The 230686-nt window shown below is 52.8% G+C and carries 231 protein-coding genes, 2 tRNA genes and 1 other annotated feature (1 of these 234 only partly in view); of the genes, 190 read left to right on the top strand and 43 right to left on the bottom strand.

Annotated elements, in window-relative coordinates; all coding sequences use genetic code 11:
- The 3 genes from leuS to KNP74_RS02650 all read left to right on the top strand — a co-directional run.
- A protein-coding gene (gene leuS / locus KNP74_RS02660; RefSeq protein WP_214763273.1) for a leucine--tRNA ligase crosses the window boundary here: on the top strand, window positions 1–2050 show its 3' portion. The gene continues 353 nt to the left of window position 1, outside the view; the window shows 2050 of its 2403 coding nt (coding positions 354–2403); its start codon lies beyond the left edge, outside the window; it ends in the stop codon at window positions 2048–2050.
- A gap of 117 nt (window positions 2051–2167) precedes the next feature.
- A complete protein-coding gene (locus tag KNP74_RS02655) occupies window positions 2168–3241 on the top strand; it encodes a hypothetical protein (RefSeq protein ID WP_214763272.1) in 1074 nt (357 codons plus the stop codon).
- A 14-nt stretch (window positions 3242–3255) separates the two neighbouring features.
- Entirely contained in the window at window positions 3256–3768 is a 513-nt protein-coding gene (locus tag KNP74_RS02650) for a pyrophosphohydrolase domain-containing protein (protein ID WP_214706495.1), read from the top strand.
- 41 nt (window positions 3769–3809) lie between these two features.
- Here the strand turns inward: KNP74_RS02650 and KNP74_RS02645 are convergent, their stop codons facing one another.
- Window positions 3810–5084, bottom strand: a complete 1275-nt coding sequence (locus KNP74_RS02645; protein ID WP_034778302.1) for a BaiN/RdsA family NAD(P)/FAD-dependent oxidoreductase — start codon at window positions 5082–5084, stop codon at window positions 3810–3812.
- Between the two features lie 138 nt (window positions 5085–5222).
- Between KNP74_RS02645 and KNP74_RS02640 the strand changes: the two genes are divergently transcribed.
- On the top strand, window positions 5223–6920 hold the full coding sequence (locus tag KNP74_RS02640; RefSeq protein ID WP_214763271.1) for a putative polysaccharide biosynthesis protein: 1698 nt from the start codon (window positions 5223–5225) through the stop codon (window positions 6918–6920).
- Complete coding sequence (locus tag KNP74_RS02635; RefSeq protein ID WP_138859157.1) at window positions 6920–7630, top strand: pseudouridine synthase; 711 nt, start codon at window positions 6920–6922, stop codon at window positions 7628–7630. The genes KNP74_RS02640 and KNP74_RS02635 overlap by 1 nt, the downstream gene beginning before the upstream one ends.
- Window positions 7631–7711: 81 nt before the next feature.
- Here KNP74_RS02635 and KNP74_RS02630 read toward each other — a convergent pair whose 3' ends face one another.
- Complete coding sequence (locus KNP74_RS02630) at window positions 7712–7933, bottom strand: DeoR family transcriptional regulator (RefSeq protein WP_081637897.1); 222 nt, start codon at window positions 7931–7933, stop codon at window positions 7712–7714.
- Window positions 7934–8239: 306 nt separating this feature from the next.
- Between KNP74_RS02630 and pepV the strand changes: the two genes are divergently transcribed.
- The 6 genes from pepV to KNP74_RS02600 are packed head-to-tail and all read left to right on the top strand — an operon-like array spanning window position 8240 to window position 15258.
- Complete coding sequence (gene pepV / locus KNP74_RS02625; protein WP_138859158.1) at window positions 8240–9625, top strand: dipeptidase PepV; 1386 nt, start codon at window positions 8240–8242, stop codon at window positions 9623–9625.
- Window positions 9626–9684: 59 nt separating this feature from the next.
- On the top strand, window positions 9685–10836 hold the full coding sequence (locus KNP74_RS02620) for an MFS transporter (RefSeq protein ID WP_084592834.1): 1152 nt from the start codon (window positions 9685–9687) through the stop codon (window positions 10834–10836).
- A 5-nt stretch (window positions 10837–10841) separates the two neighbouring features.
- A complete protein-coding gene (gene thpR, locus KNP74_RS02615) occupies window positions 10842–11417 on the top strand; it encodes an RNA 2',3'-cyclic phosphodiesterase (protein ID WP_214763270.1) in 576 nt (191 codons plus the stop codon).
- The gene (locus KNP74_RS02610) at window positions 11387–12226 is read left to right on the top strand and encodes an NERD domain-containing protein (RefSeq protein WP_214706463.1); all 840 of its coding nucleotides are present in this window, start codon (window positions 11387–11389) and stop codon (window positions 12224–12226) included. Before thpR ends, KNP74_RS02610 begins: the two co-directional genes overlap by 31 nt.
- A 21-nt stretch (window positions 12227–12247) precedes the next feature.
- Window positions 12248–14413 (top strand): type I pullulanase, encoded by a 2166-nt coding sequence (gene pulA, locus KNP74_RS02605; RefSeq protein WP_214763269.1) that lies wholly within the window; start codon window positions 12248–12250, stop codon window positions 14411–14413.
- Window positions 14414–14463: 50 nt separating this feature from the next.
- Window positions 14464–15258, top strand: coding sequence for a phosphotransferase family protein (locus KNP74_RS02600; protein ID WP_034779996.1), 795 nt, complete (start codon window positions 14464–14466; stop codon window positions 15256–15258).
- A gap of 45 nt (window positions 15259–15303) precedes the next feature.
- Here the strand turns inward: KNP74_RS02600 and cydS are convergent, their stop codons facing one another.
- Window positions 15304–15414: a cytochrome bd oxidase small subunit CydS family protein gene (cydS, locus tag KNP74_RS15075; protein ID WP_021065570.1), complete on the bottom strand. Its 111-nt coding sequence runs from the start codon at window positions 15412–15414 to the stop codon at window positions 15304–15306.
- A gap of 135 nt (window positions 15415–15549) precedes the next feature.
- On the opposite strand from cydS, the gene trmB reads away from it, so the two are divergent.
- Entirely contained in the window at window positions 15550–16197 is a 648-nt protein-coding gene (gene trmB, locus KNP74_RS02595) for a tRNA (guanosine(46)-N7)-methyltransferase TrmB (protein WP_214763268.1), read from the top strand.
- Window positions 16198–16302: 105 nt separating this feature from the next.
- Window positions 16303–16812, top strand: a complete 510-nt coding sequence (locus tag KNP74_RS02590; RefSeq protein ID WP_233004420.1) for a hypothetical protein — start codon at window positions 16303–16305, stop codon at window positions 16810–16812.
- 24 nt (window positions 16813–16836) lie between these two features.
- Here the strand turns inward: KNP74_RS02590 and dhaM are convergent, their stop codons facing one another.
- The 4 genes from dhaM to KNP74_RS02570 all read right to left on the bottom strand — a co-directional run bounded on the left by dhaM (window position 16837) and on the right by KNP74_RS02570 (window position 19197).
- Complete coding sequence (gene dhaM / locus KNP74_RS02585; protein ID WP_256440833.1) at window positions 16837–17205, bottom strand: dihydroxyacetone kinase phosphoryl donor subunit DhaM; 369 nt, start codon at window positions 17203–17205, stop codon at window positions 16837–16839.
- Window positions 17198–17788 carry a dihydroxyacetone kinase subunit DhaL gene (dhaL, locus tag KNP74_RS02580; RefSeq protein WP_138859163.1) on the bottom strand — a complete coding sequence of 197 codons (591 nt, stop codon included), beginning with the start codon at window positions 17786–17788 and terminating at the stop codon, window positions 17198–17200. Before dhaL ends, dhaM begins: the two co-directional genes overlap by 8 nt.
- Window positions 17789–17812: 24 nt before the next feature.
- On the bottom strand, window positions 17813–18790 hold the full coding sequence (gene dhaK, locus KNP74_RS02575; RefSeq protein WP_138859164.1) for a dihydroxyacetone kinase subunit DhaK: 978 nt from the start codon (window positions 18788–18790) through the stop codon (window positions 17813–17815).
- 104 nt (window positions 18791–18894) lie between these two features.
- Complete coding sequence (locus KNP74_RS02570; RefSeq protein ID WP_021065576.1) at window positions 18895–19197, bottom strand: PepSY domain-containing protein; 303 nt, start codon at window positions 19195–19197, stop codon at window positions 18895–18897.
- A 136-nt stretch (window positions 19198–19333) separates the two neighbouring features.
- Here KNP74_RS02570 and KNP74_RS02565 point away from each other — a divergent pair, with 136 nt between their 5' ends.
- Window positions 19334–20407, top strand: a complete 1074-nt coding sequence (locus KNP74_RS02565; protein WP_034778279.1) for a M42 family metallopeptidase — start codon at window positions 19334–19336, stop codon at window positions 20405–20407.
- Between the two features lie 125 nt (window positions 20408–20532).
- Window positions 20533–21549, top strand: coding sequence for a PTS sugar transporter subunit IIC (locus KNP74_RS02560; protein WP_214763267.1), 1017 nt, complete (start codon window positions 20533–20535; stop codon window positions 21547–21549).
- Window positions 21550–21599: 50 nt separating this feature from the next.
- On the opposite strand, the gene KNP74_RS02555 is transcribed toward KNP74_RS02560, so the two are convergent.
- On the bottom strand, window positions 21600–21932 hold the full coding sequence (locus KNP74_RS02555; RefSeq protein ID WP_138859166.1) for a hypothetical protein: 333 nt from the start codon (window positions 21930–21932) through the stop codon (window positions 21600–21602).
- A 114-nt stretch (window positions 21933–22046) separates the two neighbouring features.
- On the opposite strand from KNP74_RS02555, the gene KNP74_RS02550 reads away from it, so the two are divergent.
- From KNP74_RS02550 to KNP74_RS02525, 6 genes are all read left to right on the top strand, one after another.
- Window positions 22047–22358, top strand: a complete 312-nt coding sequence (locus KNP74_RS02550) for a thioredoxin family protein (protein WP_034778277.1) — start codon at window positions 22047–22049, stop codon at window positions 22356–22358.
- Window positions 22359–22363: 5 nt separating this feature from the next.
- Entirely contained in the window at window positions 22364–23155 is a 792-nt protein-coding gene (locus KNP74_RS02545; protein ID WP_138859167.1) for a DUF1444 family protein, read from the top strand.
- A 48-nt stretch (window positions 23156–23203) separates the two neighbouring features.
- Window positions 23204–23824 carry a YtpR family tRNA-binding protein gene (gene ytpR / locus KNP74_RS02540; protein WP_138859168.1) on the top strand — a complete coding sequence of 207 codons (621 nt, stop codon included), beginning with the start codon at window positions 23204–23206 and terminating at the stop codon, window positions 23822–23824.
- A gap of 53 nt (window positions 23825–23877) precedes the next feature.
- Window positions 23878–24828: a hypothetical protein gene (locus KNP74_RS02535; RefSeq protein ID WP_214763266.1), complete on the top strand. Its 951-nt coding sequence runs from the start codon at window positions 23878–23880 to the stop codon at window positions 24826–24828.
- An 88-nt stretch (window positions 24829–24916) separates the two neighbouring features.
- Window positions 24917–26224 (top strand): UDP-N-acetylmuramate--L-alanine ligase, encoded by a 1308-nt coding sequence (gene murC / locus KNP74_RS02530; RefSeq protein WP_214711755.1) that lies wholly within the window; start codon window positions 24917–24919, stop codon window positions 26222–26224.
- A gap of 102 nt (window positions 26225–26326) precedes the next feature.
- The gene (locus tag KNP74_RS02525) at window positions 26327–26779 is read left to right on the top strand and encodes a Dps family protein (RefSeq protein WP_034778268.1); all 453 of its coding nucleotides are present in this window, start codon (window positions 26327–26329) and stop codon (window positions 26777–26779) included.
- Window positions 26780–26815: 36 nt separating this feature from the next.
- Here the strand turns inward: KNP74_RS02525 and KNP74_RS02520 are convergent, their stop codons facing one another.
- Entirely contained in the window at window positions 26816–27928 is a 1113-nt protein-coding gene (locus KNP74_RS02520) for an aminopeptidase (RefSeq protein WP_214763265.1), read from the bottom strand.
- Between the two features lie 172 nt (window positions 27929–28100).
- Between KNP74_RS02520 and KNP74_RS02515 the strand changes: the two genes are divergently transcribed.
- From KNP74_RS02515 to ccpA, 4 genes are all read left to right on the top strand, one after another.
- On the top strand, window positions 28101–28625 hold the full coding sequence (locus tag KNP74_RS02515; protein WP_138859172.1) for a DUF948 domain-containing protein: 525 nt from the start codon (window positions 28101–28103) through the stop codon (window positions 28623–28625).
- Between the two features lie 22 nt (window positions 28626–28647).
- Window positions 28648–29358, top strand: a complete 711-nt coding sequence (locus KNP74_RS02510) for a YtxH domain-containing protein (RefSeq protein ID WP_034778265.1) — start codon at window positions 28648–28650, stop codon at window positions 29356–29358.
- Window positions 29359–29494: 136 nt separating this feature from the next.
- Complete coding sequence (locus tag KNP74_RS02505; protein WP_214763264.1) at window positions 29495–30586, top strand: bifunctional 3-deoxy-7-phosphoheptulonate synthase/chorismate mutase; 1092 nt, start codon at window positions 29495–29497, stop codon at window positions 30584–30586.
- A gap of 126 nt (window positions 30587–30712) precedes the next feature.
- Window positions 30713–31726, top strand: a complete 1014-nt coding sequence (gene ccpA / locus KNP74_RS02500; protein ID WP_034778263.1) for a catabolite control protein A — start codon at window positions 30713–30715, stop codon at window positions 31724–31726.
- A 50-nt stretch (window positions 31727–31776) separates the two neighbouring features.
- On the opposite strand, the gene KNP74_RS02495 is transcribed toward ccpA, so the two are convergent.
- Genes KNP74_RS02495 through KNP74_RS02485 form a run of 3 tightly spaced genes read right to left on the bottom strand, consistent with a single transcriptional unit; the run spans window position 31777 to window position 34217 of the window.
- Window positions 31777–32946, bottom strand: a complete 1170-nt coding sequence (locus tag KNP74_RS02495; protein WP_214763263.1) for an acetoin utilization protein AcuC — start codon at window positions 32944–32946, stop codon at window positions 31777–31779.
- Window positions 32943–33575: an acetoin utilization AcuB family protein gene (locus tag KNP74_RS02490; RefSeq protein WP_138859175.1), complete on the bottom strand. Its 633-nt coding sequence runs from the start codon at window positions 33573–33575 to the stop codon at window positions 32943–32945. Before KNP74_RS02490 ends, KNP74_RS02495 begins: the two co-directional genes overlap by 4 nt.
- A gap of 12 nt (window positions 33576–33587) precedes the next feature.
- Window positions 33588–34217, bottom strand: coding sequence for a GNAT family N-acetyltransferase (locus KNP74_RS02485; protein ID WP_214763262.1), 630 nt, complete (start codon window positions 34215–34217; stop codon window positions 33588–33590).
- A gap of 155 nt (window positions 34218–34372) precedes the next feature.
- Here KNP74_RS02485 and acsA point away from each other — a divergent pair, with 155 nt between their 5' ends.
- A complete protein-coding gene (gene acsA, locus KNP74_RS02480) occupies window positions 34373–36079 on the top strand; it encodes an acetate--CoA ligase (RefSeq protein ID WP_214763261.1) in 1707 nt (568 codons plus the stop codon).
- 44 nt (window positions 36080–36123) lie between these two features.
- On the opposite strand, the gene KNP74_RS02475 is transcribed toward acsA, so the two are convergent.
- The gene (locus KNP74_RS02475) at window positions 36124–38601 is read right to left on the bottom strand and encodes a transglycosylase domain-containing protein (RefSeq protein WP_214763260.1); all 2478 of its coding nucleotides are present in this window, start codon (window positions 38599–38601) and stop codon (window positions 36124–36126) included.
- A 168-nt stretch (window positions 38602–38769) separates the two neighbouring features.
- Window positions 38770–38967: a binding site (T-box leader), on the top strand.
- A gap of 47 nt (window positions 38968–39014) precedes the next feature.
- Here KNP74_RS02475 and tyrS point away from each other — a divergent pair.
- Together tyrS and KNP74_RS02465 are read left to right on the top strand one after the other, a co-directional pair.
- The gene (gene tyrS, locus KNP74_RS02470; RefSeq protein WP_214763259.1) at window positions 39015–40262 is read left to right on the top strand and encodes a tyrosine--tRNA ligase; all 1248 of its coding nucleotides are present in this window, start codon (window positions 39015–39017) and stop codon (window positions 40260–40262) included.
- A 106-nt stretch (window positions 40263–40368) separates the two neighbouring features.
- Window positions 40369–40992: a GTP pyrophosphokinase gene (locus KNP74_RS02465; protein WP_214763258.1), complete on the top strand. Its 624-nt coding sequence runs from the start codon at window positions 40369–40371 to the stop codon at window positions 40990–40992.
- A 44-nt stretch (window positions 40993–41036) separates the two neighbouring features.
- On the opposite strand, the gene rpsD is transcribed toward KNP74_RS02465, so the two are convergent.
- Window positions 41037–41636, bottom strand: coding sequence for a 30S ribosomal protein S4 (gene rpsD / locus KNP74_RS02460; RefSeq protein WP_029595169.1), 600 nt, complete (start codon window positions 41634–41636; stop codon window positions 41037–41039).
- Window positions 41637–41859: 223 nt separating this feature from the next.
- Complete coding sequence (locus KNP74_RS02455) at window positions 41860–42342, bottom strand: GAF domain-containing protein (RefSeq protein WP_138859180.1); 483 nt, start codon at window positions 42340–42342, stop codon at window positions 41860–41862.
- A gap of 237 nt (window positions 42343–42579) precedes the next feature.
- Between KNP74_RS02455 and ezrA the strand changes: the two genes are divergently transcribed.
- A complete protein-coding gene (gene ezrA, locus KNP74_RS02450) occupies window positions 42580–44310 on the top strand; it encodes a septation ring formation regulator EzrA (protein WP_214763257.1) in 1731 nt (576 codons plus the stop codon).
- A gap of 74 nt (window positions 44311–44384) precedes the next feature.
- Window positions 44385–45965 carry an amidohydrolase gene (locus tag KNP74_RS02445; protein ID WP_214763256.1) on the top strand — a complete coding sequence of 527 codons (1581 nt, stop codon included), beginning with the start codon at window positions 44385–44387 and terminating at the stop codon, window positions 45963–45965.
- Between the two features lie 48 nt (window positions 45966–46013).
- On the opposite strand, the gene KNP74_RS02440 is transcribed toward KNP74_RS02445, so the two are convergent.
- The gene (locus tag KNP74_RS02440) at window positions 46014–46832 is read right to left on the bottom strand and encodes an NAD kinase (RefSeq protein WP_034778250.1); all 819 of its coding nucleotides are present in this window, start codon (window positions 46830–46832) and stop codon (window positions 46014–46016) included.
- Between the two features lie 155 nt (window positions 46833–46987).
- On the opposite strand from KNP74_RS02440, the gene tpx reads away from it, so the two are divergent.
- The 4 genes from tpx (at window position 46988) to KNP74_RS02420 (ending at window position 50829) form a co-directional block, all read left to right on the top strand.
- On the top strand, window positions 46988–47476 hold the full coding sequence (gene tpx / locus KNP74_RS02435; protein ID WP_131471299.1) for a thiol peroxidase: 489 nt from the start codon (window positions 46988–46990) through the stop codon (window positions 47474–47476).
- Window positions 47477–47575: 99 nt separating this feature from the next.
- A complete protein-coding gene (locus tag KNP74_RS02430; RefSeq protein WP_034778248.1) occupies window positions 47576–48463 on the top strand; it encodes a class I SAM-dependent methyltransferase in 888 nt (295 codons plus the stop codon).
- 126 nt (window positions 48464–48589) lie between these two features.
- On the top strand, window positions 48590–49801 hold the full coding sequence (locus KNP74_RS02425; protein ID WP_214763255.1) for an acetate kinase: 1212 nt from the start codon (window positions 48590–48592) through the stop codon (window positions 49799–49801).
- A gap of 431 nt (window positions 49802–50232) precedes the next feature.
- A complete protein-coding gene (locus KNP74_RS02420) occupies window positions 50233–50829 on the top strand; it encodes a 3D domain-containing protein (RefSeq protein ID WP_034778247.1) in 597 nt (198 codons plus the stop codon).
- A 52-nt stretch (window positions 50830–50881) separates the two neighbouring features.
- On the opposite strand, the gene KNP74_RS02415 is transcribed toward KNP74_RS02420, so the two are convergent.
- Window positions 50882–51319: a universal stress protein gene (locus KNP74_RS02415; protein ID WP_021065608.1), complete on the bottom strand. Its 438-nt coding sequence runs from the start codon at window positions 51317–51319 to the stop codon at window positions 50882–50884.
- Window positions 51320–51502: 183 nt separating this feature from the next.
- Here KNP74_RS02415 and KNP74_RS02410 point away from each other — a divergent pair, with 183 nt between their 5' ends.
- Complete coding sequence (locus tag KNP74_RS02410) at window positions 51503–52228, top strand: SDR family oxidoreductase (RefSeq protein WP_138859187.1); 726 nt, start codon at window positions 51503–51505, stop codon at window positions 52226–52228.
- 12 nt (window positions 52229–52240) lie between these two features.
- Entirely contained in the window at window positions 52241–52963 is a 723-nt protein-coding gene (locus tag KNP74_RS02405; RefSeq protein WP_138859188.1) for a metallophosphoesterase family protein, read from the top strand.
- Between the two features lie 44 nt (window positions 52964–53007).
- On the opposite strand, the gene KNP74_RS02400 is transcribed toward KNP74_RS02405, so the two are convergent.
- Window positions 53008–54105 carry a M24 family metallopeptidase gene (locus KNP74_RS02400; protein ID WP_138859189.1) on the bottom strand — a complete coding sequence of 366 codons (1098 nt, stop codon included), beginning with the start codon at window positions 54103–54105 and terminating at the stop codon, window positions 53008–53010.
- 161 nt (window positions 54106–54266) lie between these two features.
- On the opposite strand from KNP74_RS02400, the gene KNP74_RS02395 reads away from it, so the two are divergent.
- Window positions 54267–55577 carry a DRTGG domain-containing protein gene (locus KNP74_RS02395; protein WP_214763254.1) on the top strand — a complete coding sequence of 437 codons (1311 nt, stop codon included), beginning with the start codon at window positions 54267–54269 and terminating at the stop codon, window positions 55575–55577.
- A 46-nt stretch (window positions 55578–55623) separates the two neighbouring features.
- Here the strand turns inward: KNP74_RS02395 and KNP74_RS02390 are convergent, their stop codons facing one another.
- The gene (locus KNP74_RS02390; protein WP_233004412.1) at window positions 55624–55938 is read right to left on the bottom strand and encodes a YtpI family protein; all 315 of its coding nucleotides are present in this window, start codon (window positions 55936–55938) and stop codon (window positions 55624–55626) included.
- Between the two features lie 77 nt (window positions 55939–56015).
- Between KNP74_RS02390 and KNP74_RS02385 the strand changes: the two genes are divergently transcribed.
- The gene (locus tag KNP74_RS02385) at window positions 56016–56981 is read left to right on the top strand and encodes a DHH family phosphoesterase (RefSeq protein WP_214763253.1); all 966 of its coding nucleotides are present in this window, start codon (window positions 56016–56018) and stop codon (window positions 56979–56981) included.
- Window positions 56982–56999: 18 nt separating this feature from the next.
- On the opposite strand, the gene KNP74_RS02380 is transcribed toward KNP74_RS02385, so the two are convergent.
- Entirely contained in the window at window positions 57000–57191 is a 192-nt protein-coding gene (locus KNP74_RS02380; protein WP_034778236.1) for a YtzJ family protein, read from the bottom strand.
- Between the two features lie 103 nt (window positions 57192–57294).
- Here KNP74_RS02380 and dnaE point away from each other — a divergent pair, with 103 nt between their 5' ends.
- The 15 genes from dnaE to coaE all read left to right on the top strand — a co-directional run bounded on the left by dnaE (window position 57295) and on the right by coaE (window position 76933).
- The gene (gene dnaE, locus KNP74_RS02375; RefSeq protein ID WP_214763252.1) at window positions 57295–60465 is read left to right on the top strand and encodes a DNA polymerase III subunit alpha; all 3171 of its coding nucleotides are present in this window, start codon (window positions 57295–57297) and stop codon (window positions 60463–60465) included.
- 129 nt (window positions 60466–60594) lie between these two features.
- On the top strand, window positions 60595–61095 hold the full coding sequence (locus tag KNP74_RS02370) for a FadR/GntR family transcriptional regulator (protein ID WP_233004410.1): 501 nt from the start codon (window positions 60595–60597) through the stop codon (window positions 61093–61095).
- 14 nt (window positions 61096–61109) lie between these two features.
- Complete coding sequence (gene accD, locus KNP74_RS02365) at window positions 61110–61964, top strand: acetyl-CoA carboxylase, carboxyltransferase subunit beta (RefSeq protein ID WP_214763251.1); 855 nt, start codon at window positions 61110–61112, stop codon at window positions 61962–61964.
- Window positions 61957–62892, top strand: a complete 936-nt coding sequence (locus tag KNP74_RS02360) for an acetyl-CoA carboxylase carboxyltransferase subunit alpha (protein WP_138859193.1) — start codon at window positions 61957–61959, stop codon at window positions 62890–62892. The genes accD and KNP74_RS02360 overlap by 8 nt, the downstream gene beginning before the upstream one ends.
- 160 nt (window positions 62893–63052) lie before the next feature.
- Window positions 63053–64021, top strand: coding sequence for a 6-phosphofructokinase (gene pfkA / locus KNP74_RS02355; RefSeq protein ID WP_214763250.1), 969 nt, complete (start codon window positions 63053–63055; stop codon window positions 64019–64021).
- Between the two features lie 95 nt (window positions 64022–64116).
- Window positions 64117–65859, top strand: a complete 1743-nt coding sequence (gene pyk, locus KNP74_RS02350; protein ID WP_138859194.1) for a pyruvate kinase — start codon at window positions 64117–64119, stop codon at window positions 65857–65859.
- A 66-nt stretch (window positions 65860–65925) separates the two neighbouring features.
- Window positions 65926–66390: a DUF441 domain-containing protein gene (locus KNP74_RS02345; RefSeq protein ID WP_138859195.1), complete on the top strand. Its 465-nt coding sequence runs from the start codon at window positions 65926–65928 to the stop codon at window positions 66388–66390.
- A 185-nt stretch (window positions 66391–66575) separates the two neighbouring features.
- Window positions 66576–67688, top strand: coding sequence for a citrate synthase (gene citZ / locus KNP74_RS02340; RefSeq protein WP_034778221.1), 1113 nt, complete (start codon window positions 66576–66578; stop codon window positions 67686–67688).
- Window positions 67689–67806: 118 nt separating this feature from the next.
- Window positions 67807–69075 carry an NADP-dependent isocitrate dehydrogenase gene (icd, locus tag KNP74_RS02335; RefSeq protein ID WP_034779982.1) on the top strand — a complete coding sequence of 423 codons (1269 nt, stop codon included), beginning with the start codon at window positions 67807–67809 and terminating at the stop codon, window positions 69073–69075.
- 30 nt (window positions 69076–69105) lie between these two features.
- The gene (gene mdh / locus KNP74_RS02330; RefSeq protein ID WP_214763249.1) at window positions 69106–70041 is read left to right on the top strand and encodes a malate dehydrogenase; all 936 of its coding nucleotides are present in this window, start codon (window positions 69106–69108) and stop codon (window positions 70039–70041) included.
- A 195-nt stretch (window positions 70042–70236) separates the two neighbouring features.
- On the top strand, window positions 70237–70941 hold the full coding sequence (locus tag KNP74_RS02325) for a response regulator transcription factor (RefSeq protein WP_034778217.1): 705 nt from the start codon (window positions 70237–70239) through the stop codon (window positions 70939–70941).
- Window positions 70938–72665 carry a two-component system histidine kinase PnpS gene (gene pnpS / locus KNP74_RS02320; RefSeq protein WP_138859197.1) on the top strand — a complete coding sequence of 576 codons (1728 nt, stop codon included), beginning with the start codon at window positions 70938–70940 and terminating at the stop codon, window positions 72663–72665. The genes KNP74_RS02325 and pnpS overlap by 4 nt, the downstream gene beginning before the upstream one ends.
- Window positions 72666–72872: 207 nt before the next feature.
- Complete coding sequence (gene polA / locus KNP74_RS02315) at window positions 72873–75470, top strand: DNA polymerase I (protein WP_138859198.1); 2598 nt, start codon at window positions 72873–72875, stop codon at window positions 75468–75470.
- Between the two features lie 20 nt (window positions 75471–75490).
- Window positions 75491–76315 (top strand): DNA-formamidopyrimidine glycosylase, encoded by an 825-nt coding sequence (gene mutM, locus KNP74_RS02310; protein WP_138859199.1) that lies wholly within the window; start codon window positions 75491–75493, stop codon window positions 76313–76315.
- A 12-nt stretch (window positions 76316–76327) separates the two neighbouring features.
- Window positions 76328–76933 (top strand): dephospho-CoA kinase, encoded by a 606-nt coding sequence (gene coaE, locus KNP74_RS02305; protein WP_138859200.1) that lies wholly within the window; start codon window positions 76328–76330, stop codon window positions 76931–76933.
- Window positions 76934–76953: 20 nt separating this feature from the next.
- On the opposite strand, the gene KNP74_RS02300 is transcribed toward coaE, so the two are convergent.
- Window positions 76954–77436: a site-2 protease family protein gene (locus tag KNP74_RS02300; protein WP_138859201.1), complete on the bottom strand. Its 483-nt coding sequence runs from the start codon at window positions 77434–77436 to the stop codon at window positions 76954–76956.
- A gap of 155 nt (window positions 77437–77591) precedes the next feature.
- On the opposite strand from KNP74_RS02300, the gene KNP74_RS02295 reads away from it, so the two are divergent.
- The 8 genes from KNP74_RS02295 (at window position 77592) to KNP74_RS02260 (ending at window position 85746) form a co-directional block, all read left to right on the top strand.
- The gene (locus KNP74_RS02295) at window positions 77592–78623 is read left to right on the top strand and encodes a glyceraldehyde-3-phosphate dehydrogenase (protein WP_138859202.1); all 1032 of its coding nucleotides are present in this window, start codon (window positions 77592–77594) and stop codon (window positions 78621–78623) included.
- 231 nt (window positions 78624–78854) lie between these two features.
- Window positions 78855–79241: an adenosylmethionine decarboxylase gene (gene speD / locus KNP74_RS02290; RefSeq protein WP_029595188.1), complete on the top strand. Its 387-nt coding sequence runs from the start codon at window positions 78855–78857 to the stop codon at window positions 79239–79241.
- 111 nt (window positions 79242–79352) lie between these two features.
- Window positions 79353–79724 carry a hypothetical protein gene (locus KNP74_RS02285; RefSeq protein WP_214763248.1) on the top strand — a complete coding sequence of 124 codons (372 nt, stop codon included), beginning with the start codon at window positions 79353–79355 and terminating at the stop codon, window positions 79722–79724.
- 12 nt (window positions 79725–79736) lie between these two features.
- Window positions 79737–80204, top strand: a complete 468-nt coding sequence (gene nrdR, locus KNP74_RS02280; RefSeq protein WP_021065634.1) for a transcriptional regulator NrdR — start codon at window positions 79737–79739, stop codon at window positions 80202–80204.
- 42 nt (window positions 80205–80246) lie between these two features.
- Window positions 80247–81599, top strand: a complete 1353-nt coding sequence (locus KNP74_RS02275; protein ID WP_214763247.1) for a DnaD domain protein — start codon at window positions 80247–80249, stop codon at window positions 81597–81599.
- 5 nt (window positions 81600–81604) lie between these two features.
- Window positions 81605–82519 carry a primosomal protein DnaI gene (gene dnaI, locus KNP74_RS02270; RefSeq protein ID WP_021065636.1) on the top strand — a complete coding sequence of 305 codons (915 nt, stop codon included), beginning with the start codon at window positions 81605–81607 and terminating at the stop codon, window positions 82517–82519.
- Between the two features lie 312 nt (window positions 82520–82831).
- Window positions 82832–84769: a threonine--tRNA ligase gene (gene thrS / locus KNP74_RS02265; protein WP_034778201.1), complete on the top strand. Its 1938-nt coding sequence runs from the start codon at window positions 82832–82834 to the stop codon at window positions 84767–84769.
- 113 nt (window positions 84770–84882) lie between these two features.
- On the top strand, window positions 84883–85746 hold the full coding sequence (locus KNP74_RS02260) for a DUF1002 domain-containing protein (protein WP_034779979.1): 864 nt from the start codon (window positions 84883–84885) through the stop codon (window positions 85744–85746).
- 53 nt (window positions 85747–85799) lie between these two features.
- On the opposite strand, the gene KNP74_RS02255 is transcribed toward KNP74_RS02260, so the two are convergent.
- Complete coding sequence (locus KNP74_RS02255) at window positions 85800–86009, bottom strand: hypothetical protein (protein ID WP_034778198.1); 210 nt, start codon at window positions 86007–86009, stop codon at window positions 85800–85802.
- 338 nt (window positions 86010–86347) lie between these two features.
- Between KNP74_RS02255 and infC the strand changes: the two genes are divergently transcribed.
- The 9 genes from infC to pheT all read left to right on the top strand — a co-directional run bounded on the left by infC (window position 86348) and on the right by pheT (window position 93903).
- Complete coding sequence (gene infC, locus KNP74_RS02250; protein ID WP_021065640.1) at window positions 86348–86878, top strand: translation initiation factor IF-3; 531 nt, start codon at window positions 86348–86350, stop codon at window positions 86876–86878.
- 30 nt (window positions 86879–86908) lie between these two features.
- Window positions 86909–87103, top strand: a complete 195-nt coding sequence (gene rpmI, locus KNP74_RS02245; RefSeq protein WP_021065641.1) for a 50S ribosomal protein L35 — start codon at window positions 86909–86911, stop codon at window positions 87101–87103.
- A gap of 28 nt (window positions 87104–87131) precedes the next feature.
- The gene (gene rplT, locus KNP74_RS02240) at window positions 87132–87491 is read left to right on the top strand and encodes a 50S ribosomal protein L20 (RefSeq protein WP_021065642.1); all 360 of its coding nucleotides are present in this window, start codon (window positions 87132–87134) and stop codon (window positions 87489–87491) included.
- Window positions 87492–87577: 86 nt separating this feature from the next.
- A complete protein-coding gene (locus KNP74_RS02235) occupies window positions 87578–87832 on the top strand; it encodes a hypothetical protein (protein ID WP_034778195.1) in 255 nt (84 codons plus the stop codon).
- 23 nt (window positions 87833–87855) lie between these two features.
- Window positions 87856–88338 (top strand): dUTP diphosphatase, encoded by a 483-nt coding sequence (locus tag KNP74_RS02230; protein ID WP_138859204.1) that lies wholly within the window; start codon window positions 87856–87858, stop codon window positions 88336–88338.
- 25 nt (window positions 88339–88363) lie between these two features.
- A complete protein-coding gene (locus KNP74_RS02225; RefSeq protein WP_034778191.1) occupies window positions 88364–89443 on the top strand; it encodes a M42 family metallopeptidase in 1080 nt (359 codons plus the stop codon).
- Between the two features lies 1 nt (window position 89444).
- A complete protein-coding gene (locus KNP74_RS02220; protein ID WP_214712737.1) occupies window positions 89445–90191 on the top strand; it encodes a TrmH family RNA methyltransferase in 747 nt (248 codons plus the stop codon).
- Between the two features lie 301 nt (window positions 90192–90492).
- Window positions 90493–91515: a phenylalanine--tRNA ligase subunit alpha gene (pheS, locus tag KNP74_RS02215; RefSeq protein ID WP_034778187.1), complete on the top strand. Its 1023-nt coding sequence runs from the start codon at window positions 90493–90495 to the stop codon at window positions 91513–91515.
- 12 nt (window positions 91516–91527) lie between these two features.
- Complete coding sequence (gene pheT / locus KNP74_RS02210) at window positions 91528–93903, top strand: phenylalanine--tRNA ligase subunit beta (RefSeq protein ID WP_214763246.1); 2376 nt, start codon at window positions 91528–91530, stop codon at window positions 93901–93903.
- A 42-nt stretch (window positions 93904–93945) separates the two neighbouring features.
- On the opposite strand, the gene KNP74_RS02205 is transcribed toward pheT, so the two are convergent.
- The 3 genes from KNP74_RS02205 to rnhC all read right to left on the bottom strand — a co-directional run bounded on the left by KNP74_RS02205 (window position 93946) and on the right by rnhC (window position 97092).
- Window positions 93946–94968: a PTS sugar transporter subunit IIC gene (locus KNP74_RS02205; RefSeq protein ID WP_214763245.1), complete on the bottom strand. Its 1023-nt coding sequence runs from the start codon at window positions 94966–94968 to the stop codon at window positions 93946–93948.
- A 327-nt stretch (window positions 94969–95295) separates the two neighbouring features.
- Window positions 95296–96108, bottom strand: a complete 813-nt coding sequence (locus tag KNP74_RS02200) for an alpha/beta fold hydrolase (RefSeq protein ID WP_138859206.1) — start codon at window positions 96106–96108, stop codon at window positions 95296–95298.
- Between the two features lie 72 nt (window positions 96109–96180).
- Entirely contained in the window at window positions 96181–97092 is a 912-nt protein-coding gene (gene rnhC / locus KNP74_RS02195) for a ribonuclease HIII (RefSeq protein WP_214712734.1), read from the bottom strand.
- Between the two features lie 123 nt (window positions 97093–97215).
- Here rnhC and KNP74_RS02190 point away from each other — a divergent pair, with 123 nt between their 5' ends.
- The 7 genes from KNP74_RS02190 (at window position 97216) to KNP74_RS02160 (ending at window position 105274) form a co-directional block, all read left to right on the top strand.
- On the top strand, window positions 97216–97617 hold the full coding sequence (locus tag KNP74_RS02190) for a hypothetical protein (RefSeq protein ID WP_034778175.1): 402 nt from the start codon (window positions 97216–97218) through the stop codon (window positions 97615–97617).
- Window positions 97617–98138 (top strand): NfeD family protein, encoded by a 522-nt coding sequence (locus tag KNP74_RS02185; RefSeq protein ID WP_034778172.1) that lies wholly within the window; start codon window positions 97617–97619, stop codon window positions 98136–98138. Before KNP74_RS02190 ends, KNP74_RS02185 begins: the two co-directional genes overlap by 1 nt.
- 3 nt (window positions 98139–98141) lie before the next feature.
- Window positions 98142–99656 carry a flotillin lipid rafts scaffold protein FloT gene (locus KNP74_RS02180; protein WP_034778170.1) on the top strand — a complete coding sequence of 505 codons (1515 nt, stop codon included), beginning with the start codon at window positions 98142–98144 and terminating at the stop codon, window positions 99654–99656.
- A gap of 138 nt (window positions 99657–99794) precedes the next feature.
- A complete protein-coding gene (locus KNP74_RS02175) occupies window positions 99795–100766 on the top strand; it encodes a BMP family lipoprotein (RefSeq protein WP_034778167.1) in 972 nt (323 codons plus the stop codon).
- The gene (locus KNP74_RS02170; protein WP_214763244.1) at window positions 100763–102406 is read left to right on the top strand and encodes a methyl-accepting chemotaxis protein; all 1644 of its coding nucleotides are present in this window, start codon (window positions 100763–100765) and stop codon (window positions 102404–102406) included. Before KNP74_RS02175 ends, KNP74_RS02170 begins: the two co-directional genes overlap by 4 nt.
- A 155-nt stretch (window positions 102407–102561) precedes the next feature.
- The gene (locus KNP74_RS02165) at window positions 102562–103131 is read left to right on the top strand and encodes a helix-hairpin-helix domain-containing protein (RefSeq protein ID WP_034778163.1); all 570 of its coding nucleotides are present in this window, start codon (window positions 102562–102564) and stop codon (window positions 103129–103131) included.
- 1 nt (window position 103132) lies between these two features.
- On the top strand, window positions 103133–105274 hold the full coding sequence (locus KNP74_RS02160; protein WP_214763243.1) for a ComEC/Rec2 family competence protein: 2142 nt from the start codon (window positions 103133–103135) through the stop codon (window positions 105272–105274).
- 49 nt (window positions 105275–105323) lie between these two features.
- On the opposite strand, the gene KNP74_RS02155 is transcribed toward KNP74_RS02160, so the two are convergent.
- Window positions 105324–105488: a YqzM family protein gene (locus KNP74_RS02155; RefSeq protein ID WP_016508105.1), complete on the bottom strand. Its 165-nt coding sequence runs from the start codon at window positions 105486–105488 to the stop codon at window positions 105324–105326.
- Window positions 105489–105578: 90 nt separating this feature from the next.
- On the opposite strand from KNP74_RS02155, the gene holA reads away from it, so the two are divergent.
- Together holA and KNP74_RS02145 are read left to right on the top strand one after the other, a co-directional pair.
- Window positions 105579–106589, top strand: coding sequence for a DNA polymerase III subunit delta (holA, locus tag KNP74_RS02150; protein ID WP_371816315.1), 1011 nt, complete (start codon window positions 105579–105581; stop codon window positions 106587–106589).
- A gap of 9 nt (window positions 106590–106598) precedes the next feature.
- Window positions 106599–107033, top strand: a complete 435-nt coding sequence (locus KNP74_RS02145; RefSeq protein WP_034778154.1) for a GNAT family N-acetyltransferase — start codon at window positions 106599–106601, stop codon at window positions 107031–107033.
- A 30-nt stretch (window positions 107034–107063) separates the two neighbouring features.
- Here the strand turns inward: KNP74_RS02145 and rpsT are convergent, their stop codons facing one another.
- Entirely contained in the window at window positions 107064–107324 is a 261-nt protein-coding gene (gene rpsT / locus KNP74_RS02140) for a 30S ribosomal protein S20 (protein WP_034778152.1), read from the bottom strand.
- A gap of 219 nt (window positions 107325–107543) precedes the next feature.
- Between rpsT and lepA the strand changes: the two genes are divergently transcribed.
- The 5 genes from lepA (at window position 107544) to hemW (ending at window position 114122) form a co-directional block, all read left to right on the top strand.
- The gene (gene lepA, locus KNP74_RS02135; RefSeq protein ID WP_214763241.1) at window positions 107544–109367 is read left to right on the top strand and encodes a translation elongation factor 4; all 1824 of its coding nucleotides are present in this window, start codon (window positions 107544–107546) and stop codon (window positions 109365–109367) included.
- 108 nt (window positions 109368–109475) lie between these two features.
- Entirely contained in the window at window positions 109476–110549 is a 1074-nt protein-coding gene (serC, locus tag KNP74_RS02130) for a 3-phosphoserine/phosphohydroxythreonine transaminase (RefSeq protein ID WP_214763240.1), read from the top strand.
- Window positions 110527–111690 carry a 3-phosphoglycerate dehydrogenase family protein gene (locus KNP74_RS02125; RefSeq protein ID WP_214763239.1) on the top strand — a complete coding sequence of 388 codons (1164 nt, stop codon included), beginning with the start codon at window positions 110527–110529 and terminating at the stop codon, window positions 111688–111690. The genes serC and KNP74_RS02125 overlap by 23 nt, the downstream gene beginning before the upstream one ends.
- A gap of 12 nt (window positions 111691–111702) precedes the next feature.
- Complete coding sequence (locus KNP74_RS02120; protein ID WP_214763238.1) at window positions 111703–112887, top strand: DUF1015 family protein; 1185 nt, start codon at window positions 111703–111705, stop codon at window positions 112885–112887.
- Between the two features lie 65 nt (window positions 112888–112952).
- Window positions 112953–114122 (top strand): radical SAM family heme chaperone HemW, encoded by a 1170-nt coding sequence (hemW, locus tag KNP74_RS02115; protein WP_214712720.1) that lies wholly within the window; start codon window positions 112953–112955, stop codon window positions 114120–114122.
- 41 nt (window positions 114123–114163) lie between these two features.
- Here the strand turns inward: hemW and KNP74_RS02110 are convergent, their stop codons facing one another.
- Window positions 114164–114769: a DUF1054 domain-containing protein gene (locus KNP74_RS02110; RefSeq protein ID WP_034778142.1), complete on the bottom strand. Its 606-nt coding sequence runs from the start codon at window positions 114767–114769 to the stop codon at window positions 114164–114166.
- A 191-nt stretch (window positions 114770–114960) separates the two neighbouring features.
- Here KNP74_RS02110 and hrcA point away from each other — a divergent pair, with 191 nt between their 5' ends.
- The 6 genes from hrcA (at window position 114961) to KNP74_RS02080 (ending at window position 121348) form a co-directional block, all read left to right on the top strand.
- On the top strand, window positions 114961–115983 hold the full coding sequence (gene hrcA, locus KNP74_RS02105; protein ID WP_034778141.1) for a heat-inducible transcriptional repressor HrcA: 1023 nt from the start codon (window positions 114961–114963) through the stop codon (window positions 115981–115983).
- A 17-nt stretch (window positions 115984–116000) separates the two neighbouring features.
- A complete protein-coding gene (gene grpE, locus KNP74_RS02100) occupies window positions 116001–116573 on the top strand; it encodes a nucleotide exchange factor GrpE (protein WP_034778140.1) in 573 nt (190 codons plus the stop codon).
- Between the two features lie 29 nt (window positions 116574–116602).
- Window positions 116603–118426 carry a molecular chaperone DnaK gene (gene dnaK, locus KNP74_RS02095; protein WP_138859216.1) on the top strand — a complete coding sequence of 608 codons (1824 nt, stop codon included), beginning with the start codon at window positions 116603–116605 and terminating at the stop codon, window positions 118424–118426.
- A 109-nt stretch (window positions 118427–118535) separates the two neighbouring features.
- Window positions 118536–119642 (top strand): molecular chaperone DnaJ, encoded by a 1107-nt coding sequence (gene dnaJ / locus KNP74_RS02090; protein ID WP_214763237.1) that lies wholly within the window; start codon window positions 118536–118538, stop codon window positions 119640–119642.
- Between the two features lie 17 nt (window positions 119643–119659).
- Entirely contained in the window at window positions 119660–120598 is a 939-nt protein-coding gene (gene prmA, locus KNP74_RS02085) for a 50S ribosomal protein L11 methyltransferase (protein ID WP_034778137.1), read from the top strand.
- Window positions 120599–120601: 3 nt separating this feature from the next.
- A complete protein-coding gene (locus KNP74_RS02080) occupies window positions 120602–121348 on the top strand; it encodes a 16S rRNA (uracil(1498)-N(3))-methyltransferase (RefSeq protein ID WP_138859218.1) in 747 nt (248 codons plus the stop codon).
- 87 nt (window positions 121349–121435) lie between these two features.
- On the opposite strand, the gene KNP74_RS02075 is transcribed toward KNP74_RS02080, so the two are convergent.
- The gene (locus tag KNP74_RS02075; RefSeq protein ID WP_214763236.1) at window positions 121436–125101 is read right to left on the bottom strand and encodes a S8 family serine peptidase; all 3666 of its coding nucleotides are present in this window, start codon (window positions 125099–125101) and stop codon (window positions 121436–121438) included.
- Window positions 125102–125430: 329 nt separating this feature from the next.
- Between KNP74_RS02075 and KNP74_RS02070 the strand changes: the two genes are divergently transcribed.
- The 26 genes from KNP74_RS02070 (at window position 125431) to KNP74_RS01945 (ending at window position 149053) form a co-directional block, all read left to right on the top strand.
- A complete protein-coding gene (locus tag KNP74_RS02070) occupies window positions 125431–126075 on the top strand; it encodes a class I SAM-dependent methyltransferase (RefSeq protein ID WP_138859220.1) in 645 nt (214 codons plus the stop codon).
- Window positions 126072–126539, top strand: a complete 468-nt coding sequence (locus KNP74_RS02065; RefSeq protein WP_021065678.1) for an S-ribosylhomocysteine lyase — start codon at window positions 126072–126074, stop codon at window positions 126537–126539. Before KNP74_RS02070 ends, KNP74_RS02065 begins: the two co-directional genes overlap by 4 nt.
- Window positions 126540–127478 carry a PLP-dependent cysteine synthase family protein gene (locus KNP74_RS02060; RefSeq protein ID WP_034778128.1) on the top strand — a complete coding sequence of 313 codons (939 nt, stop codon included), beginning with the start codon at window positions 126540–126542 and terminating at the stop codon, window positions 127476–127478. It begins immediately after the preceding gene.
- Entirely contained in the window at window positions 127444–128601 is a 1158-nt protein-coding gene (locus KNP74_RS02055; RefSeq protein WP_214763235.1) for a bifunctional cystathionine gamma-lyase/homocysteine desulfhydrase, read from the top strand. Before KNP74_RS02060 ends, KNP74_RS02055 begins: the two co-directional genes overlap by 35 nt.
- Window positions 128602–128723: 122 nt before the next feature.
- A complete protein-coding gene (rarD, locus tag KNP74_RS02050) occupies window positions 128724–129611 on the top strand; it encodes an EamA family transporter RarD (RefSeq protein WP_214706249.1) in 888 nt (295 codons plus the stop codon).
- Between the two features lie 91 nt (window positions 129612–129702).
- Window positions 129703–130368, top strand: a complete 666-nt coding sequence (deoC, locus tag KNP74_RS02045; protein ID WP_029595219.1) for a deoxyribose-phosphate aldolase — start codon at window positions 129703–129705, stop codon at window positions 130366–130368.
- A 77-nt stretch (window positions 130369–130445) separates the two neighbouring features.
- Window positions 130446–130640 carry a 30S ribosomal protein S21 gene (gene rpsU, locus KNP74_RS02040; protein ID WP_029334745.1) on the top strand — a complete coding sequence of 65 codons (195 nt, stop codon included), beginning with the start codon at window positions 130446–130448 and terminating at the stop codon, window positions 130638–130640.
- A 33-nt stretch (window positions 130641–130673) separates the two neighbouring features.
- A complete protein-coding gene (locus KNP74_RS02035) occupies window positions 130674–131123 on the top strand; it encodes a GatB/YqeY domain-containing protein (protein ID WP_021065683.1) in 450 nt (149 codons plus the stop codon).
- Window positions 131124–131259: 136 nt separating this feature from the next.
- Window positions 131260–131772, top strand: a complete 513-nt coding sequence (locus tag KNP74_RS02030) for an NfeD family protein (protein WP_034778122.1) — start codon at window positions 131260–131262, stop codon at window positions 131770–131772.
- Window positions 131769–132749 carry a flotillin-like protein FloA gene (floA, locus tag KNP74_RS02025; RefSeq protein ID WP_214711409.1) on the top strand — a complete coding sequence of 327 codons (981 nt, stop codon included), beginning with the start codon at window positions 131769–131771 and terminating at the stop codon, window positions 132747–132749. Before KNP74_RS02030 ends, floA begins: the two co-directional genes overlap by 4 nt.
- Window positions 132750–132754: 5 nt before the next feature.
- Window positions 132755–133195 (top strand): hypothetical protein, encoded by a 441-nt coding sequence (locus KNP74_RS02020; RefSeq protein ID WP_214706245.1) that lies wholly within the window; start codon window positions 132755–132757, stop codon window positions 133193–133195.
- A gap of 134 nt (window positions 133196–133329) precedes the next feature.
- Window positions 133330–134286: a PhoH family protein gene (locus KNP74_RS02015; protein WP_034779973.1), complete on the top strand. Its 957-nt coding sequence runs from the start codon at window positions 133330–133332 to the stop codon at window positions 134284–134286.
- 18 nt (window positions 134287–134304) lie between these two features.
- Window positions 134305–136386: an HD family phosphohydrolase gene (locus KNP74_RS02010; RefSeq protein ID WP_214763234.1), complete on the top strand. Its 2082-nt coding sequence runs from the start codon at window positions 134305–134307 to the stop codon at window positions 136384–136386.
- The gene (gene ybeY / locus KNP74_RS02005; RefSeq protein WP_034778115.1) at window positions 136364–136840 is read left to right on the top strand and encodes an rRNA maturation RNase YbeY; all 477 of its coding nucleotides are present in this window, start codon (window positions 136364–136366) and stop codon (window positions 136838–136840) included. Before KNP74_RS02010 ends, ybeY begins: the two co-directional genes overlap by 23 nt.
- Window positions 136837–137187, top strand: coding sequence for a diacylglycerol kinase family protein (locus KNP74_RS02000; protein WP_214763233.1), 351 nt, complete (start codon window positions 136837–136839; stop codon window positions 137185–137187). Before ybeY ends, KNP74_RS02000 begins: the two co-directional genes overlap by 4 nt.
- Before the next feature lie 35 nt (window positions 137188–137222).
- Entirely contained in the window at window positions 137223–138131 is a 909-nt protein-coding gene (gene era, locus KNP74_RS01995; RefSeq protein WP_029595225.1) for a GTPase Era, read from the top strand.
- Window positions 138132–138134: 3 nt separating this feature from the next.
- Window positions 138135–138884 carry a DNA repair protein RecO gene (recO, locus tag KNP74_RS01990; protein ID WP_034778111.1) on the top strand — a complete coding sequence of 250 codons (750 nt, stop codon included), beginning with the start codon at window positions 138135–138137 and terminating at the stop codon, window positions 138882–138884.
- Between the two features lie 287 nt (window positions 138885–139171).
- The gene (gene glyQ / locus KNP74_RS01985) at window positions 139172–140065 is read left to right on the top strand and encodes a glycine--tRNA ligase subunit alpha (RefSeq protein WP_371743415.1); all 894 of its coding nucleotides are present in this window, start codon (window positions 139172–139174) and stop codon (window positions 140063–140065) included.
- Complete coding sequence (gene glyS, locus KNP74_RS01980) at window positions 140058–142112, top strand: glycine--tRNA ligase subunit beta (protein ID WP_214763232.1); 2055 nt, start codon at window positions 140058–140060, stop codon at window positions 142110–142112. The genes glyQ and glyS overlap by 8 nt, the downstream gene beginning before the upstream one ends.
- Before the next feature lie 21 nt (window positions 142113–142133).
- The gene (gene ccpN / locus KNP74_RS01975) at window positions 142134–142763 is read left to right on the top strand and encodes a transcriptional regulator CcpN (protein ID WP_034778102.1); all 630 of its coding nucleotides are present in this window, start codon (window positions 142134–142136) and stop codon (window positions 142761–142763) included.
- Window positions 142750–143598, top strand: a complete 849-nt coding sequence (locus KNP74_RS01970) for a pyruvate, water dikinase regulatory protein (RefSeq protein WP_052090136.1) — start codon at window positions 142750–142752, stop codon at window positions 143596–143598. Before ccpN ends, KNP74_RS01970 begins: the two co-directional genes overlap by 14 nt.
- Window positions 143599–143705: 107 nt before the next feature.
- The gene (gene dnaG, locus KNP74_RS01965) at window positions 143706–145526 is read left to right on the top strand and encodes a DNA primase (protein WP_233004389.1); all 1821 of its coding nucleotides are present in this window, start codon (window positions 143706–143708) and stop codon (window positions 145524–145526) included.
- Between the two features lie 35 nt (window positions 145527–145561).
- Window positions 145562–146656: an RNA polymerase sigma factor RpoD gene (gene rpoD / locus KNP74_RS01960; RefSeq protein WP_034778096.1), complete on the top strand. Its 1095-nt coding sequence runs from the start codon at window positions 145562–145564 to the stop codon at window positions 146654–146656.
- A gap of 132 nt (window positions 146657–146788) precedes the next feature.
- The gene (gene cccA, locus KNP74_RS01955; protein WP_021065699.1) at window positions 146789–147127 is read left to right on the top strand and encodes a cytochrome c550; all 339 of its coding nucleotides are present in this window, start codon (window positions 146789–146791) and stop codon (window positions 147125–147127) included.
- A 97-nt stretch (window positions 147128–147224) separates the two neighbouring features.
- Entirely contained in the window at window positions 147225–147941 is a 717-nt protein-coding gene (locus KNP74_RS01950) for a tRNA (adenine(22)-N(1))-methyltransferase (RefSeq protein ID WP_034778092.1), read from the top strand.
- Entirely contained in the window at window positions 147941–149053 is a 1113-nt protein-coding gene (locus KNP74_RS01945; protein WP_138859229.1) for a Nif3-like dinuclear metal center hexameric protein, read from the top strand. Before KNP74_RS01950 ends, KNP74_RS01945 begins: the two co-directional genes overlap by 1 nt.
- 48 nt (window positions 149054–149101) lie before the next feature.
- On the opposite strand, the gene KNP74_RS01940 is transcribed toward KNP74_RS01945, so the two are convergent.
- A complete protein-coding gene (locus KNP74_RS01940; RefSeq protein WP_214711415.1) occupies window positions 149102–150055 on the bottom strand; it encodes a 4-hydroxy-3-methylbut-2-enyl diphosphate reductase in 954 nt (317 codons plus the stop codon).
- Window positions 150056–150175: 120 nt separating this feature from the next.
- Between KNP74_RS01940 and KNP74_RS01935 the strand changes: the two genes are divergently transcribed.
- The 5 genes from KNP74_RS01935 (at window position 150176) to KNP74_RS01915 (ending at window position 155828) form a co-directional block, all read left to right on the top strand.
- Window positions 150176–151939, top strand: coding sequence for a sensor histidine kinase (locus KNP74_RS01935; RefSeq protein ID WP_138859231.1), 1764 nt, complete (start codon window positions 150176–150178; stop codon window positions 151937–151939).
- The gene (locus KNP74_RS01930) at window positions 151936–152874 is read left to right on the top strand and encodes a sugar ABC transporter substrate-binding protein (RefSeq protein WP_034778085.1); all 939 of its coding nucleotides are present in this window, start codon (window positions 151936–151938) and stop codon (window positions 152872–152874) included. Before KNP74_RS01935 ends, KNP74_RS01930 begins: the two co-directional genes overlap by 4 nt.
- 52 nt (window positions 152875–152926) lie before the next feature.
- Window positions 152927–154279 carry a DEAD/DEAH box helicase gene (locus KNP74_RS01925; protein WP_353047329.1) on the top strand — a complete coding sequence of 451 codons (1353 nt, stop codon included), beginning with the start codon at window positions 152927–152929 and terminating at the stop codon, window positions 154277–154279.
- Window positions 154280–154360: 81 nt separating this feature from the next.
- Entirely contained in the window at window positions 154361–155263 is a 903-nt protein-coding gene (locus tag KNP74_RS01920) for a deoxyribonuclease IV (RefSeq protein ID WP_138859233.1), read from the top strand.
- A gap of 1 nt (window position 155264) precedes the next feature.
- Window positions 155265–155828 (top strand): hypothetical protein, encoded by a 564-nt coding sequence (locus KNP74_RS01915; RefSeq protein WP_214763231.1) that lies wholly within the window; start codon window positions 155265–155267, stop codon window positions 155826–155828.
- Between the two features lie 33 nt (window positions 155829–155861).
- On the opposite strand, the gene KNP74_RS01910 is transcribed toward KNP74_RS01915, so the two are convergent.
- The 3 genes from KNP74_RS01910 to KNP74_RS01900 form a co-directional block, all read right to left on the bottom strand.
- Window positions 155862–156032, bottom strand: coding sequence for a DUF1427 family protein (locus KNP74_RS01910; protein WP_021065708.1), 171 nt, complete (start codon window positions 156030–156032; stop codon window positions 155862–155864).
- Window positions 156033–156124: 92 nt separating this feature from the next.
- A complete protein-coding gene (locus tag KNP74_RS01905) occupies window positions 156125–158290 on the bottom strand; it encodes an RNA degradosome polyphosphate kinase (protein WP_034778078.1) in 2166 nt (721 codons plus the stop codon).
- Window positions 158287–159819, bottom strand: coding sequence for a Ppx/GppA phosphatase family protein (locus tag KNP74_RS01900; protein WP_214763230.1), 1533 nt, complete (start codon window positions 159817–159819; stop codon window positions 158287–158289). Before KNP74_RS01900 ends, KNP74_RS01905 begins: the two co-directional genes overlap by 4 nt.
- Before the next feature lie 189 nt (window positions 159820–160008).
- On the opposite strand from KNP74_RS01900, the gene KNP74_RS01895 reads away from it, so the two are divergent.
- The 4 genes from KNP74_RS01895 to KNP74_RS01880 are packed head-to-tail and all read left to right on the top strand — an operon-like array spanning window position 160009 to window position 163481.
- Window positions 160009–160767 carry a metal ABC transporter ATP-binding protein gene (locus KNP74_RS01895; protein ID WP_138859236.1) on the top strand — a complete coding sequence of 253 codons (759 nt, stop codon included), beginning with the start codon at window positions 160009–160011 and terminating at the stop codon, window positions 160765–160767.
- On the top strand, window positions 160764–161627 hold the full coding sequence (locus KNP74_RS01890; protein WP_138859237.1) for a metal ABC transporter permease: 864 nt from the start codon (window positions 160764–160766) through the stop codon (window positions 161625–161627). The genes KNP74_RS01895 and KNP74_RS01890 overlap by 4 nt, the downstream gene beginning before the upstream one ends.
- The gene (locus KNP74_RS01885; RefSeq protein ID WP_034778069.1) at window positions 161614–162024 is read left to right on the top strand and encodes a Fur family transcriptional regulator; all 411 of its coding nucleotides are present in this window, start codon (window positions 161614–161616) and stop codon (window positions 162022–162024) included. Before KNP74_RS01890 ends, KNP74_RS01885 begins: the two co-directional genes overlap by 14 nt.
- Window positions 162025–162083: 59 nt before the next feature.
- On the top strand, window positions 162084–163481 hold the full coding sequence (locus KNP74_RS01880; protein ID WP_214763229.1) for an NAD(P)H-hydrate dehydratase: 1398 nt from the start codon (window positions 162084–162086) through the stop codon (window positions 163479–163481).
- Between the two features lie 36 nt (window positions 163482–163517).
- Here the strand turns inward: KNP74_RS01880 and KNP74_RS01875 are convergent, their stop codons facing one another.
- Together KNP74_RS01875 and ispG are read right to left on the bottom strand one after the other, a co-directional pair.
- Window positions 163518–164099 carry a hypothetical protein gene (locus tag KNP74_RS01875; protein ID WP_233004382.1) on the bottom strand — a complete coding sequence of 194 codons (582 nt, stop codon included), beginning with the start codon at window positions 164097–164099 and terminating at the stop codon, window positions 163518–163520.
- Window positions 164100–164170: 71 nt separating this feature from the next.
- The gene (ispG, locus tag KNP74_RS01870) at window positions 164171–165292 is read right to left on the bottom strand and encodes a flavodoxin-dependent (E)-4-hydroxy-3-methylbut-2-enyl-diphosphate synthase (RefSeq protein WP_021065716.1); all 1122 of its coding nucleotides are present in this window, start codon (window positions 165290–165292) and stop codon (window positions 164171–164173) included.
- 217 nt (window positions 165293–165509) lie between these two features.
- On the opposite strand from ispG, the gene KNP74_RS01865 reads away from it, so the two are divergent.
- Window positions 165510–166829 carry a methyl-accepting chemotaxis protein gene (locus KNP74_RS01865; protein WP_214763228.1) on the top strand — a complete coding sequence of 440 codons (1320 nt, stop codon included), beginning with the start codon at window positions 165510–165512 and terminating at the stop codon, window positions 166827–166829.
- Window positions 166830–166844: 15 nt separating this feature from the next.
- Here the strand turns inward: KNP74_RS01865 and KNP74_RS01860 are convergent, their stop codons facing one another.
- Window positions 166845–167321: a hypothetical protein gene (locus KNP74_RS01860; protein ID WP_240731318.1), complete on the bottom strand. Its 477-nt coding sequence runs from the start codon at window positions 167319–167321 to the stop codon at window positions 166845–166847.
- Between the two features lie 181 nt (window positions 167322–167502).
- Between KNP74_RS01860 and KNP74_RS01855 the strand changes: the two genes are divergently transcribed.
- The 22 genes from KNP74_RS01855 (at window position 167503) to KNP74_RS01750 (ending at window position 189983) form a co-directional block, all read left to right on the top strand.
- On the top strand, window positions 167503–169149 hold the full coding sequence (locus KNP74_RS01855; RefSeq protein ID WP_214763227.1) for a Na/Pi cotransporter family protein: 1647 nt from the start codon (window positions 167503–167505) through the stop codon (window positions 169147–169149).
- 111 nt (window positions 169150–169260) lie between these two features.
- A tRNA-Met gene (locus KNP74_RS01850) sits at window positions 169261–169337 on the top strand.
- Between the two features lie 4 nt (window positions 169338–169341).
- Window positions 169342–169415: transfer RNA gene (locus KNP74_RS01845), tRNA-Ile, on the top strand.
- Between the two features lie 125 nt (window positions 169416–169540).
- Entirely contained in the window at window positions 169541–171010 is a 1470-nt protein-coding gene (locus KNP74_RS01840) for an alpha-amylase (RefSeq protein WP_214763226.1), read from the top strand.
- Window positions 171011–171094: 84 nt separating this feature from the next.
- Window positions 171095–171703 (top strand): superoxide dismutase, encoded by a 609-nt coding sequence (locus KNP74_RS01835; RefSeq protein ID WP_214711426.1) that lies wholly within the window; start codon window positions 171095–171097, stop codon window positions 171701–171703.
- A 165-nt stretch (window positions 171704–171868) separates the two neighbouring features.
- Window positions 171869–173926 (top strand): peptidoglycan D,D-transpeptidase FtsI family protein, encoded by a 2058-nt coding sequence (locus tag KNP74_RS01830; RefSeq protein WP_205729359.1) that lies wholly within the window; start codon window positions 171869–171871, stop codon window positions 173924–173926.
- Between the two features lie 152 nt (window positions 173927–174078).
- Window positions 174079–175017 carry a PstS family phosphate ABC transporter substrate-binding protein gene (locus tag KNP74_RS01825; RefSeq protein WP_138859245.1) on the top strand — a complete coding sequence of 313 codons (939 nt, stop codon included), beginning with the start codon at window positions 174079–174081 and terminating at the stop codon, window positions 175015–175017.
- 83 nt (window positions 175018–175100) lie between these two features.
- Window positions 175101–176045, top strand: a complete 945-nt coding sequence (gene pstC / locus KNP74_RS01820; RefSeq protein ID WP_138859246.1) for a phosphate ABC transporter permease subunit PstC — start codon at window positions 175101–175103, stop codon at window positions 176043–176045.
- Between the two features lies 1 nt (window position 176046).
- A complete protein-coding gene (pstA, locus tag KNP74_RS01815) occupies window positions 176047–176958 on the top strand; it encodes a phosphate ABC transporter permease PstA (RefSeq protein WP_034778052.1) in 912 nt (303 codons plus the stop codon).
- Between the two features lie 103 nt (window positions 176959–177061).
- Entirely contained in the window at window positions 177062–177823 is a 762-nt protein-coding gene (pstB, locus tag KNP74_RS01810) for a phosphate ABC transporter ATP-binding protein PstB (protein WP_052090224.1), read from the top strand.
- 15 nt (window positions 177824–177838) lie between these two features.
- Entirely contained in the window at window positions 177839–178501 is a 663-nt protein-coding gene (gene phoU / locus KNP74_RS01805) for a phosphate signaling complex protein PhoU (RefSeq protein WP_034778050.1), read from the top strand.
- Between the two features lie 118 nt (window positions 178502–178619).
- Window positions 178620–179387, top strand: coding sequence for a DUF4912 domain-containing protein (locus KNP74_RS01800; protein WP_214763225.1), 768 nt, complete (start codon window positions 178620–178622; stop codon window positions 179385–179387).
- A gap of 14 nt (window positions 179388–179401) precedes the next feature.
- The gene (locus tag KNP74_RS01795) at window positions 179402–181603 is read left to right on the top strand and encodes a 1,4-alpha-glucan branching protein domain-containing protein (RefSeq protein WP_214763224.1); all 2202 of its coding nucleotides are present in this window, start codon (window positions 179402–179404) and stop codon (window positions 181601–181603) included.
- Window positions 181604–181687: 84 nt separating this feature from the next.
- Window positions 181688–181852, top strand: coding sequence for a 50S ribosomal protein L33 (gene rpmG / locus KNP74_RS01790; RefSeq protein WP_255313299.1), 165 nt, complete (start codon window positions 181688–181690; stop codon window positions 181850–181852).
- Window positions 181853–181906: 54 nt separating this feature from the next.
- Window positions 181907–182461, top strand: coding sequence for a 5-formyltetrahydrofolate cyclo-ligase (locus KNP74_RS01785; protein WP_167491780.1), 555 nt, complete (start codon window positions 181907–181909; stop codon window positions 182459–182461).
- On the top strand, window positions 182440–183210 hold the full coding sequence (locus tag KNP74_RS01780) for a DUF92 domain-containing protein (protein ID WP_138859252.1): 771 nt from the start codon (window positions 182440–182442) through the stop codon (window positions 183208–183210). The genes KNP74_RS01785 and KNP74_RS01780 overlap by 22 nt, the downstream gene beginning before the upstream one ends.
- A gap of 169 nt (window positions 183211–183379) precedes the next feature.
- Complete coding sequence (locus KNP74_RS01775; protein WP_034778040.1) at window positions 183380–184336, top strand: L-lactate dehydrogenase; 957 nt, start codon at window positions 183380–183382, stop codon at window positions 184334–184336.
- 151 nt (window positions 184337–184487) lie between these two features.
- Window positions 184488–185540: a rhomboid family intramembrane serine protease gene (locus KNP74_RS01770; RefSeq protein WP_214763223.1), complete on the top strand. Its 1053-nt coding sequence runs from the start codon at window positions 184488–184490 to the stop codon at window positions 185538–185540.
- Between the two features lie 15 nt (window positions 185541–185555).
- Window positions 185556–186578: a M42 family metallopeptidase gene (locus tag KNP74_RS01765; RefSeq protein ID WP_214763222.1), complete on the top strand. Its 1023-nt coding sequence runs from the start codon at window positions 185556–185558 to the stop codon at window positions 186576–186578.
- Window positions 186575–186769, top strand: coding sequence for a YqgQ family protein (locus KNP74_RS01760; RefSeq protein WP_034778034.1), 195 nt, complete (start codon window positions 186575–186577; stop codon window positions 186767–186769). The genes KNP74_RS01765 and KNP74_RS01760 overlap by 4 nt, the downstream gene beginning before the upstream one ends.
- A 93-nt stretch (window positions 186770–186862) precedes the next feature.
- Window positions 186863–187825 carry an ROK family glucokinase gene (locus tag KNP74_RS01755; protein ID WP_138859255.1) on the top strand — a complete coding sequence of 321 codons (963 nt, stop codon included), beginning with the start codon at window positions 186863–186865 and terminating at the stop codon, window positions 187823–187825.
- Window positions 187826–188066: 241 nt separating this feature from the next.
- Window positions 188067–189983: an LTA synthase family protein gene (locus KNP74_RS01750; RefSeq protein WP_138859256.1), complete on the top strand. Its 1917-nt coding sequence runs from the start codon at window positions 188067–188069 to the stop codon at window positions 189981–189983.
- Window positions 189984–190063: 80 nt separating this feature from the next.
- Here the strand turns inward: KNP74_RS01750 and KNP74_RS01745 are convergent, their stop codons facing one another.
- Window positions 190064–190243, bottom strand: a complete 180-nt coding sequence (locus KNP74_RS01745; protein WP_029595254.1) for a DUF2759 domain-containing protein — start codon at window positions 190241–190243, stop codon at window positions 190064–190066.
- A 158-nt stretch (window positions 190244–190401) separates the two neighbouring features.
- Between KNP74_RS01745 and KNP74_RS01740 the strand changes: the two genes are divergently transcribed.
- Window positions 190402–191022, top strand: a complete 621-nt coding sequence (locus tag KNP74_RS01740) for an MBL fold metallo-hydrolase (protein WP_214763221.1) — start codon at window positions 190402–190404, stop codon at window positions 191020–191022.
- A 38-nt stretch (window positions 191023–191060) separates the two neighbouring features.
- Here the strand turns inward: KNP74_RS01740 and KNP74_RS01735 are convergent, their stop codons facing one another.
- On the bottom strand, window positions 191061–191324 hold the full coding sequence (locus tag KNP74_RS01735) for a DUF2626 domain-containing protein (RefSeq protein ID WP_021067727.1): 264 nt from the start codon (window positions 191322–191324) through the stop codon (window positions 191061–191063).
- A gap of 248 nt (window positions 191325–191572) precedes the next feature.
- Here KNP74_RS01735 and KNP74_RS01730 point away from each other — a divergent pair, with 248 nt between their 5' ends.
- The 14 genes from KNP74_RS01730 to gcvPB all read left to right on the top strand — a co-directional run bounded on the left by KNP74_RS01730 (window position 191573) and on the right by gcvPB (window position 200337).
- The gene (locus KNP74_RS01730) at window positions 191573–191959 is read left to right on the top strand and encodes a Spx/MgsR family RNA polymerase-binding regulatory protein (protein ID WP_052090134.1); all 387 of its coding nucleotides are present in this window, start codon (window positions 191573–191575) and stop codon (window positions 191957–191959) included.
- 58 nt (window positions 191960–192017) lie between these two features.
- A complete protein-coding gene (locus tag KNP74_RS01725) occupies window positions 192018–192824 on the top strand; it encodes an ATPase, T2SS/T4P/T4SS family (protein ID WP_034778024.1) in 807 nt (268 codons plus the stop codon).
- Window positions 192806–193783, top strand: coding sequence for a type II secretion system F family protein (locus KNP74_RS01720; RefSeq protein ID WP_138859257.1), 978 nt, complete (start codon window positions 192806–192808; stop codon window positions 193781–193783). The genes KNP74_RS01725 and KNP74_RS01720 overlap by 19 nt, the downstream gene beginning before the upstream one ends.
- Before the next feature lie 17 nt (window positions 193784–193800).
- The gene (locus tag KNP74_RS01715) at window positions 193801–194112 is read left to right on the top strand and encodes a prepilin-type N-terminal cleavage/methylation domain-containing protein (protein ID WP_034778021.1); all 312 of its coding nucleotides are present in this window, start codon (window positions 193801–193803) and stop codon (window positions 194110–194112) included.
- Window positions 194109–194339, top strand: coding sequence for a prepilin-type N-terminal cleavage/methylation domain-containing protein (locus KNP74_RS14910; protein ID WP_251130062.1), 231 nt, complete (start codon window positions 194109–194111; stop codon window positions 194337–194339). The genes KNP74_RS01715 and KNP74_RS14910 overlap by 4 nt, the downstream gene beginning before the upstream one ends.
- Window positions 194340–194351: 12 nt before the next feature.
- Window positions 194352–194546, top strand: a complete 195-nt coding sequence (locus tag KNP74_RS14905; RefSeq protein WP_251130061.1) for a hypothetical protein — start codon at window positions 194352–194354, stop codon at window positions 194544–194546.
- Window positions 194512–194769 carry a hypothetical protein gene (locus KNP74_RS01705; protein ID WP_251130060.1) on the top strand — a complete coding sequence of 86 codons (258 nt, stop codon included), beginning with the start codon at window positions 194512–194514 and terminating at the stop codon, window positions 194767–194769. Before KNP74_RS14905 ends, KNP74_RS01705 begins: the two co-directional genes overlap by 35 nt.
- Entirely contained in the window at window positions 194705–195187 is a 483-nt protein-coding gene (locus tag KNP74_RS01700; protein ID WP_138859261.1) for a prepilin-type N-terminal cleavage/methylation domain-containing protein, read from the top strand. Before KNP74_RS01705 ends, KNP74_RS01700 begins: the two co-directional genes overlap by 65 nt.
- Window positions 195187–195465: a hypothetical protein gene (locus tag KNP74_RS01695; protein WP_034778012.1), complete on the top strand. Its 279-nt coding sequence runs from the start codon at window positions 195187–195189 to the stop codon at window positions 195463–195465. The genes KNP74_RS01700 and KNP74_RS01695 overlap by 1 nt, the downstream gene beginning before the upstream one ends.
- Window positions 195458–195943, top strand: a complete 486-nt coding sequence (locus tag KNP74_RS01690) for a shikimate kinase (RefSeq protein WP_034778010.1) — start codon at window positions 195458–195460, stop codon at window positions 195941–195943. Before KNP74_RS01695 ends, KNP74_RS01690 begins: the two co-directional genes overlap by 8 nt.
- Window positions 195940–196278: a hypothetical protein gene (locus KNP74_RS01685; RefSeq protein WP_034778008.1), complete on the top strand. Its 339-nt coding sequence runs from the start codon at window positions 195940–195942 to the stop codon at window positions 196276–196278. Before KNP74_RS01690 ends, KNP74_RS01685 begins: the two co-directional genes overlap by 4 nt.
- A 147-nt stretch (window positions 196279–196425) precedes the next feature.
- Window positions 196426–197499, top strand: a complete 1074-nt coding sequence (gcvT, locus tag KNP74_RS01680; protein WP_214763220.1) for a glycine cleavage system aminomethyltransferase GcvT — start codon at window positions 196426–196428, stop codon at window positions 197497–197499.
- 25 nt (window positions 197500–197524) lie between these two features.
- Window positions 197525–198862, top strand: coding sequence for an aminomethyl-transferring glycine dehydrogenase subunit GcvPA (gene gcvPA / locus KNP74_RS01675; RefSeq protein WP_214763585.1), 1338 nt, complete (start codon window positions 197525–197527; stop codon window positions 198860–198862).
- On the top strand, window positions 198862–200337 hold the full coding sequence (gene gcvPB / locus KNP74_RS01670) for an aminomethyl-transferring glycine dehydrogenase subunit GcvPB (RefSeq protein ID WP_205729360.1): 1476 nt from the start codon (window positions 198862–198864) through the stop codon (window positions 200335–200337). Before gcvPA ends, gcvPB begins: the two co-directional genes overlap by 1 nt.
- Window positions 200338–200428: 91 nt before the next feature.
- Here gcvPB and KNP74_RS01665 read toward each other — a convergent pair whose 3' ends face one another.
- Window positions 200429–200809 carry a rhodanese-like domain-containing protein gene (locus KNP74_RS01665; RefSeq protein WP_034778003.1) on the bottom strand — a complete coding sequence of 127 codons (381 nt, stop codon included), beginning with the start codon at window positions 200807–200809 and terminating at the stop codon, window positions 200429–200431.
- Between the two features lie 164 nt (window positions 200810–200973).
- Between KNP74_RS01665 and mntR the strand changes: the two genes are divergently transcribed.
- The gene (gene mntR / locus KNP74_RS01660) at window positions 200974–201402 is read left to right on the top strand and encodes a transcriptional regulator MntR (protein WP_034778001.1); all 429 of its coding nucleotides are present in this window, start codon (window positions 200974–200976) and stop codon (window positions 201400–201402) included.
- 178 nt (window positions 201403–201580) lie between these two features.
- On the top strand, window positions 201581–202108 hold the full coding sequence (gene hpt / locus KNP74_RS01655; RefSeq protein ID WP_034777998.1) for a hypoxanthine phosphoribosyltransferase: 528 nt from the start codon (window positions 201581–201583) through the stop codon (window positions 202106–202108).
- Window positions 202109–202163: 55 nt separating this feature from the next.
- Here the strand turns inward: hpt and KNP74_RS01650 are convergent, their stop codons facing one another.
- Window positions 202164–202577 (bottom strand): SA1362 family protein, encoded by a 414-nt coding sequence (locus KNP74_RS01650; RefSeq protein WP_034777995.1) that lies wholly within the window; start codon window positions 202575–202577, stop codon window positions 202164–202166.
- 16 nt (window positions 202578–202593) lie between these two features.
- Complete coding sequence (locus KNP74_RS01645) at window positions 202594–203538, bottom strand: DUF1385 domain-containing protein (RefSeq protein ID WP_214711441.1); 945 nt, start codon at window positions 203536–203538, stop codon at window positions 202594–202596.
- A gap of 142 nt (window positions 203539–203680) precedes the next feature.
- Between KNP74_RS01645 and aroQ the strand changes: the two genes are divergently transcribed.
- From aroQ to spo0A, 15 genes are all read left to right on the top strand, one after another.
- A complete protein-coding gene (aroQ, locus tag KNP74_RS01640; protein ID WP_214753120.1) occupies window positions 203681–204118 on the top strand; it encodes a type II 3-dehydroquinate dehydratase in 438 nt (145 codons plus the stop codon).
- On the top strand, window positions 204114–205181 hold the full coding sequence (locus KNP74_RS01635) for a M24 family metallopeptidase (RefSeq protein WP_138860291.1): 1068 nt from the start codon (window positions 204114–204116) through the stop codon (window positions 205179–205181). The genes aroQ and KNP74_RS01635 overlap by 5 nt, the downstream gene beginning before the upstream one ends.
- Window positions 205182–205210: 29 nt before the next feature.
- Window positions 205211–205777 (top strand): elongation factor P, encoded by a 567-nt coding sequence (gene efp, locus KNP74_RS01630; RefSeq protein WP_021067706.1) that lies wholly within the window; start codon window positions 205211–205213, stop codon window positions 205775–205777.
- 113 nt (window positions 205778–205890) lie between these two features.
- On the top strand, window positions 205891–206346 hold the full coding sequence (accB, locus tag KNP74_RS01625; RefSeq protein WP_214763219.1) for an acetyl-CoA carboxylase biotin carboxyl carrier protein: 456 nt from the start codon (window positions 205891–205893) through the stop codon (window positions 206344–206346).
- A 7-nt stretch (window positions 206347–206353) separates the two neighbouring features.
- Entirely contained in the window at window positions 206354–207697 is a 1344-nt protein-coding gene (gene accC, locus KNP74_RS01620) for an acetyl-CoA carboxylase biotin carboxylase subunit (protein WP_251130059.1), read from the top strand.
- A gap of 112 nt (window positions 207698–207809) precedes the next feature.
- Window positions 207810–208193, top strand: coding sequence for a transcription antitermination factor NusB (gene nusB / locus KNP74_RS01615; protein WP_214763217.1), 384 nt, complete (start codon window positions 207810–207812; stop codon window positions 208191–208193).
- Window positions 208194–208277: 84 nt separating this feature from the next.
- Window positions 208278–209114 carry a bifunctional 5,10-methylenetetrahydrofolate dehydrogenase/5,10-methenyltetrahydrofolate cyclohydrolase gene (locus KNP74_RS01610; RefSeq protein WP_214763216.1) on the top strand — a complete coding sequence of 279 codons (837 nt, stop codon included), beginning with the start codon at window positions 208278–208280 and terminating at the stop codon, window positions 209112–209114.
- Complete coding sequence (gene xseA, locus KNP74_RS01605; protein ID WP_214763215.1) at window positions 209107–210456, top strand: exodeoxyribonuclease VII large subunit; 1350 nt, start codon at window positions 209107–209109, stop codon at window positions 210454–210456. Before KNP74_RS01610 ends, xseA begins: the two co-directional genes overlap by 8 nt.
- Complete coding sequence (gene xseB / locus KNP74_RS01600) at window positions 210425–210655, top strand: exodeoxyribonuclease VII small subunit (protein ID WP_034777980.1); 231 nt, start codon at window positions 210425–210427, stop codon at window positions 210653–210655. The genes xseA and xseB overlap by 32 nt, the downstream gene beginning before the upstream one ends.
- Window positions 210652–211530, top strand: coding sequence for a polyprenyl synthetase family protein (locus tag KNP74_RS01595; RefSeq protein ID WP_214711445.1), 879 nt, complete (start codon window positions 210652–210654; stop codon window positions 211528–211530). The genes xseB and KNP74_RS01595 overlap by 4 nt, the downstream gene beginning before the upstream one ends.
- Before the next feature lie 123 nt (window positions 211531–211653).
- Window positions 211654–213546: a 1-deoxy-D-xylulose-5-phosphate synthase gene (gene dxs / locus KNP74_RS01590; protein ID WP_214720373.1), complete on the top strand. Its 1893-nt coding sequence runs from the start codon at window positions 211654–211656 to the stop codon at window positions 213544–213546.
- A gap of 6 nt (window positions 213547–213552) precedes the next feature.
- Window positions 213553–214374, top strand: coding sequence for a TlyA family RNA methyltransferase (locus KNP74_RS01585; RefSeq protein WP_034777976.1), 822 nt, complete (start codon window positions 213553–213555; stop codon window positions 214372–214374).
- 140 nt (window positions 214375–214514) lie between these two features.
- The gene (ahrC, locus tag KNP74_RS01580) at window positions 214515–214964 is read left to right on the top strand and encodes a transcriptional regulator AhrC/ArgR (RefSeq protein ID WP_021067696.1); all 450 of its coding nucleotides are present in this window, start codon (window positions 214515–214517) and stop codon (window positions 214962–214964) included.
- 13 nt (window positions 214965–214977) lie between these two features.
- A complete protein-coding gene (recN, locus tag KNP74_RS01575) occupies window positions 214978–216675 on the top strand; it encodes a DNA repair protein RecN (protein WP_214711447.1) in 1698 nt (565 codons plus the stop codon).
- Complete coding sequence (gene spo0A, locus KNP74_RS01570; RefSeq protein ID WP_138859276.1) at window positions 216676–217407, top strand: sporulation transcription factor Spo0A; 732 nt, start codon at window positions 216676–216678, stop codon at window positions 217405–217407.
- A 613-nt stretch (window positions 217408–218020) separates the two neighbouring features.
- Here spo0A and KNP74_RS01565 read toward each other — a convergent pair.
- On the bottom strand, window positions 218021–218269 hold the full coding sequence (locus KNP74_RS01565) for a DUF2627 family protein (RefSeq protein WP_034777970.1): 249 nt from the start codon (window positions 218267–218269) through the stop codon (window positions 218021–218023).
- 130 nt (window positions 218270–218399) lie between these two features.
- Here KNP74_RS01565 and KNP74_RS01560 point away from each other — a divergent pair, with 130 nt between their 5' ends.
- The 8 genes from KNP74_RS01560 to KNP74_RS01525 all read left to right on the top strand — a co-directional run bounded on the left by KNP74_RS01560 (window position 218400) and on the right by KNP74_RS01525 (window position 228040).
- Entirely contained in the window at window positions 218400–220037 is a 1638-nt protein-coding gene (locus KNP74_RS01560; RefSeq protein ID WP_138859277.1) for a sigma 54-interacting transcriptional regulator, read from the top strand.
- Window positions 220038–220159: 122 nt separating this feature from the next.
- Window positions 220160–221056 (top strand): phosphate butyryltransferase, encoded by an 897-nt coding sequence (yqiS, locus tag KNP74_RS01555; protein WP_214706117.1) that lies wholly within the window; start codon window positions 220160–220162, stop codon window positions 221054–221056.
- 24 nt (window positions 221057–221080) lie between these two features.
- Window positions 221081–222202, top strand: a complete 1122-nt coding sequence (locus tag KNP74_RS01550; RefSeq protein ID WP_214711448.1) for a Glu/Leu/Phe/Val family dehydrogenase — start codon at window positions 221081–221083, stop codon at window positions 222200–222202.
- Between the two features lies 1 nt (window position 222203).
- Window positions 222204–223295, top strand: coding sequence for a butyrate kinase (gene buk / locus KNP74_RS01545; RefSeq protein WP_138859280.1), 1092 nt, complete (start codon window positions 222204–222206; stop codon window positions 223293–223295).
- A complete protein-coding gene (gene lpdA / locus KNP74_RS01540) occupies window positions 223279–224688 on the top strand; it encodes a dihydrolipoyl dehydrogenase (protein WP_214763214.1) in 1410 nt (469 codons plus the stop codon). The genes buk and lpdA overlap by 17 nt, the downstream gene beginning before the upstream one ends.
- Window positions 224689–224709: 21 nt before the next feature.
- Window positions 224710–225708 (top strand): thiamine pyrophosphate-dependent dehydrogenase E1 component subunit alpha, encoded by a 999-nt coding sequence (locus KNP74_RS01535; protein WP_138860292.1) that lies wholly within the window; start codon window positions 224710–224712, stop codon window positions 225706–225708.
- On the top strand, window positions 225708–226685 hold the full coding sequence (locus tag KNP74_RS01530; protein ID WP_034777955.1) for an alpha-ketoacid dehydrogenase subunit beta: 978 nt from the start codon (window positions 225708–225710) through the stop codon (window positions 226683–226685). The genes KNP74_RS01535 and KNP74_RS01530 overlap by 1 nt, the downstream gene beginning before the upstream one ends.
- Before the next feature lie 11 nt (window positions 226686–226696).
- Entirely contained in the window at window positions 226697–228040 is a 1344-nt protein-coding gene (locus KNP74_RS01525; RefSeq protein ID WP_138859283.1) for a dihydrolipoamide acetyltransferase family protein, read from the top strand.
- Window positions 228041–228121: 81 nt separating this feature from the next.
- On the opposite strand, the gene KNP74_RS01520 is transcribed toward KNP74_RS01525, so the two are convergent.
- Entirely contained in the window at window positions 228122–228898 is a 777-nt protein-coding gene (locus KNP74_RS01520) for a sporulation protein (protein ID WP_138859284.1), read from the bottom strand.
- 99 nt (window positions 228899–228997) lie between these two features.
- On the opposite strand from KNP74_RS01520, the gene KNP74_RS01515 reads away from it, so the two are divergent.
- Both KNP74_RS01515 and KNP74_RS01510 read left to right on the top strand, forming a co-directional pair.
- On the top strand, window positions 228998–230182 hold the full coding sequence (locus tag KNP74_RS01515) for a class I SAM-dependent methyltransferase (RefSeq protein WP_214763213.1): 1185 nt from the start codon (window positions 228998–229000) through the stop codon (window positions 230180–230182).
- A 34-nt stretch (window positions 230183–230216) separates the two neighbouring features.
- A complete protein-coding gene (locus KNP74_RS01510; protein WP_034777946.1) occupies window positions 230217–230645 on the top strand; it encodes a BrxA/BrxB family bacilliredoxin in 429 nt (142 codons plus the stop codon).
- Window positions 230646–230686 lie beyond the last annotated feature (41 nt).

Here is a 230686-nt window from a genome sequence, read left to right as displayed (position 1 = left end):
ATACGATTGGGATCGTGAAATCAGCACGACCGACCCGAAATACTACAAGTGGACGCAATGGATTTTCACACAGCTCCATGACCGCGGACTCGCCTACGTCGACGAAGTCGCCGTCAACTGGTGCCCGGCCCTCGGGACGGTACTCGCCAACGAAGAAGTCATCGACGGCTTGTCAGAGCGCGGCAGCCATCCGGTTTACCGTGTGCCGATGAAGCAGTGGGTGCTCCGCATCACGGAATACGCAGAGCGGTTGCTCGATGATTTAGAAGGGCTTGACTGGCCAGACAGCGTCAAAGAGATGCAACGCAACTGGATCGGCAAGTCGGTCGGGGCCGAAGTCGATTTCAAAGTCGACGGTCACGAAAAAGTCGTGACGGTGTTCACGACACGTCCGGACACACTTTACGGCGCGACATACGTCACGCTCGCACCGGAGCACCCGTTCGTGAAAACAATCGCGACACCGGAACAAACCGTCGCCATCGAGGCGTACGTCGAAGAAGTCTCGAAAAAGACAGATCTCGAACGGACCGATCTTGCTAAAGAGAAAACAGGCGTGTTTACTGGCGCTTACGCGATCAACCCGGTCAATGGTGAGAAGCTTCCAATCTGGATTGCTGACTACGTGTTGTCAACGTATGGTACAGGTGCGGTCATGGCCGTTCCTGGACATGATGAGCGCGACTATGAGTTCGCGAAGACGTTTGACCTTCCAATCCGTGAAGTCGTCACCGGCGGCAACTTGGATGAGGCGGCTTACGTCGAGGATGGCGTCCACGTCAACTCAGGTAGCTTGGACGGTCTCAATAAAGCCGACGCGATCGCCAAGATCATCGAAGAGCTTGAACTTGCCGGCACTGGCCGTGCGAAGACGACGTATCGTCTCCGCGACTGGTTGTTCAGCCGTCAGCGCTATTGGGGCGAGCCGATTCCAATCGTTCATATGGAAGATGGCACGCTCAAGACGGTCCCGGTCGAAGACCTCCCGCTCGAACTCCCGATTATCGATGAAATCAAACCGTCGGGTACGGGTGAATCGCCGCTTGCGAACGCGGACGAGTGGTTGACGTACACGGATCCAGTGACGGGTGAGAAGGGTCGTCGCGAGACGAACACGATGCCACAATGGGCCGGCAGCTGCTGGTACTACATTCGCTTCATCGATCCGCACAATGAAGACATGATCGCGGACCCAGAGAAGTTGAAGCGTTGGCTTCCGGTCGATTTGTATATCGGTGGTACGGAGCACGCGGTCCTACACTTGCTCTACGCTCGTTTCTGGCACAAAGTGCTCTACGATATCGGCATCGTCCCGACGAAAGAGCCGTTCCAAAAACTCTATAACCAAGGGATGATCCTTGGTGAGAACAACGAGAAGATGTCGAAATCGAAAGGTAACGTCGTCAACCCGGATGACATCATCAAATCGCACGGAGCCGACACGCTTCGTCTTTACGAGATGTTCATGGGACCACTCGATGCGGCCATCGCTTGGTCGACGAACGGTCTCGACGGCGCTCGTCGCTTCCTTGACCGTGTCTGGCGTTTGTTCGATCAGACAGAGCTTCAAGACGTCGCACCGACTGCCGACTTCGAACGGACGTACCATCAGACGGTGAAGAAAGTGACAGAAGATTATGAGGCGCTCCGTTTCAACACGGCGATTTCGCAACTCATGGTCTTCATCAACGAAGCGTATAAACAAGACACGCTGCCGAAACAAGAAATGGTCAACTTCGTTAAGATGCTCGCCCCGGTCGCGCCACACTTGGCCGAAGAGTTGTGGGAGCGTCTCGGCATGACGGAAGACTTGACGTATGCGGCATGGCCGAAGTTTGATGAGTCGAAACTCGTCAGCGACACGATTGAAGTCGTCATCCAAGTGAACGGCAAACTTCGTGCGAAGATGCACGTGGCCCGCGACGCTTCGAAAGAAGCGCTCGAGGCCGATGCGCTCGCGAACGAACGTGTTCAAGAGTTCACGGAAGGGAAGACGGTCCGCAAAGTGATCGTCGTTCCAGGTAAGCTCGTCAATATCGTCGTTGGATAAGCAAAGGAATGTGTGACATTGTCACACGTTCCTTTCTTTTGTATGATGTCGTTTTCTTTTCGGGGCGGGTTTGTTACACTAAAGGGCGATACTGCATGTAAAGGGGACGAAACGTCCATGAAACGTTCTTACGTACTATATACGACGCTGTTTGCCGTCGTCGTCGGTGTGATTTTGTGCTATGTGTTCGTCTTTTCGGACGAGGATATTCAAAGCCAAATCGCCTCGACGTTTGAAAAAATAGAGATTCAAACGAGTCACCAAGCGACATCTGTACCTCCCGTCGAGGCCTCGCCGGACGAGGAGGATATCGATACGACCGATGCCCTCGAACAGATTCAACAGCTCGACGAAGTGTACTATAGTGACACGATCGGGTCATATCTCGTCTTGACGAAAAATAAAGAATTTTTCGAAGTGAGCGGGAACGCCAATCGCGTGAACGCGTCACTCATCCTCAGCAACGAAGGACAGCCCTACCGGTTCGGCGAGTTCATCGGTGTGCGCATGATTTCCGAGGACAAGATTTATGCCGTCACGGCGAATGGGGTTCTCGTGACAATCGAGCGTGAAGAAGGCCGGTGGACGGAACAACGACGCAAATTGATTAAAGGAATCGCCTCGACAGACCGATTGTTCGGCCTCGGTTATGACGAGGAGACGAAACGACTGATCATCATGAGCCGTTTGGCGGACACGCCGGATGTGGAACTGTTATACGTCCAAGAACGGACGCTCGAGGATGAGACGGCCACCGACGCTGAAGCGAAGCCAGAGACAGAAGAAACAGCCGATGCGACCGAGACGGATGCGACGACCGAAGTGGATTCAGACGCCGATACGGCGACCACGGCTGATGAGGCAGACGCCGAAGAAACGCCAGCGCCTGAGACGGAGTGGGCCATCGAGTCGAGAAAACCGCTCACGACCGAAGGGATGAGCGCCTCGATTCAACAGAAGTTCGAGAACTTCCGCGGTGTCGGCCTCGTCGAACGCCAGGGACGCATTTACGTCCTCGATTCAGAAGAACTCGTCCTCTACACGATCAACCCGGATGAAGGGACGATGAACGGACAGATGGTCACTCCTCGTGTGTACGGGTCGACCGGTATGTTTTTACAAGACAATGAAATTTTCGCCATCGTGCGACCAGATGTGTTCGACCTTGACGACTTCGTCTCGGTCGACTGATAGGAGAGGATCATATGAGCAAACGCTATTTCTATGAAGAAGTTCGCCAATTCCATGAGACGTTCGGGCACCCGGAAGCAAGTGCACCACAGCCGCTCGAGTTAGAGCGGGCCGTCAAACGTTCGGTCTGGACGGCAGAAGAGGCCGTCGTCGAATTTTTACATCAATCGGCACGGAACGAGGAAGAGTTCCTGCAAGCCGTCGCCACGTTCCAACAAGGATTCGAACAGGCGGTTCAGAAATCGCTCCAGGACGCCCCACCGACAAATGACGTCGAGCGACTCGTCGGACAAGGTGATGCGCTCACGGACGCCCTCTATTTCGTGATGGGCAGTTTCGTCGAGCTCGGGCTCGACCCGGTGCCGTTGTTCGAGATCGTGCAGCGCGCCAATATGGCGAAGCTCGGTCCGGATGGTAAGCCGATCCTGCGCGCGTCAGACAATAAGGTCATGAAGCCGGAAGGCTGGTTGCCACCCGAGCCAGAGCTCGAGGCGGAAGTGCGACGCCAACTTGAAGCGAAACAGTGACACCAAAAAGAGAGCCTATCGCGCGCGATAGGCTCTCTTTCTTATACGGTTGTACGTACAGCAAATTCTGCGGCGTGCGACCCGGCACAATGCCCGGTCGTGAAGGCAGCCGTGATGTTATAACCACCTGTATAGCCGTGAATGTCGAGCACCTCGCCGGCGAAGAACAGGCCGTCCGCTTTCTTCGACATCATCGTCTGCGGGGCGATCTCTTTGACAGAGACGCCGCCGCCCGTGACGAACGCCTTATCGAAATCGAGCGTCCCGGTCGCATGTAGCTCAAACGTCTTCAGTCGTGTCGCAAAATCGATGACCGATTGCTTCTTCAACTGACTCGCGTCTTCTTCACCGAAAGCGAGGTCGGCCAACAACAGGTCGAGCATCCGTTCCGGGATAAACCCTTTCCATACGTTCTTGACGGCCCGTTTCGGTTGTTCTTGGACTTGGTTCCAGAGCTCTTGATACAGCTCGTCACGTGCCATGTCCGGGAACAAGTCGAGCGAGAGGGCGACGACGCGCTCTTTACTGCGTTTGCGCTCTTTAATCGTATATTGGCTGCACCGGAGGGCGATCGGGCCCGAGATGCCGAAGTGCGTGAATATCATATCGCCACGGTGTGTCTTGATCGGTTTGCCTTTTTTGCCGTGGACGGTGAGGGCGACGTCCCGGAGCGACAGCCCTTGAAGCTGTTTCGTGCCGATAAAGGCATCGTTCAACAAAATCGGCACCTCGGTCGGGAACAGTTCCGTGATCGTGTGCCCGGCTTTCTCGGCCCACGGATATCCGTCGCCGGTCGAGCCGGTGTGGGGGACAGATTGTCCGCCGACAGCGATGACACAGGCGCCTGCCTCGATGCGTTCGCCGTCCTCCAGTTCGACCGCTTCAAACTCGTTTGCTTCATTAAAATGGAGCGTCTTCACTTTCGCGTTTTTGCGAATCTCGACACCGAGTGCGTCGATGGCGCCGAGGAGCGTGTTGACGACATCTTGCGCTTTGTCCGTCACTGGGAACATCCGGCCGTTGTCTTCTTCTTTTAATGGAATGCCGAACCCGGTGAACAAGTCGATAATCGACTGGTTGTCGAACTGGGCGAGGGCGCTATATAAGAAGCGTCCGTTCCCCGGAATGAACTGAATCAGTTCGTCGACGGGCTTGCGGTTCGTGACGTTACAGCGCCCGCCGCCAGAAATGGCGAGCTTGCGTCCGAGCTTCGAACCTTTATCAATCAGGAGCGTGTTCGCTCCGGCTTTGGCGGCGGCGTAGGTCGCCATCAGGCCACTTGGGCCTCCTCCGATGACGATGACATCTTTCATCATGGTATCCCTCGTTTCTCTTCTCAATCTAAACTTTAACGGTTCGTAACTTTATTATCTGCAACAGTAAGAGTATAATGAGAAACGGTTGTTTTGTAAAACTAGGTACATTAGTTGTGAAAGAATAGATGGAGGTATCTCATGTCATCAAGCGTCAAACAAGATTCAGGACGGGAGTCCTTCGTCAAAGGCACGCTGCTCTTATCAGCCGGAAATTTGATCTCGCGTGCGCTCGGACTGCTCTATACGTTTCCCTTCCAAGCGATGGTCGGGATTGCCGGCGTCACGCTCTATCAGGCGGCCTACACCTATTATGCGCTCATGATCGCCATTTCGACGGCGGGGATTCCTGTCGCCGTCTCAAAATTTATCGCCAAGTATAACGCGCTCGGTGAATATGGCACGAGTCAGCGCTTGTTCCGTCAAGGGATGAAGCTGATGCTCGTGACCGGAGTCGTCGCTTTTTTATTACTGTTTTTCTCAGCACCGTGGTTATCAGAACTCATGGTCCGCAACTCGGAGAACAATCAGCAATATATCGACTCGTTGACGCTCGTCACGCGTAGCGTCAGTTTCGCACTCCTGCTCATCCCAGCGATGAGCATGGTGCGCGGCTATTTCCAAGGACATCAGGACATGGCCCCGACGGCCATCTCGCAAGTCATCGAACAGATCGTCCGCATCATGTTCCTGCTCAGCGGAACGATGCTCGTCTTGTTCGTCTTCTCGGACTCGGCACTCATTCGTCCGCTCGCCGACTCGCTCGGTGGGACCGCTGCCGTGGCGACGACCGAGTTGAACGGGTTGAAAGTACTCGCCGTGACGATCGCGACGTTCAGCGCCTTTATCGGGGCGATCGGAAGTATCGTCGTGCTCGCCATGTATTGGCGCAAACGGAAAGACATCCATCGTCAGACGGATAATCCGGCCGGTACGCCAGTCCGTTCGATGAAATCGCTCTTGCTCGAGTTGCTCAGTTACTCGATCCCGATCGTCATGGTCGGCTTGTCGACGCCGCTCTATCAGTTCGTCGACCAGTTGACGATGGTCAACACGTTGCTCAACTCGGGCAAGTCAGTCGCTGAAGCGACGTCCGCTTTTGGATTCTTGACCGGGAACGCCCATAAGATCGTCTTGATTCCGGTCTCGATCGCGGCAAGTGTGTCGATGGCGACGATTCCGCTCGTCACGAAATCGTTCACGCACGGTGACATGAATAAAGTCCGTAATCAAGTGAACCACATCTTCCAAGTGTCGTTCTTTGTCACCATCCCGGCCGTCATCGGGTTGGTCGCCCTTTCCGAGCCGTTGTTCGGGACACTGTTCCCGGGTGACCGGGAAGGGTGGGTCTACTTGCTCCACTATGCGCCGAGTGCGTTCTTCCTGGCCTATTACTCGGTGGCAGCGGCCATCCTGCAAGGGATCAATCGTCAGTACTTCACGATTTTCGCGACGGCGATGGGACTATTGACGAAAGCTGCACTCAACGTACCGTTCGTCTATGCGCTCGGCGGCATCGGCGCCGGTTACGCGACGATCGCCGGCTATATTGTCGCGATCATCCTCATGGTGTGGAAAATTCAACGGACGCTCCAGTTCCCGTATAAGCAATTGTTGCGTCGGACGATGCTCATGTTTGCCATGGGTGGGGCGATGTTTATCGCGGTATACGGCTCGTTGTTCGTCACGCTCCGAGATGAGCCGAGCTGGGGGAACGATATATTGGCTACGGTCGTCGGTTTCGGAATCGGCCTCGTCGTATACGGCTATCTCGGTTGGAGAAGTCACTTGGCCGGAAAACTACTAGGGAAACGATTCCAATATCGGAGGAAAGCATAATGCGAATTGATAAATTATTGGCGAACATGGGATATGGTTCGCGTAAAGACGTCAAGATTTTATTGAAACAAGGGGCCGTCCGGATCGATGACCAGCCCGTCAAAGATGCGAAACGACAAATCAACTTAGAGGCGGAACGTGTGACCGTGCACGGGGAAGTCGTCGAGTACAAACCGTTCGTCTATTTGATGATGAACAAGCCGGCTGGTGTCATCAGTGCGACCGAGGACAAAGTCGAGTCGACGGTCGTCGATTTAATCGACCCGGCCTATGCCCATTACGATTTGTTCCCGGTCGGACGCCTCGACAAAGATACGACCGGCCTGTTGCTATTGACGAACGATGGGGCGTTCAATCACGCGCTCATGTCACCTCGTAAACACGTCGACAAAGTGTACATCGCCGAAGTCGATGGGGAGATGACGGCAGATGATGTCCGTCGCTTCGCCGAAGGCGTCGAACTCGAGGACGGCTACACGACGAAACCGGCACGACTTGAACTGCTCAGCAAGTCCGGGCGCCGCTCGACGATTCGCTTGACGCTCTCGGAAGGGAAGTATCATCAAGTGAAACGGATGGTCGCCGCGGTCGGAAAACATGTGGAACGGCTCGAGCGCGTCCAAATCGGTGGCCTCGAACTCGATCCGACGCTTGAACCTGGTGCATACCGTGAGTTGACAGCACCGGAAGTCGACTTGTTCCTCATATGATTCGGAAGTACGTGTCAATCGGCACGTACTTTTTTGTGCAAAAAAAGGGACCCGCGTGCGGAATCCCTTGTAACTTGTTATTCAATTTGCCGTCTTGAGTGAACGTTTTGATGACGTCCACGTGCCCCGACTCGGACTTTCAACCAGATTGTTGTATTCAAGAACGTTTAAATCACGTTGTACGGTGCGTGACGTGATCCCAAACTCCTCTACTAGTTCTGAAGTGGTGACGCATTCCCTTTCGTTAATGAACAAATAAATGGACTTGATGCGGGTTAGCATACGATCTGTTGAACCTTTCATTGGATGACCTCCCAATGCGTAGAATGATGAAAGACAAAACCTACGGACGACAAATGAAATATGAAATTGTTATTTTCTAAAATTACACCTTTAGTATACCGCTCTCAAATAGAATTGCAAGTGAAAAGAACGAACAATCGAAATGTAAAGAACATGTTATGAACGTAAATATCGAATGAACATCGTGTAAATGGATAATAAAACTTCTAAAAGACGAACGAAAAAATAATTTCGAAATGAATGTTCGTCTTTCTAACATTTGGATATACTAATAAGGGAGAGAACATTCGCAAAGGGGAGATTGAGATGAATTGGAGACAAGAAGTCGACGCACGAACAGACGCGTTTTTAGAAGATTTAAAAGGGTTGTTACAAATCCCGAGCGTCCTCGATGAAGACAAGGCCGGACCGAACGAGCCGTTTGGTCCTGAAGTCCGCCGTGCCCTCGATTATATGTTTGCGTTAGGAGAGCGTGACGGATTCGTGACGAAAGATGTCGGCGGTTACGCTGGCCATTTGGAGTACGGGTCAGGCGAAGAAATCGTTGGGATCCTCTGCCACTTAGACGTGGTGCCGGCCGGAGACGGATGGACGTATGGGGCGTTCAATCCGACGGTCGCGGACGGGAAACTGTACGCCCGCGGCAGCAATGACGATAAGGGTCCGACGATGGCTGCTTATTACGGGTTGCGCATCGTGAAAGAACTCGGGTTGCCGCTATCGAAACGTGTCCGACTCATCGCCGGTTGTGACGAGGAGAGCGAATGGCGCTGTGTCCGTGAATATTTTAAGCAGGAAGCGATGCCGACATACGGTTTCGCACCGGATGCTGATTTCCCGATTATTAACGCGGAAAAAGGTTTGTATGACGGTGTCTTGAAGCAACTCCCAATTCAGCGCGTACCCGGCTCGAAACATCACTTGGTCTCGTTCGTGAGCGGAGAACGTCCGAACATGGTCCCAGATTTCGCGACCGCGGTACTCGAGACAGAAGATGTGCTCGAAGAAAAATTTGAGGCCTACCTTGCGAAATATGAGGCCGACGGGACGTGCACATGGGACGCGGGGACGTATACGTTCACGATGAAAGGTGTCGCCGCCCATGCGATGGAGCCGGATAATGGTGTGAACGCGGCCTACGTACTTGCCGGGTTCCTACTGACGCTTCCACTCGATATTCAAGGGGAGCGCTACATCGAGTTCATCCGCCACGTCTTTGCTGACTCACGCGGGATTTCGCTCGGCATCGAAGCGACCGACGAGACCGGTGACTTGACGATTAACGGTGGCGTGTTCCGCTATCAGGGCGAAGAGCGGACGGCGACGGTCAATATCCGTTATCCGTATACCGCGAAGTTTGAAGAACGATTGCAAAACTTGAAAGAGATCGCCTTGTCGTTCGGGTTCGAACTGTCGACGCGTCACCACATGCCGCCGCACCACGTGGCCGAAGACCATCCGCTCGTGAAAACGTTGGCGGATGTGTATGAGCGTCAAACCGGCGAATCGGCACACTTGATGGCCATCGGCGGAGGAACGTATGCCCGTTCGCTCGAGGCTGGTGTGGCCTTCGGCGCATTGTTCCCAGGAGCGAAAGATGTCGCGCACCAAGTCGATGAATACATGGAAATTGAAGATTTACTTCGCGCCGCCGCCATCTATGCGGAAGCGATTTATGAGCTCGCTAAATAATAATCCGTGAGAGCTGACTGATTCGGTCGGCTCTCTGTCTGTTAGGAAGGAAGTTTACAGTGAACCAACAAAAATTATCGTTTCAATCAATGTATGTCGCTATCTTTTTCGCACAAGGGGCCCTCATTCCTTACATGGCACTTTTCTTCTCGCAGGCACGCTTTGATTTGTCTCCGGGTCAGGTCGGGACGATTGTCGCCATCATGCCGATCCTCTCGATTGGTGTCCAGCCGTTATGGGGCATGCTTGCCGATCGGACGGGCCGTGTCCGGGCGTGGCTCGGTATCGCCATGATCGGGGCGGCCGCCCTTTCCATCACGTTCTTGTTCGCGACCGATTACGTTTGGATCGTGCTCTTGATGGTCGCCTGGTCGGTGTTCCAATGCGCGCATATCCCGCTTATCGATATGATGACGCTCGATTATACGGCCCGTGTCAAAATTGATTATGGAGCCATCCGTCTATTCGGATCGGCCGGTTTCGCTATCGCTGTTTTCATGATGGGACGAATCGCGGATACGACGTGGGGGCTTGCGAGCACATTTTTGCTCAGCGCCATCGTACTCGTGGCCGGTAGCATCGTGCTAAGGACGATTGCCGAACCGGTGGCAACGCGCGCGACGACGGTCGCCCCGTTCGCTTGGTCGGCCGTCTGGAACGCCCCGTTCATCGCCTTTTTGATTGGGGGCATGCTCGTCTTCGGTCCAATCTATGCGAACAACTATTACTTCGGGATATACGTGACGAGTATCGGCGGCTCGACGACGCTCGTCGGGACGTTGTTTTTAGTGGCCGTGCTTTGTGAGATCCCGTTCATGAAAGTGGCGTATCAAATCGTTGAACGTCTTGGGACGGTCAACGTACTTGCGGGAGCGGCGTTAGTTTCAGCGCTCCGCAACGGTTGGCTCGCACTCGAACCAGAACTGTGGGTCGTCTGGCTGCTCGCCATCGTCCAAGGGCTCGTCGTCGGCCTGCTCATTCCGGTCGCGCTTCAGTTTGTGCGAAGCCTTGTCAGCCGAAACGTCACCTCGACGGCGATTGGCGTCTATATGGCAGTTACTTCAGGTTTGGCGACGGCCGCGTTCAATCAGTTGAGCGGAATCATCATTGAAGTGAACAGCATTATCGGTGTATTTTGGATGTACACAGTCGTCAGTGTGATTGGCGCTATTTTATTCTTAGGGTTGAGACGGTTTCGTGAGAAAGGATGATTCCGATGTCGACACATTACTTTATAGCGCTACCGATGGAGGAGGCGGAGTTCGAACGCGTTCAACGGGCCATCTTGCCGTTTTATTCGTATCGCCGGACGTATCGGCCGGAAGAATTCCATTTGACGCTTCAGTTTCTTGGCGCATTGGACGATGATGAAGTCGAGGCGGTCAAAGAGATCACGCGTGACGTGACGGAAGTGACGGCTCCGTTTTCACTGACGTTCCAACAAATTGATCACTTCGGGAGACCAGATCGTCCTCGAGTGTTGACGATCGTCCCGGACTCGTCTGCAGAATTGACGGCGCTCACCGGGACGCTCCGGCGCAAGCTGTCTGAAGAGATTGCGTCACTCGACCGGAAACCGTTCGTCCCGCACGTCACGCTCGCCAAAAAGTGGGACACCGGGTCGATCAGTTCATATATTCCCCCGACGTTCAAGATCGAAGAGTCGATTGAAGCCGTCATCCTTTATCGAATCAATCCGAACCACACCCCTGCCTATGAGGCAGTTGAAGTATTTCCGTTACAGCGGTCAGAGGAGGACACATGGCGATCCCGATTAAAATTTTTGACGTGACATCTAAATATGAACGAAATATGCTCGATCAGTTCAATCGTTTCCAAGAATACGTCGAGTCCGATATCGCCCGTATGCGCCGCCTGCATGAGTCCAATCGGTTGAATCCACCCGAGATCATGGAGTTTGAGAACCCGTGGTGGAAATTTTGGCGTCGAACGGAACGTATCGAGCTCGAACCGACCCCGCTCTCGGAAACGCAGTTCCAGGCGCTCCTCGCGAACCGTCGCCACATCCAGAAGTTGCAGTTCGCGTGTGAAGGGGCGACCGAAGCAGACATGCCGTTCTTGCCGTTCCTTCGTGAATACGGTTATCGCAAGATGGTGACCGAATGGAACGACCAACACTTCTTCATGTATCGTCCAGTTGTCGAATGGAACGGGGCAACTGTCGAATTGAGCCATCTTATCATCGGACCATCACATCTGTATTTGGTCGAATGGCTTGACGGGGATCGGAGCATCTATCACATCTCAAAGCAGAAGACATGGATTCATCAACCGCTCAAAGGGGAAAATAAACGTGTAGTCAATCCGCTCATTGCATTGACGCGCACTGAAGAAATCATTCGACAGTTTCTTCCGTCCTATGACGGGGTCATCCAAAAAGTCACGGTGGCCCCAGAAGGCTATTTCGATCACGTGCCCGAGACACGGTCGACTCAGTTCATTTCACGCTCTGATTATGAGTCGTGGCTGAAACAAGTGAACACGAGGGCACCGATCGTCAAAGCCCAACAAATTCGAGATGTGTCGAAACTACTAGATGCGACAGCCCAGATGCCGTTTCGACAATTTTTGGACCAGTAGGTTGGAGAGGATGGAACGCGTATGCATCACACACCAGAGCAGCAAACGACGTCACATGTGACGATTGAACGGGCATCTTTGCTCTCGTTCGAGACGATTCGACTGGAAGTCATCGCCGAATATGAATCCGTTCCGGTACAGATTGAACAGAACGGTCGACCGGTCGACTATGTGGTGCTCAATGAATGGACGACAGAGGCCGGTACGATTGAGCGAGATATCCGATTGGCGCGACCGGTCACGCTTGAAGCGGTCTATACTGTATTTCACCCCGGACATAAAACGATTGTCGTCGTGCCACGTGAAATCGTGCATACGGACGAGTTCGAACGCCGTTATGCCTATGACGGACCGCTCGGCCTCACTTTTTCCGAACACTCGATCGAGGCATACGTTTGGTCTCCCGTCGCGTTCTCGATTTGGCTCGTCATCCATGACTCGACGACACATCGTGAAATCGAGCGGTTTCGTATGTCTAAAGAGAGCCGTGGTGTCTGGCATGCCGACGTGCCTCGGTTTTATGAAGGTCACTATTATCGACTGTACGTCAAGACGCCGGTCGAAACGAACGAGGTCGTCGATCCTTACGCGAAAGCCGTCAGCCTGAATGGCGAATTTGGCGTATTGATCGATGTCGAGGCGCATGTCGCCGCCGATGTCACGCCGACGGAACGGCCGCCGCTTCGGAAAGCGACCGATGCGGTCATCTATGAACTGAACATCCGGGACTTCACGAGCCATCCGTCCTCGATGAGTCAGATGCGAGGTTTGTATGGTAGCATCGTCGAGACCGGAGTGAGAACGAGCGGCGAAAACAGTGCCGGCTTCGATTATTTGAAAGAACTCGGGGTCACCCATCTGCAACTGTTGCCTGTCCATGACTTCGGCAGCGTCGATGAGGCGACCCGGATGCCATACAATTGGGGATACGACCCGATTCATTGGTTCGGATTAGAAGGGAGTTACGCCTCAGACCCAGCCGAGCCGTTATCGAGAATTCTAGAATATGCTCATATGGTCGAGGAACTGCATCGTCACGGGATGCGGGTCGTCGTCGATGTCGTCATGAACCATGTCTTTATCCGTGAACAATCCTCGCTCGAAGCGCTCGTCCCTTACTACTATTTCCGTTATGAACATGACGGGACGGTCGCGAACGGGACTGGGGTTGGGAATGACACGGCCTCGGAACGGTACATGATGCGGCGGATGATTGTCGATTGTGTGACTTTCTTTGCCGAGGCGTATCACGTTGACGGCTTCCGGTTCGACTTGATGGGAATCCATGATGTCGAGACGATGAATCAAGTCCGGGCTTCGCTTGATAAGATTGATCGTTCAATCTTGATTTACGGGGAAGGATGGGATTTGGCGACACCGCTCAGCCCATCGTTGAAAGCCTCGTCCCATAACGCCGCCTTTATGCCTCGAATCGGGCACTTCAATGACATGATGCGGGACGCGTTAAAGGGGTCGACGTTCAATGACCGCGAACGCGGTTTCGTCTCTGGTAACAAATGGCGGGAATGGGAGCTTCGCGAGTGCATCACGGGAGCGGTTCAAATCCCGAACGTCACCGTCGGACGATTCCCGAGCCCGCAATATACAATCAATTACGTCGAGGCGCATGACAATTACACGACCTACGATAAATTGCTCTTATCGTGTGAGGATATGGACGAGGTGGTGCGATTACGGATGCAACGATTCGCCACGGCCATCGTCATCACGTCGCAAGGCGTCCCGTTCCTCCATGCAGGCCAGGAGTTTGGTCGGACGAAACAAGGGGTCGAAAATAGTTACAACGCACCGGACCGAATCAATCACTTCGATTGGGATTTGCGGGACGAGCGTCAGAGTGAAGTCGAATTTGTGAAGACGCTGTTGAAATTGCGACGCCGTCATACGTGTTTCCGTTACGATAGTCGGCAGAAAGTCGTGGAGCAATTCAAGTTCCTTCCGTCGCCTCCAGGCGTGATTGCCTATGAGTTAACGGCGAGCCATTCCTACGATGCGTGGCAACGCGTCCGTGTCTATTTGAACGGAACGTTCGGTGACGTGACGTTTCATGCCGACGGAGACTGGAACGTTTATGTGCAAGGGGAAACGGCGAGCCTCGTCCCGATTGCACGAAATCCGCGTGAGATTCAAGTCGAGTCGTTGTCAATGACGATTATCGCGTGTTAATATGGTGATTGTATCTTTGTAATTCTTAATGAGATTTGAGCGTGATGAATATGTATTCAGATATAATCGGTGCGCTCGGTGAAGAGTGGACGGTGGCTTCCGCAGGCGGGATTACAGGCGAAGCGTACGTAGCGACGACGCGCCAACAAAAAATCTTTGTCAAACGGAACTCGTCCCCGTTTTTAGCCATTCTTTCTGCCGAAGGCATCGTCCCCAAATTGCTGTGGACGAAGCGGATGTTCAACGGCGACGTCCTCAGTGCCCAACAGTTCATCGAAGGTCGTGAGCTATCGCCAACCGATATGAAACGGTCTGATGTGGCGGCACAGCTTGGGAAGATTCATCATTCGAAAGAGCTATTATTCATGCTGCAGCAATTGAATCATACACCGGTCACGTCGACGCTATTGCTTCGGCAATGTGCCGCCTATGAGCAAGACGAGGCGGATGTGACGATTGATGAAGCGGTCCGTTGGCTCACTATGCATCAACCGATTGATGACGAACGTGAACTTGTCGTCTGCCATTCGGACCTTAACCATAATAACTGGATCGAGGACGAGACGGGTCTATTGTATTTGACCGACTGGGATGACGCCATCATCGCCGACCGTGCCTTTGACTTGGCGATGGTCGTTTACAGTTATGTCGATGAGGCGGAGTGGGAGACGTGGTTTAGCCATTACGGCATCCGTTACACGTCAGAGCTCCATTACCGGATGCACTGGTATGCGATTGCCCAGACGGTTCTCACGTTGTATGGGGAACAGAACGGTATCGCCCGGGCAGAAGGATTGACCGTGCTCCGTGAACTGCTCGATGAGGCAGATGAACGGACACAATGAAAAAAGGGATGGATCACGAGTGTGAGCCATCCCTTTCCATATGCATTAGACATCATCAGGTTTCATGAAATACGCCCAAACGAACGTGGCGATGACGGCGCCGAAAAACGTCAGCGGGGCCGCATAAAAGATTAAAAATTGATCCAACGTGCTCATCGATATAACCTCCTTGTGAAGGATGATTCATGTTCATTAAACAATGATTTCGTGTATAATCGCAAGGGGACTGCTCGCACGAAGCGGCTAGTCAGCATAAACTTGAACATTTCTTGAACGAAAGGTTGGAAAAACATGCGTTTACGTCACAAACCTTGGGCCAAAGAATATATGGAAGCTCAAGAACACGTCTTTATCACTCATCCCGAAACGTTAAAAGGGAACTGGAAAGCAGAATTTAAGAACGACAATCCGCTCTTCATCGAGGTCGGTTCGGGGAAAGGGCAATTCATTTTAGGGATGGCCCGACAGTTCCCGGACGTCAACTTCATCGCCATCGAGTTATTCGAGAGCGTCGCCGTATCGATCGTGCAAAAGCTCGTCGAGACACCGATGCCAAACGTCCGCGTGTTGACTGTTGATGCCAAGCAACTCGTCGACTACTTCGAAGCCGGTGAAGTCGATCGCGTCTATTTGAATTTCTCCGATCCATGGCCGAAGACACGCCATGCGAAACGTCGTTTGACGTATAAAACGTTCCTCGCCACATACGAGGCTGTGTTGCCACGCGGAGGCGAGATTCATTTCAAGACGGATAACCGGGGGTTATTCGAATATTCGCTCGAAAGCATGAGCCAATACGGCATGTACTTCACAGATATTTCACTTGATCTTCATGCGAACGAGCCGGCGGATAACGTGCGCACCGAGTACGAAGAGCGCTTCAGCGCCATGGGACAACCGATTTACCGGATGGAGGCAGCTTTCCGTCCGAAAATTTGACACGCTTTTTTCTTATTTTAATAGCATTTTCTTCACACTTTTTTCTTTCTTCTTGGTACAATAGGAATGACGCTAAACTGGAATTAGAGAAGGGGGAACATGGGGATGTTGAAAAAAGCATGGGCAAGCCTGCTTGCACTAATCTTCATTCTAACAATCGCACCACTTAATACCTCGGCAAACGAGGCGTTCTTGGACGCCCTTGAAGAGGATCTGAAAGCCACGCATTATGACTACAAAGAAGGAACGGCTGAAATCGTAAAAGAAGAGACGCTCCGTCATTCGAATGGCAATGAAGTCATTGCGGCGGTCGTTGAAATTGATACGGTCCGTGACGGCATCTTCATCACACGTAAGACCGAGTTCCATTACTATGATGCGACGGACAACAAAATCCTCGCAACAGCTGACCTCGCAGAAGTCGAAGGCGCGACTGAATTTGCGGATGCGAACATCGACATGCTCGGACAACAAATTGTCTATTGGTTGCCTGTGTTGATTTTGCTACTCTTAATCGCGATCCCGGTAGTCATCTTGTTCGTGGTTGTTCCACGTTTCTACTCGACGACCGAGTTCATGAACCCGATTTATGAGAAAAACGATAACCCACGTTAAAAAAAGAGCCGCGAGGCTCTTTTTTTATGCCATTTTCAATTGTTCGACGATTTGAGCGACATCCATGCCGTTACCGGATGAGACGGAAGCGACGAAGGCACTCTCGACGATCGGACCGTCATAGAACTGAATCGTTTTATCGCCTTCATACATATCGACAGCGAGTTCTGCGTTCATTGTGGCCGAACCGATATCGGATAAGATGAGCGCTTCTTTGTCGACGGCCTCGATTGCCTCGAGGATACGGGTCACATCTGTCCCGATGCTGCCGTCCTCAAGCCCGCTCGCTAAATGGATCGGAACGGCGGGGGCCATCTCTTTCATCAAGTCTTGAATCCCTTCAGCGATTTTAGCGCTATGGGATACGATGATGAGCTCTACGATGTCACTCAACCTCCTTCATAATCGCTTTCAACACGATGGAACTCGAGAGTGCGCCAGGGTCGACCGTGCCGCGTGAGTTTTCACCGAAATAAGATGCCCGTCCTTTCGTGGCGATCATATCTTCGGTCTCGCCGACGAGGCGGTCGAGTTTGGCATCAAAATCGTCAGCCTCGCTCAAGTCAGACAAGAACGGTTCCCACACATCGACCATTGTCTTCTGGCCAACTTCTGACTTCCCGCGCGCCTTGATCGCTGTCGACGCCTCAAGAAGCGCTTCTTTAACGAGCGTGAAATCGGCCTCAGTCGCGTCACCAAACTTAGGTGCAGCCTTGACGAATGCCGACCCGTATAGTGGACCGGCTGCGCCGCCGACTTTCGACATGAGCGTCATCCCGACTTTCTTGCTCAAGTCGCCTAGGCTGGCATAGTCGTCATCGAGTACGGCGACGACCGCTTCAAAGCCGCGCGACATATTGATACCGTGGTCTCCGTCACCGATGGCGCGGTCGAGGTCGGTCAGTGTATCCTTGTTCGCCTCAATCTCGGATTGGGCGTGTCGTAATGCTTGCTTGAACCCATCAATCGTCAACATTGCATAAACACCTCATTCATTGGATTAGAGTTTGAAACCGAGTGCCGCCGACGGTGCATCGAGATAACCCGTCATTTCTTCGTCGAGCGGCAAGAGCGTGATTGAGAACCCGTGCATCTCGAGGGATGTCATATAGTTGCCGACGTATTTCCGTTTCAACGTGTAGCCGGCATCTTCTAATTTTTTCGCAACAAAGTGATACGTCACGTACAATTCAGACAAGGGCGTACCGCCCATACCGTTGACCATAACGGCAACTTCGCCAGGACTCACTTCTTTTTTCAAGTGGTCGAGCAGGTCATCCACGATGGCATCGACGTTCGTCGTCGACTTCCGTTCGACGCCGCGCTCCCCGTGAATCCCGATGCCGATTTCCATCTCTTCTTCATTCAAATCAAAACCTGGCTTGCCGCTCACCGGCATGTAACAAGGTTCGACAGCCATACCCATCGAGCGAACGTTTGCCGCGACCTTCTCCGCAAGCGCTTTCACTTCGGCGAGTGATTTCCCGCTCGCTGCGGCCGCACCGGCGATTTTATGCACAAACACGGTACCGGCAACACCGCGGCGGTCTTCCTTGTTCGAGATGGCGACATCGTCTGCAACGACGACGTGGTCGACTTTAATTCCTTCGGCGTCCGCAAGTTCGGCGGCGAGCTCGAAGTTCATGACGTCACCGGCATAGTTTTTGACGACGAGTAATACCCCGTTTCCTCCATCGGCCGCCTTGATGCCTTCGAGCACCATGTCCGGGGTCGGGGACGTGAACACTTCACCGCATACAGCGGCATCGAGCATCCCGTCACCTACATAACCAGCGTGGGCCGGTTCATGACCGCTGCCTCCACCCGAGACGAGTCCGACTTTTCCGGACTTGGCCCCGTCAGCACGACAGATGACGTTGAAACCTTCCACACGACCGTACAGTTCAGGATGGGCATGGACCATTCCTTCGACCATTTGTGACACGAGCTCGGTTGCTTCACCGATCAGTTTCTTCACGTGGGATCACTCCTTTTTGAGTTTGAAAAGTACCATATTCAATTTTCCACTCTTTCGCCCAGATTAAACAAAAAAAGTCGGCGAATGTCATCGCCGACCCCACATCATGCATATTCAAGTAAAGCGCCAGTCTCTGAATCGACTGTAAATTGGTACGTCTTCTCTTCGTCGTTCTCGAGAACCGAGATGCCGCCTTTAAAGACGTCATACTCACGTCCGTCATACGTGTAAATCTCAGGTGATGCCGAGATCCATGCGCCTTGAACGTGACCTTTGGCTGAGAATGCCCGTTTCGTGTACTCGAGCGCGTCCTCGGCCGATAAGCTTCGTTCATCTAACACTTTTTTCGTCATAAGTGCGGCCGCGATGGCAACCCCGATCCCAACTAACCAATACCTTTTCTTCATATGACTACCTCCCCTTGAACTATGGCTATCATGTACATCGTACCAAAACCTGTACCCCATTGGAACGAAAACCATTCGCATCTGCCGAAAAGTTCTGTATATAATGAAACAAGAACGGTTGAAGGGATGGATGGAAATGGAACAAAAAACGAGAGACTTATTCAAGACGTTGACAGAACTTCCGGGCGCACCTGGATTCGAATCAGAGGTTCGTCAGTTTGTTCGTGACCGAATCACACCGCATGTCGATGAAGTCATGACGGACGGTATCGGCTCAATCTTTGGGAAACGGGTCGGGGACGAGGCGGGACCACGCATCATGGTCGCTGGACATATGGACGAAGTCGCGTTCATGGTCACCCGGATCACAGAAAACGGGATGCTATACATACAGCCGCTCGGTGGATGGTGGAGCCAAGTGCTCATGGCGCAACGGTTTGATATCGTGACGAACGATGGATTGATTCCGGGCGTCGTCGCATCGACACCTCCGCACCTGCTCGGACCGGACGCAATGAGTAAACCGATGGACATGAAACAGATGTTTATCGACATTGGCGCCGATACGAAAGAAGAAGCCGAGTCATGGGGTGTCCGTCCGGGTCTTCCGGCTGTGCCGACAAGCGACTTCACGCCGCTCAAACATCCGAAAAAGATTATGGCCAAAGCGTGGGATAACCGTTATGGGGTTGGTCTGGCGGTCGAGTTGCTCGAAGAGACGACAAAAGCCGATCATCCGAACATCTTGTTCTCGGGTGCGACTGTCCAAGAAGAAGTCGGACTCCGTGGAGCGCAAACGGCAGCCGAAATGATTCGTCCGGACGTCGCGCTCGTTCTCGATGCGTCACCGGCTAACGATGCGTCTGGCAATAAGACGGAGTTCGGCCAACTCGGGGAAGGGGCGCTCATCCGAATCCTTGACCGGGTCATGGTCATGTCTCCAGAGATGCGTGACTTCTTACTCGACACGGCGTCTGATGAAAACATCAAAACGCAGTACTTCGTCTCGCCAGGTGGAACGGACGCAGGCCGCATCCATATGAGCGGGGAAGGGGTCCCGACGGCCGTGATCGGTGTCGCGGCGCGTTACATCCATACACACGCCTCGATTCTGCATACGGACGACTATGATGCGGCGAAAGCGCTACTCAAGGCGCTCGTCAAACGACTCGATCGTTCGACGATGGAGACGCTTCGAGCTTCACGCTAAAGGTAGGGAGAACGTCACTCGTGTAGTGGCGTTTTTTATATTGAAATTTCCCGAGAAACGCTTATACTGATAAAAGTGTGAAGACAGAAACTTTACGACTGACAAGACAGGAAAGAGGGATTTCCATGTTTAAGAAAAAAGGGATCACGCTCAGTCCGTCGCTTTATTTTGTGACGGCACTCAGTTATATGGCACTCGGCTTATTCAGTACGCTCATCATCGGCTTGATCATGAAGACGGCGGGTGGGCAATTGCTCGAAACGAGTCTGTCCGGTTTCGGGTCGACGCTCATCGAGATTGGTGATGTGGCCATCGGCTTGACCGGTCCGGCCATCGGGATTGCAATCGCCTATGCGCTTCAAGCACCGCCGCTCATCTTGTTCTCGGCGCTCGTCGTCGGGGCGTTCGGTTACGAGTTCGGGCCAGCCGGCAGTTATGTGGCGACGTTGCTCGCTGTCGAGGTATCCAAACTCGTCTCGAAATCGACGAAACTTGATATTTTGGTCACACCGTTCACGACCATTGGCGTCGGTTATTTGGCTGCAACGTATATCGGTAAGTATGTCGGCTTGTTCATGACACAGCTCGGGACGTGGATCGAGTGGGGCACGGAACAACAGCCTTTGTTCATGGGCGTCGTCGTCGCGACACTGATGGGACTCGCGCTCACGGCACCGATCTCGAGTGCGGCCATCGCGCTCATGCTCGGCTTGAGTGGCATCGCGGCAGGCGCGGCGACGGTTGGCTGCGCCGCCCAGATGGTTGGCTTTGCAATCACGAGTTATCGGGACAATGGCATCGGCGGTGCAATCGCCCAAGGGATTGGTACTTCGATGCTTCAAGTCGGCAATATCGTGAAGAATCCTTGGATCTTGTTGCCGCCGACGATAGCGGGGGCGGTGCTCGCCCCGATCGCGATTCTGTTGTTCGAGCTCGAGAGCGTCGCGGCTGGTGCCGGGATGGGGACGAGCGGACTCGTCGGTCCGATTGTCATGCTCGAGACGATGGGCTTCAGTTGGCACATGTTCATCGTCGTCTTCGGCTTTTTGATTGTCGGTCCGGCAGTGCTCAGTTATGCGGTCTATCAAGTGTTGGTCCGGATCAATCGGATTCGGCCGAACGATATGAAAATTGAATATTGAGCGACACGAAAGAGAGCGTCCCGGCGAATAAGCGGGACGCTCTCTTTCGTTCACCAACCGAAAAGAGTTCGGACGGTCTCGACGGTTTCCCGTGGGACGCGGAAGCTCGCCAAGAATAAGACGAGCAAGACGACATAGACGGGGAGTAAAAACCGTTTTCGAATGATGGGCAGCCTGCGCACAAGACGCTTGCCGACCCGTTCGAGTATGTAAATCACGGCGAACCCGACGACGAGCCATACTAAAATCTCGCCTCGCGTCTTGTCCGTATCGATGAACAAGTAGCCGTAGCGCAGAATCGCCAGCATGCCGATGACGCCGACGAGTTGCTCGAGCGGATGTTTCATTTCTGGATTCAACTGTTCACGTGTCCATTTTGTCATGACTTCACCTTTTTCACGTAGTCTTCGCTCCCGATGATCATAAAACATGAGAGCGGAATGTGACAACGGACTTATGCTATCATGAATGGGGAAAAAAGAACAGGAGTGGTGAACATGAAACAATTGACAACGATGAACGAGTATACAGAAGCAAAACAAGGGAAGAGCATCTTGATGTTTTCAGCGACGTGGTGCGGTGATTGCCGTTTCCTCGATCCGTTCATGCCAGACATCGAAGCGAAGTTCGAGGATTGGACGTTTTACTACGTCGATCGTGACGACTGGATGGAGCTCGCACAAGAGCTCGACATTTTTGGGATTCCGAGCTTTGTCGCCTTCAATGGCGGACAAGAAGTCGACCGCTATGTCGGACGCGAACGGAAGACTCCTGAGCAAGTCGAAGCCTTCCTTCATGGGTTAGGGTGAGCTAGATGGAACGGAATGAATTACGTCGCCATCTCGAACGCCGGTTTACGGAAGGGTACCGGACCTCGTATGACCGTGAGAACGAGGTGTTGCGCATCGAGCGGTCCACGGACCGGTTCGGCGTCAACATCCGTCTCGCCCCGCTCGTAGCGAAAGCGAAAGTCCGGGGAGAGGTCGCCATTGAAGAGGTCGTCGACTACATCGAGACAGCGCTCTCGGCCGACGATGCGGTCACACTCGCTGGCAATGAAGTCAACATTTATCCTGTCATCCGTTCGGCCTCGTTCTCGACGGAGACGAAGCGTGGGGAAGCACTCGCGATGACGCCACATACAGCTGAGACGGCTGTCTTTTATGCACTCGATTTGGGCAACGGCTATCGCTTGATCGAAGAGCGGCATTTGGACGGGATGCCTTTGACGCGTCTTGACGAATTGGCACGGGACAACGTCAAGAAGTTGCCGACCGATTTAAAAGAAGATACCGTGGCCGGGAATACGTTCTATTTTCTGGCTGCTCGGGACGGGTATGAAGCGTCACGGATTTTAAATGATGAGTTTTTGCGGGTCATGGAGCGCCGTATCGAAGGCGATATGCTCGTCGGGGTACCGCACCAGGACGTGATGATCATCGCGGACATCCGCAACGATCAAGGTTATGATGCGATGCAACAGCTCATGTTCGACTTTTTCACGAATGGGCGGATTCCGGTGACGGCTCTTTCTTTCCATTATGAGGACGGCGTTCTCGAACCAATTTTCATTGTCGGAAAAAAGAACCCACCAACGGACGCATAATCTGCTAAACTAGTTGTGTCTAGTTTGAAAGAAGGGGCGTTTTTACGTATGCAAATCAATGCTTTTTATAACCGTGAAGGAATCGGCGATGTCCTCATGGTCTTGTTAAGAGAAGGCGATCGCCACCACCAAGTCGTTGAACGGAAAGATGATGTCGCCATCGTCAAATCGACGACGGGAAAAGTCAATGGCTATAACATCTTCAATGCCAGTAATTATTTTGACGTCAGCGACTGGCACGGGCCGGTCGAGTTGACGGCCGAGTTGATTGAGACGCTCGGCGTCATCTTGCGTAAACAAAATATCGAAGCCGAGCTTTCGGGCGTGGACTTCACCCCGAAATTTGTCGTTGGCTACGTCAAAGAAGCTGAGAAGCACCCGGATGCGGACAAATTGTCGATCTGTCAAGTTGAGACCGATCAAGGTGATGTCCAGATTGTCTGCGGCGCACCGAACGTCGCGGCCGGCCAAAAAGTCGTCGTCGCGAAACCGGGAGCGGTCATGCCGTCTGGTTTAATCATTCGTCCATCGAAGTTACGAGGTGAAAGTTCACATGGGATGATTTGTTCAGCGCGAGAATTGAACTTACCTGATGCACCGCAAGAAAAAGGGATTCTCGTATTGGATGACGAATATGAAGTAGGGAAAGCATTTGAAATCGGTCGCTAAATTCGACCGATTTTTTGCTAAATAGGATTGAGTGAAAAAGCGAGGAATCAAGTATGGATGCATATGAACGTTCATTAAAACAACAAGCAGACCGAATTCGACGCGAACTATCCCAGGAAGGGAAGAAAGGTGCGCCTGCACCGAAGCCCGGGCCGAAGGATGAATTTGTACCGTCGGATGTGCCATCTCCGATTTATGGATACGCCCGACCGAAACCGAAAATCATTCTGCCGACTGAACATTCTCCGGAGACGCGTGACGATTCAGCGATCCGCCAAGCAAAGCGAGTGGCCGTCCCGGTAGAGGAAGTGTCAGAAGCGGTGCCGCCAATCGAAGAGCCTGAGCCTAAGACCGAACCGGTAATTGATTCCGTAGATGAACCGGTGGTGGAGTCAGTAGACGAATCCGTGATGGAATCAGTGGATGAAGCTGTAGTTGATTCAGTAGACAAATCCGTGCGAATCGTCGATGATGCGCCGACGTCACAGCCTGACCTCGATGTCACAGCGGACGAATCGCCATCAGCGGAGACGCTTGAGGAAATGGTGTCCGAGCACGCGGATACGCCAAGCGAAGAGACGATTATTTCCACGGAAACGATCGAGGAAAGCCCGCTCCTCTCTGAAGACGAGACAGCTGAACAAGATACTAAACCGCTCCTCGGGGAAGTCTCGATTGTAGAGAGCGGGTTCGCCTCTGTGTTCATGGGTTCGACCGATTTGAAATCATCGAAGATTGCCGTCCGGGATGAAAAGCAAGACGTGACCGAAGAGGACGTTTCGCTCGATGCGCCGGTTGAGACGGTGGCCCCGGTTGTCGAAGATGTTGCGAAAACATTACAGACTGATGAACCGATTGAAGTGTCTGACGAAGAAGAGTTGACGCCTGCGATGAGCGTCTCGTATAAAGCGGAAGGCCCTCCGCTCAATGTCATGATGACACCGCAAGACCGGATGGCGATGTATAAGAGTCGTCGTTTGGCGAAAAAAAACAATAATCTGTAATAGCATGACTCCTGGAGTTTTGCTATAATGACAAAGGTTTGTCGCATTTTTTCAACAGACCGCAATGAATTAGGGGGGCTATTTACAGATGAACCGTTATCACTTCGTCGGAATTAAAGGAACGGGCATGAGTCCTTTAGCTCAAATTTTAAATGACATGAACAATGAGGTCCGAGGTTCGGACGTTGACAAAGCATTTTTTACTGAAGAAGCATTGAATCGCAAAGGAATTGAAATCCTTCCGTTTGATCCTGAAAATATTACCGAAGGGCAAATCGTCGTACAGGGCAACGCCTTCGCTGACGATCACCCTGAAGTCGTTCGAGCGCGCGAGCTCGGATTGACGATATACAAATACTATGAGTTTCTCGGCGAATTGGCCGACCACTACACGAGTGTCGCCATTACGGGATCTCATGGTAAGACATCGACGACAGGTCTGTTGGCTCACGTCATGCGCGGCATCGAGCCGACGTCGTTCTTGATTGGCGATGGCACAGGAGAAGGGGTCGAAGACTCGAAGAATTTTGTCTTCGAAGCATGTGAGTACAAGCGTCACTTCTTATACTATCGTCCAGACTACGCTATCATGACGAACATCGACTTCGATCACTCGGATTATTTCTCGGGTCTCGATGACGTCATCGATGCGTTCCAAGAAATGGCGAAGCAAGTGAAAAAAGGCATCATCGCTTGTGGCGATGATGAGAACCTGCAACACATTCAAGCAAACGTGCCAATCGTCTATTACGGTTTCGGTGCCCATAACGACTTCCGTGCCGAGAACGTGAACTCGACGGACAACGGAACAACGTTTGACGTTTACTTGCGTGACGACTTCTATGGGACGTTCCGCATTCCGGGATATGGCAACCACAGCGTCTTGAATGCCCTTGCCGTCATCGCGACGTGTGACTATGAGAACTTACCGAAAGAATTGGTTAAAGACCGCCTCGAGACGTTTAACGGCGTGAAACGTCGTTTCAGCGAATCGACGCTCGGAAACCAAGTGTTAGTGGATGATTATGCCCACCATCCACGGGAAATCAGCGCGACAGTCGAAGCGGCACGTAAAAAATACGCCGGCCGTGAAGTTGTAGCCATCTTCCAACCACACACGTATACACGCCTGAAGTCATTCATGGATGATTTTGCTGCGGCATTAGCCGAAGCGGACGTGGTGTACTTGTGTGACATCTTCGGTTCGGCTCGCGAACAAGAAGGTACTGTCACGATCGAAGACTTGCAATCGCGTATCGAAGGCGCGAACGTCTTGAAGCGGGGCGGGGTCAGTGTCTTAAGTCAACATAAAGACGCGGTTCTCCTGTTCATGGGAGCCGGAGACATTCAAACGTACCAACGTGAATACGAGAATCACGTCCAACTCGAAGCGTGAATCGAGAGCGAATGGCTGATGCCGTTCGCTTTTTTTGTGTTTAACATCAAGTCAAGACGGTAATAGTATTAGCGACTGAATTTGGAAAAGGAGATGTTAAGGATGGCAAGCCAAGGCGCATTGAGTACATTGAACAAAGAGGTGGCCAACTATGGCCTCTTATTCGTCAAACTGCATAACTACCACTGGTACATTAGCGGACCTCACTTCTTCACGTACCATGAAAAGTTGGAGGAACTGTATAACCTCGTCGCTGAACTGTACGATGACGTGGCGGAGCGGCTCTTGATGAATGACGGCGAACCGTATGCGACGATGAAAGAATATCTCGAACATTCGACGTTGCAAGAAGGGGATCGCCATGCGGATACCGATCAAATGATCAAGGACGTGATCAGTGACTTCAAACAGATCCGTCAAGAGATGCAAGACGCGATGGAAAACTTCGAAGACGGGGACGAAGCAATCGAAGACACGTTCGTCTCTCATATCGAGCGACTCGAGAAAGAGATTTGGATGATGTCGGCAGCGCTCGGCAAAAAGACGAAGCTGTAATGAAAACAAGCGTGCCGCAATCGGCACGCCTGTTTTTTATTTTAGATTTTCTGGATTGAGAGGCAAGAGCGAGTCGACGACAAAGCGTCCGTCCTTGCGAATCAATACGTCATCGAACCAAATCTCGCCGCCGCCATAATCAGGACGTTGGATGTTGACGAGATCCCAGTGGATTGAAGAGTTGTTCCCGTTATAGGCGTCGTCATACGCCTGGCCTGGTGTGAAGTGGAAGCTGCCGTCGATTTTCTCGTCGAACAAGATATCTTTCATCGGGTGTTGGATGTACGGGTTGACGCCGATGGCGAATTCGCCGACGTAGCGTGCGCCTTCATCCGTATTGAACACGTCATTGATTCGGTCGGTGTCGTTCGCGGTCGCGTTGACAATTTTTCCGTCTTGGAACGTCAACGACACGTTCTCGAAGGTGAAGCCATGATATGGAGATGGCGTGTTATACGTGATGACGCCATTGATCGAGTCTTTGACCGGCGCTGTGAACACTTCACCGTCCGGGATGTTCATCTGACCCGAACACTTGATGGCCGGGATATCTTTGATCGAGAAGCTGAGGTCCGTTCCTGGCCCTTTGATCATGACACGGTCGGTCTCGTTCATGAGCGTGACGAGGGCGTCCATAGCCCGGTCCATCTTGCGGTAATCGAGCGTACAGACGTTGAAATAGAAGTCCTCAAATGCCTCGGTCGATTTGCCGGCGAGTTGCGCCATCGATGGGGACGGATAACGCAGCACGACCCATCTCGTTCCTTTGACGCGGTCCTCGGTATGCATTTTACCGATGGTGGCCCCGACGAGTTTTTGTTGCTCGGCCGGAACGTCTGATAACTCGTTAATGTTGTCACCGGCCCGAAGTCCGATATAGGCGTCCATGGCCTGCATTTGTTTGCGCTCGATGTCGGCCATGAGCTCAAGTTGCTCTCGGCTTGCTCCGCTGTAGAGCTTACGCAAAATACGGCTCTCTTTCAACAAGACGAACGGATGCCCCCCGGCTTCGTACGCCTTCTCGACAAGCGCTTCGACGAGCGACTCCTCGACACCAAAATTTTCGATTAGAACGCGTTCCCCTGGCTTCAATTCGACCGAATAATTGATCAATCCGTCGGCGAGTTGCGTGATTCTTGGATCTCTCATACGTCCACCCCTTTAACTTTTTTAAATTTATTTCTATTTTAGTGTAATCGAAAACATAAAAACGGGTAAAGGAATAATCAGACCGGATGGCGAAAACGGTTGTGACAAATCTTTTCAGTCATAATGGTGCTATAATGAAAACACCACATTATCGAACAGGAGGAATGGATGCATGGAAATCACATTAGGAGGCATTGCAGGGCTCATCGCGGCACTCGCATTTGTCGTACTCGTATTTTTCTTGGCACGTGTCTTGTCGAACGTCAATCGGACACTCGGCAGCGTCGCCAACACGACTGAAAACTTAGAACGTCAATTAGACGGAATCACAATGGAAGTGACGGCGCTCTTACATAAGACGAACCGTCTTGTAGATAACGTCGAAGAGAAAACAGAATTGCTCGCACCAGTGGCTCACGCGCTTGATGAGCTCGGCACGTCGCTCAACGAAGTGACGGAGTCGGTACGGACGGTTTCTTCTTCTGTTCACGTGGCAGCAGACGAAAATAAAGAACAGATCGCCCAAGCGGTACGATGGGGATCTGTCGCTGTAGAATTATTTAAGAAAAATAAAACAGAGACCTCTTCTGACGAACGACCATCACGTCGTCGCGGACGTCGAGACCGGAAACAAGAACAAGAACCGACAACGGTCTCACCAGGGGTGATTGCGACAGACGACACAATCAAATCATAACCATCACAAGGAGGAAGTAACGATGACATACGACAAGAACAAAACATATAACAACGAACAACAACCGAGCGGTGGATTTTTGGCAGGTGTCGTTCTTGGCGGCGTAATCGGCGCGGCCGTGGCACTCCTCACATCACCGAAGAGTGGTCGTGAAGTGCGTACGTATTTAGACGAGAAGACGGCGACGTCGCGTGAGCGATTGACGGTCAAATCGAAAGAAGTACGTGAGAAAGCAGAGCCGGTCGTTGGTGAATGGATCAAAGTGGCGAGCGATAAAGCAGCGCCTGTCTTGAACCTCGTCAAAGACAAGGCCCGTGAAGCAGCCGAATTGAAGCAACAAGTCGACGAAGATGAGTTGTCAATCGAAGAAGCAATGGAGAAAGCCGATCAACTCGTAGCCGAGGCAGAAGCTGAAGTGAAAGAACAGCTCGACCGCGCTTCAGAAGATCAGTCGAGCGAAACAAAAAAATCGAACGACTCAAACGATTCATCGAAAGCAGACGCTAAAACGGATGCCTCATCTGATAAACCGAAGTCATCAGAAAGCAAGCCGAACGCGAACAAAGCAAACACAAACAAATCGGCAGCGAACAAACAAGAAGCATCAAGCAGCCGTGATCAGTCAGAAGACTATGAATCGGATTTCGAAGCCCCTGTAAAAGACTTGCTCGACGATGAGTCGAAACAAGAATTAAAGGACTTGAAAAACGATCTTAAAAACGGCAACAAGTAATGCATCGAGCGTCCGGACCATCCGGACGCTTTTTTTGTTGATTTTGTGTCGCTAGCCCATTTCCCTATGACAAAGCGGTTAAAGTTCGATATAATTAGGTTTCTGGAAAGAACGGCTTAGAAATGAGAGGGTATTTATGAGTCCACAAGATCAATTGAATCGTTTACGTCGCGAGATGGATGAGTTGAATCGTGAGATGCTCGACTTGCTCAGCCGCCGCGGCACGCTCGCTGTCGAAATCGGTAAAGTGAAACGTCTGCAAGGCGTCGAACGGTACGACCCGGTCCGCGAACGAGAAATGTTAGACTTTATTGCGGCATCGAATCCTGGTCCTTTCGAGACGGCTCGCTTGCAGCACTTGTTCAAAGAAATGTTCAAAGCCTCGGCCGAGCTTCAAGGAGAAGACCGGGATAAGACGTTGCTCGTCTCGCGAAAGTGTCAAGCCGAAGATACGATTGTCACGCTCGACGATGTCACGATTGGGAACGGACGTCCGCAATTGATTGCGGGACCGTGTGCGGTTGAATCATTCGAACAAGTGAATGCTGTCGCTGAAAAGTTAGCGTTGTCTGGTGTCAAAATCTTGCGCGGCGGGGCGTATAAGCCTCGAACCTCCCCATATGATTTCCAAGGACTTGGGTTTGATGGATTGCAGCTGTTGAAACAAGCAGCGGATCGCCACGACTTACGGGTCATCTCGGAAATCATGACACCAGGTGCGGTCGAGTCGGCACTCCCTTATGTAGACATCATCCAAGTCGGCGCGCGTAACATGCAAAACTTCGATTTGTTGAAAGAAGTCGGGAAGACCTCAAAACCGGTCTTGTTGAAACGCGGTCTCGCGGCGACAATCGAGGAGTTCATCTATGCGGCGGAGTACATCATGGCGAGCGGGAATAGCCAAGTCATCTTGTGCGAACGCGGGATTCGGACGTATGAGCGGGCGACACGCAACACGCTCGATATTACGGCGGTACCGATTTTGAAGCAAGAGACGCATTTACCGGTCATGGTCGATGTCACCCATTCGACGGGACGACGTGATTTGTTACTGCCGGCGGCCAAGGCGGCGCTTGCGGTCGGAGCCGATGGCGTCATGGTCGAAGTGCACCCGAATCCGGCGATTGCCTTGTCGGATGCCCAGCAACAACTCGATTTCGACCAATTCGATCAATTCGTGGACGGGCTTACGGCCCAGTTCCCTCAACTTGATTTGGTGAAAAAGTAAGCTTTCCAATTGGAAACGTTTTATATAGCGTGAAGACAGGGTAAAATGATGACAGATACCTGTCTTCCTTTTTTGACACGTTTTTTGAAAATCGTTTGAAAATCATTGCTTGTAGGAGGAGTTTTAATGAATAGTAATAATGTAACCATCTATGATGTCGCACGAGAAGCCGGGGTGTCGATGGCAACCGTCTCACGCGTCGTCAACGGAAACCCGAACGTCAAACCGACGACCCGTAAGAAAGTTCAGGACGCCATCGACCGTCTTGGTTATCGTCCGAACGCCGTCGCCCGCGGACTCGCCAGCAAGAAGACGACGACGGTCGGCGTCATCGTCCCTGATATCTCGAACATCTTTTTCGCAGACCTCGCGCGTGGGATTGAAGACGTGGCGACGATGTACAAGTACAACATCATTCTCGGAAACTCGGACTCGAACCGTGACAAAGAGATCCATTTGTTGAACACGTTGCTCGGCAAACAAGTCGACGGCATCATCTTCATGGGTGGACGTCTGCATGAAGATCTCGTCAACGAGTTCAAGAAGTCGCCGGTGCCAATCGTCCTTGCGGCGACGCTCAACCAAGGATATGACCTTCCGGCGGTCAACATCGATTACGAGCAGGCAGCGTACGATGCGACCGAAATGTTGATCGGCCACGGCCACAAACAAGTTGGCTTCATCACAGGACCACTCGAGCAACAAATCAATGGCGAGAAGAAATTCTCTGGTTACCGCCGTGCCCTTGACGACGCCGGACTCCCGTTCCGTGAGAGTGACGTCGTCCTCGGGAACTACACGTACGCATCAGGCCTTGAGGCGATGCAGAAGATGCTCGAACGTGACGATTGCCCGAAAGCGATTTTCGCCGGTACGGATGAGATGGCACTCGGTGTCATTCACGCGATTCAAGACGCCGGTTTCTCGGTCCCGAACGATTTTGAAGTCGTCGGCCATGATAACACGCGTCTCGCGACGATGATTCGTCCGAAATTGACGACGGTCGTCCAACCGATGTATGATATCGGTGCCGTTGCCATGCGTCTCTTGACGAAAATCTTGAACGCTGAAGAAATCGAAGAGAAAAACGTCGTCTTGCCGCACCGCATCGAACGTCGCGATTCGGTACGTCAAGACTGAATAAAAATCCCCTCGCCAGTCGGAGTCACTCCGCGGACGAGGGGATTTTTTTAGACATATATTGATTTGCGATCGTTCGAGATGAACGGCCAAAAGGCGCGTTTCGACACTTCCCAATTCTTCTCCTCGATTTGTTGCTTTCGTGGAATGTGTTGGAACGTGTACGTATGGTCATCCCACCGCGTCGGCAACGTTTGATCGGCTTTGGCCTGCCATTGTTCAATCCATTCGACCGGGATGTCACCACGATACGGTGCCTCACGCGTCAGGCCGGCCCATACTTGGGACCAGGCGCGCGGCACCGTCCGATACCAGTCATACCCGCCGCCGCCAAGGGCGACGAGGCGACCTTCCGTGTACTCATCGGCGAGTCGAGAGGCGATTTGTGGAATCTGTTCGAACGTCCGAATCGTCGAGGCGAGGTGTGTCAGCGGGTCGAACGCATGGGCGTCGGCGCCGTTCTGTGTCAGGATGATATCGGGTTTGAACCACTCGCACGCTTCCCGGAACACGGTCTCGTAACAGCGCAGGAAGGAATCATCTTGGGTGAACGCATCGACCGGGACGTTCCAACTGTATCCATAGCCGTTCCCGTTACCACGCTCCGTGACCGATCCTGTCCCAGGAAACAAGTAGCGGCCGGTCTCATGGATGGATAAGGTCATCACATCCGCATCGTCATAAAACAGCCACTGGACGCCGTCACCGTGATGGGCATCGGTATCGACGTACAAGACACGCGACCCGTACGTCTGACGGACGTGAGCGATGGCGACGGCCGCATCGTTATAGACGCAAAAACCTGACGCTTTTCGTCTCATCCCGTGATGCAGACCGCCCCCGACGTGAAACGCACGCTCGACTTTTCCGCTCGCGACCAAGTCAAGGGCGTGCATCGTCCCCCCGACGAGCCGGGCCGCCCCTTCATGGATGGTTGGGAAAATCGGAGTGTCTTCAGTACCGAGCCCAAATTTGTTCGCTTTCAACGTCGACAGCTCACCTGCGGCGGCCGCTTGGACCGCCTCGATATAATCGAGGTCGTGCACGAGCGCGAGCGACTCGACCGATGCGAGGGGAGGAGCGATACACTCGGAGGCCTGAAGCTTGCCTGAGGTGATGAGGAGAGACGTCGTCAGCTCCAGGCGAATCGGATTGAACGGATGATCTTCGTGAAAGCGGTACGAGTTCTCGTTCTCGCCGAATATGTAGGCCGGTCTCATGGGGACATCTCCGGACCGAGCACGTCGAAGCCCTCACGCTTCAACCGTTCGATGATGCGGAGCGGATTCATCGTCTGCACGCGGAACGAGATGATCCGTTTATATGGGTCGGCCGTCGGGTGGACGAACACGTTTATGATATTCACGTTCGTCTTGGCGAGGAGCCGCGTCACTTTTTCAAGCGTGCCGGTCGTATTCTCGACTAAGATTTCAATTTGTGAACTCGGCTCGAGTGCACCGGTCAATTGGACGAAATATCGCAATAAATCTGTCTCGGTCAACACGCCGACGAGCTTTCCTTGTTCGACGATCGGAAGACATGTCAAACGATACTCATAAAACAAGGCGGCCGCGTCTTCGAAAAAATCGTACGGGTGCGCCGTTGTTACATCTTGGCGCATGATGCTCGAGACAGGGTTTTTAAAGTCAGCGCTCTCGCTTTCGGGGTGGAACACACTCGTCGCACCGCTCATCTCGAACTGGCCGACGATTCCGACGACTTGACGGGCCGGATTTGTGACGATGAGATGGCGTACTTTGTGGTCGCGCATGAGCTTGGCCGCATGGGCAATCGTATTGGTCGGTTGAATCGTCACGACATGACGGTTCATCATTTGTTCAATCAGCATCCTGATCCCTCCTCAGTCATACATGAACCGGCGTCGCAGCCGGAGTGAATCGAAGTGGTCAATCGTCTCTTGCCGGACGTTCTTGCCGATTCGTGCCATGAGACAGTTGGCCGGGTGCGAGGCGATCTCCGGGTCGTCGGTCGGGAAGAAGACGAGCCCGCCGTGGTTCATCATCTTCTCCATCACTTTCCGATAGTCCCAAATGGTGAGTCCGCTTCCTTTTAGATCCCAGTGCCAATAATATTCCGTCGTCAAAATCAGGAAGTCGTCCATATGTGGATCCATCATCGACACTTCGAGCAGCTGTTTGCCGATCCGTTGACCGCGGAAGCGCGGACTCACTTCGATGGCGCCGAGCTCGAGAATGTAAGGGTCGTTCCCTTCGCTCCAACGCTCATACGGGTCTGGATATAAATACGTCACGTAGCCGATGACGAGATCGTCGACGCGGGCCACGATAATGCGACCTTCTTTCAAGTCAGCGATTTCAACGAGGGCCTTATGTTGGTCCTCTGGTTCACGAAATGCGGTCAATCCCTCATCGAGGCGATACGTCGCCAGTACATCGCTTTCGATGGGTCCATCGATGATTACGGCTCCGAGTGAGGTTTCCCACACCTTTGAATGATATTGTTTTTCCATGGAGTCACCACCTTTTCCACCTTCTATTATAGCGCTTTCATTCTACTTCTTTCACGCTCTTTTGGAGATTTTGGAAATTCATTGATTTGTCACAATATTAACACTATACTGAAAGTGGTTATACCATTCATTACAGGGGAGGCGAATCTTTAGCGATGGAAAAATTGAAAGCGTTATCAGGGGAACATCAATTGGCGTCGTATGAAGAGGCTTGTCAGTCGTTCGAGTGGACTCAAGCAGAAGCACTATTTTCTTGGAATTTGACGGGGAATATCAACATGGCGTACGAAGCGATCGACCGTCACGCCGAAGGTGAACTGGCCACAAAACTGGCATTGCTCTATTTCGATGGGGAACGAGAAGAGCGCTATACGTATGAAGATATGAAACGAGAAAGCAATCGGTCCGGAAACGTTCTGAAATCGGTTGGAGTGGAGAAAGGCGACCGCGTCTTCATCTTCATGCCGCGGAGTCCAGAACTTTATTTTATTTTGCTCGGCACACTTAAATTGGGCGCCATCGTCGGTCCGTTGTTCGAGGCGTTCATGGAACAAGCCGTTCACGACCGTCTGCTCGACTCGGAAGCGAAAGTCATCGTGACGACCGAGGCGCTCTTGCCGCGCATCCCGGTCGATCAGCTCCCACACTTGGAGACGATTTTGATCGTCGGCGACGGGGTAGAAGAAGCCGGAAAAATCATCGACTATCGCAAATTGGCGGCTGAAGCTTCGACTGACCTCGACATCACATGGGTTGACCGTGAGCACGGCATGATCTTGCATTATACGTCAGGGTCGACCGGGAAGCCGAAAGGCGTCCTGCATGTCCATAACGCCATGGTGCAGCACTTGATGACCGGGAAATGGGTGCTCGACTTACAACCGGATGATATTTACTGGTGCACGGCCGACCCAGGCTGGGTGACGGGCACGAGCTACGGGATTTTCGCACCGTTCTTGAACGGGGCGACGAATGTGATCGTCGGGGGACGATTCAATCCGGAGTTCTGGTATTCGGTCATCGAACGGTTCGGGGTCACCGTCTGGTACAGCGCGCCGACGGCGTTCCGGATGCTCATGGGTGCCGGCGAAGAAGCGTTCGAGAAATATGATCTATCGTCTCTCCGCCATATCCTCTCGGTCGGTGAACCGCTCAACCCGGAAGTCATTCGTTGGGGGAACGAATCGTTTGGGTTACGGATTCATGATACGTGGTGGATGACAGAGACGGGTGCGATGATGATTTGTAACTATCCGACGATGGATATCAAACCGGGTTCGATGGGGAAAGCCATCCCGGGTTGTGAAGCGGCCATCTTAGACGACCGCGGTCAACCGCTCCCGCCGCATCGGATGGGCAACTTGGCCCTCAAGACGCCATGGCCGTCGATGATGCGGAAGATTTGGAAGAACGACGCCAAGTATGAGAGCTATTTCTGGGGCGATTGGTACGTCTCAGGCGATTCGGCCTATATGGACGAGGATGGTTACTTCTGGTTCCAAGGCCGCGTCGATGACGTCATCATGACGGCAGGCGAACGGGTCGGTCCGTTCGAAGTCGAGAGTCGTCTCGTCGAGCACCCGGCAGTTGCCGAGGCCGGTGTCATCGGGAAACCAGATCCGGTCCGTGGAGAGATTATCAAGGCGTTCATCGCGCTCCGTAAAGGCTATGAGCCGTCAGACGAGCTGAAGACGGAGATTCAAAAGTTCGTCAAAGAAGGGCTCGCGGCCCATGCGGCCCCGCGTGAGATTGAATTCAAAGACAAGCTGCCGAAAACACGAAGCGGGAAGATCATGCGTCGCGTCTTGAAAGCTTGGGAATTGAACCTTGAGACAGGTGACTTATCGACAATGGAAGATTGAACGACAAAAGGTCGACACGCGATGTGTCGACCTTTCTTGTCGGTTTAGGCGCCGTCTGCAGCTTCGGCGTCTTCTTTCTTCTTATCTTCCTCAGCCTTTTTCTCAGCCTCGGCTTTCTTTTTAGCTTCTTCTTCAGCTTTCTTCTTGTCGGCTTCAGCTTTTTTCTTCGCTTCCGCTTCAGCTTTCGCTTTAGCCTCAGCATCTGCCTTTTCTTTCGCAGCAGCGTCAGCTTCTTGTTTTTCTTCAGCCTCTTGTTTCTTCTCTTCAGCTTCTTCTTTCTTCTTCGCCTCTTCTTCGGCTTTCTTCTTGGCTTCCTCTTCCTTCTTCCTCTCTTCGACTTTCTTCTTCTCAGAGAATGAGCCAGAATCTTTGAAGTCAGCGGCAGAAACGCTAGAAGGTTGGTTGAAGCGCGCCCCAGTGTTGAAGACTTCAGGATTGTCGGCGTATACGCGGTTGGCCGTCTGTGACCAGATCCGTTGCGTCCGTTGATAATACTGACCTACTTCATAACTGTTTTGCATTTCACCGAATTGTGAGTCAAAACCAGACCACACAGCAAGCGTGACGTTCGGATTCGAGCCGACCAAATACGAGTCGCGTCGGTCGTTCGTCGTACCAGATTTACCCATCCAATCGCCAGGGACGTTCAAGAGTGATCGAGCGTACGTCGCTGTTCCTGACGTATAGACGTCACGTAGCATGTCGATGACGAGGTAAGACGTACGATCGGTATAGATGCGCGTCTTTTTCGGTTGTTTCTCAAAGATAGTTTCACCGTTATATTCAATGCGTTCGATAAAGTATGGTTCCACATGCTCCCCATAGTTCGCGAGCATTGCATAAGACGCGGCCAAGTTGACCGGGCTGACTTCTCCGACCCCTAATGCCATCGATGAAGCGTTTCGGTTCGCTTCCGACACTTCGATGCCCATGTCGACAAGTTTTTGCGTGTCGGCCGGTTTTTGGTTCCGTTCTTCGTAGATCTTAACAGCCGGAACGTTAAGGGAACGTTTCAGCGCTTCGCGAGCCGTTACTGGGCCGCTGTGCGTTCTACTCTCGTTTTCAACTTCTTTTTTCGGTTGACCAGGACCGGTGAATCGGTAGAAGTATTCTTCATCTAAAATCGTCGTTTCGGGCGTAATCATCCGTGCTTCAATCGCATTGGCATAAACCAAGATCGGTTTTGCTGTCGACCCGATTTGACGTTCCATACGCATGGCGCGGTTCACTTCGTCGGTCTTCCCGTTAATATAGCGACCGCCGACGAAACCTAGGATACGTCCGGTTTTATTCTCGATCATGATAGACGCCGTCTGTTCAGGCAACGTGCGATCTTCTTCTTTGATGTATTGGTCTTTATCAAAGTTATTGGCATTTTTAGCGGGTTGTTGCATTGCCTCGTGAACTTTTTTATCAAGCGTCATATGAATCTTGAATCCGCCCTGGCGCAGCATATTGTGGGCGCGTTTGGCGTAAGTTGTTCTAATTTCATTTTGTTCTTTCGTTTTTAAATCTGCCAAGACGATGCCGTCCTGTTCGAGCAAGTAGTTCGTGACAATTTGTCTTGCTTGAAGTTCAGCTTCTTGCACAACATACGGATAGCGATCACGCGGCTTCGATTGCGTCTTCATGAAGTCTTTTGTGATGTCATAGTTGTATGCAGCGTCATAGTCTTCTTTTGTGATTTTCCCAGCAACGTACATCCGGTTGAGTACTGTTTTCATCCGATTGATGGCCGGTGACACGTCCTCTTTAATGACACCACCTTGATAATACGGTGTATACAGGAACGGGTTTTTCGGGATCCCGGCGAGGAAAGCGGCTTGTGGCAACGTCAACTTCTCAGCCGATGTATTGAAGACACCTCGAGCGGCTGCTTCAATCCCTGAGATGTTGCGTCCCATCGAGTTTCGTCCGAATGAGACGACGTTCAAGTACGCGTTCAAGATCTCATCTTTGTTCATTGCTTTCTCGAGGCGAAGGGCGAGTAAAATTTCTTTCGCTTTTCGTTCGAACGACACTTCGTTCGTCAGCATTTGGTTTTTGATGAGCTGTTGGGTGAGCGTAGAACCGCCGGTCCGGTCTTCCGATCCGGTCGCTTCCTGTAAGATGGCACGGAGCGTCGCTTTCGGCACGACACCATCGTGTTCGTAAAACTCGACGTCCTCTGTGGCGAGTAACGCGTCGACGACGAACGGAGAGACTTTCTCGACGGCGACGGGAACGCGGACTTCATCCGTCGTATAGTTTCCGATGCGTTCACCGCTTCCAAAATAAATGTCAGAAGTCGATGAGTACGTGTTGATTTGCGACGTCATCGTCTTATATGCGGGTGCCGGCATATCCTTGACGAGGGAAGCGAAATAACCCGCTCCGATCCCGGCGCCTAAAAATCCAATGAGAACGACCGATATAATCGTTAGGAGCAGTACGTTCCACGATACATCGTAAAATACATTGGCATAACGGCGGGCTTTCAAGGACTTTGGTTGGTTCCATGTGTCTCGAATCTTTTGCAGCATGACAGCCTCCTTAATATGGTGTAAAACTATTTTTGACAGTAATATATACGATTATAGCACAAGTCCTTCCTGACCTTACCCCGAATCGACTACCGGATGCAAGTTTCCATATTCTCGGTTGACAATTTGGAAATGGAACTTATAAAATGTAAAGCATAGTCCATAAACAAAGATGCTATGAAGAAAGCGAAGTAGTCGACTGACCGCTTGTCCAGAAAGCTAGTGGGTGCTGTGAACTAGCCAATGTCAGCCGATGAATTACACTTTTGGAGCGTGCCGTTCGGCCGGTTCGAGACCGTTATCTCTCGCTACAAGTGGCCACAGCTGTGGCAATTAGGGTGGTACCGCGGAATCTCCGTCCCTTCTCAATATGAGAAGGGGCGTTTTTTATGTCAATTGAAGGAGTGGAACAGATGGAATTATTGAAGGATTTAGAATTTCGAGGTCTCGTCAACCAAATGACGGACGAAGCAGGATTGAAAGAACAGCTGAACAAACCGACGACGCTTTACACCGGGTTCGACCCGACGGCGGACTCGCTCCACATCGGGCACTTGCTGCCGATTTTAACACTCAAACGTTTCCAAGAGGCGGGGCACCATGTCATCGCGCTCGTCGGTGGGGCGACCGGCATGATCGGTGACCCGTCAGGACGTTCGGACGAGCGTTCGCTCAACACGCTCGACACGGTCAAACAATTCTCGGATCGAATCAAAGACCAATTGAGCCGCTTCTTGCCGCTCGAAGGGGACAACCCAATCTCAATCCGCAACAACTACGAGTGGACGGAAGAGTTGTCAATCATCGACTTCTTGCGCGACATCGGCAAACACTTCCCAATCAGTTACATGCTCGCCAAAGACTCGGTCGACTCGCGTTTGGAGAACGGGATCTCGTACACGGAATTCTCGTACATGCTCTTGCAATCGTTCGACTTCTTGAAGTTGTACGAAAATGAGAACTGCCGTCTTCAAGTTGGGGGCAGCGACCAGTGGGGCAACATCACGGCCGGTCTCGAACTGATTCGTCGCTTTGGTCACTCGGAGAAGGCGTTCGGTTTAACGGTACCGCTCGTGACGAAGTCGGATGGACAAAAATTCGGTAAGACGGCCGGTGGTGCGGTCTGGCTCGACGCCGATAAGACGACACCTTACGAGTTCTACCAGTTCTGGATCAACGTCGACGACGCCGACGTCATCAAGTTCATCAAATACTTCACATTCTTGTCGCATGACGACATCTTGGCGCTTGAAAGCGAAGTGGCGTCTGCACCGGAAAAACGTGTCGCCCAACGTCGCCTCGCCGAAGAGATGACGAAACTCGTCCACGGTGAAGCAGGTCTCGAGCAAGCGCTCCGTATCACGACGGCATTCTTCAGCGGTGATTTGAAGACACTTAAGCCAGAAGATATGGATGCTGCTTTCAAAGGCATGCCTCAGTTCGAACTTGACGGCGAACGTAACCTCGTCGATCTACTCGTTGAAGCGAAGATTGCGCCATCAAAACGTCAAGCCCGCGAAGACGTTCAAAACGGGGCGATTTACTTGAACGGGGAGCGCGAACAAGCGCTCGATAAGACGGTGACACGTGCCGATACACTTGGTGAGTTCACGGTCATCCGCCGAGGCAAGAAAAAATACTTCGTGATCCGTCACGTCTGATGCATTCGTCCATGTCCCAAATGTTGCGGACATGGACGTTTTTTTATATCTCAAATTGGTTTCGGTCTGATACGATGGCAAGTACAGACGATAAGGAGGCTTTCCTATGGAAATTGAAGAGTTTTTTGGCGAACAGTTCCACCAATGGCGGGAACGGTTCCGCTACTATGAGATGGCGATCACCGAGCTTGAGAGCGACCTCGGCATCATCGACCTCGATTGGCAGACTCGGCTCGGTTACTCTCCGATCGAACATGTGAAGACGAGGATGAAGACGTTGCCGTCAATTATCAAGAAGATGAACCAAAAAGTGCTCCCACTTGAAGTGGAAGCACTTTGGGACAATATTTACGACGTCGCCGGAGTCCGGATTGTCACGAGTTTCCGCGATGACATTTACGCCATCCTCGATCATTTGAAGAAGCGGGACGATTTACAAATCGATGAGATCAAAGACTACATCAAAGATCCAAAGCCGAGCGGTTATCGGAGCCTGCATCTCATCGTCCGGACGAAAGTCTATTTGGCGGAACGCGTCATTTGGGTGCCGGCTGAGATTCAAATCCGCACGCTCGCCATGGACTTTTGGGTGGCGACGGAGCATAAGCTTCATTATAAATACCAGCACGTCGTCCCAGAGGCGTCGAAACTCGAGTTGATCGAAGCGGCCAAGATGGCGGACTCGCTCGATACGCAGATGGGCCGGATTCGCGAACAAATATTAAAGTAAAAAAAATCCCCTTTCCTGCCAAAGCAGGGAAGGGGATAAAAGCATTAACGTGAGTAGTACTCAACGATGAGTTGCTCTTTGATTTGGTCGTTCAATTCAGCACGCTCAGGAAGACGTACGAATGTACCTTCGAGCTTCTCAGCGTCGAATGTTACGTAGTCTTTTGTAGCTGGTGCTACTTCGAGAGCTTCAGCGATTGCTTTGAAGTTTTTAGACTTCTCGCGGACTGAGATGACTTGACCTGGTTTTACACGGTAAGACGCGATGTCTACACGTGAACCGTCAACTTGGATGTGACCGTGGTTGACGAGTTGGCGCGCTCCACGACGTGTGCGAGCGAGACCCATACGGTAAACGAGGTTGTCAAGGCGTGACTCGAGCAAGAACATGAAGTTCTCACCGTGGATACCTTGCATTTTCCCTGCATCGTTGAAGATGCGACGGAATTGCTTCTCGTTGATTCCGTACATGTGACGGAGTGCTTGCTTCGCTTGAAGCTGAAGACCGTATTCAGAGATTTTACGACGACCATTTCCGTGTTGACCTGGTGCGTAAGGACGTTTTGCTAATTCTTTACCCGTTTCGCTAAGCGAGATGCCTAAGCGACGCGAGAGTTTCCAAGCTGGACCTGTGTAACGAGCCATGTTTGGACTCCTCCTTGTTGTTCATGTATTTTGCACAAAAGAACAACGGTGTCAAAGACTGGTGACGCCCCTTTCATAGGTTCAAGCACCTTCACTTGATAGCGAAGCTACGAGATGCTCCTCCGACTCAGTCGAGGCCCGAAAGGTGGATACGTCTGTCAATGACTGCTATCGTCATTTCATGCACAAAAATCAGTATACGACGAAATGATTCGCTTGTCAATCAGATGAAGCGAAGTAATGTCTGACAGAATTGCTCCAACCCTTGACGGTCGACATCCGAGAAGCGGTCGAACTCAGGGCTGTCGATATCGAGCACGCCGATGGTCTTACCGTCACGGACGAGCGGGACGACGATTTCCGAGTTCGAAGCCGCGTCACAAGCGATATGGCCCGGGAACTGATGAACGTCTGCGATGAGTTGTGTCTCTTGCGTCGAGGCGGCTGTCCCGCAGACTCCTTTGCCGAACGCGATATGGACGCAAGCCGGCAGACCTTGGAACGGTCCGAGGATAAGGGCGTCTTCGCCTTCTGTTAAATAGAAGCCGACCCAGTTGATCCGGTCGAGGAATTGGTTGAGCAACGCGCTCGCGTTTGAAAGGTTCGCGACACGGTTCGTCTCGCCTTCGAGTAGCGCGGCGAGTTGTTTGTTTAGTAGGTCGTAACCGGCGGCCAAGTCGCCAGAGTAAGTAGTCGTTTGGAACATGGGATTCCCTCCTAATGAATGAAAGCAAGATTGATTAGCATTATGGTACACGCATTTTTTTATTTTGTCTTCTTAAAAGATTCATGTGAAAAATAACATTCTCTCCCTAAACCGTTGGAAAACCTATGCAAATCATTGGTTCTATAATATGATTAGTATTATCTATACTCATAAAATACTTCATTTATTCATTCAGATACATAAGTCCACGAAAGCGGCTTGGAGGTTGTGACAGAGATGGATTACGGAATCTATGGAATTTTAATTGGAATTATTGTCATCGCATTAGGGGCGATGCTGGGAAGCATGCTCGTGCGAAGGAATTTTTACCAGAAAATTGATGATTTAGACATGCGCAAACAAAGCGTGCTCAGCGCCAGCGTCCCGGCCGAACTGCAGAAGTTCAAACAGTGGCCGATGGAAGGCGAGACGAAAGAAAAGTTCGAGCGTTGGCATCAGTCATGGGACGAACTCGTCAGTGTACATACCGGGCAAATCGATGAGGCGCTCTATCATGCCGAAGAAGATTTGGACAAATATCGCTTCCTCAAAGTCAAATCGGATTTGAATGCGACGGAACAGTTGATTCAAGAGCTCGAGTCGATGGTACACGCCATGCTCGACGAGATGGATGAGTTTAGTCAGCATCATTCGTCGCTGCTCGATATCGTCAAAAAAGACGAGAAAGAGCTGTACCAATTCCGGAAGACACTCGTCGCGCAAAACAGTGCGTTCGGCCCGACGTATGAACTCGTCGAATCTGAGATTGCGGCAGCGGAAGCAAAACGGACCGAGATGATCACGTTGAAGCAAGAAGGCCAAGTATCGGAGGCGTACGTCGCCGGCCAAGTCTTGTCTGAGAAAGTGACGAAGATTCGTGAACTCGTCAGTGTCATCCCTCAGTTCGTCCGCACGGTGCAGGTTGACTTGAAACAACAGCTCAACCAGTTGCGTTCGGGGCATAAAGAGATGCAAATGGACGGCTACGCGCTCGAACCGCTCGGTTTAATGGAAGAAATCGAGCAGGCGGAAGATCGCCGATCGGCTCTTATGGACCGCATCGAACAGCTCGACTTCGATCATTTCGAGATGGACATGCAACAGCTCAGTTCGGACATCGACCAGTTGTTCGAAGCGTTCCGGACCGAGGTCGACGCGCGCCAATACGTGAAGAAAGAATTCGCGAGTGTGAAAGACCGTGACCGCCAGACGAGCGAAGTCATGGCGCGACTCCATCAAGAGATGACTCGACTCGTCAGCAACTATGAGATCAACGCTCGAGTCGGTGAAGAATTTGAACAGCTTGAACGTGAGCGGGCGACGCTCACGGCGAACGTGCTCGATATCGAACAGGCGCTCGTCGCCCAAATGATCCCGTTCAGCATGATCAAGTCGAAAGTGCAAGAAGCAAAACGGTCGCTCGACCAGTTTAGTGCCATGCATGAACGCTTCATCGAAAATACGAACTCGCTCCGTAAAGAAGAGCTCGAGGTTCGTAACAAGCTCGAGTCTTGGAAGAAGGAATTGTCGGCCCATCGCCGACTCCTTACGAAGAGCGCCATGCCGGTCGTCCCGACGGATTTGACGAGCGATATGCGCCAATTGCAAAAAGGCGTTCAATCGTTGGACGAACAGTTCGAGAAGGCGCCGTTCAATATGACGTATATCGTCGGACTCAGCCACGACGTCGAAGAGACGATGGACAACTTCCGCGACCGGGTCAAAGCGCTCTTACGCCAAGTCACGTACGCCGAGCAGCTCCTGCAATATGCGAACCGCTATCGCCGGCGTGACAACGAGGTCCATATCGCCTTGACGCTCGCCGAGAACAAATTTTTACACGGAGAGTACGGCACGGCCGTCGAAATCGGTGAACGCGTCCTCGGGCGCTTCGATGAAGGCGCGGCCCGCGAGATTCGTCAGCGTGTCGAAAAAGGTTTGGAGCAACAAGAGCTATTACGAAAATAATGATGCATGAAGATTGACGTAAACGGGAATTAACGTAGACGTCAATCTTTTTTGAATCGAGGAGGAATTTTGTGATGGGAACGCTATGGGTAAACGGAAAGATCTATACGATGAATAAAGAGCATGAACAGGCTCGCGCCATGTATGTCGAGCACGGTCGCATTCTGAAGCTAGGTGAGGAAGGCCACCTTCGTCGTACATACGCCGGAAGGATCAAACAGATTGTGAACCTTGAAGGGAAGAGCGTTTATCCGGCGTTCACCGACTCGCACATCCATTTGATCGGATACGGGGAAGCGCTCGACCGTATCGATGCGACCGAGACGACGGATTTGCAAGCTCTGCTCGAGTCGATGAAACAAAAGGACGGCAGTGACAGAAGTGACGATTGGCTCGTCGCGGAAGGGTTCAATGACCGTCTGCTCGGAGAGATGCCGACGCGTGAGATGATTGATGCCGTCATCCCAGATCGGCCCGTCGTCTTGAAGCGGGTCTGTCGCCACGTCGCCGTCGTCAACTCGAAAGGATTGGAACGACTTGGCTTGATTCACCATACCGTCATCGAAGGCGGAAAGCTCGGACGCGACGCGGAAGGAAAACTGAACGGGGTGCTATACGATGCGGCGCTCGATTTGCTCCATAAAGAACTGGGGGGGAATCGCGAGAAAAATGTCGCCTCACTCCACCGGGCCATCGACTCGCTTTTCGCCCACGGGATTGTCGGCGCCCATACGGAAGACCTGTTCTATCATGGCGACCCGCTCGAGACGATTCAAGCGTATGAGGACGTGTTAGCAGATCTCCCGTTCCACGCCCATCTGCTCGTCCATGAACAAGTCGTCGATCAATTAATCCGTCACGATGCGCTCGCGAAACGACCACGTTTCGATTTCGGGGCGATGAAACTGTTCGTCGACGGGTCGTTCGGGGGACGGACGGCACTCTTATCGGAACCGTATACGGACGAACCGGGTCAGCGCGGAATCGAGGTCCATCGTCCAGACCATCTCGAGGCGCTCGTCAAAAAGGCGCGGTCGTATGGTATGAACGTGGCAGCTCACGTCATCGGGGATGCCGCCGCCGAACAGTACATCACATTGCTCGAGAAGTATCCGGCCAAGCGCGGGACGCGGGACCGAATCATCCATGCCTCGCTCTTGAACGATGCATTGTTGAAACGGATCCAGGCGCTGCCGGTATTGATTGATGCGCAGCCGATCTTCTTGTCGGACGACATGAACTTGTTGTTCGACCGGCTCGGAAACGACCGGGTCGATAACGCCTACCGCTTCAAATCGATGCTCGACACGGGAGCGCTCGTCCTCGGGGGCAGTGACGCCCCGATTTCTTCGGTCGATGTGCGAAAAGGCCTGTATGGTGCCGTCACCCGTCAATCGTTCGAGGAGTCGTGCGCGCTCAATCCGACGGAACGCCTGTCGATGTATGAAGCGCTCCGTAGCTTCACGTATGCCCCGCGTGTCGCCACAGGCACGCACGGACGTGACGGCTTGTTGATTCAAAGTTATAACGCCACGTTCACGGTGTGGGAAGAAGACTTCTTCGAACTTCGCGGGCGCGACATCCTCGACAACCGACTCGTCATGACGGTCGTCGAAGGGTCGCCGGTGTATGAGGCCGACGTCGTCAACGCATAATAAAAAGGCTAGCCGTCTAAGTAAAATGGACGGCTAGCCTTTTGTCGTTTAGAAGAATGAGCGTTGTACTTTGTGCCAGAACGAGTTGTTTTTCAACTTGACCGTTTTGACGACTTGGTCAGAGAGCTCGATATCGATTCGGTCGGTATATTTGAGGCTGAGCGCCTCGTTATCCATCCCGATGATCGGATAGTCGTTCCCGTCTTCGACGATGCGAAGCGACAGTTTGCGTGAATCATGGACGATGAACGAGGAACCGAGTGTACGGTAACGGTTATTGTTCACCGAAGCGATTTCGCTCACTTGCATGCATGGGATGAGCGGGTCGACGATCGCGCCGTCGAGTGATTTATTATAAGCCGTCGAGCCGGTCGGCGTCGAGACGACCATCCCGTCGCCGCGGAACGTCTCGAAGTGAAGATCGTCGATGTATACCTCAATGGCGAGTGATTTGATGATACTCGATTTGATCGAAGCTTCGTTCAAACAAAGCATCGGTGTCGATTCATTGATTGAAGCCGATAAGAGCGGATATTTCCGTACCTCGAGCCCGGCTTCGATCCGAGCAGAGTTATCTGAGAATAAACGATCGACTTCGTCGAGCTTATGTATGTCGAAGTCGCAATAAAACTCATTCAATCCGCGTCCGAACCCGACGTAGATGGCGTCTTGACGGAAGCCTGTATAACGGACGGCCTGTAAGAACGCGCCATCTCCCCCGATGGCGACGATGATGTTGGCGTCTTCCGGACGATTCACGACGTTGAAGCCATGCTTCTCACCGATCTCGATTAGTTTCTTTACCTCTTTAGTAAAGTCGTTGACGTTACGATGGTACAAATAAACGTTGTTTCTCATCCATGTCATCCCCTTTGTCAATTGAGTCTCTTTCATTATACAGCGTTTTAGACGCTCGATATAGGGAAAATCACAATCAGACCGTCTGAGGCAGGAAGTTTGTCATCGAGACGGCACCATCGATATGATGAAGAAGTATAAATCAAACCAAAGGGGATGAAACGATGCCAACATTTAAAGGCAATACCGTTACACTGCAAGGGAATCCGGTCAAAGTCGGAGATGCTGCACCGGACTTTACAGCGCTCACGACGGCACTTGAAGAGGTGACGCTCGCGTCATACCCAGGGAAAAAATTGATTAGTGTCGTCCCGTCGATTGATACAGGCGTCTGTGATGCACAAACGCGTGCGTTCAACGAGAAAGCGGCAACGCTTGGAGGGACAGTCTTGACTGTGTCGAACGACTTGCCGTTCGCACAACGTCGCTGGTGTGCGGCCTCGGGACTCGATAACGTCATCATGTTATCGGACCACCGCGACCAATCGTTCGCGAAATCTTACGGCGTGTTGATGGAAGAGCTCCGTCTCCTCGCACGCTCGGTGTTCGTCATCGACTCAGAAGGTACGGTCCAATACGTCCAGTACATGGATGAGATGACAGACGAGGTCGATTTCGATGCGGCGCTCGAGGCGTTTGATAAAGCGAACTGATTCGCTTGGCGAAATGACCACGAATCGCTTACACTAATAGAAGTGAACCGACCGGCTCTCCATCAGAGGGCCGGTTTTGTATGGAAAGGATGATCGAAGATGGAACGATTTGAACAATTGTATCGGGATTGGAAGAAAGAGGCGAAGAAGCTGACGACCGACCTTGATTTGTTACCGCTCGAGGCGTTGATTGAAGTATTTGAACGGGTCGATGTCGAACAAGAGAAGACGGATGATGTCCGAAAAGCCGTCAGTCTGCTCGTGCTCGAGGAGACGACGACACTCCCGCCGAACCACCAACCGACACCGGACGCTGTCAGCCTGTTCATCGGGTACTTGGCAACGAAGCTCGTCAAAGACGGGGCGAGCGTGCTCGAACTTGGAAGCGGGACGGGGACACTCGTGCATGCCGTGTTGACACAATTGAAAGACGCCACCGCACAAGCCGTTGAAGTCGATGAGACGATGCTACGTCTGTCTTACGCGATCAGTAACTTACTCGGGAAACCGGTGTCGTATTTCCACCAGGACGCGCTCGCACCGTTGTTCGTCGAGCCGAGCGATTTAGCGCTCGTCGATTTGCCGATCGGCTACTATCCGAACGATGAGGTGGCGTCAGGCTACGCCTTAAAACGTGAGGAAGGCCATTCCTATTCCCACTTCTTGTTGATCGAACAAGCGATGCGCCACCTGAAACCGGGCGCGCATGGCATCTTCGTCATCCCGAACAATTTGTTTGAACAGGATGACGAAGGGAAATTAAAACAGTGGATGGACCGTGAGGCCGTCGTCAAAGGAGTTCTGCAACTCCCGACGACGATGTTCAAAGATGAGCGATATGCGAAGAGCCTATTGATGTTACAAAAGCTCGGGGAAGGCGTCAAACGCCCGAAACAAGCGCTCCTCGTCGAATTGCCGTCGTTCACGGACGTACGTGCGGTTGCCAATATTGTGAAACAGATTGACGATTGGTTTAAAACAACATAATTTTTATTGGGCAAAAGACTTGAAAAACATATGCCATATCAAGTATCTTCATTATGATACAGTTATCGGTTTTTAAGAGAACAGATAAAGACTCGTGTTTAAATCGAAAGGTAAGAGGTGTATGACATGACAAAAATTATGGCAGTCAACGCAGGTAGTTCGTCATTAAAGTTCCAGCTTCTCGAGATGCCATCTGAGAAAATACTCGCCGTCGGGCTCGTCGAGCGTGTCGGAAAAGAAGATGCGATCTTCACGATTAAATATGGCGAAGGACAAAAGTTCCATATCGTCACGCCGCTTCATTCACATAAAGAAGCGGTCGAGCTCTCGCTCGAAAAATTGATCGACCTTGATATCATCCGATCGTTCGATGAAATCGCAGGCGTCGGTCACCGTGTGCTTCACGGAAAAGAGTTGTACGCGGATTCGGTCGTCATCGACGATGAAGTCATGAAGAACATCGAATCGTTCGTCGAACTCGGACCGCTCCACATCCCGCCAAACTTAACGGGGATTCGTGCGTTCCAAACGATTTTACCGAACGTACCGCAAGTCGCGGTCTTCGACACGGCGTTCCACCAGTCGATGCCGGAAGAGAACTTCTTGTACAGCCTTCCGTACGAGTACTACACGGAGCACGGCGTCCGGAAGTACGGTTTCCACGGAACGAGCCACAAGTACGTCACGCAACGTGCGGCAGAGCTTCTCGGTCGTCCGCTTGAAGACCTTCGTTTAATCTCGTGCCACCTCGGTAGCGGTGCATCAATCGCAGCGGTTGCCGGCGGTCGTTCGATTGACACGACGATGGGCTTCACGCCACTCGAAGGAATCACGATGGGCACACGTTCAGGATCACTTGACCCGGCTCTCATCCCGTTCTTGATGCAAAAGACAGGCAAGTCGGCTGAAGATGTATTGAACGTCATGAACAAAGAGTCAGGCGTCTACGGTCTCTCGGGTATCTCGAGTGACTTGCGTGACATCGAGCAAGCTGCTGCTGAAGGCAACCACCGTGCCGAAGTCTCGCTCAAAATCTTCTCGAACCGCATCCACGGTTATATCGGTCAATATGCGGCAGAGATGAACGGTGTCGATGCGATCATCTTCACAGCTGGTGTCGGAGAAAACTCTGACGTCATCCGTGAGCGCATCCTTCGTGGCCTTGAGTTCATGGGCGTCTACTGGGATCCATCACTCAACAACGGAGCACGCGGTAAAGAGTTGTTCATCAACTACCCGCACTCACCAGTCAAAGTCATCATCATCCCAACGAACGAAGAGTTGGTCATCGCACGCGATACCGTACGCATCGCCAACCTCTTTGAGTCACACGTTTAAGTTATTACAAAGTCCGTCCCGCAACCTTGCGAGACGGACTTTTTTAGTGCTTTTGACGGATGAAGAGGGAAGGGATTGTGACAATGGACCGAATGAATCCATCTCGTTTGTAACATTCGACGTAAGAAAAGTAGGTTTTCGTAATAATCAAGATATATTAATTCCTTTAAATGGAAATTAATGTGACAAAAACTAAAGATTATTATTAAAACCGTCATCTTTCTTTAAAGGATGGCGGTTTTGTAATCTAACCGTAACTTTGATGACACTCAAATGAATTTTAGTTGTAAACGCACGTCGTCATGTTTCGTCATATAGTTATCTGGACGAAACATTCAGCAATAAACGCGAAATGTGACAGTGAATACGGCACCACAGATTCGACACCATGAACTTACAACTCACAAACCGACTAGGAGAGGACAAACCACATGCTCAAAAAAATTGGAACGGTCTTACTACTGACGGTCATGACACTCGCTATGCTCTTACCACAACAACAACAAGTTGAGGCATCTTCAAAAGTTTACGTTCAAAGCCAAGTCAACGGATTGAACGTCCGCTCGGCAGGTTCACTCAACGGAAAAGTCATCGGCAAGATCAACAAAGGACAACAATTACAGCGTACCGGCTCAAAAGGGGCTTGGATTCGCGTCAACTACAAAGGAAAAGCAGGTTGGATCGCTACTAAATACTTACGCACCGTGAAAAAGACGGTCGCGAAGGCTAGTGTGAAAACATATACGATGAACGCATCGGCTTACACACCGTATTGCAAAGGGTGTTCAGGTGTGACGGCATTAGGCTGGAACGTCCGGGCCCAAAAACGCAACGTCGTCGCTGTCGATCCGCGCGTCATCCCGCTCGGTAAGAAAGTACAAGTGTACGTCGGCGGGAAGTTGATGGGCACATACACAGCGGCCGATACAGGCGGCGCCATCAAAGGCAACAAAATCGACATCTTGATGTACTCACAAAGTGCGGCCCTCAACTTCGGTCGTAAGACAGTAACTGTCAAAGTATTATAATCAGGCATACGAAAGGGCCATCGCATTTGCGATGGCCCTTTTGTGAATCATGTTATTGGCGGACGATGAGAACGTCACACTTCGAATAGCGAACGATGCTTTCAGAGACGCTACCGATGAAGAAGCGTTCGACGGCGTTCAAGCCGGTCGCTCCACAGATGATGAGGTCAATGTCGTGATTCGGTGCGATTTTTTTAGCGATCGTCACTTTCGGAGAGCCGTACTCGATGACCGTCTCGACTTCTTTGACACCACGTTCTTTCGCGCGATTGACGTAGTCCTCGAGCAATTCCTTCGCATACGTTTCAGCACGCTCGGTAATCGTCCGGTCATATGCTTCGACCGTGGCGAACGTCCGTGTATCGATGACGTGACCGATATACAGCTTGCCATCGTTTCGAAGGGCGACGTCGATTGCTGTTTCAAATGCGCGTTCCGCCTCTTTCGAGCCGTCGACGGCAGATAGAATATGTTTGTAGACAATTGCCATGTAAATCCCAACCTTTCGCTTGAAATGTACGTGCGGCTTACATGTATAGTATACCACTTCTGCCTAAATTCACGCCCGGTTCTTTCAGAAATGTGTGAAAGATTCACAACTTTCTCACTGAACAGGTTGAAGTTTGGAAATGAGCAGACGGAACGGGTAAGATGATACAGAGGAGGGATGACGATGAAACACGTAGTCATCACGGCCGGTGCGAAAGGGATCGGCCGCATTGTGACGGAACGTCTGTTAGAAGAAGGTTGGCACGTCAGCGTATTGCAACGGAAGCCGATCGATTGGAACCACGAGCGGTTACATATGATCGAGACGCCGTTGACGGACCGCCAGGCCGTCTTGAGTGCCTATGAAGAGGCGGTGGCCAAGTTCGGAGAACCGGATGCGCTCATCTTGAATGCCGGGCCATATATCTTTGAACGGAAATGTCTCGTCGACTTGTCTGACGAGGAATGGGACGAGGTGATCACGGGTAACTTGTCAGCCTCGTTTTGGTTGATGCGCCGAGCCATCCCGAGCATGCGGTCGAAACAGTTCGGCCGCATCATCACGTACGGCTTCCCGGAAAGTGCGACGGCACCAGGCTGGATTCACCGGTCGGCGTTCGCGGCAGCGAAAACGGGACTTGTCAGTTTGACGAAATCGGTCGCGCTTGAAGAGGCGGCCTACGGCATCACGGCCAATATGATCAATCCAGGCAATATTGTCGGGGCACAAAAAGAGATGCGAATCGAAGCGGCCGAACCGGATGACCAGACACCGGTCGGCCGTCACGGGACAGGTGAAGATATCGCGCGAATGATTCTGTTCTTGCTCGCTCACGATTCTGACATGGTCACGGGTGCTGTCATTGATGTGACCGGCGGTGTCAACGTCGTCCATCAATACCGGAAATAAGGAGGGGTCTGCATGAAGTTGGCCATATTGACCGATATCCATGGCAACGTCCAAGCGCTCGATGCGGTGCTTGCCGAACTGGACCGGCAAGGGATCGATCAAATCTGGAGTTTAGGGGACATGATTGCGATGGGACCCGATTCGAACGAAGTGATGGCGCGACTGCTCGACCGCGGCGTGCACATGATTACGGGCAACCATGACGAGGCCGTGTTGTCGCTCATGGCTGGGACAGGGCATCCCGAAAGCTACGCACACACGCGCCCGCATCATGAGTGGGTGGCGCGTACGTTGAAACCTGCCTATGCGGAGGCGCTCTTCAAGCTGCCGCGCACGATTGAACGTGTTGTCGAAGGGACTCGCGTATACGGCATCCATTACCATATCCCGACCGAGAAACGGGAGACGCCGATCACAGAGGAACCGTTCCACGACATCGTCGAGGCGACACTTTCGAACATGCAGTCGCTTTACGCGGCGTATGAGGCGGATGTCATCTGCTTCGGGCATCATCATCCGGAGCACATGTTTCGGGATGACGTGAAACATTATTTCAATCCGGGAGCGCTCGGTGTCGCCCGTGACGACTTGGCCCGTTACGGCATCCTCGAGTGGGGTGAGGCCGGCTTCTCGATTCACCCACAAGCCGTGCCGTATGACAAACGCTCGTTCCTTGAGACGATGGAACGCCGTGACGTGCCACAACGAGACGTCATGTTCCGACTCTTTTATTGACCGTGAAAAAGACCAGCCGCGCACGGCTGGTCTTTCTTTGTGACTCAATCGATTTCTTGGAGCGTTTTCGGATAACTCGTCAACAGAATCGGGCCACTCTCGGTCATGACGATGTCGTCCTCGATGCGGACGCCGCCGACGCCAGGGAGATAAATCCCCGGTTCGACGGTGAACGTCATCCCGACTTGGGCCGTCATGTCGTTATTGGCGGCCATTGACGGGAATTCGTGTACTTCGATGCCGATACCGTGTCCGACACGATGCGTGAAGTATTCCCCGTAGCCGGCCGTCGTGATGACTTGACGGGCCGCGATATCGATCGAGCCGAGCGTCGTCCCGACGTTCGCCATCTCGATCGCAGCTTCTTCGGCCTTGAGGACGGTCTCGTAAATCTCTCGTTGTTTCGTGCTCGCTTCTCCATAGACGACGGTGCGAGTGATGTCAGAGGCGTATCCTTGCCAAATGACACCGAGGTCGAACAAAGCGAAATCGCCTTTCTTCAAGCGATTGTTGCCGGGTACACCGTGCGGGTCGGCGCTATTCTCACCGAACAACACAAGTGTGTCGAACGACATCTCCCGGACGCCGTGCTTCTTCATCGCATACTCGATTTCCGCGATGACCTCGAGCTCGGTCACGCCTTCACGCAATGCGCGAATCCCTGCCTCGATCGCCATATCGGCGAGTTCGGCGGCGCGCTTCATCAAGCGGACCTCGTCCGGTGACTTGATCATGCGAAGTGCCTGCAACTCTTCCGTCAAGTCGATGATTGACAGTCCCGCGAAACCGGCGCGGAGTTGCTCGGCGCGATTGTACGTCAAATGCTCGCCTTCTACTCCGATTCGCTCGGGGATGATCTGTTGGTCGAGGAACAGTTTGACGACTTTGTCCCATGGGTTTTCATGATCCATGTACGTGACGATATCGCCGTTCCACTCGCTCGCTTCGACGATTCCTTTTTCAAGTGCTGGACAGACGATCGCGGTCGTACCGTTCTTCAAGACAAGAATGGCGATGAGCCGCTCATGAGCCTCGGCGTATACTCCTGAAAAGTAGAAGACCGATGCTTTCGATGTGACGAAAGCGGCGTCTAACCCTTTCGTGGCCAAAGATTGTGCAATATGGTTGGTTCGTTGATTCAACTCGTTTCCCTTCCTTCTCGTTCATTGGCGTTCTTTCTCATTATAACGTTTTCCAAAACGGAAAGGAAATGTCACCATTTCAGTAGTACAGTTTGAAGAAGAACGACTGATACAGTATACTGAGGATGACAGAAAATGTATTGAGGAAAGGGACTCGTGACATGACAACAAAACATGAACAGATCATAGCACATATCGAGTCGCTCGATGTCGGGTCCAAAATTTCGGTCCGCCAAATCGCAAAAGAGTTGGCGGTATCAGAAGGAACGGCGTATCGGGCCATCAAAGAAGCAGAGAACTTAGGATTTGTGTCGACGATCGAACGGGTCGGGACGATCCGGATCAAACGTAAGCACAAAGAGAATATCGAAAAACTGACGTTCGTTGAAGTCGTCAATATCGTGGACGGACAAGTGCTCGGCGGCCGTGACGGGCTGCATAAGACGCTCTCGAAGTTCGTCATCGGGGCGATGAAGCTCGAAGCGATGATGCGTTACATCGATGTCGACTCGCTCGTCATCATCGGAAACCGGGAAAAGGCGCATGAGCTCGTGCTCCAGTCTGGCGGTGCCGTCTTGATCACAGGTGGATTCGATACGACCGACGAAGTGAAGCGGATGGCGGATAAATACCACATGCCGGTCATCTCGACTTCCTATGATAGTTTCACCGTCGCGACGATGATCAACCGTGCCATCTATGACCGTTTAATCAAAAAAGAGATTCTACTCGTATCGGATATCGTCATTCCGCTCCACGACACGTTCTATTTAAAAGTGGACGATACGGTCAAACGTTGGCACGAGCTCAATGAACGGACGAAACATAATCGCTATCCCGTCATCGACGAACAGATGAAAGTCGTCGGGGTCATCACGGCGAAAGACTTGATTGACCGCCCGCATGACACCGAAATCGAGAAAGTGATGACGAAGAGCCCGATCACGGTCGGCGTTCAGACAAGCGTCACCAATGCCGCCCATCAAATGGTATGGGAAGGTATCGAGATGTTGCCGGTTGTCGACAACTACGGCCGTCTGCTCGGAATCATCAGCCGCCAAGACGTCTTGAAGGCGCTCCAACTCGCCAACCGCCAACCGCAAGTCGGCGAGACGTTCGACAATATGATCACGAACCAATTGAAAGAAGATCCGAACTCGAACGGGACCGCGTTCACCGTCGAGGTCGCGCCGCAAATGACGAGCCACATGGGGACGGCGTCGTCAGGTGTCTTGACGACGTTACTTGTCGAAGGGGCGACCCGGAGTCTGCGTCATATGAAAAAAGGCGACCTCGTCGTCGAGAATATCACGGTCTATTTCATGAAACCGATTCAAATCGAGAGCCAAATCCGAGTCTCGGCCAATGTGTTCGACCTTGGCCGGAAGTTCGGGAAAGTCGACGTCGAGATGACGCAAGGCACGCAACTCGTTGCCAAAGCGCTCGTTACGGCGCAATTGATCGACCGTTAACTAAAAAAACGAGCTGATGATGTCATCAGCTCGTTTCTGTCTGCCCTTATGCTTGTTTGATCGGCTCTTCGTTCGCGAGCGGATAGATTTTACGGTACCGGATGAACCCGACGACGGCATTGCCTAGCCCTAGGACGAGCATGGCGATGCTGACGATCCAACCGATCGTCGAGCCGAGCCCGAGGCCGCCGATCATTTGGTTGACGGCGAAAAGTGCGAGGAACAGGCTCAACCAGATGAGCGCTTGCGTGTTAAAGAGCGCTTTCCGGTATGGTGTCTTCGTCAAATAGGCGCGTCGTTTAGAAACGAAATAGGCACCTAACGAAAACAAAATGAGTCCGATCATAATTAATTGACCCAAGTGAAGAAACCCCTTTCAGACGTGTAATCTGTTATCATCATACCATAGAATAGTGTTCAAGAAAGCGAGGAATGGCGATGGCACACTGGCCAGAGGCAGCAACGATATTGAAATTGATTGAAGCGGCGGATACGATCATGATCCACCGACACGTCCGTCCTGACCCTGACGCGCTCGGCAGTCAGCTAGGGTTGAAGCGGATGTTAGAGGTCGCTTATCCGGAAAAACGGATTTACGTCGTCGGCGGCATCGTCCACGACTTAGAATTTTTAGGCAAGATGGAGCATGTTGAAGCCGACATGTACAAAGACGCGCTCGTCATCGTGCTCGACACGGCTAACCACGAACGAATCGATGGGGCGCACGCCTTGACAGGCAAGACGGTCGTCAAAATCGATCACCACCCTGATGAGGACGCGTATGCGACCCATCAAATCGTCGACACGACGGTCAGTTCGACGTCGGAGATGATTGCTGAACTTGCGGGAATCTGGGGGCTTGCCCTTGACGAGGCGTCCGCATTCTTATTGTTCGCCGGGATTGTCGGCGACACGGGACGGTTCCAGTTCCGCAATGCGACGCCGCGCACGTTTGAGGTCGCCGCCGAATTGATCAACTACGGCATCGATACGAATCGGTTGTATCGTCAAATGTATAAGACGAACTTGGCGACGTTACAACTCCAAGGCTATGTGCTTCAAAACGTCAACGTGACAGAAGCGGGTGTCGGCTACGTCAAAATCGATGCGGACGTCTTGCGGACGTTCCACGCGACACCGGAAGCGGCATCGTTGCTCGTCAACAGTTTCTCAGGACTCGAAGGATTGAAGTGCTGGGTCATGTTCGTCGAGAACAAAGATGAGATTCGGGTGCGAATCCGTTCGAAAGGGCCGGTTATCAATGAAGTGGCGAAACGCTATCGCGGTGGCGGCCATCCGATGGCAGCCGGTGCCACGATCGATACATGGGAAGAGATGGACGAAGTGATCGCGGCACTTGATGAAGTCGCGGCACCGTTCACGTTCGAAACAGAAGAGAGCTGACCCGTTGGTCAGCTCTCTTCAGCTTTTGTCCTGATCTTGTGGGATGAACCATGTGCCGCGGTCGGTCACGTCCTCGACGACGTCGAGTTGATACTCGGCGATATAGCGGCGGAGTCGGTCGATAATCTCCGGGCTATCGGCGAAGACGGTCTGGCCGTTCTGTAAATTTTCGAGCTTGTCACGTGCGATTTTGCCCCGATTAATAATCATACGGTTTATACCCCCTTTTAGGAGAAGTTTTGTCTATAATTATTGTATCAGACAAGTGCCGGAATGAGTTTGACAATTGTGAAAAAAAGAAAGGGGGGATCTTGTGATCCACTTGAATGTACGATCGGCTTTTAGTTTGATGCAGAGCACGATTCGACTTGAACAATACGTCGCGCTGATGGCTGAGAGAGGGAGTCGGGCCGTCGCGCTCGCTGACGATGCATTATACGGCTTGCCGCAGTTCGTCCGATTGTGCGAACGCTATGCGGTCAAACCTGTCATCGGGTTGCGGACCACGTTGCGGATGGACGGGTTTGACGTGTCTGTCCTCGTATACGCGTTGACCGAGGAGCAGTTGCCGGAACTGTATCGCCTTGTGCAGGCCGATGGAGTGACCGAGACGACCGAACTGGCGGTAGTCGTCTTACCGGAGAATTGGAAGACGAACGACCCAGTTCACCGCAGGCGCTTGTATAACCATCTGCTCGGTTACGTGAACGAGGAGAAACTATGGCTCGGATTGCCGGCGCCCCAAACGACGGAGCAGACGTTGATGCTCAGACAGCTCCGCGAGATGCGGGAGGAGCTCGGCACGAAGCTCGTGCCGGCCCCCGAGACGTGTTACATGCGCCCAGAAGATTTCGAGGCGTATCGTGCCATCGTCGCCATCGGCGAAGGAGAGCTCATCTCGCAAGAAGACGTTCACCAGAAAGGGAAATACGTCCGCCTACCGAGTGAGATGAACGATTGGTTTGAACCGATCGAACTCGAGGCACTCGACCGATTCGAATCTCTCGTGTCCGTCACTCGGTTGCCGCAAGCGACAACATCCATCCCAGAATTCGAAGGTGCCATCGACCGGTTGAAGCGACTCGTTGCCGACCGCTTAAAGGCGCTCGACCTATTCCAAGAAGATTATATCGAACGGGCCCGCTATGAACTCGATATCATCGCGCGGACGGGTTTCGCCTCTTACTTCCTCATCGTCGAGGATATCGTTCGCTATGCGAAGGAACAAGGGATCGAGGTCGGTCCGGGTCGTGGTTCCGCGGCCGGGTCGCTCGTCAGTTTCGCGCTTCACATCACCGAGGTCGACCCAGTCCGGTTCGGTCTCTTGTTCGAACGATTTTTGAATCCGGAACGAATCACGATGCCGGATATCGACTTGGACTTCGAGGATGAACGACGCGATGAGGTCGTTCGCTACGTGTTGGAGAAGTATGGTGAAAATCATGCGGCCCAAATCGGTACGCTCGCCACGTTCGGTGCAAAGGCGGCGTTACGGGATGTCGCGCGGGCGCTCGGTCTGACGCTTGAAGAAGGACAAGCGGCCAGCAAACAAGTAAAAGATGACGGGCTGGCCGGGATTTTGGCCAACCCTTCGAAAGTGAAATGGTTCGCCGGCAGTCAAAAGCGCTCGCAGCTCTTGAAAATCGCCTCCGAGTTGGAAGGGTTACCGCGCCAAGCTTCGGTCCATGCGGCCGGCCTTGTGCTCAGCCGGGAGGCACTTGATGCGATCACACCGTTGCAGCCGACGACAGGGGAGCAAGTGACCCAATATAATATGAAGGATCTCGAAGCGCTCGGTCTGTTGAAAATCGATTTGCTCGGCCTGCGCAACTTGACGAGGCTCCGGCAGATGGAGGCGCTGATTCGGGAGACGGATGAACTGTTTTCGCTGAAGACGATCCCATTGAATGACGCCAAGACGTTCCGCGTGCTCGCCCGGGGTGACACGGATGGGATTTTCCAATTTGAGTCGGAAGGGATGAAACAAGCGCTTCGGCAAGTGAAGCCGACCGAGTTCGAGGATATCGTTGTCACGATGTCGCTCTATCGTCCGGGGCCGATGCAGTTCATCGATACGTATGCGAAGCGCAAGCATGGGATGCCTTATCAAGCGGTCCATCCGGTCGTCGGCGACATCATGCGGACGACGAACGGCGTGCTCGTCTATCAGGAACAAGTCATGCGCTTGTTGCGGGAGCTTGCCGGGTATTCATACGCCGAGGCGGATTTGATACGCCGCGCCATCGCTAAAAAAGACGTGGCAGCGATTGACGTCGAGAAAGCCCGCTTCTTAGAACGTTCGTCGGAGCGGTTCGACAGTGACTCGATGCGGCAAGTGTTCTCGTGGATCGAGAAGTTCGCTGGTTACGGCTTCAACCGTTCCCACGCCGTCGCCTACAGTTTGATCAGTTACCGTCTAGCTTATGTGAAGGCGCACTTTGAACGAATCTTCTACCTCGTGACGTACGACAAGACGAATCAGCTCGTCCGCATGTTGCGGAAAGGAAAAATCCCTGTCTATCCGCCCGACGTTCTGCACGGACAAGCCGCCGCCTTTTTAGAAGGGCCCGGCGTGCGTCTCGGACTGAAGGCGGTCCAAGGGTTGACGAAACGCGATGTCGAGCGGTTGATTGAGCATCATGCCGAGTTCACGGATGTGAAGCGTCTGCTTGAACTCATGGACTGGGGAACGAAAGACCATATGAAACTGCGACGCCTGCTCGGTGCTGGGGCGTTGGATCGGATGTACCACGGTGAGCGTCGACGTGCCTTTGAAGCGGTCGAACGGCTTCGCGAGGAGACGGAGACGCATCTGCTCCCGGACGAATTGTCCGCGCTCGGATTAAAACGATCCGCGCCGATTGAGCCGAATTGGTCCGAGGAAGAACGAGAGGCGCTCGGGACGTGGATCGTCCATTCGCCATTGACGACGGTCGCGCCGCTCTCGATCGAGACGGTGACGATTGATGAAGTGCTCCATGGCGAACGCGGATTCATCGTCGTCTATGTGGACGCGATTCGTACGTTCAAGACGAAGAAGAACGAAGAGATGGGTGTCGTCATGGTCGATGACGGTGTGTCGCAAGATGAGGTCGTCATCTTCCCACGGGTGTTCGCGCAATTTTCGCGCTCGCTTTACGTCGGGAACGTCCTCTTGCTCGAGGTTCATCCAAATGAACGGGACGGACGGCGTCAACTCGTCGTCGAGCGGGTCCGGCCGCTCCATGGACAAGCGCTCTTTGTCCGTCTGCGCTTGGAGTCGTTCGCGGACCTCGAAGAGTTGCTCCATACGTCCAAAGGGGATGTGCCGGTTATTTGTCGGTTCTCGGATTCAAAGGAAGTGAAGCAACTTGCCTCGGCGTATGCGGTCAATCCGACGGAGTCATTGCTCTTGGCGTTGAAACAACGGTTTGGTGAAACGGATGTCGTGTTGAAGCGGGTCGACTCGAAATTGCCCGGTACGAAAACTAGTACCAAGTCATAAAAAGTGGTATAATCTGATTAATTGGTCTGACCACTTTAGAGAAAATGCCATCCAAAAAGGGAGTTGAACGGTCAGATGCATGGAAAACACGCATCCTCATTTCACGAAAATATTTCTAAAATTAGAACGTTGATCGTCCAGGCCTCACTCGAGCCAGGCGACCGTCTCCCGTCAGAACGGGAACTCGCCGAGACCCTATCCATCAGCCGTGCCTCGGTCCGTGAAGCGTTACGGGCACTCAGCTTCCTTGGAATCGTTGAGACGAGACATGGCGGCGGCACGTTTTTATGTGAGCAAGATCGCCATCGATATATTGAGATTTTGTCAGAGTTTATCGTCACGAAACAGACGAAGGCGTCGGACATTGTCGATATGTTGCGACTGCTCGAACGCTTGGCGTTGACGGAAGTCGAACCGACCCCGGAACGCATCGCGTTGCTCGAGGGGAGTGTGGAGACGGACCGTGCCTTCCGGCAGCATCTCATCTTCGGATTGAAGAATGAACTGTTCATTCGAATTTGGAGTGAAGTAAACCGATTTTATGACGGGACGGACGCGGGCGACTTGTATACTGAAGATGAACGTAGACGATTGTTGGAGATGTGGCGTGAGGCGGGGATGCCGGAATGAACGAGGGGGAAGCGATGACTGCTTTTTTCAAGAAACCGAAACGATATATGCCTTTGCGTCAACGAGAACCAAAAATTGACGCACCACAAGGCTTGATGACAAAATGTCCATCCTGTAAATATATGCATTACACGAAACAGTTAAACGAAAATCATAAAGTGTGTGATTGCGGCTACCATTTCCCGCTCAGTGCAGATGAGCGGATTCACATGTTGGTCGACGGTCAATCGTTTGAAAAATTTGCGGGACCGATCGTCAAAGAGAACCCGCTTGATTTTCCAGATTATGAAGATAAATTGAAAAAAGACAGGGAGCGAACTGGGATTGAAGAAGCCATCGTCTGTGGCCGCGCCACGATCGATGGGCTCCCAGTCGTCGTCTGCGTCATGGATGCCCGCTTCCGTATGGGATCGATGGGGGGGTATGTCGGAGAAGCGATCGCCTCGGCCGTTCGGACCGCGACGAAAGAACGATTGCCGGTCGTCCTGTTCACCGCTTCAGGCGGAGCGCGCATGCAAGAAGGCATGGTCAGCTTGATGCAGATGGCCAATACGTCGATTGCGTTGAAACAACATGACGAGGCCGGCCTCTTGTACGTCGCCTACTTGACGCACCCGACGACAGGTGGCGTATCAGCCAGTTTCGCGATGCTCGGGGATGTGAACGTCGCCGAACCTGGGGCGTTGATCGGCTTCGCCGGGCGCCGCATCATCGAACAGACGATTCGTGAGAAATTGCCAGACAACTTCCAAACTGCCGAGTTCTTGTTAGAAGCGGGGCAACTGGACGCCGTCGTTCACCGTGAACAGATGCGTTCGTTCTTGAAAAAGATGATCGAGTTACACGGCGGGGAGGTCCATCATGTTTGATCCAATCAAAGAAGTAAACGAACAGCTCGGGAAGCTGCGCGAGACGGCAGAGACGAAAGGCATCGACTTATCTCGAGAAATCCGTCATCTTGAAGCAAAGCTTCATCGATTAGAAAAAGACATTTATGGGAATATGAAACCGTGGGATCGCGTGCAACTGGCGCGTAACCCGAAACGGCCGACGACGCTCGATTATATCACCCAACTGTTTCCAGATTTCATCGAGTTGCACGGTGACCGTCACGGCTATGATGATGCTGCCATCGTAACGGGATTGGCAACACTCGACGGGAAAGCGGTGACGATTATCGGCCATCAACGAGGTCGTAACACGAAAGAGAACATGAAACGTAACTTTGGGATGCCGCATCCAGAAGGCTATCGCAAAGCGCTTCGCTTTATGAAGCAAGCGGAAAAGTTCAATCGTCCTGTCATCACGTTCATCGATACGAAAGGCGCTTATCCTGGGAAAGCCGCCGAAGAGCGTGGACAAAGCGAGGCGATTGCACGCAACTTGTTCGAGATGGCGACGTTGAAAGTGCCGATTATCTCGATCGTCATCGGAGAAGGCGGATCGGGCGGAGCGCTCGGGATTGGTGTCTGTGACCGTCTGCTCATGTTAGAGAACAGCACGTACTCGGTCATTTCACCGGAAGGCGCCGCCGCGCTCTTATGGAAAGACGCGAAGCTCGCAGAACGCGCAGCGGAAACGATGAAGATCACAGCACAAGATTTGCTGAATTTAGGGATTGTCGATGAAGTCGTCACCGAGGTATTCGGCGGCGCCCACATCGATGTGTCATTACAGTCATCACTCTTAAAGCCTGTATTAGCACAACACATGACGGAGTTGCGAGGCCGGACTCAAAATGAGTTGTTGCAAGGGCGGGCCGCCAAATATCATCAAATTGGCACAATTGGCTCGTGAAAACGTTAACAACCGCTTCATGTTCACGTTCATCCACTCACGAGATGACTGATTTTGAGCACACCTCATGCTTTTTTTTCACATACTTGTGTTGTAAAACAAAGGTCAGACATGGTATTTTATTTTCAGATTTCGTTAAAACACATAAGAGGTGAGTGACGTGAATTTAAAACGTATTGCGGTATTGACAAGTGGGGGAGACGCCCCTGGAATGAACGCTGCAGTCCGTGCCGTGACCCGAAAAGCAATTTTCGAAGGTCTAGAAGTGTACGGTGTGTATAACGGCTATCAAGGTCTAATCGAAGGAGATCTCGTCGAATTGAACCTCGGTTCGGTCGGCGATATCATTCAACGCGGAGGAACATTCTTACGTTCGGCCCGTTGCCCTGAGTTTAGAACGGAAGAGGGTCGTGCGAAAGCGGTCGAGCAGTTGAAGAAATTCGACATCGACGCGCTCGTAGTAATTGGTGGAGACGGTTCATACCGTGGCGCCCAAAAGTTGACAGAACTCGGTTTCCCAACAATTGGTCTGCCGGGAACGATCGACAACGATATCCCGGGTACAGATGCGACAATCGGATTCGACACAGCGCTCAACACGGCGCTTGACGCGATTGACAAAATCCGTGACACGGCGTCGTCGCATGAACGGACGTATGTCATTGAAGTGATGGGCCGTGACGCAGGTGATATCGCACTTTATGCCGGTCTTGCCGGTGGTGCCGAGTCAATCCTCGTCCCAGAACGTCCAGAAGACTTGAGTGCGATCGTGGAACGCATCAACCATGGTGTGGCTCGCGGTAAGAAACACTCGATCGTCGTCGTCGCTGAAGGCGCCGGCAGTGCGGAAGAGATCGGAAAAATGATCGCTGAGAAGACAAACTCAGAGACACGCGTGACGATTCTTGGACACATTCAACGTGGCGGTTCCCCGACTGCTGCGGACCGCGTGCTTGCGAGCCGCATGGGTGCTTACGCTGTCGAGATTTTACTCGAAGGCAAGGCAGGACGTGTCGTCGGCATTCGTGCCGGTAAGATGATAGATCTCGATATCGACGAAGCGCTCGACCACAACAAGCACACGCTCGATATGCAGTTGATCGATCTTTCGAACCAACTTTCGATTTAACGAGTACCAGTGAACTCCACAGAGACGGGATCAGGTCGGTTGACCCCCCGTTTTCTGTGTGTAAATGTAATACATCCCCTAGGAGGTTTTTATTTATGCGTAGAACGAAAATTGTATGTACGATTGGACCAGCTTCAGAGAAACGTCTTCCGGAAATGATTGAAGCCGGTATGAACGTCGCCCGTCTCAACTTCTCACACGGTGACTATGAAGAGCACGGCGCACGTATCCGCGACATCCGCGAAGCAGCAAAAGCTGCCGGCAAAGTCGTGACGGTTCTTCTTGACACGAAAGGTCCTGAAATCCGTACACATACGTTTGAAGACGGAAAAGCACTCCTCGAAAAAGGCAAAGAAGTCATCATCGTCTCGACAGAAGAAATCGTCGGAACGAAAGATCGTTTCTCGGTCACGTACGAAGGTCTCTACGAAGACGTTGAAGTCGGGTCACGCATCATGCTCGATGACGGACTCATCGGTCTCCTTGTCGTTGAGAAGCTCCCGAACCGTGATCTTCGCTGCGTCATCGAAAACGAAGGCGTTATCAAGACGAAGAAAGGTGTCAACTTGCCTAACGTCAAGGTAAACCTTCCTGCCCTTACAGACAAAGACATCGCCGACATCGAGTTCGGGATTTCACAAGACATCGATGTCATCGCGGCATCGTTCGTCCGCCGTGCGTCTGACGTCGTTGAGATTCGTCAACTTCTTGAACGCAACAACGCGTCACACATCAAAATCTATCCGAAAATCGAGAACCAAGAAGGTGTCGACAATATCGACGAAATCTTGGCGATTTCTGACGGTTTGATGGTCGCTCGTGGTGACCTCGGAATCGAGATCCCAACGGAAGAAGTCACACCAGTTCAAAAAGAATTGATCAAGAAGTGTAACGACCTCGGGAAACCGGTCATCACGGCTACACAAATGCTTGATTCAATGCAACGCAACCCGCGTCCAACACGTGCGGAAGCATCTGACGTTGCCAACGCCATCCTCGATGGTACGGATGCGGTCATGCTTTCAGGTGAGACGGCAGCAGGGGACTACCCAATCGAGTCAGTTCAAATGCAAGCAGCAATCGCTGTTCGTACTGAGCAAATGCTCGACTACAAAAACTTGCTCAAAGATCGTCAGAAGCGCAGTGAGCACACGGTCACGGATGCAATCTCACAAGCGGTTGCCCACACGGCAATCAACTTGAACGCAAAAGCGATCTTGACACCGACACAATCAGGTTACACGGCTGCTCGTACAGCGAAGTATCGTCCAGAGGCGAACATCATCGCGGTCACAGAGTCAGAGCGTGTGGCACGTCAATTGAACCTCGTTTGGGGCGTGTACCCGATCGTCGCTGACACGATGCCGAACAACACGGATGAGATGTTGGTACAAGCTTCAGAAGCGGCTCGTCACGCTGGATTCGTCACAGATGGTGACCTCGTCGTCATCTCGGCAGGTATCCCGGCTGCGACTGCGGGTACGACAAACATGATGAAAGTTCATATCGTCGGTCACGCCCTCGCAAACGGACGCGGGATCGGTGAGCGCGGTCTCGTCGGTGAAGTCGTCATTGCGAACAATGCAGACGAAGCGAATGCGAAAGCGAAAGACGGCATGATCCTCGTCGCACCATTCACAGATAAAGAAATGATGCCAGCGATTGAAAAAGCGGCTGGAATCATCACTGAAGACGGCGGATTGACGAGCCATGCTGGTATCGTCGGGCCATCACTCCGTAAACCGGTCATCGTCGGTGTCGAATCAGCGACATCAACGTTCCGTGACGGACAGATGATTTCAATCGACCCACTTACTGGTAAAATCTACAACGCGTAATCGAATGCCAATCGAACCGACTCTCTCATGAGTCGGTTCTTTTTCCATTCAGAAAGAGAGTCTATGATGAGTGCGTATTTATTCTTATTGCTGCTCGTGTTGATCGGGGTTATCTCCCATAACCAGTCGGTCATCATCGCCAGCAGCGTCCTATTGATTATTAAAGCCGTTGGGTTCGGTGATCAATTGTTTCCGACGCTCGCCTCAAAAGGCATCCATTGGGGCGTGACGATTATCACGATTGCCGTGCTCGTCCCGATTGCGACCGGTGACATCGGGTTTAGGGAATTGTGGAATAGTATTAAAGGGCCGGTCGGCATCATCGCTTTCGGCTCAGGAATCTTTGTCGCGCTCGCCGCGGCCCAAGGCGTTCAACTGATGCGAATCGAACCAGTCGTGACGACGGCACTCCTCGCCGGTACCATCCTAGCCGTCGGTTTCATGAAAGGCGTGCCGGTTGGACCGCTGATTGGAGCCGGGATCGCCGCTTTGATTTTAGGTGGATTTAGCCTGTTAGAAAAATGGTTCTGACATTTTTTGACGGCTGGATACGCTTACATTTCTTTTTTTCAGTAAATTGTTTATACTAGATAAAGGACAGGGTGGAGCGAGCTCGAAACGGATTGGGGAAAGTGTTCGGCTTCCCGCCCTTATTCCCTACACAACAGACTGTATGATGCGGTCGATCACTTTTAAAGACTGAGGGGGAGTTATTGATGTCAACGACAAAAGGATTAGAAGGAATTGTGGCAGCGGCCTCAAAAGTCAGTTCGATCATCGACGGACAATTGACTTACGGAGGATACACAATCGACGATTTGGCGGACCACGCCACTTTTGAAGAGGTTGTTTTCCTATTATGGAACGACCGTCTTCCAAAAGCAGATGAATTAACTGAGCTCTCTGAAGCGCTCGTGAAAGAAGCCAAATTACCAGAAGAAGTCATCGCGACGCTCGAACGGGCGCCGAAATCGGCCAATGCGATGGCGACGATTCGGACGGCCCTTTCACAGCTCGCGCTTTATGATGAAGAGGCTGAAGATATGAGTACAGAAGCGAACATGCGCAAAGCGATTCGTCTCCAAGCTCAAATTGCGACGATTGTAACGGCGTTCGCTCGTCTTCGTAAAGGCGAACAACCGGTTGCGCCGAAACCTGGCTTGTCGTATGCGGCCAATTTCCTATACATGTTGAACGGAGAAGAACCAAGTGAGGTAGCCGAGAAAACGATTGATAAGGCACTCATCCTTCACGCCGACCATGAATTGAACGCTTCGACGTTCACGGCCCGCGTCTGCGTTGCCACGTTGTCTGATATTTACTCAGGCGTGACGGCAGCGATGGGAGCGCTCAAAGGCCCGCTTCACGGCGGTGCGAATGAGGCGGTCATGAAAATGCTCCACGAGATTGGTTCGGTCGACAAAGTCGAAGACTACGTTCGCGGCAAGTTCGAGCGTCGTGAGAAAATCATGGGCTTCGGTCACCGTGTCTATAAGGACGGCGACCCGCGTGCGAAACATTTGAAAGAGATGAGCCGCCAACTGACGGCCCAAATCGGCGAGCCGGAATGGTACGAGATGTCTGAGAAGATCGATCACCTCGTCGAGACAGAGAAAGGATTGAAGCCGAACGTTGATTTCTATTCAGCATCGACTTATTATGCGCTCGGTCTCGATGAAGAGTTGTTCACACCGATTTTCGCCGTCTCACGCATGTCGGGCTGGATCGCCCACATTCTCGAACAGTATGCGGACAACCGCTTGATTCGTCCGCGCGCCGAGTACGTTGGTGAGACGAACCGGTCATACGTCCCGGTGAATGAGCGTTAATTGACGCGACACGAGAAGATCGAGTCACAATTTAGACATAAACTTTGGTAAACTAACAATTGACGTAGGTCGGCGTTCGCGTCGGCCTACATAAATGTACTTAGGGGGATTCATTATGTTGACACAAAACGAAAAAATCACAGTTGAAAACGGTGTATTAAACGTACCGAACGTACCGACGATTCCATTTATCATCGGTGACGGCACAGGACCAGACATCTGGAACGCATCGGTGCGCGTCTTTGATGCGGCTGTCGAAAAAGCATACGGCGGCGAGAAGAAAATCGAATGGATGGAAGTGTACGCTGGGGAGAAGGCCTTCAACCAAAAAGGCGAATGGCTTCCAAACGAGACACTCGATCAAATCCGTGAATATTTGATTGCCATCAAAGGTCCATTGACGACACCGGTCGGCGGCGGAATTCGTTCACTCAACGTAGCACTCCGTCAAGAACTTGACTTGTACACGTGCTTGCGTCCGGTCCGTTACTTCACAGGCGTCCCATCACCGGTCAAGCGCCCAGAAGATACAGACATGGTCATTTTCCGTGAGAACACAGAAGATATCTACGCTGGGATTGAGTACGCGTCAGGCAGCGACGAAGTGAAAAAATTGATCTCATTCTTAAAAGAAGAGATGAACGTCAACAAAATCCGTTTCCCAGAAACGTCTGGAATCGGCATCAAACCGATCTCGTCTGAAGGAACAAAACGCCTTGTTCGCGCGGCTCTCGAGTACGCGATCGCGAACAACCGTAAATCGCTCACGCTCGTCCATAAAGGGAACATCATGAAGTTCACAGAAGGCGCCTTCAAAAACTGGGGTTATGAGCTCGCAGAAGAAGAATACGGCGACAAAGTCTTCACATGGGCACAGTACGACCGCATCAAAGAAGAGTCAGGCGAAGCGGCTGCAAACGAAGCTCAATCGAAAGCAGAAGCGGAAGGCAAAATCATCGTAAAAGATTCGATCGCCGATATCTTCTTGCAACAGATTTTGACACGTCCACGTGAATTCGATGTCGTGGCAACGATGAACTTGAACGGGGACTACATCTCGGATGCACTCGCTGCCCAAGTCGGCGGAATCGGGATCGCGCCAGGAGCGAACATCAACTACGTGACGGGCCATGCGATCTTTGAAGCGACACACGGTACGGCACCAAAATATGCCGGCCTCGACAAGGTCAACCCGTCATCAGTCATCTTGTCTGGTGAAATGATGCTTCGTCATATGAACTGGAACGAAGCGGCTGACCTCATCATCAACTCGATGGAGAAGACGATTGCCTCGAAAGTCGTCACATACGATTTCGCCCGCCTTATGGACGGCGCGACAGAAGTGAAGTGTTCAGAGTTTGCGGATGAATTAATTAAAAACATGTAAGACATCAGCTAAACCAAGGGGGAGAGCACAATGATTCGTCGCAATAAAATCTCGGTGATCGGTAGCGGATTCACGGGGGCCACGACGGCACTGTATTTGGCTCAAAAAGAACTCGGTAACGTCGTGCTGCTCGATATCAAAGAGAACGAGAACCCGACGAAAGGAAAAGCGCTCGATATGCAAGAGACGGCGCCGATTCAAGGGTTTGACTCGTGGATCACGGGGACGTCGGATTACGCCGACACGGCGGATTCGGATATCGTCGTCATCACAGCGGGAATCGCGCGCAAGCCTGGCATGAGCCGGGACGACCTCGTCTCGACGAACGCCAAAGTGATGCGGGCGGTCACGAAAGAAGTGGCCCGCTACTCACCGAATGCGATTATCATCGTCTTGACGAACCCGGTCGATGCGATGACGTATGCCGCCTTCAAAGAGTCAGGCTTCCCGAAAGAGCGCGTGATCGGTCAATCCGGTGTGCTTGATACGGCCCGGTTCCGGACGTTCGTCGCTGCGGAGTTGAATATCTCCGTGAAGGACGTCTCTGGATTCGTGCTCGGCGGGCACGGGGATGACATGGTCCCGCTCATTCGTTACTCGTACGCGGGAGGCATCCCACTCGAGAAGCTATTGCCGAGCGACCGAATCGATGCGATCGTCAATCGGACCCGTAAAGGTGGCGGCGAAATCGTCCACCTACTCGGGAACGGATCGGCCTACTATGCGCCGGCAGCGGCCATCGTCGAGATGGTCGAAGCGATTTTGAAAGATCAACGACGTATTTTACCGGCCATCGCGTATCTCGACGGTGAGTACGGCTTCCACGACTTGTATCTCGGTGTCCCGACGATACTTGGCGCGAACGGGATTGAACGTGTGCTCGAACTTGAATTGACGGAAGAGGAGACGGCCGCGCTTGAGCGCTCGGCTGAATCGGTCCGCTCCGTCTTGAACGTCCTTAACTGATTCGTCACCTCGTCTGCTGAGCAGGCGAGGTTTTTTGTACGCTTGGTTTTTGAGGGTCGCGTGCTACACTGAAAGAAGAACGTGGATTTGTTTTGTTTTTGTAAAGATTTGCTTTGATGTTGGTCGGACGTGGCATTGATTTGTAAAATAGGTAGTGTACGTGACAGAACAGATAGATTAGAGGAGGAACTAAGCGTGGCCGAAAAAGTGATTGTTGTCGATGACGAGGTGTCGATTGCGACGTTATTGAAATTCAATTTGGAGCAAGCCGGTTTTGAGGTTGAGACGGCCCATGATGGGAAGACCGGTCTCGAACTCGCCGAGAAGCAGGATGCGGTATTGATCGTCCTCGATTTGATGTTGCCCGAGATGGATGGTCTCGAAGTTTGTAAGCGACTCCGCCAACAGAAAGTGAACACGCCGATCCTGATGTTAACGGCAAAAGACGATGAGTTCGATAAAGTGCTCGGACTCGAACTAGGGGCAGATGATTATTTGACGAAACCGTTCAGTCCGCGTGAAGTTGTGGCCCGGGTCAAAGCGATCTTACGGCGTTCGGCTCCACAAGAGGTGCCGGCGGTGGACGCGGACGTCATTGAAATCGGTGACGTGAAAATTATCGCTTCGAACTATGAAGTGTTCAAAAACGGGGAGCGGCTTGAGTTGACCCCAAAAGAGTTCGAACTGTTGGCCTATCTTGCTAAAAACAAAGGCCGTGTCTTGACGCGTGATCAACTCTTATCGGCTATTTGGAATTACGATTTCGTCGGCGATACGCGCATCGTCGATGTCCATATTAGCCACCTTCGGGAAAAGATTGAACCGGTGACGAAAAAACCGACATATATCAAAACGATTCGCGGTCTCGGCTATAAGATGGAAGAGCCGATGCCCGAATGAAGACGTACCGCTCGCGTTTTTTGACGACGCTCATCCTGCTCGTGACGGGCGTCTTGTTGACCCTCGGGATCGTGCTTGGTCAATTGTTCAAAGACTTCTATTTGGACTCCGAACGCGATCGTTTGAAAGAGGACACGGAGCTCGCCGCCTTATATTTAGAAGGAGGCGACCTCGAGGCGATTCAAGACTATGTCCGGCAAATCGATGACGAGAGCAGTTTCGACATTCTGCTCCTCAATCGCCGGATGGAAGTGATTGCCGGGACTCCGTTTCGGGTCGGTTCGTTCGATTTTCGGATGGACGCTGCTTCAATCCCAGACGACGGGACGTTTGGGAACGAGACGCGTGAGGATTTGATTCAGTTCACAAAACCGATCGAACTCTCCTCGGGTGATACGGTGTATCTCAGTTTCATCCGCTACGTCTCCGATCTAGAAGGGGTGTATAACCGGATTTGGCTGACGATTGCCTTGGCCTTGATTTTCTCATTCTTCTTGATTTTGTTCGTGTTGCATAATTTGACGAATCAGTTTATCCGACCGATCGATGAGGCGACAATCGTGTTACGTGAACTTGCCGACGGAAACTATCGGGCCCGTGTGTACGAATTGCGCAATGATGAAGAAACGGGCAGTCTGGCCGGGTCGATCAACGTTCTCGCCCGTAACTTGGAGACGATCTCACTTGGTGAATCCGTGCAACGGGCAAGGCTCGAGTCACTCATCGAATACATGGGGGCAGGGTTGCTTTTGGTCGACGAACGTGGCATCGTGACGCTCGTCAACCGCTCATATCGTGACATGTTCCAATACGACGACTTGATGATTGGTCAATTTTATCACGGCATTTTACCGAGTCCGGACGTCGAGACGTTGATCGAGGACGTCTATTTGACCGAAGAGCCCCACCGCCGTCAATTGTCGATTCGAACTGGATTCAACCAAAAGACGTATATGGTGTCGGCCGCACCAATCTTCAGTGATACAGGCATGTTGCGCGGGACGACGCTCCTGTTTAACGATATTTCTGAATTGAAACGACTCGAGAAGATGCGGAAAGATTTCGTCGCGAACGTCAGCCATGAGTTGAAGACGCCGCTCACATCGATCCGAGGTTTCAGTGAGACACTCCTTGACGGGGCAAAAGAAGTGCCCGAGTTGCGCGATCAATTTTTGGATATCATTCAAAAAGAAGCGACGCGCATGCAAATGCTCGTTGAGGACTTACTCGAGCTGTCACGGCTTGAACGTGAAGATTTCCATTTGGACTTCACCCCGGTCCAGCTCAATCATCTCGTTGAGGAAGTGTGTCTCGTGTTGAGCCAGAAAGCGGAGCAGAAATCGATTCATTTGGAGTCGCGCCACGACGGGGAAGTCATCTTGCAGGCGGACATGAACCGAATCAAGCAAGTCATCTTGAACCTTGTCGCCAACGCCATCAACTACTCGCCGGAAGACAGCCGTGTCGAAATCGCGGTCGAAAAGAGAACGGACGGATCATATTTGATTGTCAAAGACAACGGGATTGGCATCGCGCCGAAAGAAGTGAGCCGAATCTTTGAACGATTCTACCGGGTCGATAAAGCGCGGAGCCGGAACTCCGGCGGGACAGGTCTCGGTCTTGCCATCGTCAAACATATCATCGACCTTCATCACGCGACGATTCACGTGGATAGTGTCGAAGGTGCTGGGACAACGTTCACAATCAAATTCCCAATCGCTTAACATGGAATTCATGTCGGGTTCATACCGACTTTACAAAGCGATGCTACTCTATAGATGAGACCTCTTCATCATCTCGTGTCCCGGCCGGTGCTCATCTCCACTCGGTCAGGAAGATTGACCCTTTTCTAGCTACTAGAAAAGGGTCTTTTTTTTCGAACGCATGTGCCCGTATGATATGATGGAATCAGATAGAATGGAGGTTGACCAATGAATAAACTACTACTTCTTGATGGAAACTCACTCACATATCGTGCGTTTTTCGCGCTGCCTCCGATGACGGATGCGAGCGGTCGAAATACGAATGCCGTGTACGGGTTCACCATGATGTTGTTAAAACTGATGGAAGATGAGCAACCCACGCATTTCGCGGTCGCATTTGATGCGTCGAAGAAGACGTTCCGGCACGACACGTATGCTGACTATAAGGGGGGACGGCAGAAGACCCCAGGGGAACTCCGCGAGCAATTCCCGATTGTCCGCGAGGTTTGTGAGGCGTTCGGGATCAAAGTGCTCGAACTCGACCAGTACGAGGCCGACGATATTATCGGGACGCTCTCAAAAAATGAGGCGTTCGATCAAGTGACGGTCGTCACTGGGGATAAAGATTTACTGCAACTGATTGACGATCGCGTCACCGTCTATTTGACGAAGCGTGGGATCACCGATGTGGAGACGATGGACGCGAAGGCGTTCAAAGAGCGCTATGACGGTCTCACCCCGCTCCAAATGATCGATTTGAAAGGCTTAATGGGGGATAAGTCCGATAATATCCCCGGAATCCCGGGGGTTGGTGAGAAGACGGCGCTTAAACTGCTCACGGCTTACGGATCTGTCGAAGGACTATATGAACATACGCATGAATTAAAAGGGAAACAAAAAGAGAAAGTCGAGGCGAACGAGCGGGAAGCACTCATGTCGAAACAATTGGCGACGATCTATACGGATGTCCCAATCGATATAAGCACGGACGACCTTACGTTCCATCCGTATGACGCTGGAAAAGTGAAGTCGTTGTTCATGAGCCTTCAGTTCAAATCGCTTCTGAGCAAACTGAACCTTGAAGCGTCGAGCGAGGAAGCGGTCGAAGCGCGTGAGGTGAATCATATCGCGATCGACAAGCAAGATTTGACAGAAGCGGTCCTCATCCTCGAGCAACTCCGTGACGACTATTTCGAAGAACCGGTCATCGGTGTGGCCATCGCCTCGAAAGCCGGCGTGACGGTCGGCGATGTGTCGCTTTTAGACGTCCCGGCAGTACGAGACTGGTTGGCCGACGAGAACCGAGCCACGATTTGTCTCGATGCGAAACAGACGATCGTCCAATTGAAGCGACATGGTGTGACGCTCCGAGGCTATGACGATTTGCTCGTCGCCGGATATTTGCTGAACCTGTCGGGCGGGACGACACTCGATTCGATTGCCGCTCATTTCGATTACACGTTACCGGAAGACGAGGCGGTTTATGGCAAGGGTGCGAAGCTGCACGTCCCGGAACAGGACGTGCTCGAGCAACATCTCGGCGAGAAGGCGATGGCGATCTTGACGCTGTTCGTAAACGTCGGCAAAGAACTCGACCAAAACGAACAGACGTCGCTCTATGAAGATTTGGAACGTCCGCTCGCCTCGGTGCTTGCAGAGATGGAGTGGGCCGGGATTCACGTCGACGTGGCGACGCTGAAAGTGATGGAAGACGATTTGCGGGAACGGTTGCTTCAACTCGAGGCGGAGATTCATAGTCTCGCCGGTGAGACGTTCAATATCAACTCGCCGAAACAGCTCGGCGTCATTCTATTCGAGAAGTTGGCGTTGCCACCGGTCAAAAAGACGAAGACCGGTTACTCGACGGCAGCGGACGTGCTCGAGAAACTCGCGCCGCTGCATCCGATCGTCGAACATATTATGCATTACCGTGAGCTCGGCAAGTTGCAATCGACATATGTCGAAGGCTTGCAAAAAGTCATCAAAGACGACGGGAAGATCCATACCCGCTATACGCAGACGTTGACGCAGACCGGACGGTTGTCCTCGGTCAACCCGAACTTACAGAACATCCCGATCCGCTTGGAAGAAGGGCGGCGCATTCGCAAGGCGTTCACCGCGAGTGAGGCCGACTGGATGCTGTATGCGGTCGACTATTCGCAAATCGAGCTTCGGATCATGGCCCACATGTCGCAAGATGAGAAGATGCTCGAGGCGTTCCTCCATGATGAGGATATCCATACGTCGACGGCTGCCAACGTGTTCCGAGTCGCGAAAGAAGAAGTGACATCGCTCATGCGTCGCCAAGCCAAAGCCGTCAACTTCGGCATCATTTACGGCATTAGCGACTATGGGCTGTCGCAAAACCTCGGCATTAGCCGAAAAGAAGCACAGACGTTCATCGATACGTATTTCGAGCAGTTCCCGGGTGTGAAACGGTTCATGGATGCCGCGATCGAACGAGCACGGGAACACGGCTATGTTGAAACGATGCTGAAGCGTCGCCGCAATATCCCGGACATCCATTCTCGAAACTTCAACTTGCGCGGTTTTGCGGAACGCACAGCGATCAACACGCCGATTCAAGGGACGGCCGCCGATATTATCAAAAAAGCGATGATTGATGTCGACGTGGCACTCCGTGAGTCAGGACTTCAGTCGAAGTTATTGCTTCAAGTCCACGACGAACTTATCTTTGAAGGACCTAAAGAAGAAATGGACTCGCTCGAGACGATCGTCAAACAAGCGATGGAACACACGGTCACCTTGGACGTGCCGCTTCGCGCGGACGGTTCGTTCGGTGAGACATGGTTTGATACGAAATAAAGACGAGAAAGGAACTTGATATGCCAGAATTACCAGAAGTGGAGACGGTCTGTCGCCGATTGCGGCCATTCGTCTCGGGAAAAACAATTGCAAATGTCGAGGTGCTCGACGCAAAAATCATTCGAGGTCACGAACCGGAGATTTGGAAACAACAGTTGCTCGACGAGACGATTCAAGACGTGGAGCGACGCGGCAAGTTCATTTTGTTCAAATTGACGAACGGCTATCTCGTTTCGCATCTGCGAATGGAAGGAAAATTCTTCCCGCATGACGAAATGGTCAGTCCGGTCAAGCATACGCATGTCGTCTTCACCTTCACGGACGGGACTACGCTTCATTATAACGATGTCAGGAAGTTTGGGACGATGGAGTTGAAGACGAATGAAGAGTTGTTTGTGACACCGCCATTGTCGCTGCTCGCCCTCGAACCGTTCGATCCTGAAGTGACAGCGGAGACGCTTCACAGCCGTCTGAAGCGGATGAACGTTCGTGCAATCAAGACGGCGCTGCTCGATCAATCGATTTTCGTCGGGCTCGGCAATATTTATGTCGATGAGACGTTATATCGGTCCGGTGTCCATCCGACCCGTCCGGCAGCGACACTCTCGCTTGACGAGGTCCGTCGGGTGCATCAAGAGGCTGTGGCCGTATTGACGGAAGCGATTGAACGAGGCGGAAGCACGATTCGGAGCTATACGAATCCGGATGGGGCGAGCGGGACGTATCAAGAGACACTGTACGTATATGGACAGACCGGGGAGCCGTGTAAGCGATGCGGCCGACCGATTGAAAAGATGAAATTAGGCGGACGGGGCACACATTACTGTCCGCACTGCCAACAGTAAGAGGTGGACATGATGTTGAAAATTGGTTTGACAGGTGGGATTGCGACAGGGAAGTCGACCGTATCCAGACTGTTTCGAAAGCAGGGCATCCCGATCATCGACGCCGACAAGATGGCACGGATCGTCATCGAGCCTGGCGGCAAAGCGTTCGCGGGCGTCCGCGAGGCGTTCCCGCAATGTTTCACGGGCGACGAGTTGAACCGGCAGGCGCTCGGACGAGAAATCTTTCATGATGACACAAAACGTCAGTTACTGAATCAGCTCATGCATCCGGCCATCCGAGAAGAGATGCTCGAGGAGATGCACGGATACGAGGCTGCAGGGGAGACGGTCGTCATATTCGATATCCCGCTCTTGTTCGAGGGAACGATGCGGGACCTCGTCGATTATACGGTCGTCGTCTATTGCCGTGAAGAGATTCAGCTGATGCGTCTCATGGAGCGCAACGGGTTGACGAAAGAAGAAGCGCTCGCTCGGATTCATGCGCAAATGCCAATCGAGGAGAAGAAACAACAGGCTGATTTTTTAATCAACAACAACGGTGCGTTAGGCGACTTGTCGGCCCAAGTGATCCGCCTCGTCGAACAATTTGAAGACATGAAAAAAGAAGGCGACTGACGACGCCTTCTTTTTTTTGTTCAGTTGAGTGGGTCTGAGTCAGGCTTCCCTTTTTTCCACGTGTCGAAGATGGCGCGTCCGTCGCTCGGATGGCCGTTCGAATAGTAAATCGGATAGAGTGAGAAGAAGACATAATAGAACGAGAAGTATGCAAACTGATACGTGTAAATTGTCGGCTCGATCTCTCGCATCAAGATGAAGGCGTTCACGAGCAAGATGCTCGATAAGTTAAAAATTGAACCGCCCGCGTAGACGAGACTCCGCGTCAGGCGATTGCTGTACTTCAAGTCACTGAATTGGCACCAGGCGTCATAAAAATAAACGCGGTTAAATTGAAGGCGTCCGATTTTAAACAATTTTTTCCCGGTCCCAATCTCCATGTCGAGCGAACCCCCAAATAGTTTCGCGAAGAAGAAATGACCGAATTGATGGATAATCGTCACAATCGGTAAGATGATGAAAAATGAGATGACAAATTTATCTAGGTCTGTCCAATCAAACATATAGTCTTAGCTCCTTTCCAAGCTCTACACCAAATTTCCCTCTTTTTCAAATCTGAAACTGTAAAAAAGTGAAAAAAATGTGACGATTCATAGTGAAAACGCTTCCATTTTTCCGTTATAATGGTGTCGTAACGCAGAAAAAAGGGGGATTCAGAATGGGGACGAAAGTTGCAATCAATGGATTTGGTCGAATCGGCAGAATGGTATTTCGGAAGTTGATGCTCGAAGGGCGTCACGACGTGGTCGCCATCAATGCGAGTTATCCGGCGGAAACGCTCGCGCACTTGATCAAACACGACACGGTCCACGGACCGTTCACACTGACGGTCCGAGCGCATGGGGATGCACTCGAAGTCGATGGTAAACGCATCATGATCGTATCCGAGCGAGACCCGGAGCGGTTGCCGTGGGCTGAACTCGGTGTCGAGATCGTCATCGAGGCGACGGGGAAATTCAATTCTGATGTCGGGGCGAAAAAACATTTGACGGCCGGTGCGAAAAAAGTCATTTTGACGGCACCGGGAAAAGGCGAGTTGCGGACGATTGTCATGGGGGTGAACGATCGGGATTATTTACCGGAGCACGATCACGTCATTTCGAACGCCTCGTGTACGACGAACTGTCTCGGCCCGGTCGTCAAAGTATTGGATTCGACGTTCGGGATTGAAACGGGGCTCGTGACGACGGTGCATGCCTATACGAACGATCAAAACAATATCGACAATCCGCATAAAGATTTGCGTCGTGCCCGTGCTTGTGGCAGTTCCATTATACCGACTTCGACTGGTGCTGCGAAAGCCATCGGGCTCGTCTTGCCGGAACTTCAGGGCAAATTGAACGGGATGGCGCTACGAGTGCCGACGCCGAACGTCTCGCTCGTCGATCTCGTCGTCGAGTTGCGTCGAGATGTGACGGTCGATGAAGTGAATCAGGCGTTCGAGCGTGCTGCACACGGGGAAATGACGGGCGTTCTCGGCGTCTCGAACGAACCGCTCGTCTCGATCGACTTCAATGGAGATGAGCGTTCGTCAATCATTGATGCCGATTCGACGATGGTGCTCGGGGGCAACCATGTCAAAGTGCTCGCTTGGTACGACAACGAATGGGGCTATTCGTGCCGCGTCGTCGACTTGTTGGACATGGTCGCGAGCTACCTGCAAATCGGACAACAAGAAACCCACGTCTGAAAAAATATATTTATCTAAAAATATTTTTAAAGAATTGAAACAAATGTCTTGTAACGACGTCCTAAACAAGATACACTCTAACTCGTGAACTTCAATTGGTCTGACAAACGCAACTTAAAGGGTTAGGACCTCTTAGGACTAACTTGCCCCCGTGGTTGTGGGCGATTCAGGCACAAAGTGAGTGATCATCAACTACTTTGAGACCATTGATGTAAAGGGGGATCCACTAATATGGATACTATGGGACGTCACATTATTACAGAACTTTGGGAGTGCAATCCCGACAAATTAAACGATATCGACTACATCGAGCGCTTGTTCGTCGATGCAGCACTTCGTTCGGGCGCTGAAGTCCGCGAAGTCGCTTTCCACAAATTTGCGCCGCACGGTGTAAGTGGAGTCGTTATCATTTCAGAATCACACTTAACGATTCACAGTTTCCCAGAGCATGGCTACGCATCAGTCGATGTGTTCACATGTGGGGATCGAATCGATCCAGCTACAGCCTCGCAATACATTGCAGAAGGCTTGGAAGCAAAAGTTCGTGAAGATGTGAAACTTGACCGTGGGATGGGACCGATTCGTGTTCCTGAAGCGCAAGTGGCAATCAGCAAATAATCAGATTGACCTTATGAGGCTGGCCGATTTTCGGTCAGCCCTTTTAATTGTTTTGTTAACCGCTTAATTTTGATATGCTTAACCTATATAAATAAGGTGTCGAGGTGGATAATGGGATTATTTGATAAGTTTCAAACACATGTCCAAACGGACGATTCGCATAAAAATGAGGCGTTACGGACGCGTTACGTGGCGGCATCGCCAAGCGCCGTGCTCACATGGCTCCGCGAACGGATTCAGGCAGAAGGTCAAACGGTTCGCCGGGTCGATGCAGACCGGGGCGAAGTGGCGTTTCATGGAGACGGATGGGACGCATTGGCGACCATCGTCCAAGTGGACGGCGGACGCACGGCCGTCGATTTTACATTGAACCGTGACCAGATACTCGGACCAGACCTCGGTCAAATCGTCACCACATATTATGAGGCGCTATCCGTGAAGTTCCCGCTCCGCGCCATCGGGAATCAATCTGTCGAACGATAAGGAGGGCTGAGCATGCGTTGTCCTAAATGCGATCATAATGGAACGAGAGTGCTCGACTCCCGGCCAGTACAAGATTTCTATTCGATTCGTCGCCGTCGCGAATGCGAGGAGTGCGGCTATCGCTTCACCACGTTTGAAACGGTCGAACAGACACCGCTCATCATCGTCAAAAAAGACGGGAATCGGGAAGAGTTCAGCCGTGAGAAAGTGCTTCGCGGGATTATTCGGGCGTGCGAGAAACGTCCGGTCACGCTGGAGCAACTTGAAGGTGTGGTCACGAAAGTCGAACAACAGTTACGCGCCCTCGGCCAGTCCGAGATTCCGAGTGAACAGGTTGGGGAGCTCGTCATGAACGAGCTCGCGCGGGTCGACGAAGTGGCATACGTCCGCTTCGCGTCTGTCTATCGCCAGTTCAAAGATATCTCTGTGTTCTTTAAAGAACTAGAAGATTTAATGAAGCAAGAAAAATCGACCAACTAAACGGGCGGCCTGCTGGTCGCCTTTTTTCAAGGGAGACCTACCATGGAAAAAGAACGCATCCTGTACGGAACTGACGAACTGTTGATCATGAGCACCGGACTCATCGATCGCGAGTCGTATCAGTCGCTGTACCATTTATATCAGCCGGTCATCGGAGTGAAGGCGCTCGCAATGTATCAGACGCTTTGGAGCGAGCTGAAGCCCGGGAAAATGAAATCGAACTATATGTCACACAGCGCGCTTTGTGAGATGCTCGATTACTCGATCAACGAGCTGACGGACTGTCTGTTCCGGCTCGAAGCGATCGGTCTCGTCCGGACGTATAAGACGAAAGACGAGCGCTTGACCCAGTACGTGTATCAACTGCGGGTCCCGCTCGCACCCCATACGTTCTTGAACGACGGACTATTGTCGAGTTTTCTCTTCTATAAAGTCGGAGAAGTCCGCTTCAAACAGTTACAAGGTCGATTCACGATTGATCCGTTGCCGGCCGGAATCATTGAAGTGACGAAAGACTTTAATGAAGTGTTCGACGTCAAAGGGGTCAATCATATGGCGTTCACACAAAAGAACTACGAGAAACCTGACCGCGCCAAAATCGAGATCAACTATACGTTCGATATGGAAATCGTCAAAAAGTTGACGAACTTCCCCGTCGGCTTCTTCACGAAGAAGCTCGATGAGACGATCACGAAGCTTGCCTACGTCTCCCAAATCGATGAAGAGACGATGGCCGAGATGTTGAAGGAGTACTTCGTCCACGAGGCGTATCTACCGCTCAGCGAGCAAGAGAAACGCGACGGCTGCCGTCAGATGGTGTTGCAGTTGAAGAAAAAACAGACGCGCCATCGGAAAGTGAAGTCGGATGAGTCGGAGAAGGCAGAAATCGGTGATTTGCATGACGTGACAGTCATGGAAGAAGCGCATCCGCATCAGTACGTGTCGACGTTACGGAAGACGCCACAACTGTCGAAGAGCGACGAGCAACTCATCATCGACCTCGTCGATACGCTCGGACTCGCGCCAAGTGTCATTAACGCATTGTTCTATTACTGTATCGAAGTGAAGAAGCAGACCCGGCTCAGTGAGAACTACGTCATGCGGATCGCGACGAGTTGGAAGACGGCAGGCTATTTGAACGCCAAAGACGCGTTGGAACAAGAAGCGACACAAGACGCGCTCATCGAGAAGAAACAGCAGAAGCGGGAGAACGTGCAACAGCGGACGACCGTCGGCTCGAGACGCAAAGACAAGACCGAGATGCCAAAATGGCTCGAGGACGAGGCGAAAGAGCAACGGACGTACGATCAAAAACGAAAACAAGAGCTCGAGGCATCGGTTCCAGACGACGCGGAACTCGTCAAGCTGTTGAATGAATTGAAAGAGAAAGGATGAGGGACATGGAACGCATCAATCAAACGCTCGCCCAAATGATGAACCGGAAAGAAGTGCGGGAAGCGTACGAATCGATTCGCCGGCGCACCCTCGAACATCCAGAAGTCGTCGCCTTTTTAAAGGCGCATCCGGAGTTAGACGAGACGGCGGTCGAGGTCGGCTTTACGAAGCTCAGTGAATATGCAGAACAGATGGACGGCAAGAAGCTCGTCGAGGAGCAAGCCGTCATCCCGGGCCATCAGCCGGTACTCTATGTCGACCTCGGTCAAATCGCGATCCGTTATGAAGAGACGGTCAAGCATCGTCAAGCACGGCGCCAAAAAGAGATGGACCGGAAGTTTAAGAGCTTATTCTTGCCGGAAGAAGTGCGAGAGGCGAGCTTTGAATCGTTCGACTGGTCGGATGACGCCCGTAAAATCGCACTCCGTGAATCGATGCGATTCGTCTCGGGCATGAAGACCCGCCAAAAAGTGAACGGCCTGTACTTACACGGCAGCTTCGGGGTCGGGAAGACGTATTTACTTGCGGCGATCGCCAACGAACTGAAAGTGGCGGACATCGAGACGATTCTCGTCCACGCCCCGGGATTCGTCTCGGAAGCGAAACGGAAGATCCGGACCGATTCGTTCGACTCATTTTTGACGTCGTTCCAACACGTCCCGGTGTTATTGATCGATGACATCGGTGCCGAGGCGATCAGTCCGTGGGTACGCGACGAGCTGTTCGGGATCATCTTGCAATATCGCATGATGCATCGCTTGCCGACGCTTTACAGTTCGAACTTCAGCGGTGAAGAGCTCGAGACGCACTTCTCGATCGACGGTTCGCCGCAGAACAAAATGAAAGCCCAGCGGCTCATGCAGCGCATCTCGACGACGACGACACAAATCGAATTAAAAGGTGAGAACCGACGTCGGTAAAGGGATTGTATTTCTTGAACGAGTTGACTATACTAATAATCATATAACCGATGCATCGAAGAGGACATGAGACGTCGTCACGGGTTTCAAAGCGAGGGAAGACTGGTGAGAGCTTCCTAAACACGCCGATCGCCTTACTCCCTCAGAGCACCGTACGGGCCAATCGTGCGGCGATTCACACTCGTTATCGTGTGTTCGAGCCAAGCTTTACGCTTGGGAACGAGGGTGGTACCACGAGAATCAAAGCTCGTCCCTTTCATAGGGATGGGCTTTTTTTATTTATTTTTAAATGTAGAGAGGGGAAGTTGACACATGATTCAATTGACATTTCCAGATGGGGCCGTCAAAGAGTTTGAGGCCGGCATCACAGCAGAAGAAGTAGCAGGTTCGATTAGTCCAGGACTCCGAAAAAAAGCAATCGCCGCCAAAATCGATGGTGAGATGATCGATTATCGTCGTCCGATTGAACAGGACGGTAAAATCGAGCTCGTCATGCCGGATTCGGAAGAGGGCATCGATTTGATGCGCCACTCGTCAGCCCACTTGATGGCCCAAGCCATCAAACGGTTATACGGGGAAGAAGGCAGCATCTACCTCGGCATCGGACCGACGATCGAGAACGGTTTTTATTATGATATCGAGATGGATCGCCGCATCAACGAAGAAGATCTCCCTGAAATCGAGAAAATGATGAAGCGGATCGTCGATGAGAACTTGGACATCACACGTGAAGTCGTGTCGCGCGACGAGGCGCTCGAACGCTACAAGGCGCTCGGAGACCCGCTCAAAATCGAATTGATTGAAGATATCCCGTCGAGCGAGACGCTCACGATTTACCATCAAGGCGAATTTTTCGACTTATGCCGTGGGCCGCACGTCCCGTCGACATCGAAGTTGAAAGTGTTCAAGTTGATGAGCGTGGCCGGGGCGTACTGGCGCGGCGACTCGGACAATAAGATGCTCCAACGCATTTACGGAACGGCGTTCGCGACGAAAGAACAACTCGCGGAACACTTGCGTCTATTGGAAGAAGCGAAAGAGCGCGATCACCGCAAGCTCGGGAAAGAACTCGATCTCTTCTTCGTGTCGCAAGAAGTCGGCCAAGGTTTGCCGATGTGGCTCCCGAAAGGTGCCTCGATCCGTCGGACGGTCGAACGTTATATCGTCGACAAAGAGCTCGAGCTCGGGTATCAGCACGTCTACACACCGGTCCTCGGTTCGGTCGACCTGTATAAGACGTCTGGTCACTGGGATCACTATCAAGACGATATGTTCCCGAAAATGGAGATGGACAACGAGGAACTCGTCCTTCGTCCGATGAACTGTCCGCACCACATGACAATCTATAAACATGAGCCGCGCTCATATCGCGAACTCCCGCTTCGCATCGCCGAGCTCGGCGGTATGCACCGTTACGAGATGTCAGGTGCGCTCACAGGCCTCCAACGCGTCCGTTACATGGTGTTGAACGACGGGCACACGTTCGTCACGCCGGAACAGATGAAGCAAGAATTCAAAGATATCGTCCATTTGATTCAAGAAGTGTACGCTGACTTCGGCATCAAAGACTATCGTTTCCGCTTGTCGTACCGTGACCCGGCCGACAAAGAGAAATACTTCGACAACGACGCAATTTGGGAAACAGCCCAACGTCAATTGAAAGAGACGATGGATGAGCTCGGTCTCCCGTATTTCGAAGCCGAAGGCGAAGCGGCATTTTACGGACCGAAACTCGACGTCCAAGTCCGCACGGCGCTCGGCAAAGAAGAGACGTTGTCGACGGTCCAACTCGACTTCTTGCTCCCTGAGCGGTTCGACTTGACGTACACAGGACCAGACGGCAAAGACCATCGCCCAATCGTCCTTCACCGTGGTGTCGTCTCGACGATGGAACGTTTCGTCGCCTACTTGATTGAAGAGTATAAAGGCGCGTTCCCGACATGGCTCGCCCCGGTCCAAGTCAAATTGATCCCGGTCTCACACGTCCACGACGAATACGTCGCGGAAGTGAAAGCAGAGCTCGTCAAGCGCGGTGTCCGCGTCGAAACGGACCTTCGTGATGAGAAACTCGGCTACAAGATTCGGGAAGCACAGATGAAGAAAATCCCGATGACGCTTGTCCTCGGAGATAAAGAACGTGATGAGCGTGCAGTCAACATCCGTCGTTATGGACAACAAGAACAAGTATCGGCCACGCTCGATGAATTCTTGTCGTCACTTACAGCAGAGATCGCCAACCGTTCACGTTAATATGTCGACCATCCTTCATTGGAAGGGTGGTCGTTTTTTCGGTCTTGAGACGGATGCGGAAGACTTCATCAAACACGTATGGTAGAAGAAAGGAGTGATTCATTTTGAATTATATGAAACCATTAGTGGCGTTGACGATCGGTTCGGTCGTCGCGACAAGCATGATTCCAAAAGTAAACGCAGAAGCCATCGTCGATGATACGATTGTCACACTCGGAGAGTCGTTATCGGCGAGCCAACGGGACTGGGTGCTCGAACGGGTTGAGGCACCGGCGGGGATTGAGCCGATCATCACGACCGCAGCCGATGAAGATAAATACTTAGGGGATGCCGTCCCGCAAGCGCAGCGCGGCGGGGGGATGTATTCATCAGCCCGCATCAAACTGACCGACGGGACCGGGCTCGATATCAAAACGGAGAATGTCACATGGGTGACCGAAGATATGTATGCGAATGCTCTCGTGACGGCAGGCGTCACGGATGCCGATATTTATATCACGTCGCCGATTCGCGTCACCGGGACGTCGGCTTTGACGGGCATCATGAAAGCCTATGATCAGACGGCCGCGGAGACGGGCATTCAATTGAGCGAGGAACGGAAAGACTTGGCGCAAGAAGAGCTCGCGGTCACGTCTGAGATCGGGAAGACGGTCGGGCAAGAAGATGTGGCCGGACTCATGAACGAGATCAAAGCGGAAATTGCGAATAAGGCACCGGAGACGAACATCGAGATTCGAGATATCGTCATCCAAGTGTTGAATCAAAACAACGTCCAACTGTCTGATACGCAGTTGACGCAATTGACGACGTTGTTCGAGAACATGCAGCAGGCGAACCTCGACTGGGGTGCAATCAGCAATGGGTTACAAGGGGCCGGTCAAGACGTTCAGGCGTTTCTCGAGACCGAGGAAGTCCAAGGCTTCTTCGCCCGTTTGTTCGAAGCGCTCAGCAACTTCTTCAAGTCGTTGACGAATTGAACGGGCTTTGAGTACATGACAAATGGTATTGAAAAAAGGGCCTCGGCCCTTTTTCAATACCATCGTTTATGGATATAGTCGCGAGCAGACTCGTGGTCGTCCACAATCTTCAACGTGATTCGGTTCATCTCTTCTAAAAGGTCTGTCAATACCGCTTCGAGCTTGGCATCACTCACGTCATGGTGGCGCATCGTCTCTTGTACGATGTGTTTGATTTGGTCGTGATAATCATGGTCACCTTTCACTTGCTGTCTCCAAGACACGGCCCATCCCTCCTTTTTTATTTTATTCCCTCGGAAAAGGTATTGCGAAACAACGAAATGACTGTTATCATCATAAAAGTGTGAGCTACCAATTATTCATGCGCGAATTCTTGACATCTTAATTCTATTGGTGTTAAGATGACATAGTGATTAAATACAACAAAGCAGAAGCGCCCGCTTCTCACCTCGTCCGAACAGCTTCGGTCAGGTCCATCATGTACGTGAAGCAGTCGAGCCTTGGTCTCTGCTGACTCCGAAATGATGTGTGGGCGGGAAACTGCCGACGCTTTTTTTATTGCCATGTTGTCTTATCAATCTAAAACTCGTGCAATCGCACGATGGAGGTGCTAACCATTAGCAAAGAGCTCTTTATCAACGAAAACATTCGTGCCCGTGAAGTTCGCTTAATTGGAGCGGACGGTGCACAACTCGGTGTGCAATCGCGTAATGAAGCATTACGTTTAGCAGAAGAGGCTGAACTCGATCTCGTCTTGGTCGCCGATAAAGCTAACCCACCGGTCGCTAAAATCATGGACTATGGGAAATACCGTTTCGAACTCCAGAAAAAGGAGAAAGAAGCGCGTAAAAACCAAAAAGTCATCCAATTGAAAGAAGTACGCCTCAGCCCGACAATCGAGGAAAACGATTTCCAAACGAAATTGCGTAACGCTCGCAAATTCCTTGAAAATGGAAACAAAGTGAAAGCGTCGATCCGTTTCCGCGGACGCGCCATCACACACTCGGAAATCGGCCGACGCGTTATGGAAAAATTGGCGGCGGAATGTGCCGACTTGGCAACAGTTGAGCAAAAGCCGAAGATGGAAGGACGCAGCATGTTCTTAGTGCTGGCTCCGAAGAAAGAAGATTAATCATCGAGTCATAGTGGGGAGGAAATACTCATGCCGAAAATGAAATCGCACCGTGGTGCTTCTAAACGTTTCAAACGTACTGCATCAGGTAAACTCAAGCGTTCACACGCTTACACAAGTCACTTGTTTGGTAACAAATCGACTAAAGCGAAACGTAAGCTCCGTAAAGGTGCTATCGTATCAGCTGGAGACTTCAAACGCATTCGCAACATGATCGCGAAGTAATACAGAAAGAATTTAGGAGGGAAACCATATGCCACGCGTAAAAGGCGGTTATACGACTCGTCAACGTCGTAAAAAGCAAATCAAGCTTGCCAAAGGTTATTTTGGCTCGAAACACATTCTATTTAAAGTAGCAAAACAACAAGTCATGAAGTCACTCATGTACGCTTACCGTGACCGTCGTCAAAAGAAACGTGATTTCCGTCGTCTTTGGATCACACGTATCAATGCGGCAGCACGCACAAACGGCCTCTCATACAGCCGTATGATGCACGGACTCAAGCTCGCAGGGATCGACATCAACCGTAAGATGCTTGCTGAGCTTGCTGTGACAGATGCACAAGCATTCGCGTCACTTGCTGATACAGCTAAATCAAAATTGAACGCGTAATCGTTCAATCGACAGCGCCGAGACCTTATCTCGGCGCTTTCTTTTTTCAGATTTTTTCCTTAAACTTAAGATAAGGAGGACGTCCCATGGATCAATCAGTCTTAGCCATCGTCGCATTGGCGCTCATCGTCTTGAACGTCTACACCTATTTGCAGGCGAAACGTTATACGCTCGGAGAAGGTGATTTCAACGTCTTGTATGCGTACGCAGGCGGTGCGATCGGTGCCCTGTTCGGACTTCATTTGACGCGTAAAAAGGCGGTTCATGCCCCAAAACGTGTTCAAATACAAGTATTGATTTTGGCAGTCGGCTGGTCTTTAATGATTTTAGTACTGCTTTGAATGGAGAATAGGAGGAGCAACCGGTGAACTGGACAACATTGTTTGATCGGCAGCGTGAATTAGATGAGCGGATCAAAGAAGAACATCAATTATCCGGGAACCAATTTGATGAGCGTTTGCTTGCTTTGCTCGTCGAGCTTGGTGAACTCGCCAATGAGACCCGTAGTTTTAAATTTTGGTCAACGAAGGGCCCGTCGCCTCAAGACGTGATCTTAGAAGAGTATGTCGACGGCATTCATTTCTTATTGTCGCTCGGACTTGCCCTCGGGTATGAACGTGATTCGTTCCCGGCAGGTAGCTCGTATCTTGACGCGACTGACGCTTTTTTAGACGTGTTCCGCAAAGTGACGAACTTTGGTTTGTCGAAAACGGAACCGATGTACGAGACGCTGATGGCGGCTTATCTCGAACTTGGCTATACGCTCGGGATCAATGAAGAGTTGATGGCGATGGCGTATATGGCGAAAAATGAAAAGAACCATGAGCGACAAAATCAAGGTTACTAATCAAAAATCGAAGGAGCGATGCCCCATGAACGAATCATTACATATGTTGAAACGCTTGACGGATGCCACAGGTGTCCCTGGAAATGAAGGTGAAGTCCGCTCACTCATGCGTGAGTATTTAGAACCTCACGTCGAAACGTTCGAACAGGATGGGCTCGGCAGTCTGTTTGGTCGAGTGACGGGCGATGCGGAAGGTCCGCGTGTCATGATTGCCGGTCATATGGACGAAGTCGGGTTCATGGTCACGCGCGTTGAAGAGGGCGGTTTCCTCCGCTTCCAAGCACTCGGCGGCTGGTGGAACCAAGTTCTCCTCGCACAGCGCATGGACGTCGTCACACGCTCGGGAGAGAAAATCCCAGGCGTCATCGGTGCCAAACCACCTCACGTCCTTCCGGTCGAGGCACGCAAGAAGCCGGTTGAGATCAAAGACATGTTCCTTGATATCGGTGCAACGTCGAAAGAACAAGTGGCCGAGTGGGGCATTCGTCCGGGCGATACGGTCGTCCCGCATTGTGAGTTCACGGTCATGAAGAACGAAGATTTCTTGATGGCGAAAGCATGGGATAACCGAATCGGTTGTGCCATCGCGATCGAGGCGGCGAAACGTTTGAAGAACGAACAAGTACCAGGTGTCGTCTACACTGGAGCGACGGTCCAAGAAGAAGTCGGGTTGCGTGGCGCCGTCACGGCCGCCAACTTGGTCAAACCAGACGTCGCCATCGCCGTCGATACAGGCATTCCTGGAGATACGCCAGGAATGACACCGGCAGAAGGATTGTCGAAACTCGGGGAAGGGGTCCAAGTCATCTTCTTTGATGCGACGACCGTCACGAACCCACGCCTCATCGATTTGATTGTCGACGTGGCCAAAGAGAACGACATCAAGTACCAATTGGATTTGACGCCGGGCGGCGGGACAGACGCAGGTCGGTTCCATTTGTCTGGAGTCGGGATGCCGGCCGTCGCGCTCACGGTGCCGGTCCGTTATTTGCATACGAATGTCTCGATCATTCACAAAGCAGATTATGAAGCAGCCGTCGATTTGGTCGTAGCGCTCACGAAACGACTCGACCAAGAAACGGTTCAATGGTTGAAAGAGGGATAACATGACGAAAATCACGTCTACGAAAAGTGAGACGATCAAACGCTTAAAGCGATTGATGACAAAAAAAGGCAGACAAGAGTCCGGGCAATTTTTAGTCGAAGGGGAGCATTTGGTCGACGAGGCGATTCGTGCCGGACGACTCGTTCAGCTGATTATGGGGGAATCGTATACCCCGAAAGGATCGTGGCGCCTCGATGAGATGCCGGTCCTCGAACTATCGGACCATGTGGCCGACCTGTTATCTGAAACGGAGAAGACGCAAGGCGTCTTCGCCGTCGTCAAGATGGCCCCGGTCGAACGGAAGATGAAGCACGTCCTCGTCCTCGACCGGATTCAAGACCCAGGTAACCTCGGGACGATGATTCGTACGGCCGATGCGGCCGGATTTGACACGGTCCTCCTCGGCAAAGGGACGGTCGACCCGTTCAACGCCAAGGTCGTCCGGGCGACGCAAGGTTCGTTGTTCCACGTGAACGTGCGCTCGGTCGATTTGCTCGAGACGCTGCCAGAACTGAAGAGCGCAGGCTTCCATGTGTATGGGACCGCACTCGCGAAAGCGACGTCTTACGAACAAGTCGACTTCAAGGACAAAGTCGCGCTCGTCATCGGCAATGAGGCGCAAGGCGTCCATAACGACGTACTTGATTTATGTGACACGCGCGTTCATATCCCGGTTCTCGGCGATGCCGAATCATTGAACGCGGCTGTTGCGGCGGGCATCCTCATGTACCGGATCGCATTACAATAATCTTGTCAGCACTGAAAAATCGTGATAGGTTTATAACATCGAACAACATACCGAATAGACGTTGAAAGAGCATAGTACGCGAACTACCGAACGAGTACAGGGAGCATGGGCCGAGACTGCGAGCCGATGCCTTGGTCGGCGCCGAATTCACTCTCGAGTCGTGTTGGAGACAACACCGGGGTAGCATCCCGATATCGATGCTCTCAAGTGGGCCGATTTCGGCCAAGTAGGGTGGTACCGCGATTATTCGTCCCTTCAGTCATCGACTGGAGGGACTTTTTTTGTAGAGGAGGAAATAAGGATGAAAGAACAGCTAGAACAATTACAGCAAGAGGCATTGCATGAGATTCAGGCGGCTTCGTCGCAAAAAGAATTGAACGATGTCCGCATCAAATATTTAGGGAAGAAAGGTCCGATGACCGAAGTGCTTCGTGGGATGGGGAAACTTTCTCCTGAAGAACGTCCGGTCGTCGGAGAGTTGGTCAACACGGTCCGGACGACGATCCAAGACACGTTAGAGGCACGGATCGAGGAAGTGAAGGCGGTCGAACTTGAAGCGAAACTCGCGGCTGAGACAATCGACGTCACACTACCGGGTCGGACGGCGCTGCCGGGCCATACCCATTTACTTCAACAAATCGTCGATGAGATGGAAGACTTGTTCGTCGGGCTCGGCTATACAATCGCCGAAGGCCCGGAAGTCGAGACAGACCTGTACAACTTTGAGATGCTCAACTTGCCGAAAGACCATCCGGCACGTGATATGCAAGACTCGTTCTATATCACGGATGAGACGCTTCTCCGGACACACACGTCACCAGTTCAGGCCCGGACGATGCTCCAAGCCGACGGGAAACCGATTCGAATCATCTGCCCGGGGAAAGTGTACCGCCGCGACGAAGACGACGCGACACACTCACACCAGTTCATGCAAATCGAGGGGCTTGTCGTCGATGAGCACATCTCGATGGCTGATTTGAAAGGCACACTCGAAGTGTTCGTCAAGCAATTGTTCGGTGAGACGCGTGAGATTCGTCTTCGCCCGAGCTTCTTCCCGTTCACGGAACCATCAGTCGAAGTTGATATCTCTTGCTTCAAATGCGGAGGCAAAGGCTGCAACGTCTGTAAGGGAACAGGCTGGATCGAGATTCTCGGAGGCGGCATGGTCCATCCACGCGTACTCGAGATGGCTGGCTATGACGCCACGAAGATGTCTGGATTCGCATTCGGGATCGGCGTCGAACGGATGGCGATGTTAAAACATGGAGTAGACGATATCCGTCACTTCTATACAAACGATCTACGTTTCATCGAGCAATTCTAAGGGGGAACACATATGTTATTATCGAAAAAATGGTTGAATCAATATATTGATGTATCAGACTTGAGCGGGCAAGAACTCGGAGACTTGATCACGAAGAACGGAATCGAAGTCGAGAGCGTCATCAGCCGCGCTGAAGGATTGTCAGGACTCGTCGTCGGTCACGTCCTCTCGTGCGAGAAGCATCCCGAAGCGGACAAGTTGAACGTGACGACGGTCGATATCGGTGCGGACAGCCCGGTGCAAATCGTCTGCGGCGCACCGAACGTCGCGACCGGACAGCACGTCATCGTGGCGACGGTCGGAGCTCGTCTCCCAGGACTCAAAATTAAGAAAGCGAAACTTCGTGGTGTCGAGTCACAAGGCATGATCTGCTCACTCGAGGAACTCGGTTTTGAGAAGAAGCAGATTCGTGAAGATGAACAGGACGGCATCCATACGTTCCGTGAATCGGTCGAGGTCGGTGCGGACGTCATCAGCTTACTCGACCTTGACGACGAAGTGATCGAGCTCGGGTTGACACCGAACCGCTCGGATTGCTTGAGCCTATACGGAATCATCCATGAAGTCGCGGCCATTCTCGAGCGCCCTTACACGCTTCCGTCGGCAGATGTGACGACTGACGCACCAAACGCGGTCAGTGTCCGTCTCGAGACAGACAACTGCCCGTACTACGCGACACGTTGCGTCGATGGTGTCACAATCGGAGATTCGCCACAATGGCTGAAGAACGTCTTGATTGCCGAAGGTGTCCGGCCAATCAACAACGTCGTCGATGTGACGAACTATGTCATGCTCGAGCTCGGCCAGCCGCTACATGCGTTCGATACGGCAAAACTCGGGACGACGATTGCTGTCCGTCAAGCGCATGACGGCGAAGAAATCGTCACGCTCGATGACGTGACGCGCACGCTCGATGCCTCGATGATGGTCATCACGGACGGTGAACGTCCTGTCGCCATTGCCGGCGTCATGGGCGGTGCAAACACAGAAGTCGATGCGACGACGTCGAGTATCATCCTCGAGTCGGCCTACTTCGCACCGGCATCGGTCCGGAAGACGAGCCGTACGCTCGGATTGCGTTCGGATTCGAGTGCCCGCTTTGAAAAAGGAGTCGACCCGGAACGGTTGCAACTGGCCCTCGACCGTGCCGCCGAGCTCATCGTCGAAGTGAGCGGTGGCACGATCAGCGACATCGTCGTCGCTGGGGACAAAGCTTCAGCGGCCCGGACGATCGATGTCTCGGTCGCCTATATCAACCATCGCCTCGGGATGGACCTTGAACAAGCGACGATCGTCCGCATTTTGGAGCGGCTCGGTCTCGACGTGACCGGAGACGAGACGTTGACGGTCCACGTACCGTCACGCCGGCCTGACTTGGAACTACCGGCCGACATCACGGAAGAAGTGGCGCGCCTCTATGGGTATGACAGTCTGCCGTCGACACTCCCGGCGTCGCGTTCAAAAGGGTACCTCCCACGAGAGAACGTGTTACGTCGCCGAGTTCGTCGTGTCCTTCAAGGGACAGGATTGTCGCAAGCGATCACGTACTCGCTCACGAGCGTCGGACACGCCGCACGCTTCAGTGGGGAAGGCTCGGACAAAGTTAACTTGGCGATGCCGATGAGCGAAGAGCGCTCAGTGCTCCGGACCTCACTCGTCCCAGGTCTCCTCGAAGCGGCGCGATACAACACGTCACGCCAACAAGCGAATGTGCGCTTGTATGAAACAGGGCGCGTCTACGTGGAAGAAGGCGAGACGTTACCACGCGAAACGGAACGCGTCGCCGGTGTATTGACGGGGCTTTGGTACGACCATCGCTCGCAAGGCACACGTGTCCCGGTCGACTATTTTGTCGCCAAAGGCATCGTCGATACGCTGTTGCATGCACTTCGCATCGACGCGACGTATGAGGCGGCGACGATTGCGGATATGCATCCGGGCCGGACTGCGAACGTCCTCGTGGACGGACGTGTCATCGGCTATGTCGGACAAGTCCATCCGGGCGTGTCAAAAGAAGCGTACGGTTTGAAAGAAGTGTACGTATTCGAGCTCGACTTGGATGTGTTGCATCAGACGGCACAACTCGTCTACGAAGATGTGCCACGTTTCCCATCGATCTCACGCGACTTGGCACTCGTCTTGAAGCGGGATATCCCGGCGGGTCAAGTCGAAGCAACGATCAAACAGGCTGCCGGACCGCTCTTGATCGACCTCGCCGTGTTCGATGTCTATGTCGGGGAGAACGTAGGAGACGATGAAAAATCGATCGCCTTCTCGCTCAAATATCAAGACCCGACGCGCACGCTTCAGGATGAAGAAGTGACCGCGTCGTATGAAGCAATCCTTGCGGCCGTTCAAGCGGCCCACGGCGCAGAAGTTCGCGCCTAACCTAAAAAAGGTGTCCACCCCGTGTGGACACCTTTTTTGAGTTTACTGGACCTCGAGAGCCAAGTCGCCGAACTTCGTCCAACCGACGAGGCATGTCACTTTATACAACAGGAGCGTGATGACGGCCGGGAGGACGACACCCGTTCCGACGAAGATGAGGAACGCGTCCATTCCTTGCGCGGCAAGGATGTTGAGCGGGGCGATCAACGAGTTGAGGCCGAGCCCTGCGATCTCATATGGGACCTCGAGCGAGAAGACGAGCGTCGCGATTGGAGCGCTGATCATCGCCGCGATAAAAGGTGGCATGACGACGCGAGGGTTTTTGACGACGTTCGGGAACTGCACTTTCGGTGTGACGAAAAACGAGGCGACCAACCCGCCCGGATCCGTTTGGCGATACGCCATGAGGGTGAAGCCGACGAACTGGGCCGTACATCCAATCAACGCGGCGGCGCTGGCGACCGGGTCGAGCTGGAGCGCGATGGCGAGTGCGGCCGATGAAGCAGGCGACATGAGCATGACGCTAAAGACGAGCGCGATGACGAGCGATGTCGCGATTGGCGATGTATTGACCGAAGCGGTGATGCTCGCACTGATCGAGTTGATGAGCGGTGTCGTGACGGCGGCTGCCCCGACCCCGACGATCCCGCCGCCGAGGACGGCTGTGACCGGGACGACCATCATGTCGAACTTCGTCTTGCCGAGGACACGTTTACCAAGCCAAACCGCAGCCGCGGCCGCGATTAAAGCACTGATCGGTTGACCAGGTACGAGCACGAGCCCGCTCTCGGTCGGTTGGAGCGCCGCACCACCGACGGTTGCCGCAATCATCGCACTGAACAAAACGAGGGTATTGCCGCCGAGCTGGTAGGCGACACCGGCACCGAGTGCCGGGGCGAGCAACGATTTCGCGACTTGGCCGATCAAGACGAGTGTCTCGATTCCGGCCATCTTCCCAATCGTTTCAATCAAGAGGCCGACCCCGAGCGTGACAAGGACGGCGCTTGCCATTCCTGCTGATATTTTGATCATCCGATCCATTGCGTACGGTTTCACTTCCATCATCTCCTCTATGTGTATCGTTCCAATAAAAAAACCTATCCAGATTGGATAGGCGCGTCGGTCAAACCATGAGCGCCTCGTCCGAAACCATCGAAACAAGGGCCCAAAAATTCGTCTCGGTCATCGAGTCGATTTTCAGTCCCTCAGTCGAATAATAATCAGTAGGCCGTGTTGTGCATGGGTTTTCATCAGTGCCAGCTCCTCCGTTTGTTAAGATTTGTCTAAGAGTAACATGATATTTTTCAATAATCAATATTTTCTGAAAATTCATTTGAAAAAAATTGAAAACCGCTCAAAAAGAAAGACGGCCCCTTGCAGGACCGTCTTTCTTTAAGATGTGCTGGCGGCGAGTGAGCCGACTTGTTGATCGATGAACGCCATCGAGATCGAATTGAAGTGATCGGGTTGGTCAACGTTGACGACGTGACCCGAGTCCGAGACGACCTGGACGCGGGCCGTCGGTTGATGTTTCGCGGTCCGTTCGACAGCTTCGAGGAACATGTAGTCCTCATCACCCATAATATAGAGAATCGGTACGTTCGTCTCGATTGACGAGAAGTGACGAAGCAACGGATTCATATTCTCGGTCATCTTGAACCAGCGGATGAACTCGCGCTGGCATAGGTTGGCCGCGTCGCGGACGAACATCATCCGTGATTTTTTATGACGTTTTTTTGGTAGCAAGATCCACGCGAACAACTGATACAGCCACATGTACGGCACGAAGCTCTGCACGAGACTGCCAAGTCGAATCAACAACGTCGAGCGGACGTTGAACTTGACAATGGCCCCACCGAGCACGACGGAAGCGATTCGTTCCGGATGGTGCTCGAACATCGCCTGGATGACGATTGTCCCGAGCGACAGGCCAACCATATGTCCTTTTTCAATCTTCAAATGATCCATGACTTCGACGACGTCTTCGACGACGACGTCGAGCGTATATGCGTTCAGCGGTTGGTTCAACGACTGTTCTTCGTTGTACGAGCCGCCGTGTCCACGGAGATCGAGCAAGAGCACGTTATATTTTTTTTTGAACGGCCGAATTTGACGATACCAATGCGACAGACTTCCACCGGCGCCATGGATGAAGATGACCCAAGGATGGTCGTCGCTTAAAGTGTACGTTTTATAATGCAACATGAACGCTATCCTCCAAAAATTTTTAAGTTCATTAAACCCTAAAATTAATATACCATATCTTCGAAGTGAGGACTATCGTTTCAGCTCACTCAAACGGATCGCTTTCTTCGTGTTGGCGAAGTGGACTTTCGCCACTTCGTTTAAACGTTCTTGACCGTAACGGATGATCAACTCGGCAGCGACTTGATCGACTTTGGCACCGGCCCCTTTCGGTAACGTGACCCCGAGTGTCGCGCTTAACTTGTCCATTTCTTTTAAGAACAAGGCCCGGGCGAGAATCGAGGCAGCGGCCACGGCGACGTGCAGTCCTTCTGCTTTCGTCGAGAAATAGACGTCGTCTTTGACGACCGCCTTTTCAGATCGCAAATGGTTGTAATAGACGTTCTTTTCAGCGAACTGATCGATTAAAATCGCGTCCGGTGTCGCATCGAGCTTCTGTAATAAGGCCGACAAGGCGGCATTATGAGCGATGGCCGTCATTTTACCTTGTGTCATCGTTCGCTGCATCTTATTATACGTCGGATTGTGCAGCGTCGCTTTCTGATAGGTGATGGTAACATGTAAATCTTTGGCGATGCGGACGATCTCTGTATCGGACAACAGTTTTGAGTCTTTGACCCCGAGCTCTTTGACAAGGGCGATTTTCTCTTTCGGCACATAGGCGGCGACGACGACGAGCGGTCCGAAATAATCTCCTTTTCCGACTTCATCGCTCCCGATGACAGACCAGTCCGAAAAGCCTTCCGGTAGAACGGTTTTAGGCACACTTGGTTCTTTCTTTATACTCGTTCCCCATTTTGCGGCCTCGCTGTCGGCATCGCGTCCTTGGAACATGACTTTACCCGAATTGTAGACCGTAATCACACACTGAGGTGTTTTGGCACTGAATCGTGCATGGGGCGGTGGATTGACCGCGTGGGCCCGATAACTCGCGATAAGTTCTTCTTGGGCCGCGGTCGACAATTTGATGACTTGATTGCCCAACGTGAGCACTTCCTTTCTAACTCTAGCAAATCAATCTTACATTTTTTTTAGATATTTTGAAACCAAAGTTTCGCTCTAAACGTATAGACAAGTGAGTAAAGAAAGAAGAGAGGTGAGTCGGAGATGTGGTGGCGCGATGACACGGATGAAGATGAGGCGGGATCTCTCTATAAACATATTCTCGAGCTAGAGGCTAGGATTGCGAAGCTGATCGCCCATCAAGTCAGGGTGCGTCGCCTGCTGATGCAAGAATCGTCGGCCGCGGCGACCGAACAAATCATTGCGCTGCAAGCGGAAGTCGATCATTTTTTATCGCTATTGCGACAAGAGCGAGCGGAAGCGGTCGATCGCTACGACCGCTTGCGTCTCGAACAGACGTTAGGACGTGTGCGGCAGGTGGTCGATCAACCGACCCGGCCTTTGTCCGAATGGGACACGATCGAGCAAGCACTCGCACTCGAAGTCGAACATTTACGTCGTGTTCTTTCCTATGAACGACAGCGTCGCGCCGAGGAGGAGTGGTAATGGAATCGTTAGATCAGCTGTATTGGTGGGTACTCATCATCGCCGGTCTCGGTACATTTTTGTACATGTTATTTTCAGATGCGTTTGATTTATTCGATGGTTGGTTCAATCCAGCGGTCATCCTGTCATTTTTAGCACTCGGTGCGGGCATCGGCCTCATTTTGAACGCGCTCGCCCATGTGTCCCCGATGATCGGGCTCGCCGTCGCACTCGTCGGATCGTTCGCGCTCACGACGCTCCTGTACTTATTCGTCCTCTTGCCGTTATCGAACGCGGAAGAATCGATCGGGATGACCGATGAATCGCTCGTCGGACTTGTCGGACGGTTGACCGTCCCCGTTCCGGAAGGCGGTTACGGGGAAGTACTCGTCGAATCGGTCATCGGTTCGATTTTAAAGACGGCTCAAAGTGTGGACGGCAAAGCGATTCCGAGTGATCGACGGGTCATCATCATCGAAGTCGAACGAAACATTGCGGTCGTCATGGAATATGACGAGCCGACAATCCGAAAGGAGTTTTAACTTATGAGCACAGCCATATTAGCCAGTATTATCGTCGGGGTGATTTTGCTCGCCTTGATTTTCGTCTTCGTGTTGAAGTATCGCACGGTCGGACCAGATGAGGCGCTCATCGTCACCGGCAGTTACTTAGGGAAAAAGAACGTCCATAGCGACGCGTCGGGCAACCGTGTAAAGATTATCCGCGGGGGCGGAACGTTCGTCTTGCCGGTGTTCCAGCAAGCGGAACCGCTCAGCCTTCTTTCGAGCAAACTTGAAGTGACGACGCCGGAAGTGTACACCGAGCAAGGCGTACCGGTCATGGCGGACGGTACGGCCATCATCAAAATCGGTGGCTCGATCAGCGAGATCGCCACGGCGGCCGAGCAGTTCCTCGGCAAACCGAAAATCGAACGCGAGAACGAGGCGAAAGAAGTGCTCGAAGGTCACCTCCGTTCCATCCTCGGTTCGATGACAGTTGAAGAGATTTATAAGAACCGCGATAAGTTCTCACAAGAAGTCCAACGCGTCGCCTCACAAGACTTGGCGAAAATGGGGCTCGTCATCGTGTCGTTCACGATTAAAGATGTTCGTGACAAGAACGGCTATCTCGAATCACTCGGGAAACCACGAATCGCGCAAGTGAAACGCGATGCTGATATCGCAACGGCCGAAGCGGACAAAGAGACACGCATCAAACAAGCAGAAGCGATGAAAGACGCGAAGAAAGCTGAACTCGAACGGGCTTCGGAAATCGCAGAAGCCGAGAAAGAGAACCAGCTCCGCATCGCCGCCTATCGTCGTGAGCAAGACGTCGCCAAGGCCCGGGCTGACCAAGCGTATGAACTTGAAGAAGCCCGCGCCAAACAAGAAGTCACTGAGCAACAGATGCAAGTCCAAATCATCGAGCGTCAAAAGCAAATCGAGCTCGAAGAGAAAGAAATCATGCGTCGTGAGAAACAATACGATTCAGAAGTGAAGAAAAAGGCCGACGCCGACCGCTATGCCATCGAACAGTCAGCGGAAGCCGACAAGGCGCGTCAAATCGCCTCGGCCGATGCCGAGAAATATCGTATCGAAGCGGAAGCGAAAGCCGACGCCGAACGCGTTCGACTCGCCGGTGTGGCCGAAGCGGACTCGGAACGAGCCAAAGGGGAAGCCGAGGCCGAGATTATCCGCTTGACGGGTCTCGCCGAAGCCGAAGCGAAACAAAAAATCGCCGAAGCGTTCGAACAGTATGGACAGGCTGCCATTCTCGACATGGTCGTCAAGATGCTTCCGGACTACGCGAAACAGATTGCAGCACCGCTTGGCAATATCGACAAGATTACGGTCGTCGATACGGGCAGCGGCAAAGATGGGGGTGCCGGCAAAGTCACAGGCTACGCCACAGACTTGATGGCATCGCTCCAACAGACGCTCAAAGCGTCGTCAGGAATCGACATGAAAGATTTACTCGACAATTTTGCCGGGAAAGGCAACGTCCAGCCGAGCGCGAATCGCGAATTGAGCGAATCGACGTTCGCCGCGACCGAAGAGTGAGCCGAGAGCCACAGACAATCGTCTGTGGCTTTTTTGTTTCGTGCGGATTCCTCTAAATTTGATAGGAAAGACTTCAAACTCGATCAGTTTCTGACGATAAGGGAGATGTCAGACCATTAGAGAGAGGAAGTAGCTATTATGAAGAAATCACTCATCATCGGCTTGTTGGCCGCATGTGTGACTTGGTTGCCCGGTTGTCAGTCTGTCATCGACCAACCGGAACAAACCGTGGAAACACGTCAATCGATGGGCGTCGTCTTGTCCGATGTTGGTCTCGGGGACCAATCGTTCAGCGACGCGGCGATGCGCGGCATGGGGCAACTCCGGGAGACAGGGAAATGGTTCGTCGACTATCGCGAGCTTGCCGAGACGGAGACATATAAAGCGGGGTTCGAACAGCTCGTCGCGGACGGACATGATGTTATCATCGGTCTTGGTTTCGCATGTCAGACGGATCTTGAAGCGGTGGCGGCCGAACATCCAGAGCAACAGTTCGCGTTGATTGATGCCGTATCGACGTTACCTAACGTCATCTCGGTGACGTTCCAAGAGACGGAAGGCAGTGCACTCGCCGGGGCAGTCGCGGGGCTCGAGACGGAATCGAATAAAATCGGTTTCATCGGGGGTGTCGACAACGAGCTGATTCAAAAATTCGGGACCGGCTTCGAGCTCGGTGCAAAAGGCGTGAATGAAGACGTAACGATGCTCGTCGATTACGCCAACGATTTTGCCTCGCCTGAAATCGGACGTAAGTTGGCAGAGAAACAGATTGAAGCCGGAGCAGACGTGCTGTACGCCGCTGCAGGACTGACAGGGGTCGGTGTCTTAGAAGCAGCGGAACGGAACGGCGTGAAAGCGATTGGCGTCGATAGCGACCAATCGATGATCGCACCGGACGCGGTCATCACGTCGATGTTGAAACAAGTCGATTTGGCCATCGTCGAAATCGCGGATCGGGTCGAAGCGAAGGCGTTCAACGCTCACGTCGAACTCGGGATCGATCAAGGCGGTGTCGGTTTGGCCGCTCTTCGTCGTGTCCAATGGGATGACGACGAGACAAAACGGTTCGAGGCGTTTCAGAAACAGTTGATGGAGGGGACGCTGAAATGAGCTTACGGAAACGGTTCATCTTTTCGACCGTGTTCACGGTCTTATTGATTGTCTTGATGATGAGTTATGTCTTGTCGACGTTGAATCGTCTGCAAACTTATAACGAGCAGTACGGCACCCAGATGATTGAGTTGTCCCAACTCGAGACGTCGCTCTTGCAGGAGCAGTCCCTGTGGACCTCGCTCGGTGAGCAGATGAGCCAATCGACGCTCACGCAGCTCGAGCGGATTCGGACGACAAACACGGAGACGTTTACGACATTGAAACAGACATATCTTATTCCTGAATTTGCGAACCACCTCGAACGTGCGACGATGAAGTATGAGCGAATCGGAGCCGAGGTCGAGGCGGCCGAGGCCGGCGGAATCGCCGCCCGGATTCAAGCGGCGAAGCTTGAAGGGGTATTGAACGATGTGAATACGCTCCTCTTGAAAAATGGAACATTCTACGAGGCGTTACAAGCCGAGGCGGCGAGTGAGACAAAACGTCTCCTGCTCGTGTCCATATTGTTGACGGTCTTTGTCATCGTCGCACTCAGTGTATACAACTTCTTCTTCGCCCGCTCGATCACCCACCCGCTCGAACGCAATGTCGAGGCGGCGGAAGCAATCGCGGCCGGACGATTGATCACGCTGCCGGATTCGACGCGACGTGATGAAATCGGACGCTTAGAACGAGCGATGCGGGAAATGACGATGTCGCTCCAGACGGTCATCGGTTCCATCCGTGTCACGTCGATGAAAGTGAACGATATGACAGAGACGGCGGCTGCTGAGAACGAGGCCGTGGTCAGTACGACATCGAACATCACGAATGCGGTCGATGAGATGGCGAACGGGGCCCAGTCGATTGCGACCGAACTGCAAGAGACACTTGAATCGGTCGGCATCATGGCGACCTCGTTCGAGACAAGTTTGAACCAGACGAAGCAGACGACCGAACAGACGTCTGAGATGACACGCGAAGTCGCAGCCGGCATCGAGACGTTGACGGACCAGGAAGCGATTTTAGCACGTTCGAGCGAACGTAACGCATCGCTCGTCAACCGGATGGATGATTTCGCCCGGAAAACAGAAGAAATCGAAAAAATGGCGAAGCTCGTGGAAGATGTCGCCGCCCAGACGAACTTGCTCGCCTTGAATGCGGCCATCGAGGCTGCACGGGCAGGGGAGGCAGGACGAGGTTTTGCAGTCGTCGCCAGCGAAGTGAAGAAATTGGCCGAGGAGAGCAACGTGGCGACACGTTCTATCTTTGGTGTCGTCCAGACGATCCGGGACGAGGTCGTCCGCTTGACGGACATGGTCGAAGAGTCGAGTCGGGAACAGACGGCACAGCTCGAGGCGTTCGGAATGACGAAGCAGGCGTTCAACCGAATCCATGACCGCACGGACCACGTCGCCTCGTTTGTCAGTACGATTGAACGCGAGATGGTCGCGTCGAGTTCGGAAGTGACGAACGTCTTGAAACGGGTTGAAGAAGTGAGCGGCGTAACCGAGGAACTTGCGGCGGGGAACGAAGAAGTCGCAGCCTCGATGAAAGAGCAGCAAGCGAGCTTCGATCAGATTTTCGCTTTGATGCAAGAGCTAGAAGGGCAAGCCGCGGCACTCGCGAACCAAGTCCAACATTTTGAAGAGCACTGAGACAAGTTTCGGCTTGTCTCTTTTTTGTCGTCTTGTTATGTACGGGAAGCGGATGCCTTCGTCCGATAGGCGCGTGGAAAACGACGAGTTCGGCCTCGGCACAGATGACAACGTTTCTTCATACTATAGAAAAGACTCGCTCGAGGAGGGGACGTATGGAGAAGTGGAAACGATATGTCGTCGTGCTGCTGATTGGACTGTTTATCGGGGTGGGCTATATGTTTTATTCGAAAGAACCGGAGACGCCGATGGTCGAACAGTTCGTTGCGACACCCGAACCGGAAGTCGAGCCGAGCGTCCCGACCGAAATCGTCGTCTATGTGACAGGGGCGGTCGAGGCACCGGACATGTATACGATGCCACAAGGGGCGCGTGTCGGTGACGTGTTGTCACTCGCTGTCTTGACGGATGAGGCCGACCCTGAGCAATTGAACTTGGCCCAACTGCTCGTCGATGGGACGAAAGTGAGCGTCCCGAAAAAAGGAGAGACGGTCGTTGTGCCGGCCGCTGAAGAAGCGAGCGGGGGGACGAACGGGGTCCATGTCAACAGTGCGACGAAGGACGAACTGATGACCGTACCGGGCATCGGCCCGGCCAAAGCCGAGGCGATTCTCAATCATTTGAAACAACATGGGCCGTTCAAGTCATACGAAGAGATTGGCAACGTCAAAGGATTCGGAGAGAAGACGTTAGAAAGCATGGAAGGCTATTTATTGGTCCCGTGACATGCCGCTGTATCCACTATTGCCGATCAGCCTATTCATTGCCGGGATGTACGGGTCGGTCGCCCTCTGCCTCCTGTTGTCTGTCGCCATCGCGTTCACCTGTCGCGGTCAATCCGTCTATGCGCATATCGGCGCCGTCCTGCTCGTCCTGTTCGTGTTCGTACGTCCTGACGCCGAACCGTTGCCGGAGGCCGGGCCCTATCTGTTCGCCATCGATAGCCGGCGGGACAACGGACTATCAGCGCGGCTGTATGGACAAATCGACGGGACGGAAGGTGTGTTGACCGGTCGTGACCTCGCACTCGGTCGTCCCGGAGAGACGTGCCTCGTCACGTTCACGCACATCCCGTTCGCACCGCTGCGTAATACGGGCGGATTCAATGAGTCGGCGTGGGCGCTCGGAGCCGGTCTGACGTTCAAAGGGAGTGACGTCGCCATCGAGGCGTGTCGTCCGAGTGACGGGATAGCTGGGCGGATGCTCCGCTGGAAAGAACGGCAGCTCGCGAGAATCGAGGCAACGTATCGACCAGATGTGGCGCTATACATGGAGGCGTTATTGTTTGGGGAGAGCCGATTGCTCGATGAGGACACCTCGTTCTCTTACCGGGTCACGGGTCTGCTTCATCTGCTCGTCATCTCCGGGTCACATATCGCGCTCCTCGTTTTGGCGTTCCGTTGGCTGATGCGCGGTTTGCCGTTTCGTCAGGAGACGAAGACGCAACTCATCATCGCCGCGGTCACGCTGTTCGGCTGGCTGACCGGGTTTTCGCCACCGGTCGCACGGGCCGTTCTCGTCGCCGATCTGTTGCTCGGGTTGTCGCTGTTCGGCTACCGTGTCCGTGACCCGATTCGGTTACTGAGTTGGTGTGCCGCGATGCTACTCGCCGTGCAACCTTATCTGTTCTGGAATCTAGGGTTTCAATTGACGGTCGCGATGACGCTATTTTTGCTCGTGACCCGGTCGATTTGGAAGGGGCCGTTCGGATTGGCCATCTATGCGCAATGGTTCGGTCTCATCTTCCTATGGCCCGTGCAACCAATTCTATCGATGTTGGCACCGGTATATAACGTGCTCGTCGGGCTGTTGATCTCTTGGTTCATCATCCCGATCACACTGCTCTCGTACCTCGTACCGACGGCCGAACCACTCCTCTATCCGGTCCTCGACGGGTTGAACGGGACGTTCCAACTGCACCATGACTGGCAGCCGTGGCTCCCGTTGCACGAGTTCACGTTTTGGCACGCTGTAACGCTCGCTGCCGTGCTGTGGGGTGGGTTGATCTTACTCGAATGGAAGCGCTGGACGGGCTGGGCGCTGGCCGTCAGTTCCCTTTTCTTCCTTCACGTCTCGTTGGAATGGACCGAACAGCCACGCGTCACGTTTCTAGATGTCGGGCAGGGCGATGCCATCGTCGTCGAGTATGGCGATGTGACCGGGGTCATCGATGTCGGCGGAGTGTTTCAAGACCCGAAGGAATCGAAACGGTCCACGTATGATCCGGGAGCGGATGTCGTCGCCCCGTACATATGGAAGCGAGGGGAGACGCGTCTCGATTTCTTGCTGCTTACCCATGCCGATCATGATCATGTCGGCGGACTGTCCGGTTTGCTCTCGTCCATCGAAGTCGATGAGGTGTGGCTCTCGGCGGAAGTAGCGGATCAAGGCAAACGAGACGAGTTACTGGCCGAGCTGGCGGCTTATCAAGTCCCGGTCCGGCTCCTGTCGAGCGGGGACAGGCCGTACCCGTGGATGTGGGTCGTCGCCCCGGACGAGTCAGGAGAGGATGAGAATGCGAACTCGGTGTCACTGTTCATGAAAGTCGGGAACCTCACTTATTTATTGACCGGAGACTTACCGGACACACGGGAAGGGATGATCCCGACCGTCGACGTCGATGTATTCAAGCTCGGACATCACGGGGCGGACTCATCCTCGAGTCGTGAGTTGATTGAGCGGGTCGATCCGGAATGGATTGTCGTCAGCGTCGGGGCGAACAATCGCTACGGTCACCCCCACCCCGACACGTTAGAGCGAATCGAAGGAAGACGGTTATTGCGGACGGACGAGGACGGGATGGTCGTCTGTGAACGAAATCGCTGTCGCGGGATCGTAACGAGGGGGGTCACTCCAAGAAATCTATGATAAACTAAAAAAGCGATTGCTCCCCCGGGGCAATCGCTTTCTGACTGACTTATAAGCTCAAGAACTTGATGAGGACACCGATCGCGAAGATGGTGAAGAAAAAGCCGAACGGGACGATGAAGCCGATTGCTGAATCGATGGCATCGTTACGTTTGCACTGCACGTCGTTCTCGAACGGGTTTTCGCTTTGTGGGCGAACAGAGTTAATATGCATAGTGAGTCCCTCCTTGAAATGGTTCCGTCCTAAGTATAGCGAATCAGTGAAGGATAATCTATGTTTAGATAAGAATAAATTGTGAAAGTGGTGTGTGTTTTGAATGAACCGTGGCTGCATAACGGAAAGTTGTCGAACGTGTATGTCCTATTTGGGACAGAGAAATATTTACTAGAGACGTGGGAACGGTCGATCATCAAAGCCGCCAACCCGTCTGATGATCAATTTGATGTCATGCAGCTCGACTTGCACGAGACGTCACTCGATACGGCGCTTGATGAAGCGGAGACGGTACCTTTTTTCAGTGAGTATCGGACCGTCATCGTCAAACATGCCCAGTTTTTGACGGGGGCGAAAGAAAAGCAGAAACAAAACGTCGAGCGCTTGACGGATTACGTCTTACAACCGGCGCCTTACTCTGTGCTCGTCTTTGTCATTGAAGCGGAAAAACTCGATGAACGAAAAAAAGTTGTCAAACGCCTGAAAGAACGGGCCATCGTCCTCGAAGCGAAAAAACCGAGCCAATCCGAATTAATGCGTTACGTCGGCGACGAATTGAATCGTCGTGGTCAAAAGATGGAGCGGGCGACCGTCGAGCGTCTGTTGTTCCTCTGTCAGGACGATTGGGGAAAACTCGTGCGCGAGCTTGAGAAATTACAACTCTATGCGAGTGAAGGCGCCGACATCCCGATGGAAATCGTCAACGACTTGGTCCCGCGGACGCTCGAGGATAACGTATTCCAGCTATCCGAGTTTTTAGTGGCCCGACGTGCGGATGCTGCGCTTCGGCTTGTACGGGACTTGGAGAAACAGGGGCAGGAATTGATCGGTCTGTTGTCGCTCCTCGCCCGGCAGTACCGGAATATGTATCTGGCCAAACAGTTGACCGAGAAAGGTTATGGCGAGAAGCAGATCGCCTCGAAAATCGGGGCGCATCCATATACGGTAAAACTCGCCTCACAAGCGAGCCGGAATTTCTCAGAGGCCCAGCTCGCCCGGGCGCTGACGATGATTGCCGATGCGGACGAGGCGATGAAGACGGGACGGGGCGACAAGCAAATCGTCTTTGACACACTCGTCTGCCAATTAACGTTACTGTGAGGTGAAGACATGGGATTACAGGAAGTGAGACTCGTGGACGTGATTCCGCTCCGGCATGAAGTGTTACGGCCGGGACAGGCAGTCGAGACATGTTATTTTGAAGGGGATGACGCCGAGACGACACGCCACTATGCCTGGGTCGAAGACGGTCGTGTCGTGTCGATTGCGACCGTGATGGAAGTGGGGCGTGACTTCGACGGTCAGACGGTGCCGTATCAGCTCAGAGGGATGGCAACGGACCCGGCATTTGCTGGCCAAGGAATTGGCTCGTCCTTTTTACAGGCGTTGCATGAAGCGGTCAGTGATTCGTGGTGGTGCAACGCTCGAGCGATCGCCGTCCGGTTCTATGAACGGAACGGATTGGTGACGGTCGGTGACGCGTTCGACATTCCAGGGATTGGACCCCATTATGTGATGAAGTACGAAAAAACAGCCGGCTCCTAATGGAGGCGGCTGTTTCGTTTTAGTCTCTAATTAGAGAGCTGCGATGCGAGCTGCGAGACGTGATTTGTCACGACCTGCTTTGTTTTGGTGGATTAGACCTTTTGCTGCAGCCTTGTCGATTTTCTTCGTAGCGAGGACGAAAGCTTCTTGAGCCGCTTCTTTGTTACCTTCTACAACGAGAGTATCAACACGTTTTACTGCTGTACGCATTGCTGCTTTCTCTTGCGAGTTCGCTACGCGACGCTTTTCAGAAGTTTTTGCACGTTTGATTGCTGATTTGATATTTGCCATGTTATTTCACCTCCTGAAACAAGAAAGTGTATGTTCTCATTACTTCAAGTAATCATTCAACAGAACAAGCACAATTGTAGCAAACGGTTATTCGAAAAGCAACCACTTGATGATTATTCTGAAAACTATATGTGGTATTGTTGTAGTAGGTCGTACACATTAACTTAGGATTTTGATATAATGACACGGTATGCATGAGAAGGATAGGTGAACCCATATATGAACAAACAAGAATTAGAGAATCGTCAAAAGAAGATTCGTAACTTTTCCATCATCGCCCACATCGACCATGGGAAGTCGACACTCGCTGACCGGATTCTCGAGAGAACTGGTGCGCTCACAGCGCGTGAAATGAAAGAACAGACGCTTGATGCGATGGATCTCGAACGGGAACGTGGGATCACAATCAAATTGAACGCCGTTAAATTGAACTATACCGCAAAAGACGGTGAAGAGTATATCCTTCATTTGATCGATACACCGGGACACGTCGACTTCACATATGAAGTGTCACGCTCGCTCGCAGCCTGTGAAGGGGCGGTCCTTGTTGTCGATGCGGCTCAAGGGATTGAAGCTCAGACACTCGCGAACGTTTATCTCGCGCTTGATAACGACCTTGAAATCATCCCGGTCATCAACAAAATTGATTTGCCGTCGGCCGATGTCGAACGTGTCCGTCAAGAGATCGAAGATGTAATCGGGCTCGACGCAAGTGATGCTGTGCCAGCTTCTGCCAAGGCGGGAATCGGGATTGAAGAGATTCTCGAGCAAGTTGTCGAACTCGTTCCACCACCGACCGGTGACCCGTCGGCACCGCTCCAAGCACTTATCTTCGACTCGTATTATGACGCCTATCGTGGCGTCGTCGCCTCGATCCGAATCGTCAACGGTTCGGTCAAAGTTGGGGACAAAGTCCAAATGATGTCGACCGGTAAATCGTTCGACGTGACGGATCTCGGCGTCTCGACACCGAAACCGGTCTCGGTGAAGGAACTGAACGTCGGCGATGTCGGTACGTTATCGGCGTCAATCAAGACGGTCGGCGACGTCCGCGTCGGTGATACGATCACGCTCGCTAAAAATCCATCGACGGAACAGCTCCCGGGCTACCGGAAAATGAACCCGATGGTGTACTGTGGTCTGTATCCGATCGATGCTGCCAAATATAACGATTTACGCGAAGCGCTCGAACGGCTTCAGTTATCGGATGCGGCGCTCGAATTCGAGCCGGAGACGTCGCAAGCACTTGGTTTCGGCTTCCGCAGCGGATTCCTCGGCATGCTCCACATGGAAATCATCCAAGAGCGAATCGAGCGTGAGTTCGGGATCGACTTGATCACGACAGCGCCATCGGTTATTTATCACGTCACAACGACGGCCGGCGACGTCATCCATGTCGATAACCCGTCGAAAATGCCGGAACAACAAAAAGTCGAGTCGATTGAAGAGCCGTACGTCAAAGCGGCCATCATGACACCGAACGACTATGTCGGTGCCATCATGGAACTTTGTCAGAAGAAGCGCGGCAGTTTCATCGACATGCAGTATATCGATACGACGCGTGTCAAAATCACGTATGACATCCCGCTCAGTGAAATCGTCTATGACTTCTTCGACCAGTTGAAGTCGAGCACGAAAGGATATGCGTCGCTTGACTACGACTTGATTGGTTACCGCCCGTCACGCCTCGTCAAGATGGATATCCTCCTCAACAACGAACTTGTCGATGCGCTCAGCTTCATCGTGCACCGCGATTTCGCCTACGAACGTGGGAAGGTCATCGTTGAGAAATTGAAGGCGCTCATTCCGCGTATGCAGTTCGAGGTGCCGATTCAGGCAGCGGTCGGAACGAAGATCGTGGCCCGTTCGACGATCAAGGCGCTCCGTAAAAACGTCCTCGCCAAATGTTACGGCGGCGATATCTCACGGAAACGTAAATTGCTCGAGAAACAAAAAGAAGGTAAAAAGCGCATGAAGATGGTTGGTTCTGTCGAAGTGCCGCAAGAAGCGTTCATGTCCGTCTTGTCGATGGACGAAGAATAATCGTTCGCCCTTATCTACGGATGAGGGCGTTTTTTTCGTATTTGGCAGGATTCGGTGGGCCAGGTACGGAATAGTACCCACTTACAGATAAATAGAGGAGGAGTGGCGGTGTCGATATATAATTTTTCAGCAGGGCCGGGCGTATTGCCAGAACCTGTCTTACGAGAAGTGCAAGCCGAGTTTCTTTCCTATAAACAAGGGGTGTCCATCGTCGAGATGAGTCACCGCTCCGACACGTTCGCGACGATCGTCGAGCAGCTCGAGACGAGACTGCGGCGATTGATGCAGATTCCAGACGATTACGCCGTCCTGTTCCTTCAAGGTGGGGCGACGCTTCAATTTTCAATGGTGCCGATGAACCTGCGGGAATCGGGTCGCTTCGCCTATCTCGACAGTGGAACATGGTCGAAGAAAGCGATCAATGACGCAAAACACTTCGGTGACGTCATCGTCGCCGGTAGTTCAGCGTCATCCAACTACGACGCAATCCCGGAGTGGCCGGAACATATTCAGGATGTGGATTATCTTCACGTGACGTTGAACAATACGATCGAAGGGACGCGCTACACGACGTTGCCGGATACGAACGTCCCGCTCGTCGCCGACATCTCGTCGAACATTTTAGCGGAAGCGATCGATGTACAGCGCTATGGTCTCTTGTACGCCGGTGCCCAAAAAAATATCGGTCCGGCCGGATTGACGATTGTCGTCATCCGTCGTGACTTGGTCACCGAGCGCGATTTGCCGTCGTATCTGGCTTACAGCAAGCATGTCGACACGCTACTTAACACCCCGTCGACGTTCAGTTTATATGTCGCTGAGCGGGTTCTCGCCTGGGTCGAGTCCGAAGGGGGCGTCGACGAGATGGAACGTCGCAACGAAAAGAAGAGCAAGCTGTTATATGACGCTTTGGATACGTCACCGGTATTTCGCGCGCTCGTCTCCGGCAAGGAACGGTCGCTGACGAATATCCCGTTCACGAGCGGAAATGACGCGACGGATGAAGCGTTCCGGCAGTTCGCGGAGATGCGCGGGTTGATCGAGCTCGGGGGTCATCGGTCGGTCGGGGGTCTTCGAGCGAGCCTTTATAATGCGATGCCACTTGAAGGTGTGACGCGTCTCATTGACGTGATGCACGAGTTTGAACAGGAGGTACAAGATGTTTCATATAAAAACGTATAACCAAATCGCCCAAGACGGGCTAAGACGCTTCGAACCGAGCGAGTACGCCGTCAATGATGCGGAGCAAGCCGACGCCTGGGTCATTCGGAGTCATGACGTCCATCAGGCGGACATCCCGCCCTATTTGCTGGCCATCGCCCGGGCCGGTGCCGGTGTGAACAACATTCCGCTCGAACGGTTGGCTCGTCAAGGCGTCGTCGTGTTCCATACACCGGGCGCGAATGCGAACGCCGTCAAGGAACTCGTGCTCGCCAGCATGCTGTTGTCGGTCCGACCGATTTTAGAAGGGGCGAACTGGGTCAATGATCATACGTTTTCCGATCAGGCGTCGCTCGAGCAGGCGATGGAAGACGAGAAGCGGCGCTTTGTCGGGTCTGAGCTAAGAGGCAAGCGAGTCGGGATCATCGGTCTCGGTGCGATCGGCGCGTCGCTCGCCAACGACTTGCTCCACCTCGGCATCGACGTCGTCGGCTACGACCCGCATTTATCGGTCGACGCGGCGTGGAACATCTCGCAACAAGTGAAGCGGGCGAAGCAGTTGAGCGAATTGCTCGCCGATGTCGACATCCTGTCGATTCATATGCCGCTCACCGATGACACGCGTCACATGATCGACGCGACGTGGTTCAAACAGATGAAACCGGGCGCCACCATCTTGAATTTTGCCCGCGGTGAGCTCGTGAACGATTCCGATTTGCTCGAGGCGCTCGATGAGAACGTGGCGACGTACATCACCGACTTCCCGAAACAGGCGCTGCTCGGTCATCCACAAGTCGTCGCCTTCCCGCATCTCGGGGCGTCGACGCACGAGTCTGAGGTGAACTGTGCGATTCAAGCCGTCGATACGCTCAAACTGTACTTAGAGACCGGTAACATCCGTAACTCGGCCAACTTCCCGAACGCGGAGCTCCCGTATGTCGGCAAGCGGCGTTTGGCGGTACTTCATTTGAACGTCCCGAATATGGTCGGTCAAATCGCGAGCCGGCTCGCCGAAAACGGCATCAACATCGATAACATGGTCAACCGGAGCCGCAACGATGTGGCCTATACGTTGATTGACATCGACAACCATAAACATGAGACGTTATCCGTGCATGCCCTATATGACATCGAGGGTGTCATGCGCGTCCGCGAATTTTAAGGAGGAATGACCATGGTCGTATTTAAACCGTTTGCCCCGTATATGCCGAAACACCCCGAGGCGGTCGCTGCCGCCCCGTACGATATCGTCACTGTCGAACAGGCGCGTGAAGACGTCGAACAGCGTCCTGATTCTTTTCTTTCGGTCGATAAACCAGAACTGTTCACGGCGGACATGCCGCTCGACGCCTGGGGACGCAGAGCCCGTCATGAGCTCGAACGGCTCTATGAATCAGAATTGACCGAGCGGACACATGGGTTTTACGTCTACCGGCTCACCGACCATGGACATGTGCAGACCGGACTCGTCGCCACGTTCTCGGTGACCGATTATGAGACGGGGAGAATCAAAATCCACGAGCACACACGTGAGGTGAAAGAGCGCGAACGGGTCGAACACGTATCGGCGACGAAAGCGCACACCGGCCCGATCTTGATGAGTCACGTCCCGGACGAAGGATTGCGTCGTATCTTGGACGACGCGACGACAGGAGAGGCGTTGTTCGCCTTCACGGACAGTGAAGGTGTCATCCATGAAGGCTATGCCGTGCCATCCAAGCATCAAGCACGCGTCATCATGCTCGGGGCAAGTATCCCAGCCCTCTATATCGCCGATGGACATCACCGGGCCAAAGCCGCAGCTGTCGTCGCTCGTCATCCGATCCATGAAGCGGAATCAAAGCAAGAGCGGGACCACTTCCTCGGTGTCCTTTTCCCGAGCGATGAGCTGACGATTTTGCCGTATCATCGCATTTTGAACGATGTGGCGCCAGAAGAAGTCAGAGCGTTGCTTGACGGTTTAGCTTTCTCGTATGAGATTGAATCGGTGCCTGCCTTACACGTCCCGAACGAGCGGGGCACGTTCGGTTTGTCTTACCGGGGCGAGCATTTCATGCTCAAAAAACGGCAGACGACGACGGCGCTCGACGTCGCGACGTTGCAACGGGATGTGCTCGAGCCGTATTTCCATGTCAAAGACGTACGGACGGACAAACGAATCGATTTCATCGGCGGCAAAGATGCCCCGACGCGCCTCGCCGACTTGGCTGAACGTGATGACGTCGTCGTGTTGACGTGTCACGCCACGGCGATGGAAGAGCTGATGCGCGTCGCCGACGAGAGCGGTCAAATGCCGCCGAAATCGACGTGGTTCGAACCGAAATTAAAGAGCGGTCTGTTCATTCATCGGTTCGATTGAACGTGCAGAGTGGCGTCACGGCGTGAAAAGCGTTATAAATGGAAGAGAAGAAAGGGGTGGCCGCCATGGCTAAAGCCGTATATCTTCACATTCCATTTTGTGAACATATTTGTTATTACTGTGATTTCAACAAGGTGTTCTTGAAGAACCAACCGGTTGATGACTATTTAGATGCATTAGAACGAGAAATCAAACTCTCGCTCGAACAATACCCGACCGATACGATTGAGACGATTTTTATCGGCGGCGGGACACCGACCGCCCTCAATGAGGCGCAGATGAAACGACTCATGGACATGGTCGCGCGTCACTTGCTCCCGCTCGCGTCGCCGGACCTCGAATACTCTGTCGAGGCAAATCCGAACTTCGTGAGCGCCGAGAAGCTCGATACGATGAAACAAGGAGGGGTCAACCGCGTCAGTTTCGGCGTCCAGACGTTCGATGACGGTGGACTCGAACGAATCGGACGGACACACCGGGCCGATGACGTGTTCGCGACCGTGACGGAAGCGGCGAAGCGATTCGATAACATCTCGATCGACTTGATGTTCGGCTTGCCGGAACAGACGCTCGAACAGATCGAACGCGACCTCGATTTGGCGTTCAAGCTCCCAATCCAACACGTGTCTTCCTATTCGTTGATTCTCGAGCCGCACACCGTGTTCGCGATTCAAGAGCGGAAAGGGAAGTTGCGCCTCCCGGGCGAGGACATCGAAGTCGAGATGTACTTGAAAGTGATGGAGACGCTCGAACGTCGAGGCTTGAAACAGTATGAGATCTCGAACTATAGCCTCAAAGGACGGGAGAGCCGTCATAACCAAGTGTACTGGCGCAACGAAGAGTATTATGGCTTCGGGGCCGGGGCGCACAGTTATTTGAACGGGGAGCGTCGAGCGAACATCGCGCCGATTCCGCACTATATCAAGGCGGAAGGGCTGCCGGTTCGCAATACGACGATGCTCGAGACGGTCGAGAAGATGGAAGAGGAACTGTTCCTCGGACTCCGGATGCGTCAAGGCGTGTCGTTTGCGACGTTCGAGTCGAAGTATGGTGTGTCGATGCGTTCGGTATTCGGGCATGTCTTGTCGGAACTCGAGGCAAAACGGTTGATCGAGACGACGGACACACACGTCCGCTTGACCGAATCTGGGCTCCCGCTCGCCAACGAGGCGTTCGCTGCCTTCATCGGCGAGGCACGGATGAGCGACTCACCGGAACAGACATCGATGTCATAACAAACAAGGGCGAACCCGGATTGGGTTCGCCCTTGTTTTGGTTATAAGACAAGATCGCGGTAAATCGGCATGAGCCGGCTGAACGTATCCTCGACGAGTGCTAGGAACGCGGCTTCGTTTTGTAGAATCGACGCATCGGCCGGAAGTTGACGACCGATCAAGAAGTCCGCTTTCTTCACCGTCGCGAACCGTTCTGTGATCGCCTCGATCGATTCAGCTGACGACTCCTCGACTAAGAACGCGTCTTTTTTCATATGATCCCCGGCGATATGGAAGTCCGGGAACTCTGATTTGAAGTCGATCGTCATGAGTCGACGGCCGATCGCTTCTTTGTTCGGCATCTCATAGATGAACGCGAGCCAGATGAAGACCCGGTCGTCGAATAATCCGACTTGGAAATGGGGATGCTTCTTATAGCCGCGTTTGTCATGGCCGATCGCCATCCACGTGTCTTTCGGTGGATTGACCGTCCGACGGGCATGTTTGGCGACATGCAAGTAAAGTGGTACACCGACATCGGCCTCGAGTTGGGGACCGACCTCTTCATAGATACGATGGAACAGCGGTTGAATCTCAGAGCGGATGCCTGCCATGCGGGCATCGAGTCCGTCTTGCGTGAATACGTTAAATTGTTGTGTTGTAAACATCTAATCACCTCAATTCGTATCATACCGAAACTTGAAGAAACATGCATACCGGAAGGCTCTATGGGACTGGAAAAAATGATGCGAATGAATTGACAAATATGGAGAACATGATAATATTTGAAGTGTAATTAGCACTCAGTAAATATGAGTGCTAATAAAGCGAGGCCAATCCTTCAGAGAGGAGTGACGTTGTGCTGACAGAGAGACAATTGCTCATTTTACGAGCCATCATTGATGATTATATTCAAACGGCCCAACCAGTCGGTTCGCGGACGTTATCGAAGCGGGATGACTTGTCATTCAGTTCGGCGACGATTCGGAACGACATGGCTGATTTAGAAGATATGGGTCTGATTGAAAAGCCGCATACGTCGGCCGGACGCATCCCGTCCGAAGTCGGCTATCGGTATTATGTCGACCATCTCGTCGAGACGAAAATCATCGACGAGCGGGAGACGTATCGCCTTGGCGAACGGCTACGTGCCTCGGCCCAAGAGTCGGAAGTGCTCATCCGTCAAGCCGCCGACCTACTCTCTGACCTGACCAATTATACGACGGTGGCGCTCGGTCCGAACAGCCAGATGAATCGGCTGGCCCGAATCGATTTGATGCCGCTCGACGAAAGGCGTGGCGTCGTCTTGATCGTGACCGACCAAGGCCACGTCGAACATCGGACGGTCGTATTCGACTCTCCGATGGCGCCGGACCTGGTCGAACAGACGATCCGCTTCTTGAACGATCGTCTGAAAGGAACTCCACTCGGTCAGCTGAAGTTCCGGATCGGAGAAGAAGTGTCCAAGCTTCGACTCGCGCATCAGGAACAATTCGAGTTCATGATGCAACTCATTCAATCGACCGTCGGCGTCCAACATCCTGCTTCGCTCTACTTAGGCGGGAAGAAGAACATCTTCAACCAACCTGAGTTCCAGACACTTGATACGTTGCGTCCGTTCCTTGAATGGATCGACGAGCAGGAGCGGTTGACCGACTGGCTCGAATCGTTGCCAAACCGCGAGATTTATGTGAGCATTGGAAGCGAGAATGGCATCGTCGCGCTTCAAAATTGTAGCGTCATCACGTCCGACTATACGCTCGACGGTCAGACGTTCGGGACGATCGCGATGATCGGACCGACCCGGATGGATTATCGACACGGGGTTCAGATGATGGGACAAATCATCGAGGCGCTCAGGCGAACGAAATTAGAAGAGTGATGGAAAGGAGCCTCATTATGACAACTGACAAACAGAATGGGCCAGAGCCAGAAGAAGTGCTCGAAGAAAAAGATTTTGATCCGAAACAGACGGAAACAGTCGAAGCTGAAGAGGTTTCAAATGTTGAGTTTGTGGAAGAAACTTCTGAGGGGACGGATTTACAAAAAGAAATCGACGCGCTCAAGGCGAGCGAGCTCCGCATCCGTGCGGATTTTGACAACTTCCGACGCCGGACGAACGAAGAGAACGCGAAACGCGTCAAATTCGCATCGCAGACGGTCGTCGAGAAATTGATTCCGCTCATCGACAACTTTGAGCGTGCGCTCCAAGTTGAAGCGAATTCGGACGACGCCAAGCAGATTCAAGCCGGTGTCGACATGATTCACCGCCAGTTGCTCGACGTCTTGAACGGTGAGAACGTCGAAGCGATCGAAGCGGTCGGACAACCGTTTGACCCGAACTATCATCAAGCGGTCATGCAAGAGCCGAGCGATGAGTTCGAATCAGGGATCGTGACGATGGAGCTTCAAAAAGGATACACGATGCACGGGCGCGTCATTCGTCCGAGCATGGTAAAAGTCTCAGAATAACATTACTTAATTAGATGGAGGAATAGACAATGGGTAAAATTATCGGAATTGACTTAGGTACAACGAACTCATGTGTAGCAGTGATGGAAGGTGGCGAAGCAGTCGTCATCTCGAACGCGGAAGGGAACCGTACGACACCATCTGTCGTCGCCTTCAAAGGGGAAGAGCGTCAAGTCGGAGAAGTCGCGAAACGTCAAGCGATCACAAACCCGAACACGATCCAGTCGATCAAACGTCACATGGGTACGGCTCATACAGTAGAAGTCGATGGCAAGAAGTTCACGCCGCAAGAAATTTCGGCGATTATCTTACAAAAATTGAAAAAAGATGCAGAAGACTACCTCGGTGAGTCAGTAACAGAAGCGGTCATCACTGTTCCTGCCTACTTCAACGATGCCGAGCGTCAAGCGACGAAAGACGCAGGGAAAATCGCTGGACTTGATGTCAAGCGGATCATCAACGAGCCGACGGCAGCAGCACTCGCTTACGGACTCGACAAAGGTGAAGACCACACAATCTTGATTTATGACCTCGGTGGCGGTACGTTCGACGTGTCGATCCTCGAACTTGGCGATGGTGTCTTCGAAGTTGTGGCTACTGCAGGGGACAACCGTCTCGGTGGTGACGACTTTGACCAAAAAGTCATCGACTACCTCGTAGCTGAATTCAAAAAAGAGAATGGCATCGACCTCGCACAAGACAAGATGGCGCTCCAACGTCTAAAAGACGCAGCTGAAAAAGCGAAGAAAGACCTTTCAGGCGTGACAAGCGCACACATCAGCCTTCCGTTCATCACGGCCGGAGCTGCTGGTCCGCTTCACCTTGAAACGACGCTCACGCGTGCGAAATTCGATGAGTTGACAGCCGACCTCGTCGAGCGCACGATGGAACCGACACGCCGTGCTTTGAAAGACTCTGGGCTCACACCATCTGACCTCGACAAGATCATCCTCGTCGGTGGTTCGACACGTATTCCAGCGGTCCAAAAAGCAATTCACGACTTCACGAAAAAAGAGCCGTTCAAAGGTGTCAACCCGGATGAAGTTGTTGCTCTCGGTGCAGCCATCCAAGGTGGTGTCCTCGCTGGTGACGTCAAAGACGTCGTCCTTCTCGACGTGACTCCGCTTTCGCTCGGTATCGAGACGATGGGTGGCGTGATGACGAAGTTGATTGACCGTAACACGACGATCCCGACTTCGAAATCACAAGTATTCTCGACGGCAGCTGACAACCAGCCGGCCGTAGACATCCACGTCCTCCAAGGGGAACGCCCGATGGCGCCGGATAACAAGACGCTCGGCCGCTTCCAATTGACGGACATCCCGCCGGCACCACGCGGTGTGCCGCAAATCGAAGTCAAATTCGACATCGATGCGAACGGAATCGTTCACGTATCGGCGAAAGACCTCGGTACGAACAAAGAGCAGTCGATCACGATCCAATCATCTTCAGGTATCGATGAGGCTGAAATCGAGCGCATGGTAAAAGAAGCGGAAGCGAACGCAGAAGCGGACAAACAGCGTAAAGAAGAAGCCGAACTCCGCAACGAAACGGACCAACTCGTCTTCGCGACAGACAAAGCGATCAAAGACCTTGGCGACAAAGTCGATGCGGCTGACAAAGAACGTGCTGAAGCGGCGAAAGAAAAAGCCAAGTCAGCACTCGAAGGCACAGACCTCGAAGCAATCCGTACGGCGAAAGACGAATTGTCAAACGTCGTTCAAGAATTGACGCAAAAAGTATATGCGAACATGGCTGAAGAGCAAGGTGCTGAAGGTGCCGAGACACAGACGGAAGCGAAAGACGACAACGTCGTCGACGCGGAGTTTGAAGACCTCGACGATCGTAAATAAGGCAACCGATAGATAGGAGAGCGCCAAAGCAGGTTTCTGCTTTGGCTCTTTCCATGTTAAGGTAGATTCGGTAGAATCTTAGTTTAGACAGTGTAGAGGAGAGAGTAACGTGGCGAAACGAGATTATTATGAAGTGCTTGGCCTGGATAAATCGGCCTCGGCACAAGACATCAAGCGGGCGTATCGTAAGCTCGCACGACAATATCACCCAGACATCAACCAAGATCCGGATGCGGCCGATAAATTTAAAGAGCTCGGAGAAGCGTATGAAGTGCTGTCAGACGAGCAGAAACGGGCCCAGTATGACCGCTTTGGTTTTGAAGGGGCCAGCCAGTTCGGTGGCGGTGGCGACTTCCAAGGTGGCTTCGGTGACATCTTTGACATGTTCTTCGGTGGCGGCGGACGTCGTCAAGATCCGAACGCTCCACGTCGCGGCGAAGATTATCAATACGTCGTCGATCTCGATTTCATGGAGAGCGTGACCGGTAAGACGGAAACAATCGACCTCGAGATCGAAGTGGAATGTGACACGTGCATGGGCAGCGGTGCCAAACCAGGGACGAAACCAGAGACGTGTGGCCGTTGTGGCGGTAGCGGCGTCGAGACGGTTGAACAGAACACGATTCTCGGGCGGATGGTCAACCAGCGGACGTGTAGCCAATGTCACGGCAGCGGGAAGACGATTAAAGAAAAATGTGAAACGTGCCATGGTTCTGGCCACGTCAAGAAACAGAAGCAAGTCGAAGTCAAGATTCCAGCCGGGATTGACAACGGCCAACAAATCCGTCTCTCCGGTAAAGGTGGCCCAGGTTATAACGGCGGGCCAGCCGGTGACCTATATATCGTTGTCCGCGTCCGGGCCCACGAGATCTTTGAACGGGTCGACCAACACATCACGATGGAGATGCCGGTCACATACGCACAAGCAGCACTCGGTGCCGAGCTCGAAGTGCCAACCGTCCACGGCAAGGTGAGCCTGAAAGTACCAGCCGGAACACAGACCGGGTCGAAATTCCGCTTGCGCGGCAAAGGGATGCCGAGCGTCCGCGGCGGCGGCAACGGCGACCAGTACGTCAATATTGTCGTCATGACGCCGACGAACATGACCGACCGTCAAAAAGAACTGCTTCGTGAGTTCGAAGAGATTAGCGGGGAAGCAGGCGTCGAAGAACAGCACGGCCTGTTCCAAAAAATGAAGAAGTTTTTTAGCCAGTAAAAGGAGCGTGTGAAACGATGAAATGGTCTGAAATTTGTGTCCACACGACACAGCAGGCAGTCGAAGCCGTATCGAACTTATTACATGAAGTGGGGGCACAAGGGGTCGTCATCGAGGACGTCGAGGACTACGACCAGATGATGGCCGAAGACCATTTCGGAGAGATTTGGGACGTTTCCGGACGCGAATCGTATCCGACGTCCGGCGTCTACGTGAAAGCGTACGTCCCGGCGTCGGGTGATTTCCAAGACACCCTCGCCGCGTTCAAAAAAGAAGTGGACGGGTTGCGTCATATGCTCGACATCGGCACCGGCGAAGTGACGGTCGTCGAGATGGACGAAGAGGACTGGGCCCATTCGTGGAAGCAATACTACAAGCCCGTCAAAATCTCGCAACATCTCACGATCGTCCCGCTCTGGGAAGATTATGAGCCGCAACCTGAAGAGAACGTCATCTTGCTTGACCCGGGCATGGCGTTTGGCACCGGGACACATCCGACGACGATGCTGTGTATTCAAGCAATCGAGAATTATATTGAGCCGGGTGACCGCTTGATCGATGTCGGAACCGGATCCGGTGTACTCGCCATCGCCGCGGCGAAGCTTGGCGCCGAACGTGTCGAGGCGCTTGATTTGGATGCGGTCGCCGTCGAATCGGCGCGTCAAAACGTCGAGACGAATGATGCCCAAGACGTCGTCGACGTGAAGACGGGAGATCTGCTGAAAGGGATGACGGGCGAGTACGATCTCGTCGTCGCCAACATTTTGGCCGACGTCATCATGCTCTTCATCGATGATGCTTATGCGCGCGTCAAATCAGGCGGTTACTTCATCACGTCTGGAATCATCGGTCAGAAGCGGGCCGAAGTGACAGCTGCGCTCGAAGCGGCTGGATTCACGATTGAAGAGACGCGTGTCATGGAAGATTGGGTCGCCATCATCGCGAAGAAAGGGTAAGCCATGCAACGATACTTTTTACAACGTGAAGCGTTTGGAAGCGATCTCGTCGAATTGCCGGCCGACGTCGTGCATCACATCGGCACAGTGCTTCGGGGAGGTCCTGGGTATCAACTCGTGCTCTTGGACGGGACCGGATTTGAATACGTGGCCGAAGTGGTGACGCTCGATAAGAAGTCCGGTACGGCACGCGTCGTCGAGAAGCGGGAAGCGACGACCGAACTGCCGGTTGACGTGACGCTCGCCTACGCGCTCCCGAAAGGGGATAAAGTCGAACTCGTTGCCCAAAAAGGGACCGAGCTCGGTATGCATCATCTGTTGGTGTTCGAGTCGAAGCGCTCGGTCGCCAAATGGGACGCCAAGAAGGTGCCGAAAAAGCTGGAACGGCTCCAAAAAATCATGCAGGAGGCGGCCGAACAGTCGTACCGCGCCGTCGTCCCGACATGTGCTTATCTCACCCCAAAAGAGCTAACGGCTCGTTTCAATGCATATGATGCGGTCGTTCTCGCGTACGAAGAGGTGGCCAAACACGGAGAGGGTTCCGCGTTTGCGACGGTGTTGACATCCGCTCGACCGGGCTCGAAGCTCCTGCTTCTCGTTGGTCCAGAAGGCGGCTTCGATGAAGCGGAAGTGGCCGGTTGGATCGAGGCGGGTGCCGTACCTTGTGCGTTCGGTCCGCGTATATTGCGTTCGGAAACGGCTCCGCTCTATGCGCTCTCAGCTATTTCCTACGCCCTTGAATTGAATTGATACACCACAAAGATGGCTCTCGCATATGCGAGAGCCATCTTTTGTGGAAAGATAAAGGGCTCGCATCCAAGAGGCGAACCCTTCCACTTATTTTTTGACGAGTGTGATCGTCTTCGTCGTCACGTTTCCGGCGAGGTCAGTCGCCTCGAACGTGAACGTGTTCTCACCTGATGTCACAGGTAACGCGATTCGCTCGGTTTTAGTGAACGAACGCATCTCATACGGAGCCTTCAGCGTCTGGCTGAATTTCAAGTCACCGTTGACGAGAAGCTTCACTTCATCAAAGTTGTCTTTCACGGTCACGTCGACGTTGACCGTCGATTGTTTTTTACCGATTTTCTTCGGCAGTTTCCCGATTTCGATGACGGCTGGTGTCGTGTCCACGAAAATCGCACGTTGGAAGTTGGTCACGTTGCCGGCCGCGTCTTCGGCGACGAAACGTAATTTATGGACGCCGTCCACGAAACTGCGGGTCGTGTTGAAGACGTGTTCTTTCTTCGCATCATCCCATGTGAGTGGCACGTCAACGCCGTCAACTTGGAACGATTGGATCGCAGATGCATCTTGAATCGTTCCAGATACCGGGATGTCCGATGTCGCGTATGGCGTCAATGCGAGCGGGGCGTTCACGAACACGCCCGGCTTATCGGCGTCTGTCGAGTAGGCGACCGTCTTCGTCGTGCTGTTGCCGGCGTGATCGACGACGCGAACGCTGACTTGATCAGCGTCACTGACGCCTGCGAACGTGTATGCCGCTTTGTCGTCAGCCTGTTTGGCGACGGATTTCCCGTTCAAGAAATATTCGACCGAATGGATGCCTGAGAACTCATCTTTCGCTTGGACCGCCAAGCTGTCCCCTTGCCATTTCGTCGTGAACGTCGGGTCCGTGTAATCGACTTTGACCGGGAAGCGAAGCGTCTGGGCTTGTTTCTTCATGTAGTCGATGCTTCCTTCGATTTCGTAGAAGTACTTGCCGGCAGGGGCTGGCTTGCCGTTCAACTGACCATCCCACGTGTAAGCGGCCGAGTAGTAGTAAGGCGTGTTGGCACCACCGTCAAAGTAGTTCTTACGAAGTTCTTCGTCTTGGAACAGCGTCCGGACGACGTTCCCTGACTCGTCGACGATGCGGTACTTGACATCCTTGGCGTTACGGAGCAACGAGAACACCGGTACAGCGACATCCTTTGAGCCATCTTTGTCTGGGGAGAAGGCGATTGCGTCGGCATCGACAGACTTGTCGAGGTTCGATCCGAGATAGTTTCCTGTCTGGTCGACCATGCCTGATACTTCATAGAACGAGCCGTCTTCATAGATGGAGGCATCGAAGATAGGTGCCTTGCCCCAGTCTCCTTCGAAACCGACGAACGGTACGACGAGTGACGGGTTGCCCTCAGGACCGTTGACGTCCGTCAAGCGGACGAATCCATCGACGAAGTAACCGTTCTCGAAGACGTCTTTCGCCGGTACGAGGCCGTCGAGCGTTTTCGGATTGAGCACTTTCGCTTTCGAGACGTCGAGCGCGATTTTCAATTCAACTTTTTGATTTGGTCTCACTTTGACCGTGCGAACTTTTTTGCCATTCACCGTTACTTTTGCATTCTCGAGTGCTTGTGCTTCCATCGCGTTCTGAACGAGTCCGGCCGTCTGCTCGATGGCGAGGTCGGTCTGGAGTGACGAAGACACGTTATACGACACGGCCTTATCCGACAAGTTCTCGACGACGAGTGTGAACGTGGCTTTGCTGCGGTTCAATTCCTTGAGCGCGACTTTTGCTTCTTTCGTTTTCTTTTCGTACGCGATCGCTGGTGTCGAAACGGCAGCATGCAATTGCATGAGACCAGCTCCACCACGACGCGGCGTGTAAGGGAGGTTTTGTTGCAACTGTTTGTTGAGCGGTCCGATATCCGTGACAGCTTTTGACGTGTTGATAAGCAAGTTCTTCGCCATCGTGACACGTGCCGTGCCTGTCAAGTTGAAGTCGCGGTCAACGCGTTCGAGGACGAGGGCGGCTCCACCGGCAACGTGTGGTGCAGCCATCGATGTACCGCTCATCAAGCCGTACTGGTTATCGTTCAACGTCGAGAAGATCTGTCCGCCTGGTGCCGAGATCTCTGGTTTGAAGTCAAGGTTTGGCGTCATGCCCCATGATGTGAAGTTCGAGAGCTGACCGGCCGCACCGTTGACGACGCTGAGTCGATCGCCGGCAAAGCCAATTGTCATCTGTTCGCCCGCAAGGAGACGTTGTTGCAAGGCGTTTCCGTCCTTGATGCTGAGCGAGGCCATCGGGACTTGCGGGTTTGACAAGGCCATGCTCACGTAGTCGCCGTGACCGACAGCACCGCGGACGATGACACCGGCCGCGCCGTTCGCTTCGGCCGTCTGCTGAATGTTCGAATAGAAGTAACTGCCGTCACGGACGGCGAGGACGATTTTCCCTTTGACATCTTTTCCGACGTACTGGCTCGGTTGCCCGTCGCCGACGTAAACGAGTTCATAGTCTCCTTGTGTAAAGGCGGGACCGTCTTGTTTTTTCCAACCGATTTTATCGGTGTTGTCGCCTGACTTGATGGAGAACGCGTCCAATTGGATTTGATCGTTCTCGAGCGAAGCGACGGATGTTGATGCCGAGCTGACACTCGGGGCACCGACGACGCCCGTGTCCGGGTTGTTGGCGTATGGAAGGTCATAACCGTTCCCGAAGTAGGCCGAGTTCCCTGCTGAAATGGACATGAAGACACCGTTGTCGACGGCACGTTGGACGGCTTGTTGTTCCGGTGAGTCGGCGTCGACGAATCCGGCCGTTGATCCGAGACTCATGTTGATGACGTCCGCCCCGAGTTTGATGGCGTCATCGATGGCTTTAATGTAGATATCGCCGTATGTCGAAGCATAGTTTGGGTCGTTACTGAATACTTTGAGCCCGAGCACTTGTGCCTCAGGAGCGACACCTTTCAATCCACCCGCGGCTTCATCACCGTTGGCGGCGACGGTACCGGAGACGTGCATGCCGTGCATCGAGGCGCCAGGCGAATCGTCACGGATGTCATCGTTCTCATCATAATAGTTATAAGCGTATGGGACTTTCTCGTTTATGTAAGCTCCAGGCATGCCGAACGTGCTGACGGCCGTCTCGACTTCGGTTTGCGATAACTCAGCCTTCGAATCATCCGTAAGACGGAAGTCGCGATGGTCGGCGTCGACGCCTGTATCGATGACGGCGACGATCGTGCCTTCGCCCGTGAAGCCATAGTCGCCCCACGTCTGTTGCGATTGGACCATGCCGTTGCTCGTGACCATATCCGGTTTGACTTCTGGACGTTCGTACTCATTGACGACGTGGACGTGCGCAACTTCAGGTAACGCCTCGACTTTTTTGACGTCGGTCGCTGTGAGCATCGTACTGAACCCGTTGAAGACGGTCGTGAACTCTTCAAGCGTCACGGCTTTAACGCCTTTTTTCGAGATGGCCGCTTTTGCTTTCTTTTGTTCGGCTTTGACGACCTTTTGGGCGCCATCTTTCTCGGTCTTCGTCAATTCATTGAATTTCTTGCCTTTCTTTTTCGCTTGATCGATCGCCGGGGCACCGACGAGTTCGACGACGACACGTAACTTCTCGTGTTTGTCCGTCGTGTTCACGCTTTGTTTGACGGACGGTTTGGCCAAGACCGGTTCGGCACCGAGACCGAGCAGGCCAGGGGTCAACGCGAGACATGTCGCGAGGGAGACGTTCAAATAAAATTTTGGTTGTGGCAATTTAGTATCCTCCAATCGTTTTTTGAAAAAATAAATCCATTTGTGGAAAATGATAGCGGATTTAAATCTAAAAATCCTCCTGTTTTTTAAACGGAAGGGTAATGAATTTGAACAAATTAAAAGATTCTGACAATTACTTTGGACCTATGTGCTCAAATTGGCATATAGGTCTTTTTCCAGTGTAGGCCTCCAATTCTCAAAAAAATGAAGTCTCTAAAACAAAATGAACAATTTACTTGAGATTTCTAGCGTAAGTTGATACAGTCTGTAGTAGATAAATCATATAAAACTTATCGATATAGTCGGAATATAGATGATGGGGTGACAGAATGGGATTACAGTTCATGGACATTTTTAAGGAGTGGGCGTCGGAATATGACGCGGCCGTGACCGGACACGACGAACAATATCGCGAAGTATTCGCGGGGTACGAGACGATGCTCGGCGAGGTCGTCGACCAGTTAGAAGGCCGAGTGATGGAGTTCGGGATTGGGACGGGGAACTTAAGCGCAAGAATTCTAGAGAGGCACGACCTCATCCCTGTCGAACCGTCGCCAGAGATGCGGGCCGTCGCGGCTGAGAAGTTACAGCTCGATATCATTGACGGTGATTTTCTCAACTATCCGACGGACAAGTCCGTCGATACGATCGTGTCGTCGTATGCGTTCCATCATTTGACGGATGACGAGAAACGGACGGCGATTCGAAGTTACGTCGAACACCTCGACGCCCCGCGCTTCGTCTTGCTCGATACGATGTTCGCCTCGCCAACAGCGAAACGGGACATCTTGGACTGGGCCGAAGCGAACGGCTATACCGATTTACTCGAGGATTTGAATCGAGAGTTTTATCCGTATACCCAGACGATTCAAGCGATGCTCGAAGCAAACGGCTATACGGTTACGCTCACGCAAAAAAATAAATTCGTCTGGCTCGTCGTGGCCACGAAACAATCAGGAGGAACTCAATCATGAAAAGTTATAAAGTCGAGAGCTTCAATTTAGACCATACAAAAGTACAAGCGCCTTACGTCCGTTTAGCCGGAGTGAAGAAAGGGACGGCCGATACGATTTATAAATATGACATTCGCTTCATTCAACCGAACGAAGGGCTCATGCCAATGCGGGCCGTCCACTCGCTCGAGCATTTGATCGCTGAGAACAGCCGTAGCCATTCGAATCAAATCATCGACGTCTCGCCGATGGGTTGCCAGACAGGCTTCTATTGGACGATGTTGAACGATGGGGATTACGAAGCGATGCTCGACCTAGTCGAAGCGACACTCCGCGACGCAGCAAATGCGACGGAGTTGCCGGCACAAAACCCAATTCAATGCGGGAGCGCGAACCATCACGATTTCGAAGGCGCGAAGAAGCTCGCGGCCGATATGCTTGCCAAGCGTGACGAGTGGCACATCATTTTCAAGGACGAAGCGTAAATGATTGTCCAAAGCGTCTATGAATTGATTGGTGAGACGCCTCTGCTTGAGTTACGGACGTTGCCGGTACCTGCGGGCGTCAAAGTATACGGCAAGCTCGAGATGATGAATCCGGGCGGTAGCGTCAAGGACCGGCTCGGACTGCAATTGATTGAACGGGCGCTTGAACGTGGACAACTTGAACGCGGGGGAACGGTCGTCGAACCGACGGCCGGGAACACCGGAATCGGGCTCGCGCTCGCCTGTCAACGACACGGCATCAAGTTGATGACAGTCACCCCGGAGAAGTTCAGTCAAGAGAAGCAGGCGCTCATGACGCTTCTCGGGGCGACCGTCGTCAACACGCCGACCGAACTTGGGATGAAAGGCGCCATCGCGCGGGCGAAAGAGCTCGCCATCGAACATGACGCCTATGTGCCGGAACAGTTCTCGAACCCGGATAACCCGGACGCGTACGTCGACACGCTCGCGCTCGAACTTCAGGCCGACCTTCCGAACATCGATGTGTTCATCGCCGGAGCCGGCTCAGGGGGGACGTTTACCGGTGTCGCGAGCAAGTTGCGGCCGAACGGGACGAAGGCGATCGTCGTCGAGCCGGAAGGGTCGATTTTGAACGGGGGAGCTCCTGGCCCCCATAAGACAGAAGGAATTGGGGTCGAGGCGTGGCCGGCGTTCTTGCCGCACGACCTCGTCGACGGGATTTACACGATTACGGACGAAGAGGCGTTTTATTATGTCGCTCATCTCGCTAAACAAGAAGGCTTGCTCGTCGGAAGTTCATCCGGAGCGGCCATCGCGGCATGTGTTCAAGAAGCGGCGAAGATGACGGAAGGTGTCATCGTCACGATTTTACCGGACAGCGTCGAACGGTATTTAAGTCAAGGAATAGTCAAGGAGGCAGAATATGCGTACAAAAACAGCACTCATTCATGGCGGTAAAACGACGGATCCGTTAACGGGAGCCGTCACGCCACCGATTTATCAGACGAGCACGTACAAGCAAGACGGAATCGGTAATCTCCGGGAAGGGTATGAATATTCGCGGACGGCGAACCCTACTCGTACGGCACTCGAAACACTGATTGCCGATATCGAGGGCGGTGCTCGCGGATTTGCGTTCGGCTCTGGAATGGCAGCCATCTCAACGATCTTGATGTTAATGAAATCAGGGGACCACGTCATCGTCGGTTCTGATGTATATGGAGGAACGTACCGTGTATTCAATCGAGTATTTCAATCACTTGGCTTGGAGGCATCTTTTGTCGATACGGCCGATGCGCAAGCGGTCCGTGAAGCGCTCCAACCGAACACAAAAATGATTTACGTTGAGACACCGACGAACCCGCTGTTGAACGTGACCGACATGCGCCTGATTCGCGCCATCGCTGACGAGGCGGACGTCCTGTTCGTCGTCGACAACACGTTCATGACCCCGTACTTCCAAAATCCGATTGAATTCGGGGCCGATTATGTGCTTCATAGCGCCACGAAATATTTGGGTGGCCATAGCGACGTCGTCGCCGGTCTCGTCGTCGCGCGCACGGAAGAGCTTGGGGAGCGTTTGGCGTTCCTTCAAAACTCTGTCGGCGCGGTCCTTGGACCACAAGACAGTTTCCTTGTCGTCCGTGGAATCAAGACGCTCGCGGTCCGTATGGAAGAGATCGAGTCAAATGCGCTCGCGCTCGTCGACTACTTGACGAAGCACGAAGCCGTCAGCCATGTCCTGCATCCGAGTGTCGGCAGCGAAGAAGCGAAGCGGGTCCACTTGTCGCAGGCGCGCGGTTTTGGCGGAATGATCGCCTTTGATGTCGGTTCAGCAGAGGCGGCCGAACTCGTCGTCGCGAAGACGAAGTTCTTCACGCTCGCCGAAAGTCTCGGTGCGGTGGAGAGCTTGATTAGTGTCCCAGCTCGAATGACCCATGCGTCAATCCCGGCAGAACGTCGTCTTGAGCTCGGAATTACGGACGGACTCGTCCGCATCTCCGTCGGTCTCGAAGATGTACAAGATTTGATTGAAGATTTGGAGCAAGCGCTCGCGACCGTGGCGACGATTCCGAACTAACATTCATAGTGATGCGAGGTGCGCTTGCGAGCGCACCTCTTTTGTCGTGGGCATGGCGAAAGAATTCGCTTGAATGTCCTAATCGCATCGACTACACTGACGATAATTGATTACGAGAGCGGGTGAACGGAGTGAACAAAGGCGTCATGCCGACGGTCGGAGCCTACGTCATGTGGGGCGTCCTACCGATTTATTGGAAGTTTTTACAGGAGATACCGAGCGGACAAATCTTGGCCCATCGAATCGTCTGGTCGTTTCTCTTCATCTTACTCGTCTTGAAATGGACGAAGCAGTGGACCGAGTTCAACTACGCGCTCCGGCACCGGGCGACGCGGAACGCCTTCATGTTGAACGGCTTCATCGTCAGCGCCAACTGGTTCGTGTACATATGGGCGGTCAATCACGGCTATATCATCGAGGCGTCACTTGGCTATTACATCAATCCGCTCGTCAGCATGGTGTTAGGTGTGCTTGTTTTTCGGGAATCATTAAACCGAGTCCAATGGCTCGCGGTGACGGTGGCGGCGATCGGTGTGCTCGTTTTGACGTTCGGGTATGGGTCGTTCCCGTGGATCGCCTTCATTCTGGCCAGTACGTTCGGATTTTACGGCATGGTGAAGAAACGCCGACCGCTTGCCTCGACGGTCAGTCTCGGGATTGAGACGCTCGCGGTCGTGCCGGTCGCTATCATTTTCTTAGGTTGGCAGACGTCACAGGGCGGATTGACGATGACGACCGAACCGGTCATTTGGGTCGCCTTGATCGGGACAGGCGTGATGACGGCGTTGCCGCTTCTTTTGTTCGGGTACGGGGCGCAACACATCCCGTTCACGCTTGTCGGGTTTCTTCAATTCATCGCACCGACGCTCAGTCTCGCGATCGGGGTCATCCTCTATAATGAGCCGTTCACGGGTTATCACATTTTTGCGTTCACGTGCATCTGGATTGCGATTTTCTTCTTTAGTTGGAACAGCTGGATTCAGACACGAAAACGTCGTCAACTCGTCTGAATTGAAAGCTGTTACATTACAAGAAAACATGATAATATGTTAGATGTCAGACCTATATGTCAGACCGATACATCAGAGGAGGAATTTTACGATGGAATTAGCACGTTATATCGACCACACAGCCTTGAAGGCAGAAACAACGAAAGATCAAGTCACGAAACTTTGTGCCGAGGCGCTCGAATACAAATTCGCAAGCGTCTGTGTCAACCCGACATGGGTGAAGTACGCGGCGGAACAACTCAAATCAGATGACGACGTCAAAGTATGTACGGTCATCGGTTTCCCACTCGGAGCCAACACGCCAGAAGTGAAAGCGTTCGAAACAAAAGACGCGATTGCCAACGGTGCAGATGAAATTGACATGGTCATCAACATCGGCGCCATGAAAGACGGCGACTTCGATCTCGTCGAACGCGACATCCGCGCTGTCGTCGAAGCGGCAAACGGGACGCTCGTCAAAGTCATCTTTGAGACGTGCCTCCTTACAAAAGAAGAAATCAAAAAAGCGGCTGAACTTTCAGTCAAAGCAGGTGCAGACTTCGTGAAAACGTCGACTGGCTTCTCAACAGGCGGCGCGACGGTAGAAGATATCCGCCTCATGCGTGAGACGGTCGGACCAGATCTCGGCGTCAAAGCTTCAGGCGGCGTACGTGATTTCGAAGGCGCACAAGCGATGATCGATGCCGGCGCGACGCGCATCGGCGCATCAGCTGGAATCGCCATCGTCACAGGCGGACGTTCAGATAGCGACTATTAATAACTAGTGGTTGACCGCACGACTTACTTTCACTATAATATGTTATGACGTGTGAAACACGTTTCCTTAGTCGTGTAATTCGGAGGGAGGGAAAACTAGTGGAAACTCGTGTCCGTAAAAACGAATCGCTTGAAGACGCTCTTCGTCGTTTCAAACGCGGTGTTTCGAAAGATGGCACTCTTGCCGAAGTTCGCAAACGTCGTCACTACGAAAAGCCAAGCGTAAAACGCAAATTGAAATCAGAAGCTGCGCGTAAGCGTAAGAAATTCTAATTTCAGTTTCATTTGTAGAGAGGGTGTTAGCTCATGAGTCTTCAAGAACGCTTGACGGACGACATGAAGCAAGCCATGCGCGCAAAACAAAAAGATCGTCTCACGACGATCCGAATGGTCAAAGCGTCGCTCCAAAATGAGGCCATCAAATTTGGTCGACAAGATCTTACTGAGGAAGAGGAACTCACGGTGCTCAACCGAGAGATGAAACAGCGCAGAGACTCCCTCCGAGAATTCGAAAGCGCTGGTCGTGAAGACCTTGCATCTAAAGTAGCTGACGAGATTGTCGTACTAGAGGCCTATATGCCTGAACAACTTTCTGAAGATGAAGTCACGGCGATCGTGAAAGCAGCTATTGCTCAAACGAATGCCACAGGCCCGTCAGATATGGGTAAGGTGATGGGCGTCGTCATGCCTCAAGTTAAAGGCAAGGCAGACGGTGGTCTTGTGAACCGCATTGTCAAACAACAATTGACGAATTAATGAAAGAGACAGGAGCTTTTGGGTCAAACCAAAAGTTTCTGTCTTTTTTTGCGTATTCTGAAACCACAAGCAAACTTGTTTCGTATACACTAGAGATAAGAGGTAGCTTGTGAACTCGGAAGGGGGTTGCAATACGATGACATTTGGTCTCGGAGTGATTCTGACGGTGTTTTTTGTCGGGATCGTCCTTCTAGGAATTGAAGTGTTCGTTGCCGGTTTTGGATTGTTCGGCGTGCTAGGGATCGGGGCGGTCGTCGCCAGTTTGATTATGGCGGGCGCCACGATCGGGCAACTATGGTTGTCGCTCGGTTTAGCCACGGCCATCGTCGCTGGACTCGGATTTTGGGCATATCGTCGCCTGCAGTCCAATCGTTCGCTCATGTATAAAGGGTTGATTTTGACCGATTCGACGTCATCAGACAAAGGGTATCTGTCTCACGATGACCGCAAACGGTTACTCGGGAAAGTCGGGGTCACATTGACGCCGCTGCGCCCGGCGGGTACCGCTGAGATTGACGGAGAACGGATTGATGTCGTGACAGAAGGTAGCTATCTCGATTCGCAAACGAAAATTCAGGTGTATAAAGTCGATTCAGGGCGCGTTGTCGTCCGTAGCTTTATAGAGCCGAAGGAGGATGTAACAGAATGACACCAGAACTATTGACCACGTTACTCATCTCAGGTGGAGGATTAATTGCGCTCGCCGTATTCTTCACGTTCGTCCCGGTCGGGCTGTGGATCAGCTCGTTCGCCGCTGGCGTCCACGTCTCGATTTTCACATTGATCGGGATGCGACTCCGTCGCGTCGTCCCATCGAAAATCGTCAACCCGCTCATCAAAGCGGTCAAAGCCGGTATTGGCTTAAATACGAACCAGCTCGAGAGTCACTTCTTGGCTGGGGGTAACGTTGACCGTGTCGTCAACGCCTTGATTGCGGCCCACCGTGCCGATATCGAATTGTCGTTTGAACGTGCCGCAGCAATCGACCTTGCCGGCCGAAACGTGTTAGAGGCTGTTCAAATGTCCGTCAACCCGAAAGTCATCGAAACGCCGTTCATCGCCGGTGTGGCCATGGACGGGATTGAAGTGAAAGCGAAAGCCCGGATCACGGTTCGTGCCAACATCGACCGTCTTGTCGGGGGTGCCGGAGAAGAAACGATTATCGCCCGTGTCGGTGAAGGGGTCGTCTCGACGATCGGTTCGCAACATAACCATAAACACGTTTTGGAAAATCCGGATATGATTTCACGTACCGTATTGACGAAAGGTCTTGATTCAGGGACCGCGTTTGAAATCTTGTCCATCGATATCGCCGACATTGATATCGGTAAAAACATCGGAGCGGTTCTTCAGACCGACCAAGCCGAGGCTGATAAGAAAATCGCGCAAGCGAAAGCGGAAGAACGCCGCGCGATGGCGATCGCCCGCGAGCAAGAGATGAAGTCATCAGTCGAAGAGATGCGCGCGAAAGTTGTCGCGGCCGAGGCTGAAGTCCCACTCGCGATGGCAGATGCGCTTCGCCACGGCAAGCTCGGTGTCATGGACTACGTCAACTACTTGAACGTCCAAGCCGATACAGAAATGCGTAAAGCGATCGGTCACCCAGTCGAATCTGACAACGAGTGATCGGGATGGATGGACTTTGGGTACTACTCCTCGCCGCATTCGGGATCGCTTCGGCGGTCATGAAGCGGATGGAGAAATCATCTTCTACTGGAGAACGGCCGCCGAGTACGGATTTGAAACGCTATCTCGATACGGTCGGTGACATGATGAAAGAAGTCGAGGCGACATTTGACGAGCCGCGCGATGGCAAGGAAAAACCGACGCCGCAAAAACTGCGTCGTCGTGTCGCTGCCCCAGCTGAATCAAGAGAGTCTCAGCCGCCGCGCCGGCGGGAAGAATTACCGCACGTGAGTGCGCAGTTCGAACAGACGGTCAAGATTCCGCCGATTTCGGAGGCAACCGAGTCGCGGCCGCAACCCCAACCGCGCATGTCGATGAAGCAAGTTCGGCAAGCTGTCGTTTGGAGTGAAATTTTGCAGCCGCCGGTGTCGAAACGCCGTCGCTAAGCCTGAAGCAGTGACATTGAGTCACTGCTTCTTTTTGTGGCCAAAACGGACGGTCTTTCTTTCACGAACGGCTTGATAGTGCTAAAGTAAAGAAGGAACAATCTACTGATGGGGAGGAGAAACAACCATTGATTATGACTGATAAGATACCGTTCGTCATGGAACATGCGAACGAAGCACAGGCACTCCTCGGGCCGAAAGACGAGGTCTTTCACGCTATCGAGGCAGAACTCGCGGTCGCACTCACTCCTCGTGGAGAAGAATTGATCATTCAGGCCGATACTGCTGACACACTTGAATTGACGAAAACCGTCATCAAGACGCTACAACAGCTTGTCAAAAAAGGGGCTCGCTTGAACGAGAGTGATGCCATCAGCGTGATTCAACATATTAAGGTCGGCAAAGGCGATGAACTGCTCGAGCATTATGAGCGGGTCGTCTTCACGACGAACAAAGGCAAACCGATCCGGGCGAAAACAGTCGGACAAAGCCGCTACGTTCGTGCCATTGAAAAACGCGATCTTGTCTTCGGAATCGGGCCGGCCGGGACCGGAAAGACCTATCTGGCCGTCGTTTTGGCAGCACGGGCATTGAAAGAAGGACAAGTCAAACGTATTATTTTGACGCGTCCAGCCGTCGAAGCAGGGGAAAACTTGGGTTTCTTGCCAGGCGACTTGAAAGAGAAAGTCGATCCATACTTACGTCCGCTCTATGACGCCTTGTTTGACGTCTATGGCGTCGAGCAGACGAATCGGTTGCTCGAACGTGGCACAATCGAAGTCGCCCCGCTCGCCTATATGCGAGGACGCACGCTTGAAGATGCGTTCGTCATTTTAGATGAGGCGCAGAACACGACGAAAGAGCAGATGAAAATGTTCTTGACGCGACTCGGTTTCGGGTCGAAAATGGTCGTCACCGGCGACTTGACGCAAGTGGATTTACCTAAAGGGAAGGCGTCAGGTCTTCAAGAGGCGTTACACCTGCTCGAGCGAGTCGAAGGGATTCATTTCGAACACTTCACGTCGTCCGATGTCGTTCGACATCCGCTCGTCAAGAAAATTATTAACGCTTATAGTACCGAACTCACATAACAAAAAGGGGGGGCACTGATGCAGCAAGCACGTCATTGGACGGTCGCGACAATCTCCGTCCTCTTTTTTCTCATTCTAGGCGCGATTCTCTATTTTACGGTGCGCCCATCTATTATTAGCGTCGAACCGCTCGGGATTGCCGAACAGGATATCCGCTCGCCCATCACGGTCGAGGACCGAACGGCGACGGAACGGTTGCAACAAGAAGCCGTCAATGGCGTCGGTAGTCAATTTTCGCTCCGACGCGAGTTTGCCGATCAACAAATCGCCAAAGTCGAGCAACTGTTCGCGGCGTTCGAGGAGACGGAAGAAGAGACCGAACTCTCGGATATTAAGAACCGGTTGAACTCGACCGAAGTGAATGGCTTTCTCGGTGACGACGAGTTGAATCTATTGCTCGAGGCGACTGAGAACACGCGTCGAACGGTCGAAGACGTCACCGTGACGGCGCTCCAAGAAGTAATGGGCAACCGCATCGAGACGAGCTCACAGTCGATTTCAGAAGCGAGAGACCGGGCCGAGACGCTCGTCGACCAATCCCCGCTCTCACTCGAGTTCCGGGCCATCGCCAACAGCCTGAGCGATCAATTGATCGTCCCGAACTATGTCTTCGATTCCGAGGCGACGCGTGAGAAAGAACAGCAGGCGCTCGACGCGGTCGAGCCGGTCATCATCCAAGAAGGACAATTGCTCGTCAATCAAGGCGAGGTCGTGACACGTGAGATTTATCGGAAGCTCGAATTGACCGGTGCGATCGACCCGAACCGTTCGTTCGCACCGCTGTTCGGGGCTTACTTACTGAGCGGACTGTTGACGACCGGATTTCTGTTCATGTTGATCCGGTCGAAGATTCAACAGTTGTTGCTTCGTCCTAAAATTTTGATTACCGTTTACGGGTTGTTACTGCTTCAACTCGGCATCTTTTTCGGGGTCGGCTATATCGGCATCGAGTTTACGACGTACGCATACGTGCTCGCACCGACGGCGTTCGTTGTCCTTTTGCTCCGTATCCTTGTCGATGAGCGGGTCGCGCTCGCCTCGGCACTCATTACGATGATCGCCGGATCGATCGTGGCGAGTTTCGGGCAAAACACGAGCTTCATGGCGGTGGTCTATTTTGCGACCGGTAGTTTCCTGGCTGTCTTCCTCGTCGAACCAAAGATTCAGCGGAAACGCTTATTCTTGTCAGGTGTCTTGCTCGGCATCATCAACATCATTATGGTGCTCGCGCTCTTGTTCCTGCGTAACACGGTAGTGACATGGGAGATGGTCGCGTATCTGTCAGGCTTCGCGATCACGAGTGCCCTGTTATCAATCGTGCTCACGTTCGGCTTCCTGCCGTTCCTCGAGCCGTGGTTCGGCGTCTTGTCATCGGGTCGCTTAATCGAATTGATGAGCCCGACGCACCCGCTGTTGCGGAAATTGTTGATGGAGGCACCGGGTACGTATCATCACAGCATGATGGTCGCCAACCTGGCTGAATCGGCTTGCGAGGCGATCGGCGCCGACGGACTGCTCGCACGGGTCGCTAGTTATTACCATGATCTTGGGAAGACCGAGCGGCCGCTCCACTTCATCGAGAACCAACAGAGCGGCGTCAACCCGCACGACCGGCTCACGCCGGAAGAATCGGCCGACATCATCATGGCCCATCCGTATGACGGTGCTGATCTGTTGCGCCGCTACAAGCTACCGAAAGAAATCATCGATATCGCCGAGCAACATCACGGCACGTCATTGTTGAAGTTCTTTTATGTGAAAGCGAAAGAGACACGAGATGTCACTGAGTCGCGCTTCCGTTACCCGGGACCGAAACCGCAGACACGCGAGGCGGCGGTCGTCATGATCGTCGATTCGATTGAGGCGGCGGTAAGGTCACAGAAGCAGCCGACACCAGAACGGATCCGGCAGCTCGTCAGCGCGATCATCCGTGACAAGTTGCAAGACGGACAGTTCGAAGACTGCGAGTTGACGACGAAAGAAGTATGGCGGGTCGGGGAGAGCGCGTGTGAGACGTTGACCGGCTTGTTCCATGAACGGATCGAGTACCCAGAACTGAAGAAAGAAGGCGAATTACATGCAAATCATTTCGAACGATGAGCACGGGTTGTTGACCGATGCTCAAGTCGAGCTCGTCGAATCTATTTTGATGCACGCAGCGCTCGAAGAGGACATTGAAGAACCGAGCGAACTGTCGGTCACCTTTTTGACGAACGACGAGATTCAAGCAATCAATCGGGAATGGCGCGGGAAAGATGCGCCGACCGACGTGATCAGTTTTGCTTTTGACGAGATGGGCGAAGAAGAGATGGATTTCATGCTCGATGAAGACGAGCCTCGTCTCCTTGGCGATTTACTCATCTCGGTCGAGCGTTGCCGCGAACAGGCGGCCGACTATGGCCACTCGTTCGAACGAGAACTCGGATTTTTGGCCATTCATGGCTTCTTACATCTCCTCGGCTATGATCACATGACGCCTGAGGAAGAAGCGGAGATGACGGCGCGCCAAGAACAAGTGCTCGCTCACTTCGAGCTGAAACGAGGCGAAGTGTGAAACCGTTCTGGTTCGCCGTGCAAGGCATCGTGCACGCAGTGCGGACCGAACGCAACATGCTGATTCATCTCGCATCGAGCCTGCTCGTCGTCGTATTTGCCTGGTGGCTCCCAACGACGAAACTCGAAAACTTGATTCTGTTCGGTTGGGTCGTACTCGTCATCGCGCTCGAGCTGATGAACACGGCAGTCGAGCGCACGGTCGACCTCGTCACGAAAGACATCAAACCGTTAGCGAAGCAAGCGAAAGACGTCGCAGCCGGATCAGTGCTCGTTGCCGCCATCGGGGCCGCCATCACGGCACTTTTCATTTTTGGCCCTTATGTAATCGACAAATTCGTTATATGATTGAACGTATTGGAAATTTAGAAAGCAGGTGCACTATGTATCAAGAAGATTTTAAATCAGGGTTTGTGTCCATCATCGGTCGTCCAAACGTCGGGAAATCGACGTTCTTGAATCGGGTCATCGGACAAAAGATTGCCATCATGTCAGACAAGCCGCAGACGACGCGCAACAAGGTCCAAGGTGTATATACGACGGATGATTCGCAAATCATCTTTATCGACACGCCAGGGATTCATAAGCCGAAACACCGCCTCGGCGATTTCATGATGAAAGTCGCGACGAACGCACTCCGTGAAGTCGACGCGATCCTCTTCATGGTCAACGTCACGGAACCGCGCGGCGCCGGCGATGAGTTCATCATCGAGAAGTTAAAAGGGCTCGATACGCCAATCATCCTCGTCATGAACAAAATCGATTTGATTCATCCGGACGAGATTCCGGCTGTCATCGAGCAGTATACGAACCAACTCGATTTCGCGGCGTACGTCCCGATCTCGGCACTTCAAGGCAATAACGTCGAACCGCTCCTTAAAGAAATCAAAAAGTTGCTCCCGGAAGGACCGATGTATTACCCGGCCGACCAAGTGACAGACCACCCGGAACGGTTCATCATCTCTGAATTGATTCGCGAGAAAGTGCTCCATAAGACGCGTGATGAAGTGCCGCACTCAATCGCGGTCGCCATCGAATCGATCAAGAAACGGGAAAACTCGGAAATGATTGATGTCGAGGCCGTAATCATGGTCGAGCGTGATTCGCAAAAAGGAATCGTCATCGGCAAAAAAGGTGCGATGCTCCGCGAAATCGGGACAGAAGCACGCCACGACATCGAGGCGCTCCTCGGGACAAAAGTGTATTTGAACCTATGGGTGAAAGTGCAAAAAGATTGGCGTAACAAGATGGGCCAACTCCGCGACCTCGGTTTCCGCGACGACGAGTATTAAGCCATGTTGCAAAAGGTCACGGGAATCGTCATTCGGACGGTCAATTACGGGGAGTCGAACAAAGTCGTCACGTTGTTCACCGAAGAACTCGGGAAAGTCGCCGTCATGGCGCGCGGTGCGAAAAAGCCGGGCAGTCGCCTGCATGCGTCGAGCCAGCCTTTCGTCGAGGCGGTGTATATTTTCCCGGCGAGCCGTGGCCTCGGTCAACTGAAGTCGTCGGATGTGATCACGTCCTATCCGGAAATCCGGAAAGACGTCGAGCGCATGGCGTACGCCATGTACTGGCTCGAGCTCGTCGACCGCACCGTCGAGGACCGGGTGCCGAACCGCCCGCTCTATCGCATCTTGAACGACGCCCTGCAGGCGCTCAATGCAGGGATGGACCCGGATGTGATCACGCACCACTTTGAACTGCGCATTTTGCACTTGCTCGGGGTCGCACCCGTTTTGACCGGGTGCATCCGTTGCAACGATGTGACCGACCCGATGTATTTTTCAGTGGCGGCCGGTGGTTTTCTTTGCTCGCGTCACCAAGAAGAAGGGTCGGCCCGGATGAGCGAACGTCTAGCGAAGCTCCTCTATTTGATGAGCCGACACGAGCTGTCCGAATTCAGTAATGTCCCGCTCACAAAAGAGACGCGGATTCTGCTCAGGCAGCTGTTCGACGCCTATATGGAATCATACAGCGGCTTGCGGCTGAAGACGAAACGTGTCCTCGATCAAATGCAGCGCCTTTACTTGAACGATGATTGACTTTTTCGACAAGATTCGATACCATAATCTACGATTAGACAAATGAAATAGCGTGCGCAATGAAGGAAACGAGTAGCTTTTACGCCATGGGTACAGCGAGTTCGGGGAGGTGGGAGCCGAACGCCAGGGGGAAGTGAATGGCAATTCCGGAGCGCCCACAGTCCAAAGAGTGGCCTCATCTCGAGGCAAGTAGGGTGGAACCGCGGGTAATCCCGTCCCTATGTGCATGGCACATAGGGGCGTTTTTTGTCGTTTCAATACTTTTGGAGGTGTCACATATGAAGCACATGACCGTGCAAGAAATTATTTTGACGTTACAAAATTTCTGGGCGTCGAAAGGCTGCTTGACAATGCAAGCGTATGACGTTGAGAAAGGGGCCGGTACGATGAACCCGATGACGTTCTTACGGAGTCTCGGACCAGAGCCGTGGAACGTCTGTTACACGGAGCCATCACGTCGTCCGGCGGATGGACGGTACGGTGAAAACCCGAACCGTTTGTATCAGCATCATCAGTTCCAAGTCATCATGAAGCCGTCACCGAGCAACATCCAAGAGCTTTACTTAGAAAGTTTAGAGTTGATCGGAATCAATCCGCTCGAGCACGATATCCGTTTCGTCGAAGACAACTGGGAAAACCCGACGTTCGGCGCGGCCGGTCTAGGTTGGGAAGTTTGGTTGAACGGGATGGAGATCACCCAGTTCACGTATTTCCAACAAGTCGGTGGCATCGAGTGTGACCCGATCGCCGTCGAGATCACATACGGTCTCGAACGTCTCGCGTCGTACATCCAAGAAGTCGAGAGCGTGTTTGACCTCGTCTGGACGGACGGATTCAAGTATGGGGACATCTTCTACCAGCCCGAGTATGAACATTCAAAATATACGTTCGAACTTTCAGACGTCGACATGTTGTTCACGTTGTTCGATACGTACGAAAAAGAAGCGAAGCGTGCCCTTGACGAGAACCTCGTCTTCCCGGCTTACGACTATATCCTCAAATGTTCGCATACGTTCAACCTACTCGATGCGAAAGGCGCCATCTCGGTGACAGAACGGACCGGTTTCATCCAACGTGTCCGCAACATGTCCCGTGCGTGTGCTGCCAAATTTATCGAAGAGCGGGAACGTCTCGGTTTCCCACTTTTGAACCAAGAGAAAGCAGGTGCCCTTGATGCGTGACCTTTTATTAGAAATCGGACTTGAAGAATTACCAGCGCAATACGTCCTCCGTTCGGAGAAACAATTGGCAGAGCGTGTGACCGCCTTCTTGACGGACGCCCGTGTCCAGTTCGGGACATTGACCGTCTATTCAACACCGCGCCGTCTCGCCGTTCTTGTCAAAGACGTCGAAGAGAAGCAACAAGACTTGACGGAGACGCTTCGCGGACCGGCGAAAAAGATCGCTCAAGACGCTGAAGGAAACTGGTCGAAAGCAGCCGCTGGGTTTGCCCGTGGCCGCGGTCTCTCGGTCGACGACTTGTACTTCGCTGAAGAGAAAGGTGTCGAGTACGTGTTCGCAGACCGTCACGAGTCAGGTCAGGCGACGAGCACGCTGCTTCCGGCACTCGAAGACGTCGTCCGTGGTATGACGTTCCCGAAAAACATGAAGTGGGGCACGAGCAGTCTCCGCTACATGCGTCCGATTCGTTGGCTCGTCGCGTTGTTCGGTGCCGAGCAAATCGATTTTGAAATCGAAGGCGTAAAGACAGGAAACGTGACACGTGGTCACCGCTTCTTGAGTAAAGGTGACGTCACGATCGCCGAGCCGGCCGCCTACGCCGAGACGCTCGAACGCGAATTCGTCGTCGCGTCATATGAAGACCGTAAGGCCCGCATCGAACGTCAAATCGACGAGTTGGCTTCTGAGCAAGGGTGGACGGTTCCGCTCGACGCGTCGTTGCTCGAGGAAGTGACAAACCTCGTCGAATGGCCGACCGCGCTGTTCGGTGAATTCGATGCAAGCTATCTCGAACTTCCGGAAGAAGTATTGATCACGACGATGAAAGAGCATCAACGCTATTTCCCGGTCTATATAGGTGAAACGCTTAAAAACTATTTCGTGACCGTCCGTAACGGGAACGCGGACCATCTTCAAAACGTTGCCAAAGGGAACGAGAAGGTCATCCGGGCCCGCTTGGCAGATGCCGTCTTCTTCTATGAGGAAGACCAAAAGACGAAGATTGACGATCAACTCGTCCGTCTCGACCGCATCGTCTTCCATGAGAAGTTGGGGACGACGGGAGACAAGGTCCGTCGGGTGGAACAACTCGCCGGAACGCTGGCGCCATTGTTCAATGCGGATGCAACCAAAGTCGCCCGGGCTGGAGCCATCCATAAGTTCGACCTCGTCAGCCAAATGGTGTATGAGTTCACAGAACTCCAAGGGGTGATGGGTGAGAAGTATGCGCTCCAACAAGGTGAGGACAAAGAAGTGGCCGCAGCCATCCGTGAACACTATATGCCACGCTTTGCGGGCGACGCGTCACCATCGACGCCAACGGGTGCGGTTCTCGCACTCGCCGATAAATTGGATTCGATCGCTGCATTCTTCGGAATCGGCATGATTCCGAGCGGTTCGCAAGACCCGTTCGCGCTTCGTCGTCAAGCCCAAGGGGTCGTCCAAATTCTAGCGGATTGGAAGATTGCGCTCCCACTCGACAAATTACTTTCACAAGTTGTCGATTCGCAACTTCAGGCAGGACTTTATGATGCCGATAAAGAACAAGTCAAGGCGCAACTAAAAGACTTCTTCATGCTTCGCTTGAAGTATCGTCTCCAAGAACGGCAAGTACGTTATGACGTCATCGACGCCGTATTGACGACAGAGCTCGCCATCAACCGGCTCGATGCCCGAGCGGACGCGGTTCAAGCCATGCTCGCAAACGATGCGAAACTACTCATTGAGCAATTGACGCGTGTCGTCAATATCGCCAAGAAAGGTGAGGCTGGAGAGGTCGATCCGGCATTGTTCGAAAACAAAGAAGAGAACGAACTCCATGTCGCCATCGAAGCGACGCTACCAGAAACGGAGCGAGCCGTCGAGGATGGGGATTATCATCAAGCGATCGCGTCATTGCGCGTATTGGAACAACCGATTAGCGCTTATTTCGAAAATACAATGGTCATGAGCGACGTTGAAGCGATTCGCGAGAACCGTCTGCGCGAGATGAAACGACTCGCCATGACAATCGAGAGCGTCGCCGACTTTAGCGCGCTCGTACTCTGACCAAACTTGAGGGGGTTGGCTATGCAGCTGAATGAACGCCAACAGAAGATCGTTGAGATCGTCAGGGTCAACGGACCGATCACGGGTGAGCAGATCGCGCAAGAGCTGTCGCTCACTCGCGCCACGCTCCGCCCGGATCTGGCCATCTTGACGATGACTGGAATACTAGAAGCCCGGCCACGTGTCGGCTACACGTTCGTCGGCAAACGAAACTCATCCCTGCTTCGGGAAAAATTGGATTCATTGACGGTCGGCGACTTCATGTCGTCCGCGAAAGTCGTCAGTGACGAGATGACGGTGTATGACGCCGTCGTGACCTTGTTTTTAGAAGACGTCGGTTCGCTGTTCGTCGTCGGCAAGGACAACGAGCTCGTCGGTGTCTTGTCACGTAAAGACTTACTTCGGGCCGCCATCGGCAATCAAGACTTGGATCAATTGCCCGTCAACGTCATCATGACCCGCATGCCGAACATCACGGTGTGCGAGAAGAGTGAGACGTTGATTCGGGCCGGGATGAAGCTGATCGAGAAACAAATCGATGCCATGCCAGTCGTCGAAGAGAAAGACGGCAAGCTGATCGTGCTCGGTCGCATGACGAAGACGAACATGACGAAAGTATTGATCGCACTCGCCAACGATGAGTCGTTCTGAGGAGGAATCTGGTTTGACACTGACACAAAAACAACTCGTATTTGTCGTGAGCGATTCGGTCGGGGAGACGTGTGAACTCGTCGTCCGCGCCGCGAGCATCCAGTTCCACGAGAATGCGATTGAGACGCTTAGAATTCCGTTCGTGGAAGATGAACAGACGATTCACGATGTCGTGACACAAGCGCGTGCCCAAGGAGCGGTCATCGCCTTCACGTTGGTCAACGAGGAGCATCGGGCCCTCCTCGTTCAACTCGGACGAGCGCATGACGTGAAGACGGTCGACTTGCTCGGCGACTTACTCGACGTGCTCGCCGGTCAACTCGGAGAGAGTCCACGCGAGAAACCGGGACTCATCTATCGTCTCGATGAGGATTACTTCCGGAAAATCGAAGCGATGGAGTTCGCGGTCAAGTACGACGACGGACGTGACCCAAGAGGCTTGAAAAAAGCTGATATCGTCCTCGTCGGCGTATCACGCACATCCAAGACGCCGCTCTCACAATATTTGGCGTTGAAGCGGTATAAGGTCGCCAACGTACCGCTCGTGCCGGAATCACGCCCGCCGGAAGAACTGTTCGATTTGCCGCCTGACAAGTGCGTCGGGTTGATCATCTCGCCGGATAAGTTGATTTCGATTCGGATGGAACGGTTGAAGTCGCTCGGTTTGAAACCGGAGGCCGACTACGCCCAACTCGAACGCATCAATCGTGAACTCGAGTATGCCCGAGGGATTTACGAACGAATCGGTTGCGAGGTCATCGACGTGACGAACAAAGCCGTCGAAGAGACGGCAGGCATCATTTTACGGATGCTCGACCAATCGAAAGACGATTGAGTACTCGGATTAGTAATCGACTGGTGTTAACGGTATAATAGAGTACTGACATTACAGTGAAACGGAACGTGGTGAGCGTTCCGTTTCGTTGCGAGTTTGGATAGGGAGTGGTCGAGTTGCCGCGAATACCGGATGAAGTCATTGCGGAAGTGAAACAAGCCACAGATATCGTTGATTTAATCAGTGAACGCGTTGAATTGAAGAAGCAAGGCCATCGCCTCGTCGGTCTCTGTCCGTTCCACTCGGAGAACAGTCCATCGTTCTCCGTGTCCCCGGAAAAAGGGATGTACCATTGTTTTGGATGTGGAGCCGGCGGGAACGTATTTACGTTCGTCATGGAGACAGAAGGTTTGTCGTTCCCTGAGACGATTGAACGTCTCGCGACGCGGGCGAACATCGCCATCGAGGGCGGGGTGTCTGGCGATGAGGAGTTGTCACGAGACCAAGTCATTCGTAAACAGATGCGCGATGCCCATCGTGTCGTGGCGGATTTGTATCATGAAGTGTTGATGAAGACCGAAGCGGGCGAAGTCGGATTGACGTATTTGCAAGCGCGCGGTCTACAGGAGACGACGATCGGACAGTATAAGATCGGTTATGCGCCTGATCATCGCCGTTTTACCGTTGATTCACTGGAACGAAGAGGTTTCGACCTCGAGGTCATGGTGGAGGCCGGGTTGATTTCTAAGTCGAGGTCCGGTGAATATTTTGACCGGTTCGAAGGCAGAGTCGTCTTTCCGATTGCGGATCGAGACGGCACCATCGTCGGATTTAGCGGACGGGCGATCGATGAGCGACAGCCAAAGTACGTCAACACGGCGGATACGCCCCTGTTCAACAAGAGCGAACTCCTCTTCGGCTTTTCACAGGCACGGGCCACGATGCGAAAGCAAAAACGGGTCGTGCTCGTGGAAGGGAACGTCGACGTCTTGCAAGTCGCGCAAGCCGGGACGAAGGAAGTCGTCGCGTCGCTCGGGACGGCGTTTTCGACACAGCATGCCCGTGCGTTAGCACGCATGGTCGAAGAAGTGATCATCTGTTATGACGGTGATACGGCCGGACAAGAAGCGACGATGAAAGTCGTCCGCTTGCTCGAGGGCTACCCGCTCGATGTCCAGGTGCTGATGTTACCTGAGAAGACCGACCCGGATGATTATATTCGGACGAATGGGGCGGAGCAGTGGCACAGACTTGTCGAATCGGAGCGTTTATCCGTCCTCGATTTCATGAACCGGACGCTACGGCGTGGGAAAAATATGAATCGAGAAGGAGAAAGGATTCGTTTTATTGAATCTATGCTTGTGGAAATCAGTAAAACGGACAATTCGATTCGCCGTGATTTATATGTGAGAAAGCTGGCAGACGAATTTGAGATTCCAGTCGAGACATTGTTGTCACGGATGCCCTCGACAAGACCGAAAGAAATCGCACCCCAACGAGTGCCGGAAGCTGAACCGGTTCGCCGGCGTTCATCTAAGACGAATGAACCGCGTTATGTCAAAGCCGAAAAGCTGTTACTTCGGGCCATGCTGAGTGGTCCGGAGCGGGTCCGCTTCGTCAGGGACCGCCTCGGGCTAGCCTATCAGGACGAAGTGCATCGCATGCTGGCGACGGCCCTCTATGAGATCGTCTCGGAGGACATGACGCATGAAGAATTCGAACAAGTGGCGCCCCCGTTCATGGAGCGCTATTGTGACCAACGTCCGGACTATGCGAATCGGTATGCCGAGATTCGGCTCATGTCCGCACCGGACGAACTGACCGAAGAGGTTTTAGATGAATACATTAAGGTCATAAACAGTTATGAGGAACAGCGTCAAATCGAACGAGCGAAAAGGGAAATCGGACAAGATGCCGAAAGTATAGTAGACCAGGCATCCAAGTTACAAGAACTGATTACCCGGAGTCGTCGTCTTCGTGAACGATGAACGTGAAGGAAGTTTGGAAGGAGTTGAACTGCTAGATGGCAGAGAAGAAAAAAGAGGATTTATTTAACGCCATAGACGAACTCGAGAAATTAGGTAAGAAAAAAGGCGTCGTATCCATGCAAGCAATCCAAGATCGCCTCAGCCATTTCGAGGTGGATTCGGACTTTATCGATAACTTCATTGAAGACTTAGAAGGTAAAGATATCCGCGTCACAGAAGATGCGGCCGATGCCGAAGAAACACCAACCAAAAAAGAGGACGAAGAGGTCGATTTGAACGACTTGTCCGTCCCGCCAGGTATTAAGATCAACGACCCGGTCCGCATGTATTTGAAAGAGATCGGGCGCGTCGATCTCCTCAGTGCGAAAGATGAGACCGAACTCGCGAAACGGATTGAACAAGGGGACGAAGAGGCGAAGAAACGTCTTGCCGAAGCCAACCTCCGTCTCGTCGTCTCGATCGCGAAACGCTATGTCGGGCGCGGTATGCTCTTCCTTGACTTGATTCAAGAAGGAAACATGGGCCTCATTAAAGCCGTCGAGAAGTTCGACTACATGAAAGGGTTCAAGTTCTCGACGTACGCGACGTGGTGGATTCGTCAAGCAATCACCCGCGCCATCGCCGACCAAGCTCGGACAATCCGGATCCCGGTCCACATGGTCGAGACGATCAACAAGTTGATTCGTGTTCAACGTCAACTGTTGCAAGACCTCGGGCGCGAACCGGCACCTGAAGAAATCGCCAAAGAGATGGAACTCACACCTGAAAAAGTGCGTGAGATCTTGAAAATCGCCCAAGAGCCTGTCTCGCTCGAGACACCGATTGGGGAAGAGGATGATTCGCACCTCGGCGACTTCATCGAAGACCAAGATGCGATGGCACCCCAAGACGCCGCTGCCTATGAGCTACTCAAAGAACAGCTCGAAGACGTGCTCGACACGCTCACGGACCGCGAAGAAAACGTGCTCCGTCTCCGTTTCGGTCTCGATGATGGCCGTACGCGCACGCTCGAAGAAGTCGGGAAAGTGTTCGGCGTCACCCGCGAGCGGATTCGTCAAATCGAGGCGAAGGCGCTCCGGAAGCTCCGTCACCCGAGCCGTTCGAAACGCTTGAAAGACTTCCTTGATTAATTGTGTTTTTGAATAAAATGTGAAGTTTTAGAAGAAAGGAAGGAAAATGAGTGATTTTCCTTCCTTCTTTATTATTTTTTGAGTAAAATAGTGATGGGTAGAAATTTGGAATGAACATGAGGGGGAAATACAATGCGTAATCCATTGTTACCGTTTGCAGCGATCGCGATCGTCGCAATCATTGCCATGGTCTCATTATCGTATTTTGGCGTGAACCAAGCTCAGCAGGCTGCTGAAGGTCCGTCGGTCACTGAGATGAACCCGGAAGACTTGTATGCGGCGAAAGGCTGCACAGGTTGCCACGGTGGAAATCTCGAAGGTGGCGTCGGTCCTGCGTTGACAGGCGTCGGCGAACGTTTATCGGCGGAAGAGATCACAAACATCATCGTCAACGGTAAAGGTGCAATGCCAGCCGGTCTCGCGACTGCCGAAGAAGCAGACGTACTCGCGACTTGGTTGCTCGAACAATAAGGGTGAAACGTACTCCTTCTGGGGTACGTTTTTTATTGTCCTGGATATAAATGTTCGTTACCCTAATAGTGAAGAAGTAGAAAAAGGAGTTGTCCCTATGCAAGAACAAGTGACGTTAGACCGCCGACTGAAGCAAGTCGTCGATTTCATTCCGAAAGGCAGTGTAGTGGCGGACATCGGCTCTGACCACGCCTACGTGCCATGCTATCTCGTTCAGCAAGGCATCGTCGACCGCGCCATCGCAGGCGAAGTGAACCGTGGACCGATGGAAGCGGCCAAAGCTCAAGTCGAGCTCATCGGAGCGACCGAAAACATCGACGTCCGTCTCGGTGACGGGCTCGCCGTCCTCGAAGCAGATGAGGCGACATGCATCTCGATTTGCGGGATGGGCGGAAGTTTGATTCGGTCGATTTTAGAGAGCGGCCGTGACAAGTTAGGTGCCGTCGAACGGCTCGTCCTGCAACCGAACGTGGACGGGCAACACGTCCGCGAATGGTTGCTCGACGCAGGATTCGTCCTAGTCGCGGAATCAATCGTTGAAGAGAATGACAAAGTATACGAGATTCTTGTCGGCGAACGTGGCACGGAGACATGCTATAGCCTAGATGACACAGAACGCGCGTGGCAGCTCATGTTCGGACCGTACTTGCTCACGACACGCCCAGAGGCGTTCAAAATGAAATGGGGCCGCGAGGCGGACAAGCTCGATTATGTGCTCGGTCAGATGGCAGCAGGTGCCCAAACCGAAGCGCTCATCCGCAAACAGGAGGAGTTCAAGACGCTACGTGACAAAATGAGAGAGGTGAGCAACTGATGGCGAACGGAAATCATGTCATTCAATTGTTTGAGGAGTTCGCCCCGAAACATCTCGCGGTCGAGGGCGATAAAATTGGTCTTCAAATCGGTACGTTGAATAAACCGGTACGACGAGTCATGGTGACGCTAGACGTGCTCGAGTCGGTCGTTGATGAAGCAATCGAGCGAGACGTCGATTTGATTATCGCCCATCACCCACCCATTTTCAGCGCGCTTGCGCAAGTGAACGATCGCAGTGCCGCTGGCCGGATTGTTATGAAATGCATTCGGCATGACATTGCCGTCTATGTCGCCCATACGAACTTGGACGTCTGTCAGGGCGGGGTCAACGATTGGATGAGTCAGGCACTTGGACTCGTCGACCCGATGGTACTCATTCCAACTTATGAAGAACCGGTGTATAAGCTGTCCGTCTTCGTCCCGACGACGCATCGGCAAGCCGTGTCGGAGGCGCTCGGCCGGGCCGGAGCCGGTCGTCTCGGAGATTATGGGGACTGTCAGTTCACCGTCTCGGGAGAAGGTCAGTTCACACCACTCGAAGGGTCGGACCCGTATCTAGGCCAACACGGCAAGACGGAACATGTCGAGGAAGTGAAAATCGAGACGATTGTCACGGAGAGCCAAAAGAAAAGAGTGCTTAAGGCGATGACGGACGCGCATCCATACGAAGAGGTGGCCTACGATTTGATTCGTGACGACATTGACGGGCCCGTGTTCGGCCTCGGTCGTATCGGACGTCTCGAGGTGCCTCTCACACTTGAGTCGTTCGCCGAACACGTCAAGACGAGCTTTGACGTCGAAGCCGTCCGTGTCGTCGGCGATCCGAACCGGATCATCGAGAAAGTGGCGGTGCTCGGCGGGGACGGGAATAAATACGTATCGGCAGCCCATTTCAAAGGTGCGGATGCGTATGTGACGGGCGACCTGTACTTCCATGTGGCCCACGATGCAATGGCGCTCGGACTTTCTGTCGTCGACCCGGGTCATCACGTGGAGAGCGTGATGAAGCAAGGCGTCGTCGACGTGATGCGCGAGAAGTGTGAACGTGCGAAACTCGATGTCGAATTGTTTGTTTCGGAAGCCGATACAAACCCGTTCCGCTTCTACTGATGATTAAACGAAAAACCCCCGGACCTCATGAGAGGACGGGGGTTCATGTCATTTACGGAGCGCCTTCACTTTCGGAAGAATGCTGCGCAGTTCAAGATATGGCGTCTTATCGTGCGTGCTCAAATCGAGCGGGTCATATTGGGTCAAGAAGTCGATGACTTTTTTTGTGATTGGTGTCGGTGTCGACGCGCCTGACGTGACGGCGACCGTTTCGACACCTTCGAGCCAAGTCAGGTCGAGTTCGCTCAAGTCGCCGATGCGGTAGGCGTTCGTGCCTGCAATCTCTTTCGAGACCTGGGCTAAACGGTTCGAGTTGTTCGACTTCGGGTCACCGACGACGATCAATAGTTCACAGTCACCGGCTTGTTCAGCGACAGCTTCTTGCCGGACTTGGGTCGCGTTACAGATCTCGTTGTGGACCTCGACATGAGGATACCGTTCTTGAATCATCTCAATCAAGGCCGAGACGTCCCATTGGCTCATCGTCGTCTGGTTCGTGACGAGAATTTTTGCATCATACAGGTGAGCCGGGAGCGCCTCGAAGTCACTCTCGTATTGGACGAGGTGAACTTTTCCTGGAGCGACGCCCATCGCGCCTTCCGGTTCCGGGTGGCCATGCTTGCCGATGTAGATGACTTCATAACCGACAGCCGTCTTTTCGCGAATCAAATCGTGGGTGACCAGTACATCCGGGCACGAGGCATCGACAATCGTCAAGCCTTTCTCAATGGCACGCTTACGCACGAGCGGCGAGATGCCGTGGGCGGTAAAGACGACCGTTCCACGATCAATTGTCTCGAGTGCTTTCATTCGATCCTCACCGTCGACCGTCTTGACGCCGAGTTCCTCGAATGCTTGGGTGACATGACGGTTATGGACAATCATGCCAAGTATATGGATAGGACGCGGTAAATCTGGGTTGGCCACAGCTTCGTTGGCGAGCTTCATGGCATCGACGACGCCGTAGCAATATCCGCGTGGACTAATTTTTTTTACTTTCATTTTGTAAGGAACGCTCCTTTCGCGATGCTTTCATACGTATTAGTCTAACATTGTTTCGAAAATACGAAAAGATTTCCGTGTATTCATGCTATAATCTTAAGGTTAGAAAGGAGGGACACCGTGGAACGCCTAAGAACATTGCTTGAAGTTCGAAAATCGTACTTCTTTCAGATTACATTTATTATCTTCATTATACTAGGACTTGTCATCTCTTCATTAGCCTTCTCTGCCGACCGCGTGACGGTGTCCCGCGCGGAAGAACTGGCGAAAGAACAATTCGACTACGCGATTGACGGGAGTATCGAAAACCTGGAGACGCGACTCGGTAAACTATACGAAGACTTGGTCTATCTCGGTGCTTACGTCGGGAATGAGACGTATATCGAAGAGCGGATCCGCACCGGTTATTTGAATCAGCGGACGAGCTTCACCTCGATTTTTTATTACGATTTAGAAGGCGATGCGTTCACGTGGTACTCGCAACGCCAAGTACCGGCGCTGACGCTCAAGAGTGATCCGAAATTTAAAGAGGTGCTCACCGGCGGCAGGAACGACTTGTTTATGAGTGACCCGATTTCGATTTCGGGTGACGTCGGGACGTATTTATACGTGCCGGTGCTTGAAGACAACCGGATGATCGGGATGTTCGGCGGTAGTATCAGCGTGCTCAATTCCGATTTATATCGTCGGATGCTTGAATCGGCGAATGATGACATGATTCTCTACTTGTTGAATGAACGGGGAGAAGTATTGTCGACCTCGTTCAATCTCGTCACGGACGCAGAACGGCGTTTGTCCCGGTCCATCATCGAAGCGACGGACGCCTACGACGTCCGTTCGGTGTTCAGCACGAAAGACGATGTCCTCATGTTTGAGCCCGATGCGCGTGTCAACGGATGGAGCGTCCTCGCAAAGCATAGTACCGATTCGGTCTACGAAGCGGTGTACGCGACGCGATGGCAATACTTGATGATTACGCTCGTGACATTCTTCTTGAGTATCATGGTCGGTCTACTGTTGTCGAAGACGTTGACAAGTCCGCTGCTCGAACTTGTGCAAAACATCAAGAAACAACAGTCGCTCGAACCGATCCAACTCGAACGGACCGGCTCCAAAGAAGTCGAGACGCTGCTCGATACGTACAACGATTATTCCCGCCGCATGGAGACGGCCCGACGCGAACAGCTCAGTCAACAGCAACTATTGTTGCAGCAAGAGAAGCTCGCCTCGCTCGGACAGCTCGCGGCAGGGATTGCCCACGAGATTCGCAATCCGCTCACGCCGGTCCAAATCACGTTGCAGATGGTGAAAGAAGGGCACAGTAGCAGCGACATGCTCGATCTCGCGCTTTCAGAACTTGATCGGGCCAACCATTTGATCACGACGATGCTCACGCTCGCGAAGCCCGACCAGGCGAAGCTACAAGAAGAGTGGCTCGACATGACCGAGTTTGCGAAACGCCTCGAATTCTTGCTCGACGCCGAATGCTATAAGCGGGTCACGAACTGGGAGTTGAACGTCCCGAACGATATGCCGCCGTTTTACTGCTCGAACGACATGCTCGTCCAAATCATCTATAACTTGTTCAAAAACGCGGTCGAGGCCGTCGATACGAAAGGTGCCGACGGCGTCGTGACGGTCACGATTCAATTCACGGAACGGGACTACCGCTTCTTGATCGAAGACAATGGGATCGGGATGACCGAATCTCAAGTCAAGTCGGTCGGGTCCGCGTTTTATACAACGAAAGAGAACGGCAACGGCTTAGGGCTCTACATGATTCGGGAATACTTGAAAGCCGTGAACGGTCACATGGAAATTGAAAGTGTTGAAGGAGAAGGTACGGCCATGATGATTAAAATCCCAAGGCGGTCGCACCCATGACGAAAGGGTTCAAACATTACTGGCTTTGGCTGCCGATCGTCTGGGCGCTATCGATTCTATTGATTACGTCAATCCAATTACCGGAACGGGCGCGAGAAAATAATGAAGTCGGTTTCGTATTCGTCAGTGAAAAGCATGAGCATGCCAATAAACTGTTGGCCGCGTTCGTCCGGACGGCGAATCAAAAAGGTTTTATCCCTGTCCCGACGACGAGTGAGGATTCCCGTGTCCTGGAGAAAGAAAAATTGGACGCGCTGATCGACCGCGGGGTCGAAGCGATTTTCGTGACGACGCTCGATGAAGCATTCATCCGGCCATCGCTCGAACGGGCCGAACGGGAGGGTATTCCGATTATCGCCATCGATCGGATGATCGACCATGACAGCGTCTTGACGTCGGTCATGTCCGATAACGTCGAGATCGGCCGGATGGCAGCGAACCATATCGCCGCCCAACACGCTGGGCTCGACCGTCCGATTCGTGTCGTCGAAGTGAGAGGGACCGCCAAAGTCCGTTCGACGATCGATCGGAGCCTCGGGTTGACGGAATATGACAAGGCCAACGACAACCTGCAAGTCGTCGCCTCGATCACGGGTAATTACGACACGTTCCAAGCCGAGATCGAGATGTCTCGGTGGCTCGATGCCGGTATTCCGTTCGATGCCGTCTTTTCTCACAATGATGACAATACGTTCGGTGTCGTCCGGGCCCTCGAAAGCCATGGCCTCAGTGACAAAACGCTCGTATCGGTCGACGGTGTGACCGGCATTTATCCGCTGATTCATAGCGGGAAAGTCGATGCGACCGTCGTCCAATCACCGAACGAAATGATCGAGGTCGGATTCAAGGCGCTCGAACATCATTTGAACGGCAAGAAAATTGCGTCACACTACTATTCGTCGAGCTATTTGTACGAAGGGCTCGCAAAAGATTAATTGACAAATGATTAGATTCCGCTATGCTAGGAAAAGTGGAAAGAAACAGGAGGTGTATCGATTGAACAGCTTCCAACAGTTCAAATTGTTACCGTTTATCGTCGATGCCTTGACAGAAAAGCGCATCACAGTACCGACGGACATTCAAGCCCGGATTATTCCGGCTGCGATGAATGGCCGCGATATCATTGGGAAATCACAAACCGGGACGGGGAAGACGCTTGCGTTCCTCTTACCTATTTTAGAAGCAATCGATCCGAAAGAAGAATCGGTCCAAGCCATCGTCGTCGCACCGACGCGCGAACTCGCATGGCAGATTCACGAAGAGTTGAAAACGCTCCTCGTCAAACAGCCGGACTACATTAAAACAAGTCTGATTGTCGGAGGAACTGACCGGGAACGACAAATCGACAAGATGAAAAACCCACCACAACTGATCATCGGGACACCAGGTCGTCTACTCGACTTGATGAAAGTCCAAGCGTTATTCCCGCACAAAGTCACGCATTTCGTCGTCGATGAAGCCGACCAAATGCTCGACATGGGCTTCTTGCCTGAAGTCGACCGCATCGCGCAGTCGTTGCCAGAGAAACTTCAAACGATGGTCTTCTCAGCGACGATTCCTGAGAAGCTACAACCGTTCTTGAAGAAATATTTGCATGACCCGCGTTACGCGGAAGCGAGTGAAGAGCACCGCGTCGTTCCGAAAATCAAGCATCACGTCATCCCGGTCCGTCACCGTGACCGCAAGGCATTGACGGTCGACATCGCAAAAGCGATCAACCCGTTCGTCTGTCTCGTGTTCACGAACACGAAACAAGATGCGGATGAGTTGGAGACGTCGTTCCGCGAGGCGGGACTCAACGTCGGCACGCTTCATGGGGACATGCAAGCCCGTCGCCGGAAGCAAGCGATCAAAGACATCAACGACGCGAAATATCAGTTCGTGATTGCTACCGACTTGGCGGCGCGCGGCATCGATATTAAAGGTGTGTCGCACATCATCAACTTCGGCATTCCGAAAGACCTCGACTTCTATACGCACCGTGTCGGCCGGACGGGCCGCGCTGGTGAGACTGGCGAAGCGTACACGCTGTATGAAGATCACGAGAACGGTCCAATCAATCGACTCGAAGAGCGTGGATTCACGTTCAAGCACGTCGATTTGAAGAACGGATCGCTTCAAGAGATCAAGACACGCAAACGCCGCACGACCGACCGGAAGATGAAAGTCTCGCAAACGGCGCACAGCCGGATGGCGGGCGAAATCAAGAAGGCGAAGAAAAAGGTCAAACCTGGTTACAAGAAGAAGTTCAAGTATAAATTGAAAGAGACGGCCTCACGTGAGCATATGCAGAGCCAACGTAAGGAACGTCGCGAAGTTCGTAAAAAGAACCGACGCTAAGCAAAAGAAGAATCGACTTCGTGGAGTCGATTCTTCTTTTTGTGTACACTAAGGACAGATGAGAATGAAGGAGAAATGACTATGTTAAAAATTGGTTCCCACGTTTCTGTATCCGGTAAGAAAATGTTGCTCGCTGGCAGTGAAGAAGCCGTCTCATACGGCGCTAACACGATGATGGTATATACGGGTGCGCCCCAAAACACACGGCGCAAGCCAATCGAGGATTTGAATATCGAGGCGGCGCTCGCCCATATGGCGGCGCACGACATCAACGAGATCGTCGTCCATGCCCCGTATATCATCAACTTGGGCAACACGACGAAACCGGAGACGTTCGAACTCGCCGTCTCGTTTTTGGCCGCCGAAATCAAACGGGCCGAAGCGCTCCAAGTCGCACGTCACGTCGTCCTTCACCCGGGCGCGCATGTCGGTGCAGGGGAAGACGTCGGCTTGGCACGCATCATCGAAGGCTTGAACGAGGTGCTCACCGGTGACGAGACCGTGAAAATCGCACTTGAGACGATGGCCGGAAAAGGCAGCGAACTCGGCAAGACGTTCGAAGAACTGGCAACGATCATCGACGGGGTGACGCACAACGACCGGCTCTCGGTCTGTTTCGACACATGTCACGTTCATGACGCGGGTTATGACCTCGTCGGCGATTTGGACGGTGTCATTGAACAGTTCGACCAAATCGTCGGACTGGACCGTCTCGGCGTCATCCACGTCAACGATTCGAAGAACGTGCGCGGCGCGAAAAAAGACCGTCATGAGAATATCGGCTATGGCGAAATCGGCTTCGACACGTTGAACCGGATCATCCACCACGAGGCGTTCACCCACTTGCCAAAAATTTTGGAGACGCCGTATATCCCGATCAGTGAGAAAACGAAAGTGGCACCGTACAAACAAGAGATCGAGATGTTCCGGGCGAACCGATTCGATGCCGAATGGCGCGAACAGTTCACGCTCGCGCACCAGTAAGATGAACATCATCCGAATCGATCCGAACGAGTATGATGTCTGGTCCGCGCTCCCGATCTACTTTCAGGAAGCGAGCCCGTTCTATGTGGAAGGCCGGCTCGAAGATGGGACAGCTTGGATTGAGATTCTCGGATACGGTATCGTGGCTGAAGTCGAAGTCATGCTCGTCGAGATGACCAAGCGCCCGGCCGACCGCTATTGGCGGACGGAGGCGGGACCAGAGACGAAGGCGTATAGCCTCGTCGACGTGGTCGGTCTTGATTTCCATCATCCGTTGCTTCAATCAGGTATGTACGAGGAAGACACGGACGCTGTCATCCGCACCAAATGGGAGCAAGGGTACCGCGTCCCGTCTGCCAAGTGGACCCGGGAGACGTTCACTGCTCACTTGACCGAAGAGCAGGCAGTGTCACAGCTCGCCCCGACGGCCATCTGTGAAGCGTGCGGGGATGACATGAACCGTTTCGGGCCGACCGGGATTCGTTTGATGGAGTATCATCTCGAAGCAGGGAGTGGCACGTGGCTCTGCCCGACGTGTCACAAAGCGAGACATTATGATCTATAAAAAAAACGAAGCCCGCGGGCTTCGTTTTTTGAATTAAAATGGCCAGTTCGCGAGTGCGAATTGATATACTTTCATCCCAAGAAACACACCGAAGATGCCGATGACGCCCGGTAAGACCGGCGGGGCAGGGAGCGGCAACTTCAAGGCCGTGAAAATCATGCCACAAATGAGACCAGCGAGCAATGACAATAGGATTTCTTGCATGAATGATTCCTCCATAATCGAAATGAAAACGCTTAACTAACAGGTAACCGAGTTCATTATACAATGTTCATTCTCATTTGAGAAGTCTAACATCAGTCATCTGTCATTTTCTCATTTTCGGCTCGCAAGCGGAGGACTTCCCGTTCGGCCCAGTTCGACGGTTCGCGCTCAAACACGCTCGGGATGTTGTTCCAGCGCCCGCCCGTGTATTGATGGATGATGATTTGTGATTGGATGCGCTCTTGTCCGGCCTCTTGTTTCAAATAGACGTAACTGCCGTCAGCACGCTGGATTCTCGCTTTCACGTTATCGACGAGTTGCAGCGCGAGCATATCTTTGATGTATGACTTGTGTCCCGCGTCAAGAATCGGGAAGAGGATCTCGATCCGTTTGCGCATGTTGCGCGTCATCCAGTCGGCTGATGAGCAATACAAGTCTTCTTTCCCGTTTTGATAGAAGTAGAAGATGCGCGAGTGCTCCAAATACCGGTCGATGATGGACACGACGCGGATATTATCCGAGATGCCTTTGATCCCGGGACGTAAACAACAGATGCCACGGATGATCAAATCGATTTTGACCCCGGCCTGTGAGGCATCATACAGTTTTGTGATGATCGGCTTGTCGGTGATCGAGTTCATCTTGGCGACGATGCGACCGTTCCCGTATTTCTCATGCAGTTTAATCTCTTCGTCAATCTTTTGAAGGAAGAAGTCGTGCATGTCGTCCGGTGACGTCTCGAACTTGTGCCATGACGGGCGTTCGCCGTAACCGGAGAGCCAGTTGAAGAAGTTGGTCGCATCTTCGGCGAGTTCTTCATTTGTCGTCAACAAACCGATGTCTGTGTACAGTTTGGCGGTCGAGTCGTTATAGTTGCCGGTACCGAGATGAACGAACCGCTGCAGCACCCCGCCTTCTAAGATGCGGACGACGAGCGTGATCTTCGAGTGTGTCTTCAACTCTTTATAGCCATAAATGACGTGGGCGCCGGCCTTCTCGAGCTGTTTCGCCCATTGGATGTTCTTCTCCTCATCGAACCGGGCCTTCAATTCGACAAGAACGGTCACTTGTTTCCCGCTCTCGGCGGCGTCGGTCAACGCCTTGATAATCGGTGAGTCACCAGAGACACGATAGAGCGTCTGCTTGATGGCGAGCACGTTCGGGTCTTTGGCGGCTTGGGCGATGAAGCGGACGATCGGGTCGAACGAATGGTACGGGTGGTGGAGCAAATAGTCGCGTTTGAGTAACGCTTGGAACAAGTCTTTCCCCGGCTCGAGTCCTTCTGGGACGAACGGGATGAGCGTCTCATTGATCATGTCATCGTATTCGATACCAATCTTGTTATACACCCCAAACAGGAACGTCAAATCGATTGGGCCGTCGACGAGGAAGATGTCGCGGTCATGCAAGTCGAGCACGTCTTGAAGCATGAACAATAGCTCTTTACTGAGCGATCGTTGCTGAACCTCAAGGCGTATCGCGACACCATAACGCCGTTTCTTCAACTCTTTTTCAATTTGTTTAAGGACGTCGCGGCTTCCTTCCTCATGGAACGGCATATCCGCGTTCCGTGTGATCCGGAACGGCATAGTCGACTCGACTTCAAAACCTTTGAACAGCGAGTCGATGAACTGGATGATGACGTCCTCGAGCAACATCAAATCGGTATGGTCCTCGTCCTCTGTCGGCAATTCGAGATAACGCGGCAACACGGCAGGTACCTGGACGAGGGCGAGCCGTTTTTTGCCTTCATCGGTCGAGGCAATCTCGACGGCGATATTGAGTGATTTGGACAACAGCATCGGGAACGGTCGATAAGCGTCGACGGCAATCGGCGTCAACACCGGGAAGACGTGGGTCCGGAAGTATAACTTGACGAAGTCGAGCTGTTCTTTGTTCAAATGTTTCGGCCGTAGGAAGCGGACGTTCTCCGAGGCGAGCTGTTTGACGATTTTCTTATATGTCGCGTACTGGACCTCCACGAGTTCCTGAGCTTTGATGGAGATGGCTTTGATTTGCTGTTTCGGTGTCAACCCGGCCTTGTCTTCCGGACGGTTGAAGCCGGCGAGCACTTCATCTTTCAATCCGCCGAAACGGACCATGTAAAACTCGTCGAGGTTCGAACTGAAGATGCCGAGAAACTTCAACCGTTCCATGAGCGGGTTGCGTTCGTCCATCGCTTCTTGGAGGACGCGTTCGTTGAAGCTCAGCCAACTGAGCTCGCGGTTATTGAAATGTTCGGGTAAGTAGATGGTCATGAATCTCTCTCCTCCACACGTAACTCGATGGTTTGGTCGATGGCACGTTCCAAATGTTTTTTATGACGGATGCCGCGCTGGACTTCAAAACGCGGCGAGCTGTGCGTATGAAGCGTGAAGACGAGTCCCTCGTCCGTCGAAGAGACGTCGATGTCCTCGACGACTTGACGTTCGGTCAAGTCGAGCGCATCGACGAGTTTGACGATCGAGCCGAGCAGCTCTAAGCTCTTCAACATCTTCGAGTCGAACCATTCCGGGAAGCCCTCGATGTGTTGTTCGAGCAGGCGGCGCGATTTATATGACGTCACCAAGGCGAGTGCGAGCCGGTCCTCATTGTTCATCCCTTTAAAGTCGTTCGTCGTGATCAAGTGGAACGTGTGGTCACTCTTGTTGTTATGGTCGATATATTCCCCGACGTAGGCGAGGCGACAGGCCCCTTCTAACAGGCCGGGTTCGAACGGTTTCGGTTTGATCGTCTTTGTTTCAATCAGGCCGGTATAAATTTGACGGGCCAGATGAATCAAGTGTTGATGCCGGACCGGGTCGACGGCGTACTGTTTCTCGAAATGGCGGAAACTTTCTTCTTTGACGTCATCGAAACGGACCCGATTGTTTTCCTTTAAGTAGTACTCATAGAACAAGCCCTCGCGTAGTCCGTTATTGCTCATCATGAACTCAGGCACTTTCAAATATTTCGCCAGTTCATCGATGGCGGTCACAGCCGGGGCGATGATATCGATTCGGTCTTTCGACAACCCGTCAAGCCGGCCCAACTGTTTACTCGACATATCGATGAGCTCATCGACGACTTCATGCAAGCGGTCGGCTCCGATCGTGTATTGATGGATGCCTTCGAGCGGGAACAACGATAGCGACTGTTCGACCCGGACGAGGTTTCGAGCGGTCCCTCCGACTCCGACGAGCGGAATGCCATGCGGCACGAGCCAGTCGATGTCTTTGAACGACTTCTTCAAAAACGACGTCAGTTGCTTGCGCTCGTCTTTTGAGAGCGTGTCACCTTTCATGAAGTCTTCGGTCAACGTGACGGCGCCGAATGGAAAACTGTGATAGAAGACGAGTTCACGGTCTTTGAAGTACGTCACTTCCATCGAACCGCCGCCGATGTCGACCGAATAGCCATCCTCGATATACGTCGAATTGACGATGGCTGAATAGCCGTAAAAGGCTTCTTCATAATCGCTCAACAGTCGAATCTCCATCCCTGTCGCCTGTCGCACTTCCTCTAAGATGGCTTCAGAATTGCTGGCGTTACGGATGGCGGCTGTCGCGACCGGCAGTACTTCTTTAACTCCATGATGATCGTTCAACCAGCGGAAATGGTTGAGCGTCTCGATGAGCGCCTCGATGCCGGAATCGGACAGTTCATTGTCGTCGGTAATATGACTCGATAACCGGGCCACTTCTTTTACGTTCAGTCGTTCGAAATATTGGCCGTGCCCGTTCACTTCAAAGATGACGTTTCGAATCGAGTTCGATCCGATATCGATGACTGCTAGCTTTTTCTCCACGGAAAAACCCCCTCTGCGTTATCTCTAGTGTACAACGAAGATCCTGAAAAGACATATGCATTTCATACGGACGGACCGACCATCCTCTCTCATCGCCTCATACTTGAAGCCTCGCCTGATATTCTGTATAATACAGACGCCAAGCAAGTAGAAATGATTACGATTTATAACACGAGAGAAGGGTAGCTTATGACGACATCCGTCGTAAAATTAAATCATGTTTCCTATCACTACGATGGGACCGCCGCGCTACAGGACGTGTCCATCGATATTAAACAAGGCGACTTCGTTGCTGTCGTCGGGGAGAACGGATCCGGGAAATCGACATTGATTCGAACGATTCTCGGACTGTTATCCCCACAAACCGGGACAGTGGAACTATTTGGACGCCCTCAAGGCCAGTTCAAAGACAAGTCCCGTATCAGTTACGTTTCCCAAAAAGCGGCATCGTTTAACTCGGGTTTTCCGGTGACGGTCGAGGAAGTCGTTGCCATGGGCCGCTATGGACGGCTCGGTTTGTTCAAGCGTTTGAACATCGAGGATAAGGCGGCCATTCAAAACGCCCTTGAGACAGTCAACATGTGGCAGTTCCGGCATCGGAAGATCGGTAGCTTGTCTGGTGGGCAACAACAGCGCGTCTTTATCGCCCGGGCCATCGTCAATCAGCCGGACCTGCTGATCTTGGATGAGCCGACGGTCGGCGTCGACCAGAAGCATTTGCGCGACTTCTACGAAGTGCTTCATCTGTTGCGTGAACATACGACATGTACGTTCATTCTGGTCACCCATGACTTGAACATCGTCACCGACCTCGTCACGAAAGTCGTCCATCTCGACCATGGACGGATGGCGTGCAACTGTGGATTGAAAGAATATAGTGAACTCGGCGAATTGACCGCGATCAAGCCATATCCGGTCAAAGTGCTCGTCCATGAAGGTACGTCATGATTGCGGATCTGTTTACGTACAGCTTTTTACGTTATGCGTTCATCGCAGCCGTCGTCATCGGGTTCACCGCACCGCTCATCGGCTCATTTGTCGTCGTCAGACGGATGAGCCTGATTGCCGACGCGCTATCCCACATGACGCTTGCCGGAATATCGTTCAGTCTATTTCTCGGACAGTACGTTTTACTGTTCAACGAGTTGAATCCCCTTTACCTCGGGACGCTCGTATCCGTCCTCGCAGCACTCGGGCTGAACTGGCTTCGCGGGAAATATGTGCACTTCCAAGAGTTGTCGATTCCCATCATGATGTCGGCAGGGATGGGGCTTAGTGCCATCTTCATCTCGCTATCGCGTGGATTTTCAATTGATTTATCGACGCTGTTGTTCGGATCGATTTCTGCGGTCAGTCTGTCGGATATTTGGTTGATTTTGGCGGTGGCCGGTATCACCTTGCTCGTCATCGTCATGTTTTATAAACAGCTGTTGTTCTTGTCGTTCGATGAGGAACAAGCCAAAGTGTCCGGTTTGCCGAGCACGATATTGCATGTGTTGTTCATGTTCGTCGTCGCACTCGTCATCGCAGTCAGCATGCGCATCGTCGGTACGCTTCTCGTATCGAGTCTCATTACGCTGCCGGTCGCGGCTGCACTCCGGTTCACAAACAGCTTTAAACAGACGATTCTTTGGTCGATCGTCTTCGGTGAGGTTGCGACAATCGGTGGGCTCGTGCTCGCCTATGAACTTGATGTCGCCCCAGGCGGTGTCATCGTTTTGCTCGCCGTCTTGATTTTGGCCGTCGTCATGTTGGCCGAGCGATTCGGGATCGCCCGGAAAAAGGAGGTTCGCTATGAAGGAAACTGAACAGTTGGCCCGCTTGCAGTCCTCGTCGCTCAAAGTGACGCCGAAACGGATCGAGATGTTTGCCTTTCTCGCAGCGGAAGAACGCTATGTCAGTGCGAAAGACGTCCTCGATTATATGCGCTCAAAGCATCCGACGATGAGTTTTGACACGGTGTACCGCAACTTGAAATCGTTCGCCGAAGAAGGTCTGCTCGAGGCGACCGAGTTGAACGGGGAAAAAGCGTTCCGTGTCACCTGCGGATCGAATCATCACCATCACCATCTCATTTGTCGAGGTTGTGGTAAGACGAAGTTGCTCGAACTCTGTCCGATGCGCTACGTCGAGACGCTCGACCCTGATTTTGAAGTCGTCGATCATAAATTCGAGATTTATGGGTATTGTAAACAATGTAAGTGACCATAAAGGGATTGTTCATGCAATCCCTTTTTTGTCGAATCACGAGAGGGGGAGTCGGAATGATTTACACGGCAGCTGAAATCAAGCAGGCCGATGAGACGGCGCTCCGACATGGCATGCCGGCTGACGTCTTGATGGAACGGGCGGCCTCGGCCTTGGCGGCACGTCTTACCTTCAAGTCGAGAACGTCCGTCCTCGTCGTCTGTGGAGCGGGCAACAATGGGGGAGACGGTTGGGTCGTGGCGCGCGAATTGGCGCAACGAGGTCATGCCGTCACTGTCTATGCCCCGTTCGGTGAACCGAAATCGACAGAAGGCAGCAGGCATGCACAGTATGCGCGACAGTTTGTCACGGTCAGCGATGAGCCACAAGACGCCGATCACGTCATCGATGCATTGTTCGGAGTCGGTTTCCATGGTCCGGTCACGGGTAAGGCCCGTGACGTGATCACATGGATACGCAAGCAACAAGCACCCGTCGTGGCAATCGATGTCCCGTCCGGAGTCCCGAGTGACGACGCAATCAACTTTGACGGTCACGCCGTTGAGGCGGAGATGACGTTTTCGCTCCACGGCTATAAGCGAAGCGCGTTTTTAAAACGGACCGCGCTGTATTACGGCAAGGTCGAGGTCGTTGAAATCGGACTGCCGCATACGTCAAGATGGCGTGTGCTGACCGGATTAGACTTTGACCGCAACCTACTCGAACGGGATTCCTATAGTCATAAAAATACGTATGGCCACGGTCGCTTGATTGGCGGAAGTCGTCATTTGATCGGCGCCCCGTTCTTGGCGGCACGGTCGGCGCTCCGGACGGGAGTCGGTCTGCTCGATTTGGCCATCCCGCATGAGGCGCTCGCGCTCGCCTCGAGTTTGCCGGAGGCAATGTATTACGACATCGACGAGTTGCCGGACAAGGACTACGCTGCCACGGCGATCGGTCCTGGCCTCATCGATGACGAGCGTCTCGAGCGATTGTGGCCACTCATCAGCAATGTGAGCGCGCCGCTCATCGTCGATGCCGGAGCGCTGACGAAAGAGCGTCTCGAGGCATCTGGCCCGCTCACGCTGACTCCGCATCCGGGTGAACTGGCGCGCTTGATCGATAAATCAGTCGACGAGATCGAAGCGAATCGATTTCAAGTTGCCTCAGAATTTGCGATGACGCACGGGGTCCATCTCATCTTGAAAGGGACGTTTACCCTCATCGTCAATCCGGATGGTACCGGGGCGGTCAATACGGTCGAGGCTTCAGCGCTCGCGAAAGGTGGTAGTGGGGACGTGTTGACGGGGATGTTGCTCGCGTTATGGGCGAGAACGGACCGCTTACAAACCGACAAGTCCCCGAATGAGCAAGCGGTTCTCTGGCATGCGCTCGCGGCGAGAAAGGCGAGCGAACAGGTTCATCCGGCGAGCGTGCTCGCGACCGATGTCATCGAAGCGATCGGACGCATCTAAAAAAGAGGAACCCACTCGGGATTCCTCTTTTTTAGTTTAGATGGTGATTGAATTCGTCGTCTCGATGTGACGCACGATGTGTTGGGCCTCGCTCCACGTGGAGATCCGTTTCACGCCGGTCGGCAACGGCTTACGATTATACGGGGCGTCGAACAACAGCACCGGAATCGACGTCTGTTCATGGATGGAGATCGCGTTCTCATAGCGGTCTTCCATAAACAAGTCGAGGTCGAGCTGTTTGACGACACCGACCTTGTCATGACTCCCCGTCATGATGAGGGAGTCGAGTGGGAGTTCATGCTGTCGAATCCACTCCTCGGTGACAGCGCGCACGGCCTCGCTCCGAGCCGTGACGTAATGGAGGCGGTGCGACTTGCGCATATTCCATAAGACGGCGTTCACTTCGGAATGCGGAAGTGAGCGACGATAAATCGCTTCCTCATGACCTTGTTCAATCATGAAGCGCCAAAACGCTTCTTGTGTCATATCTGTATAAGTATGCAGCTCGTATTCGGTCGCCTGATGATAATCGATGGCGTATCCGAGCGCATCGTTCATATAATGAAAACAACTTTGCGGATCCGTGACGGTTCCGTCGAGGTCAATTCCAATGTGCATATTCGTCCCTCCTTGCTCATAACCCTTATTGTACCAAAAGCCCGCTCGGTTGCAACCGAGCGGGCAAAGGATTAGTTAGATTGGTTGGCGAGCTCTTGCTCTTCGAGTTCACGTGCGGCCAATTTTTCAGCGACGATGGCGTCGATTTCTTTTTTCAATTCTTCGACCATCGTGGCTTCGGGTACTTTCCGGATGATTTTCCCGTGACGGAAGAGAAGGCCTTCGTTGCGGGCGCCGGCGATCCCGATATCAGCTTCACGGGCTTCCCCTGGTCCGTTTACTGCACAGCCGAGAACGGCAACTTTAATGTTGACGTTGATGTTTTGGATATACTCCTCGACTTCTTTGGCGATCGAAATCAAGTCGATCTCAATGCGTCCACATGTTGGGCATGAGATGAGTGTCGCTGCGTTAGCCGCGAGACCGAACGATTTGAGCACTTCTTTGGCGACTTTGATTTCTTCGACCGGGTCGTCAGATAGTGAGACACGGACCGTCGAACCGATACCGAGCGAAAGAATTGCCCCGAGGCCGGCAGCAGACTTGAGTGATCCTGAGAAGAGCGGGCCTGATTCCGTGATTCCGACGTGGAGCGGGTAATCGAACGTCTTGGCTGCGAGCGTATATGCTTCGAGGGCGAGGTTTACGTCAGATGCCTTGAGCGAGATGATCGTGTTATAGAAACCGAGATCTTCCAAAATCTTGACGTGGTGCATGGCACTCTCGACCATTCCTTGAGCCGTCGGATAACCGTACTTTTCAAGGAACTGCTTTTCGAGTGAGCCGGCGTTGACACCGATTCGAATCGGGATACCTTTTGCTTTAGCAGCGTTGACGACCGCTTCGACTTTCTCGCGGCGGCCGATGTTACCCGGGTTGATGCGGATTTTATCGACACCGCTCTCGATGGCTTTGAGCGCCAATTTGTAGTCAAAGTGAATATCGACGACGAGCGGGATGTTGATGCGGCTCTTAATTTCAGCGAGGGCGTCAGCCGCACGCTCGTCAGGACAAGCGACGCGTACGACTTGGCAACCCGCTTCTTCGAGACGTAAAATCTCAGCGACGGTTGCTTCGACGTCATGAGTTTTTGTTGTCGTCATCGACTGGATGACGACTTCATTGGATCCACCGATGATGAGGTTGCCGACACGGATCGGACGGGTTAATGAACGATGCAAAATTTCTGACATATACGTAATCTCCTTCTTTTGGAAAGGTTCCAATCGATTTAAGATGAGTGGTTTCCTTATTATCATAACGAAATGTTTGTGAAAAAGCACCCGGCAAGCGCTTGATCGGTGTGCTCTTACAAAACGCTAACGTTATCTTAACAGATGCTTCATAATTTTCCACCGTCTCAGGACCGATATATTCAAAGAAATGACGTCTGAAAAGGTGGAATGTATCATGTTGGAACGATTGAAACAAATATGGGGTAGGAAGCGACAGGCGGAGAAGACGATGAGCCATCGCTTGCTATGGACGTTGATGCCGGTCATGCTCGTCCTGTTTTTAACCGTGTTCGGCTGGTTCGCTTTGAAAGCGGAGCAGTTGTTGACGAGCGAGGTTGAGAAACGGCTACATCGTGAAGCGACCGTCGTCCGCGAAACGGTCAAGGCGACGTATGGGGCGTACGTCGCGAATGAGAAAGTGCTGAACCGGGCGTTGAAGTCGATGTATATGCAACAAGCTTCCTTTTTGTCGGCGGATGGTTTAGAAGCGAGTCAATATTTATTGCGCGACACACAAGTCGAGCAATTGAGCGGTCGACAAGTGGAGGATCGGTTTATGAACCGTATGGATGACATCATGGCGAACGATGTGAGTGTTAGCGAACAAAAAGACGTGTTTATCGTTACGGCACCGATTCCCGAGTTGAAAGCCCATTATGCGATTGTCGTCATGAAACAGTCGGTGCTCGGCACGATGTGGAATTTAAGAGAACTTGTTTTCGTCGCAATCACGGTCATGCTCGTTATGATGATTGGCTTATTCTCGTTCATGATTCGGCGTGAAATCAAGCCGTTGACGGCATTTGCGGTCCGGCTTCGCGAATCAGTCGCCACGCGTTCGTTCTCAGAGGTTGAACTTCACGCAAAATCGTTTGAAATGCGAAGTTTGGAACGAGAGTACAACACGTTTATCGGACTATGGAAACGTTCGTTGTTGACGATGCTCGAGACGTCGACCGCTTTTGAATCGAGTCTACCGGTCTTTATGCGACAACTTGAAGCGAATCAACAACAAGTGACGGGGTTCAAGCAAGTTGCTGCGACCGTCGCGTCGACGAGTCAATCTTATCAGTCGTTCACGAACGAATCGACGCTGTCGGCCGTGGCTGCCATCGAAGCCATTCGCTTGGAGCGGGCCGAGATTTTCAATGAGATGAAACGCTTCGAAGAAGATATCTTTTATTTAGGCGAGACGTTGCGCCGGGTTGAAGGCGGGATTGAAACAATCGACCAGGAAATGAGAAGACAAATGACGCAATTCCAATCCATCACCGAGCAAACGACCGCCACGGGACATCAATTACTACATATGGCGGAAGCGAATGAACAATTAAAAGAAGTCGGAGTGGCGCTCGAACGCAAATTAGACGAATTATATGAAGGCGTTGAGGGTTGGTCGGACGTACAACAGACGTTACAAGGCGCAGGGGTCGACTTAGGCAAACAAAGTCAACGGCTTCAAACCGTATTATCTGATTTGGCACCGACGTTATAACGATAGAAAGCCGGTTCAACGCAAACGTGCGTTGTCCGGCTTGTTTGATGACTTCGATTTGACGGGGATATGACGCAACGGAACAATCAAATAGACGAGGGATAAGAGAACTCCGAGCCAAGTCAATGGAGGCGCGACATGGTACAAGATAACCAGGAGGAGGACTGGAAGCATCGTCATCGCGACTGCGTACGGCCAAGCTTGGCGATACGGCCACGTCTTCTTCGTGCGCCATCTCGTGGCGAGTTGGACGAGAAGGGCACTGAGCGCGACGAACCCCATATAGAAGAAGAAGATGGCGAAGCCATGTAAAAATATCCACATCGGCCAAAAGAAGTCAGGCTGTAATACGATGTAATCGAGCATCGTGACCACAACCGTCAAGACGAGACTCGCCAACATATAGGCGTGGAGTGGGGCGAGGCGCAACCGTAACGCCTGCTTGGACGGGAAGAGGCTGTGGCGGAGAAACTGTGACGTCGTTTTGAGCATAAAATCAAACTCCAATCTGTTATAGTACAATTCACGTAAAACATATATAATTCATACAGTGGTTTAATAAAACCTTAACATTAAACCTGTTTACATCGAATGGGTGATGCGGGCATAATGAGTAGGGCAATAAAAACCAAGCAAACACAACTAATTCACAATCAAAAGGAGTACAAAAATCGTGGAATACAATTTGCAAGAAATGTTATTCATGTTTTTTGGAGGATTAGGAATCTTCCTCTTCGGTATCAAATCGATGGGAGACGGCCTCCAAAAGTCAGCAGGTAACCGCCTGCGCGACATCCTTGATAAGTATACATCGAATCCGTTCCTCGGAGTACTAGCCGGGATCATTGTAACGGTCTTAATTCAATCATCATCAGGTACGACGGTCATCACGGTCGGCCTTGTCAGTGCCGGCTTTATGACACTCCGTCAAGCAATCGGGGTCATCATGGGGGCGAACATCGGAACGACGGTGACGGCGTTCATCATCGGTTTCGACGTCGGTGCCTACGCGTTACCGATTATCGCTATCGGTGCGATTCTCCTGTTCTTCTTTAAAAAAGAGAAATTGCAACATTTGGGTCAAATCTTCTTCGGGTTCGGGATGCTGTTCTACGGTCTTGAACTCATGGGCAGCGGGATGAAGCCGCTTCGTTCGAGCGAATACTTCATCGACTTGACGCAATCGATGAGTGACAACCCGTTCCTCGGTGTCGTCGTCGGTACGGTCTTCACGGTCATCGTCCAATCGTCATCAGCGACGATCGGAATCTTGCAAGAATTGTACTCTGGTGGATCGATTCAACTCGACGCGGCACTCCCGGTCTTGTTCGGGGATAACATCGGTACGACGATCACGGCGATTCTTGCTTCGATTGGTGCTTCGGTCGCGGCCCGTCGTGCAGCAGCAGCCCACGTTATCTTTAACTTGATTGGAACAACAATCTTCATGATCTTGTTGATTCCGTTTACGCAATATATCCACTGGGTCACAGATCTCTTAGCAATCGAAGACAAGATGCAAATCGCTTTCGCTCACGGGACGTTCAACGTCGTCAACACGTTCATCCAGTTCTGGTTCATCGGAACGATCGCATGGATCGTGACGAAATTCGTACCGGGGGAAGATTCAATCGTCGATACGAAAGCACAGCATTTGGATCCAATTTTCATCCAACAGTCGCCATCGATTGCTGTCGAGCAAGCTAAATATGAAGTCATCCGCATGGGTGATTTCGCTAAACTTGGTCTCGATGAAGCACGCAAATATATGGCAACTGGTGATAAGAAACATGCTGAGAAGTCGGCGCACATCGAAGACGCGCTCAACTCACTCAACTCAAAAATCACGGATTACCTTGTGAAGCTTGCCGCTGTCGATTTGACAGAACAAGAATCACAAGAACACAAGACACTCATGCATGCGATCAATGATATTGAACGAATCGGTGATCACGTCGAGAACATCATCGAGTTGATCGACTATAAGACGGCAACGCGCGTCAATCTTTCGGCCGACGCTCAAAAAGAGTTGACGGAGATGTACGATTTGACTCGTGCCACGCTTGAGAAGTCGCTTCAAACGCTTGCGAGCGGCGACATGGTCGAAGCCCGTCAAGTCATCGAGATGGAAGCGAAACTCGACATGCTTGAACGTCAATTCCGTAAAAATCACGTCGTCCGCTTGAACACAGGCGAGTGCGACGGTCAAGCCGGGATGTTCTTCGTGGATATGCTCTCGAACTTGGAGCGCATCGGTGACCACGCGATGAACATCACAGAAATCACGCTTGAAGATGCTGCCAATGAAGTAACGGTCTAACACATGATTGGTTCCTCTCGCTCATCTGAACGGGAGGGACTTTTTGGTTAGATGTGACTTTTGATTGACAGTGGGGACTTCATTCAGTATATTATTACTGTATAACAACGTGGCGGTGTAGCTCAGCTGGCTAGAGCGTACGGTTCATACCCGTGAGGTCGTGGGTTCGACTCCCTCCGCCGCTACCAATTAGGACCCTTAGCTCAGCTGGTTAGAGCAGACGGCTCATAACCGTCCGGTCGTAGGTTCAAGTCCTACAGGGTCCATTTGTGAACAGCTTTCAGATGAAAGCTGTTTTTTTGTTTTCATTTTTAGTTTTCAAATCCGAAGTCCTGGGTAAATATCCGTTAGCATTTTGTTTTTTGAAAAATATGAAATGAGGCGAAGCGAGATGGAACGAAATCATACGATGATGCAATTTTTTGAATGGCACGTCCCGGCTGACCAGAAGCATTGGAAGCGATTGAAAGAACGGGCTTCCGAGTTGAATGAAGCTGGAATCACCGCATTATGGTTGCCGCCGGTCACGAAAGGCCAGAGCGACGAGGATACGGGATATGGCGTGTACGATTTGTATGATTTAGGAGAGTTTGACCAAAAAGGAACCGTCGCGACTAAATACGGGACGAAACAAGAACTGCTCGAGGCGACAAAACACGCGCAAGAGCTCGGCATGCAGATTTATATGGATGTCGTCTTGAACCATAAAGCTGGTGCCGATGCGACCGAGAAGTTCGATGTGCTCGAGGTCGACCCGGAGGACCGTACGAACGTACTTTCAGAAGAGCCGTTCGAGATCGAAGGATGGACGAAATTCGATTTTGAAGGCCGCAAAGATAAATACTCTTCATTTAAATGGAACTTCCATCATTTCAACGGGACGGATTATGACGCTGCGAACGACAAGAGCGGCATCTTCTTCATCATGGGTGAGAATAAGAAGTGGAACGATAACGTCGACGACGAGTTCGGCGTCTATGACTATTTGATGTTCGCCAATATTGACTATCATCACCCAGAAGTGAAGGAAGAGGTACTCAGCTGGGGCAAATGGTTTATCGAAGAGACGAAGTGTGACGGGTTCAGACTCGACGCGATTAAACACATCAACTATGATTTCGTCAAGGAGTTCAGTCAGACGATGAAAGCTGAAAAAGGTGAGAACTTCTATTTGGTCGGTGAGTTTTGGAAGTCAGAGCTCGAGGCATGCCGTGAGTTCCTCGACAACATTGACTATCATGTCGACTTGTTCGACGTGCCGCTCCATTACAACTTGCAACGCGCCTCGACCGAAGGAGAATCGTTCGATATGCGGACCATCTTTGACGACACGCTCGTCCAGTCCCACCCGCTCCATTCGGTGACGTTCGTCGACAACCACGATTCACAGCCAGAAGAGGCGCTCGAGTCATGGGTCGAAGATTGGTTCAAACAGATTGCTTATGGGTTGATCTTGCTTCGCCAAGACGGTTATCCGTGTGTGTTCTACGGTGACTATTACGGGATCAACGGTCCGCATCCGGCCGAAGGGAAAAAACCGGCGATTGATCCGCTTCTTTATGCCCGTCGTGAAAAGGCATACGGCCAGCAAGATGACTACTTCGATGACGAGCACGTCATCGGCTGGGTCCGTCACGGCAGTGAAGAGATCGAGCGCTCAGGATGTGCTGTTGTGATTTCGAACAGCGAAGCAGCTGAGAAGCAGATGTTCGTCGGCGAACAACGAGCCGGTGAGAAATGGGTCGATTTGACGCAGACCGTCGATGAGGTCATCGAGATTGACAAAGACGGAAAAGGGGTATTTAAAGTGGCGGCAGGGTCGATTTCCGTATGGGCGTTGCCGGAACAAGACGTCGAGTGAGGCATTACAATTGAGTCAGCCGTCACAAATCTGTTACATTTAAAACGAACGTTGTTCAAACCAATTTTAAGGGGGATTTTAGTTATGGCTAAATTTGAATTACCACAACTTGATTACGCATACGATGCACTTGAACCACACATTGACGCACGCACGATGGAAATCCACCACACGAAACACCACAACACTTACGTCACGAACGTGAACAATGCACTCGAAGGAAAAGATGTGGAATACTCTTCGCTCGAAGACTTGCTCCAAAAAATCGATTCGCTTCCTGCTGACATTCAGACAGCTGTTCGCAACAACGGTGGCGGTCACTGGAACCACTCATTCTTCTGGAAATTGTTGAAGAAAAACGAGAACGGCGCACCGACAGGCGAACTCGCTTCTGCCATCGATGAGGCGTTCGGTAGCTTTGATGCCTTCAAAGAGGAGTTCACGAAAGCAGCAACAACTCGCTTCGGCTCTGGTTGGGCTTGGCTCGTCGTGAAAAATGGTAAACTCGAAGTCACATCGACACCAAACCAAGATTCACCGATCATGGAAGGCGTTCAGCCAATCCTCGGTCTTGACGTTTGGGAGCATGCGTACTACTTGAACTACCAAAACCGTCGTCCGGATTACATCCAAGCGTTCTTCCATGTCATCGACTGGGATTACGTCGCGAAGCTCTATGCAGACGCAAAATAATGACACTGTCCCGGGATTCTATTGAATCTCGGGATTTTTTCTACATTTCATTATTTTGTAAACAAATTATGATATAGTGAAAATCGAGTCTAAAAATAGAAATATCATCGACATATATGTCACCTATACTTATAGAAAGAACGAGCCAGGAAGGAGACAACTGAATTGGCCAGACACCGTGTGAAAGTGCCAAAGAAACGGCGCAACCACCTGCCCTTGCGATTGAACTTATTGTTTTTCATCGTGTTCATCTTGTTCGCGACGCTCATTTTTCGTTTAGGCGTCGTTCAAATCGTCAACGGCGAGTTGATCGCCCGTGAAGTGCAAAAGACGGAATCGAGTAAAATCAAATACGAGGTGCCGCGTGGCAAGATTTACGACCGGAACGGGCAAGTGCTCGCCGATACTATCTCAAACTATTCGGTCATGTACCGTCGTTCGCAAGTGACAAAGACGGAAGAACGGCTCGATGTCGCCATCAAGCTCGCTGAGATCGTCGACGTCCCAGAGAAAGACCGCAAAGTGACGGAGCGGGACCGCAAGGATTATTGGATCGCCATCGATCCTGAGCGCTCGCAAGAACGCGTCCAAAAGCTATTGGCCGATCTCCCGGAAGAAGAGCGGGCCGCCTTGTCGAACCAAGACGTCGACCAACTGCTGCTCGATTCCATCACAGAAGCGGAAATCACGTTCGATGATGCGACCGAGGAAATCATCGCCATCAAACATAACATGGAGTCAGGTTACGCCCTCGACCCGCAAGTCATCAAAATCGGGGCATCTCCGAAAGAGATGGCACTGATTGAAGAAAACTTAGAACTGCTCCCTGGCGTCAGCGTCGAACCGTATTATCAGCGGGATTATCCGTTCGGTGAGACGTTCCAAAGTTTCCTCGGAAGTTATCGTCAAATCCCGGCCGAGCAACGCGCCTCATATCAAGCGAAAGGCTATGGCTTGAACGACCGCGTCGGCACATCTTATCTCGAACAACAGTATGAGGACGTGCTACGCGGAACCCCGGCCTATGACGTCTTCACGACGTATAAAGGAGAGCCGGTCGGAGAACCGACTCGTGTCAGTGGGAACCCAGGGAAAGATATCATCTTGTCGACGGACATCGAGTTCCAAAAAGAAATCGATGAGATTTTGAAGAAAGCGATTCGAGCCGGCCGTTCGGGAAGCCCGCACTTTGACCGTGCTTTCGCCGTCGTCATGAACCCACAGACGGGTGAATTGCTCGCCCTATCGGGACAAGAGCTCGACTATGAAACGAACGAATTCAAAGATGTCTCGGCCGGGACGGTCCTGCGAGCGAGTCAAATCGGCTCGACGATCAAGGGAGCGACGGTCGCGTTCGGCCTTGAAGAAGAAGTCATCCAACCGGGTGAATACATTTATGACACGCCGATTCGCATCGGCTCGTCGCTCAAGTCGTCGTACCGAAACATGGGGAGCATCAACGACCTGGATGCCCTCGCGTTATCATCGAACATTTATATGTTCCAAATTGCCCTGCGGCTCGCCGATTATTACTCGACCGGCCAAATCGTCGGCGACAACGTGACCGAGGCGTTCAATACGATGGAACATTACTACAAACAGTTTGGCCTCGGAATCGAGACAGGGATCGACCTCCCGTATGAATCAATCGGATTCCGTAGTGTACCGGACCGTGTCACGCTCCTCATGGACATGTCGATCGGTCAGTTCATCTCGTATACGCCGATTCAATTGGCGCAGTATACGTCGACGCTCGCGAACGGTGGATACCGGATTCAACCGCATCTATTGAAAGAAATCATCGAACCGGGTTCGCTCGACGAGTCGAACAAGCAAGTCGTCAGCACGTTCCAACCGAATGCGCTCAATAAAGTCGATATCCGTGATGAATTCATTCAACGGGCGCGCCAAGGCTTCCGACAAGGGGTCGAGAGCGGAACGTCTCGTATCCTGCAACAGACAGGAATCACGGCGGCCGGTAAGACCGGTACCGCTCAAGCGATCGCAGAAGGGCCGGATGGTCAAGCGAAGCGCAACGCGAACGGGGAACCGATCAAGACGCTCAACTCGAACCACGTCGGCTGGGCGCCGTATGATGACCCGGAAATCGCCTGGGCCATCATCATGCCAGGGCTCGAGGCAGAAGGGATCAACACCCGTGTCGCGCACGACATCATGAAGGCGTACTTTGATTTAGAAGACGTCCAAGCACAGCTCCAGTAAAGAAGTCACTTCGGTGGCTTCTTTTTTTGTCTTTACAATTCTTTTACGTTCCGTTTATTTCTCGTTAATAGTAGTTTATTAGGATGTTAATTGTAGGACAGAGCAAGGAAGCTACAACACAAATCAAAGCAAACTCAAGGAGGACGTCAGAAATGTCTTGGATGAAAAAATCAGCTATAGTCGCTTCAATCACTTCGGTGGCCATTATCGGTGCCGCGTGTGGAAACAATGAAGAAGGAAACGGCGCAGCCGAAGGTGAAGGACTTTCAGGTAAAGTCGTCATGGATGGTTCGTCTACCGTATTCCCAATCATGGAAGCTGTAGCGGAAGAATACTCAGCTGAACAGCCAGACGTTGAAGTGACGGTCGGGGTTTCAGGTACAGGTGGCGGATTCAAACGTTTCGTCACTGGTGAGACAGACTTCTCGAACGCATCACGTGAAATCAAAGAAGAAGAAGCGGCTGAAGCCGAGAAGAATGGCGTTGAGTACACACAACTCGCTGTAGCGCTTGATGGCCTCTCGCTCGTCGTCAACCCAGAGAATGATTGGGCCCAAGATATCACGATTGATGAATTGAACAAAATGTGGACTGATCCGAACGTGAAGACATGGAAGGACGTCCGTTCAGACTGGCCGGATGAAGAAATCTCATTCTTCTCACCTGGTAAAGATTCAGGAACGTATGACTTCTTCAACGAAGCAGTCCTTGAAGATACAGACATCCGCGAAGACGCACAATTGTCAGAAGACGATAACGTTCTCGTAACAGGTGTTGCCGGTACGAAAGGTGCGATCGGATTCTTCGGATATGCGTACTACATTGAAAACAAAGATACGCTTCGCGCATTGAACGTCGAAGGTATTGAACCGACGACTGACACAATCAATGATCTTTCATACCCGCTCTCACGTGAAATCTACACATACGTGAACAACGCGTCGTTGAAAGATAAGCCGCAAGTCGCTGACTACACGCGCTTCTTGAATGAAAATGCAGCAGCCCTTTCAGAAGAAGTCGGATATGTCGGAATGGAACAAGCACGATACGATGAGAACGCTGAAGTGATCGACGAGATCGCTGGCGAGTAATAGCGCAGAAGGCAGAAGGTGAGAGTCGCTCTCGCCTTCTCGCCGTGCTTTCTAGTATGAAGAGGTAGGGAGCGATACACGAGATGAATCAACCAAACAAAGGGCTGTCAATTCGAGAGATGATTGAAGCCAATAAGAAAAAGAAATATAGTACGACGAACGTGTTTGATAAAGTCATGCCGTTCTTATTATTCTTGAGCGCATTCGTTTCGGTCGTCACGACGGTCGGCATCGCGTTCACACTTGGTTTTGAACTGTTCAAGTTTTTCGAGCGCGTACCGGTCGCCGAGTTTTTAGGCTCGACCGAATGGTATCCGCTTAGTGCCGATCAACGGTTCGGCGTCTGGGCCCTCGTCATGGGAACACTCCAGATCACCGTCATTGCCATGATTGTCGCTGTCCCGCTCGGTTTGGCATCGGCGATTTATTTGAGCGAGTACGCATCTGAGCGTGCCCGCACCATTTTGAAGCCGATTCTTGAAGTGCTCGCTGGCGTTCCAACGATTGTCTTCGGATTCTTCGCTTTGTCGTTCGTTACACCGATTTTGCAAGCGTTGATTCCGGGGCTTCAAATCTATAACGCACTCAGCCCGGGGATCGTTGTCGGAATCATGATTATTCCGATGATCGCTTCTATTTCGGAAGACTCGATGAGCGCCGTACCGAAAAAGATTCGGGATGGAGCCCTCGGCCTTGGCGCGACACGTCTCGAAGTCGCCATCAAAGTCGTCATGCCAGCCGCGCTCTCAGGGATTATCGCCTCGATCGTCCTCGGGATGAGCCGTGCCATCGGTGAGACGATGATCGTAACGATCGCTGGTGGGTCGCAGCCGAACTTCGAGTTCAACCCGCTCAACGCGATTCAAACGATGACGGCGTATATTGTCCAAATCGCCAAAGGTGATGCAGGATACGGGACAATCGAATACTACAGTATCTATGCGGTTGGTGCGCTATTGTTCGTCTTCACCCTTGTGATGAACCTATTCGCGAACTGGGTGACGCGCCGCTTCAGAGAGGAGTACTAATATGGCATTGCCGAACAGTGAGTTCAAGAATACGAAGAACTTGATGGATCGTGATTCGGTTTCACAACGAATTAAACGCCGTCTTCAATTGAATGAGATTTTTAAATATATCTTCTTAGCGGGGCTCGTTTTCGCCCTGCTCGTCTTGTCGACGTTGATTTATGACGTCGTTTCTAAAGGTGGCGGCTGGGTGAATTTGGATTTTCTCCGCAACTTCCCATCCCGTCGTCCTGAACAGGCCGGGCTGTATCCTGCCTTGATTGGGACGTTTTGGTTGATGCTTCTCATCGTCCCGATGGTGTTTGTCATCGGTGTCGGTGCCGCGATTTATCTTGAAGAGTACGCACCGAAGAACCGCATCACGTCGTTTATCGAAGTGAACATTTCGAACTTGGCCGGCGTGCCGTCAATCGTGTTCGGTTTGCTCGGATTGACCATTTTTGTACGTGTCATGGAACTCGGGAATTCGATTATGGCCGGAGCCTTGACGCTCGGACTGATGAGTCTACCGATTGTCATCGTCGCGTCGCAAGAAGCGCTCCGCTCGGTCAAAATGGAGTTGCGTCACGCATCGCTCGCGCTCGGAGCCTCGAAATGGCAGACGACGTTCAACGTCGTCTTGCCGTCGGCGATTCCAGGGATTATCACAGGGATCATCTTGGCCGTATCACGTGCGATTGGCGAGACGGCTCCATTGATCATGGTCGGAGCGGCGACGTTTATTTCGACGACGCCGAGCAGCGTATTCTCGGACTTCACGGCGCTCCCGATTCAAATCTATAACTGGACGAGCCGTCCGCAAGCAGAATTCCAAAACTTGGCCGCTGCCGGTATCATCGTTTTGATGACGATGTTGATCATCATGAACTCGGCCGCCATCTATATCCGTAACAAATATACGAACCGACATTAAGTCGTAGCAGTAAACGAGGAGGACTCTCGAGATGATGAAACAAAAAGAACTTAAAGGAGATCATGAAGTGAATACAACGACCACCCAACCGAACGAAACGGTGATGCAGAAAGACAGTGCCTATGTCGTGAACAACTTGAACTTATGGTATGGTGACGATCAGGCGTTGATTGACGTCAATCTCGACATCAAGCAAAACGAAGTGACGGCCATCATCGGTCCGTCGGGTTGCGGGAAGTCGACGTTCATCAAGACGTTGAACCGGATGGTCGAGCTCGTCCCTTCGGTGCGTACGAACGGTGAGATTCTTTATCACGGACGCAACATCTTTGACCGCGATTATCGGGTCGAAGATCTTCGGACGTCGGTCGGTATGGTATTCCAACAGCCGAACCCGTTCCCGAAATCAGTGTATGATAACGTGGCATACGGGCCGCGCACACACGGGATTAAAAACAAGAAAGTGCTTGATGAGATCGTCGAACGTTCGCTTCGCGGCGCGGCGATTTGGGATGAAGTGAAAGATCGTTTGAACGAGAACGCCTATGGCCTCTCGGGTGGTCAACAACAACGTCTCTGTATCGCGCGTACGCTCGCCATCGAACCGGACGTCATCCTCATGGATGAACCGACGTCAGCGCTTGACCCGATTTCGACGCTTAAAGTCGAAGAGCTCGTCCAAGAGTTGAAAGAGCAGTACTCGATCATCATCGTCACACACAACATGCAACAAGCGGCTCGTGTATCGGATAAGACGGCGTTCTTCTTAAACGGAGAAGTTGTCGAGTTCGATGCGACCGACAAAATCTTCTCGAATCCAACTGATAAACGGACTGAAGATTATATTTCTGGCCGGTTCGGTTAAGAAGGGGAGACAATCATGGCACAAAATCGCACATTCTTTGATATGAAGTTAAACGAATTAGAAGATAAAGTCGTTCGCTTGGCGAACTTGACGATGCGCCAGACGGCGACCGCCATCGAGGTGCTTGAGAAACGTGACCTCGAGCTCGCCCAGACGGTCATCGACAACGATAATGAGCTTGACGACCTCGAGCTCGAAATCAACGACGAGGCCATTCTATTGATCGCGAAACAGCAACCGGTCGCAACCGACCTCCGCCGCTTGATCGTGACGATGAAATCGGCGACGGACCTTGAGCGGATTGCGGACTATGCGACGAACATCGCCAAAGCCGTCGGCCGTATCGAGCACGTCCCGTACGTCCTCGACATCAAACCGCTCAAACAGATGGCCGAGCAGTTGATCGACATGCTCGAGCTCGCGACGCGCGCTTACCGGAAGGGCGAGGTTAGCCGGGTGCGTGAATTGAATGAGATGGATAAAGTCATCGATGATTTGAACTTACAGACAATCAAACAATACATGGGATTCGTTCCGAATATGACGGTTGGAACGAACGACGTGTATGAGTTTTCGAACATCGCCCGTTATTTAGAACGGATGGGTGATCACGTGACCAATTTCGGAGAACATCTCATTTTCCTTGAAAAAGGGAAACATTATGATTTAAATCAGTGACAAGAGTGGTAAAGAACAACAGACCAGTTGTTCTTTACTTTTTTTTGTGCAGGAATTCACGGATAAGGAGCGAATAGTAGAACACATGGATTTTTTTTAGGAAGGGAGCCACACATATATGGAAGAGAAAATCGTTTCCTTGAAACAACAAGGACTGACGTTAAAACAGATTGCAGAACAATTAGATATGCCAATCGGGAAAGTCCAATACGCTTGGCGTAAATGGCGTTCCCAACATGGGGAGCCGGCGAAGCCGGTAGCCGCACCAAAACGAAAGACTGAAGGGAAGAAAGCAATGACATCTAAATCGAAGCAAGTACCCGCCTCGTCTGTGAAGCAGGTCGCTTCGACACTGCAACACGAGGAGCCTGCCCAATCACCGCTTCTTGACAAAGGTCCAGAAGGGTTCTGGAAGCTCCCAGACCGCTACGATCAAGATTTGATGCATGCGGTCGTCCAATCACCGAACGCCGTTTACGTCTTCTGGGAAGTGTCGGACAGCGTCAAAGAGACGCTCTCGATGCAATTTATGCGTCCATGGGAAGACTTGCCGAAAGCGTTCCGCATCCTTGACATCACATTGCTTGATTACGCGAGCGGGCATGCGAACCGGGCGTATACGTTCGAATTGCCGGAGATGACGAACAGTTGGTTCGTCCGTCCGCTCGACCCGAATACGACATACGTCTTTGAGTTTGGGATTCGGACGATGGAAGGGGAATTCCTTCCGCTGCTCGCCACATCGCCGATTGACACGCCACGAGCTGAGCCGGCCGGGCACGGTCGTTTCGCTGAACCAGTGCGCCGTTGGCAGTACGGGGAAGTCGAGGCTCCTGAATTACTCGATACGTTACCAAAATATTCCGCATACCGATTCGTGCGCTGAGGAGGATTTTTTAGATGAAACCAGGTTATTTTTCACTCGTCCTTCATGCCCACCTTCCGTACGTGCGACATGAAGAGAAACATCGATTAGAAGAGAGATGGGTGTATGAAGCCATCTCCGAGACCTATATCCCAATTTTATGGCAAGTCGACCGTCTACAAAAACCGCTCCATTGGACGGTCAGCATCTCACCACCAGTCGTCGAGATGCTCGCTGACCCGCTCGTTCAGGACCGCTACGTGGAACACTTGGATGAGATGCTCGAATTGATTGAGATCGAGCTCGCCGAAGGACGGAGCGAACAGGAAGTTGAGACGCTCCATTTTTATCGCGGGCGCTACAACGATTTGAAAACAACGTTCCTGCATTGGGAGAAAAACTTGAACCATGCGTTCCGTACATATCGTGAGCAAGGGTTCATCGATATGGTCACGTGTACGGCGACACACGGCTTCAACCCGCATTTGTTCACGGAACAGGCCGCCCGCGCGGAAATCCGTACCGGCTTGAACTGTTTCGAGCGTCATTACGGGTTCCGCCCGACCGGAATCTGGTTACCGGAGTGTGCCTACACGCCAGGTGTCGACCGCATCTTGTATGAAGAAGGTGTCCGCTATACGTTCGTCGATGAGCACGCCTTGCTCGATGCCGATCCGACGCCGCAGAAAGGCATTGGCGCTCCGGTCTACTCGCCACATGGCGTCGCCTTGTTCCCGCGTGACCAAATCATCTCCGGGAAAATCTGGAGCTCGATGATCGGGTATCCGGGCCATCCTGACTATCGCGAGTTTTATCGTGACCTCGCCTATGATCGCGACTGGGCGTATATCGAAAAGTTCATGCATCCGGAAGGCATTCGTTTCGATACGGGCTTGAAGATGCACCGCATCACGGGCGACACGGATGAGAAGGACTATTATGTCCGTGCCTGGGCCGAACATCAAATCGACAACCACGCCCTTGATTTCGCACAGACGCTCGAAGGGCATCTCGAGGCCCACGGTGGACAAATGTTCCCGCCGTTCCTTGTGACGGCACCGTTCGATGCTGAGCTGTTCGGACACTGGTGGTTTGAAGGACCTGAATTCCTCGGCAAGGTCGCCGAGCGGCTCGAAGAGTTTGGCATCGAGACAATCACGCCAGCCTTGTTCCTCGAGCGTCACTTCCAAGACCTCGAGACGGTCCACGTATCGATGAACACGTGGGGACGTAAAGGGTACGGCGACGTCTGGATCAACGAACGCAACGAATGGATGCTACGTCACTTACACATGATGGAGACGCAACTCGTCAAAGACGTGGCCGACTATCGTCACAAGTCGCCACTCGTCGACCGGACACTGATCCAACTCATTCGCCATTACGTACTCGCTGTGTCGAGTGACTGGGCGTTTATCCTCGACGGGCAGACTACGGCCCAATATGCGGCAGAACGGTTCCGCGAGCATACGCGATTGTTCGCCGAGCTCGAGACGGCACTTTATCAAGACAAGCTATCGGACGAGTTGCTCGCTGAACATTATCGCGCGTATCCGTTCCTTGACGATGTGGACATCGACATCGACACGTTCTTGTCGCCACACGACTATTATGTGACTACGGAGCGTGGCCAAGAGGACGAGGCAATCCTCGTCTTGACGCCTGAATATACAGGCAACGTCGTCGGGGACCTCGGTCGTCGCGTCATCGACGAGGTCGAGGCACGAGCAGCGGACGGGGAGACAGTGTACGTCTTGACACCGTTCAAAGAAGGGTTGCCGGAATATGAACGCCACAACCGTGTTCACGTGTACCGCGTTCGCCTGACGAGCCCGTTCTTGGAGCATGTGATGAACCAAGTTGCGGCTCAAAACGTGGCCTACGTCAAACTTGCACATGAGCTTGTCTCGAAAGTCACCTTCAAAGCGATTCATCAATTCGATTGGATGACGATTACAGCGGCACGTTCACTTGCGAAAGCACTACAAGTTCCGTTATACTCAACTATGTTGTCATTTGAAACGACTCGCAATCCGCATGGACACGGCGGACTGTTCGACGCAATCCATCGAATCGAGAGCAGCATCCTCGCTGAAGCCGATACGGTCTTTATTTGCGAACAACTGTCGACCGAGGAAGTCGGAATGCGCTATCCGATTGGCGATAACGTAAAAACCTGCCTGCCGCTCGATGCTTCGCCATACGGGCAGAAACGTTTGAAAAAGAACACGAAATAACCTTGCTTTTTCAAATAAAACTTGGTAGGATAATTGAGTATGCTTAGACTGTAAAGCAAAAGCACTTGATACAACATCAGTAAGATGGGAGTGAAAGAAATGCGCGTTAAAATCACACTAGCTTGCACAGAAACAGGCGATCGCACGTACATCACGAAGAAAAACAAACGTAACAACCCAGAGCGCCTCGAATTGCGCAAATACAACCCACGTCTCCGTCGTCACACGCTTTACCGCGAAGTGAAATAATGAGACTGGCCGTCACTCATGTGGCGGCCTTTTTTTGAACAAGGGGGAATTGAAGTGATTGAAAAGAAACTACTCCGGCAAAATGTACATCGTCAAATCCGTGAACTCGACGACCGACCGGACCGGGACCGCGTCATCATACATACATTGACCGAACTGAAGGCGTGGCGAGAGGCGGATACGGTGGCCGTCACGCTCGCCCTCGATTTAGAGATTGATACGTTGCCACTCATTCGCTTAGCTTGGCAGGCAGGAAAATCGGTGTTCGTGCCGAAAGTTACAAAACAGGGACTTACGTTCCATGAAATTCATTCGTTCGAAGACCTTGAGCCGGGCGTCATGGGTATTTTAGAGCCGACGACGGTCGCGACGACGCGGACGATTGACGTCTGTATCGTGCCGGGACGTGTCTTTGACCGATCCGGGTATCGGATCGGTTGGGGTGGGGGGTATTACGACCGTTTTTTAGCGACGTATGAAGGTGTCACCATCTCGTTGGCCTATGACGTCCAACTGCTTGATGACATCCCTGTCGAGCCACACGACATTCCTGTCGAATTTATCGTGACGGAAAGGGAAACGATTCTATGCTCGCCATCTTTCTCGTAACTTGTCTGGTAGCCTTCGCCGGCTATCGTCTGCGCTCACTGACCCGTTCTGGGGCTGTCTTGACGGTCGTGACGGGTACAGTCATTGGGTACGGATTCGGTTGGTTCGGGCTCTATTTGCTCGGTGTCTTCTTTTCGACGTCATCGCTCGCCTCGAAATACCGTTCCCGCGACAAAGAGCCTGTCGATGAGATCGTTGAGAAATCGGGACCTCGTGACTTCGTTCAAGTGCTCGCCAATGGTGGTATCGGGATGGCGACGGCGCTCGGTATGTTGCTTACACCGAACGATGCCTGGTTATTCGCGTACATCGCTTCGATTGCGGCGGCGACGAGCGACACATGGGGCTCCGAGTTCGGGGTGCTCGCCAAACAAAAACCGCGCTCCATTTTGACGTTCCGCGAAGTGGAGCCGGGAACGAGTGGCGGGGTGTCTCCGTTCGGGACGTTCATGTCGGTCGCGGGGGCCACGGTCATTATCGTCGCTTCGTTGCCATTTATCGATATGAGCTTACGGTTCGCCGGCTTGTTGATTGCTCTCGGGTTGACCGGAAGCGTTGTCGACACTCTCCTTGGGGCGACGGTTCAACGCAAGTTTCGCTGTCGTGTATGCGGTAAGCTGACTGAGAAGAAAGTCCATCATCACGAGCCGACGACTTACGTTTCAAGCTGGCGCTTTCTCGGCAATGACGCCGTCAACTTTTTGGCGATCGCCTCGGCGGCGGCGATTAGTTTCCTCTTGCTGCGATGAGGGTAGTACAGTCAGTGAAGATGTTTCAAATGAATGTGAATATTGTCACAATATTGCCAAACTGAAAACGGTTTCCCTTGTAGTGAGTGTTTGTGAATGATGTTACAATCTTTATGTAACAGACAAAACAAAAACATGAAACAGATTGTTCGAAGGGTGGAGAATCAATATGGAAACATTAAATCATGCTAAAGTAACACGCGTCGCGCTCGTCGGGGCCGGAGCGGTCGGTGCCAGCTTTGCTTACCAATTGACGACAGCTAGTCTCTGTGAGGAACTTGTGATCATCGATATCAACAAATCGAAAGCTGAAGGGGAAGCAATGGACTTGAATCACGGTGTCTCGTTTGCCTCTTCACCGATGCGCGTCTGGGCAGGAGACTACACAGACTGTGGTGCAGCAGATATCGTCGTCATCACTGCCGGCGCACCGCAAAAACCAGGTGAAACACGTCTCGACCTCGTCGAAAAGAACGCCAAAATCATGAAGTCGATGATTGGGGACATCATGGCATCTGGTTTTGATGGCATCATCATCATCGCCTCGAACCCGGTCGACATCATGACCCACTTGGCTTGGAAATATTCAGGATTACCGAAGCATCGGGTATTCGGTTCAGGAACGGTACTCGATACGTCACGTCTTCGCTACATGCTCGGTGATTACTTCAACGTCGATCCACGTAACTGCCACGCTTACATTATGGGCGAGCATGGCGACACAGAGTTCGCGGCATGGAGCAACGCCCGTATTTACGGAAAATCGGTCGAACAGTTGCTTGAAGAGAATGACGAGTACACATGGGAAGACCTCGAAGATATCTATGTCAACGTTCGTGACGCAGCCTACCATATCATCGAACGTAAAGGGGCGACGTACTACGCCATCGGTCTTGGTCTCCTCCGTCTTGTCAAAGCCGTGCTTCGCAACGAGAACACGTTATTGACGGTCGGTGCGCACTTGGACGGTGAGTACGGTTTGAACGACATCCACATCGGTGTACCAGCGATCATCAACCGTCAAGGTGTCCGTCAAGTCGTGGAAATCGAGTTATCAGAAGAAGAAAAACAAAAGATGCATCATTCGGCAGAAGTGCTCTTGAAAACGATGCAACCTGTCTTGTAAAACCGAGCAATCCTTCGCTCATCACCGTAGCCGGCTAACGCCGCTACGGTTTTTTTGTCATCTGCTCTTCTCGACACGTTGCATAGAGGCTCTCTTTTGTCGCCAGCTATAATTTCCTTTAAAATAAAAGTATAGAAGGAGGTGACCATCGATGTCAGAGCCAGCTTGTTTTTGGGAAGACGTATATCGTGCGGTCGAATCGGGAGGGCGCATCGAGGGCATCTTAGAGCCGTCGCGGGCACTTTTATTGTTCGACACGAAAGCGGGGGACGTCTATCACCTCTACATACGGACAGACAAAGCCTGGGCGAACCATGTTGGCATGGACGTCGAGGCGGTCATGAACTCGTTTCGATTGGCCCGCATCGGTCGTGAGAAGTTACACGTCCACATTTACGGCGATCCGCTTGTCGATGAGGAGCGCCTATCGTCCCTCACGTTCCCGATCGCGGCGAAAGTGAAGCTCGGCATGAGACCGTGTGGGCAAACAGAAGAGTCGTACCGACCACGGGCCGTCGCGCTCGATCAACAACGGAAGAACGAACTAAAGCAACGGTTCTCCTTCGGGAAACCACAATTCGTCTATGGACTCATGTTCGTGACGTTTCTTGTCATGTGGTTCGCCGAATCAATCGGGTCGACGCTCGACCCGAATACGCTCATCCGCTTCGGAGCGAAAGTGAATCCGCTCATCGACGAAGGGGAATGGTGGCGCCTGGTCACACCGATGTTTCTCCATATCGGCTGGTTCCATTTCGCGATCAATATGTTCGCGCTTTGGTCGCTCGGTCCGCTCGTTGAACGGATGTACGGTTCGTCACGCTTCGTCACCATTTATTTGTTAGCCGGCGTCATCGCCACAGTCGCCTCTTACGCGTTCAGTGAAGCCATATCGGCCGGGGCATCGGGGGCGCTGTTCGGGCTCGTCGGGGCACTCCTCTATTTTGGCCTCCGAGACCGTTCCTTATTTATGAAGACGCTCGGTCCGCCGCTGTTTATTATGTTAGGATTAAACGTAGGACTCGCTTTCGTCCTTGGCGCTAGTTTGGACCATTCCGCACATGCGGGGGGGCTGGTCGGGGGTTTTCTGATGGCGGGAGTGGTCGGCTTGCCGGATGAGCATACGAAGAAGCGCCGCCTGTTGTTTGCGGTGATCGTATTCGTGGCATCTGGAGCGTTATTCTGGTTCGGCTATAATCGATGACAAAGGAGTAAGGATATGATTAATACGTTGAAGCAACTGGTTGAAATTCCGAGTCCGTCCGGCATGACGGATGAGGCGATTGGCTTCGTGGAGCAAGAACTCACGAATCTCGGCGTCGCCACGAAACGCTTGAATAAAGGAGCGCTCCTTGCGACGTTTGAAGGGAAATCGGATCGGGCGCGCCTGTTGACGGCTCACGTCGACACGCTCGGGGCGATGGTGAAAGAGATTTTGCCGAGTGGCCGTCTACGGTTGACACAAGTCGGCGGCTACGCCTGGACCGCCATTGAAGGGGAGAACTGTTTGGTCCATGCGGAGGCCGGTGAACCTGTCGAAGGAACGATTCTTATCCATCAATCAAGCGTCCATGTGTATAAAGACACGAACAGTGCCGAACGGACGGCATCAAATATCGAGGTACGACTGGACGCTGACGTTCATTCGGCTGAAGACGTGCGTGCCCTGGGCATCGAGGTCGGGGACTTTGTCTCGTTCGATCCACGCTTTCGCCAGACGAACGCGGGTTATATCAAATCTCGACACCTCGACGACAAGGCGTCCGTCGCCATTTTGCTCGACTTGGCAAAAGACCTCGTCGGCGCCGACTTGCCACATCCGGTCCATTACTTGATCTCCAACTACGAAGAGGTCGGGTTCGGGGGCAACGCCGGGATCCCGGAGGCGGTGACCGAATATATCGCCGTCGATATGGGAGCGCTCGGGGACGGCCAGCACTCGGACGAATATACGGTTTCAATCTGCGCGAAAGATTCATCAGGTCCGTACGATCTTGGATTACGCCGTCAGTTCACCGCGTTGTGCCGGGAACACGGTATCGCCCATAAAGTCGATATTTATCCGTATTATGGATCCGACGCCTCGGCAGCAATCAGTGCCGGCTACGATGTACGCCATGCACTCCTCGGACCAGGCATCGAGTCGAGCCATAGCTATGAGCGGACGCATACAAAATCGCTCGAGGCGACACGGGAACTGCTCTATCATTACGTGCTCACGACGATGGGAGACGGACGATGAGAAATTTTTATGATGTCCAACAATTCTTGAAATCATTCGGGACGATCATTTATATCGGCGAACGCGATGCCGAGATTGGCCTCATGATGATGGAACTCGACGAGTTGCATGCCGGCGGGATGATTGAACAACGAGAGTATGACACGGCCAAGATCATTTTGACGCATGAATTGAAAAATTCAATAGATTGACAGAAAAACCCCTAGTGCAAAGGTTTGCACTAGGGGTTTAATAGTGTAAACTATGGGATGAAAGCGATTTAATCGAGATGAGGAGTGGAACAGATGAAGTGGTTATTAGGAATCGACATTGGTGGGACGACGGTGAAAATGGCCGTCTTAGATATGAACGGGATCATTTCTGACAAATGGGAGATCACGACGGACATTCGAGAAAACGGGGTACATATTCCGACTGATATCGCTGCTTCATTCGAGGCTTATCTAGAAAAATCGGGCAAAGCGAAAGAGGAGTTCGCCGGTGCGGGAATCGGGGCACCTGGATTCATCAACTTCTCCGAGGGTGTCGTCGAATACTCGCCGAACATCGGTTGGAAATACTTTGCGCTCGTCAGCGAGTTTGAGAAAGCCGTGGGATTGCCGGCCGTCCTAGAGAACGACGCGAACGCCGCCGCACTCGGTGAGATGTGGAAAGGTGCCGGTGAAGGCGCGTCAGAACTCCTTGCCATTACACTCGGCACGGGCGTCGGTGGCGGTGTCATCACGAATGGAAACATCGTCCACGGGGCAGCAGGGATGGCTGGAGAGATTGGTCACATCACTGTTGAACGTGACGAGTCGAAAGCCGTCATGTGCGGTTGCGGACGCAAAGGTTGCATCGAGACGATCGCTTCGGCGACAGGTGTCGCCCGCTTGGCGCTCCAAAAACGAAAAAATCGGACGACGTCGTTGAACGAGTTGAAAGAAGTGACGGCACGTGACGTGTTTGAAGCGTTCAAGGCGAACGATCCCGTCGCCACAGAAGTCGTCGAAGAGATGACCGAATATCTCGGCCTAACGATTTCAAATATCGCCAACACGTTGAATCCAAAGATGATCGTCATCGGAGGAGGGGTTTCGAAAGCGCGTGAAGCGCTCCTTGAACCGCTCGATGAGCAGTTCAAACGGTTCGCCCTCGAACGCGTCTACGCTTCGACCACGTTCAAAATTGCGGAACTCGAGAACGACGCCGGTGTCATCGGGTGTGCTTGGCTCGCCCGCAAACATTTCTTGCCAACCCGTGTCTAATAATTGTCCATGCACGTCTGCGTCTTGACGCAGGCGTGTTTTTCATATGGAACGGGTATGGGATAATGTAAAATTTGTAATGACAGAGTTGATTTTTTGTTAAAAAAGGGGTAAGATTTGGACTTGATACCGACTGTTATCATACGTGAAATGGATAACAAGCCAATTGAACTTATAAAAAAATAGGGGGAGCGAGTTCGTTTGATCTCGTCGCCCGTTGAACAGAGGAGGAGGCCGTCAGATGAAGTCATCTCAGAGCTTTTCGAAGCTTACTATGCGACTGAATGATACGGTCCGCGCTTCGTTTCAAGAATATCGGTTATTTTGGATTTTCACGCTATTACTTTGGACGAAGACGTACGTAGTTTACCAATTTTTCTTCAATATCCCGATTGAAAACACCGCCCAGGCATTCATCTTGCTGATCAGCCCGATCAGCTCCACACTTTTCTTATTCGCTTTCAGTTTCTTCTTTAAAGGAAATAAGCAAAAGTGGGTATTGTACATGCTCTATGCCGCGGCGTCATTCATCTTGTTCGCTGACGCCGTCTATTACCGCGAGTTCACCGACTACTTGACGATGCCGGTCATCTTGCAACCTTCGAACATGGAGACGTTGTCGACCTCGTTCACCTCATTGTTGGAATGGAAGGACTTGATCATCCTCGGGGATGTGCTCGCCTTGCCGTTCATCTTACGACGCATCAATGCGAAGGCGACGGCGGCCTCTCATCAGAGAGCGCTCGTGACGTTCGCAACAGCGGTCGTCGTTTTCTTGTTCAACTTATCGCTCGCCGAAACGGAACGCCCTGAACTATTGACACGTTCGTTCGACCGGGAGCTGTTGGTCAAAAATATTGGGACGTTCAACTTCCACGTCTATGACGCGATGCTTCAAACGAAGACATCGGCCCAGAAAGCGATGGCCGATGGATCGGAACTGGCGAAAGTTGAGCAATATACCCGTCAACATTACGCGGCACCGAACCCGGACTACTTCGGGAAATATAAAGGCAAAAATGTGATCGTCGTCTCGTTCGAGTCGGCCCAAAACTTCACGCACAACATGAAGGCCTCGAACGGCGAATACATCACGCCGAACTTGAACAAATTGATCGAAGAGTCACACTACTGGCCGAATTATTACCATACGGTCGGACAAGGGAAGACGTCAGACGCCGAGTTCGCACTCGATAACTCGCTCTACGGCCTCCCGCGCGGTGCCGTCTACTTCACGAACGCCGACAACGAGTATCAGGCGCTTCCTGAATTGATCAAGGAAGACAACTACTACTCGGCCGTGTTCCACGCCAACAACAAGTCGTTCTGGAACCGGGACTTGATGTATAAAAATATCGGTGTCGATCAATTCTTCGACGAGAAAAGTTATGACCTCGGGAACCCCGAGGATATGACGGAGTGGGGACTTCTCGACGACAGTTTCTTCGAACAGTCGATCCCGATGCTCGAAGAGTTGCCGGAGCCGTTCTACGCGAAGTTCATCACGCTCACGAACCACTTCCCGTACACGATGCCGAGCGAAGACTATGAGCTCGTCCCGAAATTCGAGACGAACTCGACGACGCTCAACAACTTCCCGCAGGCGCTCGCGTATCAGGATTACGCGCTCGGGTTGTTCATCGATGAGTTGAAGGCGAACGGTATGTGGGATGACACGATCTTCGTCGTCTACGGTGACCATTACGGCATCTCGACGAACCATAACGACGCGATGGCCGACCTGCTCGGGAAAGACGAGTTGACGCCATACGACGTCGCCAAGCTCCAAGCGGTCCCGTTCGCGGTCCACTTACCGGGACAAGCCAAGGGCGAAGTACATGACACGATCGGCAGTCATGTCGACATGAAACCGACGATCCTTCACTTGCTCGGAATCGACACGTCGGACACGGTCGGATTCGGTAGCGACTTGTTATCGGAAGACCGGACGAGCCGCGCCATCTTCCGTGACGGCACCGTTATCACTGAGGAGTATGTCTGGACGCAATCGACATGCTATGACGCCTCGAGTGGTGAAGTCGTTGAGGACGTTTCACTTTGTGGACCGGATAGTGAAGAAGCAGAGAAGATTCTCCAAATGAATGATGACTTGATTTATTCGGATCTGCTTCGTTTTAAAGAACAGACCGAACAGTAAGCAACAGCGCCGTCCCGGCTTAGCCGGGACGGCGCTGTTTGTTATACAAAAAAAGACGACCGAAGTCGTCTTCATGCTCATTAGCCTGGGATTCCACCGTAAATCAATGTCGCGACGCCGAAAAATCCAAATACGAGTACAGTGACCGCGGCGAAAGCCAGTGGAAAGAATTGGCGTTTCTTAAACGAACGGGCCATTCCCCAGATTGCAACGAGTGCAACGATGAGCGAGATCCATCCAAATGGTTCATACAAATGCATGACGAGTTCCCCCTTTATTATACGTCATGAAATTCATAAAAATTTCACTGAAATATCATTATTATTTTATCCGATAATGTACACGCTGTCGAGCAAAGAAAGCCTCCGCTACAATTTTGCCACAATATCGATTAGAATGGGATGTGGAGGTGTTCTGAATGAATATTGTAAAAATCACATCGGGCTTGGCCCGAGAGAACGGATACGTGCTCGAGAAAGACGGGACGGTCCTCATCGTCGACCCAGGTACGGACGATCCGAAATTCTTTGAGGCGGTCGAACGCTTCGGTGGCTTGAACGCCATCTTGTTGACACACGCCCATTTCGATCATATCGGTGGCATCGATGCCCTTCGTGATCGTTACGCCGTACCGGTGTACGTCCATGAAGCGGAACGGACGTGGCTGATGGACGACGAGAAGAACGGGGCGGCGAAGTTCCATCTGCCGAGCGCATCGATGCGTCCAGCCGAACGGGTCTATCAAGGTAAAACGCTCGAAATCGGTGCCTTCACGATTGAGTTGCATCACACGCCTGGTCATTCGCCGGGCAGCGTCACGCTCCACATCCCGACGGAACGCATTGCCTTCTGTGGGGATTTGATTTTCAAACAGTCGGTCGGACGGACCGATTTATACGGTGGCGACCAGGCCACTTTGCTCGGATCGATCGATCGGATGCGACAGCTGTTACCAGGCGAGACTGTGCTCTATTCCGGACATGGGCCGAAGACGACGCTCGAGGCCGAAATCCGGACGAATCCATTTTTCGAGCGATGAATCAAAAAAAGATTGTCTCACGAGGAGACAATCTTTTTTTACATTTGGAAGTTACTCCAATACGTGAAGACGACGAAGAAGACAGTCAAATATGCGCCGAACACGTATACATACGTTTTTTCAGTGAGTTTCAAGTAGCCTAGTGCGACGAAGAAAATAGTTTGAGCTAAAAAGACAAGACCCATTACGACGAAGTCACCACTATGTTCGCTACTGCTTTGATCTCCACCGAGTGCGCCTACGAAAGCAAGCGCCGCGATCAACCCAGTCCAAAAGCCTAGGACACGGAACATTCTCGCCATGTTAATCCCCCCATACGTGCATTATTCCATTCTCATTCACTATTTTACCAACACATTCAGAAAAATGCTATGGAAACGTGTGAATTGAGCAAAATAATCGTGAAAAATATGTGAAATAATTAGGTTGCACAAACTTGTACAAAAAATTAAAAAACTTGTACAAACTATGTACAAAACGGGTATAAGGTTGTATAATCGATTTACACACATCGAACGAATTGGTTCTCAACTTCAAAGGAGGTATTAAAATGGCAAATGAATTGATGTTCTATACGTATCCGAGCTGTACCTCATGCCGTAAGACGAAAGCGTTTTTACAAGAGCAACACCTCGAGGTGAGCGAGCGCCATATCTTCCGGAACGCCCCGACGGTAGATGAGTTGATGACGCTGTTAGCGCTCAGTGAAAACGGTGTCGACTCGCTTCTTGCGACGAGAAGTCAGGCGTTCAAACAACTCGACATCGACGTCGAAGATTTGAAGCTAAGTGAATTGCTCAAATTGATGAGCGACAACCCGAAACTATTGAAACGTCCAATCTTGACGGATGGCAACGAAGTCATTGTCGGCTATGACAAAGCGACAATCGAGGCGTATGCCCGTCGTTTCGAATCAACAACTGCAAACGTATCCTGACACAAGTCCACTTTCCAAGGAGTGGGCTTTTTTTTATGCTCTTATTGAGGTGGTGGAGATGAAACGAGTGATCGAGCGTGTCGTGGGAGCGGCGCGAAATTTGAATGCGAGCGATGTCCATTTTATGCCATACGGAGACGAGGTGATGATTCAAGTTCGCCACGGGACGCTCTTGCATCGACTGGAGTCGATGACACAGTTTGACTACGAACGGTTGACGTTACATATGAAATATTGGTGCTCGCTAACGGAAACGGATCATCGCGTGCCTCAGTCTGGTATGTACGTCGGGACGGAGGACGCGATCCGGGTCACGTTTTTACCTTCATTCGACCATACGCTTATGTCGTGGCGACTCCCGAACGCCTCGTTTCAGTTGTCCGAGTTGCTAGACGATGAGGATGTGAACCGCTTTTTGAAGTTGGCTATGCTCCGACAAGGATTGTTATTGATTGGCGGCGCGACGGGGGCAGGTAAGACGACGGTCCTCTACGCATTTTTGCAAAGTTTGGGCGGCCGCCGAATCGTGACGATCGAGAACCCTCCGGAGAAGCAGGTGCCGGGAGTGATTCAACTCGAGGTCAACCCGAAAGCGGGACTTGACCATCGCAGTCTATTGAAAGAGACACTTCGGGCCGACCCAGACGTCATCGTCATCGGAGAGATCCGAACGAGCGAGGAGTTGCGGGTGGCACACGACGCGGCGCTCAGTGGCCATTTGACGATCGCGACGTTCCACACGGCGAGTGTCGAGGACGGCGAACATCGGCTCGAACAGCTCGTCGGCAAGATGGAGGTCGCCCGTCATTGGTGCATCCTGCACCGCGAAGAGGAGGTGAGCTGTTCATGGTCCGAGACCAGATGAGTAAAGACTTATTCACGATCCGTCGCTTTCTCAGGCTGCAGGCCCGTGGTGTCGGATTGAAAAAGACGTTCGAAACACTTGAGCTTCATGAACGAGGCAGAGCAAAACAAGTGATTCGGGACATGCGGCTTCAACTCGAGCAAGGTCGGCCGCTCGCCGAAGTGTTCTCGGGACTCGTCACCGACCCAAGAATGCGTGAGATGCTCGTCACGGCGGAGCGGGGCCATCACTTTTTAGAAGGGCTCGAGCAAGTGCTCGTCTTGTCGACGATGCGCCGAAACCTGCAGCAAGAGCTCAAGCAGCTAGCGCGGTATCCGCTCGTGATTTTGACGATGCTGCTCGGACTCGGGGCGATTTATGCGCTCTATATTTTCCCGAAATTGCTGTCGATGGTGGACGTCGAGGCGCTAGATGGGATAAACGCAATTCTGTTGTCCCGTTGGTTTTTCCCGGGTCTATTCATCGGCTTGCTCATGACCGGGGCGGCCCTCTACTGGAACGGGAGACGCGGCCGGCTTGTGCCGCTACGTGTCGTCGAACGAGGCAGGCGGCTGTACGTCACGTATTTGTTCGTCAGTGAGCTCTCGCTCTTAAGTGAAGGGCAAGGTTCGGTCCGTCATATCATCGAGCGTTTGTCTCGGGGTGACGGGGAAGTCGCGGCCATCGCGAGACGGATCCATGAGCGTATGTCGGACGGTCTTGAACTCGAAGAGGCGGCCCGGCAAGAACGGTTGCTCGAGCATGAGGTCGTCAGTCTCTTCGGCGTCGGTACGGTGAGTGGTGAGCTGGGATCGATCATGACGTTGCATCGTGATCTCGTGTTTGAAGAGATGGAATTGTATTGGAAACAACTAATCACCAAGGCCGAGCCGGTATTATACGGATTTTTGACGATGATGGTGACAATGATTTTTTACACGATTTATTTGCCGGTCAAATTGATCATGGCCCAACTATAACAAGGAGGAACAACAACATGACACGATTCAAATCAGAACAAGGGTTCACGCTCGTCGAAATGGCTGCCGTCTTACTCATCATCTCGGTCTTACTGTTACTGCTCGTTCCCTCGATGTCAGACGGGAAATCCCGGGCAGATAGTGTCAGTTGTGAGGGGAGTGTGCGCATTGTCGAGTCGGAAATCAACTTGTATTATGCGGAACACAAATCCTATCCGGAGACGTTGGCGGTCATCGAACGGGCCTCGACGGAGAGTCCGCTCGAGTATAGTTGTCAATCGATGGTCTACACGTACGCCCCGACGACCGGTACGTTGACAAAACAATGAGGCAAGACGGATATACGTTCGTCGAGATGGCATCCGTCCTCGTCATCTTGTCGCTCTTGCTGTTGATGACGACCCCGGTCGTCCGTTCGATGGATCGATTGGCCTTGTTTGATTTCACCGAGGCGCTTGTGAGCGATATCAACGAGGTTGGCCAATATCCATACGTTGCCGCCGATGAATCATGTGTGCCGCGTCTACGGTGGTACATAAAAGAACGGCGCTATTAAATCGCCTGTGGGATGACGCCGATCGCATCGCGTGTTGTACCCGATGGGGTCGAGATGAGCCTCCCGGCCACAAGTGAGATCGTCTTCTCACGTACAGCGGCGACGTATGCAGGGCAGTGGAAATTTTATACGGGACCGACGATGGTGACGTTGAAGTTTAGAATGGGGACGTATGAGCCGGAGGTGCTTCGCGTTGAAGGGCGATGAGAAAGGTATCACGTTTTGGGAAATCTGCCTTAGCCTGGCGCTCCTCCTGGCGTGGGTCGGGGTCGTGGCACCTTTTGTCGAGGGCGCGACGGAACGGGTCGACCGTCTCGAAACGACCGTTCGGCGTTATGAGCGGCTTCAAGGGGAGGTGTTGCACGATGCGGTCGAACCGAGCGGACGTACGGAAATCTGTGATGGCGACCTATGTCTCCCGACGCTTTGAGCGGGGGTTCACGTTACTTGAAGTGAGCTTCACGTTGCTCTTGATCCCGCTGTTCGTTGGACTCACGGTTCACTTGTTGGCACTCGGCCAGGCGTTTTATGAGCAACCACGTGACATGGTGCCGACGACGCCCCAACTGATCGTGCGAAAACTTTTCGATAGCCGGGATTGCGTTGTCGAATCGGGACGTCTTATCGGCACATACGTGCGCCCGGACGACACAACGTGGTCGTGGACGCTCAAACAGATCAATCGTAATTTGGTCATGGTCGGAGACGAGGGAGGGAATTTACTATTTTTAAGAGGAATCGAGACGTATCAGGTCGAACCGGTAGGAGAGGGTTTTCGCATCCGGTGGACCGACGCGACCGGCCCCCGCGAGAAGAGCGTGATGTGCATGCGCGCGGATACTTTGTGATGTCGACGTTAATCGTGTTGACGTGGTTACTCGGCGGAGCGATGTTTTGGTATACTGATATGGAACGAACGACCGACCGACTGGCGCTCGATATTTTGGCGATCCGCTTCGAATCACACGTCATGGTCGCCAAACGGTCCTGTGGTCCGTCCGCCGTCACGGTGACAAAACCGACCGGGACGATTAACTGTCGACCGCTCGGCAGCGGGACGGTCGAGGTCGAGATTCGCCTTGAGACCGGAGAACGACATAAAGAGGTGATTTATTTCGATGACTAAACCGTTTTACATCATCGGGTTTATGGGTACAGGTAAATCAAGCTTAAAACGATATCTTGAAAAATCGAATCACGTCGTTGATTTGGATGAGCTGTTCGAAATGGACGTCCAAATGGACATCCCCGCATATTTTGACCGTTACGGGGAGGAAGCGTTTCGCCTGCAAGAAAGTGAGATTTTGCGACAGGCGAGCGCTGCCTATATCGTGACAGGAGGCGGAATCGTCGAACGAGACGAAAATCTCGATTGGATGCGCGAAAACGGTGTCGTCATCGCACTTGATCTACCGTATGAGATGTGTTGGGACCGAATCAAAGACTCGGACCGGCCTCTCGTGCGCCACGGCAAGGCGGCCGTCGAAGCGTTGTACGAACGTCGGCGGCCGCTCTACGCGCGTGCCGATCACGTGCTTGACGCCTCGCTCAGCACAGAAGCAATCGCGCATACCTTATATCGGTTGAAGGAGGAAGATACATGATTTGGATCAATCTCGGCATCATTGTGCTCGCACTAGTCGGGCTCGGTTTGTATGGGTTCTTATTGTACCGTAACAAGATGAAGACGGACGTGCGGCGGGTCACCCGTTTGACGGAACGTTTCCAGATTCGCGCGAACGTCATCCAAGGTCTCGTCAATGAAATCAAGCAACACGTCGATACGGTCAACGCCTCTGTGAAGCAGATGAAGGCCTATTCCGTTAACGTGAAAGACGAGACGATGGAGCTTAAGCAAGCGACGATCGGACTGACAAAAGAAATTAAACGGACAGCTGGAATCGAACGCCCAGACGTTTCCACTGAGACCAAAATATGAAATAATGAGGATGAAAACGTTTTCGTTTTCCATCCTCTTTATTTTTGCCCATTTTGGCTAGGCAGAGCCGCAAAAAATTGATAGAGTGGAATAGAAAACGAAATATTTCACGAAATACATTATTTACGTTCGGGATTGGGGGATAATATGGAGAAAGTATCGTTAAAACGTACGCCTTTATATGATTTGATTTCCGTAAAGGCGAAGATGGTGGCTTTTGCGGGGTTTGAGATGCCGATCATGTTCTCGTCGATTAAAGAAGAACATCAGGCGGTGCGTAACGAGGTCGGCATGTTCGATGTGTCACACATGGGGGAGATTCGCATCGAAGGACCGGATGCGCTTGAGAACGTGCAACGTCTTGTCACGAACGATGTGTCAAAATTACAGATCGGTCAGGCGCAGTATAATCTGTTCTGTTTACCGAATGGCGGTGTCGTCGACGACCTGCTCGTCTATCGACTCGATGAAGATGCATTTTGGCTCGTCGTCAACGCCTCGAACATCGAAAAAGACGTGGCCCACGTTCGTCAGTATGTGACGGGTGACGTCACGGTGACCGATGAGTCCGACGCCTATGGTCAAATCGCGATTCAAGGACCGATGGCCGAACACGTGCTCGGCCGCTTGACGGACTTGCCGCTAGCAGACATCAAATTTTTCCGGTTCATGACCGGCGACGTGGCCGGCGTGTCGACCATCGTCTCACGCAGTGGCTATACGGGAGAGGACGGATTTGAACTCTACGCCCGGGCCGAGGACGTGGCCGCAATCTGGTCGGCGTTAGAAGCAGAAAACGTCACTCCATGCGGGCTCGGGGCCCGCGATACGCTCCGTTTCGAGGCATGCTTGCCATTATACGGGCACGAGCTCGATGAGACGGTCACTCCGTTCGAGGCGAACTTGAACTTTGCCGTCAAACTCGATACCGATTTCATCGGTAAGGACGCCCTCGTGAAGCAAAAAGAAGACATCCCGCGCCGATTGATCGGCTTGCGTCTGCTCGGGCGTGGTATCGCCCGTCAAGGCGCGACGGTCGAAGTTGACGGAGAGACGATCGGTGTTGTCACGACCGGTACGATGCCGCCGACGGTGAACGAATCAATTGCCTGGGCGCGCGTCGATCGCCGTTTCGCGGAGGCGACACACTTTATCGTTGAAGTTCGGGGGAAAAAAATAGAAGCCGAACGTGTACCGACACCGTTTTATAAACGTAAATGAAACAGGGGGATTCAGCATGAACAGAATGGAGTTTCGTTATTTACCGATGACAGAGCAAGATGAGCGTGACATGTTGCAGACGATCGGCGTCGAGTCGATTGAAAACCTACTCGAGGATATTCCAGCATCGCTCCGGGAGACGGCTTCTTTAGCGGCCATCGGTGCGCCGCTTCCGGAAGTTGACCTCGTTCGTCATATGACAAAGCTCGCCGAGAAGAACGTGCACACGAAATCGACCCCGAGTTTCCTCGGGGCCGGAATGTACGATCACCTTTCTCCGAGCGTCATGAACCACATGCTTCTCCGTTCCGAGTTCTATACAGCCTATACGCCGTATCAGCCGGAAATCTCGCAAGGTGAACTCCAAGCGATGTTCGAGTTCCAGACGATGATTTGCGAATTGACGGGCATGGACGTGGCCAACTCGTCGATGTACGACGGCATCACAGCCCTTGCTGAAGCAACGTATCTCGCGAGTGCCCATACGAAGAAAAAACGTGTCGTCGTCTCGGGAGCGGTCCATCCGGAAGCGAAGGACGTCATCCGGACGTATGCCGGTGGGCCAGGGCTCACGGTCGAATATACGGACGTTAACGCGGGATTGACCGACGTGACAGACATCGATTTGAAGGACGCCTCGTGCCTCGTCGTCCAATATCCGAACTTTTATGGACGCGTCGAGGACTTGTCAGCCCTCGCGAAAGCAGCGCACGACGCCGGCGCCTTGTTTGTCGTCTCGAGCAATCCGCTCGCGCTCGGGATTTTGGAGTCGCCGGGTGCGCTCGGGGCCGACATCACGGTCGGTGACGCCCAACCGTTCGGGATTCCGCAAAGCTTCGGCGGCCCGTCATGTGGATACTTCGCCGTCAAACAAGCACTCATGCGTAAACTTCCGGGTCGTCTCGTCGGACAGACGGTCGATGAGGATGGCAAGCGCGGCTTCGTCTTGACGCTTCAGGCGCGGGAACAACACATCCGTCGTGACAAAGCGACGTCAAACATCTGCTCGAACCAGGCGCTCAATGCGCTCGCGGCATCAATCACGATGTCTGCCCTCGGGAAGTACGGGATTCGTGACATGGCCGTCCGTAACATGCAAACGGCCCATTACATGAAAGAAACGCTCAAAGCGGCCGGCTATACGGTTATCGATGAAGGACCGATGTTCAACGAGTTCGTTGTCGACTTCGGAATCGATGCGGAGCAAGTATCGCGTCACCTGCTCGACAATGGTATCATCGGCGGTTTGCCGCTCGGGACGTATGAAACGGACCGTCAGACCCAGATGTTGCTCTGCGCGACGGAGCTTCGGACGAAAGAAGAAATCGATTTATTTGTTGAAGTGGTTGGGGGGATGAACTGATGCAACACGAACAAACGCTTATCTTTGAGGTGTCACGTGAGGGGCGGACTGGCTACAATTTGCCGACGCCGACGGTACCGGAAGTCGATTTAGAGACGCTCTTGCCGGCTTCGATGGTTCGACAAGAGGCGGCCGAACTGCCAGAAGTGTCTGAACTCGATGTCGTACGCCATTACACGTCGCTCTCGACACGTAACCACGGAGTCGACTCCGGTTTCTATCCGCTCGGTTCGTGCACGATGAAATATAACCCGAAAGTGAATGAAGACATGGCCCGACTTCCTGGCTTCGCCCATATTCACCCGTTGCAGCCGGTCGAGTCGATTCAAGGGGCGCTCGAGCTCATGGTCGATCTGCAAGAACAACTTGCTGAGATCACTGGCATGGATGAAGTGACCCTGCAACCTGCAGCCGGGGCCCATGGGGAATGGACCGGTCTCATGCTCATCAAGGCGTTCCACCATCACAACGGTGATATGGAACGGACGAAAGTACTCGTGCCTGATTCGGCACACGGAACGAACCCGGCCTCGGCCGTCGTCGCCGGTTTCGAGACGGTGACGGTCAAGTCGGATGAGCGCGGGCTCGTCGATTTGGAGGATTTGAAAGCGAAAGTCGGGACGGATACGGCAGCGCTCATGCTGACGAACCCGAACACGCTCGGTTTGTTCGAGGCTGATATTTTAGAGATTGCCAAAGTCGTGCACGAGGCCGGCGGCAAACTGTATTACGACGGTGCTAACTCGAACGCGATTCTAGGCATCGCCCGTCCTGGGGATATGGGCTTCGACGTCGTCCACTTGAACTTGCACAAAACGTTCACAGGGCCGCACGGCGGTGGCGGTCCGGGTTCTGGTCCGGTCGGGGTGAAACGCGATTTGATTCCGTACTTGCCGACGCCAATCGCGCGCCGCTCTGAGTCTGGCTTCACGCTCGATTATGATCGCCCGCAATCGATTGGTCGCATCAAACCGTTCTATGGCAACTTCGGGATCAACGTTCGGGCTTATAGCTACATCAAGACGATGGGTGCGGAAGGGTTGACGCGCGTCTCACGCGAAGCGGTATTGAACGCCAACTATATGTTCGCCCGCTTGAAAGATGCGTTCGATGTGCCGTATGACACGTTCTGCAAGCATGAGTTCGTCTTGTCTGGAAAACGTCAGAAAGCACTCGGCGTTCGGACGCTCGATATCGCCAAACGCTTGCTCGATTTCGGTTATCACCCACCGACGATTTACTTCCCGCTCAACGTCGAGGAGTGCATCATGGTCGAACCGACGGAGACAGAGTCGAAAGAGACGCTCGATGCCTTCTGCGATACGATGCTCCAAATCGTCAAAGAGGCGGAAGAGAATCCGGAAATCGTTCAGACGGCCCCGCATACGACGGTCGTCAAACGCCTGGACGAGACGCTTGCGGCTCGGAAACCAGTGCTCAAATACGAACGACGCCAACCGTCGTCAATCAATTGAATCCGAACCCGCTCACTATTCGTGAGCGGGTATTTTTCTGGAAATAAAAAAACGTCCCTCCTCGGAGTGAGGAGTGGACGTGGTGGGCAGGTCAGTCTTTCTTGACTTTCCCTTTCCAGTTTTTGAAGCCGCCATCGAGCATGTAAATGTCGGTATAACCATTTTTCATAAGCAATTTGGCCGCCTGGTTCGAACGCGACTTGCCTTGGCAATACATGAGGATCGGCTGATCTTTGCGAAGTTCTTTCATGCGTAGTTTCAATTGGCCGACCGGGATGTTACGGGCGCCGACGATGTGGCCTCCCTTATACTCGTTCGGTTCACGGACGTCGATCAATTGTCCTTTACGGAGCGACGCACGAAACTCTTCTTGTTTCATTTTCTTCAAACCGCGTGCCGGCAAGAAACGCCAGACGATGTATGCGATGAGCGCAGCCCATAGGATGATGACGAGGATAGTTTCGATTCCCATTGATGTTCTCCCTTTCTCTATTAAGTTTCACCAACATCCATTATAAAGAATTTAAGGTCATGAGACAATGATTGACTGATGGATTTACCCGTTCTGCTTTCGGTTTCTAGGTGGTTGCGTTAAAATAGAGGTTGCAGAACGGAACATAAGGGGAGGCTACGCCCATGCCGACACCGAGTATGGAAGATTACTTAGAACGAATTTATTTGCTAATGGTCGAGAAAGGATACGCCCGCGTGTCCGATATCGCCGAACATTTAGGGGTGCATCCCTCCTCTGTCACGAAAATGGTGCAAAAGCTCGACCGGGAAGACTATTTGATTTATGAGAAATATAGAGGACTCATGTTGACGAAAAAAGGTCAAAAAATCGGGAAACGACTCGTCGAGCGTCATGCGATGCTCGAATCATTTTTACGTTTGATCGGTGTCGACGAGGCCCATGTCTACGAGGACGTCGAAGGGATCGAGCACCATTTGAGCTCGAACACGCTTGACTGCATGACCCAGTTCGTCGAATTTTTTGAAGATAAGCCCGAACTGATGGCCCAGTTTCGCGCGTTTCAAGAACTGAATACGAACGACGATGAGTGAGTCTAGATGACCGCGACCGATGAATCGATTCGGGAGCGGTCTTCTTTTATCAAAACGCCTCTAGAACCGAACAATGAAGCGTTTTAATTGAATTTTAGTCTGTTTTTGGTTTGTTTTTGTGATAGAATGGGTGCTGGTAAGAATGATAAGGGGGTGACGGCGAACAATCGCCGACATGATGGATATTCAAATCAAAGGGAAACTGTTTGACGAAGCACAAATCAAACAGCGCGTGGCGGAACTCGCTGAACAAATCGAACGGGATGCGGCCGGAACACCAATCGTCCTCGTGGCCGTCTTGAAAGGGTCGCTCGTCTTTGCGGCTGATTTGATGAGACAGATGACGGGCAGTGTCCAACTTGATACGGTGGCGACGTCTTCTTATGGGAAGAAATCGACTTCGAGCGGGAACGTCCAACTCCGGAAAGATTTAGACCTCGATGTCGAAGGGAAGTACGTCGTCATCATCGAAGACATCATTGACACGGGACAGACGCTTAAATTCTTGTGTCAGCATATGACGTTACATCAACCGGGGCAATTGAAGATTTGTACACTTCTCGACAAGCCGGCCCGCCGACTCGTCACGCTCGACGCCGATTACGTCGGCTTCGAGATCCCGGATGAGTTCGTCATCGGGTACGGCATCGACTACGCCGAACAGTATCGCAATCTACCGTATATCGGTTTCGTCGAAACGGACTGACTTCCGAATCACGACAAAAAACGAACCAGGTCGCCCGTGGCGATCTGGTTCGTTTTCACATGTTCGCTTTCTTTTTCTTCTTGCCTTTCTTCCCCTCGATGACGGTGAGGTGAGGGGCGTCGCTACGATGCGTCGAACGAGCCGGGCGCTTCGAGAGTTTCGTCACGTTTGAACCAGGTTTCGCTTTCTTTTTCGTCGTCGCGGACGGTTTCACTTTAGGGTTCGCACCGGGACGTTGCATCCGTTTTTTGGAAGCCTGAGCGGTCTTCCGGTACCGCATATCCTCGGCTGAGATTTTAGGAGCCATGAACACACGGTAAATCACATAGAAGATTAACCCGAAAATACCGATGAAGAGCAACTGTCTGAACAAGCGACCGGGGTCGGTCGCGAGCATATGTCCGACTCCGATGAAGCCTAAGATGAACACGATCGTGGCAGCGGTCGTACCGATTCTTTGTCTGATCATGGTGCTTTCCTCCTCTTTATCCCTCTCTTTGCGCGGCCGGTTGACCTAGTTCTGAACGTTCCCATGTTTCGAAAGCCTCGATGGCGACGCGGATTTGCTCATCGTTTGGTTCACGCGTCGTCAACAGCTGTAGCGATAGTCCCGGCTTGCCGAGGACGGATAGGAAGCGATGTTCACGAAAACGGTTTGTGAATTGGAGCACCTCGAACGAGATGCCGATGACCACCGGTAACAAGGCGATGCGGCTGACGAGTCGGACCCAGAGCGGATCGATCGGGACGACCATATAGACGCCGATGCCAACGAAAACGGTGAACAGGATGAAGCTTGACCCACAGCGATAGTGGAGGCGTGAGCTCGAGCGGACGTTGTCGACGGTGATCGGTCGTCCGGACTCATAACAGTTGATGACCTTGTGTTCAGCGCCGTGATATTGAAACACGCGTCGAATGAGCGGTGTCAAGGAAATCAAATAGAGGTAACTGAGCAGCAATACTAATTTTATTCCCCCTTCGAGGAGGTTTTGAATCACGTGACCGGACAATGCGGGCACGCTTTGGAACATGGCGGCGAGCAGGGCCGGTGTGACGTTAAAAATCAGCTTGCCGAACACGTACGAGATGATCCCGACGACCGCGATCATGATGACCATCAAGATGTTCTGTTTCTTCTCATCCGGTTTCGTCGCCTCGTCCTCGCTCGGATCGACGTCATAGCGGTCACTGGCGAAGTTCATGTGGGCGGAACCGTTTTTGAGCGATTCGTATAAGGCGACCACGCCGCGCAGGAACGGGACTTTCTTTAACGATTGGACCCAGGGGACGAGGATGCGAGGTTGCTCGAACGTCTCGATCGATCCGTCCTTCCGACGGATTGCCGAGGCACTCTCGGCGCGTCCTTGAAACATGACGCCTTCCACAAGCGCTTGCCCTCCAACGGGGATCAGTGGTTTAGTTTTCATGGCATTTCCTCGATTCCTACAGTTATATAGTTGAATTATACCGTGATTCACCTAAAAAACGAAACCACATGAACGTCAATTGTCGCTACAACCGTTAAATTTGTTACAATAGAGGCGACTTGACGAACAGGGGGGAAGACTTGTGCACATACTCGTCTTGAATGGGCCGAATTTGAATCTACTCGGGAGACGTGAACCGGACGTATATGGTGACGTCTCGTTGAAGGGACTGACGGCGGAGCTGTTGCTCGCCGCGCCAGATGACGTCGAGTTGACGTTCGTCCAATCCAACCATGAAGGCGAACTGATCGACGCGCTACACGAAGCGTACGATTATGCGGGGGTCATCTTCAACGCCGGGGCGTATACACATACGTCAATCGCGCTTCGAGATGCCATCGCCGCCATCAAGGCCCCGGTCGTCGAAGTACATATCTCGAACGTGCATGCACGAGAGTCGTTTCGTCATGAATCCAAGCTCGCCGGCGTCTGTCTCGGCGTCATCAGCGGCTTCGGGTTGACGAGTTACACGCTCGCGTTGCAGGCGCTGATCGAACATTGGAGGAATCGACATGATTGAACGGGTCAACAAACTGCAAGCTCAGCTAGAAGCGAACGGAATTGACGGATTGCTCGTGACGAAACGGGAGAACATCCGCTACTTGTCGGGGTTCACCGGGTCGAGTGGCGTCCTTGTGATCACGCCAAAGTCGGCGAGCTTCATCACCGACTTCCGCTACACGGAACAGGCCGCGAGCCAAGTGAAAGGGTTCGACATCATTGAACACAAGACATCGCTCATCAAGTCGGTCGCAGAAGTCGTGGACCGGGAAGCGGTCGCACGTCTCGGTATCGAGCAAGATGACATGACGGTCGGGCAATTCCGGACGTATGAAAAAGACGTCAACGCCGAACTTGTCGAGACATCAGGCATCGTCGAAAAGCTACGCTTGATTAAGGATGAGTCAGAGATTAAGATAATGAAGGAAGCTGCGGCGATTGCGGATGCGGCGTTCACCCATATCCAGTCGTTTATCCGCCCGGGCCGGACAGAGAAAGAGGTCGCGAATGAACTCGAGATGTTCATGCGTGCTCAAGGAGCCGACTCGTCGTCGTTTGATATGATCGTTGCATCGGGCCATCGCTCGGCATTGCCGCACGGTGTGGCCAGTGATAAGGTCATCGAGGCAGGCGAACTCGTGACACTCGACTTCGGGGCTTACTATCAGGGGTACTGCTCGGACATCACGCGCACGCTCGCCGTCGGAGAGATCTCAGACGAGTTGCGCAACATCTATGATACGGTACTCCGCGCACAACTCGCGGGTGTCGAAGGCACGAAAGCCGGGATCACGGGAATCGAGGCGGACGCGTTGACGCGTGATGTGATCAAAGAAGCCGGTTATGGTGAGTACTTTGGGCATTCGACGGGACACGGTCTCGGCATGGAAGTCCATGAGGCGCCAGGGCTGTCATTCCGTTCGGAGACGGTGCTTGAACCTGGGATGGTCGTCACGGTCGAACCAGGCATCTACATCGCCGGAATCGGCGGATGTCGCATCGAGGACGATATCGTCATCACTGAGACTGGCAATTTCCGTCTCACGCAGTCGCCAAAAGAGTTAATTACGATTGAGGCTTGAGTCTCAGCTCATCTTAGGAGGAAATCAACATGGTATCAGTTAACGATTTAAAAACAGGCTTAACGGTCAAAACGTCGGACGGATCGATTTGGCAAGTCATCGAATTCCAACACGTCAAGCCGGGTAAAGGCGCGGCTTTCGTTCGTACGAAGATGCGTAACTTGCGCACGGGGGCGATTCAAGAGACGACGTTCCGTGGCGGCGAGCGCATCGAGCGTGCCCACATCGAACGTAAACGTATGCAGTACCTCTACCCGATGGGCGACACGTACGTGTTCATGGACACAGAGTCGTATGAGCAGCTCGAACTCACGGGCGAGCAAGTGAAAGCGGCGCTCCCGTACATGCTTGAAAACATGGAAGTGAGCATCGCTGACTACGATGGCGAGATTCTCGGCATCGAGCTCCCGACGACGGTCGTCTTGACGATTGTCGAGGCCGATCCAGGCGTCAAAGGTGACACGGCATCGAACGTGAAGAAAAATGCGACGGTCGAAACGGGCCACATCATTCAAGTGCCGCTCTTCATCGAGCCAGGCGAAAAAGTAACGGTCGACACGCGCACAGGCGAGTTCACGGGCCGCTATAACGGGTAAGACAAAGGGTGTCCATTCTTCGGAATGGGCCCTTTTTTTGTCGTTGCATTCACTGGTCTGACCAGTTATAGTAGAGTAGAGATTAGTACCAGGTATAAACAGGGGGTTATTTCATGCAAATCGAACATATTAAAGAGCTGATCACAATGCTCGATCAGACGTCCGTCCACGAGCTGGAGCTCGAGACGTCTGAATTTAAACTATCATTGAAAAAAGAAGCGGCCCCGCAACTCGCCGCCCATCATACACCAGCCGCCCAAGCGGCGCCGGTCGCTGCACCTACACCGGCCGCTCAAACGGAGCAAGCAGTCACACCGGAAGCGGCCCCGAGCAACTTACGGACGATCACGTCGCCGATGGTCGGGACGTTCTATTCGCGCCCGGCACCGGACAAGGAGGCCTACGTCCAAGTCGGCGATCGCATCGAAGCTGGACAAGTGGTCTGTATTTTAGAAGCGATGAAGCTGTTCAATGACGTCGAGGCGGAAATCAGCGGAGAAATCGTCGAGATGCTCGTCGCTGACGGCGATTTAGTCGAATATGGTCAAGCGCTCTTCAGCGTGAAGTGAGGTGTCTATGAAACTACTCATTGCAAACCGTGGAGAAATTGCGGTCCGGATCATCCGGGCCGCGAAAGAGTTGAACATTCCGACGGTCGCCGTCTTCTCCGAGGCCGACCGTGAGGCGTTGCACGTCCGTCTCGCCGACGAGGCGTACTGCATCGGACCGAACCTGTCCAAAGACTCATACTTGAATATCCCAAACATCCTATCGGTCGCTTGTGCGGTCGATGCGACGATGATTCATCCGGGTTACGGTTTTTTGGCCGAAAACGCCGAATTCGCCGAGATGAGCGAGGCGTGCGGCATCCAATTCGTCGGACCGAGCAGTTATGCGATTCGGAAGATGGGCATTAAAGACGAAGCGAAGCGAACGATGATCGAGTCGGGCGTTCCGGTCGTCCCGGGATCGAGTGGGGTCGTGACCGACGAGGAAGCGGTCGAACTCGCCCGTGAAATCGGTTATCCGGTCATCATCAAAGCGACGGCCGGAGGCGGCGGACGCGGAATCCGTGTCGCCTATGATGAGACAGAGCTTGTCAAAGGGCTCACGGACACTCGTAAAGAAGCGAAGCAGGCGTTCGGCAACGGCGACGTCTATCTCGAGAAGTACATCGAGTCGTTCCGCCACGTCGAGGTGCAAGTGCTCGCCGACCAGTACGGCAACGTCATCCATCTCGGAGAACGTGATTGCACGATTCAGCGCCGGATGCAGAAACTGATCGAGGAGGCACCGTCGCCGGCGATCGATGAGGCGACGCGCCAAGCGATGGGAGATGCGGCCGTGAAAGCGGCCAAAGCGATTCGTTATTCTGGTGCCGGTACGATCGAGTTCATCTACGTCCCGGAGTCGAACGAGTTCTATTTCATGGAAATGAACACGCGAATCCAAGTCGAACATCCGGTCACCGAGATGATCACCGGCTTCGACCTCGTCCAAGCACAACTCGAGGTCGCGCTCGGTCATCCGCTCGCGATCAGTCAAGCCGACATCACGTTCAGCGGACACTCGATCGAGTGCCGCATCAACGCAGAGGACCCGTTTGCCGACTTCCGTCCGATGGCTGGGAAAATTGATCAGTACATCGTGCCGGGCGGTATGGGTGTCCGGGTCGACAGCGGTCTGTTCGCAGGTGCGGTCATCCCGCCGTTCTATGATTCGATGGTGGCGAAGTTGATCGTCCATGCCCCGACGCGAGAAGAGGCGATCGCGAAGATGCTTCGCGCGCTCGATGAGTTCACGGTATCGGGCATTCATACGACGATTCCATTCCATCAACAAGTCATGGCGCACGAACGTTTCCGAGCGGGCGCGTTCGACACGAAATTTGTCGAAAAAGAAATGACGCTCACAAAATGAACCGTACCAGGAAGCCCGAACATTATTTGGGCTTCCTGGTTTTTTGTACTGAATTTATGGAGGCTTTATGCTAAACTATCACAATGAAAGCATGCAAAAGGAGAGTATCTGAATGAAACGTCATGAAGCACGAGAAAAAGCGATTCAAACGCTTTTTCAAATCGAAGTATCAAAACTTGAGGTGGACGAGGCCATCGAATTCGCCCTCGACGGTATGGATTCGGATCCATTCTACGAACAACTCGTCGTTGAGACGTTAGAAAAGAAAGACGAAATTGACGAACTGCTCGTCGATAACTTGAAAAACTGGAGACTTGATCGCCTCGGCAACGTCGAACGGACGATTCTCCGCATGGCGACGTACGAGTTGCTCTATGTCGAGACGATTCCGGACAAAGTGACGATCAACGAGGCGGTCGAACTCGCCAAGTCGTTCGCCGACGAAGAAGCGGCCAAGCTCGTCAACGGCGTCCTCGGCAACATTATCAAAGCGTAAACGAAGAGAGAGAAACGCGTCATACAAATAGAGAAGACACCACACCAACTACAGAGAAACCTAAAACAACGGGGGATGAGAGAGATGGCAGTAGTGATCGACGGGAAACAAATCGCAGCATCATATCGGGAAACGTTGAAAGAACGGGTCAGTGCGCTTCGTGCGCGCGGCATCGTTCCGAAACTGAAAGTCATTTTAATCGGGGATGATCCGGCGAGCCACAGCTACGTCCGGGGTAAAGAACGGGCAGCAGCTGAGATCGGGATCGATTCACAAGTGATTCGTTTCGATGAGACGATCTCGGAACGTGAAGTGCTCGAACTGATTGATTCGATGAACGAGGACGACGAGCTCCATGGCATCCTCGTTCAATTGCCGCTACCGAAGCATATCGATGAGAACCGTGTCATCATGCGCATCTCGTCAGACAAGGATGTGGATGGGTTCCATCCGACCAACGTCGGGAAGATGATGCTCGGTCTCGAGACACTGTTGCCGTGCACGCCGCACGGAATTCTCCATCTCGTCAAGACACAGACTGACCTCGTCGGTAAACACGTCGTCGTCGTCGGTCGCAGCCAAATCGTCGGGAAACCTGTCGGGATGCTGTTTTTGAACGAGTCGGCCACGGTGACATACTGTCACTCGAAAACGGTCGATCTCGGTGCGATGACGCGTCAAGCCGACATTTTGATCGTCGCCGTCGGTCGGGCCGGTCTCGTCACGAACGAGATGGTCAAACCGGGAGCGATCGTCATCGATGTCGGTGTCAACCGCGTCGACAGCCGTCTCGTCGGAGATGTTGACTTTGATGGGGTCCGCGACGTCGCTGGCGCCATCACCCCGGTTCCGGGTGGTGTCGGTCCGATGACGATCACGATGCTCATGCACAATACGGTCGAGGTCGCCTCACGTGGCTAATCCGATTCAAGTCTCTGAAGTCGTCCGTTATGTGAAACGTCAACTCGACGGTGACCCGGTGTTGCAACAAGTCGCCGTCATCGGCGAAATCTCGAACTTTAAACGGTACGCCTCAGGGCACTGCTATTTCACACTGAAAGACGAATCGTCCCGCATGAAGGCGGTCATGTTCTCACGAGATGCCCGCACGCTCAACTTTGAACCTACGGACGGGATGAACGTGGTCGTCGTCGCTCGAGTGACGATGTATGAGTCGACCGGTGATGTTCAATTGTACGTCGAGCTCATGCGGCAAGACGGCATCGGCATCTTGTTCGAACGCTATGAGGCACGAAAACGTGAGCTCGAGGCGAAGGGCTGGTTCGCGGCGGAACGGAAACGTCCGCTACCGGCGTTCCCTGAGCGCATCGGAATCATCACGTCTCCGAAAGGCGCAGCCTTGCACGATATCGCGACGACGCTTAGACGGCGGGCACCGCACGTGGCCATCACGTTCGCTCCTGTCGCAGTCCAAGGTGAACAAGCCGCTCCGCAAGTGGCGAGTGCGATTCGGTGGATGAATGAACGCACCGACTGCGATGTATTGATTGTCGGACGCGGAGGTGGATCGATCGAGGAATTGTGGGCGTTCAACGAGGATGTCGTCGTCGAAGCGATTTACCACTCCGAGATTCCTGTCATTTCGGCCGTCGGGCACGAGACAGATTTTACGTTGGCTGATTTCGTCGCCGACGTACGGGCTGCCACTCCGACAGCGGCGGCGGAGCTCGCGACGGCAACGATCGAAGCGCAACGAAAAGATGTGGAGCGTTTAAGTCGCGCACTCACGCGGGTCGTGACGACGCAAATGGCCTCGCTTCGCGAACGTGTCGAGCGCATGAAAAACAGTTACGGCCTCAAGTCGCCCCGCTATACGATCATTCAAAAGCGAGAGCGGTTCGCCCAGGCCGAGATTCGGCTCGAACAGAGTGCCACGAAACAAGTGACGCACGCGCGGCACCGTTTCGCAGCGTCGTCCCAACGCCTCGACGTCCGCAATCTGATGCAAGTGTTCCGAACGCAAGACGACCGTTTCCGGCAATATGAAGGACGGTTAGAACGCATTCGACCTCTCGAGAGACCGGCGGGTCAATTCGCACAGTTGGCAGGACGATTGCAATCTGTCAGCCCGCTCGCCGTGCTCGCGAGAGGATACACGTTCGTCGAACAGGACGGGACGTACGTGAAAGATGTCAAACAACTACATGACGGCCTGGTGACGATCCGATTTCGGGATGGCCATGCCGTCGCGGAAGTGAAGGAGAGACACGATGGCGAAGAAACAAGAAGAACTGACGTTTGAAGCGGCGCTCGCACGGCTCGAGGAAATCGTGACACAACTCGAGACGGGAGAAGTCGCCCTTGAAGAAGCGATGACCCTTTACGAGGAAGGCGTACGATTGTCTGCCCTCTGTCAGACCAAATTGACGGCGGCGGAACAAAAAATGGACGAAATTCTTGAACTCGACGGGACGCTCCGTGAAAAAGGAGGGACCGTATGAGCGTGCAGGTCCATCTACAGGCATGGAAAGAAGAGGTCGAACAGGCGACGCGTCGCTTGCTCGATCCGTCTCTGATGCCGGAGCGCTTGTTTCAATCGATGACATACTCCCTCGAGGCGGGGGGGAAACGGATTCGTCCGGCCCTTCTTTATGCCGTCCTCGATACATACGGCCGTCCGCGGGCGCTCGGGCATGAAGCGGCCGTCGCCCTCGAGATGGTCCACACATACTCGCTCATCCATGATGACCTTCCGGCGATGGATGACGATGACGTCCGTCGCGGGCGTCCGACGAACCATCGTCAGTTCGATGAGGCGACCGCGATTCTCGCAGGCGACGCCTTGCTGACGGATGCGTTTCATCTCATCGCACGGCTCGATTTGGAAGCGACGAAAGTCGTCGCCCTCATGACACGGTTCAGTGAAGCGGCAGGCAGCGCCGGCATGGTCGGCGGTCAGCTCGATGACATGCTCGCTGAAAAACGGAGCGGTGTGACACTGTCGACTCTGCAATCAATCCATGAGCGGAAGACTGGGGCGCTTCTCGTGTATGCCCTTGAAGCGGGGGCCATCCTTTCGGACGCTTCCGAGACGGATCGTCAGGCGCTCGCACGGTTCGGAAAACATCTCGGGGTCGCCTTCCAAATCCAAGATGATATTTTAGACGTCGAAGGAGACGAGGCGCTCATCGGGAAACGAGTCGGTTCGGACGAAGGAAACGATAAAGCGACGTATCCGAAACTGCTCGGTCTCGATGGAGCGAAAAAAGCGCTGGAACAAGAAGTCACGGAAAGTGAGGCCGCACTGGCCGAACTTTCGGTCGAGGCCCCGCTTTTACGGGAGCTTCTCGACTTCGTCGTACGACGCAATCATTAATCTCGGTGACACGATGAGCACATCGTGTCACCTTTGTTTTTGTGAATGTATAGCATCTATGGACACATTCTTGTAAAATGTAAGGTACGAATCAGTAATACGACAGGAGAAAGGATGGTCATCATGGACTTGACATCCATTCAAGACCCGTCATTCTTAAAAAAGATGTCGGTACCCGAGTTAGAAGCGCTCGGCGCAGACATCAGACGGTTTTTGATTGAAAAATTGGCTGAAACGGGAGGGCACTTGGGACCAAACCTAGGGGTTGTCGAATTGACGCTTGCCTTGCACCGTGTATTTGACAGTCCGAAAGACCAACTCGTATGGGACGTGGGGCATCAAGCGTACGTCCACAAAATCTTGACAGGACGAACGAGTCAGTTCGATACGCTGCGTCAATACAACGGCTTATGCGGATTCCCGAAGCGTTGTGAGAGCGATCATGACGTCTGGGAGACGGGGCACAGCTCGACGTCCTTATCGGCCGCGATGGGAATCGCCATCGCGAACGAGTTGAAAGGACGCTCGAACGACCGGGCCATCGCCATCATCGGGGACGGGGCGCTCACTGGGGGAATGGCGCTCGAAGCGCTCAACCATATCGGCGCCGAGAAACAAAATGTCATCGTCATCTTGAACGATAACGAGATGTCGATCGCGCCGAACGTCGGCGCGATGCACAACATGCTCGGCCGGATGCGGTCGTCACGTAAACTGAAACACGCCCGTGAGGAAGTCGAGACGCTCATCAAACATATCCCGATCGTCGGCAACTCGCTCGAACGGAGCGGGGAACGCGTGAAGGATATGCTGAAATCAGCGCTCATCCCAGGGACGTTCTTCGAAGAGCTCGGATTCACGTACTTCGGACCGACGGACGGTCACGATTTACGCGATCTGCTCGAGACGCTCGAGTACGCCAAGAAAATTGATGGACCGGTCATCGTTCACGTCATCACGAAAAAAGGCAAGGGCTATCGTCCGGCCGAACTCGATGGTGTCGGCACGTGGCACGGTCTCGGACCGTATAAAATCGAGTCGGGAGAAGTCATCAAAGGCAAGGTCAAAGGACCGAGCTATTCGAAGGTCGTCGCTGAGACGATCACGAAAGTCGCCGAGACGGACGAGCGCGTGACACTCATCACACCAGCGATGAGCGTCGGCTCGAAACTCGATTGCTTCAACAAGCAATTCCCGGAGCGGATGTTTGACGTCGGCATTGCCGAGCAACATGCAGTCACATTGGCCGGAGGACAGGCGACACAAGGCTTGAAGCCGGTCGTCTCGATTTATTCGACGTTCTTCCAACGCGCCTATGATCAGCTCGTGCACGACATTTGCCGTCAAAACTTGAACGTCGTCTTCACGATCGATCGTTCTGGTCTCGTCGGAGCGGACGGGGAGACGCACCAAGGCGTGTTCGATATCGCCTTTATGCGCCACGTGCCGAACATTCGCATCTTGATGGCGAAAGACGAAGAGGAATTGCAACATCTCGTCTATTCGGCGCTGAAGTATGATGACGGTCCAATCGCCGTCCGTTTCCCGCGCGGCGAAGGAATCGGGACACCGATGAGCGAAACGCTCCGCGAATTGCCGCTCGACGTCTGGGAGACGGTCGCGGACGGAACGGATGTCGCCATCTTGACGTTCGGTCCACAAGTGCAAGACGCGCTTGAAGTGCGTGCACTGCTTGAAGGGCAAGTGAGCGTCCGTGTCATCAACGCTCGTACGATCAAACCGCTCGACGACGTCATGCTCTCCGCTCTATACGCGGAAGGCATCCCGCTCGTCACGTTAGAGGAAGCGGCGCTCGCCGGAGGTTTCGGCAGCAGTGTGCTCGAACATGCGAGCGATGCCGGGCAGTTCCCGCGTGTGCTCCGACTTGGCATTCCGGACCGCTATATCGAACACGGCGGCGTCAATCAATTGCTCGAAGAAATCGGGCTCCGTCCGACGCAAATCGCTGACTCGGTTCAGCAGTTCGTTCAAGTGACAAATCGACAGAATGTGTGAGGAACTATGGAAAAACGAAAGAAAACTAGATTAGATGTACTCCTCGTCGACCGCGGGTTAGCGGAGACGAGAGAGAAAGCGAAACGGGCCGTCATGGCCGGTCTCGTCTATAGTGGGACCGAACGGCTTGATAAGGCGGGGGACAAAGTGTTTGACGACATCCCGCTCGAAGTGAAAGGCCAAGTGTTGCCATACGTCGGACGGGGGGGACTGAAGCTTGAAAAAGCGCTCCAAGTCTTCCCGTTCGATGTGGCTGGTAACATCGGCATCGATATCGGTTCATCGACAGGCGGGTTTACTGATTGCGCGCTCCAAAACGGCGCTGCGCAGATGTATGCCGTCGACGTCGGTTATAACCAATTGGCATGGAAGCTGCGGAGCGATGATCGTGTCGTCGTCATGGAGCGGATGAACTTCCGCCATGCGACCGCGGACCAGTTTCCGGTGGCGCCGGACTTTGCGACGATTGACGTCTCATTTATCTCGCTTCGGCTCATGATTCCGCCGTTGAAGACGATTTTGAAGCCTAACGGCATCGTCATGGCGCTCGTCAAACCGCAATTTGAGGCCGGGAAGGCCGATGTCGGCAAGAAAGGCATCGTCCGGGACCGTGCCATCCATGAACGGGTCGTCGACGACATGGTCCGTTACTTCGCCTCGGAAGGGTTCGAAGTTGCGGGACTCGACTTCTCGCCGATCACCGGTGGGGATGGGAATATCGAGTTCTTATTGTTCGCCCGTTTCACCGGCGTCGGCAGTGTCGACCCAGCCATCGACGTGGACGCGGTCATCGACGCCGCCCACGCGCAATTGAAGAAGAACGCTTGAGCTGCAGACGTCTTGTCTGCAGTTTTTTTTGTGTCCGCTCGCCGATCCAGGGAATTCATCCCGCGAAAGCTAGACCTTTTTTCGACAATACTTTAGAATGATACTGAGTATGCGAAACATAAAATGAGGTGTCAGCGAGTATGAACAAAGGACAGCGCTTGATTAAAATTCGAGAAATCGTGACCAATCGTGAAATCGAGACACAAGACGAGCTCGTCGATGAGCTCCACCGCTCCGGCTATCCGGTGACGCAAGCGACAGTTTCGCGGGATATCAAAGAACTTCATCTCGTGAAAGTGCCGCTCAACGACGGTCGCTATAAGTATAGTCTCCCGGCCGATCAACGCTTCAATCCGTACGGCAAGATGAAGCGGATCCTCGGTGACAGCTTCGTCTCGGTCGACTCGGCTCAAAACTTGGTCGTCATGAAAGTGTTGCCGGGCAATGCGGATGCGATCGGTGTCTTGATCGATCATTTGTCATGGGACGAGCTGATTGGAACGGTATGTGGAGACGACACGATTTTGATGATCGCCCGTGACGAAGACCAGGCGAAACGAATCATCGAACGACTACTCGGAATGTTATGAGGTGAATTATCGTATGTTAGCAGAACTATCGATCAAACAATTTGCGATCATCGATGAACTGAATATCACGTTCAAACGTGGGATGACCGTATTGACAGGGGAGACCGGGGCCGGGAAGTCAATCTTACTCGACGCCATCGGTTTGCTCGTCGGGGGACGCGGCTCGAGCGAGTTCGTCCGTTACGGTCAAGACAAGGCGGAGATCGAAGGGCTGTTCATCGTCGAACCGGACCACCCGATCCTCGAGGCGGCGACCCAATACGGGATCGAGATCGAAGAAGGGACCGTCATTTTACGCCGCGACTTACATAGCAGCGGAAAGAGCGTTTGCCGGGTCAACGGCAAGATGATGCCGCTATCGACGCTACGCGAACTCGGCCGACTGCTCGTCGATATCCATGGCCAGCACGAGCATCAGCACTTGATGGATGCCGAGTACCATCTCGGTATTTTGGACAGCTTTGCCGAATCCGAGCTCGCCCCGCTCCTCGAGCGATATCGCGAGGCTTACGTCGATTGGAAAAACGTCGCCGATGAGTTGAAACGGTTGAGTCAAAGTGAACAAGAGTTGGCCCAACGCATGGACTTGCTCGCGTTCCAGACGAATGAGATCGAGGCGGCCGAGCTGAAAGTCGGTGAAGAACAGGCGCTCACGGAGGAACGGAACGAGCTCGCCAACTTCGAGCGGATTCATCAGCACGTCCGGTTATCGTATGAGGCGGTCGCGGATGAGGCGAAAGGGCTCGACCAGATCGGCATCGCCATGCGCGAGATGGAGGAAGCCTCCGCATTGTCGACATCGCTCGCGCCGATGGCCGAGACGATCTCGAACGCTTACTTCTTGCTCGAAGACGCGAAATTTCAGTTGCGTGACCAGCTCGACTCGCTCGAATTCGACCCGATCCGGCTCGATGAGATCGAGACGCGGCTCGCTTTGTTCCAACAGCTGAAGCGGAAATACGGGGCCACGATCGACGAGGTCATCACGTACGGGGAAAAAATTGCTGATGAGTTAAAATCGATGACGAATCGGGAAGAACATTTGCAAGAACTATCGGACCGGCTCGCCCAGCTCGAACAAAAAGTACGTACGTCCGGGCTGGCGCTATCGGCGGCCCGTAAACAAGCGGCTACCGAGCTCGAGAAGGCGATTCAGCGTGAATTGAAAGAATTATATATGGAGAAGACCCAGTTCGAAGTTCGGTTCAAAGAAGGACCGTTCAAGGCGGACGGGCTCGATCAAGTCGAATTCTATATGATGACGAACGTCGGGGAGCCTTTCAAGCCGCTCGCCAAAGTGGCCTCCGGCGGAGAATTGTCCCGCGTCATGCTCGCCTTGAAGTCGATTTTCTCGCGAACGGTCGGCGTCGCGTCGATCATTTTCGATGAAGTGGATACGGGTGTCTCAGGACGGGTCGCCCAAGCGATGGGTGAGAAGATCTTCCGTCTGTCGGTCGGCTCACAAGTGCTCTGTATCACCCATTTGGCTCAAGTGGCCGCCATGGCGGATCAGCACTTGTACATCACGAAGACGGAGACGGATGATCGCACGAAGACGAACGTCTCCACGCTCGGTCATGCCGAACGAGTCGATGAGCTCGGGCGCATGATCGCCGGGGCGCAGATGACGGATTTGACGAAACAACATGTGGAGGAACTGCTCACTATGTCTCTCCAATTAAAACGGAAGTTTATCGAAGGGGTGTCTTAATTGATCACATTATGCATCGCGGACGACAATCGAGAAATCGTCGACTTGTTGACCCGACAACTCGAGTCCGAGGACGACTTAAAAGTCGTCGGGACCGCCTACGACGGCGAGGCATGCTTAGACGTCGTCAAGACACACCAGCCGGACGTGCTGCTGCTCGACATCATCATGCCGCACCTGGACGGCATCGGCGTCCTCGAACGGTTACAGACGGAATTGGCTCATGCCAAACCGGAAGTGATCATGCTCAGTGCGTTCGGGAAAGATGAAGTGACGAAACAGGCAGTTCAACTCGGCGCTTCTTACTTTTTGGTCAAGCCGTTCAACATTCAACAATTGATCACGAAAATCCGCGAACTCGCCGCTGGTTCGAGCCGAGAATTCGAGGCGATGTCGCCGGAAGAACTCGATATCTCGCTGTTGTTGCAACAACTCGGGATTTCACCGCGCATCAAAGGGTTCAAATATATTCGTCAAGCCGTCGTCTACGTCCGGGAGCGCCAAGAGCTGCTCGGATTGATCACGAAGGAACTGTATCCGATGATCGCGAAAGAGCATGAGACGACGTCGTCCCGTGTCGAGCGAGCGATGCGCCATGCCATCAAGACGGCATGGGAGAACGGGATGCGCGACCATGAGATGTTCGATGGCCGGCCTGAGCGCGAGCGCAGTCCGAAAAACTCTGAATTCATTTCATATTTCGTCACGTATCAATCGTTTAAACAGAAATGACCGATCAGGGGGTTCTCCTCCTGATTTTCTTTAATATTGTGAAAGAAAGCGCTTGCAAAATTGCCGGAACTTGTTATAATAAAGGTGTACCAAGTTACTTGGACGAGCGTCAGATGAACGCTTTCTAACGTGTTCCGGAACAGGTTAGAGCAAGAAATCATCTCGGACCGCTATCCGTCAATAGCTCAGAGGTGGGAACGACATCTCAAATCGTCATCGTCCCGACGAGAGGTCGCGACGTACGCTCATTCGCGAGGCGATTCCGGCATCGGTTCGAAGCTAGGGACCGTGTTCGGGGAAAACGAATCGTTCAGTTGACCAAAAGGAGTGTTGTCAACCGTTGAACAGTTTATGGCAAGCGTTCGACTTCACGATGGATGGTTCGACATGACCCGATGACTATTTGTTAGTAACTCGAATGGGTACGTTTCCGTTCACGCAAGACGGCAGTTACTAATTTCTTTCAAACTTCTTCATTAAGAAGACCATTGGACCTCATGTCACAAGATTGTAGCAAGTAGGAGAGGAGATCATCCGTAGTGATCACAATTCAATACGAATAAAAAGGTTCCGCACTTGAAATGAAGTCAAGTTAGGGAACCTTTTTTTGTGTTCAAGAATCTATTCGCGGGACTTTGCCTGTTTTCTTGTCACGATTGAAGATATAACCTGCCACAAAACCGATCCCGCCCATCGCGATCAACAGCCCGAACGTTCCTTGGAGCATGGAGGCGGCTGCCACCGACTCGATCCAAGAGAATGGGACGCTCGTTTTGAGGAAGAAACTGTCGCGAAGCAACTTGATGCCATAGACACCAAGTAGGCCAGGGATGATCAAGATCAGCAGTGCGATGATACGCATAGGATCTCCTCCTTAACACTCATTATTTTAACAGAAAATACATAGCTCGACACGGCCTTTTTTGTGAGGTTGCGAAATCAGTTCAGGTTCAGTAGCATGGATGCAGAACGGTAAAATGGGGGATATTAGAATGAATAAACGATTGATGATTGTCGGTGCGGGGAAAGGCGGGACCGAGGTGTTGAAGATGTTGCTCGACTCGCCGCTCGTCACCGTCGTCGCCGTCATCGACCCGGAAGCGATGGCCGAAGGCGTGCAGCTCGCGCGCAACCACGGGATTATGACGGCGGGGGATTGGCGGGTATGTGCTGCAACACGTCTCGATTTCGTGATCGAGACGACCGGACGCTCTGAGACGTTTGATGAGTTGAAAGAACATTTTGCGGACGCGGTCGTCTTGCCCGGGGAGTTCATCCGTATCGTCGTCGAACGGCTGAAGCAAAACCAACAGATGCTCGAGGCGATCATCGACTGTACGAGCGAGGCGATCTCGGTCGCCGACCACAACGGGAATACGATTTTAATCAACCCGTCCTATACGCGACTGACGGGATTCAAGAAAGAAGACGTCGTCGATAAGCCGGCGACGGCCGACATCGGCATGCAGGAGAGCGTTCACTTGAAAGTGCTGTCGACCGGGCAAGGAGTCCGCGATATCCGGATGCAAATCGGGGCGACGCGGCGCGACATTCTCGTCAATGCCGAACCGATTATCGTCGAAGGGAAACTGCGCGGGTCGGTCGGTGTGATCCGGGACGTCTCCCAAATCCGGGCGCTCCGTGACGAGCTGCAAGAAGCGAAGACGCGTATCCGCAACCTTGAGGCGAAATACCAGTTCGCCGACATCATCGCGTCGAGCGACGCGATGCGCTTCGTCATCGAACAGGCCCGCCTCGCCGCGGTCACGCCGGTCACCGTCCTCATTCGCGGGGAGTCGGGGACGGGCAAGGAACTGTTCGCCCACGCCATCCACGGTGAGTCCCCGCGTAAATATAAGAAATTCGTCCGCGTCAATTGCGCGGCCATCTCCCCGACGCTCCTCGAGAGTGAGTTGTTCGGTTATGAGGACGGTGCCTTCAGTGGGGCGAAACGTGGTGGGAAGGTCGGCTATTTCGAAGAGGCCGATGGCGGCTCACTCTTCTTAGACGAAATTGGCGAACTGCCGGTCGACGTCCAAGTCAAACTCCTCCGTGTCCTGCAGGAACATGAGATCGTCCGGGTCGGGGGCACGAATGCGATTCCGGTCGACGTCCGCATCATCGCGGCGACGAACGCCGACCTCGAACAGAAAGTGGCGGACGGCACGTTCCGTGAAGACTTGTACTATCGGATCAATCGGATGCCGATTCATATTCCGCCGCTCCGGGACCGGCTTGAAGAAGTCGAGCCGCTCTGTGAGCGCATCGTCCGTAAATTGAATCAAGAGTACGGCCGCAGTGTGCGCGGTGTGAACCGTGAGGCGACCGAACTGCTGAAGAGCCAATACTGGAAAGGCAACGTCCGTGAACTCGAGAACGTGCTCGGCCGGGCGATGATCTATATGGCGAGCAGCGAACAGTGGATCGCCCCGCACCATCTTCAACTCTCGGCCCGTGTCCCGTCGACACGACCGACCGACGCGCTTTCCTTGCAAGACGCCGTCGCACGTTACGAACGAGATTTGATTGAACGGGCGATCGAGGAAGCGGACGGCAACAAGTCGGAAGCGGCTCGTCGATTACACATCTCGATCCGAACGCTGTATAATAAACTTGAACGTCTGCAATAAATTACCTGCACTTTTTTTCATACCATGCAATAATGTGCGTAATATGCAACTGGTTAAAGCGCTTTCAAAAATGGAAACAATCTTGCATGATAGTAAGTGAAGACAGGCAAGGGGGGACACGCATGAATTTTGAACGGATGCTCGAACAAGCGAAACAACTGAACGGGCGCACCGTCTCGATCGCCGGGGCGGCCGACGTAGAAGTCATCCGCGCCGTCAAGCTCGCGACCGATCACGGATTGTCTCGGTTCAAACTGATGGGGGAGGCCCGTGAGATTAAACGATTGTGTGATGATCACGGCATCGACGAGGACGCGGTCGACATCATCCACGTCAAAGGCGACAAAGAGATTGCCAAACGGGCCACACTCGCCGTCAAAATGGGGGAAGCCGATGTGCTCATGAAAGGAATGGTCGCGACGTCGACGTTCATGAAAGCCGTGCTCAGCCGGGAGACGGGGCTGAGGACGAACCGGACGCTCAGCCATATCGCCCTGTTCCAAATCCCGAATCGGGACCGGCTGATCGGGGTGACCGACGCGGCGATCCATATCGCGCCGACACTCGATGAAAAAGTCGACATCATTCATAACGCCGTGGCGGCGATGCATGACATCGGTTACGCGTCGCCGAAAGTGGCCGCCATCGCGGCGGTCGAAGTCGTCAATCCGCAGATGACGGCGACACTGGACGCCGCACTGCTCAGTCAGATGAACCGGCGCGGACAAATCAAAGGTTGTATCGTCGACGGGCCGCTCGCGCTCGATAACGCCGTCGACATGGTCGCGGCCAAACAGAAAGGCATCGCCAGCGACGTCGCCGGACAAGCCGACCTATTGCTCGTCCCATACATAGAGGTCGGCAACGTCCTTTATAAGTCGATGATGTACTTTGCTGGAGCAAGTGTGGCGGCCATCGTCGTCGGCGCGGCCGCCCCGGTCGTCTTGACGAGTCGGGCCGATACGGCCGAGGCCAAGCTGTACTCACTCGCGTTCGCATTACTGCACGCCAAAAAATAAACTACGCATATGGAGGAATCATCAATGATGGAAACTAACATGGAACCACGCTTTCGTATTTTCGACGTCTTACAGGCTGAAGACTATGAGCAAATCGTCTTCTGTCAAGATCAGGCATCGGGATTGAAAGCGATTATCGCGATTCATGATACGACGCTCGGACCGGCTCTCGGGGGGCTGCGGATGTGGAACTACGCTTCAGAAGAAGAGGCGCTCACGGACGTTCTCCGTCTCGCCAAAGGGATGACGTATAAGAACGCGGCGGCGGGACTCAACCTTGGTGGCGGGAAGGCCGTCATCATCGGCAATGCGAAGACGGACAAATCAGAGGCGTTGTTCCGTGCATTCGGTCGTTACGTGCAATCGCTCAGCGGGCGCTACATCACGGCCGAGGACGTCAATACGTCGGTCGCCGATATGGACTTCATCCACATGGAAACGGATTACGTGACCGGTGTCAGCCCGGCGTTCGGATCGAGCGGCAACCCATCACCGGTGACGGCGTATGGCGTGTATCGCGGCATGAAGGCGGCAGCGAAATGGAAGTTCGGTTCGGATTCGCTCGCCGGCAAGACGGTCGCCGTCCAAGGGGTCGGGAACGTCGCCTATAACTTGTGCCGCCATTTACATGAAGAAGGGGCACACTTGGTCGTCACCGACATCAACGAAGAGGCGCTCAAACGGGCCGAGACGGACTTCGGCGCGACGGTCGTCAAGCCGGACGAGATTTATGCGGTCGATTGTGACATCTTCGCCCCGTGTGCGCTCGGTGCGGTCATCAATGATAAGACGATTCCGATGCTCAAAGCCCAAATCGTCGCCGGAGCGGCGAACAACCAGCTCGCTGAGGATCGTCACGGGGACGTGCTCGAGGAGCGCGGTATCCTTTACGCCCCAGACTTCGTCATCAACGCGGGCGGTGTCATCAACGTGGCCGACGAGCTCGAAGGCTATAACCGCGAGCGGGCGATGAAGAAAGTCGAGCTCATTTACGACAACATGCAGCGCGTCTTCGAGATTGCCGAACGGGACGGGGTACCGACCCACGTCGCGGCCGAGAAGATGGCTGAAGAGCGCATTCAGATGATGGCACGTTCACGCAGCCAGTTCTTGAAAGTCGAAAAGAGTCTGTTAGGTGGTCGCTAAAATGACAAGACAGCTCATTCTTGCCATCAACCCTGGTTCGACTTCGACGAAGGTCGGCTTGTTTGACGGAGCGGTCGAGATCATGTCTCGGACCGTCCGTCATGGGGCCGACGTCACAGGATTGTCAATTCCGAAGCAACTTTCGCATCGGGAACGGGAAGTACGAGCCTTGTTGGCCGAGACGGGCATCGCGGGCGAGGACTTGTCCGCGATCGTCGGTCGCGGTGGCTTGCTTGCCCCGATGACGTCGGGGACGTACGCCGTCAATCCGCTCATGCAGGAAGACTTGGCGAGCGGACGTTTCGGCATGCACGCCTCGAACTTGGGCGGTTTGCTCGCCCACAAGCTCGGTGAGTTATTTCAAGTACCGAATTTTATCGTTGACCCAGTAGTCGTCGACGAGCTCGGACCGCTCGCGCGACCAACCGGAATGCCTGAAATCAACCGACGCAGCATCTTCCACGCCTTGAACCAAAAAGCGGTCGCGAAGCGTTTTGCCGCCGAAAATGGAAGCGATTACAAAGAACTCAACCTAATCATCGCTCACCTCGGAGGCGGCATCACGGTTGGCGCCCATGCCAAAGGGACGGTCATCGATGTGAACAACGGACTCGATGGCGACGGACCGCTCGCGCCGGAACGAGCCGGTTCGATTCCTGTTGGACAGGTAGTAGAACTATGTTATAGTACCAGGTATAAAGAGTCGGAAATGAAACAAAAAATCGTCGGACGCGGAGGTTTGTTTGCCCACCTCGGGACGTTCGACGCGATCGAGATCGAACAGCGGATGGCAGACGGTGATGAGCAAGCCGCACTCCTTTACGAGACGATGGCGTACCGGGTCGCCCAAGAGATCGCCAAACATGGCGCCACCTTATTTGGTGACGTCGACGCGATTCTGTTGACGGGCGGCATCGCCTATTCGACTTGGCTGACCGAGCAAATCAGTGCGCGCGTCGGCTATTTGGCGCCGGTCCACATCTATCCTGGTGAAGATGAGTTGAAGGCACTCGCCGAAGGCGCACTCCGGGCCATCCGACAAGAAGAAGCAGTTCGAGAATATGAGGGGGATACACATGGCACGAGAATTTGAGATCGTCGTCATCGGCGGCGGTCCTGGCGGATATGTCGCGGCCATCAAGGCGGCCCAAGCCGGTAAAACTGTCGCAATCGTGGAGGCCGAGAAACTCGGCGGGACATGTCTACATAAAGGCTGCATCCCGACGAAGGCGTTGTTGAAAGCGGCCCACGTCTATCAGACGGCGAAACATGGGAGCGCCTACGGCGTCGAGACGGGAACGGTCACGTTCAACATGGAACGCGCCCAGTCGTTCAAACGCGATTTGGTCGCAGGGCTTGAGAAAGGCATCGAGCACTTGATGAAACAAGGCAAGATCGAGGTATTCCGCGGCAAGGCCTCGATTTTAGGGCCGAGCATCTTCTCGCCGCAGCCGGGAACGGTCGCGGTCGAGGACAGCTCGGGCGAGTCTGAGCTCATCTTGCCGAACCAGCTCATCATCGCGACGGGGTCGATTCCGCGCGAACTGCCTGGTCTGCCGTTTGACCATACACGGATTTTAAACTCGGACGACCTGCTCCAATTCGAACAGTTGCCGGCATCGATCGCCATCGTTGGCGGTGGGGTCATCGGTGTCGAATGGGCCTCGATGCTCATCGACCTCGACGTTGACGTCACCTTGATCGAAGTCGGAGAGCGACTGTTGCCGCTCGAAGACAAGGCGGTGTCACGGGAAGTCGAACGACTCCTGAAAAAACGGGGCGTCCGTGTGTTGAAGAACGTCACTGTCGATCCGGAGCGTACAGAAGTAGCAACCGATGCCGTCTCGCTCGCGGTCGGCGAAGAGACGATCTCGGTCGAGTGTGTGCTCGTCTCGGTCGGACGGGTCGCCAATACGGAACATCTCGGGTTACAGAACACATCGATTGTCGTCGAGAACGGTGTCATCCAAGTCGATGAGCAGTATCGGACGAAAGAACGTCACATCTTCGCCATCGGGGACTGCATCGGCAAGCTCCAGCTCGCCCATGTCGCCTCAGCGGAAGGTGTCAAGGCGGTCGAGACGATTCTCGGTCACGAGCCGACTCCGCTCGATTATGCGTTGATCCCGCGTTGCGTCTACGGGGTGCCGGAAGTCGCATCGGTCGGCATGACCGAGGAAGCGGCCAAAGCGGCCGGTCATGAAGTGAAGACGGGCACGTATCGTTTCAACGGCCTCGGCAAGGCCCGCATCGAAGGACCGGCGGACGGATTCGTCAAGCTCGTGTCCGACAAGTCGACCGACGACCTGCTCGGTGTGCATATCGTCGGGCCAAAAGCGACAGAACTGATCACAGAAGGCGGACTCGCTCTCGTCTTGAACGCCACGGCATGGGAAATGGGCCAACTCGTCCATCCTCACCCGGCGCTGAGCGAAGCGTTCCAAGAAGCGGCACTGGCCGTTGACGGATTACCGATTCACGCCTAAGGAGGAAACAGAATGGAACAGATGACTGTGAATTCATATGAGGAACTAGGATTGACGAAACAAGACCTCGGTGCGATGTACGAGACGATGGTCCGCGCCCGTAAAATCGATGAGCGCATGTGGAAATTGAACCGTGCCGGAAAAATCCCGTTCGTCGTCTCGTGTCAAGGACAAGAGGCGGCCCAAGTCGGGGCAGCGTTCGCGCTTGAGAAAGGGACGGACTATATTCTCCCGTATTACCGCGATGTCGCCGTTGTCCTCCACTTCGGACAGACGGCTCGCGACTTGATGTTGTCGGCGTTCGCCAAGGCGGAAGACCCGAACTCGGGCGGTCGTCAGATGCCAGGGCATTTCGGTTCAAAACAGCACCGCATCGTGACGGGTTCGTCTCCGGTGACGACGCAAGTACCGCATGCGGTCGGTGTAGCGCTCGCCGCCAAACTGAAAAATGAAGAGCTCGTCACATTCGTATCGTTTGGAGAAGGCTCATCGAACCAAGGCGACTTCCACGAAGGTGCAAACTTCGCCGGTGTCCACAAGCTACCGGTCATCTTGTTCTGTGAGAACAACAAATATGCCATCTCGGTACCGCTCTCGAAGCAGCTCGCTTGTGAGCGTGTATCGGACCGCGCCAAAGGTTACGGGATGCCGGGCGTCACGGTCGATGGGACAGATCCGATTGCCGTCTATGTCGCCGTGAAAGAAGCCCGCGACCGCGCTCTTCGCGGCGAAGGCCCGACGCTCATCGAAGCCGAAGTCGAACGTCTCGTACCGCACTCGTCGGATGACGATGACAAAGCGTACCGCTCGTTCGAAGAGTTGGCTGACCTTAAAAATCGCGACGGGAATCAATTGTTCCGGAAGCGTTTGATTGAGGATGGCGTCATGACCGAGGAAGAACTCGCAGAGATCGAGGCAAACGTCGATCGTGAAGTCAATGAGGCGACTGCGTACGCCGACAAGGCACCCTATGCGTCTCCTGAATCGACGATGGACCATGTGTACGAGGAGGAAATGTGATGAAAACGTTTATTGAAGCGATCAATGAAGCGATCCATGAAGAGATGGAACGCGATGAGAACGTCTTCGTGCTCGGGGAAGATGTCGGCGTCCGAGGCGGTGTGTTCCGCGCGACCCAAGGCTTGATTGAGAAGTACGGCGAGGACCGCGTCATCGATGCGCCACTCGCCGAGAGCGCAATCGCAGGTGTCGGAATCGGAGCGGCCATGTATGGCATGCGTCCGATTGCCGAAATGCAATTCGCCGACTTCATCATGCCGGCGGTCAACCAAATCGTCTCGGAAGCGGCGAAAATCCGCTATCGTTCAAATAACGATTGGACGTGCCCGATGGTCATCCGTGCACCGTTCGGCGGTGGAATCCATGGTGCGCTCTATCACTCTCAATCGGTCGAGGCGATGTTCAACTCGACGCCTGGACTCAAGGTCGTCATCCCGTCCGATCCGGTCGATGCGAAAGGGTTGCTTAAGGCAGCCATTCGTTCGAATGACCCGGTTCTCTTCTTTGAGCACAAACGGGCGTATCGTCTATTGAAGTCGGAACTCCCGACCGAAGAGTATACGGTCGAGATCGGCAAGGCCGCCGTCAAGCGAGAAGGTGACGATATCACGATCATCACGTACGGTCTGTGCGTCCACATGGCCCAGGAAGCGGCGAAGACGCTTGAAGCCGAAGGGGTCAGCACGCACATCCTCGATTTGCGCACAATTTATCCGCTCGACCAAGACGCCATCGTCGAAGCCGTCAAGAAAACCGGGAAAGTGCTCCTCGTCACCGAGGACAATAAAGAAGGCAGCATCATCGGGGAAGTCGCGGCCATCATCGCTGAGAAAGCACTATTTGAACTCGATGCGCCGATCGAACGTCTGGCGGGACCGGACGTTCCGTCGATGCCGTATGCACCACCGATGGAGAAATTCTTCATCGTCTCCCCTGAAAAAATCGCGGAGCGGGCACGTCAGCTCGCCGCCTTTTAAGGAGGGGTCATATGGAACAGACAATTAAAATGCCACAGCTCGGGGAAAGTGTCACCGAGGGGACGATCACGACGTTTCTCGTCAAACCAGGTGACCGCGTCGAGGAGTATGAGCCGCTCGCCGAGGTCATGACCGATAAAGTGACGGCTGAGATCCCGGCGACGAGTGCCGGCGTCGTGAAAGAAATGTTAATCAGTGAAGGGGACACGGTCGCCGTCGGCACGCCAGTCCTCATCATGGAAGTCGAAGGTGCCGAGTCTACACCGGCAAAAGCAGAACCGAAAGCAGAACCGGCACAAGTCGAATCGGCCCCGGTCGAGACGAAGCAAGCGGTCACTGCCGCGTCGGCCGCCCCCCGAAAACAGAATAATGGACGTTTCTCGCCGGCGGTCATCCGACTCGCCAATGAGAATGCGATCGACTTGAACGAGCTCGACGGCAGCGGCCTCGGTGGTCGCATCACGCGCAAAGATGTCCTCCGCTACTTGTCAGAAGGTCGTCCGGTCAAACCGGAAGCGGCGACGCAGACGCCAGTCCAAGAGACGATGACCCAAGTGAAGCTCGAAGTGCCTGAAACAGTTGCTGCCCCGGCTGTAACGCCAGCTGCCCCGGCTGTAACGCCAGCTGCTACGACTTCTGCTGACGTCTCAACGGACCGCGTCGAGTTGATTCCGACGGCCGGTGTCCGTCAAGCGATCGCGAGCAACATGGTCCGCTCGAAACATGAGGCCCCGCATGCGTGGCTCATGATCGAGGTCGATGTGACGAACCTCGTCTCAGCGCGGGCCAAGTTGAAAGACGAGTTCTTCAAGCGCGAAGGTGTCAAACTGACATTCATGCCGTTCTTCATGAAGGCGGCGATCGAGGCGTTGAAAAAACATCCGATGATGAACTCGGAATGGGCGGGCGATCACATCAAAGTCCATCAAGATATCCATCTGTCGGTCGCCGTCGCAGCGAACGACGCCCTCTACGTCCCGGTCATCAAACATGCGGACGAGAAGAACATCAAAGGGCTCGCTGTCGCCCTTCAAGACGTGGCGGCGCGTGCCCGCGGCAACCGTTTGAAAGCGGACGAGATGCGCGGTGGCACGTTCACGATCAACAATACGGGTGCGTTCGGTTCGATTCAATCGGCGCCGATTTTGAACTATCCGCAAGCGGCCATCCTATCGGTCGAGTCGATCGTGAAACGTCCCGTTTGGGTGAATGGGATGTTCGCGGCGCGTGATATGGTCAACTTGTGTATGTCGGTCGACCACCGTGTCCTCGACGGTCTCGTCGCCGGTCAATTCTTGCAGGCGATCAAACAGTCGCTCGAGTCCATCGACCCAGACACGTATACGCTCTATTGATTCACGTCCTGCCTTCGATCGAGGGCAGGATTTTTCATATGGAAAATAAAAAAGCCACGGAATTTTCCGTGGCAACATGGTTCAGATGGAACGTTCAATCAATGCCTCGAGATCGCGGCGAATCCGTTCGGGCGAGGCGAGCTCGGTGTTCGTATAGCTGAGACGGTGCGTCGACTCGTCGGTCCCCGTCAAGTCGGCGAACAGGCTGCCGAGATTATGGACGCTCTTGTCGACTTGAATCAATAAGTCTAGAGACGACTCCGTTTGGAGCATGACGACTTCGAGCTCATCGAGTTTGCGTCCATAGCTCGTGCCGTTCGGTGAATATTCGAGTTCTTGGGCAATCGGGAGACGGCCGGAACGATGGCGGGCCGGGAGCATCTCCGTATCAGCCTTCTTCAAGCGGAAGCCGATGTCGTCGAGCACGTCGAGGACGACCTGTTGAGCGTGGTTCGGTTTGACGAGAATCGAGTCCTCGTCTTTCGGGTCGACGGCCTGGGCGATATCGAGACCGGTCTCAATCCACGATTTCGATTGGCTGACCGAAATCGGCGTGTTGAACGGCACGTCGATCGTGAACGGGATTTCTTTCACTTCGTCGGGACCAATCATGAACGGCGCCTCGTTCAACAAAATCTTCTCAATCGTGAACGTCGAGTACGTTGTCTTGTCGTTCACCTCATGCTTATAGAGCGTGTTGAAGAAGATGTAAATCCGGTCGACCGATTGCTCGGTGCTGCCGCCCTTGATATGGACGACACCATCGAGCGTCCCGCCTGGCACACAGGCGTTCTCCGCGAGCCGTGTATCGACCGTCGCGGCACCGATCCCAATCGATGATAATAACTTTTTGAACATACAATAATCCTCCTTTGACGTTTGCACGTGTTCGTGTAATAGTATGTACGAATACACGTGAACAAAAGTTTCGAAACTATTGAAAAAAGGATGAACGCAGTGGAATATACAGAGTTAAAACAGCGACTCGCTGATGTGATTCGCCAGAACGAGCTCGTGACGGCGACAATCAGCCAACCGCGTCATAAGTCGAACGATTTGCGCCGGGTCAAATTGAAGCCGGTCCTGTTGAAAGGCGAGTACCATATACAGTTCGAATACCAATTTGAACGGGTGATGAAACATAAAAATCTCACACCGGACGAGGCGGTCAACGAGCTCGATGAATTGCTCGAGACGTTCCGCCAAGGTCAGTTCCAGTTGACGGCGTCCGAGGTCCACTTTCAACTGTCTAAAAAGTTCAAAGTGACGTTCAAGGAACGTGAGACGGCCGTCAAACAAGTGAAGCTGAGCCATAACCGCGAGAAGCAGTATGTGTTGCCGCTCGATGAACCGGTCCCGTTCCTCATCCGCCTCGGCGTCCAGTCCGAGGATGGGAAAGTGAAACGCCAAAAGTATGACAAGTTCAAGCAAATCAATCGTTTCCTCGAATTTATCGAGGACTCGATCAAACACTTGCCGACCGACCGGACGATACGGATTCTCGACTTCGGCTCAGGGAAGTCATATTTGACGTTCGCCCTCTATCACTTCCTGCGTGAGATGAAAGGCTATGACGTCCATATCACCGGGCTCGATTTGAAGAAGGAAGTCATCGAAGAATGTGCCGGGATTGCCCGTGACCTCGGCTATGAGCGCCTCGAGTTTCTCGTCGGGGACATCAACGAGTTCGAAGGCGAGACGGCGGTCGATATGGTCGTCACGCTTCATGCCTGTGACGTCGCGACGGACATGGCGCTCGCCCGGGCCGTTCGCTGGGGAGCTAAAGTCATCTTGAGCGTCCCTTGTTGTCAAAAAGAATTGAATCGTCAACTCGAGGCGCCGAGCCTCGACGTCATGCTGCAGCATGGACTCGTCAAAGAACGGTTCGCGGCGCTCGCCACCGATTCGATTCGGGCCGAATTACTTGGACTCGTCGGCTATGAGGCGCAACTGCTCGAGTTCATCGATATGGAGCACACGCCGAAAAACATCCTGATTCGGGCGTATCTCACGAACAGGGAAGCGACCGCTGAAGCGCGGGCCCGCTATGTGGCCTTCAAGACGCTGTTGAACGCGACACCGTTCCTCGAAGGACAATTGAGCGATAGACTTGTCCTAACCGATCCACTAGACGTAAAATAAGAAAGAACAGACGCAAGTCGAAAGGGGAAACAATATGGATTTTCAATTATACTTTCAAGATGTAGTCGAACAAGCTCGCAATGAGGTACGCGCTGCAGGGTACACAGAACTCACGACACCGGAAGAAGTCGACGCGGCGTTAACAAAAGAAGGCAAAACGCTCGTGCTCGTCAACTCGGTATGTGGCTGTGCTGGTGGCATCGCTCGTCCGGCAGCAGCGTACGTGAACAAGATGGAAGGCGTCAAACCGGACCAGTTCGTGACTGTATTCGCGGGTCAAGACCGTGAAGCGACGGACCGGGCCCGTGAATACTTCGAAGGTTACGCCCCGTCGTCACCATCGATCGCGCTGTTAGAAGACGGCAATATCGTCACGATGGTCGAACGGAGCACGATCGAGTCATCGACGGCCGAAGAGCTCGTCGAGCAGTTACAGACGTTGTTCGATATTTACTACGCCTAAGAAGTGAGCGCAGAGGCATTGCCTTTGCGCTTTTCCTTAAG

Origin of the sequence: Exiguobacterium sp. s141 (assembly GCF_018618085.1) — a bacterium.
In the GTDB taxonomy this organism is placed as follows: Bacteria; Bacillota; Bacilli; order Exiguobacteriales; family Exiguobacteriaceae; genus Exiguobacterium; species Exiguobacterium mexicanum_A.
The sequence above is the reverse complement of the archived record's forward strand: the minus strand, read 5'-3'. Positions and strand labels throughout refer to the sequence as shown.

What these genes read in the sequence shown, in the direction of transcription:
- dhaL (WP_138859163.1), bottom strand. Translation starts at nt 17,788, where the DNA reads ATGTTGACGATTGATGGGTTCAAGCAAGCATTACGACACGCCCAATCC.
- gcvPB (WP_205729360.1), top strand. Translation starts at nt 198,862, where the DNA reads ATGCAACACGAACAAACGCTTATCTTTGAGGTGTCACGTGAGGGGCGG.
- KNP74_RS02570 (WP_021065576.1), bottom strand. Translation starts at nt 19,197, where the DNA reads ATGAAGAAAAGGTATTGGTTAGTTGGGATCGGGGTTGCCATCGCGGCC.
- KNP74_RS01740 (WP_214763221.1), top strand. Translation starts at nt 190,402, where the DNA reads ATGAATATTGTAAAAATCACATCGGGCTTGGCCCGAGAGAACGGATAC.
- KNP74_RS02235 (WP_034778195.1), top strand. Translation starts at nt 87,578, where the DNA reads ATGGATCAATCAGTCTTAGCCATCGTCGCATTGGCGCTCATCGTCTTG.
- accB (WP_214763219.1), top strand. Translation starts at nt 205,891, where the DNA reads ATGCAAATCGAACATATTAAAGAGCTGATCACAATGCTCGATCAGACG.
- KNP74_RS02495 (WP_214763263.1), bottom strand. Translation starts at nt 32,946, where the DNA reads ATGAGACCGGCCTACATATTCGGCGAGAACGAGAACTCGTACCGCTTT.
- phoU (WP_034778050.1), top strand. Translation starts at nt 177,839, where the DNA reads ATGGCACAAAATCGCACATTCTTTGATATGAAGTTAAACGAATTAGAA.
- rpsT (WP_034778152.1), bottom strand. Translation starts at nt 107,324, where the DNA reads ATGGCAAATATCAAATCAGCAATCAAACGTGCAAAAACTTCTGAAAAG.
- KNP74_RS01950 (WP_034778092.1), top strand. Translation starts at nt 147,225, where the DNA reads ATGCAAGAACAAGTGACGTTAGACCGCCGACTGAAGCAAGTCGTCGAT.
- KNP74_RS01695 (WP_034778012.1), top strand. Translation starts at nt 195,187, where the DNA reads ATGTCGACGTTAATCGTGTTGACGTGGTTACTCGGCGGAGCGATGTTT.
- pstC (WP_138859246.1), top strand. Translation starts at nt 175,101, where the DNA reads ATGAATCAACCAAACAAAGGGCTGTCAATTCGAGAGATGATTGAAGCC.
- KNP74_RS01860 (WP_240731318.1), bottom strand. Translation starts at nt 167,321, where the DNA reads ATGCTCAAAACGACGTCACAGTTTCTCCGCCACAGCCTCTTCCCGTCC.
- KNP74_RS01895 (WP_138859236.1), top strand. Translation starts at nt 160,009, where the DNA reads ATGACGACATCCGTCGTAAAATTAAATCATGTTTCCTATCACTACGAT.
- KNP74_RS01730 (WP_052090134.1), top strand. Translation starts at nt 191,573, where the DNA reads ATGGCAAATGAATTGATGTTCTATACGTATCCGAGCTGTACCTCATGC.
- KNP74_RS02430 (WP_034778248.1), top strand. Translation starts at nt 47,576, where the DNA reads ATGGAACGATTTGAACAATTGTATCGGGATTGGAAGAAAGAGGCGAAG.
- gcvPA (WP_214763585.1), top strand. Translation starts at nt 197,525, where the DNA reads ATGGAGTTTCGTTATTTACCGATGACAGAGCAAGATGAGCGTGACATG.
- KNP74_RS02080 (WP_138859218.1), top strand. Translation starts at nt 120,602, where the DNA reads ATGCAACGATACTTTTTACAACGTGAAGCGTTTGGAAGCGATCTCGTC.
- lepA (WP_214763241.1), top strand. Translation starts at nt 107,544, where the DNA reads ATGAACAAACAAGAATTAGAGAATCGTCAAAAGAAGATTCGTAACTTT.
- KNP74_RS01530 (WP_034777955.1), top strand. Translation starts at nt 225,708, where the DNA reads ATGAAAACGTTTATTGAAGCGATCAATGAAGCGATCCATGAAGAGATG.
- murC (WP_214711755.1), top strand. Translation starts at nt 24,917, where the DNA reads ATGAACCGTTATCACTTCGTCGGAATTAAAGGAACGGGCATGAGTCCT.
- dnaK (WP_138859216.1), top strand. Translation starts at nt 116,603, where the DNA reads ATGGGTAAAATTATCGGAATTGACTTAGGTACAACGAACTCATGTGTA.
- KNP74_RS02160 (WP_214763243.1), top strand. Translation starts at nt 103,133, where the DNA reads ATGCCGCTGTATCCACTATTGCCGATCAGCCTATTCATTGCCGGGATG.
- KNP74_RS02010 (WP_214763234.1), top strand. Translation starts at nt 134,305, where the DNA reads ATGCAGCAAGCACGTCATTGGACGGTCGCGACAATCTCCGTCCTCTTT.
- KNP74_RS02555 (WP_138859166.1), bottom strand. Translation starts at nt 21,932, where the DNA reads ATGACAAAATGGACACGTGAACAGTTGAATCCAGAAATGAAACATCCG.
- KNP74_RS02515 (WP_138859172.1), top strand. Translation starts at nt 28,101, where the DNA reads ATGGAAATCACATTAGGAGGCATTGCAGGGCTCATCGCGGCACTCGCA.
- KNP74_RS01880 (WP_214763229.1), top strand. Translation starts at nt 162,084, where the DNA reads ATGATTTACACGGCAGCTGAAATCAAGCAGGCCGATGAGACGGCGCTC.
- dnaI (WP_021065636.1), top strand. Translation starts at nt 81,605, where the DNA reads ATGGAACGCATCAATCAAACGCTCGCCCAAATGATGAACCGGAAAGAA.
- ahrC (WP_021067696.1), top strand. Translation starts at nt 214,515, where the DNA reads ATGAACAAAGGACAGCGCTTGATTAAAATTCGAGAAATCGTGACCAAT.
- KNP74_RS02220 (WP_214712737.1), top strand. Translation starts at nt 89,445, where the DNA reads ATGACGAAAATCACGTCTACGAAAAGTGAGACGATCAAACGCTTAAAG.
- KNP74_RS02560 (WP_214763267.1), top strand. Translation starts at nt 20,533, where the DNA reads ATGTTTAAGAAAAAAGGGATCACGCTCAGTCCGTCGCTTTATTTTGTG.
- KNP74_RS02065 (WP_021065678.1), top strand. Translation starts at nt 126,072, where the DNA reads ATGAAAAGTTATAAAGTCGAGAGCTTCAATTTAGACCATACAAAAGTA.
- KNP74_RS02485 (WP_214763262.1), bottom strand. Translation starts at nt 34,217, where the DNA reads ATGGAAAAACAATATCATTCAAAGGTGTGGGAAACCTCACTCGGAGCC.
- grpE (WP_034778140.1), top strand. Translation starts at nt 116,001, where the DNA reads ATGACAACTGACAAACAGAATGGGCCAGAGCCAGAAGAAGTGCTCGAA.
- mutM (WP_138859199.1), top strand. Translation starts at nt 75,491, where the DNA reads ATGCCAGAATTACCAGAAGTGGAGACGGTCTGTCGCCGATTGCGGCCA.
- KNP74_RS01550 (WP_214711448.1), top strand. Translation starts at nt 221,081, where the DNA reads ATGATGGAAACTAACATGGAACCACGCTTTCGTATTTTCGACGTCTTA.
- KNP74_RS02345 (WP_138859195.1), top strand. Translation starts at nt 65,926, where the DNA reads ATGAGTGCGTATTTATTCTTATTGCTGCTCGTGTTGATCGGGGTTATC.
- era (WP_029595225.1), top strand. Translation starts at nt 137,223, where the DNA reads ATGTATCAAGAAGATTTTAAATCAGGGTTTGTGTCCATCATCGGTCGT.
- KNP74_RS01760 (WP_034778034.1), top strand. Translation starts at nt 186,575, where the DNA reads ATGAGAAATTTTTATGATGTCCAACAATTCTTGAAATCATTCGGGACG.
- ccpN (WP_034778102.1), top strand. Translation starts at nt 142,134, where the DNA reads ATGCAGCTGAATGAACGCCAACAGAAGATCGTTGAGATCGTCAGGGTC.
- KNP74_RS02225 (WP_034778191.1), top strand. Translation starts at nt 88,364, where the DNA reads ATGAACGAATCATTACATATGTTGAAACGCTTGACGGATGCCACAGGT.
- KNP74_RS01690 (WP_034778010.1), top strand. Translation starts at nt 195,458, where the DNA reads ATGACTAAACCGTTTTACATCATCGGGTTTATGGGTACAGGTAAATCA.
- KNP74_RS02015 (WP_034779973.1), top strand. Translation starts at nt 133,330, where the DNA reads ATGACTGATAAGATACCGTTCGTCATGGAACATGCGAACGAAGCACAG.
- KNP74_RS02155 (WP_016508105.1), bottom strand. Translation starts at nt 105,488, where the DNA reads ATGCATATTAACTCTGTTCGCCCACAAAGCGAAAACCCGTTCGAGAAC.
- prmA (WP_034778137.1), top strand. Translation starts at nt 119,660, where the DNA reads ATGAAATGGTCTGAAATTTGTGTCCACACGACACAGCAGGCAGTCGAA.
- nrdR (WP_021065634.1), top strand. Translation starts at nt 79,737, where the DNA reads ATGCGTTGTCCTAAATGCGATCATAATGGAACGAGAGTGCTCGACTCC.
- KNP74_RS02545 (WP_138859167.1), top strand. Translation starts at nt 22,364, where the DNA reads ATGGAACGGAATGAATTACGTCGCCATCTCGAACGCCGGTTTACGGAA.
- KNP74_RS02260 (WP_034779979.1), top strand. Translation starts at nt 84,883, where the DNA reads ATGAAACCATTAGTGGCGTTGACGATCGGTTCGGTCGTCGCGACAAGC.
- KNP74_RS01700 (WP_138859261.1), top strand. Translation starts at nt 194,705, where the DNA reads ATGCGGTCGAACCGAGCGGACGTACGGAAATCTGTGATGGCGACCTAT.
- KNP74_RS14910 (WP_251130062.1), top strand. Translation starts at nt 194,109, where the DNA reads ATGAGGCAAGACGGATATACGTTCGTCGAGATGGCATCCGTCCTCGTC.
- KNP74_RS01610 (WP_214763216.1), top strand. Translation starts at nt 208,278, where the DNA reads ATGGCAGTAGTGATCGACGGGAAACAAATCGCAGCATCATATCGGGAA.
- xseB (WP_034777980.1), top strand. Translation starts at nt 210,425, where the DNA reads ATGGCGAAGAAACAAGAAGAACTGACGTTTGAAGCGGCGCTCGCACGG.
- accD (WP_214763251.1), top strand. Translation starts at nt 61,110, where the DNA reads ATGACTGCTTTTTTCAAGAAACCGAAACGATATATGCCTTTGCGTCAA.
- KNP74_RS01825 (WP_138859245.1), top strand. Translation starts at nt 174,079, where the DNA reads ATGTCTTGGATGAAAAAATCAGCTATAGTCGCTTCAATCACTTCGGTG.
- mntR (WP_034778001.1), top strand. Translation starts at nt 200,974, where the DNA reads ATGCCGACACCGAGTATGGAAGATTACTTAGAACGAATTTATTTGCTA.
- ispG (WP_021065716.1), bottom strand. Translation starts at nt 165,292, where the DNA reads ATGTCAGAAATTTTGCATCGTTCATTAACCCGTCCGATCCGTGTCGGC.
- KNP74_RS02590 (WP_233004420.1), top strand. Translation starts at nt 16,303, where the DNA reads ATGTTGAAAAAAGCATGGGCAAGCCTGCTTGCACTAATCTTCATTCTA.
- KNP74_RS01915 (WP_214763231.1), top strand. Translation starts at nt 155,265, where the DNA reads ATGAACATCATCCGAATCGATCCGAACGAGTATGATGTCTGGTCCGCG.
- ezrA (WP_214763257.1), top strand. Translation starts at nt 42,580, where the DNA reads ATGGATTACGGAATCTATGGAATTTTAATTGGAATTATTGTCATCGCA.
- KNP74_RS02640 (WP_214763271.1), top strand. Translation starts at nt 5,223, where the DNA reads ATGTCATCAAGCGTCAAACAAGATTCAGGACGGGAGTCCTTCGTCAAA.
- pulA (WP_214763269.1), top strand. Translation starts at nt 12,248, where the DNA reads ATGCATCACACACCAGAGCAGCAAACGACGTCACATGTGACGATTGAA.
- KNP74_RS02550 (WP_034778277.1), top strand. Translation starts at nt 22,047, where the DNA reads ATGAAACAATTGACAACGATGAACGAGTATACAGAAGCAAAACAAGGG.
- cccA (WP_021065699.1), top strand. Translation starts at nt 146,789, where the DNA reads ATGCGTAATCCATTGTTACCGTTTGCAGCGATCGCGATCGTCGCAATC.
- glyQ (WP_371743415.1), top strand. Translation starts at nt 139,172, where the DNA reads ATGACCGTGCAAGAAATTATTTTGACGTTACAAAATTTCTGGGCGTCG.
- rplT (WP_021065642.1), top strand. Translation starts at nt 87,132, where the DNA reads ATGCCACGCGTAAAAGGCGGTTATACGACTCGTCAACGTCGTAAAAAG.
- speD (WP_029595188.1), top strand. Translation starts at nt 78,855, where the DNA reads ATGGATACTATGGGACGTCACATTATTACAGAACTTTGGGAGTGCAAT.
- KNP74_RS02610 (WP_214706463.1), top strand. Translation starts at nt 11,387, where the DNA reads ATGGCGATCCCGATTAAAATTTTTGACGTGACATCTAAATATGAACGA.
- pstB (WP_052090224.1), top strand. Translation starts at nt 177,062, where the DNA reads ATGCAGAAAGACAGTGCCTATGTCGTGAACAACTTGAACTTATGGTAT.
- floA (WP_214711409.1), top strand. Translation starts at nt 131,769, where the DNA reads ATGACACCAGAACTATTGACCACGTTACTCATCTCAGGTGGAGGATTA.
- KNP74_RS01800 (WP_214763225.1), top strand. Translation starts at nt 178,620, where the DNA reads ATGGAAGAGAAAATCGTTTCCTTGAAACAACAAGGACTGACGTTAAAA.
- KNP74_RS01905 (WP_034778078.1), bottom strand. Translation starts at nt 158,290, where the DNA reads ATGACCATCTACTTACCCGAACATTTCAATAACCGCGAGCTCAGTTGG.
- KNP74_RS02185 (WP_034778172.1), top strand. Translation starts at nt 97,617, where the DNA reads ATGGAATCGTTAGATCAGCTGTATTGGTGGGTACTCATCATCGCCGGT.
- mdh (WP_214763249.1), top strand. Translation starts at nt 69,106, where the DNA reads ATGATTCGTCGCAATAAAATCTCGGTGATCGGTAGCGGATTCACGGGG.
- buk (WP_138859280.1), top strand. Translation starts at nt 222,204, where the DNA reads ATGACAAGACAGCTCATTCTTGCCATCAACCCTGGTTCGACTTCGACG.
- KNP74_RS02055 (WP_214763235.1), top strand. Translation starts at nt 127,444, where the DNA reads ATGCGTACAAAAACAGCACTCATTCATGGCGGTAAAACGACGGATCCG.
- hpt (WP_034777998.1), top strand. Translation starts at nt 201,581, where the DNA reads ATGGATATTCAAATCAAAGGGAAACTGTTTGACGAAGCACAAATCAAA.
- KNP74_RS01510 (WP_034777946.1), top strand. Translation starts at nt 230,217, where the DNA reads ATGGATTTTCAATTATACTTTCAAGATGTAGTCGAACAAGCTCGCAAT.
- acsA (WP_214763261.1), top strand. Translation starts at nt 34,373, where the DNA reads ATGGAAAAATTGAAAGCGTTATCAGGGGAACATCAATTGGCGTCGTAT.
- KNP74_RS02650 (WP_214706495.1), top strand. Translation starts at nt 3,256, where the DNA reads ATGAGCAAACGCTATTTCTATGAAGAAGTTCGCCAATTCCATGAGACG.
- KNP74_RS02510 (WP_034778265.1), top strand. Translation starts at nt 28,648, where the DNA reads ATGACATACGACAAGAACAAAACATATAACAACGAACAACAACCGAGC.
- KNP74_RS02505 (WP_214763264.1), top strand. Translation starts at nt 29,495, where the DNA reads ATGAGTCCACAAGATCAATTGAATCGTTTACGTCGCGAGATGGATGAG.
- KNP74_RS01890 (WP_138859237.1), top strand. Translation starts at nt 160,764, where the DNA reads ATGATTGCGGATCTGTTTACGTACAGCTTTTTACGTTATGCGTTCATC.
- KNP74_RS01705 (WP_251130060.1), top strand. Translation starts at nt 194,512, where the DNA reads ATGAGCCGGAGGTGCTTCGCGTTGAAGGGCGATGAGAAAGGTATCACG.
- KNP74_RS01840 (WP_214763226.1), top strand. Translation starts at nt 169,541, where the DNA reads ATGGAACGAAATCATACGATGATGCAATTTTTTGAATGGCACGTCCCG.
- KNP74_RS02295 (WP_138859202.1), top strand. Translation starts at nt 77,592, where the DNA reads ATGGGGACGAAAGTTGCAATCAATGGATTTGGTCGAATCGGCAGAATG.
- KNP74_RS01940 (WP_214711415.1), bottom strand. Translation starts at nt 150,055, where the DNA reads ATGAAAGTAAAAAAAATTAGTCCACGCGGATATTGCTACGGCGTCGTC.
- KNP74_RS02145 (WP_034778154.1), top strand. Translation starts at nt 106,599, where the DNA reads ATGGGATTACAGGAAGTGAGACTCGTGGACGTGATTCCGCTCCGGCAT.
- KNP74_RS02635 (WP_138859157.1), top strand. Translation starts at nt 6,920, where the DNA reads ATGCGAATTGATAAATTATTGGCGAACATGGGATATGGTTCGCGTAAA.
- KNP74_RS02410 (WP_138859187.1), top strand. Translation starts at nt 51,503, where the DNA reads ATGAAACACGTAGTCATCACGGCCGGTGCGAAAGGGATCGGCCGCATT.
- KNP74_RS01945 (WP_138859229.1), top strand. Translation starts at nt 147,941, where the DNA reads ATGGCGAACGGAAATCATGTCATTCAATTGTTTGAGGAGTTCGCCCCG.
- citZ (WP_034778221.1), top strand. Translation starts at nt 66,576, where the DNA reads ATGTCAACGACAAAAGGATTAGAAGGAATTGTGGCAGCGGCCTCAAAA.
- KNP74_RS02200 (WP_138859206.1), bottom strand. Translation starts at nt 96,108, where the DNA reads ATGTTGCATTATAAAACGTACACTTTAAGCGACGACCATCCTTGGGTC.
- KNP74_RS02475 (WP_214763260.1), bottom strand. Translation starts at nt 38,601, where the DNA reads ATGCTGCAAAAGATTCGAGACACATGGAACCAACCAAAGTCCTTGAAA.
- KNP74_RS02285 (WP_214763248.1), top strand. Translation starts at nt 79,353, where the DNA reads ATGGGATTATTTGATAAGTTTCAAACACATGTCCAAACGGACGATTCG.
- deoC (WP_029595219.1), top strand. Translation starts at nt 129,703, where the DNA reads ATGGAATTAGCACGTTATATCGACCACACAGCCTTGAAGGCAGAAACA.
- KNP74_RS01770 (WP_214763223.1), top strand. Translation starts at nt 184,488, where the DNA reads ATGTCAGAGCCAGCTTGTTTTTGGGAAGACGTATATCGTGCGGTCGAA.
- KNP74_RS02455 (WP_138859180.1), bottom strand. Translation starts at nt 42,342, where the DNA reads ATGTTCCAAACGACTACTTACTCTGGCGACTTGGCCGCCGGTTACGAC.
- KNP74_RS01725 (WP_034778024.1), top strand. Translation starts at nt 192,018, where the DNA reads ATGAAACGAGTGATCGAGCGTGTCGTGGGAGCGGCGCGAAATTTGAAT.
- KNP74_RS02380 (WP_034778236.1), bottom strand. Translation starts at nt 57,191, where the DNA reads ATGATTATTAATCGGGGCAAAATCGCACGTGACAAGCTCGAAAATTTA.
- KNP74_RS02180 (WP_034778170.1), top strand. Translation starts at nt 98,142, where the DNA reads ATGAGCACAGCCATATTAGCCAGTATTATCGTCGGGGTGATTTTGCTC.
- pheS (WP_034778187.1), top strand. Translation starts at nt 90,493, where the DNA reads ATGAAAGAACAGCTAGAACAATTACAGCAAGAGGCATTGCATGAGATT.
- KNP74_RS01560 (WP_138859277.1), top strand. Translation starts at nt 218,400, where the DNA reads ATGAATAAACGATTGATGATTGTCGGTGCGGGGAAAGGCGGGACCGAG.
- ybeY (WP_034778115.1), top strand. Translation starts at nt 136,364, where the DNA reads ATGCAAATCATTTCGAACGATGAGCACGGGTTGTTGACCGATGCTCAA.
- dxs (WP_214720373.1), top strand. Translation starts at nt 211,654, where the DNA reads ATGGACTTGACATCCATTCAAGACCCGTCATTCTTAAAAAAGATGTCG.
- KNP74_RS01930 (WP_034778085.1), top strand. Translation starts at nt 151,936, where the DNA reads ATGACGAAAGGGTTCAAACATTACTGGCTTTGGCTGCCGATCGTCTGG.
- yqiS (WP_214706117.1), top strand. Translation starts at nt 220,160, where the DNA reads ATGAATTTTGAACGGATGCTCGAACAAGCGAAACAACTGAACGGGCGC.
- KNP74_RS02440 (WP_034778250.1), bottom strand. Translation starts at nt 46,832, where the DNA reads ATGACATGGATGAGAAACAACGTTTATTTGTACCATCGTAACGTCAAC.
- thrS (WP_034778201.1), top strand. Translation starts at nt 82,832, where the DNA reads ATGATTCAATTGACATTTCCAGATGGGGCCGTCAAAGAGTTTGAGGCC.
- KNP74_RS01595 (WP_214711445.1), top strand. Translation starts at nt 210,652, where the DNA reads ATGAGCGTGCAGGTCCATCTACAGGCATGGAAAGAAGAGGTCGAACAG.
- KNP74_RS01865 (WP_214763228.1), top strand. Translation starts at nt 165,510, where the DNA reads ATGTTGGAACGATTGAAACAAATATGGGGTAGGAAGCGACAGGCGGAG.
- KNP74_RS01525 (WP_138859283.1), top strand. Translation starts at nt 226,697, where the DNA reads ATGGAACAGACAATTAAAATGCCACAGCTCGGGGAAAGTGTCACCGAG.
- KNP74_RS01685 (WP_034778008.1), top strand. Translation starts at nt 195,940, where the DNA reads ATGATTTGGATCAATCTCGGCATCATTGTGCTCGCACTAGTCGGGCTC.
- KNP74_RS01650 (WP_034777995.1), bottom strand. Translation starts at nt 202,577, where the DNA reads ATGATCAGACAAAGAATCGGTACGACCGCTGCCACGATCGTGTTCATC.
- KNP74_RS02425 (WP_214763255.1), top strand. Translation starts at nt 48,590, where the DNA reads ATGACAAAAATTATGGCAGTCAACGCAGGTAGTTCGTCATTAAAGTTC.
- KNP74_RS02525 (WP_034778268.1), top strand. Translation starts at nt 26,327, where the DNA reads ATGGCAAGCCAAGGCGCATTGAGTACATTGAACAAAGAGGTGGCCAAC.
- KNP74_RS02275 (WP_214763247.1), top strand. Translation starts at nt 80,247, where the DNA reads ATGGAAAAAGAACGCATCCTGTACGGAACTGACGAACTGTTGATCATG.
- KNP74_RS02020 (WP_214706245.1), top strand. Translation starts at nt 132,755, where the DNA reads ATGGATGGACTTTGGGTACTACTCCTCGCCGCATTCGGGATCGCTTCG.
- KNP74_RS01970 (WP_052090136.1), top strand. Translation starts at nt 142,750, where the DNA reads ATGAGTCGTTCTGAGGAGGAATCTGGTTTGACACTGACACAAAAACAA.
- KNP74_RS01745 (WP_029595254.1), bottom strand. Translation starts at nt 190,243, where the DNA reads ATGCATTTGTATGAACCATTTGGATGGATCTCGCTCATCGTTGCACTC.
- rpmG (WP_255313299.1), top strand. Translation starts at nt 181,688, where the DNA reads ATGGGAGTGAAAGAAATGCGCGTTAAAATCACACTAGCTTGCACAGAA.
- KNP74_RS01720 (WP_138859257.1), top strand. Translation starts at nt 192,806, where the DNA reads ATGGTCCGAGACCAGATGAGTAAAGACTTATTCACGATCCGTCGCTTT.
- KNP74_RS02120 (WP_214763238.1), top strand. Translation starts at nt 111,703, where the DNA reads ATGGTCGTATTTAAACCGTTTGCCCCGTATATGCCGAAACACCCCGAG.
- ytpR (WP_138859168.1), top strand. Translation starts at nt 23,204, where the DNA reads ATGCAAATCAATGCTTTTTATAACCGTGAAGGAATCGGCGATGTCCTC.
- pepV (WP_138859158.1), top strand. Translation starts at nt 8,240, where the DNA reads ATGAATTGGAGACAAGAAGTCGACGCACGAACAGACGCGTTTTTAGAA.
- KNP74_RS02565 (WP_034778279.1), top strand. Translation starts at nt 19,334, where the DNA reads ATGGAACAAAAAACGAGAGACTTATTCAAGACGTTGACAGAACTTCCG.
- KNP74_RS01535 (WP_138860292.1), top strand. Translation starts at nt 224,710, where the DNA reads ATGACTGTGAATTCATATGAGGAACTAGGATTGACGAAACAAGACCTC.
- KNP74_RS01755 (WP_138859255.1), top strand. Translation starts at nt 186,863, where the DNA reads ATGAAGTGGTTATTAGGAATCGACATTGGTGGGACGACGGTGAAAATG.
- KNP74_RS02165 (WP_034778163.1), top strand. Translation starts at nt 102,562, where the DNA reads ATGGAGAAGTGGAAACGATATGTCGTCGTGCTGCTGATTGGACTGTTT.
- KNP74_RS02030 (WP_034778122.1), top strand. Translation starts at nt 131,260, where the DNA reads ATGACATTTGGTCTCGGAGTGATTCTGACGGTGTTTTTTGTCGGGATC.
- KNP74_RS02520 (WP_214763265.1), bottom strand. Translation starts at nt 27,928, where the DNA reads ATGAGAGATCCAAGAATCACGCAACTCGCCGACGGATTGATCAATTAT.
- cydS (WP_021065570.1), bottom strand. Translation starts at nt 15,414, where the DNA reads ATGAGCACGTTGGATCAATTTTTAATCTTTTATGCGGCCCCGCTGACG.
- KNP74_RS02360 (WP_138859193.1), top strand. Translation starts at nt 61,957, where the DNA reads ATGTTTGATCCAATCAAAGAAGTAAACGAACAGCTCGGGAAGCTGCGC.
- KNP74_RS02420 (WP_034778247.1), top strand. Translation starts at nt 50,233, where the DNA reads ATGCTCAAAAAAATTGGAACGGTCTTACTACTGACGGTCATGACACTC.
- rpsD (WP_029595169.1), bottom strand. Translation starts at nt 41,636, where the DNA reads ATGGCTCGTTACACAGGTCCAGCTTGGAAACTCTCGCGTCGCTTAGGC.
- KNP74_RS01585 (WP_034777976.1), top strand. Translation starts at nt 213,553, where the DNA reads ATGGAAAAACGAAAGAAAACTAGATTAGATGTACTCCTCGTCGACCGC.
- KNP74_RS01735 (WP_021067727.1), bottom strand. Translation starts at nt 191,324, where the DNA reads ATGGCGAGAATGTTCCGTGTCCTAGGCTTTTGGACTGGGTTGATCGCG.
- KNP74_RS02125 (WP_214763239.1), top strand. Translation starts at nt 110,527, where the DNA reads ATGTTTCATATAAAAACGTATAACCAAATCGCCCAAGACGGGCTAAGA.
- KNP74_RS02405 (WP_138859188.1), top strand. Translation starts at nt 52,241, where the DNA reads ATGAAGTTGGCCATATTGACCGATATCCATGGCAACGTCCAAGCGCTC.
- KNP74_RS02630 (WP_081637897.1), bottom strand. Translation starts at nt 7,933, where the DNA reads ATGAAAGGTTCAACAGATCGTATGCTAACCCGCATCAAGTCCATTTAT.
- KNP74_RS01885 (WP_034778069.1), top strand. Translation starts at nt 161,614, where the DNA reads ATGAAGGAAACTGAACAGTTGGCCCGCTTGCAGTCCTCGTCGCTCAAA.
- KNP74_RS01765 (WP_214763222.1), top strand. Translation starts at nt 185,556, where the DNA reads ATGATTAATACGTTGAAGCAACTGGTTGAAATTCCGAGTCCGTCCGGC.
- pnpS (WP_138859197.1), top strand. Translation starts at nt 70,938, where the DNA reads ATGAAGACGTACCGCTCGCGTTTTTTGACGACGCTCATCCTGCTCGTG.
- KNP74_RS02490 (WP_138859175.1), bottom strand. Translation starts at nt 33,575, where the DNA reads ATGCTGATTGAACAAATGATGAACCGTCATGTCGTGACGATTCAACCG.
- KNP74_RS02300 (WP_138859201.1), bottom strand. Translation starts at nt 77,436, where the DNA reads ATGTTTGATTGGACAGACCTAGATAAATTTGTCATCTCATTTTTCATC.
- KNP74_RS02175 (WP_034778167.1), top strand. Translation starts at nt 99,795, where the DNA reads ATGAAGAAATCACTCATCATCGGCTTGTTGGCCGCATGTGTGACTTGG.
- KNP74_RS02190 (WP_034778175.1), top strand. Translation starts at nt 97,216, where the DNA reads ATGTGGTGGCGCGATGACACGGATGAAGATGAGGCGGGATCTCTCTAT.
- recN (WP_214711447.1), top strand. Translation starts at nt 214,978, where the DNA reads ATGTTAGCAGAACTATCGATCAAACAATTTGCGATCATCGATGAACTG.
- KNP74_RS01775 (WP_034778040.1), top strand. Translation starts at nt 183,380, where the DNA reads ATGGAAACATTAAATCATGCTAAAGTAACACGCGTCGCGCTCGTCGGG.
- KNP74_RS02110 (WP_034778142.1), bottom strand. Translation starts at nt 114,769, where the DNA reads ATGTTTACAACACAACAATTTAACGTATTCACGCAAGACGGACTCGAT.
- KNP74_RS02205 (WP_214763245.1), bottom strand. Translation starts at nt 94,968, where the DNA reads ATGATGGAAGTGAAACCGTACGCAATGGATCGGATGATCAAAATATCA.
- KNP74_RS02070 (WP_138859220.1), top strand. Translation starts at nt 125,431, where the DNA reads ATGGGATTACAGTTCATGGACATTTTTAAGGAGTGGGCGTCGGAATAT.
- KNP74_RS02170 (WP_214763244.1), top strand. Translation starts at nt 100,763, where the DNA reads ATGAGCTTACGGAAACGGTTCATCTTTTCGACCGTGTTCACGGTCTTA.
- glyS (WP_214763232.1), top strand. Translation starts at nt 140,058, where the DNA reads ATGCGTGACCTTTTATTAGAAATCGGACTTGAAGAATTACCAGCGCAA.
- KNP74_RS01910 (WP_021065708.1), bottom strand. Translation starts at nt 156,032, where the DNA reads ATGCAAGAAATCCTATTGTCATTGCTCGCTGGTCTCATTTGTGGCATG.
- rpmI (WP_021065641.1), top strand. Translation starts at nt 86,909, where the DNA reads ATGCCGAAAATGAAATCGCACCGTGGTGCTTCTAAACGTTTCAAACGT.
- lpdA (WP_214763214.1), top strand. Translation starts at nt 223,279, where the DNA reads ATGGCACGAGAATTTGAGATCGTCGTCATCGGCGGCGGTCCTGGCGGA.
- KNP74_RS01520 (WP_138859284.1), bottom strand. Translation starts at nt 228,898, where the DNA reads ATGTTCAAAAAGTTATTATCATCGATTGGGATCGGTGCCGCGACGGTC.
- pheT (WP_214763246.1), top strand. Translation starts at nt 91,528, where the DNA reads ATGTTATTATCGAAAAAATGGTTGAATCAATATATTGATGTATCAGAC.
- KNP74_RS01920 (WP_138859233.1), top strand. Translation starts at nt 154,361, where the DNA reads ATGTTAAAAATTGGTTCCCACGTTTCTGTATCCGGTAAGAAAATGTTG.
- KNP74_RS02445 (WP_214763256.1), top strand. Translation starts at nt 44,385, where the DNA reads ATGGGAACGCTATGGGTAAACGGAAAGATCTATACGATGAATAAAGAG.
- infC (WP_021065640.1), top strand. Translation starts at nt 86,348, where the DNA reads ATGGAGGTGCTAACCATTAGCAAAGAGCTCTTTATCAACGAAAACATT.
- pyk (WP_138859194.1), top strand. Translation starts at nt 64,117, where the DNA reads ATGCGTAGAACGAAAATTGTATGTACGATTGGACCAGCTTCAGAGAAA.
- efp (WP_021067706.1), top strand. Translation starts at nt 205,211, where the DNA reads ATGGTATCAGTTAACGATTTAAAAACAGGCTTAACGGTCAAAACGTCG.
- KNP74_RS02060 (WP_034778128.1), top strand. Translation starts at nt 126,540, where the DNA reads ATGATTGTCCAAAGCGTCTATGAATTGATTGGTGAGACGCCTCTGCTT.
- tpx (WP_131471299.1), top strand. Translation starts at nt 46,988, where the DNA reads ATGCCAACATTTAAAGGCAATACCGTTACACTGCAAGGGAATCCGGTC.
- pstA (WP_034778052.1), top strand. Translation starts at nt 176,047, where the DNA reads ATGGCATTGCCGAACAGTGAGTTCAAGAATACGAAGAACTTGATGGAT.
- gcvT (WP_214763220.1), top strand. Translation starts at nt 196,426, where the DNA reads ATGGAGAAAGTATCGTTAAAACGTACGCCTTTATATGATTTGATTTCC.
- recO (WP_034778111.1), top strand. Translation starts at nt 138,135, where the DNA reads ATGTTGCAAAAGGTCACGGGAATCGTCATTCGGACGGTCAATTACGGG.
- coaE (WP_138859200.1), top strand. Translation starts at nt 76,328, where the DNA reads ATGTTGAAAATTGGTTTGACAGGTGGGATTGCGACAGGGAAGTCGACC.
- KNP74_RS02415 (WP_021065608.1), bottom strand. Translation starts at nt 51,319, where the DNA reads ATGGCAATTGTCTACAAACATATTCTATCTGCCGTCGACGGCTCGAAA.
- KNP74_RS02600 (WP_034779996.1), top strand. Translation starts at nt 14,464, where the DNA reads ATGTATTCAGATATAATCGGTGCGCTCGGTGAAGAGTGGACGGTGGCT.
- nusB (WP_214763217.1), top strand. Translation starts at nt 207,810, where the DNA reads ATGAAACGTCATGAAGCACGAGAAAAAGCGATTCAAACGCTTTTTCAA.
- trmB (WP_214763268.1), top strand. Translation starts at nt 15,550, where the DNA reads ATGCGTTTACGTCACAAACCTTGGGCCAAAGAATATATGGAAGCTCAA.
- accC (WP_251130059.1), top strand. Translation starts at nt 206,354, where the DNA reads ATGAAACTACTCATTGCAAACCGTGGAGAAATTGCGGTCCGGATCATC.
- KNP74_RS02535 (WP_214763266.1), top strand. Translation starts at nt 23,878, where the DNA reads ATGGATGCATATGAACGTTCATTAAAACAACAAGCAGACCGAATTCGA.
- rpoD (WP_034778096.1), top strand. Translation starts at nt 145,562, where the DNA reads ATGGCAGAGAAGAAAAAAGAGGATTTATTTAACGCCATAGACGAACTC.
- KNP74_RS01715 (WP_034778021.1), top strand. Translation starts at nt 193,801, where the DNA reads ATGACACGATTCAAATCAGAACAAGGGTTCACGCTCGTCGAAATGGCT.
- polA (WP_138859198.1), top strand. Translation starts at nt 72,873, where the DNA reads ATGAATAAACTACTACTTCTTGATGGAAACTCACTCACATATCGTGCG.
- KNP74_RS01835 (WP_214711426.1), top strand. Translation starts at nt 171,095, where the DNA reads ATGGCTAAATTTGAATTACCACAACTTGATTACGCATACGATGCACTT.
- KNP74_RS02645 (WP_034778302.1), bottom strand. Translation starts at nt 5,084, where the DNA reads ATGATGAAAGATGTCATCGTCATCGGAGGAGGCCCAAGTGGCCTGATG.
- KNP74_RS02035 (WP_021065683.1), top strand. Translation starts at nt 130,674, where the DNA reads ATGAGTCTTCAAGAACGCTTGACGGACGACATGAAGCAAGCCATGCGC.
- KNP74_RS02385 (WP_214763253.1), top strand. Translation starts at nt 56,016, where the DNA reads ATGGCACACTGGCCAGAGGCAGCAACGATATTGAAATTGATTGAAGCG.
- KNP74_RS01750 (WP_138859256.1), top strand. Translation starts at nt 188,067, where the DNA reads ATGAAGTCATCTCAGAGCTTTTCGAAGCTTACTATGCGACTGAATGAT.
- KNP74_RS01795 (WP_214763224.1), top strand. Translation starts at nt 179,402, where the DNA reads ATGAAACCAGGTTATTTTTCACTCGTCCTTCATGCCCACCTTCCGTAC.
- KNP74_RS14905 (WP_251130061.1), top strand. Translation starts at nt 194,352, where the DNA reads ATGACGCCGATCGCATCGCGTGTTGTACCCGATGGGGTCGAGATGAGC.
- KNP74_RS01780 (WP_138859252.1), top strand. Translation starts at nt 182,440, where the DNA reads ATGCTCGCCATCTTTCTCGTAACTTGTCTGGTAGCCTTCGCCGGCTAT.
- KNP74_RS02655 (WP_214763272.1), top strand. Translation starts at nt 2,168, where the DNA reads ATGAAACGTTCTTACGTACTATATACGACGCTGTTTGCCGTCGTCGTC.
- hemW (WP_214712720.1), top strand. Translation starts at nt 112,953, where the DNA reads ATGGCTAAAGCCGTATATCTTCACATTCCATTTTGTGAACATATTTGT.
- KNP74_RS01665 (WP_034778003.1), bottom strand. Translation starts at nt 200,809, where the DNA reads ATGGGAATCGAAACTATCCTCGTCATCATCCTATGGGCTGCGCTCATC.
- tyrS (WP_214763259.1), top strand. Translation starts at nt 39,015, where the DNA reads ATGGAATTATTGAAGGATTTAGAATTTCGAGGTCTCGTCAACCAAATG.
- KNP74_RS01565 (WP_034777970.1), bottom strand. Translation starts at nt 218,269, where the DNA reads ATGCGTATCATCGCACTGCTGATCTTGATCATCCCTGGCCTACTTGGT.
- KNP74_RS02465 (WP_214763258.1), top strand. Translation starts at nt 40,369, where the DNA reads ATGGAAATTGAAGAGTTTTTTGGCGAACAGTTCCACCAATGGCGGGAA.
- ccpA (WP_034778263.1), top strand. Translation starts at nt 30,713, where the DNA reads ATGAATAGTAATAATGTAACCATCTATGATGTCGCACGAGAAGCCGGG.
- KNP74_RS01875 (WP_233004382.1), bottom strand. Translation starts at nt 164,099, where the DNA reads ATGCACATTGGAATTGACCTCGACGGAACCGTCACGGATCCGCAAAGT.
- KNP74_RS01645 (WP_214711441.1), bottom strand. Translation starts at nt 203,538, where the DNA reads ATGAAAACTAAACCACTGATCCCCGTTGGAGGGCAAGCGCTTGTGGAA.
- thpR (WP_214763270.1), top strand. Translation starts at nt 10,842, where the DNA reads ATGTCGACACATTACTTTATAGCGCTACCGATGGAGGAGGCGGAGTTC.
- KNP74_RS02395 (WP_214763254.1), top strand. Translation starts at nt 54,267, where the DNA reads ATGACAACAAAACATGAACAGATCATAGCACATATCGAGTCGCTCGAT.